Here is a 228,722-nt window from a genome sequence, read left to right as displayed (position 1 = left end):
CCGCCCGCTGCCTGCCCTGGGACGGGATCGACCTGATGGTCACCGAACTCGACGTCTCCGACGACCGGCTCGACCCTTACCGCGACCACGTCGAGCTGCTCTGATCCCGCCCCAGCACTGCTCGGGCACCCGCCCGCAGCCGGCTACTGCACCCCGCGTCCGGCGCCTTCCACCGCGTACGTGACGAGCGTGGTGAGCACGTCCCTGACCGACGCGCGGTCGCGCACGTCGCAGAGCACGATCGGGACGTGCTCGGTCAGCCCGAGCGCCCGCCGTACCTTGGCCGGGTCGTGGCGGCGGGCGCCGTCGAAGCAGTTCACGCCTACCACGAACGGGATTCCGCGCTGCTCGAAGTAGTCCACCGCGGGGAACGAGTCCTGCAGGCGGCGGGTGTCGGCGAGCACGACCGCGCCGAGCGCGCCGAGCGCGAGCTCGTCCCACATGAACCAGAACCGGTCCTGCCCGGGGGTGCCGAACAGGTACAACCAGAGCCCCTCGCGAATGGTGATGCGGCCGAAGTCCAGTGCCACGGTGGTGGTGCTCTTGGACTCCACGCCCGAGACGTCGTCCACCCCGACGCCGCGCTCGCTCAGCAGTTCCTCGGTGTGCAGCGGCCGGATCTCGCTGATCGTGCCCACCATGGTCGTCTTGCCGACACCGAACCCGCCCGCGATGAGGATCTTGATGGCCAGCGCCGAGGTGACCGCGGTCGCCCCCGGCTCATAGGCTGCGTAGTCCATCCAGCACTTCCCTGTAGATGTGTTCGTCGATCGTCTGCGCGACAGGGCGCGGGCGCTCAATGGTGACGAAACCCTCGCGCCGGAGGTCGCCCAGGATCACCCGGGTGACGTTGAGCGGCAGCCGGAGGTGCGCCGCGACGTCCGCCACCGGCGTCGGTCTGCGGCACACCGACAACACGGCGCGATACTCCGGGATCAGGTCCGCGAGGGTGTGCGGGCCGCCGACCGTCGTGACGATGGCCACCAGGTCGAACGTCTCGCCCTGCGGGCGCGCTCTTCCCCCGGTCAGGCCGTACAGCCGGATCAGCGGCCCGGGATCCTGGCCTGTCACGGCCGCGAGCCGTTCCAGGCGGGTGCCGGCGCCGCTCCTCTCGGCTGCGCGGAGAGGTGCTCGCCGACCCTCTTGACCATGAGCGCCATCTCGTACGTGACCATGCCCAGCTCGGCGTCACCCGCGGCGAGCACGGCCAGCCGCGCGCCCTGACCGGCGGCGGTGACGAACAGGAAACCACCCTCCATCTCGATGATGGTCTGCCGTACGCCGCCCAGGCCGAAGTGCCGTCCTGCGCCCATGGCGAGGCTGTGGCTGCCGGCGGAGATGGCGGACAGGTGCTCGGCGTCCTCCCGGGTCAGCTCCCGGGAACCTCCCATGGCCAGTCCGTCGGAGGACAGCACGATGGCGTGCCGGATACCGGGGACGCGCTGGGTGAGGTCGTCGAGGAGCCAGCTCAGTTCACTTCTGGGGTCGGGCATCGGGATGGTCGTCCTTTCGGTTCCACATGTCGGCTCCGTGCTCGACGTGGCGGCGCCCTTGCCGCCAGCCCTGCTGCATGGACGACATGAGTTGTGCGAGTTCCTCAGGCGAGCGCGCCGATACCGGTCGCCGCACAGGGCCTCCGGTGGAACGCAGCTGGGGAGCCATGCTTGCCTGCGGTATCCGCATCGGCAGCCCGTCGAGGTCTTCGTCCGCGTCCTGAGCCGGCACCGTGACGCTCCAGTCGAGGGGCGGTCCTGGCGGCTGGGTGGCGGAGGGGGGAGCCTGCCGTGGCACCGGTCCGGTGCCCGGCCCGGAGATCGGCCCGGAGATCGGCCCGGAGATCGGCCCGGAGATCGGCCCGGAGAGAGGGCCGGAGACGGGGCCGGTCAGCGGCTCGTCCGCCGGCCGGGCCGGGCCGCCGCGTCTCGGCGCGGGCACGGCCTCGAACCAGGTGGTCCGCGCGGGCTCGGGGGAGGGGTCGGCGGGCTCACCGGGGACGCCGGCGCCGTTCACCGCGTCCGGCCGCTCGGGGGCGGCGGACACGACGCCGGACAGGGTGCCGGAGGCCGCCGTGCCGAGCGCCCGCGCGGGCTTGCCCGCGCGGTCTCCCGCGGTGACGGAGGGGTTGCCGGCCTCGGCGAGCAGGACGGTGGGCAGCAGCACGATCGCGGTGGTCCCGTCGTACGGCGAGGGGCGCAGCGAGACCTTGATGCCGTGCCGGGCCGCGAGCCTGGCCACCACGAAGAGGCCGAGCCTGTCGCTGTCGGCCAGGTCGAACTCGGGCGGTTCGGCCAGCCGGGCGTTGTACTCCTGGATCACGGCCTCGGTCAGCCCCAGCCCTCGGTCCTCCACCTCCAGCGCGAAGCCGTTGGCCGCGGTCATGCTGCGGATCTGCACGGTCGTGTCGGGCGGGGAGAAGACGGTGGCGTTCTCGACCAGTTCGGCGACCAGGTGGATCACGTCGGTGACGGCCGCGCCGACCAGCAGCGGGGCGTCCGGCATGGGGGCGACGGAAACGCGGGTGTAGTCCTCGACCTCCAGCACCGCCGCGCGCACGACGTCGAACAGCGGCACCGGGTCGCGCCAGCGGCGGGCGGGGGCGGAGTCGGCCAGGATGATCAGGTTCTCGGCGTGCCGGCGCATGCGGGTGGTGAGGTGGTCGAGCTTGAACAGGTCCTCCAGGACCTCCGGCTCCTCGACGCGGCGCTCCATGGTGTCGAGCAGCGAGAGCTGGCGGTGCAGCAGCGCCTGGTTGCGCCAGGCCAGGTTGAGGAAGACCTGGCTGACGCCCTTGCGCAGGGTGGCCTGGCCCACCGCGGCCTCGACCGCGGTGCGGCGTACGGCGGAGAACGCGTTGACCACGCGGTCGACCTCGGCCGTGTCGGCGGGGGCGAGGCCGGGCGCCTCGGTGGCCGGGTCGACGTCCTCTCCGCGGCGCAGCCGCGTGACCAGCCGGGGCAGCCGCTGCTCGGCCAGCTCGACCGCCGAAGCCTGCAGCCGCCTGAGCTCGTCGATCAACGACTGGCCGAACCGGTACGACAGCGCGAGCGACGCGACCATGGCCGCCAGGCCCAGCAGCAGGACCAGCCCGATCCGCCAGTAGGCGCCGGTCTTCTGCCCTTCGGCCTCGGCGGCGGCGCGGGCCAGCTCCTCCTGCGTGTCGCGGTTGATCGTGTTGAACACGGCGTCCGCGTCGCTCTTCCACTGGGCCGGCTCGACCGGCGGCGCCCCGTTGGTGTCCCAGCCGAACAGCTCGTCCTCGACCTCGATCAGCCGCTTGTACGCGGCGCTCGCGACCAGCTTGTCGTAGTCGGCCCGCAGCTCGGGGCCGGCGTCGCGTTCGGCGTTGGCGAAGACGAGCCGGCGGCTGGTCATGGCGGCGACGAACGCGGCACGGTCGGTGGGGGTCATCTTGCGCTGCACGATCGTGCTGGTGAGCACGGCGTGCTCGCGGCCCAGGTATTCTGCGGTGGCGTTGTAGGCGGCCATGCCGCGCACCGCGCGGTAGGAGGAGACGCTGCTCAGCGCGTCGCGGTCGTTGAACTGCCCGTTGGCGACGCTGATCAGGTTGTCGTACGCCTGGATGATCGTCAGCGGCGGGGCGAGCACGCCGCCGTCGGCGGAGGCCCGCAGCGACTGGAGCCCGTCGAGCGCCTGCACGAGCGCCTGCACCTGGGCCGGGGTCTCGGCGCCCGTGGACTCGACGTCGACGGCGCCGATGACCTCGCGTAGGCGTTCGACCTTCTCGTCGGTGACGTGCCGCTGCTCGGCCAGGGGCGCGTACGTCGCCGTGCTCTTCGGCGCCTCAGCCGAGAGCTGGCGTTCCCGCTGCAGTTCGACGATCAGTTGTAACAAGGGCGAGCCGATGGCTTCCCAGCGGTCCTGCGTCTGGGAGACCTCGACGATCTCCTCCACGCTGGAGTAGGCGATGAACCCCCACAGGGCGACCATGGACACGAGCGGGAGCAGGAGGATCCTGAGCAGCTTGGTGCGGAGAGGTGGGGGCGAGCTCATGCATCTTGTCCAATTCCGCGCGTGATGATGCGCCGCTGGCAGTCGCAACCTGGTACCGGCCCCCGAGAATCCCGTCACGACTGGTACGCCTGTGGTCCGTCCACTATGCCGATGGGGCAGATGTACTTCAAGCAACAGATGTGAACATTCGTCCCGAATGGCGGTTTGACTCTTTGTCAGCACACGGGTCGTGAATGTAACCATGGGTAAGGGTCACGCACGGTGATGCCGGGCCCGCATGCCTTACCGGTAGGCCTCATCCGTAAGGCTTCACAGTCACCATGTTCGCCCCCTCCGCCACGGTTCGGCGAGCCGTGCCGGCGATGTCCGGGTGCTTGCTGCCTACGCGACGGCGGGGGTTTCGTTCTGCCCAAAATTAAGGGGCGATGCGGTAGAAACCGGATAAAACGGTCGGACAACGGTTTTGGCCTGCCTTGACGTCCAGATGGGGACGTTCCTAATGAACGCAAAAGACAGGTCCACGTAATGGAAGCGAGCCGGCCCAGCCCGGCTGAGCCGGTCATCGATCCGTGGACTGATGGCGAAGCGTCACACAGCGTCGCGGTGCACCGTATTACCGTCATCGGGTATGAGGCACATCACCGTCATGACATCGTTAGTCGCCGCCTTTCTGGTCGCCGGCTGCTCGATCACCACCCCCGAGCCCGACCAGAAGGGCATCGTCTACGACGCGGGAGTCTTCTCCGACACCACGTTCCAGAACTGCGTCGACCCGGGCATTCGCGACGTGTCCGGCCCGGGCGACCGGGGCTACGTCTATCCGGCCGGCCAGCGCACGTTCGAGTTCGCCGCCGACCCCAATGATCCGGAAGGGGAGAAGACGAAGCCGGGGGCCGAGTCCGGGCCGCTGACGATGTGGACCAAGGACCCGCTGGAGATGCGGGTGTCCGGCGTCGTCACGTTCTCGCTCACCAGCGACTGCAAGACGTTGCGGCAGTTCCACGAGCAGATCGGGCTGAAGTACGAGGCCGACACCGACGAGGGCTGGGACAAACTGCTCAGCGTCTACATCGGCCAGCCGCTCGACCGGGCCCTCGACGCGGCCAGCAAGGAGTTCGCCTGGCGCGAGCTGACCTACCGCGACCCGCAGGCCAAGCAGCAGTGGGAGGCGAAGGTCGCCGAGTACATGGCGCAGTTCCTGCGCGAGCAGGGCGGCACGGCGTTCTTCGAGAAGTTCTCGGTCACGCTGCAGCAGCCGCAGCCGCCGCTGAAGGTGCGCGAGGCGATGGCCGCCGTCCAGCAGGCTCAGGAGGAGAACACGGCGCAGAAGGCGAAGAACGAGAAGGCGCGCACCGAGCTGGAGGCCATCAAGGATCTCAAGGACGTGCTCGGCGCGCAGGGCGCGGTCATGTGGCAGGCCGTCAAGGACGGGCGCATCCAGATCATCGTCTCCGACAGCGGCCAGATCAACGTCACGCCGAACCAGGGCCGGAAGGTGAACTGAGCGGCCACCCCCGGTCCGCGCCGTCCGCCGGGTCGGGCGAGCCCGGGCTTCAGAGCTTGAAGAGCTTGGGGTACGGCGCGGCGATGCGGCGGGTCTGGGCGCCGAAGTCGACGAGGACGGCGACGCCTTCCTCGACACCGACGACCGAACCGAGGCCGTAGGTGTCATGGCTCACCATGTCCTGCAGGACGAAGCTCTCCAGCGGGGGTGGGGCGACGTCGGGGACGTTGAACGGGCTTCCGGGAAGGCGTCGCCGAGGTGCGGATCGGTTAGGCGTCATTAAGGTAGTATGCGCTGTTTTTGGGGGAAATATCTCGATCTTCGCGTTGAAAGCCGTGTTTGTGCAGGTCAGCGGGCTGCCGGCGAGCGGCGATCCGGATCATTAAGCGGCCGGTGCCGTCGTGCCGGGGCGTCAGCGCGGCCGGGACGATGCGGATCGCCCCGGTCGTCGCCACCTTCCAGTTCGACCGACCCTGCGGACAGCCTTCCGGTCAGGCCGGTTCCGGGCGCGTGGGGCACGAGTCGGTGGTCCGGCCGGTCTCGAAGTACGCGAGCACCTTCGTGACGCAGCCGGGCACCTTGATGGCCGAGCCGTGCACGTCGTCGTCCATGCGCACCAAGGTGCCGCCGATGGTCTTATGCGTGGCGACCACGCCCTCCCACGGCGACAGATTCTCGTACCGGTGGCCCGACAACATCAACGAGCCGCCGTGGCGCTTCAGCGGCGTCTTGTTGACCGGCAGCGGCCATCCCGCGCACGCCGGCGCGACGGGGGTGGTCCTGCCGGTCACCGGATAGCGCTTCAGGCGCTCCTGGTAGGCGTTCCAGGCCGACTCGAACGAGCGCGAGCCCAGATCCTCGTTGCAGTGGTAGGCGAGGTTCGCCGTCATGTCGGTGCCGGAGGGTGCGCCGGACGGCGGGCTGCCGAACACCTTCCTGACCGTCGGCGGGGCGCTCGGCCCTTCGGCATCCTGCAGTTCGCTCAGCACCTGGGCCATCTGGGGCCAGTTGAAGCTCGGGCTGCTCGCGGCCTGGGAGATCAGAGCACCGTCCACGGTGAGGTCGATGTCGGTGAAGGTCAGAGGCTCCTCGTCATACGACTTCCGCATCTTCTCCACCGCCGACACCACCTGCTGACGGGTCGTGCCGAGTCCGTGCTCGTCGTTCCGCTCGGCGATCCAGGCGGCCATGCGCTGGAAGTTGCGGTCGGTGGCCTTGGCCCGCAACTCCGTGGCGACGTCCGTCCTGGAGTAGGGCGGTGCCGGGCTGTCGAGCCACATCCGGTCGATCTTGCCGCCGTGGATGCTGCGCAGGACGGTGCCGAGCCATCCGCCCCAGGAGACGCCGTAGAAGCTGATCTTCTTCTCGCCCAGCGCGCTGCGGATCCTGTCGACGTCATGAGCCGTGTTCTCGGTGGTGAGCTGCCCGATGAGCTCGGGGTTCGACTCGGCGCACGCCTTGTTCCTCTTGACCGTCTGGTCGTAGGCCTTCCTGGCCTGCTCCTCCGTGACCGGGCCCGGCTGCGGCCGTCCGCCCTGGCCGCCGCCGGAGCAGTCGGCCTTGGTGCTCCGGCCCACACCCCGAGGGTCGAACCCGATCAGGTCGTAGCGGTCGTCCAGCTCGACGCCCGTGGCGACGAACTCGACGGGCATCAGATAGCCGCTGCCGCCCGGTCCTCCGGGGTTGAGCACCATGGTGCCGAGCCGGCGCTTCTGGTCGGTGGCCTTCAGCCTGGTCAGGGCAACGGTGATCTGCTCGCCGCGCGGGTCGTCGTAGTCACGGGGAACGCTGATGGTTCCGCACTCCATGCGGTCGAGCAACTGCCTGGCCTTGGCGAGCTGCTCCTCGGACAACTTTCTGCCCAGCTCGTCGTCCGAAATCTCAGGGCACGTCGCCCAATTGAAGGCGGTGGGCTTGGTCCAGGCGCTCGCCGCCGCGGTCGGCGAGGCGAGGGCGACGGAGCCCGTCAGCAGGGCTCCCAAGGTCATGCCGGCCATGCCGGTCGCTGTCGTACGAGTCACAACTCGAGGTCCTTCGGAAGGAACGCACCGCGGAGACGGCCCGCGGTGTGCCGGACTTTCCGGGCTCCTCCAGTTGTGCACCACCGGCCGTTTCCGCTGCGTTTCCGAGCGGCCCCCCACCCGGGCCGGGTGGAGGGCCAGGCGTCCCTAGAACCGCACCTTCCGCAGGTAGCGGTACCCGACCTCCGCCGTACGCCGGGGCGTCACGTCGGGGGTGTCGTTCTCGACGATGTACTCGATCACCCGGTGCTCGTCGAAGATCCGCCGGAAGTCGATCGTCCCCGTGCCGAGGTCGGCCATGTCGCCGTCGAGATGCCGGTCCTTGACGTGGAACTGCAGCACCCGCTGCGGCGCCCGGCGGATCACGTCGAGCGTGAAACGCACCGGATCGCGCACGCCGCGCCCGACGCCGCCGGTGACCGCCCAGTAGAGGTCGATCTCCAGGTGGACCAGGCGCGGATCGAGCTCGGAGGTGAGCACGTCCCAGGGCGTCCTGCCGCCCCCGAGGTCGATGGTGAACTCGTGGGCGTGGTTGTGGTAGCCGTAGCGCAGCCCGGCCTTGCGCGCGGCGGCCGCCTCCACGTTCATGCGCTCGGCCCAGGCCTTCCACTGGTCCTCGCTGTCGGAGTTCAGGTAGGGCACGACCATGAACGACTGGCCGAGGGTCAGCGCGTTCTCGATCTTGGTCTCCAGCCCCGCGTCGTCGGCGCTGATGTCGTCGTGGCTGGAGGTGGAGCGGATGCCGATCCCGTCGAGGAACTCACGCAGCTCCTTGGCCGTACGGCCGAAATAGCCGAGCGCCAGCTCGACCTTGGGATAGCCGATCTCGGCCAGGTAGGTGAGGGTGGCGTCGTAGTTCTGGGCGAGGTCGTCGCGCACCGTCCAGAGCTGCATGCTGATCTGGCCCGGCGGGATGCGGTGCCTGCGGTGGTGGGGCGGCGTGGCGGCGGCGGGCGAGGCGGCGCCGGCGATGGCCGCCGTCCCGAGCCCGAGTCCCGCCGCCAGCAACGATCGCCTGCTGGGGCCGTAGCCGTAACACATGGGGATCTCCTATCGCGTGGGCTGGAGCACGACCCTGTCAGTGCCGGTCAGCGGCGGCAGGTCGCCGCCGGGGTCGGTGTAGGTGGCGACGAAGACGCCCGTCAGCTCGTCGGTCTCCGGGTCGTGCCCGCTCGGCTCGGTGGTCTGGATGGAGCCGGTGCAGCCGCGGGCCGTCGTCTGCGGATGGCCGTGGTCGTCGTGGCCGAGGATGTAGTCCACGGTCACGTCGGCGCAGTCGACCTCCTGGTCGTCGGTGACCCGCACCTCGAACTCGACCACGTCGCCGAACGTGAACGGGTCACCGTCCACGGGCCTGACCAGCTCCACGACCGGCGTGGCGTTGCCGACCACGATCCGCACCGACGTCGCCGCCGACCTGCCGTGCCGGTCGGTGACCTGCAGCGTGGCCTGGTACAGGCCGTTCTCCTCGTACGTGAACGACCCCTCGGGGCCGCGGGAGTCGACCCGCCCGTCGGCGTCGAAGTCCCACGCGTAGCTGAGCCGGTCGCCGTCGGCGTCGGTGGTGCCGTCGGCCGTGAAGGCGACCGCGAGCGGCGCGTGGCCGGCCGTCACCGACGCCGTGGCCGCGGGGACGGGCGTGTGGTTGCCGGTGTTGCCGATGTAGTCGTAGCGCGCCAGCTGGGCGTCCTCGTTCTCCTGGAAGTAGCCGTCGCCGTACTCCAGCACGTAGAGGGCGCCGTCGGGGCCGAACTCCATGTCCATCGGGTTGTCGAAGACGAGCGAGGGCAGCACGTCCTCGATGCGCCCGTCACGGTGGAACGCCTTCACGTAGTCGCGGGTCCACTCGTAGAACAGGGGGACGCCGTCGTAGTACTTCGGCCAGCCCACCGCCGTGCGGCCGCGCGTGTCACGCGGGTCGTAGTCGTAGGCCGGGCCCGCCATCGGGCCGATGCCGCCGGTGCCCAGCTGCGGGAACTCCGCCGATGCCCCGTACGAGTACCACACCTGCGGCTGCACGACCGGCGGCAGCTCGCGCCTGCCGGTGTTGTGCGGCGACTCGTTGACAGGCGCGGCGCAGTCGAACGCCGCGCCGGACGCGCCGGTCGCGAAGTCGTAGTCGACGTACGGGAGCCGCGCCGTCGCGCAGTACGGCCAGCCGTAGTTGCCGGCCCTGCGGATCGTCGTCCACTTGCCGGTGCCCGCCGGGCCGCGCTGGGGGTTGGCCTCCTGCTCGTCGGGGGAGTAGTCGCCCACGTAGAGGTCCCCGGTGGAGCGGTCGAGCTCGATCCTGAAGGGGTTGCGCAGGCCCATCGCGTAGATCTCCGGCCGGGTGCGCGGCGTTCCCGGCTTGAAGAGGTTGCCGCGCGGGATCGTGTACGAGCCGTCCGGGCGGACCTTGACGCGCAGGATCTTGCCCCGCAGGTCGTTGGTGTTGCCGGAGCTGCGCTGGGCGTCGAAGGCGGGGTTGCGGTCGGGCCGCTCGTCGATCGGGGTGAAGCCGTCGGAGGAGAACGGGTTGGTGTCGTCGCCGGTCGACAGGTAGAGGTTGCCCTGGGCGTCGAAAACGATGTCGCCGCCGACGTGGCAGCAGATGCCGCGGTCCACCGGCACGTCGAGGACGCGCTGCTCGGTGCGCAGGTCGATCGTGTCGCCGGTGAGGCGGAAGCGGGACAGCCGGATCAGCCCCTTGAAGGGCGCGAAGTCGTCCGGCGTGCCGGTGAGCGGGGCGTCGCCCTCGTTGACGTCCGGGGTGGCCGGGTCGTCGACGGGGGTGTCGAGCGGCGGGGAGTAGTAGAGGTAGACCCAGTCGTCCTTCTTCGAGCCCTGGCCGAAGCCGGGGCTGAGGGCGATGCTCTGCAGCCCTTCCTCGTCGTGCTGGTAGACGTCCAGCCGCGCGGCCAGGGTGTTGAGGCCGGTCTCGGGGTCGTGCAGCCAGACCTCGCCCTTCCTGGTGGTGTGCAGCACCCGCGAGTCCGGTAACACCGCCAGGTCCATGGGCTCGCCCGGATGGTCGTTCAGCGTCACCTTCTGGAACTGGTCGTCGGGCGGCGGGGCCGCGCCGCCGGACGTCCCAGAGGCCGGCACGGTGACGGTCGCGGCGGCGTTCGTGGTGGCGGCCGGCAGGAGGATCGCCGCAGCGGCGATGGCCGCGATCACGGTTCTCGTTCCCATGCCTCTCCCTTCGGTCTGCTCAGGGGGTTAAGAGAGGGCAAAGCACCGTGAATGTAACCCGGCTTCCGCCGACCATGGAGGCCCTAATTTCGTTGTCTGGAGCACTTTCGTCTCCGATCGCACTAAGTGCTCCCGCAGCCTGCGGGCGCCTCCGAGCACGACGCGGGGCGATGAGGTCCGGCGTCTTAGAGCCGCCCGGAGGTCATCAGGTGGACGATGGCGCAGCCGCCGACCGCCACGATGAGGATGCGCAGCGTGGCCGGGCTGAAGCGGCGAAGCGCCCCGCCGCTCAGCCTCGCGCATCAACCTGGGCTCCCTCGTGCGGATGCTCGGACGCAGGAAGCTCACCGTGGCGGCGTGCGCGGTGTCGGCGCTCGCGCTGTCGGTGCTGACCGGGGCGGCCCTGGGGGTCGCGGCGTGGTCGGCCACGGCGGTCCCCGACGACTGAGATCGGGGAAGGCGATTCCATAACGTCCTCCCCGGCAAGGTTCTGCTGATCCTCTGCGTAGGGACACAATTACCGCATGCCATCCTTCATGCCGCTGGTCCCCGGCGACCCGGAGCGTCTGGGGGGTTTCGACCTTCTCGGCAGGCTGGGCGAGGGCGGACAAGGTGTCGTCTACCTGGCCAGGACGCCGATGGATGCGTACGTGGCCATCAAGTGGCTGCGCCCGGACCAGTCGGGCGAGGAGGAGAGCGTCGAACGCTTCCTGCGCGAGGCGCAGGTCGCCCAGCGGGTGGCGTCGTTCTGCACCGCCGACGTGCTCAGCACGGGCGTCGAGCACGGCCGGCCGTACATCGTCAGCGAATACGTCGAGGGGCTCTCGCTGGACCGGGTCGTGCGGGATGAGGGTCCCCGCACGGGCCCCGCGCTGGACCGGCTGGCCATCGGCACGGCCACGGCGCTGGCCGCCATCCACGAGGGCCAGGTCGTGCACCGCGACTTCAAGCCGGCCAACGTCATCATGGCCGGTGACGGGCCGCGCGTGATCGACTTCGGCATCGCGCGCACGCTGGATCCGGTGCAGATGACGAGCAGCACGCAGATCGGCACTCCGGCGTACATGAGCCCAGAGCAGATCCTGGGCCGGCCGGTGGGGCCGGCGACCGACATGTTCGCCTGGGCCGCCACGATGGTCTTCGCGTCCTGCGGGCGGGCGCCGTTCGGCGCCGAGGGCACGCACACGGTGATGCAGCGGGTGCTCCACGAGCAGCCCGACCTGGGCGCGCTCGACGGGCCGCTGCGCGAGGTGGCCGAGCAGTGCCTGGCCAAGGATCCGGCGCGGCGGCCGACGGCCAAGGACGTCATGATGCGGCTGCTGCGCAGGTCCGGGCCCGTCGACGAGGACGGAGGGCCGGCGCCCGCCACCCCGCCAACCCCGCTGGCGGCCGCCCCGCCGTCCGTCCCCCAGCGGCCCGCGCGGGCGCTGCGGCGCAGGACCGTCGTCGTCGGCGCGGCCGTGGCGACGGCCCTGCTCCTCACGGTGGCCGGGGTCGCGGCGACCGGGCTGATGACGCCGACCGGCAGCGCGGCCCAGCCCACCTCGCCCGCGCCGTCGAAGGCGACGACCCCGGCGCCGCGTGCCACGGCCACGCCCGTCGACATCGATCTGCCCGGCGGGGCCGAGCTCTTCGAGCGGCCCGCCGACCCGATCAGGCTGATGTCGTACAGCATCGAGAACGAGAAGACCGACGAGGACGTCTACTACGCCAGGAAGGCACGGCGGGGCACGTTCGAGAAGTACACCGGCATCCTCGACTCGCTGGTTTCCCCCGACGGCCGCTACCACGCGATCAGGCAGACCGACTACACCTCCGACGGCTACGACTCCGTGCTCGTCACCAACGGCGAGGCAGGGGTCAGCTTCCGGGTCAGAACCGTGCACGATCCGCTGGAGAGCACCATCACGGCCTGGTCGACGGACAGCTCGAAGATCCTGCTCAACGTGACCAAGCCGACCAAGGACGCGCAGGGCAAGGAGGGCCGGGCCACCACGGGCTTCGCCATCATCGACGTGGACCGGGCCGACCTGGCCCGGAGCAGGGCGACCGTGGTCGAGGTGCACGACGCCACGCTCGGCGACGACGAGTTCGGCTGGGACGCCCGGGGAGAGGGCGTGATCTACTTCCACGAGAAGATCAAGGGGCTGCGCTTCTACGACGCCTCCGGCCGTCCCACGCGCGACCTGCCCGGCGTGGGCGCGCTCGAGGCCGGCGCCGAGCTCCAGTTCTCGCCCTCGGGCAAGAGCTTCGTGACCGACTGCCGCGACGGAGAGGCCGACGGCGACCACTGCCTCTGGGACACCGCGACCGGCAGGCAGACCCGTACGTTCTCCTCCGACTGCGACAAGGTGCTCGGCTGGTTCGACGAGAACCATCTCTTCTGCTGGGAGCAGGACAACGGCGCCAACGACGAGATCCAGGTCGTGACCCTGGACGGCAAGCTGGTGCGGAGGTTGATGGACGTCCCCAAGGACGTTGATCTCTCCCCCAGATACGAGGTCAACCGCTCCGCATGACCAGCGTTACGGACGGCTAACTTAACCGCCGGTAAGGTTGCCGTGGATCCACGGCGTGAACACACAATTATCGTCATGCCATCCTTCACACCGCTCGTGTCCGACGATCCCCCAGAGCTCGGAGGCATGGAGCTCCTCGGCAGGCTGGGTGACGGCGGACAGGGCGTCGTCTACCTGGCCAGGACACCCATGGGCGCGCACGTGGCTATCAAATGGCTGCGCGGCGACCAGGCGGACAACGAGGAGAGCGTCCAGCGTTTCCTGCGCGAGGCGCAGGTCGCCCAGCAGGTGGCGCCCTTCTGCACCGCGGTCGTGCTCAGCACGGGAGTCCAGGATCGCCGGCCGTACATCGTCAGCCAGTACGTCGAAGGCCCCTCCCTGAAGCGGATCGTCCAGGACGAGGGCCCGCGCGCCGGCGCCGCGCTGGACCGGCTGGCCATCGGCACCGCCGCCGCGCTGGTCGCCATCCACGAGGGCCAGGTCGTGCACCGCGACTTCAATCCGAGCAACGTCATCATGGCCGGCGACGGGCCGCGCGTGATCGACTTCGGCATCGCGCGCACGCTGGACCCGGTGCAGATGACGAGCAGCACGCAGATCGGCACTCCCGCGTACATGAGCCCCGAGCAGATCCTGGGCCGGCCGGTGGGGCCGGCGACCGACATGTTCGCCTGGGGCGCCACGATGGTCTTCGCGTCCTGCGGGCGGGCGCCGTTCGGCCATGACGGGCCGCACGCGGTGGCGGAGCGGGTGCTCAAGGAACCGCCCGACCTCGGCGCGCTCGACGGGCCGCTGCGCGAGGTGGTCGAGCGCTGCCTGGCCAAGGACCCGGCGGAGCGGCCGACGGCCCAGCAGGTGATCATGCAGTTGCTGCGGAGATCGGCGGGCGGCGGCGACCCGCTCAGGGACGTGACCTGGGAACCGTCCGGGGAAGGCGGCCTGCCCGCGAGCCAGGAACGCACGCGCCGGCCCGTCGCCGGCGTGGCCGCCGCCGTCACCGCGCTCGTCCTGGTGTCGGGGGCGGCCGGGGTGGCCGTGGGCAAGGCCGTCTATGAGCCCGACCCGCTCACCACCCGGACCGCGGCCGTCACCTCGGCGACGCCACAGGCCACGAGCACGCCGGAACCCGTCGAGACCAAGCCGCCAGGCGGCCGGATCACCCTCTACGAGAGCCCGGCCGACCCGATCAGGCTGACGGCGTACGAGCTCAAGGACAAGAAGACCGACACCCACGTCGACTACGCCAGGGAGTCGCTGGAGGGCACGTTCGAGAAATATCCCACCAACGACAAGTCGCTGGTCTCCCCCAACGGCCGGTATCTCGCGGAGAGGCCCAAGCTCTACACCGACGACGACTACAGCTCGGTCCTCCTCACCAACAGGGATACGGGGTCCAGTTTCCGGGTCAAGACGGTGCGCAAGCCGATGAGCGGCTCCATCCAGGCCTGGTCGAAGGACAGCACGAAGATCCTGCTCAACGTCACCAGGAAGACCGGTGACGACTGGCTCACCGTCGGCTTCGCCATCCTCACGGTGGACCAGGCCGACCTCGCCAGGAGCGCGGTCAGCGTGATCGAGGTGGCGGACAAGGCGATCGAGGACCACGAGTTCGTCTGGGGACCCGGCGAGCGGAGCGTGGTCAGCGCCTACGGCGACGGCGACGGGTTACGCTTCTTCGACGCTTCCGGCAAGCTCACGCGCGACGTGCGGGACGTCGGTGAGCCGCCGTTCGACGACGCGCAGATCTTCTCCCCCTCGGGCGGGACGTTCGTGACCGACTGCCCGAGCGGCCACGACGGCGACCACTGCCTCTGGGAGTCCGCCACCGGCAAGCAGGTCCGCGCGTTCTCCTCCGACTGCGACACGGTGATCGGCTGGTACGACGAGACGCATCTCTACTGCTGGGAGCGGGACAACGCGAGCCTGATCCAGCTGAGGGTGGTGGACTTCGGCGGCAAGCTCGTGGACAAGCTCATGGAGGTGCCTGATGGAGCCGGCGTGATCGTGCACTACACGGTCAACCCGGCCACGACCCGGGGACCCCTCCCGGAGGGCGGAGGCTAGCGTGATCCGGTGTATGGAGAGATGATCGACGGCATGGCGTGGACAGTGCGCAAACCGCAGAGCAAGGTGGACATCCTGCCGAAGGACCTCGGAAACTTCGCCGAAGGGCTTCCCCCGGCCCAGCCGGGCACGCTTTTCGTCCGGGGCAGCAACGGAGGGATGCGCGTCGCGCCGGATGCCGCGTTCGACGTGCTGTTCGGGCGTTGCGAGCCGGACGTCCACGTCTGCGTCGGCCCGAACGATCCGCACGTCAGCCGGCGGCACGGATACATCACCCGCGAGGACTCCGCCTGGATGTTGTACAACCTCGGCAGGCTGCCCATCCGCCTGCCGGGGGCGCGGCTGCTGCTCACCGGCCACCGGGCGCGGTTGCCGATGGCGCACACGCCGCTGTTCATCGTCGCCCCCGACCAGGAACACCTGCTCGAGGTGCGGATCGTGATGGGCAGGGCCGGCGCCGGCCAGGACAACAGCCCTGACGACGACACCCAGGAGAAGCCCGGGTGGAAGCTGAGCACGGTCGAGCGCCTGGTGCTGGTCTGCCTCGCCCAGCGCTATCTGCGGGCTGAGCCCTGGCCGCAGCCGCTGACCTGGACGCAGGCCGCCCACGAGCTCAACCGCATCCTCCCCGGTCATGGCTGGACGGCCAAGCGCGCCGCCCACACCGTCACCCAGACGCGCAAGCGGCTCAGCACCAAGGTGCCGGGGCTCCTGGAGGAGGAGATCCCGCCGCCGCTGGGCAACGCGCTCAACCACAACCTGATCACGGAGCTGCTGGCCTCCTCCACGATCGGCCCGCCCGACCTCGTTCTGCTCGACGGGCCGGACACGACGGGAGCTCCGCCCGCGTAGCCAGTGCGGGCGCTCACCGCCGCGCCCGCCCGGCCATCCTGCCGCGCCCGCCTAGCCGGCGTAGCCGGTGATGATGCCCATGGTGAGGGCGGTGCGCTCCGGGATGTGCTCGACGATGGCGTGCTCGCCGCGGGAGTGGGAGCCCGCTCCCACGGGGCCGAGCCCGTCGAGCACGGGGCGGCCGAGCGCGGAGACGAAGTTGGCGTCGCTGGCGCCGCCGACCCCCGCCTCGCGCAGGTCGAGTCCCTGCTCGATGGCGGCTTTGCAGGCCCTGGCGAACAGGTCTTCCGAGGCCGGGTTGGGGGTCATCGGGGGCCGGTTCCAGCCGCCGGTCAGCGCGATGGACACGCGCGGGTCGGGCGAGCGCAGCGCGGCGAGCGCGGCGTCCACGCGGTCCATCTCGTCGGTACGGGAGACGCGTACGTCGATCCCGCACGTGGCGCGCCCCGCGGTGACGTTGGTGCCGGTGCCGCCGTTGACGACGCCGACGTTGACCGTGGTGCCGCGCTCGGGCGCGCCCAGTGCGGCGATGTCGAGGATCAGCGCGGCCAGCGCGTGCACGGCGCTGGCGCCGGCCGTGGGGTCGAGCCCGGCGTGCGCTTCGATGCCGGTGGCGGTCACCTGGAAGATGCCCACCCCCTTGCGGGAGGTCTTCACCGCCCCGTCGATCGCGCCCTCGAAGACCAGGGTGGCCAGCGCGCCCTCGCTGGCCACCTCGATCCGCTCGCGGGAGGCCGGGCTGCCGATCTCCTCATCGCCGTTGAACAGCAGCCGGACCGAGGGGTGCGGGAGGCCGAGCTCGCGCAGCCCTCGCACCGCCCACACCGCCTGGACCAGGCCGGTCTTCATGTCGAAGACGCCGGGCGCGCTGATGACGCCGTCGCTGACCCGCCAGGGCCAGCCGGCGAGGGTGCCGACCGGCCAGACGGTGTCGTAGTGGCCGACCAGCAGGACGAAGCCGGGGGCCGTGCCGTGGTAGGTCAGCTCCAGCACGTCACCGTGGCGCCCGCCGTTGTGACGCTGGAGCAGGTCCGGCTTCCCGATGCGGTCGGCGGCCCAGTCGCCGATCTCGTCGAGAGCCCGGTCGAGCAGTGCCTTGTCGTCGCTCGGGCTCTCCAGCTCGACGAGCCTGCGCAGGTCGCCGAGCATGGTGGGAAGGGCCTGGTGGGTCCACATGGGAGCCGGTGTCACTGATGGATCCTTAATCTAGAGGGAGTTACCGGACGGGAACGCCCGGTCCGAGGGGGATGCCGAGGGCCCACCACGCCAGGAACAGCAGCGTCCAGGTGACGAGCATGACCAGGCACAGGGGCAGCACGAGGGCCATCAGGGTGCCGATGCCGGCCGACTTGCGGTAGCGCTGGACGAATCCGAGCACCAGCACGAAGTAGGGGCTCATCGGCGACAGCGCGTTGGTGCAGGAGTCGGCGATGCGGTAGAGCGCCTGGGTGGTCTCCGCCGGGATGTCGAGCAGCATCAGCATCGGCACGAACACCGGGCCGACCAGCGCCCACTGGGCGGAGCCGCTGGTGATCAGCAGGTTGATGATCGTGACGATGAGCAGGATGCCGATGAACACCACGGGGCCGGTGATCCCGGCCGCCTTGAGCAGGTCGGCGCCCTTGATCGCGACGATCGTGCCGATGTTGGTCCACTTGAAGTAGGCCAGGAACTGCGAGATGGCGAAGAACAGCACGATGACCGGGGCCATCTCCCGCATGCCGTGCGCCATGAAGTCGGGCACGTCGCTGCTCTTCTTGATGGTGCCGACGATGCGCCCGTAGACGATGCCGACGACGCAGAAGGCGATGCCGATCACCAGGGCGATCGCACCCAGCAGCGGGCCGAAGTCGAGGTCGCCGTTCTCGTCGCGCAGCGGCGAGCCGGACGGGATGATGGCCAGCGCGACCAGCGCGATGATCACCAGCAGCGAGATGCCGGACCAGCGCAGGCCGCGCCGCTCCACGTCGGACAGCTGGAGGTCGCCCAGGTCGCCGACGTCGGCGTCGTCGTCGATCGGCATGCTCTTCGCCCGCTTGGTGAGCAGGGTCTCCGTCACCAGCGTGATGATGGCGGCGAGCACGAACGACGAGGCGAGCGAGAAGAAGTAGTTGGCGAGCGGCGTGACGGTGACGCTCTGGTCGATGGTGTGCGCGGCCTCGGTGGTGATGCCGCCCAGGATGACGTCGGTCGGGGTGACGACGGGGCTGGCGTCGAAGCCGGCCGCGACCGAGACGTATGCCACGATCACGCCGATGATCGGGTTGCGGCCCACCGCGTAGAAGGCCAGGCCGCCCAGCGGGATCAGCACGATGTACGCCGAGTCGGCGGCCGCGTGGGAGATCATGCCGGTGAAGGCGAGGGCGAAGGTCACCCAGCGCGCGGGCACGCGGGAGATGCCTCGCCGCAGCACCGCCGCCAGCAGCCCCGACTTGTCGGCCACGGCGACGCCGAGCATGACGGCGAGCACCGTGCCCAGCGCGGGGAAGGTGGCGAAGTTGTCGATGGCGTCGCCGAGCATCACCGCGACGCCCTCGGTCGACAGCAGGTTCTGGGCGACGACGGTCTTGTTGTCGGCGGGGTTGACCGCCGAGACGTTCAGGGTCGCCAGCAACCAGCTGAGCGCCATGAGGAAGGCACTCAGGAAGACGAAGAGCCAGAACGGATGGGGGAGCTTGTTTCCGGCGCGCTCAATTCCATTCAGAACGCGCAGGGTCGCGCTCATCATGCGCGACTCTTTTTCCACGGTCAGGGGGGTGGACATGAAGTCAGATATTAACCGCACACGTAACGGATACGCAAGCGGTAAGCGTCCGTACCGAAGCGTTTTCCTGACTCTATCAGAGACAATTGGTCGCAGCGAACGTCAACGGCATTGTGCCATGTCACAGGGCTTTGTAGCGTTCCAAAAAATGGAGTTGACGGTTATTCAGTAAATGCGGTTCATCTTCAACCGATCAGCCACCTACTCAAGTAGAAAGCGGCAATCCCGATCGACGTGGAGAGCAGGAATCTTTTCGAGACCATGCCCGCCACGAAAGTGACCGCGCCGCCGATCAGATAGGGATTGGCCAGTGTCAGCTCGATGCCCTTTCCCGACGGCGTCAGAACGGCCGGGAACACCAGCGCGGCCAGCACCGCCGGCGGCGTGTACTTCAGCAGGGTCTCCACCACCGCGGGCAGCTCCCGGCCGGCCAGGATCGCCAGCGGCAGATAGCGGGGCAGGAAGCTGCACAACCCCATGCCGATGATCAGCAGCAGCATGCTCATGCCACGTTCTCCTTCTGCTCGCTCGCCTTCGGCCGGCTCTTCCGCGTCGCCAGCTCGCACCCCGCGCCGACCCCGGCGCCGACGATCGCGGCCAGCACCACCCCGAGGTTGTACGGCAGGCCCTGCGCCAGCATCACCGTCACTCCGGCCGAGCCGATGGCCGCCGCGACCCGCCAGTTCGTCAGCCCGATCGCGAGCATGGCGATGAACATGGCGGTCACCGGGAAGTCGAGGCCGAGCTTCGCCACGTCGGGCACGGCCGACCCGAGCGACATGCCGATCACCGTGCACGTCATCCAGGTGACGTACAGCAGCGCCGACGCCCCGAGGAAGAACAGGTGCTTGTGGTGGGTGAGCCTCCCGTTGCGCAGGCGGTCGATCGCCACGAAGAACACCTCGTCGATCAGCCCGAAACCGAGCACGATCCGCCAGCGCTGCGGGACCTCCTTGACGTACGGGATGAGGATGGTGCTGTACAACAACATCCGCAGGCCCAGGATGAGCGTGGTCAGGATGATCGCCGGCCAGCTCGCGCCGTCGGCGATCAGGGCGAACCCGACGAACTGCGCGGTGCCGGAGTTCACCGCCATGGCCAGCCCCAGGGTGGCGAACTCCGACAGCCCGCTCGACAACCCCAGCACACCTCCCGCGATCCCCATCGGGATGGCGGAGGCGAGGAAGGGCATCGTGCTCCTGGCCCCGGCCAGGAACACCTGGCCCGGGGTGGGCGGCGCCTCGGGTGGGTCGGTGGCGGACATGCTCAGCGCTCTTCCTTCCATAGCGTGCGCACGAGGGCGGCCACGGCGTCGGGGGCGGTGCGGCAGAAGTAGTGGCCGGCCGGGCCGATCTCGGCCAGCCGGGTCGTGCTCGCGAAGCGCGACCACTCCGCGTGGCGCCGGGCGTACCCGGGGGTGAGCGGGTCGTCGGCGGCGTACACGGCGGTCAGGGGCACGCCGAGCGGGGGCGCGCCCTCCTGTTCGAGCAGGTACGTGTTGGCGGCGCTGGAGTCGTGCCGGAACACGCCCGCCACGAAGGCGGCCTGGCCGGGGTCGAGCACGTCGAGCCCGGTGAGCCCCGTGACGCCGGCCAGCCAGGCCACGACCTCGTCGTCGCCCATCGCCTCCGCCTGCCGGATGGACTCGCGGGTGGTGCCGGCGTCGTGCAGCAGCTTGCCGGCCACGACGACGTGCCGCGGCGGGACGCCGGCCGCCTCCATCAGGCGTGCCGTCTCGACCGCGATCGCCGAGCCGACGCAGTGGCCCCACAGCAGCACGGGAACCCCGACGGCGGCGCGGATCTCGTCCGCCACCAGCCGGGCCGCCTCCCGTACGGACACGAACGGCTCGCCGGGCCGTCCCGCGTCGTGGCCCGGCAGGTCGACTCCGTAGACGGCGATGCGGCCGTCCTTCTCCGCGAGCGCGGCGGCCAGCGGCTCGAAGTTGGCGGCGTCGCCACCGGCGTACGGGAAGCAGACCAGCGCGCACGCGGCCCGGCCCGGGTCGTCCGTCAGGGGCCTGAGCAGGCGCCGGGGGCGGGGCTCCGCGTCGGGTCCGGCCTCAGCGTCGAGGTTGGCCTCGGCCACCGCGCACAGCGGGCCGAGCGTGGAGTTGCGCATCAGGTCGGTGAGCGTCACCAGGCCGCCCATCTCCATGACCACCCGCATCGCCGACAGCGAGCCGCCGCCCAGCTCGAAGAAGTTGCTGTCGAGCGTGATGGACTCCGCCGGCACGTCGAGCACCGTGGCCCAGGCCTTCGCGATGCGCTGCTGCACGGCGCCTTCGGGACGGACGCCCCGGCGCGCGCCGCTCCGGCCGGCGGAACGGCGGAAGGCCCTGCGCTCCGGCTCGGGCATGAGCTCCACGCGGCCGTTCAGGCGGCGGCCGTACAGCCCGGTGTCCACCGTGACGCTCTCGTCGCCGGCCGCGACGAGCACGGCCCTGCCCGGGGTGGCGAACGGCACGCGCAGGCCGTGCGCGTCGGCGATCCGCAGGCGGGCCGGGCGGGGGAGGAGCCCCGCCACCTCGGGGGGCAGGTCCTCCGACTCCTCGGCCGCGGCCAGGGCCGCGCTCTCCTCGCCGGGCAGCAGGTCGGCGAGATGATGCGGGGCGTCGGGATCGGCCGTCATCGCCTCGAACGCCGCCCGGTAGTACGCGCCCATCCTGGCCACCTGCCACGGCTCGAAGAGGTGGGCGTGGTAGTGCAGGCTCAGGCGCACCTCGTCGGTGACGAAGTGCCGGGAGAACTCGGCCCGCAACACGAACTCGGTCTCCGAGTTGGCCCGCACGTCGAGCAACGCGAACCCGTCGCGCTCCGCCAGCTTCCTGAGCAGGTAGAAGTGGGTGAAGTTGAAGGCCGTCTCGAACAGCGGGTCCTGGGTCTCCAGGTCGTGCTTCATCTGCGCCATCGGATAGCGCCGGGCCGGCAGCAGCTCCACCTCCGACCGGTAGACCTGGCGGACCAGGTCGGCCCAGGAACCGGTCTCCATGCGGGCGCGGAACGGCACGGTGTTGAGGAACAACCCGATCGCCTCGGTGGCGCCCTCCGTCTCCGGGCGGCCGCTGTGCTCGTACCCCGTGATGACGTCGCGCTCGCCGCTGATCAGCGAGAGCACCTTCACGTGCGCGGCCAGCGCGACGTTCTTGACCGGCACCGACAGCTTCCCGGCCAGCGCCACGATCCGGTCCGACAACCCGGCCGGCAGTTCCACCTCGTGGAACACCACGGGGAAGACGTCGGGCGCGGCCGAGTCCCTGGTTCTCGGCAGTTCGGTGAAGGCGCCGCCGGCCAGCACCTCCGCCCAGTGCGCGCGGTGCTCCGGGTCCGCGAGCGAGCGCCGCTCCAGCGCCACGTAGTCGCGCACGTGGTTGCCGGCCGGGGCGTCAGGCAGGGGCCGGCCCTCCACCAGCCGGTGGTACACGTCGAACAGCGTGGTGTGCACCAGCGTGATGCTCCAGCCGTCGAGCGCCGAGTTGTGCTGGCTGAGCGTGTACCTGAACAGGTCGTCGGCCAGCACGTGCACGTGCAGCCGCACCAGGCCGGGCTCGGCCCACACGAAGCGGTGCGCCTTCTCCCGCTCCACCCAGTCCCGGTACCACGCGTCCTGCTCCCGCTCGGTCATGCCGCGCAGGTCGGCGATCGACAGCGGGCTCGGCGCGTCCTCGTGCACGAGCTGCAGGTACTCGGTGTAGCCGGTGAGCTGGTAGCTGGTACGGAAGATCGGATGGCGGGCGGCGAGAACCCGCACCGCCTGCTCGAACCGCTCGGCGTCGAACGTGCTCTGGATCGTGTAGCTGATGATGTCGTGATATTCGACGGTGCCGTGCGACAACTCGCTCTGGAAGACGAGCCCGGCCTGGAGCTGCGTCATCGGGTACGCGTCCACGACCCCGCCCGGGATCTTGGCCCGGTCCTCCGGCTTGAGCAGTTCGAACGGCCGCGGCGCCCCGCCGTCGTCGCCCGTGCCGCCCTCGCCGGCGACCTCGGCGAGGCGGGCCACCGTCGGGTTCTCGAAGAGCTGCCGGAACGTGAAGTCAAGGCCGAGGGCGCGGGCCCTGGCCAGCACGGTGACGAAGCGGATCGAGTCGCCGCCGAGAGCGAAGAAGTTGTCGTGCACGCCGACCCGCTCAACGCCCAGCACCTCCGCCCAGACGCGGGCCAGACCCGCCTCCCTCGGTGTGCGCGGCGCCTCGTACGCGGCGCTCTCGGCGGGCTCGGGCAGCGCGCGGCGGTCCAGCTTGCCGTTCGGCGTGAGCGGCCAGCACTCCAGCGTCACCAGCCGGGCGGGCACCATGTACGCGGGCAGCGCCCGCCGCAGGTGCTCCTTGAGCTCGTACTCCGGGATCGGCTCGGCCGACACCACGTAACCGCGCAGTCCGTCGGGCTCGCGGGCCACGACGACGGCGTCCCGCACCGACGGGTGCCGCCGCAGCCGCTCCTCGATCTCGCCCGGCTCGACGCGGTGCCCGCGCACCTTGAGCTGGTGGTCCATCCGGCCCAGGAACTCGATGGAGCCGTCGGACAGCCGCACCGCCCGGTCCCCCGTACGGTAGACGCGCTCCTCGCCCGCGTGCGGCGCGGCGGTGAACCGCTCGGCGGTCAGCTCGGGCCTGCCCAGATACCCCCGGGCCAGCTGCACCCCGGCGACGCACAGCTCGCCCGGCACGCCGACCGGCTGCGGGCGCAGCCCGGCGTCGAGCACGTGAACGCGGGTGTTGGCGACCGGCCAGCCGATCGGCACCCGGGTCTCGTCGCCCCGGCACGCGTAGTGGGTGACGTCCACGGTGGCCTCGGTGGGGCCGTACAGGTTCACCAGCCGGGCCGACGGGATGACCTGGTGGAAGCGCCGCACGTGGTGCGGCGCCAGCGCCTCGCCGCTGGCGAACACCTGGCGCAGCGGGTCGGGGCCCTCCTGCGCGCCGGACACGAAGTCGAGGAACGCGCCGAGCATCGGCGGCACGAAATGCATCGTGGTGACGCGGTGCCGCCGCACGGCCGCGACCAGCGCCTCGGGGTCGCGTTCCGCGCCGGGCGCCGGCAGGCACACGGCGGCGCCCGCGAGCACGCCCCAGAACAGCTCCCACACCGAGACGTCGAACGACGTGGGCGTCTTCTGCATGATCACGTCGGCGGCGTCGATCGGGTACGCCCGCTGCATCCAGGCGATCCGGTTGACGGCCGCGCGGTGCTCGATCTGCACGCCCTTCGGCTCGCCGGTCGACCCCGACGTGTAGATGACGTACGCCAGATCGCCGGAGTCCCCGAGAACGGGCGGCGGGCTCGTGTCCGGCGCGTACGCGGCCTCGTCCGTGATGTCCAGGGTCACCGCGCCCGCCACCGTCTCGGCGAGGTGGGGCTGGGTCAGCACCAGGCGCGCGCCGCTGTCCCGCAGCAGGTACGCGATGCGTTCCGGCGGGTTGCCCGGGTCGATCGGGAGGTAGGCGCCGCCCGCCCGCACCACGGCATGGATGGCCGTGAACATCTCCGGCGACCGGTCGGCCAGCACCGCCACCAGGTCGTCCCGGCCCACGCCGCGGGCGCGCAGCGTGTGCGCCAGGCGGTTGACCCGGGAGCCCAGCTCGGCGTAGGTGAGGCGGAAACCGTCGCCCACCAGGGCGACGGCGTCAGGGGTCGCCGCCACCCGCCGGTCGAACAACTCGTCCAGCCGGGCCGGGCCGTCGAAGGGCGTCTGCGTGGCGTTCGCCCCGGCGCTCAGCGCGCGGTCGGCGACGGAACGCAGGTCCAGGGCGCTCAGCTCGGCGTCCGGGTGGGCGCTGGCCTGGTCGAGCAGGAGCATGCAGTGGGTGAGCAGGCGCCGCGCGGTGCTGGCGGCGTGGGTGGCGGGCCGGTACCGCAACCGCAGCGTCAGACCGTCGTCCCGGCGGGCGAAGGAGAACACCACAGGAAATCCGGGCCTGTGGCCGTCCGCCGGGTCGTCCGCCGGGCTGTTCGCGGGGCCGTCCGCCGAGCCGTTGATGGGGGCGTTCGCGGGATCGCCTGTTCCGGTTGTCGTGTCGTTCGTCGAGTCGTGCACCGCGTCGACGAGCACCTCGGCGAAGGGGTCGTCGCCGTCGTGCGGCGCGGCGCCGGACGAATGGGCGAGCAGCTCGATCGGGTAGTCCTGGTGCTCGGCCGCCGCGCGCAACCGGCTCGCCACCTCGCCGAGCAGGCTGCGCAGCGTACGGTCGCGCCCGATCGGCAGGCGCAGCGGCAGCGTGGCGGCCAGCGGCGGAGGGCCGCCCGCGACCGGGAGCGCGGGCACGGACAGGACGACCTCGTCCTCACCCGTGTGGCGCTGGAGCAGCGCGCCGGCCGCGGCGACCAGCAGGGCGTGCAGGGCGGCGTCCCGGCCCCTGGCCAGCTTGAGCAGCCGGCCCGCCAGGGAGGGGTCGAGCTCGCGGGCGGCGACGGCGGCACCGGCCGAGCCCCGACCGCGGGCGGAGCCGGCGTCAGCTGGGCCGTGGTCGGCGGGGAAGCCGGCGCGTTCGGGCAGGGCCGCCAGCTCCGCACGCCAGAACGCGCCCTCGCGGGGACGTTGCGCGGCGGCGACCTTGAGCCTGCCCAGGCTCTCGATGGATTGCATGTGCTCCCTCACCCAGATCAGAAGTCGAAGTCGAACGCGAGCTCGGACAGGTCATGGGGGGTCACGGCGACGCGCCCGAGCTCGCCGAGCGGCGTGCCCGGGCCGGCGAGCGCGGCGTCGAGCAGCGCCAGCAGCTCGTCGCGGAACAGTTCCACGGTCGGTCGCAGGAACAGCGTGGTGGCGTACGCCCAGCGGGCGGCGTAGTCGTCGGGCTCGACCTCGATCTGCAGGTCGAGGTCGAAGATCGTGCGCCTGGTGACGTCGGGCCGCCAGCGCGGGCGGCCGCCCAGGAAGTCCACCCTCTGCAGCCCGGTGTCCTGCACCGCGAAGAACGTGTCGAAAAGGGGGTGCCGGCCGTGGCCGGACGGGCGCGCGTACCGGGCGGTGTCGAGGGTGTGGTCCTGGTGGTCGACGGCGGCCACGGCGTGCGCGGCCACGGTCCGCAGGTGCTGCAGGAACGGCAGCTCGGCCGAGGGGCGCGCCCGCAGGCAGAGCGTGTTGACGAACATGCCCTGCACCCGGTCCACGCCCGGCAGGTGCCGCCCCGACGCCGCCGTACCGACCGTCACGTCCGCGCCGCCGCTCACCCGCCCGAGGAAGGCCGTGTACGCGGCCAGCAGCACGTGGAAGGGCGTCACGGATTCGGCGCGGGCCAGCTCCCTGACCGCCAGGGCCCGCTGCGGGCCGAACCGGAACGCGAGATGGCCGCCCTCCGTCGTGCGCACCGAAGCCCCAGCCACGTCGGTGGGCAGGTCGAGCGGCGGGACCGGCCGGTCGAACGTCTTCTCCCAGAAGGGTCGCTGGCTCTCCGACAGCGCCCGCCGCTCGGGCCCGGCCGCCCACCGGGCGTAGTCCCGGTAGCGCAGCTCGGGCGCGGCCGGCCGCTCGCCCCTGACCAGCGCCGCCCATTCGCCCATGAGCAGGGTCAGGGCGTGGCCGTCGGTGAGCAGGTGGTGGACGTCGAGCACCAGCCGGGCGCCGTCGGCGTGCCGGACCAGCGCCGCCCGCCACAAAGGTGCCCTGGCCAGGTCGAACGGGCGGACCCAGCGCGCCGCCCACGCGTCGGGGTCCTCGCCCGGCGCCAGGTCCACCACGTCGATCGTGGCGTCCAGCGGTTCGCGGACCCGCTGGTACGGGTGGCCGTCGCCGTCCACGGCGAATTCGGTGCGCAGGATCTCGTGTCGCTCCACCAGCGTGGCGAGCGCGGCCGTCAGACGCTCGTGATCCACCGGGCCGGGCAGGTCCACGAAGATCGGCAGGTTGTACTGGGTGTCGGCGGGGTCCTTGACCTGTTCGACGTAGACGCCGTGCTGCTGGGGCGACAGCGGGGTCCGCTCGGTGGCCAGGCCGGGGCGCGGCCCGGTGACCCGCGTACGGTCCGCCGCCCGTACGGCCTCGGCCAGCTCGGCGACCGTGCGGGCGGACAACACGGCCGACACCGGGCAGGACACCCCGAAGCGGCGGCGTACGAGCGCGGACACGCGGGTAGCGGTCAGCGAGCTGCCGCCGAGCCGGTCGAGCGGGTCGTCGGCGCCGATCCCGCGCACGCCGAGCACGTTCTCCCAGAGCCCGGCCAGGATGCGCTCCACCTCGTCCCGGGCCGCCCTGCCGCCGCTCGCGACCTCGGGGGCGGGCAGCCCGGCCAGGTCGACCTTGCCGTTGGGGGTCAGCGGCAGCTCGGGAAGCACCACCAAGTGCGCGGGCACCATGGGGGTGGGCAGCCGCCGCTCGATCTCCGCGCGCACGTGCTCCGCCTCGACGCGGCCCTCGACGTACGCGCACAGGTGCGGCTCGGGCATGCGGCGCAGCACCACCACCGCGCCGCTCACCCCCGCCACGCCCAGCAGGGCCGTTTCGACCTCGCCCGGCTCGACCCGGAAGCCGCGCACCTTGACCTGGCGGTCCTCCCGGCCGAGGAAGTCGATCGAGCCGTCGGGCCGCCTGCGGGCCCGGTCGCCCGTCCGGTAGAGCAGCCGCCCTTCATGGCGGACGAAGACCCGCTCGGTGAGTTCGGGCCGCTCGTGGTAGCCGGTCGCCATGCCGTCGCCGCTCACGTACAGGTCTCCCGGCACCCCGACGGGCAGCGGGAGGCGGTCGTGGTTGAGCACGTACGCGGCGGTGTTGGGGACGGGACGGCCGATGGGCACCCGCGCGCCGAGCGGCCCGGCGACGGTGTGGACGGTGGAGATGACCGCGTTCTCCGTCGGCCCGTACGCGTTCACCAGCCGCAGGCCGGGGTTGGCGCGCAGCACGGCCCGCGCGTGCTCGGGGGAGAGCACGTCGCCTCCGACGAGCAGGTCCCGCAGCGGCCGGAACACTGCCGGATCCTCGCCGGCCAGCCTGGCGAACAGCGCGGACGTGAACAGCGCCGTGGTGACGCCGGCATCGGCCAGCGACCGCCGCAGCTCCTCGGCGTCGAGGAACGTCTCCCTGTCGAGGAGGTGCAGCGTGCCGCCGTTGAGCAGCGCACCCCAGATCTCCCAGACCGAGGCGTCGAACCCGGTCGCCCCCACCTGCGCCATCCTGGTGGTGGCGTCCAGGCGCACGTATCCGACGCCGCGTACCAGCCGCACGACGCCGCGGTGCGGAATCATGACGCCCTTGGGCCGTCCCGTGGTGCCCGAGGTGTACATCAGATACGCGGGCGCGCACGCATCGCCCGCCACCGGCCCGTACGGCTCCGGCTCGGCCGTCCAGTCGTGGTCATCGAGGTCGACGACCCGTGACCCGGCGGGCGTCGTCGACAGCCGTCCCGAGGTGATCAGCAGTGCCGCGCCGCTGTCCTCCAGCGTGAACGCGACGCGGTCCCGGACGGTCGTGGGGTCGATGGGCAGGTAGCAACCGTCCGCCTTCAGCACGGCCAGCGCCGAGACGACCAGGTCGGGGGTGCGCGGCAACAGCAGCGCGACCGGCTCGCCTGGACGCAGCCCCGCCCGGAGCAGCGCGCCCGCCAGCGACGAGCTGCGGCGGTGCAGCTCGGCATAGGTGAGGGTGGTGCTCCCGTGCACCACGGCCGGATGGGCGGGGGCCCGCTCGGCCTGCTCGGCGAACAACTGCTCGATCCGTGCTTCCCGCTGGTAGCCGGTGGCGGTGTCGTTCCAGCGCTCGAGGTTCGCGTGTTCGGCGGGGGACAGCGGGTCGAGGTCGCGGATCGTGCGGTCCGCCGGCATGGCCAGCACGGCGGCCAGGTGGGTCGCGTGGCGGGCGACCATGTCCGCGCTCCGGGCAGCGTCGTCGGCAGGGCCGTACCGCAGCCACGCCCCGTCACCGTCCAGCCCGAGCACCAGCGCGCCCGGCACCCGCCCGTCCCCCCGTACCAGCACGGGCAGCGGCCCGGTACCCGGCGTGTGCGGTTCTGCGGCGGGGATCGCGCGCGTCACCGACGCCGCCAGGCCGGCGAGCGTACCGGCGGGGTCGATCGTGAAACGGACCACGTCGTCCGCCCCGTCGCCGACGACACGGAAGGCCACGTCGCGCCGGCCCGTGTGGTGGTGGAGAAGCGCACCCCAGGCCGCCAGCACCTCCGGCACCCCGGCCCCGGGCGGGCACGCGACGGGGAACCCTGACGCGCCCCTGCCACCCACGCACTCCGCGCCGACCGGCTCCGCGCCTGCGACCTCCGTGTCCGTGAGCGCCGTGTCCGTGAGCGCCGTGTCCGCGAGTTCCGGGCTCGGGGGTTCGGCGTCGGCGGGTTGTGCGCCGGTGAGCCAGTCCAGCAGTCCTGCGTCCTCACTCATGGCCGAGCACCCGCGCGAGACCGCGTACCGTCGGATGGAGATACAGCTCGCGCAGCGGCAGCGCGGGCAGGCCCCGTTCCCGCATGGCCGCCCCCAGCCGGATCGCCAGGAGCGAGTTGCCGCCGAGCTCGAAGAAGTTGTCGTCGGGCCCCACCGGCGCGTCGAGCACCGACTCCCAGACCGCGGCGAGCGTCCGGGTGAAATCCTCCGCGGGGGCGGGCGGGGGAGGCGGGGTCGAGGCGGGTTCCGGCAGGGCGCGGACGTCCAGCTTGCCGTTCGGGGTGAGCGGGAGCGCGGGCAGCGCCGTGATAGTGGCGGGCATCATGTGCTCGGGCAGCACCTTGGCCGCCCGCCGCCGCACCGCTGCGGGATCGGCGTCCGCCGGCGTCACGTACGCGTCCAGCCGCGCCAGGGCGTGGTCGGCCACGTGCCCGGCCGTCCCCGCCCCGCGCGGATCGCCCGGCCGGACCGTTCGGGGCGGGTCGCTCGGGCGGCCGTCACGGAGGACCACGGCGGCCGAGGCCACTGTGGGGTCGTCGAGCAGGACGCTGCGGATCTCGTCCAGCTCGATGCGGAAGCCACGTACCTTGACCTGGGTGTCCAGCCGGCCCAGGTGCTCGAGCCGCCCGTCGGGGCGCAGGCGGCCGCGGTCGCCGCTGCGGTACATGCGGCCGCCGGCGAACGGGTCGGGGACGAAGCGCTCAGCGGTCAGCTCGGGGCGGCCCAGGTATTCGGTGGCGACTCCCGCCCCGCCGACGTGGATCTCGCCGGGCGCGCCGGTGGGGACGGGCCGGCCCCGCTCGTCCAGGACGTACACGTGCCAGCCGGGCAGCGGGTGTCCCACCGACCTGGACCCGGCGATGGCGTCGCCACGGGTCAGGGTCTGCGCGGTCACGTGGACCGTGGTCTCGGTGATGCCGTACATGTTGACCAGGCGGCAGTCCGGATACCGGTCGAACCAGCCCAGCAGCGGTCGCGCGTCGAGCGGTTCGCCGCCGAAGACCGTCAGCCGGACGGCGAGCCGCTCGTCCCGGAGCCGGTCGGCCTCCATGAGCTGGGCGAAGGCGGACGGGGTCTGGCTGAGTACGGTGACCCGCTCGCGCACCAGCAGCTCGTGGAACTCGTCAGGCGACCTGGAGACCCAGTACGGGACCAGGACCAGCCGGCCCCCGGTGAGCAGCGCGCCCCAGATCTCCCAGACGGAGAAGTCGAAGGCGCTGGAGTGGAAGTTCGACCAGGTGTCGCCGGGACCGAGCCCGAAGTCGTCCTCGGTGGCCGTCAGGAGGGCGACGACGTTCCTGTGCGGAACCACGACGCCCTTGGGGCGGCCGGTCGAACCGGAGGTGTAGATGACGTACGCGGCGTCGTCCGGGCCGCCCCGCTCCGGCGCGCCCCCGCCGTCAAGGGCGCTGTCGTCAAGGGCGCTGTCGTCGCCGGCCGCGAGCCGTTCGGGGGAGACGACGGTCAGGTGCCGGCCGGGCGGGAAGTCGCGATGGGTGACGATCACGCGCAGCGCGGCGTCGCCGGCCGTGTACGCCAGCCGGTCCGCCGGATAGGCGGGGTCCATCGGCACGTACACGGCTCCGGCCTTCAGCACGGCGAGCATGGTGATCACCAGGTCGGGGGTGCGCTCCAGGCAGAGGCCCACCCGGTCGCCCGGCCGTACGCCCATGCCGCGCAGGGAGGCGGCGCAGCGGCCGGCGCGCTCGTCCAGTTCGGCGTAGGTGAGCGTGCGGTCCTCGCCGGTGAGGGCGACGGCCTGCGGCCGTTCCGCGACCCGGGCGGCGAAGATCTCGTCGATCCGCTCCGGCCGCCGTTGCAGGGGTCCGGCCGGGCGGCCGAGGCGGATCGCGTGGCGGCGCTCGGACTCGTCCAGCGGGTCGACGTCGGCGGGGGTCAGGTCGTCGTCGCCGGCCAGCAGCTCGTGGACGCGGGCGACGTGGCGGGCGAACCGCCGCGCGGACTCCTCGTCCACGTCCTCCAGCCGGTGGTGTACGTCGAGCCGGGAGGAGTCGTCAGGGTCCCGGCCGGGTACGAGGGTGAGCGGGAAGGGAGCGGTCTGGCAGGGGACGACGTCCTCGTCGGGCGTCTGGCGGGGCGTGTCCTCGCCGGGGGGAGTGGCCAGGAGCCCGGCCAGGACCCGGCCGCCCGTCTCCGCGCACAGCCGCGCGTACCGGCGGGAGTCGCACCATCCGCCGTCGCCGTCGAGGATCCGGGCGCTCCCGGCCACCAGCTCGCCCGTCGTGGCGGCTCCGGACAGGTCCACCGCCAGCAGCGTCCCGGCGTCGTACGCCCCGAGCGCTCCCTCCGGCCGCGAGGGCAGCCCGGCCAGCGCGCCGATCACGGGGCAGCGCCGGCCCTCGTACCGTCCCAGGACCACCGCGGCCGCCACCGCGATCCGGGCGGCCAGGTGCGCCGACCCGCGGACCGGCACGCTCACCACCCCGGTACGGTCCCCCGCCGCGGCGTCCCCGGCCGCCCATTCGACGGTGGCACCCGAGTAGTCGGCCTCCTGCCACCGCTTGACCAGCTCGGCGTCGGGGGCGGGCACGCGCGTATGACCGGAGTGGAAGCGCTCGCAGGGAACCCGCCCGGTGAGCACCTCGGCCACCATCCGCAGCGACGTCGCGTCGAACCGCGCCCGGTGCGCGACGAGCACCAGGTCGGCGGGCCCGTCGGCGTACTCCAGCAGGACGGCCCGCAGCCCGGTTCCTTCCGCGTGCACCGGCCTGGACAGCTCGGCGTCGAGCCTCCTCCCGGCCTCCGGCGAGCCGCCGGCGGCGGGAACCCGTTCCGTCCACAGGCGGGCGGGCCCGCCCCACCAGAGGCGGGCGGCCTGGTCGAGGATCCGCGCCATCCGGGTGGCGTCGGCGCCTGCGGGCAGCCTGGTCCGCCGGACATGGCAGTGCCCGGACGGCGGGCCGGCCGCGGGGATCAGCGGCCAGGCGTCAACGGTGCGGTACACAGAGTGATCTCCAGTGGGTTCGAGAGGCCGGCACGGCCGGGTCGGCGGGGCTTCAGCGCGTGGTGAAGCCTCCGTCGACGGTGAGCACGCTGCCGGTGACCTGGCGGGACTCGTCGGAGGCCAGCCACACGGCGGCGGAGGCCACGGCGTCGGGCTCGATGAGCGCGTTGGTCGGCTGGGCCTGGAGGAACGTCTCCTCGTGCGTGCCGACGGGCACGTCGAGCGAGCGGGCGATCTCCGCCAGCATCCGGCCTTCGACCTGCGGGTCGTCCCTGACCGAGCCGGGGCACACCGCGTTGACCCTGACCTGGCGCGGGGCGTAGTCGAGCGCCGCCGCCTTGGTCAGGCCGATGAGACCGTGTTTGGCGGCGACGTAGCCGGCGAAATGCCGGTAGCCCACCAGCCCGGCGGTGGACGCGACGTTGACGATGCTGCCCGAGCCGCGCTCGGACATGAGCCTGCCGACCGCGCGGATGGCCCGCCAGGCGCCCGAGAGGTCGACGTCGAGCATCAGCTGCCACTCGTGCTCGTCGATCTCGTGCGTCACCTTGCCGGAAGGGGCGGCGATGCCCGCGTTGTTGACGAGCACGTCGACGCCTCCGAACCGGTCGACCGCCGTGCTCACCGCGTCCTCGACCTCGCTCATGTCGCGTACGTCGGCCTCCTTGACCAGCACGGCGACGCCGGTCTGGCGGCATAGCTCCCCGGTGTGCCGGAGCTGGCTGGAGGAGCCCAGCGGGTAGGGGACGCCGGGCAGGTCGCGCGCGATGTCGATCAGCACCAGGTCGGCTCCTTCGCGGGCGAACGCCTGGGCGGTGGCGCGTCCGAGACCGCGGGCCGCGCCGGTGATGACGGCCGTCTTCCCGGCCAGGCGCAGCGTCACGTCCTTTCCCTGGAGAGCTCGTCCGCGATCAGCCGGAGCAGGGGGGTGGGGTCGTCGGCCAGGTACATGTGGCCGCCGTCGAGCTCGGCGGTGCTGAACTCCGTGCTGGTGACCCGCTCCCACTGCGCGATCTGCGCCGTGTCGACCAGTTCGTCGTCGCGGCCCCGCAGCGCGGTGACCGGGATCGGCAGCGGCTTGTCATTGACGGGCTCGTACGTCTCGTGCATCTCGACATCGGCCCGGATCACGGGCAGCAGCAGCGAACGCATCTCCGGGTCTTCGAGCGCCGGGTGCGTGTAGCCGGAGAACTCCCTGACCCTGGCCAGGAACTCGTCGTCGCTGAGGCCGCTGGCCCTGGTCTCGCGCCCGTCGTACGGGCTGGGCGAACCGCTCACGAACAGCCGTTCCGGCCGCACGCCTCTGACGTTCGCGAGGTGGTTCGCCAGCTCGTACGCGAGCACGGCGCCGAGACTGTGGCCGAAGAGCGCCACGGGCGGGGTGGCGCCGTCGATCCTGGCCAGGACCTGGGTGCATGCCGCCTCGGCGGCGCGGGCGACGTCGGTGTAGGGGGCTTCGTTGAAGCGTTCTTCACGGCCGGGCAGCTGCACCGGCAGGATGTTCAGTTCGTCGGGGGCCTGCCGCTGCCATCCACGGAAGAACGACGCTCCAGCGCCGGCGAAGGGCAGGCAGACAAGGTACGTGGGTTCCATGAAGCGGACTTTCTCCGATCGGTCGTCCAGAGGCGGAATCCCGGCCTTCGGGGACGTCACCGTTCGGGCGAGCATCTCCTTAGCCGATTACGTAGTGGTCCAACCCGGTTACTTTGGGTGATGCTTCTGGTCGGACCGCTGGCCTCTATCGCCTCCCCCGTCCATTCGCGACCTCAAGCCGGGCCGGGCCCGGGGCGGGCGTCGCGCATCGCTCGTTGCGGCCCCAAGCATGCCGAACGACGGCCAAAACTACGGAGTTTCGGTCCTTTAGGTCAAGCCGAACATGAAGATCCTGTGACAGACGGTGGCGGTTCGGTGCCCTCCGGCGTCACACGTCGGACCCTCTCTCGGAGGGTCTGCTATTGGCGTCCTGGCCTGCGGTTATGTAGCCGGATCCAGGGTGGGGTCAGGCTGGCTTTGCATCGTTCCATCGAGCGCTCGGCCGAGTCTCTGGTTCTCTGTCGGAAACAGGCGTCCCAGAGCGTATGTCCTGAATCTAAAGTTTGGGGTAGCCGTATGTAAATCACCTGTGTCAGGATGTGAGACGGCGGGTTGATCGCAACTCTCACGCACGCGCGCGTGCGTGAGAGGTCGAGGCTGCGGATCGGGCGAGGCGGCCTGTGTGCCCGGCTTCGGCCTCCGCCGGGCACATGGGGGCGGCGAGCGCGTTCGCTAAGGAGGAAGCGTTGAATAGCGGGTTGACGGAGCTCATCGGCGCGATCTTCAACGCCGCCAGGACCGTGGGCAGCGACGAGGACGTACGTCAGCTGGGGAGAATGAAGTACGCCTCCACCCAACTCGCGAGCGACCTGAACACCGCGGGCGAGCGGCACATCGACCCTGCCCTGGCCAGAGGCAGGAAGGAATGGACGGGCACGGCGGCGGAGACCTACGACCGCCGCATCGCCCTCTATCTGCCGTCGGCGCAGCGCAACGAGCTCGTCAAGAATCTCGGCAGCGTGGGAGAAGGTCTCGGCATCGCGCAGGTCGCGAGCCGGCAGACCAAGATCGCGTTCGCGGAGCTGGTGAAGTCGCTCGCCCAGGGGGCGGCGCTCTGCGTGGGCCTGTCGTTGATAACCGGCGGGGCCGGCCGCCTCGCCGCGGCCACCCTGGAACGCAAGCTCGTCGCCCAGGGCGCCGCCAGGGCGACGCAGATTCTCAAACGGCTGGCCGGCGTGCTGCGGCTGAACGCCGGCCTCATGAAGAAGGGCGCCACCCTGCTGCAGGCGATGAAGAAGCTGCCCGCCAACCTCGTGCTGCAGGGCACGGAGGGCATGTCCTTCACGAAGACGTCCCTGGCGGCCATGCGCTCGTTCGGCAAGATGTTCGGCATCAACCTGGCCGGCAACCTAGCCTACGTGGGCGCCCCCCGGATTTTCCAAGGCCAGTCCTTCTTCGCGCCGTTCGGCCTGTCGTACGCGCAGATGGTCAACACCTCGGCGGTCTCCGCGAGCTTCCCCTACGGCCGCGTCGGCTGGGCGAAGCTGCGGGAGAGGTACGGCGCCAAGCCGTATCTCGTCTCGGGCGCCCTCACCGGCATGACGTCCACCATCATGAACGACCAGATGGAAGGCCAGTCGGCCGGCCGGACGGCCTGGGACGCCTTCAAGATGGGCCTGCTGAACGGCGGCTGGAACGCTTTGACGGGCTGGGGCCTCGGCAAGGTGAATCTCAGCACCGACGCCGCCCAGCAGGCGGCCAGCTCCTTCGGCGCGATCCTGCCCGGCACCGCAGTGCGCAACCTGCCGCAGCCCATCGGGGTGCCTTACCAGGCGCCGCCCGATCAGGCCAGCGTCAACCCGAATGCGACCTCCAGCTACACTCCCCCACGTCTCGACTCCCCGCTGGACTCCGGGTTGCGCAAGGACGAGAAGTAACGTCACCGACCGCCGCTGACAGGAGGATGACATGGGCAGAGCGCCCGACCCTGACGGATTCGGCTATCGCTCTGGCGAGCTGATGACCGGCGCGAACAGCATGGTCGACGCCTCGAGGGTGCTGGACGAGCCGGTCTCCGACTATACGCAGAACGCCCTGCCGACGAGCACCTGCTTCGGCCTGGTGCCCGAGGGCTCGGAGGAACTCGCCAGGAACTACGGGGAGTTCTACGGGGGCGCGGTCGACTGGCTCGGCCGCTACAAGGACAATCTGCACGGATCCGGGATCGGGATGGCGGAGACCGAGCGCAACTATGACGCCGCGGATCGGCCGTGCCGATGACGGGCGACGACCGGCAGCGCAACCCGTTCGACGATCTTCTCCGCCTCACGGAGGAGGCGGAGAAGGAGCAGCGCCTGCTCCGGAGCGCGCACGACGAGATCGCCGCCCTCAGGGGCGAGGGCGAGAGTGCGGGCGGAAAGATCCGCGCCCGCGCCGACGCCGAAGGACGGCTGATCGACGTGCGATTCGACCCCCGGGTGATGAAGTTGGGCAGTCAGGACCTGGCCGAGGAGGTCACGCTGGCGGTGCAGCGCGCGCAGGACGACGTGGCCGCGCAGCGCGATCGGGTGTTCCGTGAGACCGTCGGCACTGGCCCGCCCGACCCGGAGCAGGTGCTGGAGCAGTTCGAGGACACCATGCAGACGTTCAGCCGCGCCATGAACGGGCACGAAGCCCGCCTCGACGAGCTTCTCCGCGACATGGACAAGCGCTAGGACACACCCCGGCCCTGATCCAGTGGAGCGGAGGGTCAGTCGGTGCCGGACTCCATCGCGGCGTGATCGAGGAGTTCGTCCTCGGGGACCTCGCCACGGGAGGCGATCGCCTCGGCCCCGCCCTCCGGCATCGCGCCGATCAGCTCGGTCGAGGGCGCTGGCGCGGCGGCGATCAACGCCGAGTGGTCGGCGCCGACCATGCCGAGCCCGGCGTACTGCTCCAGCTTGGCGCGGGTGTCGGCGATGTCGAGGTTGCGCATGGTCAACTGGCCGATGCGGTCGACCGGCCCGAAGGCGGAGTCTTCCGTGCGCTCCATGGAGAGCTTGTCCGGGTGGTAGCTGAACGCCGGCCCCGACGTGTCGAGGATCGAATAGTCATCGCCGCGCCGCAGCCGCAGCGTCACCTCGCCGGTGATCGCCATGCCGACCCAGCGCTGCAGCGACTCGCGCAACATCAGCGCCTGGGGGTCGAGCCAGCGGCCTTCGTACAGCAGGCGGCCGAGCCGGCGCCCCTCGCTGTGGTAGACGGCGAGGGTGTCCTCGTTGTGGACCGCGTTGACCAGCCGTTCGTAGGCCGCGTGCAGCAGCGCCATGCCCGGCGCCTCGTAGATGCCCCGGCTCTTGGCCTCGATGACGCGGTTCTCGATCTGGTCGGACATGCCCAGGCCGTGCCGGCCACCGATGGCGTTGGCCTCCAGCACCAGGTCGACGGCGGAGGCGAACTCCTTGCCGTTGATCGTCACCGGGCGGCCACGCTCGAAGCCGATGGTGACGTCTTCAGGGGCGATCTCGACGTTCTGGTCCCAGAACCGCACGCCCATGATCGGCTCGACGGTCTCGATGCCCGCGTCGAGGTGCTCCAGCGCCTTGGCCTCGTGGGTCGCTCCCCAGATGTTGGCGTCGGTGGAGTAGGCCTTCTCCGTGCTGTCGCGGTAGGGCAGGCCGTGCTCCAGCAGCCACTCGGACATCTCGGTGCGGCCGCCGAGCTCGCTGACGAAACCGGCGTCGAGCCACGGCTTGTAGATGCGCAGCGACGGGTTGGCCAGCAGGCCGTAGCGGTAGAACCGCTCGATGTCGTTGCCCTTGAAGGTGGAGCCGTCGCCCCAGATCTGCACGCCGTCCTCGAGCATCGCGCGCACCAGCAGGGTGCCCGTGACCGCCCGCCCCAGCGGGGTCGTGTTGAAGTAGCCCCGGCCGCCGGAGCGGATGTGGAACGCCCCGCAGGCCAGAGCGGCGAGCCCCTCCTCCACGAGGGCGGCCCGGCAGTCGACCAGCCGGGCGACCTCAGCGCCGTAGGCCGTCGCGCGCCCGGGCACCGAGGCGATGTCGGGCTCGTCGTACTGGCCGATGTCTGCTGTGTACGCGCACGGCACCGCGCCCTTCTCGCGCATCCACGCGACCGCTACCGAGGTGTCGAGGCCGCCGGAGAAGGCGATGCCGACACGTTCGCCGACAGGCAGAGAAGTGAGAACCTTGGACACGCGTGAAGTATATACATAGTCATGCATGATCATGCAACATCATGATGCGACGGCCCTCCGCCGTGTCGCGATATCCCGCCCCGCGGCCTCGATGCGCGCCTTGGTCGCCCCCTCGGGCCGTACCCCTTATCGTCTGGTCGATGACCGGGGACAAGAGGTGGGCGTGAGATGACGTGGTGGTCGGCGGTCCGGTTCCTGCACGTGTTGTCGGCGGCACTGTGGGTCGGCGGGCAGCTCACCGTGTCGCTGGTGCTCCTGCCCGTCGTCCGCCGGTCGATGGACGCGCAGCGGCGGCGCGAGGTGCTGAACGCGATCGGCCGCCGGTTCGGCCTCCTCACCGCGGCGGCCCTCCTGCCCGTCCAGGTCGTCACCGGGGTGGCCATCGCCTGGCACAAGGGCGTCACCTGGGCCTCGCTCGCCGACCCCGGTTACGGCCGGATCCTGGCCGCCAAGTTGCTGCTGTTCTGCGCGGTGATGGCCGCCGCCGCGCTGCACGGCGTGGCCAGCGCGAAGGGCAGGCCGGGGCTGGCCAGGGCCATGGCGGTGGCCTCGCTGGCCGGGTCGGTCGGCGTCATCCTGCTGGCCACCGCCCTGCCGGTGACCTGAGCCCGTGACCTAGCGGGAGGGTTCCCAGCCGCGCCGGGTGGCCGGCCGCGCCTCGTCCCTGCTGCGGTAGACGATGTACGGGCGGGTGAGGTAGCCGACGGGAGCGGTCAGCATGTGCACCAGCCGGGTGAAGGGCCAGATGGCGAACAACACGAGCGCGCTGAGCGCGTGCAGCTGGAACAGCGGGGGAGCGCTCGCCATCAGCGCGGGTTCCGGACGGAAAGAGAAGATCGACCGGAACCAGGGTGAGACGGTGGTGCGGTAGTCGTAGCCGCCGCCGACGAGGTTGGCCACGACGGTGGCGGCCAGGCCGAGGGCGATGGTGAGAGCGAGGACGGCGTACATGAGCTTGTCGTTGCGGGTGGTGGCCATGAAGACCGGGCCGACGGTGCGGCGCCGGTAGATGAGGATGGCCATGCCGCCCACGGTGGCGATGCCCGCGATCGTGCCGAGGACGACGGCGAGCAGGTGGTAGAGCCCTTCGCTGACACCGGCGGCTTCGGTCCAGCTTTTGGGGATGACGAGCCCGCCGATGTGGCCGAGGGCGACGACGAGGATGCCGAAGTGGAACAGCGGGCTGCCGACGCGCAGCAGCCGTGACTCGTACATCTGGGAGGAGCGGGTGGTCCAGCCGAATTTGTCGTAGCGGTAGCGCCACACGTGACCGAGTACGAAGACGGTGAGTGCCACGTACGGCAGGACCACCCACAGCAGGGTGCTCATCGGCCGGCCTCCATGATGGCGTAGGGTTCGAGGCCGACGGCTTCGGCGGGTGGTCCTTGTTCTGCCAGCCGTAGCGCGGCTTCCCGTTCGCGGGCGCGGGCCGGCGGCAGGGTGGCCAGCACGGCGGCGACCACGTCGGCGTACGGCGAGCGCTCCTCCTCCAGCGCCGCGCGCAGCACCTCCATGCCGGCGCGGTGCTCGGTCATGAGCCGGCGGGCTTGGCGGACGGCGCCGCGTGCCGACAGTTCGCACACCACGGCCAGGTGGTCGGGTAGTTCGCCGTCGGTGAGTTCGTAGCCTGCGCTGTGCAGGGCGTGTTTGAAGCGCAGGAGTGCGGCGCCGCGTTTGCGGGTGTCGCCGTAGGCGTAGTAGGTGAGGTAGAGGCAGCAGCGCCGTTTCAGGTCGAAGGTCGCCACGTAGTGGGCGGCCAGCTCCGCCTGAGTGGTGCCGGCGGTGTGTCCGAGGAAGGCCGACAGGCGTTCTCGCGCCTCGCCGGCGGGCAGCGCGGCCACCGCCTCGACCAGCACCTGCCGGGAACCGTAGAGGCGTTCGTCGGGGTAGCCGAACAGCACGGAGCACACCATGTGGGCGTTGCGCAGGTCGCCGTCGTTCACTTCTTCCTCCTGGGGAACAGTCCGTCGGGCGTGCCCTTGCCGTCCCAGTTGAGCAGGTTGACCCGGCCGCGCAGCTCGTCGGCGTCGTCGAGTTGGTCGCCTGATTGCCGTTCGCGCAGGGCGTGGAAGCTTTCCACCGCGATCGGTGACGGCCGTCCCGACGCCTCGCCGAAGGGGCCGGCCATGCCGGGGCCGCCCTCGTAGTCGAGGCTGCAGCCGGTGGCGGTCTCCTCCAGTTGTCTGCCCTGTTCGGCGTGGGCTTTGGGGATGACGTACCGCTCGTCGTAGGGGGCGAGCGCGAGCAGCCGGTGCATGTCTTGTACCTGGTCGCCGTTCATGCCGACCGCGGTGGCGATCGACTCGTCGGGCTCCTGGCCGAGGTTGAGCCGGCGCATGTAGGAGCGCATCGCGGCCAGGCGGCGCAGCACGCCGCGTACGGGTTCCGGGTCGCCGGCGGTGAACAGTTCGGCCAGGTAGCCGACGGGGATGCGCAGCGCGTCGATGGCGCCGAACAGGTTGCCGGCGTCTTCTCCGTCGTGGCCGGTGTCGGCCAGGACGTCCACGACGGGTGACAGCGGCGGGATGTACCAGACCATCGGCATGGTGCGGTACTCGGGATGCAGGGGCAGCGCCACCTGGTAGTCGAAGATCAGCTTGTGGATCGGTGAGTTGCGGGCGGCCTCCAGCCAGTCCTCGGGGATGCCCGATCTGCGGGCCTCCTCGATCACCTGGGGGTCGTGGGGGTCGAGCAGGACACCCTTCTGGGCTTGGTACAGGTCCTTCTCGTCCGGGACGGAGGCCGCTTCGGCCACGCGGTCGACGTCGTACAGGATGAGCCCGATGTAGCGCAGCCGTCCGACGCAGGTTTCGGAGCAGACCGTGGGGATGCCGACCTCGACGCGGGGGAAGCAGAAGGTGCATTTCTCGGCTTTGCCGGTGCGGTGGTTGAAGTACACCTTCTTGTACGGGCAGCCCGTCACGCACATCCGCCAGCCCCGGCAGCGGTCCTGGTCGACCAGCACGATGCCGTCCTCGGAGCGCTTGTACAGCGCTCCCGACGGGCAGGACGCCACGCAGGAGGGGTTGAGGCAGTGCTCGCAGATGCGCGGCAGGTAGAACATGAACGCCTGCTCGAACTCCAGCTTCACCTGGTCCGACAGCTTGCGCAGCACGGGATCGGCGGGCGCCAGCTCGGGCCCGCCGGCCAGGTCGTCGTCCCAGTTCGCGCTCCAGCTGATCTTGGTGGGCTGCCCGGTGATGAGTGAGCGGGGCCGCGCCACCGGGGTGTCGGCCTGCATCGGCGCGGAGAACAGCTGGTCGTAGTCGTAGGTCCAGGGCTCGTAGTAGTCCTGGATCGACGGCATCAGCGGGTTGGCGAAGATGGACAGGAGTTTCTTGAGCCGGCCGCCCGCCTTGAGTTTCAGCCGGCCGCGCCGGTTGAGTTCCCAGCCGCCTTTCCACCGGTCCTGGTCCTGGTAGGTGCGGGGGTAGCCCTGGCCGGGGCGGGTCTCGACGTTGTTGAACCAGACGTACTCGGTGCCCGCGCGGTTGGTCCAGGCCTGCTTGCAGGTGACCGAGCAGGTGTGGCAGCCGATGCACTTGTCCAGGTTCATCACCATGGCCAGCTGCGCCATCACGCGCATGCTCATGGTTCACTCACCACTCCTCATTCGCTCCGCGGAGTCCCTCCTCCGTCGGGCCTCCACTCCACTCACTGCGTCGGGTTCGCTCACTAGTAATCGACCTCCTGGTTGCGGCGGCGGATCACGGTGACCTCGTCGCGCTGGTTGCCGGTCGGCCCCAGGTAGTTGAAGGCGAAGCTCAGCTGCGCGTAGCCGCCGATCAGGTGGGTGGGTTTGATGAGGAGCCGGGTCAGGGAGTTGTGGATGCCGCCGCGCCGGCCGGACGTCTCGGTTCTGGGCACGTCCACCACGCGTTCCTGGGCGTGGTACATGTACACCGTCCCTTCGGGCATCCGGTGCGAGACGACGGCGCGGGCCACGACGACACCGTTGCGGTTGACCGCCTCCACCCAGTCGTTGTCGGCGATCCCCGCCTTCGCCGCGTCAGCCGGGCTCATCCAGATGTTCGGCCCGCCCCGCGACAGCGTCAGCATGAGCAGGTTGTCCTGATACTCGGAATGGATCGACCACTTCGAATGCGGCGTCAGGTAACGCACGGTGATGCCGTTCTCGCCGCTCTGCCCCACACCGGGCTCGCCGAACATCGCGCTCATGTCGAGCGGTGGCCGGTAGATCGGCAGCGCTTCGCCGGCCTCGTGGATCCAGTCGTGGTCGAGGTAGAAGTGCTGGCGGCCGGTGAGCGTGTGCCAGGGTTTGCGGTGCTCGACGTTGGTGGTGAAGGCCGAGTAGCGGCGGCCGCCGGTCTCGCTGCCCGACCACTCCGGCGACGTGCCCACCGCCACCGGCCGGGCCTGCGTGTCGGCGAACGTGATCTGCTGGTGCTCGTCGGCCAGCCCTTCGAAAGATGTTCCGGTGCGGCGGGCCAGCGTGGCGAACCCCTGCGCGGCCAGGCGCCCGTTCGTGGTGCCCGACAACCCCAGGATCGCCTCGCACAGGTCCACGTCGCGGGCCAGCGACGGCCGCCCGGCCGCCACGCCGTCGCGTACGGTCCCGTTCCTGCGGCGCAACCGCTCGATCTCGCCGGAGACGTCGAACGTCAGCCCCTTGGTGGTGGCGCCGAGGGTGTCCAGCAGCGGGCCGAGCGCGGCCATCTTGTCGGCGACGGCCGCGTAGTCGCGCTCCACGATCGTGATCTTCGGGAAGTTCCTGCCCGGCTCAGGGGTGGTCCCGGTGCGCCGCCAGTCGTCCACGCGGCCGTGCGGGGTGGCGTACTCGTCGGGGGTGTCGTGCAGCAACGGCGCCGCCACCAGGTCACGACGCACCCCCAGATGAGTCTTCGCCAGGGTGCTGAACGCCTGGGCGATGGCGTGGAAGGCGGCGAAGTCGGTACGAGTCTGCCAGGGCGGATCGATGGCCGGGCTGAAGGCGTGCACGAACGGGTGCATGTCGGTCGAGGACAGATCATGCTTCTCGTACCAGGTGGCAGCCGGGAGCACGATGTCGGAGAACAACGTCGTGGACGTCATCCGGAAGTCCAGCGACAGCAGCAGGTCGAGCTTGCCGCGCGGCGCCTCCGGCCGCCAGGTCACCTCCTCGGGCCGCTGCTCCGGCGCGGCCTCGACGGCCCGCAGCGACGCGTCGGCGCCCAGCAGGTGCCGCAGGAAATACTCGTCGCCCTTGGCCGACGAGCCCAGCAGATTGGCCCGCCACACGGTCAGCACGCGCGGCCAGTTCGCCGGAGCGTCCGGATCCTCGCAGGCGAAGCCCAGCTCCCCGGAGGCGGCCCGGCCCGCGACGTACGCGCCCGGCTCCTGCCCCGACGCCGCCACCTCCTCGGCCAGATCCAGCGGGTTACGGTCGAACGTCGGATAGGACGGCATCCACCCCATGCGGGCCGAGGCCGACATCAGGTCGGCGGTCGACCTCCCGGCGAACGCGCCCACGCCCAGGGGCGAGGCGACGGTGTCGGCGCTGTAGGTGTCGTAGCGCCACTGGTCGGTGTGCAGATACCAGTACGCCGTACTGATCATGTGCCGGGGCGGGCGGGACCAGTCCAGCGCCGACGCCAGCTGCGCCCACCCGGTGATCGGCCGGCACTTCTCCTGCCCGACGTAGTGCGCCCAGCCACCGCCGTTGACGCCCTGGCAGCCGGTCAGCGTGGTCAGCGCCAGAAAGGAGCGATAGATGGTGTCGGAGTGGAACCAGTGGTTCGCCCCCGCCCCCATGATGATCATCGACCGGCCGCCGGACTCCTCCGCGTTGGCGGCGAACTCGCGAGCGATCCGCGCCGCCCTCGCCGCCGGCACACCGGTGATGCCCTCCTGCCAGGCCGGCGTGTACGGCTGCGCCGCGTCGTCGTAGCCTCGCGGCCACTCGCCCGGCAGGTCGCGCGGCACCCCGTACTGCGCCATGAGCAGGTCGAACACGGTCGTGACCAGGTGCCCGCCCACCTCCATGACCGGCACGCCCCGGTGCAGCACGCCGCCCGGCAGGTCGAAGCGGGGCAGGGCGACCTTCACCGCCTGCCCTCCGAGCAGCGTGAGCGCCGGGTCGACCGCGCCGAGGTCCAGGTTCCACCGGCCCTCGCCGTCCGGGCGGTAGCGGAAGCCGAGCGAGCCGTCGGGCACCACCGGCTCGCTCGTGCGCGCGTCGATGAGCACCGTCTTGAAGGCGTCGCCCTCGCCCTCGCGCAGGTCTGCGTCGGTGAGGAACTTGTCGGGCACGTACCCACCGCTGTCGTGCTCGCGCAGCCGCACCAGGAAGGGCAGGTCGGTGAAGCGCTTGGCGTAGCCGGTGAAGGCAGGGGTCTCGCGGTCGGCGAAGAACTCTTTGAGGATCACGTGGCCCATCGCCATGGCCAGCGCCCCGTCCGTGCCGGGATGGGGGGCCAGCCACTCGTCGCCGAACTTGGCGGCGTCGCTGTAGTCGGGGCTGACGATGACGACCTTCTGGCCCCGGTAACGTGCCTCGGTCATGTAGTGGGCGTCGGGGGTGCGGGTGACGGGCACGTTGGAGCCCCACACCAGCAGGTAGGAGGCGTCCCACCAGTCGGCCGACTCGGGCACGTCGGTCTGGTCGCCGAACACCTGGGGCGAGGCCACCGGCAGGTCGGCGTACCAGTCGTAGAACGACAACATCGCGCCGCCGATCAGCGAGACGAACCGGGCGCCGGCCGCGTGCGAGGCCATCGACATGGCGGGGATCGGCGAGAAGCCCGCCACGCGGTCGGGGCCGTACGCCTTGATCGTGTGCACGTGGGCCGCGGCGACGATCTCGACGGCCTCGTCCCAGCCGATCCTGACCAGCCCGCCCTTTCCCCGGGCCGACTGGTAGCGCTCCCGCCTGGCCGGATCCGTGGTGATCTCCGCCCACGCCTCGACCGGGTCGCCGAGCCTGGCCCTCGCCTCGCGGTACATCTCCACCAGGACGCCGCGCGCATACGGGTAGCGCACCCGGGTGGGCGAGTACGTGTACCAGGAGAAGGCCGCCCCCCGCGGGCAACCACGCGGCTCGTACTCGGGCCGGTCGCCGCCGACGCTCGGGTAGTCGGTCTCCTGCGCCTCCCAGGTGATGATCCCGTCCTTGACGTACACCTTCCACGAGCACGAGCCCGTGCAGTTCACGCCGTGGGTCGAGCGCACCACCTTGTCGTGGCTCCAGCGGTCGCGGTAGAACGCGTCAGCCTGGCGCCCGCCCACCTGGTGCAGGGTGCGCAGATCCGGCGAGACCGTCCCGGACCGGAGATGCCGCCCCATTTTTAGCAACGCGTCGCTGACAGGCCCGTCCATCGCCGTCATATCACTCGTCTTCCTGCCGTCACGAAGCCGACATGCCAGGCACTGCTGTCGTAGCCCAGGAAGGAGTAAGGAAAACGTGGAACGACCGACAAGGCGGCTTTCCCGATTAAAGCTTCGGTGAAGTGTGGATGTGAGAAGGCAGGTCAGGAGGGGAAACCCGGCACGGCCCGCAGGCTTCACCGGACGTGCGGATCGGCGGGAGGCGGAGTCCCGGAGCCTGGAGTGAGCAGACCCGTCTCGTACGCCAGGACGACGAGCTGGGAACGGTCACGGGCGCCCAGTTTGGTCAGCAGCCGGCCCACGTGGGTGCGGGCGGTCGCCGGGCTGATGAACAGCCGCTCGCCGATCTCGGCGTTGCTCCGGCCCGCGCCGACCTCCGCCAGCACCTCCCGCTCGCGTTCCGTCAGGCGGTCGAGCCGCTCCGGCGACGACGGGCGAGGACCCGCCGCGGCGGCCCGCATGACGCGCCGGGTGACCGCGGGCGACAGCAGCGCGTCGCCGCTCGCCACGATCCGCACCGCCTCCCGCATCCGCTCGGGGCTGGTGTCCTTGAGCAGGAAGCCGGCGGCCCCGGCCCGGATCGCCTCCTGGATGTTCTCGTCGGTGTCGAAAGTGGTGAGCACGATCACGTGGACGTCGCGGAGCGCCGGGTCGGCCATGATCCGCCGGGTGGCGTCCAGCCCGTCAGGGCCGGGCATGCGGATGTCCATGAGCACCACGTCAGGGCGGAGCCTGGCCACCAGCTCGACACCCGCGTCGGCGCCGCCCGCGTCACCGGCCACGACGATGTCGTCGGCGCGTTCGAGCAGCAGCCGCAGCCCCTCTCTGACGAGGTGCTGGTCATCGACGATCACGACCCGGATCATGTGTGGTCCTCCAGCGGGACACTCGCCTCCACCACGAATCCTCCCTCAGCGGGCGACGACGTCCGCAGGTCGCCGCCGAGCAGCGCCAGCCGCTCGCGCATCCCGGTCAGCCCCCACCCCGGCGGCCCCGCGGCGCCGCCGGCCCCGCGGCCGTCGTCGCTCACGCGCAGTTGCAGGGCGTCCGTGCCGTAGTCCAGGTCGATGCGGACCGTACGGGCTCCGGAGTGCCGCAGCACGTTGCTCAGCGACTCCTGCACCACCCGGTACGCCGTCGCGTCCGAGATCGCGGGCAGCCGCTCGGGCGGGCCAGAGGTCCGCACGCCGACGTCGAGCCCCGCCGCGGTGGCCGTCGCCACGAGCGAGTCCAGCGCGTCCAGCCCCGGTGCCGGGCCGTCGTCGGGATCGCCCGCGCGCAACGCTCCCAGGGTCAGCCGTAGCTCGCGGCCCACGTCGCTGCACGCCGACCGGGCCGCGGCCAGCGAACGCTCGGCCACGTCGGGGGCGTCGCGCAGCGACTCGCGCGCCACGTCCGTGTGCAGCGAGATCACCGACACCGTGTGCGCCATCAGATCGTGCAGATCCCTGGCGATGCGCAGGCGCTCCTGCTCCACCCGCCGTGCCGCCTCCCGCTCGCGTTCCAGGCGGGCGGCGTGCTCCTGCCGGGCCAGCTCCGCGCGCCAGGCGCGCCGGGCCCGCACACTGTCGCCCAGCGCGATCGCGGCGGCCATGAGGCCCGCGGAGGTGGTGGTCTCGAAGCCGAGGAGGTAGGCCAGGTCGTCGCCCTCCAGGATGCGCTGTGCGGTCGAGACGGCGAGCAGGGCGACGGCCGTGCCGATGGACCAGCGCGGCCTGCCCTGCTCGGCCGCCGAGTACAGCGCCGCGGCGAGCGGTGCGGCCAGCCCGATCGGCGGGTAGGACACCATGTAGTAGACGATCAGCGCTGCGGCCGTGAGCAGGAGCGTCGCCACCGGCCAGCGCCGGCGGGCGAACATCAGGACGGCGAACGACGCACCGAACGTGTACGCGGCCAGGCCAGGCCCGGCCGATGCGCTGCCGACGTCGGCCGTGATGGCGGTGCCGACCACGACGAGCACCAGCATGGCCAGGCCGAGATCGACCGCCGACTCGTGGCGGGCTGGTGATTCGACCCGCACGTTTCCTCCGTCATCGTCGTGGGCGGGGCCGGAAGCCCGGCACGATCCTGCTGATGAGCCAGGCCACCGCGCCGACGGCCGCGCCGACCGCGAGCCCGGTCACCAGGCTGCTGCCCAGCGAGAAGGCCCGGAGCACCAGCTCTTCCGCAGCGGGGGAGAGCGCGCCGGCGAGGTTGCCGCCCAGGTGGGGAGAGTCGCCGCCGAAGGCTCGTGCCCAAAATAGCTGGTGGGCCAGACCCAGCAGGACACCGTAGGCGGCCCCCACGGCGAGCAGCGTCATGAACGGGTTGGGCACCCGCTTCCAGAGCACCACCGCCGTCCAGACGGCGATCGGGACGAACACCAGCAGCGCATTGCCCACCGGGCCGACGAGCCTCAGGTCGTGGGCGACCACGCGCGGCACGCCGAGCAGCGCGAGCCCCCACACGGCCCGGACCGTGATGCCGAGCCGGGCCGTCACGACGCGCCTCCGGCGGGCGCGGCGGCGGCCAGGGCACGGGCGCGGTGCAGACGCCACAGGCCGGTGAAGGCCAGGGTGGCGGTCACCGCGCTCATCGCCAGCCGCCCCCAGTGGCCGGTCTCGAACTCCAGCGCCGTCTGCCGCAACACCTCCGCGGAATGGACCGCGGCGCCCTCCTCGAACATGATGTCGTTACGCGGCCAGAAGTAGAGCGCCGAGAACAGGAACTCGCCCAGCAGCAGCGACAGCAGGCTCCCGCCGGCCCACAGCCGGGTGTCGCGCATCGGCCAGGCCAGCACCAGGGCGGCCACCGAGGCGATCACGGTCACCGCGCCCATCGGCGGGAAGAAGTCCGCGGGGCCGGTCACCACGAAGAACTCCATCGACTCGGCCAGCGAGGCGGGCACGTCGTGGAAGACGTTCGGATAGATGACGACCGTCTCCACGGCGATGCCGCCGAACGCCACCATGGCGATCCAGACGTACACGGTGAGGACGGCGGGGGAAAGGCGTTGTCGCATCGGGCTCACTTCGGCGTTCGGAGGCTCGGACCTGGTCAGGTCCCGGACCCGGTCAGGTTACGAACCGGGCCTTCCGCCCGTCGTCCGCCTCCAAGCTCTCCCGGCGTACGCGTTTCGACGTATCAGCCCAGGTGGCGGAGTGCCGTCACCCGGGGGTGAGGCGCAGGACGGCGCGGTCGCCGGAGAGGTGGGTGAGGCCGAGCCGCATGTCGTTGATGCGGCCGGTCTCGCCGGGGGCGAGCACCAGTTCGCCCTCGTCGCGGCAGCGGCCGTTGACGCAGTTGCTGCTGATGCTGGCCTGCATGCCCTGGACGCTCAGCTTTCCGGTCGAGCCCATGAGCGTGATCCGCGCTCCGTCCGGCTCCAGTGCGCCGATGCGCAGCTGCCGCACCCCGAACCGCTCGTCGATGGTGAGCTCGTCGCCGGCCTGGATCTCGATCTCGCAGTCGGCGTCCTCGCACGACGACAGCTCGCGCCCGTCGGCGGCCCGGAGCCCGGCGGGCTTCTCTTCCGGGCTCGCGGCTGGCGCGCTGGGTGACGCGGGCAGGCGCGCCGCCGGCGTAGTGGGCGTGGCGGCGCAGCCGGTGAGCACGATCAGCAGGAAGGCGGTGGCGGCGGGCCGGGCGAGGATCGGCATGGCACTCCTGGTCGGGTTGGTGGGCTCATCGGGCAGGCGGTCTTTCCCCCATGAAGAAGATAACCCTCTGAGATGACTTGAATCCGGACAGCGACGGATCGGCGTGGCACTTCGGCGCGTACGACCATTCGGTCGGCGCCGGCCGCCCACGCGGCCAGGTATGCCGCTGCTGGCCGAAATTCCGGCGGATCTCCGGTCAATCGTTCGGCTTCCATGGCAATCACGTGTCAGAAGGCCGATTCTTGACCACGGCAACCAGCAATCCGGAAGGGGCAGCAGATGCCGGAATTCCAGCACGAGCACGTCGTGGTCCGCTCCGGCAGCCGGTCCGGCCTGCCGGTGATCATCGCGGTGCACTCGACGAAGCTCGGCCAGGCGGTCGGCGGATGCCGCGTTTGGCGCTACGCCGACTGGCGTGACGGGCTCGCCGACGCGCTGCGCCTGTCGGCCGCCATGACCGCCAAGTGCGCCGTGGCCGGGCTGGCGAACGGCGGCGGCAAGACGGTCGTCGCCCTGCCCGCGGACGCCGACCTGGACGCGGCCACGCGCCGCATGGTGTTGCACGATGTCGCGGACGCGATCACGTCCCTGTCCGGCACGTACGCGACCGGCCCCGACGTCGGGACGACCCCCGAGGACATGGCCGTCATCGGGGAACGGACCCCGTACGTGTTCTGCAAACCCGAACGATTCGGCGGCAGCGGCGGCTCCTCGGCGGCCACCGCGCTCGGCACGCTGGCGGCCCTGCGCGCCGTACGCCGGCGGCTGCACGGCACGGCGGCGTTCACCGGCGCGCGGCTGGCGGTCGTGGGCCTGGGCAGCGTCGGCATGCGGCTGGCCCGCCTGCTCGCCGCCGAGGGGGCCGAGCTCGTGGTCGCCGACATCGACCCGGCCAGGCGGCAGGAGAGCGACGCGCTCGGCGCCACCTGGGTCTCGCCCGAGGAGGCGCTCACCGCGGACGTCGACATCGTCGTCCCCGCGGCGCTCGGCGGCGTGCTCACCGCGGACGTCGTACCCGATCTGCGCTGCGCCGCCATCGCGGGACCGGCCAACAACCAGCTCGCCACGGAGGACGTGGCGGACCTGCTGCACCGGCGCGGCATCGCGTGGGTGCCCGACCACGTCGTCAGCGCGGGCGGCGTCATCAACACGCTCGCCGTGGAGCTGCACCACGAGAGCGCCGACGAGGCCCAGAAGCGGGTCGAGGCGATCGAGCACACCGTCGCCGACCTCCTGCACACGGCCGCACTCCAGCGGGTGACCCCCGCCCAGGCCGCGACGGAGCTGGCCCGCCTCCGCCTGGCCTCCGCCTGAGGCCCCGCGTCCGCCTGAGGTGGCACGAGTGACGGCGGCGCCACCCGCCTCCGGCCGATGGAGTTGATCAAGTCACGGCGGAGAACCAGGCGACTCGTTAGGCTGCGTGAGTCGCGCCGTCACCCACCGGATCACCGGCGGGGGCCCGGGGGCGGCGAGGGATCGAGGCGAGGTGACGGTTGGCTGGTGAGGCGGCGCGGCTGCTGGAGGGCTTCGGCCGCCGGTACGCGGCCGCGGTGCGCCTGGCCACGCTCGCGCCGATCGTCGCCATAGCCCTGTTCCGCACCCCGCCCGAGAACGCCGCGGGCACAGCGGTGGCGGCCGCCGCCGCGGCGGTGTGGACCTGCGGCTACGCCTGGTGGTTGCGCGCGGGCCGCGGGCACGCGGCGGTCGCCCTCGACGTGGTCGTCCTGCTGGGCCTGTACACGAGCATCTTCGTGACCGACGCCGTCGAGGACCGCAACACCGGGTGGCTGCGGCTGCTGCTCACGTTCGCCTGCGTGACGTGCCAGTGGCACACCCCGCCGCTCGTGGGAGGCCTCGCGGCGGTGGTGGCAGGGGGCGGGGCGGTGGGCTTCCTCACGGCGGCGGGGGCGGCGCAGGTGGACAACTCCCTGGTCACGGGGACGGTGTGGGCGTTACCGGCCGCCGGGCTGTCCAGAGCGGCCTGGGTGCTCGTCCACCGCGCCGCGGAACGCGCGGACCGGATGGCGGCCGAGGCCGAACGGGCACGCGCCGCATCGCAGGTGGCCGAGGCGGTCAGAGCCGAGGAACGCGAGCTCGGCAACTCGCTGCACGACACGGCGGCCACGACCCTGCTGATGGTCGGCATCGGGCAGGTGCGCTCGGACGCGGAGTGGCTGGCCCCGCAGGCGAGCCGCGACCTCGACAGGCTCCGCTCCGAGAGCGGGCGGGCGCCCCAGCACGCCGACCTCGTCGAGCTGTTACGCGCCGACCTCGACTCCGTGCAGCTGACCGTGGAGTTCGACGCCCCGGCGGAGCTGCGGCTGCCGTTCGAGGTGGCCAGGGCGCTCGCCGACGCGGCCAGGGAGTCCCTCACCAACGTACGCCGCCACGCGGGCACGAGCCGGGCGGCCGTCCGGCTGAGCGGGGACGCGCGGTCGCTGCGGCTCGACATCGCCGACCAGGGCAAGGGATTCTCGCCCCCGGACGTGTCCGCCACCCGGCGGGGCCTGCGCGAGTCCGTACGAGGCAGGATGAGCCGCATCGGCGGCACGGCCACGATCACCTCCGCCGAGGGCGAGGGCACCCTCGTCCGGCTTGAATGGCGTGCCGATGGGTGACGCCGCCGAGGAGGTGACACGCGCGCAGTTACGGCGCGGCCTGCGGGTCGCGACGCTGCTCGTCGTCCTGGTGACCGTGTGCGGGCAGGGGTTGTCCAACCTCCTGCGCCACCTGGACGACTACCCGTCGCCGCTCGCGCAGCTGGCCGCGTTCGCGGTGCTCGCCGCCGTGCTCGCCGGCGAGGCCGTCCTGCTCGTCCGGAGGCGACCGTGGGGACGGCTGCGCCGGGCCGCCATCGCCGCCGTGCTCGCCGCGTCCGTCCTGTCGTACGTGACCCTTCCGGAAGGGCGCACCTCCACCGGCACCGACTGGCTCTTCGGCGCCGCCGCCTGGGTGGGCCTCGTGGTGCTGCTCGACCGTCCGCTGCGGGTCGCCGTCGCGTTCCTGCTCGCCCACGACCTGACCGCCCTGGTGCACCTGCTCACGGTCGACCCCAACCGGGGAGACCTGGCCCGGTTCGCCACCGGCTCGGTGACCGTGGTCGGCCTCCCCCTGTGTGTGGCCGTGGTGGCGGCTGTCCTCAACTCGCTGAGCGCGGCCTCGGCGTCCTCCCAGCGGGAGATCGAGCGGGTACGCGTCGCCGAGGCGGTCGCGGCGGAATCCCACCGCCGCAGGCAGCAGCGGCTGGCCGAGTTGTCGGCGACCACGATCCCGCTGCTGGAAGGGCTCGCCGACGGCTCGCTCCGCCCCGACGACCCGGCGATCCAGCGGCGCTGCGCGATCGAGGCCGGCCGGATGCGCAGGCTGTTCGCCGAGACCGACACCGTGGACAACCCCCTGGTGCACGAGCTGCGGCACTGCGCCGACGTCGCGGACCGCAAGGGCGTCGTGGTGGAGCTGGACGCTCGGGGGCAGTGGCCGACGCCGCCCGTGGCCGTCCGGCGCGACCTCACCGAGCCGGTGCTGAGCGTGCTGGCCACCGCGTCCTCCCGTGCCAGGATCGCGGTCGTCGGCGGCGCGGACCTGGTGTCGGTGAGCGTCGTCGCGGACTGTGGTGAGGTGGATCTGCCGGATCCGGTGACGCCGGGAGTGCACGTCGAGACGTTGAACAACGACGACACGGTATGGATGGAGGTCCGATGGCAGCCGAGCCCGCAGCCGGCGAACTGATCACCGTGGTGATCGTCGACGATCACGCGGCCATCGCCGCAGGCGTGCGCTTCTGGTGTTCCCAGGCCGTGCCGCCGATCGAGCTCGTCGACGCCGGCGACCGGCTCGCCGACGTGTGGACCGGCCCCGGAGCCGACGCCGACGTCGTGATCTTCGATCTGGAGCTGGTGCCGCGCAGGCCGGACTTCGGCGAGCTGCGCCGGCTCGTCGACAACGGCCGCCGCGTGATCGTGTACTCCCAGCACGTCGACGACGCGACCGCGATCAAGTGCGTCGACCTCGGCGCGCTCGCCTACCTGACCAAACGCGAGGGCCCCGACCACCTGCTGCCCGCCATCCGGGCGGCCGCGAAGGGCGAGCCCTACACCGCGCCGTCGCTGTCCGGGGCGCTCATCGCCGACGACGCCCCCGGCCGGCCGCGCCTGTCCCAGCGCGAGACCGAGGTGCTGCGGGCGTGGTTCGTGGCCTCGTCCAAGGAACTCGTCGCCGCGAAGCTCAACATCACCGTCAAGACCGTCGACACCTACATCACACGCGTACGGGTGAAGTACGCCAACGTGGGGCGGGCCGCCCGCACCAAGAGCGAGCTCGTCGGCCGCGCCCTCGACGACGGGCTCATCACGCTCGCCGAGCTCAACGAGACGGCGACGTCGTTGTAGGGCGTTCGCCGGACACCGGTGCGGCCCGCCCCTTCCTAGACTTGCCGGCAGTAGCGGCCATGCCGCGCGGCACCTCCGCGATGGGGCGGCGGGTGTCCCGGTCGGCGCCGACGGCTCCGAGGGCCCGCGGCACCCGCCGGGCAGGACGGTCGCGGGAACGGCCCGGTTCCGCTCTCACCGGCGCATGTCTGCCTTCTCATCCGTGGTCACCTCGGAGCCTCGCGCCGGTCGTCCACTGTGACGGGGGGAGCTCAGATGGGACTGCAGATCAGGTTTCTCGGGCCATGGGAGGTCACGGCGAACGGCGAGCCGGTGAAGCTGGCCGGGCTGCGGCGGCTGGGGGTGCTGGCCCGGCTGGCGCTGAGCGCCGGCCGGACGGTCCCGGCCGAACGGATCCTCGCCGACGTGTGGGATCAGAGCACGGTGACGACGGCGGGCAAGCAGCTGCACATCGTGGTGTCCAAGCTGCGCGGCCTGCTCGCGCCGTACCAGGACGACGAGATCATCACGACCGTCCCCGGCGGCTACCGGCTCAACCTCTCCCGTGAGGGCATCGACGCCCACCTGTTCACGCTCATGGCCGGCCAGGCGCGGGCCGCGCGGGCCCGGGGCGAGATCGCGGCGGCGGACGAGCTGTTCCGGCGGGCTCTGGCGTTGTGGCGGGGCAACCCGCTGGAGGGCATGACCGGCGCGTGGGCGCGGGCCGCGTGCGCCCGGCTGGAGGAGGAGCGCCTGACCGCGCTCGAGGACCACATCGACCTGCGGCTGGAGTCGGGCGACCATCACGGGGTGGTGCCGGTGCTCACCGCTCATGCGGAGGCGTACCCGCTGCGCGAGCGGCCGCGCGCCCAGCTGATGCTGGCGATGTACCGGGCCTCCCGCCCGTGCGAAGCCCTCGAGGTGTACCAGGAGACGCGCCGCGTCATGGTCGGCGAGCTGGGCGTCGAACCGGGGGCGGCGCTGCGCCGGATGCAGCAGGCGGTGCTGAGGCGCGACCCCGCGCTCGACCTCGCCTGCCCGGCGCAGCGCGCCACGCTCAAGAGGGCCGGCCTCCCGAACGAGCTGCCCGCCGACACCCGGGCGTTCACCGCCCGCGCCACGGAGATCGCCTGGTTGCGCGGGACGCTCACCGGCGCCGTGCCGGGGCTGCCGTCCGTCGCGGCGATCCACGGCGCCGGCGGTGTCGGCAAGTCCGCGCTGGCCGTGCACGCCGCGCGCGGCGTCGCCGAGCGGTTCGCCGACGGCGTCCTCTACGTCGACCTGCGTGCCGCCACCGCCGGGCGCACGCCGCTGACGCCGTACGAGGCCCTGAGCCGGCTGCTGCGCTCCCTCGGGGTGGACGGCGCCGCCGTACCGTCCAGCCTGGACGAGGCCGCCGCCCGCTACCGCTCCCTGACCTCGACGCGCGAGCTGCTCGTCGTCCTCGACGACGCGCTCGACGCCGGCCAGGTCAGGCGGCTCATCCCCGCGGGACCCAGGTGCGCGGTCGTGATCACCAGCCGTCAGGTCATGGACTCGCTCGACGGCACGAGCCGGCTGGACCTGGGCGGGCTCGGCGACGCCGACGCCACCGCGCTGCTCGCCCGCATCGTGGACCCCGCGAGAGTCGCCGCCGAGCCGGAGGCGGCGCAGCGGATCGTCCGGCTCTGCGGCGGGCTGCCCCTCGCGCTCCGCATCTCGGCGGCGCGCCTGGCCGCCCGGCCCGACCGGCGGTTGTCCTCGCTGGCTGAGCAGCTCGCCGACGACACCCGCCGCCTCGACGTGCTCGAACACGCCGACCTGGCGATCCGCACCAGCATCGCGGCCGGCCTCCAGCACCTGCGGGGAGAGCCCGACGCCGGCCACGTCTTCCACCTGCTGGGGCTCATGGGCGCCGGCAGCCACACGGCGGCCGCCACGTCCGCTGTCATCGGCTGGCCCGAGCCGCGCGCCGAGGCCGCGCTCACCCGCCTGCTGGACGCCCGCCTGCTCGAACGTGCCGGGTTCCGCCGCTACCGGATGCCCGACCTGATCCGCCTCTACGCGCGCGAGCAGGCCGCACGGCACACGCCGGAGCCCGTACGCGCCACCGCCGCCCGCCAGGCGTTCCACCACCACCTGACCAGAACGCACGACCCGATCGTGCACCGCCGCGGCCCGGCCGAGCGGGCCACGGCCCGGCAGGCGGCCACCCTCCCGCGCCGGCTCGCCGCCCACTGATCCTCGCCGGAAGATCACCGGGCGCCCTGGCCCCGGCGTCCGTGCGCGCTCATGACTTACGTAGACATAATGAGTGAGATTCGTTTGTCAGCTATGTGGGGGACGGATCTCCCTGCACATGTGAGCGTGAGGAGCTTGGGGTGCAAGACCTTCTGTCCGCGATCTCGGACTTCGTCTGGGGGCCGTTCCTGCTGATCCCCCTGCTCCTGCTGACGGGCCTCTATCTCACGATCATGCTGCGCGGCCTGCAGTTCCACAAACTCTTCTACGCCCTGTGGCTCGCGCTCATCCGGCGCAAGGAAGCCGAGGGCGTGGGCGACATCTCCCACTACCAGGCCCTGTCGACGGCCCTGGCGGCCACCGTGGGCGTCGGCAACATCGCGGGCGTCGCCACGGCCATCAACCTCGGCGGCCCTGGCGCCCTGTTCTGGATCTGGGTGACCGGGCTGGTCGGCATGGCGACGAAATACTCCGAGGCGTTCCTCGGCGTGCGCTTCCGCCGTACCGACGCCAAGGGCGAGCAGAGCGGCGGCCCGATGTTCTACCTGACCTACGGGGTGGGCGGGAGGTTCGGCGCGACCCTGGGCGTGCTGTTCGCCGTCTTCGGCGCGCTCGCGGCGTTCGGCATCGGCAACATGGTGCAGTCCAACAGCGTGGCCGACGCGGTCAACTCGGAGTGGGGTGTTCCCATGTGGCTGACCGGCGCGATCATCACGGTGCTCGCCGCGGTCGTCATCCTGGGCGGCATCAAGAGCATCGGCGCGGTCACCAGCGCCTTCGTCCCCGTGATGATCGTCTTCTACATCATCGGCGCCCTGTGGATCATCATCGCCAACATCGGCAACCTGCCCGGGGCGCTGGCCCTCGTCCTCACTGACGCCTTCACCGGCACCGCCGCCACCGGCGGATTCGCCGGCGCGGGCATCCTGCTGGCCATCCGGTACGGCGTGGCCCGCGGCATCTTCTCCAACGAGTCGGGCCTCGGCACCGGTGGCATCGCCGCGGCGGCGGCCAAGACGAACGAGCCCGTGCGGCAGGCGCTCGTGTCGATGACCCAGACGTTCATCGACACGCTGGTCGTGGTCAGCATGACCGGCCTGGCCATCATCGTCACCGGCGTCTGGCGCAGCGGCGAGACCGGCGCGCCGCTCACCACCTCGGCCTTCAGCCACGGGCTGCCCGGCCAGTGGGGCGGCATCGTCGTGACGATCGGCCTGGTCTTCTTCGCGTTCTCCACGCTGCTCGGCTGGGCCTACTACGGCGAGCGCTGCATGGACCGGCTCTTCGGCAGGGCAGCGGTGGTGCCGTACCGGTTGCTGTTCATCGTGCTGATCTTCGTCGGCACGGTGCTGGAGCTGCAGACCGTGTGGACTTTGTCCGACATCATGAACGGTCTCATGGCGCTGCCCAACCTCATCGGCCTCCTCCTGCTCTCCGGGCTCGTCGTCCGGGAGACCCGCGCCTACTTCAACCGTCCCGACTGGGAGAAGATGTCCGCCGTCGAGCCGCGGTAAAAGGGTGTGCGCGCTGTCTGAGCCGGCTGCCAGGATGCACGCATGACTGATCTCGAACTGAAGTCGGATCTGCGCTTCTACCTGCAGCGTGCCCGCGAGGCCCTGCTGTGGAAGCTCGACGGCCTGTCCGACTACGACGTCCGCCGCCCGCTGACGCCCACAGGCACCAACCTGCTGGGGGTGGTCAAGCACGTCGCCGGCACGGAGGCGGGCTATCTCGGAGGCGTCTTCGCCCGGCCGTTCCCCGAGCCACTGCCGTGGATGGCGGAGGACGCCGAGCCCAACGCCGACATGTGGGCGAGCGCTGACGAGTCGCGCGAGGACATCGTGGGCCTCTATCACCGGGTGTGGGCCCACTCCGACGCGACGATCGACGCGCTGGCGCTCGACGCGGCCGGAGAGGTGCCGTGGTGGGCGGAGGGGCGTCGCAAGGTGACGCTGCACCGGATCATCACGCACATGATCGTCGAGACCAACCGGCACGCCGGCCACGCCGACATCGTCCGCGAGCTGATCGACGGGGCCGCCGGGATGCAGCGGGGGAACGACAACCTGCCGCAGGGCGACCAGGCGTGGTGGGAGGCTTACCGTGGCCGGCTGGAGCAGGTCGCGCGGGAGGCGGGCCGGCGGTCCGCCAGGTGAGGTGGGTCAGCGGTCCTGGGCGAGGTGATCGGCGAGCCCTATCGCCGGCAGGATCGCCTCGTCGACGATGTCGGCCAGGTCGGCGTCCGTGGGAGGCGCCCCGTCGATCAGCCGTTTGGTGACGAGCGCCTCGCCGATGTCGGCCACCACCGGGGTGATCCGCGCGGCGGGGAAGTGACCGCGCTCGGCGTAGTGGCGCAGCACCGTGCTGGTGAACGTGCCGCCTCGCGGGGCGAAGACCCTCTCGAACATGGCGTCGGAGATCTTCGCGGCGCCCTTGGGGTCGGTGAGGATCGCGGCGACCGCGCGGCCGGCCGGGCTCAGCGTCCACGTGACCATGAGCTGGAGCGACCGGATCAGGTCGCCGCGCAGGTCGTCGGCGGCGAGGGTCGGCTCCTCGACCGGATGTGAGTGATAGAGGGCGTCGAGGAGCACCTCGATCGGATCCGCCCAGCGACGATAGAGCGTGGTGCGGGCGGCCGCCGCGCGCCTGCCGATGCCCTCCATGGTCAGCCGTCCGACGCCGACCTCCAGGACCTCTTCCAGCACGGCGGCGTGGATGGCGTTGATCAGCTCCTGGCCGCGCCGCCGCGTCCGGCGGTTGCTCTCACCCATGCTGTTCCCTCATTTGGCTACAGGGCTGTATCTTACTCGCGTAGTTAAGCTACAGTCGTGTATCTAGAGTCTGGGGATCACTCATGTCCATCTCCGCTCCGGCCCTCGCCCAGGGCGCCGTCCCGCTCGCCCGGCGATCCCTCGCCCCCGACCTCGCGCGCGGGGTCATGCTGCTGCTCATCGCGGTGGCGCACGCGCACATGTACCTGTCCGGGCACGCCACGGGCTTCCGCGGCTACACCCTGGACGGAGGCGCCCTCGACCGGGTGGTGGCCGGGGTGCAGATCCTCCTGGTGGACGGCCGCGCGCTGCCCATGTTCGCCGCCCTGTTCGGCTACGGCCTGGTCCAGTTGGCGGATCGGCGGCTCAGCGCCGGGCAGAGCTGGCCGGAGGTGCGGCGGGTGCTGCGCCGCCGGAGCCTGTGGCTGCTGGCGTTCGGCTTCTGCCACGCGCTCCTGCTGTTCTTCGGCGACATCCTCGGCGCGTACGGGCTGGTCGGGCTGGTGCTCGTCGGCTTTCTACGGCGCAGCGACCGTGCCCTGTTCTGGGCCGCCGGCGTGGCGGCCGTCCTGCACGTCGTCGTGCTCGCCCTGTTCGGGCTGCTCACCGTGACCGCCGAGAAGGGCGACACGCCGGCCGCCATGGCCGACCCGCTCCAGGCGGCCCTGACGCGGATCATCGGCTGGACCGGGATGACCCCCACCTACTTCGCCGTGAGCGTCGTGCCCGCCTTCCTGCTCGGGATCTGGGCGGCCCGCCGCCGGCTGCTGGACGAGCCGGCGCTGCACCGAGCGCTGCTCTCGCGGGTCGCCGCCGTCGGCACGCTGATCGCGGTCGCAGGCGCCGTGCCGCTGACGCTGGTCGACACGCAACTCTGGAGCCCCACGGACGCGGTCGCCATCTCCGCGTACGCCCTGCACAGCGTGACCGGCATCGCCGGCGGGCTCGCGTACGCCGCGCTGGTCGGGCTCGTCGCAGCCCAGGGCAGGCGGCGCTCCACCGGAACCGTGACCAGGGCGCTGGCCGCCTGCGGCCAGTGGTCGCTCACCTGCTACCTGCTCCAGTCGGTGGTCTTCGTCGCCATCTTCACGCCGTACCTGGGCGGGCTCGCCACCCACGTTGGCGACGCCGCCGCGTCCGGCATCGCCGTGCTCACGTGGCTCGGGACCGTGGTCCTGGCCGCCGCGCTGTCGCGTACGGGGCGGCGCGGGCCGGCGGAGACGGCGCTGCGGCGGCTGACCTACCCCGGCGCCCGCTGAACCGGCGGCCGGTACGGCGGCGGCTCACATACCGCCGCGGTGGTCCTGGCCACCCACGACCGCAGGCTGCTGCGCGACACCGCCACCTGGCCGCGGCTGCGGATCTGCGAGCGCGCCGAGCGTTCAGAGCCACAACCACAGAGCGAGCGCGGCGGCGGCGACGAGCACGATCGAGGCGCCGGCGAGGGCCTTCCCGAGCGTGGAAGCCGGCGCCAGCCGGCCCAGGCCGGTGCGCCGGCGGGAGCGCGCCATCCGGCCGTCGCCGCCGCCGTCCCGCGAGAGCATCCGGTCGAGGCCGGCCCTGACGGCGTCGGCGACGGGGGTTCCGGTCAAGCTCAGCTCGCGCATCGTGCCGCCGGCCATGGTGTGGAGCAGGGCCGGGGCCGTCCCCGGCGCACCGAGGGTCATGATCGCGAGCAGGAACGTCCGGGGAGGGCTGTCCAGGTCCGCCAGGATCTCCTTGATGTCGGCCGACGTCAGATAGCGGCGGTGGCCTACCCAGAGCACGTCCTGGTAGCGGAGCACGCTCTCCTCGGCCGCGCAGATGGAGCTGATCGCCTCGATGAGGTAGCGGTGGCGCGCCAGCGCGTACCTGACGGCCTCCATGCCCCGCGGATCGGTGGGCAGCGCGCGGCGGTCCGCCTCGGTGATCACGATCTCCAGCACCTTGCGGTTGCGGGACCGGACGGCGACGTGGCACAGCTCGTCCTCCGACATGACGGCGAGCACCTTGTGCAGGTGCTCGGAGCCCTGGAGGCAGGCGATGAGCAACCTGCCCGAGGGAGCGCTCGCGGGCAGGAGCTTGCTCATCGCGGCGAGCAGCGCCGGGGAGAGCCCGTGCTCCAGGCGGCGCTGGCCGCCCAGATCGACCAGCATCTCCTCGACGTCGGCCGCGTGCATCGGCGCCGCGTACAGCAGCCGCAGCAGGATCTCGAAGAAGTCGCGCACGACGGCCGAACCGCTCAGCCTCTCCGGCGGGCGGATCGGGTTCGCCCTGATGAACACCCGGTACGTCTTGCGGTCCTGGTCGGTCACCCGGTCGCGGGCCCGCTCCGCCAACTGCACGTTGAGCGCGCCGAGCCGCTGCTCCTCGGCGTGCGCGATGCTCTCACGGCACTGGTGCAGCAACTGCTCCACCGAAGGCCTCGGCGGGCGTACGACGGGCTGCCCTCCGTACGCCGTGACCCCGTCGGAGGCATGGCCGCGGAGCAGCCTGGACGCCGCCGCGCGGTCGGACACGTCGTCGAAGTCGCGCGGCTCCACCAGGGTGCCGAGCCACCCCATCAGGGCGCGGAGGTCGTCACCCTGATAACGCTCGAGCTCCTTCTCGTAGAGCAGCGCCTGGGGCGGGAACGACGCCGGCCGGTCATCCGCCTCCCAGGGCAGCTCCCACGCGCCGTGGGTGGGCGGCACCTCGGCGAAGGAGAGCCGGATCCGGTGCCGGGAGGCGCTGTTGGTCCAGGTGGAGACCGCCAGCGTGTGGCGGAACCCGTACGGGAGGAGTGCGGCCACGGCGTCGAGGAAGTCCAGCCGCCCTTCCGGCGGGAGGTGGCCGGCCCGCACCACGCAGACGGGCCGCCCGGTGAGCAGGAGCGCCGCCGCCCGCCGCGCCGTGCCGTTCACCTGGGCGGCGAGGTGCCGCTCGTCGTAGGCGGCGAGGGAGAGCCGGAAGGGCGCGTCGCCGGAGAAGTCCTCCCCGGCCAGCGCTTCGTACAGGGCGCGGTACGACACCGCGCTCGGCCCCGCGATCACGTCGGCCCAGCGCACGCAGACGGAGTACGTCATCGCGTACGGGCGGTGGAAGCCGTCCTGGGAGTCGGGCTCCCTCTGCAGGGACAACCCCAGCCACGGCTCGCCGCCCGCGGCGAAGTAGCTGGTCGCCACGCGGGGCAGGGCCTTGGGCTCCATGGTGCCGGAGGTGAACGCCTTGAGCCACATGCCGAACTCCGCGTGGGAGATCGCCCCCGCGCTGCAGCGGATCACGCCGTAGTCGTCCAGGCTCTCCGGCGTCTTGCCGAGGATCGCCCAGTGCGCGGTCAGCCGTCCCATCGCCTGCTCCCGATCGCGCCGGGCCGGAGCATCCGGCCGAGCCAGAGCACGGGCTCCATGACGTTCATGGGGCGGATGGCGCCCCGGATCGTCAGCCCGCCGCCGGCGTTGTCGATGACGTTCAGGTAGTCGTCCGGGTCGAAGCGGCCGAGCTCCTCGTCGATGAACAGGCCGACCGACGACGTCACGAAGTATTTGATGCGGTCCTCGTGGAAGAACGCCTCGATCAGGTCGAGGATCATCTCCGTGTTGTGGTCGTGGGCCTCGTGGCACAGCAGCCGGAAGAAGTCGCGGACGCGTTCGGGGGGCACGTGGGGGATGCGCAGCTCGTCGGTGGGGTCCCGCTCCGTGAACCCTTCCTCCATCGCGATCCGCAACACCCGGGGGTCGTCGTACTTGGTGATGCATACCGCGATGTGGTGGGGCAGCTTGCCGTCCTCGTACTCGTCGCCGACGAGCATCCGGCCGGCGACCTCGTGCAGGGCGGCGTCCAGGTGCTTGAACGCGTCGCCCACCCGGGCCTCACGGTCGGGGTCGAACATGTAGATCAGCCCGCGGCTCTTGACGAGGCTGTCGACCAGGGCCTTCTTGTCGATGTTCGACTCCGACTCGGCGTACAGGTCGCCTCGGAGGTCGAGGAAGTCGAGCTTGATCTTCGGTGCCTTCGCCGCGCGCGCCGTCCACGGCCACCACCATCGCCGGCGTGTCTCCGCCGGGCCGATGATCATCCAGCTGTAGTGGGTGAGGGCCTCGGTGGGGGCGGGGAACGTACGCGCCTGCAGCAGCGTGTTGCGCAGTTTCGCCAGCTCTGTCCGCGACACCGCGTTCTCGCCGATGAGCCTCCAGCCGGCGTCACGGGACTTGTTCAGTGCGATGCTCAGCGCCGCCAGGAAGGCGGTCTTGCCGCTGCCCGAGGCTCCCCACATCGCGATGTCGGGCTCCCGGCCGCGCTCGGGATCGTCAGGGACGGAGTCAGTGTCGGCCACCGCTGTCCTCACTCTGGGAGACGAAGGGAAGGGAGAGCACCCTCGCCGGCTCGGTCACCAGGCCGAGCCGGACCGCGAGCTCTTCCGCGTTGACCGCGTCCACCTGGAACAACGCGGTCGAGCCGAGCCGGTGCCAGGGCGACGTGGAGGTGGCCGGCGGACTGTCGCAGATGACCGCGCTCCGGAGTCCGTGGTGCTGCTCCATGTCGCGCAGCAGCGCCAGCCAGTCGTGCCGCGCGGGACAGGCCGGCACCCGGTCGAGGCCGGACCGAGGAGGGTGCGGGGGCCGCGCCCCGATGGTGAGCAGCGCCGTGCGCGTGCTCCCCGGCTGCTGGATCAGCCGGGTGCGCACCTCCGCGAGCATGTCCTCGACCTGGGCGGCGTTCGGGTAGGTCGGCGCGGTGGGCCGCAGGGATTCGAGGGCGGCGCGGGCCTGCGCCGTGGACGCCGACCAGGCGGCGACGGCCGGCCGGCTGCGGTCCGCGCGCCTGGTGTCGTACACGTGGGTGCCGTATCCCATGACGGACACCTTGAGCTGCCGGAGGTCGGGGCAGCGTTCGGCGAGCAGGTCGATGACGTAGCCGGCCCAGTGGCAGCGGGCCTCGAACTCCTCCCTCGTGCCCGCCGTCTCGATGGCGCACACCAGGTGCGCGGGCCGGGGCGGGCGCTGGAGCCGATCCGGCAGGGTGGCCACGATCTCCTCCCACGTGCGCGTGTCCGGCCGGAGCCCGGGGACCTCGGGGAAGCGGACCAGGCCGGGGCGTTCCAGCACCGCCCGCAACGGGTGCCGCCCCGGCGGGAGCGGCGCGTGGTCGGCCGACACCAGCCCCGACGGCTGGAGCGGGCCCGACCAGGCGGAGACCGCGAGCACCATGCCGCCCGCGTCGGTGCACGTGACGGTCACGTGGGCCTCGTCGCCGGGCTGCGCGCCGGCGCCGAAGAGCCGCCGGCCCACGAGTTCGAGCCTGCCGTCCCCCGCGCGTTCCCTGGCCACGATCAGGTCGTACGTCTGGCGCAGGGGTGCCCCGGCGGTCAGCTCGCCGAGCAGCTCCCCGACCTTCACCCCCGGCGCCTCGACGAGCCGGGCCGACGGGCGCCACTGCAGCAGCGCGCGCACCGCCGCCTCCTGCTCGTACCCGCCGGCGGAGCGCGCGACCACCACGGGATCGGTCTCGTCGGCGGAGATGAGATCGCGGGCGACCCGGAGCACCGCGTCGAAGACCTCGTCGCCCGAGGCGGTCAGGGTGGACCACTTGGCGGAGGCTCTGCGCGTGTGGTGGGCCGTGCCGACCTCGTCGGCGCGGACCTCGAAGACACGTATGCCGGCAGCGTCGATCTCCACGACGGCCAGCCGTTCCCTGAATGAGACGATCAGATCGGCGAGCTCGCCACGCAACCCGCCCTCTGCGAAATGGTGCAAGAATCTCCCCGCCCGTTTCAAGACCCTGTTCGGCGACTAACCCTGTTCAGCACCAATGGTGAAATATGTAGTTGGTCATCTTTTGTCCGTTTTCTGATAGGTCGACCCGGGCTGGTGAATGAGACTTCAGCGAGTAGAATTCATTCTCTTGTTATAAGTTATCGGATGTGCTTGAGGAATCCTCCACCCTTGGGTGTGGAGGAATAAGGCTTGTGGACGGGCCACTATTTCGAACACATGCACGAGGGCTGGCGATAGAATGGGAGGCGTGGCGCAAATAGTGAAGCGGTCGTTCAAGTACCGCTTCTACCCGACCCCCGGCCAAGCCGACGAGCTTGCCCGGACGTTCGGCTGTGTCCGCCTCGTCTACAACAAAGCCCTGGAAGAACGCACCCGCGCCTACACGCTGCACGGTCGTCGCGTCTCCTACGTGGAGTCGTCGGCCAAGCTGACCGAGTGGAAACGCAGCGGCGATTACGACTTCCTGTTCAAGGTGGCGTCCGTGCCGTTGCAGCAGGCGCTGCGCCATCTTCAGGCGGCGTTCGCGAACTTCTTCGCCAAGCGCGCCCAATACCCCACCTTCAAGAGCAGGAAGAAGGCACGCGCGAGCGCGGAGTACACCCGCTCGGCGTTCCGCTGGCGCGACGGCACGCTTACGCTGGCCAAGATGGACACGCCGCTGGACATCCGCTGGTCGCGCCCGCTGCCGGAAGGAGCCGAGCCGTCCACGGTCACCGTGTCCAGGGACGCGGCCGGGCGCTGGTTCGTGTCCGTCCTCGTTGAGGAGAAGATCGAGCCACTTGCGCCGGTTGCCGCGGCTGTGGGTGTGGACGCTGGTATCACGGCGCTGGCGACGCTGTCCACCGGCGAGAAGATCGTCAACCCGCGTCACGAGCGTCGCGATCGGCGCAGGCTGGCCCAAGCGCAGCGGGCACTGGCCCGCAAGACCAAGGGCTCGAACAACCGGGCCAAGGCCCGGCTCAAGGTAGCGCGGGTCCATGCCCGCATCGCCGACCGCAGAAGGGATCACCTGCACAAGGTCACCACCCGGCTTGTTCGCGAGAACCAAGTGATCGCCGTGGAAGACCTGACCGTCCGCAACATGATCAAGAATCGCAGGCTTGCCCGCGCCATCTCTGATGCGTCGTGGCGGGAACTGCGCGGCATGCTGGAGTACAAGGCGGCCTGGTACGGGCGTAGGCTCGTGGCCGTGGACCGCTGGTTCCCCTCCAGCAAGCTGTGCTCGGCGTGCGGGGCCCTGCACGACCGGATGCCGCTGCACATCCGCGCATGGACCTGCGCTTGCGGTGCGGTCCATGACCGGGATGTCAACGCGGCCCAGAACGTGCTCGCCGCCGGGCTGGCGGAGAGCTGAAACGCCTGTGGAGCTGGTGTAAGACCTCAACGAGAGTCCTCTCGGGCGGGCAACCGGCGGTGAAGCAGGAACCCTCACGGGCAACCGTGAGAATCCCCCTCGTTCCGGGAGGGGGATGATGTCAAGGTAGTCAGTGGATTACTCACGGGATAGGTTGTGCGGCGTCCTGTCCCTTTCCCCCCGGGGTGGCGTGTGGTCGGTAGATGGTTGATCGTCTTGTCGGGTGCGCGTCCCGAAGTGCTGGACAGGTGCAGGGGAGAGCGCGCCAGATTCCACGGCATGGGTGGCGCCATCCTGACCACAGCCTGCGTCGCCGCCATCTCCATGACGTTCGCCCTCGCCTCGGCGCTCAAGGTGTTCGCGCCGCTCGCCGTCCTCATCGGCCTCGTCTGGGGCGTGGCGATCCTGAGCCTCGACCGGTGGCTCGTCACGTCCCTGCCGGCCCAGGGCGGACGGCGCTTCTGGCTCGCCCTGCCCCGCGTGCTCCTCGCGCTGCTGCTCGGCGCCGTCATCTCCACGCCGCTGGTCCTGCAGATCTTCAAGCCCGAGATCGACGCCGAGATCGTCGACATCCAGCAGGAACGGACCGACGCGTTCACCCGCGCGCAGCAGGCGGGCGAGACCGGCCGGCGCATCGCCGAGCTGGAGAAGTCGGCCACGGCACTGGAAGCCGTGATCGTCTCCCGCGGTGAGAGCCCGCTCGACCCCGCCGCCGACCCCCGCGTCCAGGAGCTGACCAAGTCGCGGGCCCAGGCCGTCAAGCAGCGCGACAAGGCCTACCAGGAATGGCAGTGCCAGCTGTACATCGGGCCGCCCAAGTGCGCGAAGAAGGGTCGAGGTCCGCTCGCGAAGGCGGCGGAGGAGGCGTACATCACGGCCCGCGACCGGGCGAAGGACCTCGACGGGCAGATCGAGCAGCGCAGGCAGCAGCTCAGCGACACCCAGAAGGCAGGAAAGGCGACCAGGCTGACCCAGGCGGAGCAGGACCTGCGCGCCGTGCAGGCCGAGCTGGACAAGCTGACCGAGCAGCAGGCCGGGCTCCGCAACGGCTTCGCCCAAAAGATCACGGGGTCCGACGGCCTGATGTTGCGGCTGGAGGCGCTCAGCAGGGTCTCGCGGGACAACGCCACCCTCAGCACGGCGAGGCTCCTGCTGTTCCTGTTCATCCTGCTCATCGAGTGCCTGCCGATCCTCGTCAAGCTCATGCAGCGGCCCGGCAGCTACGACACGATCGTGGCGGCGCTGGAGAAGCAGGAGGTCAACGACGCCATCGACCAGATCAACGAGGCCGACAGGCGGCTCGCGCGCGGCGCCAGGCGGGACGGCCCGACCCGGCCGTACACCGCGGAGGATCCGCGTACGGACACCTCCCACGACGCCTTCCGCGACACCTCCCGTGACACCTTCCGTGACGCCGGCACGCCGTACCCGCCGCCGCGGCAGGAGGACAACGTGACCAGGAGCTTCGAGGACGAGGCGCTGCGCGACCTCCGCGACGACCGCGCCGCACGGACGGCGACCGGCGGGCGGGCCGAGTACGCCGGGCTGAACGATGATTGGTAAGCGCGTCGCCGGCCGGTTCGTCATCGAGGCGCCCCTGGGCAGCGGCGGCATGGGATGGGTCTGGCGCGGCCGTGACGACAAGCTCGACCGGGTGGTGGCGCTCAAGCAGGTGCGTGCGGACGTCGGGCGCCTGCCGGAGCTGAAGGCGCGGGCCGAACGCGAGGCGCAGGCGCTGGCCAGGATCGACCACCCCGGCATCGTCCGCGTACACGACGTGCTCGACGCCCCCGACGGCCCGTGGATCGTGATGGACTACGTCCAGGGCACCGTGCTCGGCGCGCTCATCAAGAGGTCGCCGCTGGCCGAGCCCGCCGTGGCGCGCATCGGCGCCCAGGCGCTCGACGCGCTCGCCGCCGCGCACGCGGTGGGGGTGCTCCACCGCGACGTGAAGCCGGACAACATCCTGATCACCGCCTCCAGCGCGGTCGTCCTGGTCGACTTCGGGATCGCCACCATCGAGGGTCACGAGCGCATCACCATGCTCGGCCACGTGATCGGCACCCCCGACTTCATCGCCCCCGAGCGCATACGCGGCACGCCGGTGGGTCCGGCGGCCGACCTGTGGTCGCTCGGGGCCACCCTCTACACGGCCCTGGAAGGACGCCCGCCCTTCCACAGGCGCACCGAGGAGGCCACCAGGTTCGCGATCCTCACCTCGCCCCCGGACCCCATGACCAGGGCGGTCCGGCTCAAGCCGACCCTCGACCGGTTGCTCGCCAAGAGCCCGGCCAACCGGATGACCGCCGACGAGCTGGCGCGGCAGCTGGAAGGGGCCGCCAGGGGCGATCCCGGCACCGTACGGCGCCGGTCGTCGCGTGCCTCCACGACAACGCCACCCCGTCCTCTCCGGTCGTCCCGGCCGCCCGGGGAGGACGAGGCGCCACGGGCGAACGGCGGCGTTCCCGACGGCAGAGGCGTCTCCGAGGGCGGTGCAGGCGATGGCGGGGGAGCGGGTGCCGGTGTGGCGGCGCGACGAGTACGCCGGGCGCTGGCGGACGCCGGCGACGCGGAGCGGGGTTCGCTGATCCTCACCCTGCCTCCCGACGAGGCGGCGGTGCTGCTCGCCGAGCGGTGGAGGTTGTTCACGACCGCCGCGGTGGAGGAGATGTGCCGCCAGGCGGCGAAGAGCGCGACGATCCTCCAGATGCTGCTCCCGTCCCGCGCGGGCTGGCTGCTCACCCAGGTACGCGACCCGCGCCTGGTGGCCAGGGTGGTCCTCGCGATGAACGCCCACCACCGCGGGCTCGTGCTGGGCCAGATGCACGATCGGCATTCGGCGGCGGCCATCGAGGCGATGGCCGGCATCGACACCCGGCAGACCGGCCTTGCCGTCACCGCGATGCAGAAGGACCCGGCGGCTCAGGCGCTGAGCCGCCTTCCGCCTGCCACGATCGCCGGGTTGCTGGCGCAGACCCCGCCGTCCTGCCGCGCCGGCCTGGTGCCCCTGTTGCCGTCGGGGATCCGCGAGGACGTGGCACGCCGGCTCGCCGGCTGAGGCGACCGAGAAGCGGTCCGGCCGGGGTGTGACCGGAGGCCGAGGCCGTGCAGGCGGCGGCCTCCGGGTGGCGGGCTCAGCTGGGCAGGTGGTTCGGGGCGGCGGCGCTGTCAGGTGGGGCCAGGTGCTCCAGGAGCGCGTTGATGGGCGCGACGGCGACGTCCTCGCTGGGACGGGAGAGGAAGACGTTGACGTGGTACTCGCCGTCCGCTTCCTTGCCGGTGGGGTCGAGGCCCTGCTCGGCCAGCGACCGCAGGGCGAACTCCCGCTCCAGGTCGTCGGCGAACCGCCGCTGCGGGAAGGTGGTGTTGTCCAGCTGCTCCGTGATCAGCCCGTGGCGGGCGAGCGTGTCGGCCACGGGGGTGAAGTCGACCGTCCGCAGGCACAGAGCGGCGAACCAGGGACGGCGGTCGGGGGACGTGCAGTCGAGCAGCCGGTCGATCGACCGGTCGGTGATGTAGCCGATGCCGCCGGTGACCGTGATGAGGTCGGCCTCGCCGACGATCTGCGCCAGCTCGGGCGACGGGTCGTTCTGCTCCAGGTTGTCGGACGCTCCCGCGTCCAGCAGCCCCACGTGTACGGCGTAGTCGACGGCTGACGAGGCGGTGTCAAGCCCGATCACCCGGGGAGCCGCCTGCCGTCGATGGCTCCGGTAGAAGGTGCGGTCCTCGTCGGCGAGCTCTTCCGGGGCCAGATGGGCCACCTGGTCGTCGGTGTAGTGGTCGTAGAGGTGGTCGAGCGTGAGGTCGCATTTCATCAGCGCCGCGTTCACGCCGTACGAACAGCACAGGTCCACGACGGTCGGGGAGTCCACGTCGAGCGCGTCGAGCACCTTGAGGAAGACGCGTTGCCCGTGGTGGGGGACGGTGTAGTCCAAGCTGCCGAGGCGGTCGAAGTACGCCCGGGGGTCTGGACGATCGTAGATGTCGTTGAAGTCGGCCTTTTCCAGCTTCCGGTCAGTGATCTGATCGTCTGCTCGCACACTTTGCCTTTCTGGGTGACTGTGTCACTACAGGGACAAACGACCCATTTAACGTATCACGTGTAATAAATCATGATTTAGTGGGATTTCCACAGGGCGGAAGTCCGGCACCGCACACGCGAGCGTGACGTGCTCGTGAAGTCTTACGGGGTGGTGGAGCCGGGGCGGTCCAGGCCGGCGGCGAGTTCGGCGATGGCGGCGTCGCACTGCTGACCCAGCAGGGCCGTGGCGGACGCGTGGTCCAGGCCCGCGGCCTGGTCGAGCCACCGGTCCAGGACGACGTGGAGCGCCGCCAGCACGGCGGCCGCGCACACGGCCGGATAGTAGCCGTCGCGGCCCGGGGGGTCGACGCGTTCGGCGATCGCCTCGGCGAAGGTCTTCTCCTGGGCGGCGAGCACGGCCAGTTGCTGGGGCATCAGCGACGGCTCGCGCCGGATGAGCCGCAGCGCCTCGATGTGGTCGTGGCTGACGGCGTCGCCCTCGTTGAGGACGATGAGCACCGCCTCGCGGAACGCCCGCAACACCGACTCCGTGCGCGGCCGGGCCCTGAACTGGGTGACGAGTCGCTCCGCGGCGGCGGACACGGGCGCCACCATGGCCTCTTCTTTGCTGGAGAAGTAGTTGAAGAAGGTCCGCAGCGCGATGTCGGCCTCGTCGGCGATCTGCTCGACCGTGACGTTCTCGACGCCGTGGCGCAGGGCCAGGCGCAGGGCGGCGTCGCGGAGCGCGGCCCTGGTGGCCTGCTTCTTGCGTTCGCGGCGGCCGAGGGCCGGCGTCGCCGCGCCGGTCTGCGCGCTCACGTCATCACGGCGCGCTTGACGCTCTCGCGCAGCAGGGCGCGACGCTGCTCGTGCGCGCCGGGGGGTTCGTCGGCGGTCGCGGCGTAGACGTTGCTGACCGGCGACCAGGCCATGGACATGGCGATGACCAGGGCCATCACGTCGAACGGGTCGCCCGGTCGCACGGCCCCCGCGGCCTGGGCCTCGGCGATGGCGCGCAGCTTGCGCTCGTCGAGGCGGTCGGTGTCGTCGACGAGGTGGCCGGCGGGGCGCCGCTCCAGGCGCGCCCAGGTGGCCAGCCGGATGAGGTCGGGGCGGCGGAGATATTCGTCGTAGAGGCGCACGGCCCAGTCGGCGAGGTCGGTGGCGTCGATCGGGACGACGTTGGTGATCCGCTCGAGGGAACCGAAGAAGATGGCGTCGAACAACCCTTCCTTGCTGCCGAAATAGGCGTAGAGCTGCGCCTTGTTGGTGCGTGCGGCCGCGACGATCCGCTCGATGCGCGCCCCGGCGATGCCGTGCTCGGCGAACTCCCTGGTCGCCGCGTCGAGGATGCGGCCGCGGGTCGCGGCGCCGCGGGAGGTCAGGGGCGGGTCGGCCATGGCGCGAGCTTACCAAACAGAACAGTCGGTTTGCTATGCGGACATCCCCTGTGTCATCGTGAAATAGACCGAACAGTCTGTTTATAGGAGTCCCGGATGAGGACCACAGTGGGATGGCGCGCGGACGGCCCCGTGACGACGCTGCGGCGGGCGTCTCTGGAACGGCGCGACCTGCGTCCCGACGACATCGCGGTACGCGTGGACCACTGCGGCGTCTGCCACACCGACCTGCACGCCGTCCGCGCCCACCGCGAGGCCGGCGCGTCCGTCGTGCCCGGCCACGAGTTCACGGGCGTGGTGACCGAGACCGGTTCCGAGGTCACCCGGTTCGCGGCCGGCGACCCCGTCGCGGTCGGCAACATCGTCGACGCGTGCGGGGAGTGCGCCATGTGCCGCGCCGGCCAGGAGAACTTCTGCCACGCGTTCCCGACCCTGACCTACGGTGGCACCGACCGCCACGACGGATCGACCACCCTGGGGGCCTACTCCCGCGAGTACGTCGTCCGCGACCGCTTCGCCCACCGGCTCCCCGCCGGCCTCGACCCCGCGGCCGCGGCTCCGCTGCTCTGCGCCGGGGTCACCGTCTGGGAGCCGCTGAGCGCGCTCGGCGTGGGGCCGGGCACCCGCGTCGCCGTGGCAGGGTTGGGCGGCCTCGGCCACCTCGCGGTCAAGCTCGCCGTGGCGCTCGGCGCCGAGACCACGGTCGTCAGCCGGTCGGCGGGCAAGGCCGGCGACGCCCGCCGGCTCGGCGCCCACGACGTCGTCGTCTCCACGGATCCGGACCGGATGGCCGCGGCGCGCGACCGGTTCGACGTCGTCATCGACACCATCCCCGCCCCGCACGACCTCGGCCCCTACCTGCGGCTCGTGGCCATGGACGGGACCCTCAGCCTCGTCGGGCACCTCGGGCAGGTCACCCTGCAGGCCATGGACCTGCTCGTCGGGCGTAAGAAGCTCAGCTCCGCGGGCAGCGGCGGCCGGCCAGGAACCGCCGCCCTGCTGGACTTCTGCGCCGAGCACGGCGTCGCCGCCGACATCGAGCTGCTCCCCTCGGCACGCGTCAACGAAGCACTCGACCGCCTCGAACGCAACGACGTGCGCTACCGCTTCGTCCTCGACCTGTCCGACCTGCCCTGAACGCCGGGCGTCACACGGCGGCGACCTCAGCGTAGTGGCAGGCGGCCGGGTGGCCGTGGCCGCGCTCGACCAGCTCGGGCGCCTGCTCGACGCAGGCGCTCTGCTCGTCCGTCGTGAGCTGCGCGAACTTCGGGCAGCGCGTACGGAACCGGCACCCGCTCGGCGGGCTGACCGGGTTCGGCATGTCCCCTTCGAGGACGATCCGCTCGCGCGCCCTGATCCGTTCCCGCCGCGGGTCGGGCACCGGGATGGCCGAGATCAGCGCCTGGGTGTACGGGTGGGCGGGCCGGTCGAACAGCTCGTCCCTGTCGCCGATCTCGACGATGCGGCCCAGGTACATCACCGCGACCCGGTGCGCGATGTGCCGCACCACGGACAGGTCGTGGGCGACGAAGAGGAAGGCGAGGCCCAGCTGCCGCTGGAGGTCCTCCAGCAGGTTGACCACGCCCGCCTGGATCGACACGTCGAGCGCCGACACCGGTTCATCGAGGACGATCAGCTCGGGCCGCATCGCCAGCGCGCGGGCGATGCCGACGCGCTGCCGCTGGCCGCCGGAGAACTCGTGCGGGTAGCGGTTGCCGTGTTCGGGGTTGAGCCCGACGTTGCCGAGCAGCTCCCGCACCCGGTCCGGCCCGTCCTGACGGTAGGTGCCGTGGATGCGCAGCGGCTCCGCGATCGCGTCGTTGACCGTCATGCGGGGGTCGAGGGACGCGTACGGGTCCTGGAACACGATCTGCATGCGCTGCCGCAGGCGGCGCATGCCGGCGGCCGTGACGGCGCCGAGGTCCTGGCCGTCGAGCAGCACCTGCCCGGAGGTCGGCGGTTGCAGGTTGAGCACGGCCCGCCCGGTGGTGGACTTGCCGCAGCCCGACTCCCCGACCAGGCCGAGGGTTTCGCCGCGGTGCAGGTCGAACGACACCCCGCACACGGCGTGCACGTCCCCGGTCGTCCGCCGCAGGAGGCCCTTGCCACGCACCGGATAGTGTTTGACCAGGCCCCGCACGGACAACAGCGGCTGCCCGCTCATGGCGCACCTCCAGCGGCGTCGTCGGCTGACGTCACGGTGAAGACGTCCTCGGGCCGCCGCCCTTCCAGGTCGGCGGAGAAGTGACAGGCGGCCAGGTGGTCAGGGCCGGAGGAGGCGGCCAGCTCCGGTTCGGCCGTCTCGCACGGGTCCTGGCGCATCGGGCAGCGCGGCGCGAACGGGCATCCCGGCGGCAGGTCGAGCAGCGACGGAGGCGATCCCGCGATCGGCGTCAACCGCTCGCCCCTGCGGGCGCCGTCGAGCCGGGGAAGGCTGCCGATCAGACCGAGCGTGTACGGCATCCGCGGCGTGTAGTAGATGTCGTCGACGCCGCCCAGCTCCACCGGGCGGCCGGCGTACATGACGAGCACCCGGTCGGCGGCCCCGGCGACGACGCCGAGGTCGTGGGTGATCAGCACCATGGCGGCGTCGGTCGCGGCCCGCGCGGTCTCCAGCGCCCTGAGCACCTGGGCCTGCACGGTGACGTCGAGCGCGGTGGTCGGCTCGTCGGCGATGATGACGTCGGGGGAGTTGGCCATGGCGGTGGCGATGACGACGCGCTGGCGCATGCCGCCGGAGAACTGGTGCGGATAGTCGCGGGCGCGTTCGCGGGGCCGGGGGATCTGCATCATGGCGAGGAGTTCGACGGCGCGTTCGCGGGCCTGGGCGGTGGTGACGTCGTTGTGTGCCCTGACCGCCTCGGCGATCTGGTCGCCCACCGCGTAGACCGGGTTGAGCGAGGTCATCGGGTCCTGGAAGACCATCGCGATCCGGCCGCCGCGCAGGGCCCGCATCCGCTTGTCCGGCGCGCCGATCAGCTCCTGGCCGCGGAACCGGACCGAGCCGCCGATCCGCGCCGAGGCCGGCAGCAGGCCCATCACCGCCATCGAGGTGACCGACTTGCCCGAGCCGGACTCGCCGACGATGCCGAGCACCTCGCCGCGCCGCAGCTCGTAGCTGACCCCGCGGACGGCGCGGACCAGGCCGTCCTCGGTGGGGAACGACACGGTGAGGCCCTCGACCTCGAGCACCGCCTCACGTTCGCTCATGCGCGCACCTTCCGCTGGGTCGGGTCGAAGGCGTCGCGCAGCCCGTCGCCGATGAAGTTGATGGACAGGGCGATCACCACGATGAACGCGCCGGGGAAGTAGAACAGCCAGGGCCGGGTGCTGACCGCGGTGTCGGCCTCGCTGACGAGGAGGCCGAGGGAGGTGTCGGGAGGTTGCACGCCAAGGCCGAGGAACGACAGCGCCGTCTCCACGAGGATGGCGGCGGCCACGAGGATGGTGACGTTGACGATGATGGGTCCGAGCGCGTTGGGGATCAGGTGCCGGAAGATGATCCAGCGGTCGGTGGCGCCGAGCGCGCGGCTCGCCTCGACGTACTCCTTCTCCCGCAGCGACAGCACGACGCCGCGTACCACGCGGGAGACGTACGCCCACTGGAGGGCGGCGATGACGAGCGCGACGAACCACCAGGAGCCGGAGGTGGCGCGGGTCAGCACGGCGGCGACCGCCAGCAGCGGCAGCGTGAGGACGAGGTCGGCGATCCGCATCATCACGCTGTCGGTGATGCCGCGGTAGTAGCCGGAGAACGCCCCCCACAGGGTGCCCACCAGCCCGGCCAGGAACGCGATGAGCAGGGCGATCTCGATCGAGCGTTGCGTGCCGCGCAGCACCTGGGCGAACGTGTCGTGGCCGAGGTTGTCGGTGCCGAACGGGTGGTCGAGCGAGGGCGGTACGGACACGGCCGAGGTGATGTCGGCGTAGTCGTAGCGCCAGAGCGCGCCGCCGACGAAGGCCAGCAGGACGACGGCGGCGAACAGCGCCAGGCTGATCACGGCCGCCTTGTGCCGCAGGAAGCGGCGGAGCACCAGCTCGCCCTGGCTGCGCTGGCGCACCGCGCCGGCCGCCTGAGCGCTCGATGGGGGGCGGGGTGCCGCCTCGGTGTGGTCACTCATGGCGAATCCGGGGGTCGAGGAGGGCGTACAGCAGGTCGGCGATCAGGTTGAAGACGATGACCGCGACCGCGACCACCAGCAGCCAGGCGAGCACCGCGTAGGCGTCGCGCTGGTTGACGGAGGTGACGAGGAACTCGCCGAGTCCGCGCCACTGGAAGACCGTCTCGGTGATCACGGCGCCGGAGATCAGCGTCGCGAAGTCGAGCGCGGTGACGGTGGTCATGGGGATGAGGGCCGTGCGCAGGGCGTGGCGTACGACGACGCGCCGCCTGGACAGTCCCTTGGCGCGGGCGAACAGGACGTAGTCGCTGTTGAGCACGTCGAGCATGGACGCCCGCTGAAACCTGCTCCACGCGCCGAAGGAGAGCAGCGCCAGCGAGATCGTCGGCAGCACCATGTGGCCGGCGGCGTCGGCCAGCTGGGCCCAGGCGCCGCCCTCGACGATGACGGATTTCTCCCCGATCGTGTACACGACCTGGTCGCCGATGAGGTTGTTGAGGGAGATGCCGCCCTGCTTGAGCAGCACGGCGAACCAGAACGACGGCATCGACAGGAACAGGAACGCGGCGAACGTGAACCCGTAGTCGATGCCCGAATACTGCTTGACCGCGCTGATCACGCCCACCACGACGGCGAGCACGAGGGCGAGGAGCACCGCCACGGCTATCAGCCGCAGGGTGACCCCGAACCTGGCGGCGATCTCGTGGCCGATGTCCACGTTGGTCCGCACGGAGGGGCCGAAGTCGCCCTGCACGACGCCGGTGATCCAGGTCCAGTACCGCTGCAGCGGCGGCTCGTCCAGGTGCAGGCGCTGCTCCTCGACCGCGATCACCTGCGGCGACGGCGGCGGGTTGCGGCCCTTGAGGCCCGCGAGCGGGTCGCCCGCCATGGTCACGAGCAGGAAGACGGTGAAGGTCGACGCCACGATCACCGGGACGGCGACGAGGAGCCGGCGGAGTGTGTAAGTGACCACGAGACCAGTGCAGTCCACCGGCCGGGCAGGCTCTTCGTGGAGAGGGACGTAAAGTGGCCGCCGACTTCGTGCGATCGGATGAACTGCTGCGCGGTCCCGGCGTCGCAGGATGCTCGCATGTCGACGACCCTGGTGATTCGCGGTGGCACAGTCCATGACGGCAGCGGCGGGCCCGGCCGCGTGGCCGACGTCCTCGTCGAGGGTGACCGGATCCTCGCCGTGGGCCCGGGCGGGGGCGATCCCGGCGCGCCCGTGCTCGACGCCACCGGCCTGGTGGTCGCGCCCGGCTTCGTGAACGTGCTCAGCCACGCGTACTTCACGCTGGAACGGGACGGCCGCGGCCTGTCCGACCTCTACCAGGGCGTCACCACCCAGGTCTTCGGCGAAGGGATCTCGATCGGCCCGCTCACCGCCGAGATCAGGGCCGAGCTCGAACCCGGCATGGCGCCCGACGACCCGCCGCTGACCTGGGACCGCCTGTCGGAGTTCCTCTCCCACCTCGAGACCAAGGGGGTGGCGCAGAACGTCGCGAGCTTCGTCGGCGCGCACAACATGCGGATGATCGGCGCGGGTGCGGACGACCGGCCGATGACGGCGGTCGAGCTCGACCGCGTCCGCGGCATCCTCGACGAGGAGATGGCCGACGGCGCCCTGGGGCTGGGATCGGCGCTCATCTATCCGCCGGGGTGCTTCGCCCCGACCGACGAGCTGGTGGCGCTGTGCGAGGTCGTCGCGCGGCACGGCGGCATGTACATCTCGCACATGCGCAGCGAGGGCGACCACTTCCTCGACGCCGTCGACGAGCTGATCGAGATCGGCCGCCGGGCCGAGCTGCACGCGGAGATCTACCACCTCAAGACCGCGGGACGGCGGAACTGGCCGAAGATGGCGCGGGCCGTCGAGCGCATCGAGGCCGCCAGGGCCGCGGGCCGGCCGGTGACCGCCGACGTCTACCCCTACCTCGCCGGGCAGACCCAGCTCGCCGCCTCGATCCCGCCGGAGTTCCACGACGGCGGCCACGAGGCGCTCACGGCCAGGCTCGCCGACCCGGGCGAACGGGCCCGTATCCGTGCGGCCGTCGTCACCCCGTCGGAGCGCTGGGAGAACCTCTACCTCGCCGCGAGCGGCGCGAGCGGCGTCATGCTGCTCCCCGACCCGAACGGGCCGGTGGCGAAATACCGCGGCCTCAGCCTCGCGCAGGCGGCGGACGCGGACGGCACCGACCCCGTGGAGATGCTGCTCCAGCTGGTCGAGCAGGAGCCGGCGCTGCACGCCATGTACTTCATGATGGACGAGGAGGCGCTGCGCACCGCCCTGCGCAAGCCGTGGGTCTCGGTCTGCTCCGACGCCCCCACGTTCGCCGCCGAACCGCCCGACTCCGGCGTTCCCACCCATCCGCGCGCCTACGGCAGCTTCGCCCGGATCCTCGGCACGTACGTCCGCGAGCAGTCGCTGCTCACCCTCGGCGAGGCCGTGCGCCGGATGTCGAGCCTGCCCGCGGGCAACCTCGGCCTGCGCGACCGCGGCGTGCTCGCCCCGGGCAACTTCGCCGACATCGTCGTGTTCGACCCGGACACGGTCGGCGACCGCGCGACGTACGAGGACCCCCACCAGTACGCGACCGGTGTCCGGCACGTGGTGGTCAACGGGGAGACCGCGCTGGCCGACGGCGTTCCCACCGGGCGCCTGTCCGGCCGGGCCCTGCGCCGCCGGCGCTGAGACGACAGGAGAAACGCGTGAAAGAGCAGGTGGAGCAGGTCCTCGACGCGGTCGGCGCGCGGGCCTGGGCGCACGCCGTCGATCTCGACAGCGGCGAGGAGATCGGGTACGGCGAGGACGGGCTCGTGGTGCTCGCGAGCGTCTTCAAGATCCCGGTGCTGGTGGAGTTGTTCCGGCGGTTCGGCGACGGTCGGCTCGACCCCGCGGAACGGATCGACGTCCCCGTCGAGGGGCGCTCGGCGGGACCGACCGGGTTGTCCGTGATGGCCGACCCGATCGAGCTCTCGCTGCGCGACCTCGCGTACTGGATGATGAGCGTCAGCGACAACGCGGCCACGGACCTGCTCGTCGACCTGCTCGGCACCGAGGCGATCAACGCCACCCTGCGCGGGCTCGGCCTGACCGCGACCCGGGTCGACGGCACCTGCGACGACATCTACCAGAGCATCTACGAGGACGTGCCGGACGAGCAGGCCGGCCCCGAGGTGTGGCGCGCCGCCCGCGCGGTGGACCCGGAGCGGTCCCTGCAGGCAGGCACCCCCCGCGAGATCACCCGGCTGCTCGCCGCCATCTGGAACGACGAGGCGGCGCCTGCCGAGCAGTGCGCCGAGATGCGCCGCATCCTCAGCCTGCAGGCCTGGCCGCACCGCCTGCGCTCCGGGTTCACCGAGCCGGACGCGCGGGTGAGCGCCAAGACGGGCACCCTGCGCTTCTGGCGCAACGAGGCCGGTGTCGTCGAGACCGGCGGCCGCACGTACGCCGTCGCCGTCTTCGTACGGACCGACTCCTGCGAATACCGCATCCCCGTCGCGGACGCCTGCGTCGGCACGGTGGCCAGGATCGCCGTCGACCACGTGCGCGGCGCCGTGACCCGCCTCCGGCCGCGGAGCACCGCCAGGGTGGCGACCCCCGGCCAGATCCGCGACCACGCGCGCGAGCTCGGCGCCGACATCTGGCTGCACGCGCGCGACCTGGCGACCGGCAGGTCGGTGGGCGTCGGGGAGAGCACCCCTGTCGTCACCGCCTCGGTGCTCAAGGTGCCGGTCGCCCTCGAACTGGCCCGCCAGTCGGTGGCCGGCGAGATCGATCTCTGCGAGCGGATCACCGTGCCGCCGGGCGGGGTGCCGTCGCCGTACGGCCTGTCGGTGCAGCGCGACCACACCGTCATCTCGTACCGGGACCTCGCCCAGCTGATGATCGTGATCAGCGACAACGTCGCCACCGACCTCGTCATCGACCGGGTCGGCAAGGACCGCGTGGCGGCGCTGCTCGCCGAGCTCGGTCTCACCGCGACGGCCGTGCCGCAGAACTGCGCGGAGATCCTGGCCTCCCTGGAGGAGGACCTCGGGATCAGCTACCGCGACGACGAGCGGGAACTGGCCGAGGTGCCGCTGGAACGCCTCCAGGCGCTGCGGGCGCTGGTGCCCGAGGAGACCTGCCGGACGACGCCCGAGGAGATCACCCGGCTGCTGGCCGGGATCTGGCGCGACGAGGCGGCCGCGCCCGAGGCCTGCGCGCTGGTCCGCGGCTGGATGGGCGACCAGGTCTGGCCACACCGGCTGACCAGCGGGTTCCCCGGAGACGACATCGTGGTCAGCGGCAAGACGGGCACCCTCCCGCTGGTCCGCAACGAGGTCGGCGTGGTCGAGTTCGCCGACGGCGGCAGGTACGCCGTGGGCGTCTTCACCCGTGCCGACGACCCGTCACCCAACGCTCCCCACCTCGACGCGCTGATCGGCTGGGCGGCGGCCAACGCCGTCGCGCAGCTGCGCGGCGAGCGTCCCTGACCCTTCTCTGCATCTGGAGCAGACCATGGCTTACCGCGGGAAGCACTCCCTGGCCCTGACGACGAGCGCCGTGGCACTGCTGCTCGCTGCCTGCGCGGGCGGAGGCGGCACGACGGCCGGCGACGGTCGCGTCGCCGGCGACGTGAACACGGCCAACACCGCGAAGGTCGCCAAGGGCGGGACGGCGACCTACACCATCACCTATCCGATCTCGAACTGGAACGTGCTGAACTCCGCCGGCGCGACGTACTCGGTGCTCGACATCTCGAGCGTGCTGATGCCCGGCGCCTTCATGATCAAGCCGGACGGTACGCCGATCCGCAACGAGACCCTCGTGACGAGCGCGGAGAAGGTCGGCGACTCACCGCAGACGATCAAGTACACGATCGACCCCAAGGCGGTCTGGTCCGACGGCCGGCCGATCTCGGCGGACGACTTCATCTACACCTGGCGTGCCCTCGACCCGCGCGAGTGCCCCAAGTGCCAGGCGTCCAACACGGCCGGCTACGACCGGATCAAGTCGGTGAAGGGCTCGGACGGCGGGCGGACCGTCACCGTCGTGTTCGACAAGCCGTACGTCGACTGGCAGGCGCTGTTCTCGCCGTTCCTGCCGGCCCACGTCGCCGAGACGTACGGGCCGACCGACACCGCCGCGGGCCTGGCGAAGAGCTTCAACGAGGGCTTCGCCAAGTCCGTGCCGAAGTTCTCGGCGGGCCCGTTCCGGATCGAGGAGTACACCTCCGACGGTTCCGTGGTGATGGTCCGCAACGAGAAGTGGTTCGGCCCGCCGCCGAACCTGGACAAGCTGGTCTTCAGGCTCATCACGGACGTCGCGCAGCAGCCGACCTCGCTGGCGAACGGGGAGGTCGACGTCATCTACCCGAACCCGCAGGTCGACATCGTCCAGCAGGTCGAGGAGCTGCCCGGGGTCCGCTACCAGGTGACGCCGGGTGCGTCTGTCCACAAGCTGTGGCTGAACCTCAACGCCCGCGCCCTCCAGGACGTCGCCCTGCGCAAGTCGATCTTCCAGGCGATCCGCGTCCAGGACGTGATCGACAAGACGATCGGGCAGTTCGACGACACCGCGGAACCCCTGCTGAGCCACATGTTCATCGGCGGCGCGCCCGGCTACTCCGACGTGGTCAGCCAGCTCGAGTACGGCATCGGCGACGTCGAGAAGGCGAAGAAGACCCTGACCGACGCGGGGTACACCGGCGTCGGGTCGAAGCTCGCCGACCCGGACGGCAAGGCCGTGCCCCCGCTGCGCATCGTGGTCCAGGCGGGCGACCAGCTGCGCGCCAGCGAGGCCCAGCTGGTCAAGGCGGCTCTCGCGCCGCTGGGTCTGGACGTTCAGGTCGCCACCGTCGCCAACACGATCGAGGCCGTGCAGGAGGGGAACTGGGCGATGACGGTCGCCACCGTGTCGCAGTCGCCGTTCGCGGCGACCAGCAACATCCCCTACTACCTGAGCTGCCCCGAGGACCAGACGTTCTGCCGGTTCAACCTCAACAACTACGGCAACCCCAAGGTCGACCGGCTGCTGAACGAGGCTCTCTCGGCCGCCGACGCGCAGGCGGCGACGGTGAAGCTGCAGGAGGCCGACAAGATCGTCTCGTCGGACTATGCGATCCTGCCGCTCTACCAGAACAGGTCGTTCCTCGCCTACAGCGCGAAGCTCGGCAACGTCCGCGACAACAGCCTGGGGTTCCCCACCTACAACACCGAGCAGTGGGGCCTGCTGGGCGAGTCATGACGGGTCACCACCGGGACCGGGCGGATCCCGTCTCCTTGACCACGCCCCGGTCCCTGGCGACGCGGTAGAGCCGCAGTTGCAACGTCGCGGCGAGCCGCGCGTCGGCGTCGGCGAGGTCGAGGCCGGTGATCTCGCAGACGCGGCGCAGCCTGTACCGGAACGAGTTGGGGTGCAGGTGCATCGCGGCAGCCGCCTCCGCGACGTTGCCGAAGGCGTCGAGGTAGGCCGACAGGGTGTCGACGAAGCCGCTCTCGTGCTCGGCGTCGTAGTCCACCAGCGCTCCGAGCGAGCCGAGGTGGAGCTCGCCGTCCTCGGCGACGAGATCGGCCAGGCGCAGCAGCAGCGACTCCACCTGGACGTCGCTGTAGCGGGCGATCCGCCTGCCGCGGCGGTCGGTCTGCAACACCCGCAGCGCCCGGTCGGCCTCGCGGCGGGAGTGGGTCACCTCGGCGAGTGACATGGTGGCCCGCCCGACCCCGATGACGGCGTCCGTACGCGCCCCCACCCGGGCGAGGAAGTCCACCGCCAGCCGGACCACGGACGCCGTGCCGTCGCGGTCGCCGCTCGCGCCGACGGGCAGCACGACGTAGGTGGTCCCGCCGAGCAGCGCCGCGGCCGAACGCGGGTGCACCGCCGAGAAGTGCAGGGCGAGGGCGTCGCGCAGCCGTTGCATGGCCGCCTCGGTGTCCGCGGCGTCGCCCGTGACGACCTGCGCGGCCATCACGCAGAGCCGGCCGTCGGTGAGCCCGAGGCGGTTGGCCGCCTCGGGAGCTCCGGGCCCGCCCTCCAGCACCATGGCCACCAGGTCGGCGCTGAGCCGGCGCCCGACGTCGGCGCCCGCCCTGGCCCGCAACATGTGCAGCGCCACGATCTTGGCCGAGTCGGCGAAGGCCGCCGCACGCGCCTCGGACAGCGGCTCCCTGACCACGGCCCACATCGAGCCGAGCACCTCGTCCCCGGCCCTGACAACGATGGCGACCCGCGGCAGCATGTCCTCGGCGAGGGGCTCGACGTAGACCGGGGTGCCCTTGGAGAGCTCGCGGAACGCACCCCGCTGTTCGAGCAGTTGCGTGTAGCGGTCGGGGACCTGCCGGCCGAGGATGGTCTCGACCCGGCCCTGGTCGGCGCAGTGCTGGTGCCCGGAGAAGGCCAGCACGCGTGACGCGCGGTCCTCGATCGTCACCGGCGCGTCGAGCAGCGACCCCACCGCGTTCGCGAGGGCGAACAGGTCACCGGCCGGCGCTCCGGCGAGCAGGTCCGCCCCGCCGGTGAGGTCGGTCGTGGCCAGCGGCAGTGCCCTGAGCATGGCGGCCACGTGCGACCACGAGGCGGCGCGGTTGAGCCCGAACAGCGCCACGCCGCTGTCCCGCACCGCCGCGACGACGGAGGCGTCCGCGGTCACCGGGTGCTTGACGACGAGCCCCACCGCACGGCGCTCGCCGAGGCGGCGCAGGAGCCCGGCGATCGCGTCGTTGTCGTGCAGGCCCACGCCGAGCACCAGCTCGCCCGGTTCGACGGTCAGTTCGTCGCCCGGGCCGTGGATCGCCACACCCGTCAGTTCGCCGTCCAGATCCCCGGGAGACGCTATGAGGTCGAGCAACATGCGTCCGAGGTCGTCGAGCAACCGCGAGAGCCGCGCTCTTGGTGCAACCATCGGTGACCGATCCTAAGCCCCACATTGGACATAAGGCCAGCTCTCGGGCTTTTGTCCTCTGCGCGATGCCGGTCAGTCCCACCGGAAGAACGCGGCCGAGACGGCGCCGCCGACGAGGACCGTCACGGACAGGCTCATCAGATGGAGGGGCTCGATCGGGGTGCCCGCCCAGGCGTTCGACAGGACCTCGACGGTGGCGCCGAACGGCAGCCACTCGCCCACCATGGCCAGCGTCTCGGGAAGGGCCTCCCGGCTGCCGAACAGCCCGCCGAGGGCGCCGAGGGCGAAGAAGGCGACGAGCCCGATCGCCACGGCCGAGTTCGGCGTCGGGGCGACGGCGGCCACGATCATGCCGGCCGCGTACATCGCCGCGGTCGCGAGCAGCAGGAGGCCGATTGCCGTGACGGGACGCAGGGGGAGGTTGGCGTCGAAGACGAGCACGGCCACGGCGAGCGCCACCCCGATGCCGATGATCGTCTGCAGCGCGCTCACCGCCGCCTGGGCGATCAGCACCATGGCCGGCGAGGCCGGCGTGACCGACAGGCGGCGCAGGATCCCGGCACGCCGGTAGTACGCCAGGAAGCTGGGCATGTTGACGACGCCGATGGTGGCGATGACGATGGCCAGCACCAGGGGCAGCACGTACAGGTCCAGCACCGTGCGGCCGTTGACCACCACCTCGCCGCCGGCCGACGAGGCGTTCATCACGAGGATCAGCAGGGGCAGCCCGATGGGCACGACGAGCCCGGCCGTGTCGCGGACGACCATCTTGGCCTCGCACCGGATGAGCGTCAGCCACGACCCGAGGCCGGGACGGCGGGCGTCGGCGTTCATGAGGTTCCCTCCGGCCGTGATGCGAAATGGGAGACGAACGCGTCGCCGACGGTCATGAGATCTCCTCCGGCCGCGATCCGGAAAGGGCGACGAACGCGTCGTCGAGGTTCGCGGCTCCCGTCCTGGCGACCAGCCCGGCGGGCGTGTCGAGCGCCACGAGGCGGCCGGCGTCGAGGAGGGCCACCCGATCGCAGAGCCGCTCCACCTCCTCCATCGCGTGACTCACGAGCAGGACCGTGACCCGCTCGTCGCGCAGCCGCTCGACCGCGGCCCACATCCGCCGGCGCGTACGCGGGTCCAGCCCGGTCGTGAGCTCGTCGAGGATCACGACGCGGGGCCGCCCGACGAGGGCCACGGCGATGGAGAGCCGCTGCTGCTGGCCCCCGGAGAGCTTCTCAAAGCGGGTCGTACGCCGGTCGGTCAGCCCGACGAGCTCCAGGACCTCCTCGACGGGTCGCGGATGCGGGTAGAAACTGTGGAACAAGCCGATGAGCTCGGCGACCGTCAGCGCGTGGTGGAGCTGGGCCTCCTGGAGCTGGACCCCCAGCACCTGGCGGAGCCTCGCGCGGTCGCGCCCCGGATCGAGGCCGAGCACGCGGACACGCCCGCTGTCGGGCGTCCGCAGCCCGGCGATCATCTCCACCGTGGTGGTCTTGCCGGCCCCGTTGCCGCCGAGGATGCCGAGGATCTCGCCCGTCCCGACGCGCAGGCTCACATCGTCGACCGCCACCGTGTCGCCGTAGCGTTTGCGGAGGTTCGCGGCCTCCACCGTCGTGTCCGTCTCTTCCATGCGGCGACGTTAGGCGGGCCCGGCGGGCGCGCGCCTGTGCCGAAGGTCAGGGCGTGCGCGCATGACTTTCGGCACCCGAGGACGGCGCCGGGCCCGCGTTAGGGTGAGGCCATGCGTCGACTCGGGCCGGAGGAGTGGTCGGGCCTGGCGATGTTCGTCGTGTCGGTCGTGGCCGGCGGTCCGGTCCTGACCGGCGCGGCCGAGGCGGTCATTCCCCGGGCCCTGTGGATCACGTTGTTCGTGGTGTTCATCGCGGCCGTTCTCGTCGCCGGCGGCTCGGGCCGTCAGCGGTGGGTCCGCTACGCGGCGTTCGCGGCGGCGGTCGTGGCGGCGTGGGCCGTGGTGGTGTCCGCGGAGCAATGGAGCCTCCTGCCGATCCTGCTGGTGATCGTCGCCGCGATGAGCGTCCACGTCGTGCCCCCGTGGGCCGGCTTCGTCGTGGTGGGGCTCAACACCGTGGTGCTCGTCCTGTCCGCGGCCTGGCGCGGCATGGACGCCGCGGAGGTGGCCCTCGGCATCGGCTTCTACGTGCTCATCCAGGCGGCGACGCTGCTGAGCTCGCTGGTGACCATGCGGGAGCAGCACATGCGGCGCGAGCTGGCCGAGGCGCACGTCGGGCTCCAGGCGGCGAGCGTGTTGTTGTCGGAGTCGGCGCGCACCGCCGAGCGGCTCCGGATCTCCCGCGATCTGCACGACCTCATCGGCCACCAGCTCACCGTGCTCACCCTGGAGCTGGAGGCGGCGCGTCACCGCGACGGGGAGCGGGCCAGGGAGCACGTCGAGCGGGCCAACCGGGTGGCGCGCGACCTGCTGGGCGACGTACGCGCCACCGTCGGCCGGCTGCGCACCGAGTCGTCCGACCTCACGGAGGCCCTGCGGCAGGTCGTGCGCGACCTGCCCGGCCTCGAGGTGTCGATCGAGGTCGCGCCCGACGTGCGGGCAGGCGAGGAGCAGGTCGTGGCGCTCGTACGAGCCGTGCAGGAGATCGTCACCAACACGATCAGGCATGCCGGCGCCCGCGAACTGTGGATCGAGGTCGCGTCCGACGGCGACGCGGTGCGGCTGACCGCGGTGGACGACGGCCGTGGCGCGGCCGATCCGGTGCTCGGCAACGGGCTGCGCGGGCTGGCCGAGCGGTTCGAGGCGCTCGGCGGCGAGGTCAGCGTCGACGGCCGGAGCGGGTTCCGGGTCACGGCTCAGGTGCCGGCGTCGTGACCCGGGTCGTGGTGGTCGACGACCAGACGCTCGTCCGTCAGGGGATCCGCAGCCTGCTGGAGGTCGCCGACGTCGAGGTGGCCGGCGAGGCCGACGACGGGCGGGCGGCGATCGAGGTCATCGCGGCGACCAGGCCGGACGTGGTGCTGCTGGACCTGAGAATGCCGCGCTACGACGGGATCTGGGCGCTTGAACGCCTGCGTGAGCGCGGCATCGGGACGCCGGTCCTCGTGCTGACGACCTTCAACGACGACACGCTCGTGCTGCAGGCGCTCCGGGCGGGCGCGCGCGGCTACCTGCTCAAGGACGTGACCTTGGAGCAGCTGACCAGGGCGGTGCGCACCCTGGCCGACGGCGGCACGCTCGTCGCGCCGTCGATCACCGACCGGCTGCTGCGCGCGATCCGCTCCGGCCCCCCACCGGCCGGTGGCGACGCGGCACCGGTGCAGGAGCTCACCGAGCGCGAGCTCGAAGTGTTGCGGCTCGTGGCCGAGGGCTACGCCAACCGGGAGATCGCCAGGGCGTTGTTCCTGGCCGAGGGCACGGTGAAGAACTACGTGTCCACGATCCTGCTCAAGCTCGACGCCCGCGATCGCACCAACGCCGTGCTGCGCGCCCTGCACGAAGGCATCCTGCGCTGACGGTCCGTCGATGACCGATCACGGTAAATGAGCTCAGGGTCTTGACCTGGGCGTGCACCGTCTCGTACTTTCCTTGTACTTCAAATATATCGAGGGTATACGGATGACCTTGACCGGACGGACAAAGACTGAGCAGGCGTACCACGTTCTGCGAAGGGCGATCGTCACGGGCGACCTCGTCGAGGACCTGCCCCTGGACGACGCGATGCTCTCGACCCGCTACGGGTTCGGGCGCACCCCCATCAGGGAGGCGCTCAAAAAGCTGGCCGACGAGCAGTTCATCAACTACCCGCCGCACCGCACCCCTTATGTGCGCGGGATCCGGGTCAGGGATCTGTCCAGGCTGTACGAGTCGCGCCACCTCCTGGAGGAGCCGGTGGCGCGGCTGGCGGCCAGGCGCGCCACCCCAGCGCAACTCGACGAGCTGGAACGGATCTGCGATCGCATCGACGACGAGATCGCGGCCGGCCAGCCGTACGGGGCCATCGAGTACGACCACCAGTTCCACCTCGAGATCGCGAAGTCGACCGACAATCCGTTCCTGGCCGAAGCGGTGAACCGGCTCAACTGCGGATCTCTGCGGATCTGGTATCTGGCCCACAGCACGCTCGGCATGGAGAACACCAACGAGGACCACCGGGCGATCGCGGCCGCGCTCAAGGACAAGGATCCGGACAGGTCAGAGACGCTGGTGCGGCAGCACATCGACAAGTCGTACGCACGGCAGATGGCGCTGCAGCAGCTCGACCCCCTGATCCCCCCGCCGCCGGCCCGGTCGTCGCAAGGAGAACCACCATGAAGTTGAAGCCGTTGGCCTGCGGGCTGCTCACCATAGCTCTGGCCACGGTGGCGGGCTGTTCCGGTAGTTCCAGCACCCCCACCAACGACGCGCCCGACGCAGGAACCATCACCGTCAAGGGATATTCGGGAATCTTCGAGGACGTCTTCAAGAAGTCCGTCATCGAGCCGTTCCAGAAGAAATACCCGAAGATCAAGGTCAACTTCGTAGGCTCGGCCAACTCCGCCGAGAACCTGGCATCACTGCGCGCCGCGAGAAACAGTCCGGACACCGACATCTCCATCATGGACATCTCCACCGCCGGCACCGGCAACAAGTCCGAGGTGTTCCAGCCGCTCGACCCGGCCAAGGTGCCGAACATGAAGGACATCGACCCCAAGGGCAAGGTCGAGGGCAACTTCGGCCCGGCGCTGACGTTCGACAGCCTCGTCCTGCTCTACAACGACTCCGTCACCCCGGCCCCCACGTCGTGGAACGCCCTGTGGGACCCCAAGTACAAGGGCAAGGTCGTGGTGCCGGCCCAGCCCGACATCCAGGGCACCGGCCTCATGCTCATCGAGAACGCCAAGGCGGGCGGCGACTACACCAAGTCCGTCGACCAGGGCATCGCCCGGCTCAAGCAGCTGGCGCCGAACGTGCAGACCTGGGCGCCGCAGCCCGACTCGTACACGCTCGTGCAGTCGGGGACCGCGGCGCTGGCCGTCGGCTGGAACGCGCGCGGCCAGTACTACGCCGACGAGAGCAACGGCAAGCTGAAAGTCGCCATCGTGGACGAGCAGACCATCTTCCAGATCAACACCATCAACCTGGTGAAGGACTCGCCGTCCCCGGCCGCCGCGCAGACGTTCATCAACTACACGCTCAGCCCCGAGTCGCAGGAGGCCTTCACCGAGGCCATGTTCTACGCGCCCACCAACACCAAGGCCAAGCCGAGCGAGAAGGCGCTGGAGCGAACCTCGCTCGACCCGGCGAAGTCCGCCGAGATCCTGCAGGTCGACTGGACACAGGTGGCCGCCAACCGCGAGAAGTGGACGCAGTTGTGGCGCCGAGAGATCCTGGCGAGCTGAGGCGGCACGATGTCCTTCCTCCAGCTCGACGGGATCGTCAAGAAATATCCGGGGACGGAGCGCCCCAGCGTCGCGGACTTCACCCTCGGCATCGACCAGGGCGAGTTCGTCTCCCTGCTGGGCCCTTCCGGGTGCGGTAAGACGACGACCCTGCGCATGATCGCCGGTCTCGTCGAGGCGACCTCGGGCCGCATCCACCTGGACGGCAAGGAACTGACCAGGACCCCCGTCCACCAGCGCGGCATGGGCCTGGTCTTCCAGAACTACGCGCTCTTCCCCCACCTGAACGTCGCCCGCAACGTCGCCTTCGGCCTGGAGATGCGCCGCACCTCCAAGGTGGAGGCCAAACGGCGGGTCGAGGAGGCGCTCGACCTGGTCAGGCTGGGTCACCTGAGCGGCCGCCGCATCAAGCAGCTCTCCGGCGGCCAGCAGCAGCGGGTCGCGCTCGCCCGCGCCCTGGTCATCGAGCCGTCGGTGCTGCTGCTCGACGAGCCGCTGTCCAACCTGGACGCCAAACTGCGCGACACCATGCGCGAGGAGATCCGCTCGATCCAGCGCAAGCTGGGCATCACCACCGTCTTCGTCACCCACGACCAGGACGAGGCGCTGGCCGTGTCCGACCGCATCGTCGTCATGTCGGAGGGCGTCATCGAGCAGGTCGGCACGCCCGAGCAGATCTACGAGCACCCCGCCAACCGGTTCGTCGCCAACTTCATCGGCCGCGCCAACCTCTTCGAGGCCGAGATCACGCACACCGCGAACGGCGTCGCCGAGCTCGACGTGGCCGGGCTGGGGCGGCTGCGGGCCGTCGACGACCACGGCGCGAAGGGGCCCGCGACGGTGCTGGTCCGCCCGCACCGTCTGCAGCTGAGCAAGGCGGCCGCCGACGACGCCCACGGCACGGTCGAGACGGTCGTCTACGTGGGCGACTCCATCGAGTACGGCGTGCGGGTCGGGGACGACACCGTGTCCGTCCAGTCCGTGGCCGGCGCGGCGGAGCGCCTGGAGCGCGGCGCGACCGTCCGGCTGTCCTGGCAGGCCGAGGACGCCCTGGTACTGACATGAGTGCGAAGACCCGCTCCGCCCGGCTGACCGTGCTGGGCCTGACGGTGCCGGGGCTGATCGGCCTGGCCGTCTCCTTCGTCCTGCCGCTGGCCTGGCTCCTGCGGATGAGCTTCAACCGCGGGGACTCCACCGGGTTCATCGAGGAGACGTTCACCCTCGACTCGTACGCGCAGTTCGTCGGGGACTCCTACTACTGGGACATGGCGTGGGAGACCACGCTGCTGGGCCTCGGCGTCACGGCGCTGACGATCCTGGTGTCGTACCCGATCGCGTTGTTCCTGGTCAGGACCGAGTCGAAATTCAAGGGCATCCTGGTCGCGCTGGCCGTGGCGCCGCTGCTGACGAGCTCGGTCGTCCGTACGTACGGCTGGCTCGTGCTGCTCGGCAACCAGGGTGTGGTGAACCAGGCGCTCATGGGCGCGGGCCTGGTGGACCAGCCGCTCGCGCTGATCAACAACCGGCTCGGCGTCTACATCGCGCTCGTCGAGATCATGATGCCGTACATGATCCTCTGCCTGCTCGCGGGCTTCGGCCGGTTCAACCCGGAGCTGGAGCACGCGGCGCAGAGCCTCGGAGCCAACCGCTGGCGCACCTTCTGGCGGATCGTGTGGCCGCTCAGCATGCCGGGCGTGCTGACCGGGGCGCTGCTGGTGTTCGTGCTGACGATCAGCTCGTTCGTCACGCCGCGCCTGGTGGGCGGCGGGAAGGTCTTCTACCTGGCGACCGAGATCTACGACCAGGCGACGGCGACGCTCAACTGGCCGTTCGCCGCGGCGATCGCGTTCATCCTGCTCGCGCTCTTCGCCGTCGTCATCGTCATCTACCAGCGGGCGCTGCGGCGCATCGAGGCCCAGTAGGGGGGCGGCGTGACATCCAAGCTCAAGGGCTGGCCGACCAGGGCGGTCGTGACCCTGCTGTACCTGTTCCTCCTGGCGCCCATCCTCATGGTGGTGATCATCTCGTTCGACGCGCAGTCGACGATGTCGTTCCCGCCGCAGGGCTTCACCTTCCAGTGGTACGAGCGCCTGGCCCAGAACGCGGAGTTCATCCACGGGTTCCAGGTGAGCGCCGTGGTGGGTGTGGGAGTGGCGTTGCTGGCGCTGCTGATCGGGGTGCCCGTCGCGGTGGCGCTGACGAGGCACGAGTTCCGGTTCCGCGAGGCCATGTCCGGATTTTTCCTGTCACCGCTGATGGTGCCGGCGATCGTCCTCGGGCTCGCGCTCCTGCTGGTCCTCGCCCCCCTCAAGATCACCGGCACGTACGGCGGGCTCATCGTGGCCCACCTGGCCATCACGGTGCCCTACGTCGTCAGGACCACCTCCATGAGTCTGATGACCATGAACCGGTCCTGCGAGGAGGCCGCCCGCACTCTCGGAGCGTCCCCCTGGCGCACGTTCACCCGCGTGACCCTGCCGCTCATCGCCCCAGGGGTGCTGGCCGGCGGCGTGATCGCCTTCCTCATCTCCTTCGACGAGGCGGTGATCTCCCTCTTCGTCGTCGGCCCGCAGGCCACCACCCTGCCCGTCGAGATCTTCCACTACGTGGAGAGCAGGACAGATCCGCAGATCGCGGCGCTGTCGGTCGTGCTGATCGCCATCAGCGTGTTGTTCATGGTGATCATCGAACGGGCGGCCGGCCTGAAGAGGGTCCTCCGCTAGGACCTCAGCAGATATCAGTTATCGGGAGTTGTTTCATGTTCGTCCGTCATCCGTCCGCCCCCTCGATCGATCCCCGGATCGCCGAGGCCCTGAGCCAGGTCTGCACCTCGACCCTCGGCCACCTGCGTGATCATGGCTTTCCCCGGGGGCTGACGCCCAACGCGCGGCCGCTGAAGTTCGTCGGCACCGCCGTCACCGTGCGCCTGCCGCATCTCGACTCGACCGCCGTGCACGTCGCGGTCGACGACCTGCGGCCCGGTGACGTCCTCGTCGTCGAGCAGAGCGGCGACGAGCAGCGGTCGTGTTTCGGTGGGCTGGTGTCGTTCACGGCCAAGACCAGGGGAGCCGTGGGCGCCGTCATCGACGGGCGGATCAACGACATCGAGGAGATGGCCGGATACGGTTTCCCCGCGTACTCGCGGGGCATCGCCGCCCACACCACGCGGATCTCCGGCATCGAGGGGTCCATCAACGTGCCGGTGTCGATCGGCGGCGTCGTGGTCACGCCGGGTGACGTGGTGTTCGCCGACTCCGACGGGGTGGCGATCCTCGACCCGGCCGAGGCGCTGGAGATCGCGGCGGTGCTGAAGAAGAAGGAGGACGCCGAGATCCCCGCCCGGGAGGCGATCGCGGCGGGCGGCCGCATCTCCGACTACTCGGGCGCGGCCAAGTACTTCGCATGACCGCCGTTCTACAAGGAGTCCAGATGAGCATCAAGATCGCGGTGGCGCAGTTCGGCGCCACCACCGACAAGGAGTCGAACCTCGAGAAGGTGCGCGGGCTGATCGAGCGCGCCGCCGGCGACGGGGCCGACCTGGTCGTGCTTCCCGAGAACGCGATGTACTCCAATCCCGACGTCACCGCCGACATCAGCGGCGCCGTGGAGTCGCTGGACGGCACGTTCGTGGCGGCCGTCGGTGAGGCGGCCAAGCGCCACGGCATCGCGGTCGTCGCGGGCATGACGGAGAAACTGCCGGACAACCCCCGCTCCTCCAACACCGTGGTCGCCTTCGACGCCGACGGCGCCCGCATCGGCGTCTACCGCAAGGTGCACCTCTACGACGCCTTCGGCTACAAGGAGTCCGACCGCATCCAGCCCGCGGAGTTCACGCCGCTGACCTTCCGCATGGGCGGGCTCACGTTCGGGGTGATGACCTGCTACGACCTGCGCTTCCCCGAGATCGCCCGGCTGCTCGTGGACGCCGGCGCGAACGCGGTCATCGTGCCCGCCGCCTGGGTGGTCGGCCCCGCCAAGGAGGACCACTGGACCACGCTGGCCCGCGCCCGCGCGATCGAGAACACGTCCTACCTGGTCATGTCGGGTCAGTCCGGCCCCAACTGCACCGGGCAGAGCATGATCATCGACCCGATGGGCACGATCGTCGCGTCGGCCGGCGAGTCGGAGGGTCTCGCGTCGGGCACCCTGTCGGCCGAGCGGATCGACCAGGTGCGGGCCAAGAACCCCAGCCTGGCCAACCGCCGCTTCACGATCGCCGCCCTCGCGTCCTCGTGACGCGGGACGGGCGCTCACCCGCGGTGCGGCGGCCGCCCTCGCGTCCTCGTGACGCGGGGCGCTCCCGTTGGCCGGCACGCGCCCCCCGCTCGCCGGAGCGCCCGGTCACGCCGGGTCAGCGCAGCGGGTAGCCGTAGCGCAACATCCCCGGGGCGGTGAAGGCCGTGATCAGGCGGCGGCGGGCCGGGCGCATCGCCGACCTCCACTCCTCGTCCGCCTGGAGCGGCACCACGCCCGTACGGATGCGCATCGGGTTGCCCGCGACGCTGTGATCGGCGGGCAGGTCGATCGTGCCGTCACCGAGGAACGGCGTGCCGGCCGACGGCAGCCCGGCGAACTCCAGCACCCTGGACAGCTCACGGTGCGGCCGGGCCACGAAGTCCTCGTAGCGCAGGAGCGTCCACGGGGTGCTGGTCAGGCGGAACGACTCGATGGCGGCGTTGAAGGCCAGCCACTCGGCGGCGGTCTGCGCCGGTGAGTGGGTGGCCATCAGCCGCCCGTTCTTGTCGGCGCGCTGGACCTTGCGCGACCAGGAGTGGACGACGCCGTGCGGGCCTCGTACGAGCTGGACGATGCGCAGGTCGATGCCGGAGACCCGGCGCAGCAGCAGCGCCGAGGTGGGGAACTTGGAGGAGTCGACGATCACCGGGCTCCCGCTGACCTCGGCGATCCCCCGGTAGACGGCGGCCATGGTCTCGGCGTACCGGTGGACGCGCTGGGCGAAGGCGCCCGTGGCGCCGGGCAGGACATAGCGCGGCACGTGCCTGATGCGCATGACGGAGCGGTGCAGCCTGGCCATCTCGGCGGCGTCGACGTTCCGCCAGCCGCCGAAGGCGGCCTGGCCGACCTCCTGCCAGAACGTGCACCGGCGGAATTTCTTGCTGCATCCGCAGAGCTGGTTCTTGGTCACGCCCTGCGTCCAGAGGTAACGCAGTTCGCCGACGCAGGTCGCGCCCTCGGCCGCGCCCAGCGCGCGGGAGACCAGGGTGCTGCCCGACCTTCCGTGGCCTCCGACGAACAGGATGCGGATCGGCTGATGCGGGGGAGTCGGTGCCATGGTCATGCCTGAAAGCGTGGGGAGAGACGGGCTGCGAGGGGGGAAGCGGTTGTGCTCGGGGTCATCCACCCCAAGGTAGGGTCCAACGCCCTCCGGCCGAAACCGCTTCGGCGAACTGGGTCCCGTCACGGTCCCGTCACAAGGAGGTCGAGGCTCGGCGCCGCCGGCATCATGGGTCGGCGAGGAGCCCCGGCCCTCGCCCACGCGAAGAGCCGCCGGCACGGTCGAGATTAACCTTTATTCAAAGCGGCGCCAGTAACCGCTAGTTCCCTTTGTTCTGCACCGGCGGCCGCGGGCCGGTCTCCATGAACTCGGCTCCGGCCGCAATTCCCGCGACTTATGGAGATGTGCTCGCCCGCGCGGCTCGATCGTGCCGGCGGCCCCGTTTCCAATAGGGCGGAGCCGGGTCCGGGCGCGCCCGGTCAGTGGGCCGCTTCGTACTGCTGCACGATGGTGGCGGCGATGCGGCCGCGCTCGCTCACCGGGAGGCCCTGGGCCTTGGCCCACCGCCTGATCTCGGTGGACTTCTCACGGCTGATGGACCGGGACGCGCCGCCGGCTCCGCGCCGCCCGCGGGTCCGCTCGGCGCGGACCGCGCGCGCCTTGGTGATGAAGGGCGCGAGAGCCTTCTCCAACTTCTCCCTGTTGTCGCCGGACAGGTCGATCTCGTAGTTAGTGCCGTCGAGGGCGAACGCGGTGGTTCCCTCGGCTTCACTTCCGTCGATGTCGTCGATAAAAGATTCAACGATGCGCTTCGCCATGATGGTGCTCCAAGGACGCTATGGTTGCAGCGTACTGTAGCCGCCTTCAGCACCATATGCATCGTCCGGGGTCGTGTGAGCCGCGTTTCACATGACCTGTCGCAGGGGTGCCGAGATCGGCGAAGTTGAAAAAATATTCAAGACAGCCCTATTCGTGGGGGGAACCGGCTCCCCGGCGCCGCCGACGACCGGCCCCGTCAGGTCGCCTGGCCGACCGCCGCGCGCGCCGCCATCCGGCGTTCGAACCACAACGAGGTGAACGGCGGCACCGCGCACACCAGGCCCAGCACCACGGCGCCCCGGCTCCAGCCCGCCTCCCGGGCGGAAAGCACCACGCCGAGCGCGTACAACACGAACATCGCCCCGTGGATCGGCCCGAACACCTTCACACCGAGCTCGCCGGTGGCGGTCACGTGCTTGAAGAACATCCCGACCAGCAGGCCCGCCCACGAGCACGCCTCGGCCACCGCCACGACCCGGAACCAACGCAGCACGCTTCCACCTTTCGCACGAACGGAATTCGTACTCTACAGGCTGTAGAGCACGAAACCGTCACCTCAGGAGCGGCGGCAGCGCTAGCGGACCACCCTGTAGCGCAGGTGGGTGGCGTTCGGGCTGTCGATCACCGCGACGTGCTCAAGCTGGAACCGGCCGCCCAGATGCTCGAACAGCCGGGTGCCGCCGCCGAGCAGCACGGGGGCCAGATGGATCTGGATCTCGTCCATGAGGCCCGCGGCCAGGCACTGCTGGGCGACGCTCGCGCCGTGCACGGCGACCACCTTGTCCCCGGCCACCGCCTTCGCCCGCTCCACGGCGCTGTGGACACCGTCGGTGACGAAGGTGAAGACCGAAGGCGCCCGGACCGTCTCCGGGGCCGGCGGGTTGTGGGTGAGCACGAAACACGGCGCCGGGCCGGCCGGGCCGCCGTCCCCCCACCCTCCGTCGCCCTCGGCCAGGTCGTAGGAGAGCCGGCCCATCAGCAGCGCGCCGGCACCCTCGCGCATCCCGTCCAGCAGCTCGATGTCGCGCGGGTCCGGCTCGTGCAGCCACCTGTGCAGGACCTCGCCGCCGTCTCCCAGCTGCTGCTCGCGGGTGACGTTCGGCCCGGTGACGAACCCGTCCAACGACATCGAGATTCCCGAAACGACCTTGCTCATGACAGTTCCTTCCTTGGTGAAGCCCGGTCCTCGGTGCGGCACCTCGGACGAGACGCTCGCCAGCCTGTCGGAACGCGGTGGCAGTGTTGTGTCAGTCGGGTGAAACCCGCCGCCGCCAGGAAGGGAACGATCCGCGTGTTGACCGTCGAGCTGCTCGGGCAGCTGCGCGTCTCGGTGTCCGGACGGCCGGTCGAGCTGCCCGCCGGGCGGCTGCGGGCGCTGCTGGCCGTGCTGGCGCTGTCCGCGGGCCGGGTCGTCCCGGTGGACAGGCTGGCGAGCGCGGTGTGGGGCGCCGACCAGCGCGGCGACCCGCGGGCCAACGTCCGTACGAACGTCAAGCGGTTGCGCCGCGCCCTGGGCACCTCCGCGGGCCAGCTGATCGTGGCCAGGCCGGGCGGCTACCTGCTGTCCGCCGAGCCTGACCGCGTGGACGCGCTCCGCTTCGGCCGCCTGCTCGACGAGGCCGCGGCGGCGCGCGACCGGGTGGTCGAGCGGTCGCGGGTCGCCGCCGCGCTCGGCCTGTGGCGCGGCACCCCCTTCGACGGGATCCGCTCGGACTGGCTGGAGCAGTCCGTGGCGCCGGCGCTGCAGGAGCGGTACCTGACCGCGTGGGAGCGGCGGATCGACCTGGACCTCGCCGGCGGGTCGTGCCCCGACCTGACCGAGCCCGCCGACCTGGCTGAGCGGCACCCGCTGCGCGAATCCCTCTGGGTGCGGCTGCTCCGCGCTCTGGAGGCGGCCGGCCGCCCCGCGGAGGCGCTGGAGCGCTACGAGACGATCCGGCGCCGGCTCGCCGCGGAGCTCGGCGCCGATCCCAGCCCCGAACTGCGGCAGGTCCACGCCGACCTGCTCGCGGGCAGAGCCGCGCCCAGCGGACGCGTGGTGCCCAGGCAGCTGCCCGCCGTCCTCGACGGGTTCGCCGGGCGGGAGCCCGAGCTGGCGGCCCTCGACGCGCTGCTCGGCCCGCTGGACGAGCCGAGGTCCGGGTCGGCGCTGATCGCCGTGATCGCCGGCACGGCCGGCGTCGGGAAGACCACGCTCGCCGTGCACTGGGCGCACCGGGCCGCCGGCGCGTTCCCGGACGGCCAGCTCTACGCCGACCTGCGCGGCTACGACCCCTCATGCGAGGCCGTACGACCGGAGGCGGCCGTCCGCGAGTTCCTCGGCGCGCTGGAGGTGCCGCCGCACCGGATACCGGACGGACCGGCCGCGCAGGCCGGGCTCTACCGCAGCCTGCTGGCCGGGCGGCGCATGCTCGTGGTGCTGGACAACGCCCGCGACGCCGCACAGGTCGCTCCGCTGCTGCCCGGCGCACCGGGATGCCTGGTGCTGGTCACGAGCCGTGACCACCTCGCCGGGCTGGTCATGACGTACGGCGCCCATCCGCTCACCCTCGGCCTGCTGCCGCCGGACGAGGCCCGCCGGTTGCTGGCCCGCCGGCTCGGCCATGACCGGATCGCCGCCGATCCCGAGGCCGCCGGCACCATCGTCCGCCGCTGTGCCGGGCTGCCGCTGGCGCTGGCCATCGTCGCCGCCCGCGCCGCGATTCACCCCGCGCATCCGCTCGGCGAGCTGGCCGGCGAGCTCCGGGACGCCCTCGGTGCGCTCGACCGTGCCGCCGACGTACGAACGATCTTCTCGTGGTCGTACGAGACGCTCGGCGACGAGGCGGCGGCGCGGTTGTTCCGGCTGGTCGCCGGGCTGCATCCCGGTCCTGGCTGCACGATCGACGCCGCCGCCAGCCTGGCGGGCGTCCCGGTCTCGCGCGTACACGCGCCGCTGGCCGAGCTGACCCGCGCCAGCCTGCTCGCCGAGCACGCCCCCGGCCGCTACTCGTGCCACGACCTGCTGCGCGCCTACGCCTCCGAGCTCTGCCTCGCCCGCGACGACGACCGCGACGCCGCGCTGCGCCGCCTCACCGACCACTACGCGCACACCGCGTACGCCGCCGCGCTGCGCCTCCACGGGCCCGTCGAGATCGAGCCTCCCGCAGCGCCCCTGCCCGGTGTCTCCGTCACCGGCTTCGAAGGGTCTGACGAGGCGATGCACTGGCTCACGGCCGAGCGCCCCGCCCTGCTCGCCGTCCTGAAGCTCGCCGCCGGCCTGGGGCTCGACCGGCACGTCTGCGATCTGGCCCGGGCGTTGTTCGTCTACCTGCACCGGCGCGGGCGCTGGCACGACCGGGCCGAGACCCAGCGGGCCGCCGTGGCCGCCGCCCGGCGGCTGGGCGACCGGGCGGAGGAGATCCGCGCGCGCCGCAACCTGGCCGCCGCGCTGGCCGACCTGGGCCGCTTCGACGACGCCCACCGCAACCTCGACGCCGCACTGGAACGATCAGGTGACGACCCGGCCCACCAGGCGTGGACGCACCACTATCGCGGCCACGTCCATGCTCTCCAGGGCCGCGACGCCGACGCCCTCGATGCCGCCAGCCGCGCCCACGACCTCTTCGCCCGGCTGGGCGACCGCTCAGGCCAGGCCATCGCGCTCACCGACCTCGGCCTCCACCACGGCCGCCTGGGAGACCACGGGCAGGCGCGTGAGCTGTGCGAGCAGGCCCTGGCCCTGCACCAGGAGCTCGGCAACCGGCCCTACCAGGCCCACACGTGGTCGTGCCTCGCCGACGCCCACCTCCGGCTGGGCGACACCGCCGCCGCGATCGCCTGCCACCACCGCGCGCTCGCCCTGTTCCGGGCACTCGGCGACCCGTACGCCGAGGCCAGTACCCTCGCCCACCTCGGCGCCTGCCACCGTCTCGCGGGCGACCACGCGGCCGCCCGCGAGCACTGGCGTCACGCCCACCTTCTCCTCGGCGACCTCGACCCCTCGACCACCGACCAGGTCCGCGCCCAACTGGCCGCCCTTGACGAACGTGCCGCCGCCACCTTCTCCGCCACCCGCCCCGACGGCGCCCGCCCCGACGGCGCCCGCCCCGACGGCGCCCGCCCCGACGGGGCCCGCCCCGACGGCGTCCGTCCCGACGGGGCCTTTCCCGGGGTCGCCGGGTCGGCGTGACGGGGTGCGAGGGCCGGGGTCAGGGGCGGTCCGCCACGGCGGCGGCGAAACGCGAGGCGAGCGCCGCGACCGCGGCCCGGAGCTCCGGCCCGCCCTCGACCCGGAAGGCGAGCGGCACGCAGGCCAGCCACTCCTGCGCGTACATCGCCGGATTGCCGGTGCTCCCGGTGAGCACGCACCCGTCGCCCGACGGTTCGAGGCGTCCCATGGGCGGCCGGATCCAGGGCGCCACCTCGGCGGGCGGGGCGTCGAACACCACGCGGGTGGGGAACTTCCATCCCGTGCCCAGGTTCTCCTCCAGCGCCGCGACCGGGTCGAGGTCGCCGGGCGGTTCGAACGTGTACGCGGTCTGCCGGACGGCGTGGATGCGGTCGACCCGGTAGGTGCGGATCGCGTCCGCGCGGTGGGAGCGGCACAGGAGATACCAGCGCCCATGGCGGACGACGACCGCCCAGGGATCGACATCGGCCTCCCACTCGTTGCCGGACTCGCTCCGGTAGGTGATCACGAGGCGGCGCCGGCCCGCGGCGGCGGCGACGAGCGTGCCGGTGGTGGCCGGGTCAGGGCGGGCGGAGCGCGGGTCGGGCGCGGCCGACGCGTGCGCGCGCAGCGCCGCCGCCTGCCGGCCGACGCTCTCGGGCAGCGCACGGATGACCTTGCTCAGGGCGGCGCCGACGAGGTCGTCGACGTCGGTGGCGGCCGGTTGGCCGTCGAGCACCGCCATGACCAGGCCCAGGGCCTCGGGCTCGGTGAAGGCGACCGGAGGCAGCCGCGTCCCGCGCCCGAGCCGGTAGCCGCCGTAGGGGCCTCTGGCCGATTCGACGGGGATGCCCGCCTCCCTGAGGATCCCGACGTACCGGCGCGCGGCCCGCTCCGTCACTCCCAGGGTGGCGGCGAGCTCGCCGGCCGTCACGCCGGGCCGGGCCTGGAGGGTTTCGAGGGTGCGCAGGGCGCGCGCGGTTGGGCTGAGGTCGGCCGGCACACGAGCAGACTAGGTGGTCACGGTGGGAACCGGAAGTACATCGTCCGGAATCGGTCCTATCGTGAGGTCGCTGCAGCGAACGTCCGTACTGGAGAAAGAGGACTGACATGGACATCGTGCTCATCGGCGGCCTGTGGCTCGACGGATCCGCGTGGGACGAGGTCGTGCCCGAGCTCAGGGCGCTCGGTCACCGCCCCGTGCCGGTCGCACTCCCGGGCCAGGGCGACGGATCCGCCTCGGCCACGCTCGACGACCAGGTGGCGGCGGTGCTCGCGGCCGTCGACGCGGCGCAGGGAAGGCCGATGGTGGTGGGTCATTCCGCCGCCTGCACCCTGGCGTGGCTGGCCGTCGACGCTCGGCCGGAGCAGGTCGCCAAGGTCGTCCTCGTCGGCGGTTTCCCGGCCGCCGACGGCGACCGTTACGCCGACTTCTTCGAGGTCGAGGACGGCGTCATGCCCTTCCCCGGCTGGGGGCCGTTCGAGGGGCCGGACTCCGCCGACCTCGACGAGGAGGCGCGGCTGCGCTTCTCGGCCGCCGCGGTCCCCGTGCCCGAGGGAGTTTCCAGGGGGGTGGTTCGGCTGACGGACGAACGACGGTGGGACGTCCCGGTCGTCCTCGTGTGCCCTGAATACACCCCCGCCCAGGCTCGGGAGTGGCTCGACGCCGGCGACCTGCCCGAGCTCGCCAGGGCCAAGCACGTCGACCTCGTCGACCTCGACTCGGGCCACTGGCCCATGATGACGAGGCCGGCCGAGCTCGCCCGGCTCCTCGCCGAGGCGGCCGCCGCGACCGGGAGCTGATCGAGCGGCGCGAAGCGCGGGCAGGGCGTAGCCTCACGTCAGGCCTCCGGCGACCGGCCCGACGCGCCACATCTCGATGGGAGACACCGCATGACGTCCATTCCCCCGGTCACCCTGGACGACGTCCGCGACGCCGCGGCCAGGATCGAGGGCGTCGCGCACCGCACCCCGGTGCTGCGTTCGCGGACCCTGGATCGGCTGGTGGGCGCCGAGGTGTTCCTGAAGTGCGAGAACTTCCAGCGCGTGGGCGCGTTCAAGTTCCGCGGCGCCTACAACGCCGCCTCCCGCCTGCCGCGCGAGCAGCTGGTCAAGGGCGTCGCGGCCTACTCCTCGGGCAACCACGCCCAGGCCGTCGCCCTTGCCGCCAGGGAGCTCGGCACCACCGCGGTGGTGCTCATGCCCGAGGACGCCCCGCCGTCGAAGATGGAGGCGAGCGCCGGCTACGGCGCCGAGATCGTCACCTACGACCGCTACACCGGTGACCGCACCGCGCTCAGCGCGGAGCTCGCCGCCGAGCGGGGCCTGGCCCTGATCCCGCCCTACGACCACCCGCACGTGATCGCGGGGCAGGGCACGGCGGCCCTCGAACTGCTGGAGGACGCCGGGCGGCTCGACCTGCTCCTCGCCCCGGTGGGCGGCGGCGGGCTGATCGCCGGTTGCGCCACCGCCGCCAAGGGCCTGCACCCGGGCATCCGCGTGATCGGCGTCGAGCCGGAGGCCGGTGACGACACCAAACGTTCCCTGGAGGCGGGCCGGCGCGTCACCATCGACGTGCCGCGTACCATCGCCGACGGCCAGGCCGTGCCGACGCCGGGCGAGCTGACCTTCTCGATCAACCAGCGCCTGGTCGAGGCCGTCGCGCTGGTCACCGACGACGAGATCCGCCAGGCCATGCGCTTCGCCTTCGAACGCCTGAAGATAGTCGTCGAGCCGAGCGGCGCCGGCGGCCTGGCGGCCCTGCTCGCGGGGCGCGTGGAGCAGCCGCTCGGCCGGGTCGGCGTCGTCATTTCGGGCGGCAACGTCGACGCCCGGCGCTTCGCCGAGCTGTGCGGGCCCTGACCCGGCGGCGGCTCACAGCTGGTTGCTGATGGGCAGCGGCACGTCCGGCACGGGCTGCGCGAGGAGCTGGCGGACCTCCTCCGCCGCGAGGAGGTAGGCGTCCTCCAGAAGGCGCAACGACCGCTGCCAGGACTCCCGCGCGTCGTCGTGCCGGCCGAGGTCGTACAGCGTCTGGCCGAGCCACCAGCAGGACACCGCCTCCCCGAGCCACTGGCCGGTCTCGTGCTGGAGCCGGATGGCCTCCCGATAGTGGCCGACCGCCTCGGTGAGCCGGCCCGCCGCCCGGCAGGCGTCGGCGAAGGTGTCATGCCCTATCGCTTCCCCGGACGGGATCTTCAGATCGGCCCAGAGATCCAGGACCAGGCGAGCCTCCTCGATCGCTTCTTCGAACCTCAGCTGCCGGTAGAGGACGTGCACGCGGTTGTTGCGGACGGACGCCTCGTGGTCGCGCCGGCCGCTCTCCCGGGTCAGGGCGAGGCCGCTGTCCAAGGCGGCCAGCGCGTCGTCGAACCTCCGGAGCATGGTGTAGGTGATGCCGAGGTCGTTGTACGTCCCCGCCTTGTAGGAGGGCTGGTCCGTACGATCCCAGCAGGCGAGGGCTTCCTTCAGGTGATGGACCGAGGCCGCGAAGTGCCCTTGCTCCTGGAAGACCGAGCCGATGCTCGAGTGCCCCAGGGCCAGGCCCACCCAGTCGCCACGCCGCTCCGCGATGTCCAGCGACTTCCGCAACAGCCCGGGGAGTTCCGTGTGCCATCCCTTGCGCCAGAAGAGCCCGTGGACGGCCTGAGAGAGACCGATCGCGGTGCGGGGGGCGCCGGTGTCGGCGGCGGCCTGGTGGGCGACGGCGAGGAGGTTGTCCCGCTCTCTATCGACCCATGCGATCGCTGCTTCGACGGTGGAGAGGTCGGCGCCGCGCCCGTCGGCCGGGTACGCCTTGATGGACCCGTCCGAGACGGGATCGAGCAGCAGGCTGGCGGTCTGGGCGGTGGCCAGGTAGTGCTGGAGGCCGCGGCCGGCCGCGGTGGCGCGTTCGGGGGCGGGGATGTCGAGGACGGCCCGCTCGCGGGCGTAGAGACGGACCAGATCGTGCATCCGGCAGCCGCCGTGCCCCGCGGGCTCGAGGATGCGGGCGTCGAGGAGGCGGTCGAGCGCGGCTTCCGCCCTGCGCTCCGGCCACTCGACCAGGGCGGCGGTGGCGGCCGGGGTGAAGGTGGGGGTGTCGAGGAGGCCGAGGAACGTGAGCAGGTGGGCGGCGTCGTGGCCGGCGGGCTCTTCGCGGAGGTGGTGGTGGCTGACGGCGATGCAGGCGCGGACGGCCAGGTCGGCGTGTTCGAGGGCGTCCAGGCGGCGGGTGGCGTCGGTGAGGCGGTCCGCGAGGTAGGAGAGCGTCCAGTCGGGGCGCGCGGCCAGGCGTGCCGCCGCGATGCGGACGGCCAGGGGGAGGCCGCCGCACAGCCGTACGATCTGCTCGGCGGCGTGCGGCTCGGCCTGGACGCGGCCCGGGCCGGCGATGCGGGCGAGCAGGGCGGTGGCGTCGGCGTGGTCGAGCCCCGTCAGGTGGAGGTGGTTCGCGTTGTCGAGCGAGACCATGGCCTGCCGGCTGGTGATGATGACCGCGCAGGCGTCGCCGGCGGGGATGAGCGGCCGCACCTGCTGGGCGTTGCGGGCGTTGTCGAGGATGATGAGCAGGTTGCGGTTCGCCGTGAGGGAACGGTAGCGGGCCGCGGCCTCCTCCAGGTCGGCCGGCACGGCTGAGCCGTCCAGGCCCAGGGAGCGCAGTAACTGGCCGAGCGCTTCGATGGGCTGCACCGGCTGGAGCCCGGCGGTGGCGCCGTTCAGGTTGACGTACAGGACTCCGCCGGTGAAGCGGTGGGCGATGGCGTGGGCGGCGTGGACTGCCAGGGCCGATTTGCCGATGCCGCCGGCGCCGTCGATCGCGGCGATGGCCGGCGCGCCGGGGGCGGCGTCGGCGACCGCCTTGTCGAGCCAGGCGATCTCGGTGGCCCGGGCGGTGAAGACCCGCGTGTCGGCGGGCAGCTCGGCCGGGACGCCCGGCGCGCCGGGCTGCTGGGCGGCGAGGTCGAGCGCCGGGTCCCTGGCCAGCACCGCCTGCTGGAGCCGGCGCAGCGTGTCTCCCGGCTCGACGCCCAGCTCATCGACCGTGACGCGCCGGGCCTCCTGGTACGCCGCGAGCGCGTCGGACGGCCCGCAGGCCCGGTAGAGCGCCAGCATCAGCTGAGCGCGGAGGCGTTCCCGCAGGGGATGCGCCTTGACGTGGGCGGCGAGCTCGGCCGCCACGTCCTGGTGTTCGCCTGCGGCCAGGCGCAGGTCGACGTGGTCTTCCTGAGCCGTGAGGCGCTCCTCGTCCAGGCGGGCGGCCTCGATCTGCGTCCAGGGGGCCGACATGCCGGTCAGCGCGGCGCCCCGCCACAGGCCGAGGGCCTGCCGGAACAGACTGCCCGCCGTCGTGCCGTCACCCCGGTCCCGGGCTTCCCTGGCCTGGCGGACCAGGCGGGAGAACAGGTGGGCGTCGACGTTCTCCGGGGCGAGGTTCAGCCGGTAGCCGCCGGGGACGGTCGTGATGACGTCGTCGTCCAGTAGCTCGCGCAGCTTCGACACCACGATGTGCAGCTGTTTGCCGGCGGTGGACGCCGTGCTCTCGCCCCAGACGTCGGTGAGGAGCCGTTCGGTGGAGACCGGGTGCCCGGCGTTCATGGCCAGACGGGCCAGGAGCCCGATTCGGCGCTCCCCGGCCAGCTTCAGCGGCTCACCGTCGACTGTGACCTCGAACGGCCCAAGAACCTTGATGCCCAGCCCCATCGGAGTGCTCCCGTCCCTCGTTCGGTGTGGACATTATGGGAGCTCTCCACCCTGGATGAGGCTGGCTCGGGCCTTTCCGCCCGCGCGCGAGACGACGTTTCCGTGTCAAGCATGCCGCCTGATACGGATCTCTGATCATCCGCACCGGAGACACGGACGATCAGTAGGTTTGTCGTGTGGCTGATAACCGTGCATCGTTAGCGCTGTCCGATCGGTACGTGCTGCTGGATCGCCTCGGCAGCGGAGGCATGGGGACCGTGTGGCGCGCGACCGACCGGCTCCTGGACCGCACCGTCGCCGTCAAGGAGACGCATGTCCGGGCCACGGGCGTGAAGGGCGCCGAGCATGCGGCCCGGGCGCGCAGGGAGGCGCACGCCATCGCCCGCATCTCCCACCCCAACGTCGTCAACATCCACGACCTGGTGGACCACGATCAGCGGTTGTGGCTGGTGATGGAGTACGTGGACGGGCCCTCCCTGAAGGAGCATGTCGCTTCCAACGGCCCGATGGATCCCGCCGCCGTCGCCGGGATCGGCCTGCAACTCCTGTCGGCTCTCGATGCCGTGCACGCGGCCGGCGCGCTGCACAGGGACGTCAAGCCGGGCAACATCCTGCTGCGCCGCGACGGCAGGGTGGTCCTCTGCGACTTCGGCATCGCGGCGCTGGCCGGAAGCGAGTCGCTCACCGCGAGCGGCGCGGTGGTGGGGTCGTTCGAGTACATCGCCCCTGAACGGGTGAGCGGCCTGCCGGTGGGGCCGCCCAGCGATCTGTTCTCGCTGGGCGCCACCCTGTGCGTGCTGCTGTCCGGCCGTTCCCCGTTCGCCCGCCCGGAGCCCGTCGGCGTGCTGAACGCCGTCATCAGGGACGAACCGGATATCCCGGCAAGCGCGGGACCGCTGCGTCCCGCGCTCGAAGCACTGCTGCGGAAGAACCCGGCCGATCGTCCCTCCGTCGAGCAGGCGAGCGAGATGCTGCGGCCCCTTGCCGCGACGGCGCCGGGCACGCAGCACTTTGCGATGGGCGGCGCCGTTCCGCGCCGGCGGGTGCTCGGCGTGGCGGCGGTTTCGGCGGTCGTCCTGGTCGCTGCGGCCGTCGGAGCGGGTGTGCTGATGAGCCGCTCGGAAGCCGGCGCCGGCGCGGAGGGGACCGCCACGAACTCGCCGGCCACCACGTACGCCTCCCCCACCGACGCGGCGGGGACGGCGAACGCCACCCACCCGACCCGCACCGACGCGGTGCTGCCGATGCCTGACGATCCCAGCCTCAAGGCCCCCGGCTACTACTGGATGTTCTCCGGTGACCGCTACATCAGGGCCCGCATGTCGGCCTCGGGCTACCCGGTGCGCGAGCGCCTGTCCGAGCCCTCGTCACTCGACGCGTGGAAAGACACGTTCCGGAGCCTGCCGGGCTTCCGGGACCGGATCGACGCGACGCTGCGCGTCCCCGGCTCCCGCGACGAGTACTGGGTCTTCTCCGGCAGCCAGTATCTCCGCATGCGGATCGCCGGCGCCGAGGACGGGTACGCCGACACGCTGGTGGCGGGTCCGAGGCCGCTGCGCGACTGGGAGAGCGCCTTCGGCGGCCTTCCTGACGGCGGCATCGACGCGGTGGTGCGCACGCCGGACGACCCGAAGCAGTACTGGGTGTTCGCGGGCGACCAGTACGTCAGGACCAGGCTGGACGGCGAAGGACCCGGCGGCGAGGTCACCAACGGGCCGTCGGGCCTCGACGGGTGGGCCGGCACGTTCTTCAAGCACGCCGCGTTCAGGCACGGGATCGACGCGGCGATGCCCGTGCCGGGAAAGAGGAACGACTACTGGGTGTTCTCCGGCACCCAGTACATGAAGATCCGCGTCGCCGACGGAACCTACGCCGACACGGTGGTCGACGGTCCCGGGACCCTGCGCGACTGGAGCACCCTGGGGTGACCGTCAGCCGTGACGTGCCGGAAGCCGCGGACGGGTGGTGAGAGCCCCGTGGCCGGTACGGCTGTCGTACCGGCCACGGGGATGGTTGTTACGGCGTCACCTGCCTGCCGCCGAAGGTCACGACGAGGCGGCCGTCCGAGGCGAACGACCAGCTCAGCGAGCCGCTGTAGGACGAGCAGCGCGACCCGTTCGAGCCGGACCAGAACTGGTTCGAGCCGTCGGCGTCACCGATGATCCGGTCGTTCGATCCGCTGTCGCACGAGGTGTTGCTCCGGAACACCGACGAGCCGCCGTCGAAGTTGAAGTTGCGTTCCTCGTTGCCGATGCTGACGTTGCCCGACACCGTCATCGTGCCGAGGTTGCGGTTGTAGGTGAACCCGTGCTTGCCGTTCTGGTAGGCGATGTTGCGCCGGATGACGTGGTCGACCCCGATGTCCTCGCCGCCGAGCTTGTAGCCGTTGCGGTCACCGTTGCCGGCCTGGCTGCCGTCGCTCAGGGTGCCGTTGTCGTAGGCGAGGGAGTCCTCGATGGTCACCGCGCCGATGGGTCCGGTGTCGTCCTTGGTGAACAGGTCGTAGCCGTCGTCGATGTTGTTGTGGGACACCGTGTAGCGGAAGACGTTGCCGGGGCCGACGGTGAGCTTCGGGGCGAAGCCGTCGGCGTCCTCGCCGTCGGAGTCGGCGTTGTCGTGCGACACCGAGCTCACGACGAGGTTGCCCGAGGGCCACTGGTCCGCGGGCGCCCCGGCGACCAGCCGCGAGAGTTGCAGGCCCGAGTCGCGGTTGAAGCGCGTCACCGTGCGCTCGATGATGTTGTTGTTGCCCGCGAGCAGGATGCCGTTGTCGCCGGCGCGCTCGACGACGATGCCGCGGATGTGCCAGAACGACCCGCCCACGGCCAGCCCGCGGTTGGCCGAGTCCTCGCTCTGGGCCGAGAAGTTCAGCACCGGCGTCTCGCCTGGATGGGCGAACAGTTCGGTGCGGTCGCCGGAGGTGCCGTCGTTGCCCGGCGGGATGGTGACCGTCTGCGAGAAGCGGTAGGTGCCGCCGCGCATGTAGATCGTCCCGCCGGGGGCGACGCGGGAGATCGCGGAGGTGAGGGTCGTCGGGTCCGACTCCGTCCCGTCCGCGCTGTCGCTGCCGCCCGGCGCCACGTACAACGTGTCGGCGGGCGGCTCGGTCGTGCCGCCCGCTTCAACGTCGATGTAGTCGATGTTGGGCAGGCCGTTCGAGGTGGTGGGGTTGAGCCGGATGGTGTTGCTTCCGGCGTTCAGCGGCACGGTCAGTGTCGTGGTGGTCCAGGCGGTCCAGGCGCCGGTGGCCGCGAACGGGACGGTCTGGGTGGTGGCGCCGTTGACGATCAGGTCGGCGGGGCGGCCGCTGGTGGTGCCGTTGGCGTGGCGGATGGCGAGGGTGGTGGTGCCTGCCGTGGCGGCGTTGACGGTGAACTGGGCGTAGCCGCCGGTGTTGTTGTCGCCGTTGCAGAACCCGCTGCCCGAATATCCGGAGTGGTCGCTGTCGATGCTGCCGTTGCAGACGGCGGGCGAGGTCTCGGCCTCGTAGCGGGTGGGTGCGGCGTGTGCCGGTTGCGCGAAGGCGAGCGTGCCGGCTAACAGGCCGGCGCAGGCGATGGCGGAGGTGAGGCGCATCATGCTGCTCCAATGGGTTGGGTACGGTGTCCCTTGCCCGGGCAAAGCAGAAACGGATGCCACAGTAGGAAAGCGCTTTCCCCTCGTCAACCGCCGCTGAAACTTTCATCCGGCCGCCAGTACGGCGATGATCCCTCCCTAGCGCCACGTGGGGCGGCCCAGCGCCGCGCAGCGGGCGCGAACCGCCTCCGCCTGGGCGTCCCCGAGAGCGTCGTAGCACTCCACGGCCCGCTTCCAGGCGTCCAGCGCGGCCGCCGTGTCGCCCGCCGCCATGTGCGTCTCCCCGAGCCGGACCAGCGTCTGCGCGGCGGGGTGGAGGTCGTCGCACTCCTGGAACAGTTCGGCCGCCCGCTCGTAGCCGGCCACCGCCCGCGCGTGGTCACCCATGGCGTCCAGCACGTAGGCGATGCTGTCCCAGGCGTGCCCCTCGCCCTGGGCGTAGCCGAGGTCCGCCAGGATGCGCTGCGCATGGCTGCAGTCGGTGAGCGCCTGGTCGTACTCACCGAGCTGGGCGCGCCACCAACCGGCGTTGTTCAGCGCCCGGGCCTTGCCGATGGTGTCTCCGCCCGCTTCGAAGAGCTCCAGGGCCCGCAGCGCGTGGCGGAGTTCCTCGCCGGGCCGTACCCGGCTGACCGGGACCGTCAGGCCCAGGTGCAGGTGCGCCTCCAGGACGGGCTCACCGAGGTCGCGGTGGAGCTCGATGGCCTGGTCGAAGTGCGTGACCGCCTCCTGGTCGCGGCCGAGCTTGGCGTGGGCGCGGGCCAGGCGGCTGTGGCTGCCGGCCTGCGCCAGGCGGTCGCCGAGCCGCGCCGCGGCGCTCAGCGCCACCGCCTCGACGTGCAGGATCTCCTCCCAGGGGCCGCGGCGCTGCATGAACTCGCCGAACCCCCACGCCAGCTGCCAGGCGTGCCGGTCCAGCCCGGCCTCGGCCGCCTCCGACACCACCGCGGGCAGCGCCACCGACTCGGCGGCGTACCAGCGCAGAGCCTCCGCCCGCCCGGCGAAGTGCTCCACGGCGACGCCAGGGGCGGGCGGGTCCGGCCTGACGCGTTCGCGGTGCGGATAGCAGGCGGCGCTGGCCGCGCACGCCGAGTGCACGTAGTGGTCCAGCAGGCGGCGGGTGGCCGACCGGCGCACGGTGCGGCTGTCGGTGGCGCGGGCCTGCTCGGCGGCGTACGCACGCAGCAGGTCGTGCAGGCGTACGCGGCCGCGGGCGGAGAGGTCGACGAGGTTGGCGCGGTCGAGGTGGTCGACCAGCTTCCGCGTACGCTCCACGGGCAGGGCGGCCAGGCTCGCCACCGCGGACAGCGGAAAGTCCGGGCCGGCCTGCCTGCCGAGATGGCGGAAGAGGCCGGCCGCCTCCTCGGTGAGCTCGCGGTAGGACCGGGAGAACACGACGCGCAGGTCGATCGCAGGGTCGGTGTCGGCGAACGGCTCCAGGTCCGTTTCCGCCCGTTCGAGGTCGGCGGCGATCTCGGCCAGGGGCAGGTCGCTGCGCCGTACCATCCGTGCCGCCACGATGGCCAGGGCCAGCGGCAGGCGGCCGCACCTGTCGATGATCAGCTCCGCGGCCTCGGGCTCGGCCGCCAGGCGGGCCTCGCCGACCCGGGCGGCCAGCAGGTGGCGGGCCTCCTCACGGGAAAGGACGCTCAGGTGGAGCAGCGACGCTCCGACGGTGACCGACAGCGAGGGCAGCTCGGACCGGCTGGTGATCAGCGTCAGCGAGCCGGGCGCGGTGGCCAGCAGGGGAGCGACCTGGTCGGCGCCGCGGGCGTCGTCGAGCATGACGAGCACCCGGCGGTCGGACACCAGGCTGCGGTAGAGCCCGATCTGGGCCTCGACGCCGGAGGGCACCTGGCTCTCCACGACGCCCAGCGCGCCGAGGAAGCGGGGCAGGACCGCGCGGGCGCCGGCGGGGTCGAGGGCGCCGAGGTCGGCGTAGAGCTGGCCGCCGGGGAAACGGTCGCGGTGCAGGTGCGCCCAGCGCAGCGCCAGCGACGACTTGCCCACGCCCGGCGGTCCCGAGATCACGCATACGGCGCCGGCGGCGGCCAGCCCTTCCAGCTCGGCCTTGCGGCCGACGAAGCACCCGAGGTGGACGGGCAACTGCGCGGGAACCGGACGTTCGGCCTCGGCCACCTCGTCGTGCCGTAGCAACAGGCGATGGACCCGGCGCAGCGCCGTCCCGGGTTCGACGCCCAGTTCCTCGGCGAGCGTTTGGCGCACGCTGGCGAAGCAGGTCAGCGCCTCGGCCGTACGCCCCGACGCGTGCAGCGCCTCGATCAGCGCGACGGCGACCAGCTCGTCCAGCGGGTACTCCTCCGCCAGCGGCGACAGCGCCGCCACCGCGGCTCCCGGGTCGGCGTCGGTCACCGAACGCGCCCACCTCAGCACGATCTCCTTGCGCTCGTCCCGCAGCCGCCGGCGGGCCCGCTCGGCCCACTCGCCCGGCAGCCCCGTCAGCGGGTCACCGTGCCACAGCGCCAGCGCCTCGCTCAGCAGCGGCCGAGGATCCGGTACGGCTGCCGCCCGCTCGGTGAGGCGGCGGAACCGCGACAGGTCCACGGCGGATTCGTCCACGTCGAGCAGGTAGCCGCCGAGCTTGCGCGGCACGTCGCCGTCGTCGCCGAGCACCTCGTGGCGGAGGTGGGTGATGATCGTGTAGAGGGTGTTCCGCGCGCCGGACGGGATCCGTTCGCCCCAGATCCGGGTCAGCAGCGTCTCGACGGGAACGACCCTGCCGACCTCCCAGGCGAGCGCGGCGAGCGCGAGGGCGGCCTGCGGGGGGCGCACCGCACTGGTCTGATCCGCGCGCTCCAGCTCCACCGGTCCGAGCAACCGAATCAACATGGCCTTCCAGCGTAGTCAAGGGAGATCGGCTCCTCCCAGGTTGTCATGCCTTCGGAACAGCATTGAGAAGTCATTGAGAAATCACTGAGGTGCCCGGGTGAGGCTGCCAGGAGAAGGCTCCTCTTCGGGAAGCGAGGGCTCATGCACGCCTTACACGGACTCTGCGACCGCCTGGTCGCACGGCTCGTCCCCCAGGTCAAGGCCTCAGCCATGGGGTGCTACTGGCAGTGGGACGACAAGCCGCAGCAGTGCTACAAGCGCTGGTGCTGTGTGTACCAAAGCGGGACCAGATGCAACGGCTGGGTCCGCTGCTGACGGACAACGGGAGGCAGGACGTCATGCGGGTTCTCACCAGACTCACCGATCGGCTCGTCGAACGGCTCGTCCCCCAGGTCACGGCCGCCGCCAGCAGCTGCTGGGAGGAATATCGCACCGTGATGGGTGGCCGGTGCCAGTACCGCAGGTGCTGCACCTACAACACGGGGACCAGGTGCAACGGCTGGTCCTACTGCTAGACGCCGGTCCGGTGTCGTGATCCACGGGCCGGGCCCTCTGATCAGGCCCGGCCCTCCGTACCGCGATGAGGAGATCGTGATGGTTTACGCCCTGTGGGCGGCCGTGGTGGTGCTGGCCGTGTTGTGCGCCCTCAACCTGGTGCTGGGCTTGGGCATCATCCGCAGGCTGCGCGAACACACCGAACGCCTCAACGGCCTGTACGAGCAGGCCGGCGGCGCCCCGCCACCCTCGCTCCAGCCCGGTGAGACGGTGGCGGAGTTCGAGGCGGGGCACGCGCTGCGCGGGCGTACGCTGGTCGGCTTCTTCTCCCCGTCGTGCTCGCCCTGCACGGAGCTGGCCCCCAAGTTCGCCGAGCTGGCCTCGACGATGCCGCGTGAACAGGTCATCGCCGTGATCGCCGGCCTTCGCGACGAGACCGGGCCGATGCGCGAGCTGCTCGAACCTGTCGCCATGGTCGACACGGCCGGCCCGGACGGCGGGTCGATGGCCAAGGCGTTCAAGGTGGCGGCCTTCCCCCGGGTCTTCCTCGTCGACGACAGCCGCACCGTGCTCGCGACAGGACATGACCTGGCCGACGTGCTGGCCCTGACCGCCGCGCGTGGCTGAGTGGTCCTGGCCGCGCGCGCTGGCCGCCGTCACGGGGCTGGCCTGGCGCAGCGCGCCCGCGACGGTGCTCTTCTACGTCGGCGCCACCCTGGCCCAGGCCGCGGTCCCCATCTCCACGACCTGGTTCACCAAGGCGCTGCTCGACGCGCTGACCGCCGGCAGCGGCTCCGTGCTCGGCGCGGCGCTCGGGCTGGCCGCCAGCGGCCTGGCCGCCGGCGTGCTGCCGAGCCTGTCCACCTACGCCAACGGCGCCCTGGGCAGGGCGGTCGGGCTGCGCGCCACCGACCGGCTGTTCGCCGCCACCGGGAAGTTCGCCGGGCTGCGCTACTTCGAAGACCCCGCCTTCCTGGACCGGCTGCGCCTGGCCCAGCAGTCCACCACCGACTGCCACGGGCTGCTCGGATCCGCTTTCGACGTCGGCAGGGCCGCGCTCACGGTCGCCGGGTTCCTCGGGGCGCTGGCGCTGATCAACCCGTGGATGGCCCTGATCGTGCTGGCCTCGCTCGCGCCGGCGCTCGCCGCCCAGCTACGCCTGGCCAGGCAGTACACGACGATGATGTGGCAGACCAGCCCCGCCCAGCGCAGGGAGTTCTTCTACGGCCAGCTGCTGACCGGCGTCCAGGCCGCCAAGGAGGTCCGGCTGTTCGGGATCGGCGGCTTCCTGCGCGGGCGGATGCTGGCCGAGCGCAGGGGCGTCAACCGCGCCCAGCGCCGCCTGGACCTGCGCCGGCTGGCCACGAACGGCGCGCTCGAACTGCTGGCCGCGCTGGTGGCCGGCGGCGGGCTGGTGTGGGCGGGCATGGTGGCGCGCGAAGGCAGGATCAGCGCGGGGGACGTGGTGATGTTCATCGGCGCGGTGGCGGGCACCCAGCTGGGGCTCAACACGATGGTGCACATGATCGCGCAGATGGCCCAGAGCCTGCGCATGTTCGGCCACTACCTCGACGTCACCCACACCCCGCCCGACCTGCCCGTGGCGGCCACCACCCCGCTGCCTGCGCTGCGGCGCGGCATCGAACTGCGCGACGTGTGGTTCCGGTACGGCGACGACCACCCCTGGATCCTGCGCGGCGTCGACCTGTTCATCCCGTACGGCGGCACCGTCGCCCTGGTCGGGCTGAACGGAGCGGGCAAGAGCACCCTGGTCAAGCTGCTGTGCCGGTTCTACGACCCCACCAGGGGCACGATCCTGTGGGACGGGGTGGACCTGCGCCAGAGCGACCCCGCCGACCTGCGCGCCCGGATCAGCGCCGTCTTCCAGGACCACATGGCCTACGACCTGTCCGCCGCCGAGAACATCGGCCTCGGGAATCTCCCCCTGATCGACTCCGAACCCGACATCCAGGCCGCCGCCCGGCGGGCCGGCATCCACGACACGCTCGCCGAACTGCCGCGCGGCTACGAGACCCTGCTGACCCGGCTCTTCTTCAGCGACGGCGACGAGGACTCCGCGTCCACCGGGGTCGAGTTGTCGGGCGGGCAGTGGCAGCGGATGGCCATCGCCCGCGCGTTGTTGCGCGACCGGCCCGACCTGATGATCCTCGACGAGCCCAGCTCGGGGCTGGACCCCGAAGCCGAACACGACATCCACGTCCGGATGCGCGCCGGCCGGTCAGGGCGTACCAGCCTGCTCATCTCGCACCGGCTCAACACCGTGCGCGACGCCGACCTCATCGTCGTGCTGGAGGAGGGGCAGGTGGCCGAGCAGGGGCGGCACGAGGAACTGATGGACCGGCAGGGTCCCTACGCCAGGCTGTTCACCCTGCAGTCCGCGGGCTACGTCTCGGAGCACATCGGATGAGATACGTGGTGGGAATCGTGCTGGGCGCGGTCGCCGTCCTGGTGTGGTTGCGCGGGCGGTTCGTCACGGTCACGGTCGAGGGCGCCAGCATGGAACCCACCCTGCGCCCGGGCCAGCGGCTGCTGGCCCGGCGTACCAGGGGCGTGACGGGCGATGTCGTGATCGTGCGCAACCCGCACCCCGTACCGCCGCTGCTGGTCAAGCGGCTGGCCGCCTGCGAAGGCGAACCGCTGCCCGCCGTGCTGGGCGGCGGTCCGGTGCCCGCCGGTCGCGTCGCGGTCCTCGGTGACAACCCGCACCGCAGCGTGGACTCCCGGCACTTCGGCCTGCTGCCCGCCTCTCATGTGGTGGCGGTCATCAGGTCCCTGCCGCCACGAGGGGAACAGTAGCGATCATGCAGTATGTCGAGGTGGCGAGCAGGCTGCTGCTGGTCACGGTGTTCGCGTTCGCCCTGGCGGGCAAGGTCCGCGGCCGTGCGGCGTGGGCGGGGTTCGTCGAGTCGATCAGCGAGATGGCGGTGATCGGCAAGGCGGTCGTCCCGATGGCCGCCGTGGCCGTCACCGCGGCGGAGGCCGCGGTGATCGTGCTGGTCCTGGTTCCCCCGCGCTGGGCCGCGACGGCGGGATTCGTGCTGGCGGCCGTGCTGCTCAGCTGCTTCACGCTGGCCGTGGGCGCGGTCGCCCGCAGGCCCGCCCCGGTGCCGTGCCGGTGCTTCGGCCCCTCCGAGACACCGCTCGGCGTGCCGCACGTGGTGCGCAACCTGATCCTCGTCACGGCGTCCCTGCTCGGGCTGGTGGGATCTCTGGCGAACGGCTCCGCCGACCTGGTGCTCGGCTCGGCCGCCGGGGTTCTGGGAGCCGTACTGGGGCTGCTGATGGCGCGATGGGACGACCTCGCGGCGCTGCTGGGACCGTCCGCCTGGTCGTCCCGGCGACTCACGCCTGCGGGCGGTCGACGGCGCAGGCGTCTCGGTTGAGGGAGAACCTGCTCGGCAGGGACGTGTCGCCCGTGTGGCTGACGAGATAGCCCAGCGTGACGCTGCCGCCAGGGGCGATGGAGCCGTTGTGGGCGGCGTTGACCGCGGTGACGATGTCGCCGCTCTGGGTGAGGTCGGTGTTCCAGTCGGAGATGACGGTCTGCCCGCGCGAGAGGGGGAATCTCAGCGTCCACCCGTCGATCGGGGTGGTGCCGGTGTTGGTGATGGTGAGGTCGACGGTCATGCCGCCACCCCAGGTCCGCGTGGTGTGCCCGATCAGGCAGGCCGGCTTCGCGCGTTCGAACGAGACGCGGTGCAGGCCCCCGGGAAGGTCGTTGACGACGTACAGCTCGCCCTCCGGCGTGGCGCCGAACGCGGTGACCTGCGTCGGCGTCTGGCCGAGCTCGGCCTGGAGATAGCCGCCCGCGCCGTCCTCGCGCAGCGCCCACACGGTGGAGGAGCAGTAGTCGGTGGCGATGTAGGTGCCGCCGGCCAGGTCGGCGAACTCCTCGCCGTGGTAGACCTGCCCGCCGATGACGGCGCAGCCGCCGGTGTGCGGGGAGTAGGTGAAAACCGGCTCGGTGTAGTCGGCGTCGGAGTCGCACTGGGTCTCGTCGAACACCTCCAGCCCCTCGTAGCAGGACCAGCCGAGGTTCGCGCCGGCCTGCCGTCCGGGCTTGACGTGGTTGATCTCCTCCCACCTGCCCTGGCCGACGTCGGCGATCCACATCGAGCCGTCCGCCGGGTCGACGGAGAAGCGCCAGGGGTTGCGCCCGCCGTACATCCAGATCTCCTCGCGCGCGCCCGCGACGCCGGCGAACGGGTTGTCCTCGGGTACGCAGTAGGACAGGTCGCCGCAGCTCCGGCTGACGTCGATGCGCAGGATCTTGCCCAGCAGGGTGTCCACGCGCTGCCCGGAGTCGAAGGGGTCACCTGAGCCGCCGCCGTCGCCGATGCTCATGTACAGGTTGCCGTCGGCGCCGAAGGTGATCTGGCCGCCGTTGTGGTTGCTGTTCTCGGCGTGCTCCTGGGAGAGCAGGGGTTCGAGGCTCGCGTCGTCCAGCCCGTACCGTGCCAGGGTCACCGCGCCGTCCGGCAGCGCCGTGTAGGCGAGGTACAGGTCATGGCTCTCGGCGAAGTCGGGCGAGAGGGCGATGCCGAGCAGCCCGCGCTCGTTGCCGGACTCGTCCACCGACGCCGTGATGTCGATGATCGGGGTCTGGTCGAGACCGGTGTCCGGGTGGTAGACCCGCACGGTCCCGCGCTTCTCGGTGATGAACAGCCTGTCCGTCCCGTCATCGGGTGCGGCGATGGCGGTGGGGCGGCGTAAACCGAAGGCGACCTGGGTGGTGACCGCGTTGATCTCCTCCAGCGGCACCTCGGAGACGGACGTCGCCGCGGCGACCGGTGGGGTGAGCACGCCCGCGGGGGCGAGCAGCGGCAGGGTCAGGGCGAGCAGTACGGGGGCGGCCCAGCGTTTACCTGGCATGGGGGACTCCAGAGGCGAGGCGTCGTCGGATCGGACGGTATAGGCTCGCCCGCCGTCCCAACCAGGGCGGCGATCACGATGTACGCACGGAGCTGACGCGCCAGGCCGTTGACCCCATCTCACCTGCGGTGATGCGGCATCCTCCGGCAGGGCCCGCCACCGGCCGCATGAAACGTACATCGCCCAGCGCGCGTGGCCGCGAGTTCGAGGCGCTGGGACCGCCGGTGACCGGACTAAGGTGCGAGGCGGCCCAGCACCGGGTAGTCCTCGGTCTCCGTACGGACGAAGCCGACGACGAGCGTCCTGCCAGGGGCGGCCGCGATGGCTTGGGACTGCATGCCCTTCGGCCAGGTGACGCGGGTCCGCGGTTCCCAGGTGCGCCCGTCCTGTGACCTTACGAGCATCATCTCACCCGCCTGCACCCGCAGGCCGATCCATACGTTCCCGTCCCGGCCGAGCTGGGACAGCGCCGGGCGGCCGAGCTCGGCGACCAGGGGTTTCTCCCACTGGCCTGACGAGGAGAGCAGGGCGGAGAACGTCTTGGTGAGGGAGCCGCCCTGGCGTGCCAGCCCCGTGACGATCACCGTGTCCCGCCCGACGACGGCCTCGGTGACCCACGCGCCCTGCCCGTCCGGCAGGCCGATCGCCGGCATGGGCTGCCACGAGAGGCCGTCGGCCGAATACGTCAGGCAGTTCGCCGTGGTGCTGCCGCCCGGGCACGTGCCCGGGGCGACGTAGCCGTACTCTCCGCCCGCCAGGTCGCTGGGGAACTCGAAGGGGGAGGGGACCTGCTGCCAGGTGACCAGGTCGGTGGAGCGCCAGGATGTTTGCTTCGCGTCCTTCGAGGACGTCACCAGATAGCTGTCCCTGGCCGCCGCGGCGTCCCTGACCGTGCCGAAGTCGTGCCCGGAACGCTGCCAGGTGCGGCCGTCGCGCGAGGTGTAGACCCCGGGGCCGATCGCGAGCCAGCCGCTCGGGCCGTGCACCACGGCGGTGAACGCGCCTGGCGTCTCCAGGCCCGCACGTTGCCAGGTCGCGCCGCTGTCGGTGCTCCACCAGGCGCTGGCCATGCCCTGGGACTGGCCGACGGCCACGGTGACGTCTCCCGCGTGGCGCAGGTCGTTGACCCGGGTGACGGGGTAGCGCAGCCCCGCGACGCCGCTGAAGTCGATGGGGGCGACGTCGCTGTCCGGGCCCGCGGAGAACAACCGCAGGTCGAGACGCTCCGGCCGGTTGGTGGAGAAGACACCCAAGGTGTCGCCGCTGAGGAGAGCACCGGTCCTGGTCGTCGCCATCACCGGCTGGTAGGCGTTCAGCTCGCGGGAGGTCCCCAGGGAGTCCCAGCCGGAGCCGTCCTCGCTGTGGAGGAGCCTGGCCTCTTCGCCATATCCGGGCTCCCCGATCGGTACGGCGTCCATGAGCAGGTAGAACCCGGTCGCGCCCGCGGCGAACCCCTTCGGCGATGAACCCTCGCTGGAGCCCAGCTCCTTCCACGACGCGCCGTCGGCCGAACCGGCGATGGTGGTGGTCTTGAACTCCTTGCTGAAGGCGGCGTAGAAGGACTTGCCGTCCGTGGCGAGGACGGGCGTGCTCGTGCCGGTGTCGAGCGTGGCGGTCTGCCAGGTGCGGCCGCCGTCCGCCGACCTCGCGGTCAGGCGGCCACTCGTCCCATCGGCGGAGTCGCCGTCGATGAGCACGTTGTCGCCGTGGGCGACCATGCTCGTACGGCCTGACGGCAGTGCGGTCGTGGTCGTCGTCCGCTGCCACTGCCGGCCGTCCGCCGAGGTCCAGACCGCGGTCGGGCTCGCCTTCCGTGCCGACGCGTCCCGCGCGCCCTTGATCACGAATCCGCTGTTGGTTGCCACGAGGCCGGACAGGTTGTAGCCGGCCATGTCACCGAGGGCGTCGCCGCTGACGGGCTGCCAGGCGTGACCGTCGGCGCTGGTCCACGCCACAAGGGAGTGCTCGGACAGCCTGCTGGGGAAGGCCACCCAGCCCTTGTCCCCGCCCGCCACGAGGCCCGCGGCCATCGACTCGGTCCCGGGCGGCGGCACCGACTTCCAGGTCGCGCCGCTGTCGTCGGAGACCAGGAAGATCGGGCGAGTCGTCGAATATGTGCCCACGGTCTCACCGCCCACCACGACCACGGTGTCGTCGCGGACGGCCGCGGCGTTGACGTACTGGTCGAGCCCGCCGTCGGGTGCCGGCTCTGACGGAGGCGGGAAGAGCCGGTCGGCCCTGATCACCTGGCCGGTCTGCGGTGCCGTCGCCTCCTTCTGGGCGACCTGGCCGTCCGGCCGGAACACCACGAAGGCGGCCGCCGCGCCGAGCACGAGCACGACACCGGCCGCCACGGCTCCCCACACCCAGGAGCGCCGCCGCGCCGACGCCATGTGCGCGGGTGTCCCGTGCGCAGACGAGGGCACTCCGTACGCGGACGGGGGCGTTCCGTGCGAAGGCAGGGGTGCCATGTGCGGGGGGGTCCCGTGCGAAGGCGGGGGTGCCATGGGCGGGGGCGCCGTGGGGGCGCCGCGCAGGGCGGTGACGACCTCGTCGAGGCCGGGGCGGGCCGCCGGGTTGGGGTTCACGGCGGCGGACACGAGCTCGCGCAGCGGTCCGTCCAGCACGTCGAGGTCCTCGGCGGTCGGCGATGGGTTGCCGCTCGCGGCGCACACCACGATCTGGCCCCACGTGAAGACCTCGGCGGCCTGGGAGGGCTCCTGCTCGGGCGCGATGTACGCGGGTCGCGGGGTGGCGAGGGGAGCGGTGGCCGCGGGGCCGAAGTCGGTGATCCGCAACCCTTCGGGCCCGAGGGTCACTCCGTCGGGGGTGAGGCCGCTCCGGCGTACGCCCGCCTGGTAGATCGCGTGCAGCCCGGCCGCGATCTCGCCCGCCATGCGCCACAGCCCCGGCCCGGAGAAGGGGCCGCGCGCCAGCGCCTGGCCCAGCGTCTCGCCCTCGACGTGCGCGCGCACCACGTACGGCCGCGCCGCGCGGACGTCGCCGCCCAGGACGCCGGCGACGAACGGCGAGCCGACCCTGCGGGACGCGGCGAGGTCGCGCTCCAGCTCGGGCAGCGCCTCGGCGTCGAAGGCCGCCTCGGCGGATGCGTCCGCGGCGAAGGTCCTGACGACGACCTGCCGCCCGGACGGGGTGCGCGCCAGACAGGTGACCGCGTCGCCGTCCCGCCCGACCTGGGCGATGAGCGTGTTGCCGCCGATCTGCTCCTCAGATGGCGCGCCCACGATCCCTCCCCACTCGATGTGCCGACATGGGGTGATGATCCCGGTTACCGGTTGCGAACGGCTTAACGGATGATCGCGCCAGAAAGAGGACCCTCCGCGTCAGGGCGAGGGACGGTCGTGGAGCAGGGCGGCCAGTTCCACCCGCGAGGTCACGCCCAGCTTGGGGAAGGCCTTGTAGAGGTGGTAGGCGACCGTGCGAGGGCTGAGGAACAGGTGTGCGGCGATCTCCCGGTTGCTGGCGCCGGTGGTCGCCATCCGCACCACCTGGAGCTCCTGGGGCGTGAGCGCGGCCAGTCCGGTGGCCGTGGCCGTGGCGGCGGGCTTGGAGCCGTGGCCGGTGGCGCGGAGTTCGGTGCTCGCCCGCTCTGCCCAGGCCGTGGCGCCGAGCCGGTCGAAGGCGTCGAACGCGGCCTGCAGGGGTTCGCGGGCGTCGGCGCGGCGGCGTGCGCGGCGTAGCCACTCACCGTAGGCCAGACGCGTGCGCGCGTGGTCGAAGGCCCGTGGCCGGCCGGAGAGCCCGGCGCGGTCATGGAGTTCGAGGGCCCGTGCGAAGTGGCCTTCCGCGTCGTCGTGGTCGGCGAGCAGCGCGGAGCAGCGGTGCAGCGTGGCCAGCGCCCAGTCGCGGCGCACCCTGGCCGACCATTCGGCGTAGCGCGCCAGGTGCGGTCTGGCCAGGTCGGCCCTGCCCGCTCTGGCCGCGGCCTCGACCAGGTCGGGGGTCTGCATGATGGCGATCAGCGGATGGCCGCCGCTCACCGCGGCATGGGGCAGGAGGTGGGCCAGCGCCTCGTCGGCGTGGCCGAGCGAGAGGTCGAGCAGCCCCAGTGCCCATGAGGCGATGGCGGCGCTCGGCGGGATACGCTGCGCCTCGGCGTGGCGCAGGCAGAGCATGGCCCGTTCACGGCATGACTCCTCCTCGCCCGCCACCGCGTCCAGCCAGGCGAGCACCCCTCTGAAGTGGCAGGCGCGGTTGTCCTGGCCCAGCTCCACGGCCAGGTCGAGCCCTTCGGCGGCGGTGGCCGCGGCGAAGTGGTGGCGGCCGGACAGCAGTTCGGCCGAGGCGAGCAACTGCAGCGCGAGGGGCAGCCAGCCGACGCGGCCCGCGGCCCGGCAGGCCCGCACCGCCTCGCCCGCCACGTCGGTCAGCCCCACGTCATCGCCCACCATGGCGGCGGCCGCGGTCATGATCGCGCCGAGGGGTGTCTCGGGGGTGACCGCGCCGAGCGGCGGCCTGGCGTTCTCCATGTCGTCCACCGGGTGGCCCGCGCCGTCGACGACCTGGCCGAGGGCGAGCACCGTGCCGACCAGAGGCGTGAGCGGGCTGCCGTGCGGGAGAGGGACGGCGGCCAGCGCCTCGGAGGCCGAGCGCGTACGTGCCGGGTCGTTGAGGAACCAGCCGTTCTTCACGGCGTCGAGCAGCATGGTGGCGGCGAGCTCCGGATGGGTCCTCGCGATGGGCGCGGAGCGGTCGAGCAGCAGGCGGTGGACGTCGGCGGGGGAGCCACGGTCGAAGGCGGCGCTCGCGCGGAGCAGGCCGATCCTGGCCTGGCCCGCGAGGTCGGCGCCGGCGCGCTCCGCCTGGCCGGCGAGCGCCTCGGCGAGCGCGGGGTCGCCTGACGTGCCGGCGGCCTCCGCCGCGGAGACGAGCAGGGCGGCCCGGTCAGGAGCCGAGGCGGTCAGCCACGCCGCTCGCTCCAGCGCGACGGCCGCGGTGCCCGGAGCTCCGCGGCGCAGCGCGCGCCGGGCACCGCGTTCGAGGTCGCGGGCCACCTCGGCGTCGGGGCCCGTCGCCGCGGCGGCGCGGTGCCAGGCTCCGCGTTCGGGATCGAGCGCTCTGGCCAGCGCCTGGTGCACGGCGAGCCGCCGGCTGAAGGGCGCGTCGTGGTAGACGGCGGTTCTCACGAGGGGGTGGCGGAACACCACGCGGCGGCCGTCGGCGGTGTCCTCGATCGTGACGATGCCCGCCCTTTCCGCGGCGTCCAGCGCCTGCGGGCGTACGCCCAGTTCGTCGGCCGCGCGGAGGACGGCGGCGAGCTCGCCGCCGTCCTCGGCCGCGGCCGCGAGCAGCAGCGTGGCCGTGTCGGCGGGGAGGCCGCGAACGCGTTCGGCGTACAGGCGGCGCAGGTGGTCGGGGAGCGGCAATGGGCCGACCAGCGGGGTGTGGGCGGTGCGCTGGTCCGCGGTGAGAGCCGCGGGCAGGTCGTGCAGGGCCAGGGGGTTGCCGCCGGTCGCGGCGGCGATCCGTTCGCGTACGTGCGCTGCCAGCTCCGGGTGCCGCTCGGAGAGGAAGGCGGAGGCGGAGGCGTGGTCGAGCCCTCGTACGGGCAGCTCGGGCAGCCCGGGGAAACGTGCGGAGTGGCCGTCGCGGACCGCGAGCAGCAGCCCGATCGACTCGCCGGTCAGCCGCCTGGCCACGAACCCCAGCGCGTCGGCGGACGGCACGTCGAGCCAGTGCGCGTCGTCCACCACGCAGAGCACGGGGGTTTCCTCGGCCGCATCGCCCAGCAACGTGAGCATGCCCAGCGAGACCAGCAACCGCCCGCCCGCGTCTTCCGCCGCCGGGCCGCCGTCGCCGGGCCCGGCCAGGCCGAAGGCGCGGGACAGCGCGGCGGCCTGCGGGCCCGGGAGCGCGGAGACGCCTGGGAGCAGGGGGCGCAGGAGCTGGTGCAGAGCGGCGAAGGGCAGGTCGGCCTCGCTCTCGACGCCGTGGACGCGCAGCACGCGGACGCCCTCCGCCCGGCCCGCGGAGTGGTCGAGGAGGGCGGTCTTGCCCGTGCCGGGCTCGCCGGTCAGCAGGAGCGCTCCGCTGCCGCCCGCCCGGACCGCCTCGATGAGGTGCTGGATCCGGCGGAGCTCCGCGTCACGCCCGTACAGCATGTCTCGGAACCCTAGCCCACGGTCCGCGACCTCCCGTATCCCCACTGTTCGGTTGACGGATTCGGGACCCGGCCGGCGCCTCCTACCGTCGTGGTCCGTAGTCACGAGACGTCAGGAGGTGGCCGGAATGAAAGATCGCGGTGCCGTGGTCGTCACGGGCGCTTCGTCGGGCATCGGCAGGGCGACCACGCTGGCGCTGGCCAGGGTGGGGTTCACCGTGTTCGCCGGGGTCAGGAGCGACGCCGCGGCCCAGGAGGTGGCGGCGCTGGCGCCGGGCAGGACGTTGCCGCTGCGGATCGACGTCACCGACGGTCATCTGATCGCGGAGGCGGTCGCGACGGTGTCCGGCCATGTGGGCTCCGGCGGGCTGTCCGGCGTGGTGAACAACGCGGGCACCGGCTCGCCGTACCCGCTGGAGCTGATCCCGCTGGACGACCTGCGGCGTGAGCTGGAGGTCAACCTCGTCGGGCAGCTCGCGGTGGCCCAGGCTTTTCTGCCGTTGTTGCGCAGGGGAGCCGGACGGCTGGTGAACGTGGGTTCGGAGGGCGGGCGGATCACGCTGCCGTACATCGCCCCGGTCACCATGTCGAAGCACGCGCTGGTGTCGCTCACCGACGCGCTGCGCATGGAGCTGCGCCCGTGGGGGATCCACGTGGTGCTGGTCGAGCCCGGCGCGACCGCCAGCGCGGCGCCGGGCAAGATGGTCGCCGCCGCCCGGCGGCTCATCGACGGCCTGGCCGAGCCGGGCAGGCAGCTGTACGGCGAGTCGTTCGGCGCGGTCGTCGACCGGATCGCCGAGCGCAGCGACCGCGGCAGCCCGCCCGAGGTGATCGCCCGCGCGATCCTGCGCGCGCTGACCGCGCCCCGCCCGGCGACCCGATATCCCGCGGGCGGGCACGCCAAGCTGCTCACCAAGCTGCCCCGGCTGCTGCCCGACCGCCTGCTCGATCGGCTCTTCCTGCGGATGCTCGGCATGGACCCGGCCTTCGGCGGCCGGCGGTACGAAGCCCATCCCCGGCCCACGACCCGCAAGTGAGATGGACGTTGACCACTTTGCCCAGACCACGGCGAACATGACCTCGCTCGGGACGCGGCGGCTCGAAGGGCGGTGCGACCTGTTGATCCTCGGCCTTCTCGATTGCAAATTAATCGATCGCTTGCTTAATATCGAAAGGTACGCCGCCGGCACGCGGTGGCCACGAGGACAGGAGTCCCGTTCATGTCCGAGCTCTCCCACCACCTGCTCGACCGCGAGACCAAGGAACGCCCGCCGGACTACTACGGCCCCAACCTCAGCCCGGTCGGCCTGGAATTCCGGGCGCGGGAACTGGGCACGGGCGTGCACGCGCTCATGGCCACCGTCCCGCCCAAGGACAACAACGGCGTCGTCGCCGGCACGAAGGCGTCGCTGATCATCGACTCCGGCGTGACCCCGGCGGTCGGCGCGCAGGTCCAGCGCGCGGCGAAGGAGGTGACCGGCCGGCCGCTGCGCTACCTGGCCAACACCACCTACCACGGCGACCACACGTTCGGGAACATCGCCTTCCCCGACGACGTGACCGTGATCACCTCGCGGGAGAACCGCGACAACATGCACGACCTGGCCTACGAGAAGGAGATGCGCTCCAAGAACATGTACGGCGCCGAGGCCGAGTTCGACGCCTTCACCACCTGGCGGCTGCCGGACGTCGTCTTCGACACCCACGCCGAGATCGACCTGGGCGGCACCACCGTCGAGCTGCACCGCTTCGGCCCCGGCAACGGCCCCGGCGACACGATCGTCTACGTCCCCTCGGCGCGTACCGCCTGGACCGGCAACTACCTGTGCGCGGCCGGATCGGCGCACATGATGTTGCAGGGCGGACCCGTGCCCTACATCCAGGGGCTGCGCGCGTTGAAGGCGGGCCTGCCCGAGCTGGAGACCATCGTCCCCGGCCACGGCCCGATCGGCGACGGGCCGCAGGCGATCGACGCGCTGCTCGCCTACCTCGAACGCCTCCAGGACGAGGTGAGCACCGCCCACCAGGCGGGCGTCCCGATCGACGAGGTCTACGCCCGCTGCACCGACCCGTGGGCCGGCGGGCTGGACCCGGAGTTCGCGGCCAGGCTCGACGCCTACCCCAGCCCTCCGGCGCCCGCGCACGAGGACTTCCTCGGCCTGTGCCGCCAACTCCACCGCATCTGCGTGATGATGACCTACCGCATCTGCGAGAAGGTCTCCTGACGATGGTCAGGCGAGGTCGGCGAGGTCTTCCTCGGTGAGGGTGATGGCTCGGGCGGCGAGGTTGGCTTCCAGGTGGGCCACCGAGCCGGTGCCGGGGATGGCCAGAATCGCGGGGGACCTGGCCAGGAGCCAGGCGAGGGCGATCTGGTGGACGGTGGCGTTGTGGCGTACGGCGACCTTGGCCACGGCGGGGTGGTCGATCTCGGTCCGCCCGCCCCCGAGGGGGAAGAAGGGGACGAAGGCGATGCCGGCCCGGGCGCAGGTGTCCAGGAGGGCCGCGTCGTCGCGGCCGGCGATGTTGAAGTGGTTCTGGACGGCTGCGACGGGAGCGATCGTACGGGCCTCGGCGAGGTGGTGGGCGTCGACGTTGCTGACGCCCAGGTGGCGGATCAGGCCTTCTTTGCGCAGGGCGGCGAGCGTCTCGAAGCGTTCGGCGAGTGATTCGCCGTGGGGCGTCGCCGTGGTGCCGATGCGGAGGTAGACCAGGTCGAGGCGGTCGAGGCCGAGGCTCCGCAGGTCGGCCTCCACCTGAGGTCGCAGATCGGCGGAGGTACCCTGGCCGAGACCGCCGGGACCGGGGACGGGGCCGACTTTGGTGGCGATGACGAGGTCGTCCGGGTAGGGGGCGAGGGCTTCGCGGATCAGCGTGTTGGCGTGTACGGAGCCGTCCTGGCTGCGGTAGAAGCCGGCGGTGTCGATGTGGTCGACGCCGAGCTCGACGGCGCGGCGCAGGACGGCGCGGGCGGTCCCGGGATCGCGGGCCGGCTCGCCAGGACGGGATTGGGGCAGGCGCATGGCGCCGAAGCCGAGCCGCCCGACCGTCAGGTCGCCGCCGAGCGGGAAGTGGCCGGTCATGTCTCTCCAAGTGGTGTGACGGGGTTCGTCCGGGCAGGCCGGGCCGGCCTCGGCGCGGTTGGCTGGAGCGGATGTGCGCTGCCCTGAGCTGCTCGTACGCGTGGATCGGCCGCGGCGGCGCGCTGGAGCGGCGTCCGGGCCCGGCGGGCCGGCCCGTGACCACCGCTCCACGGGATCCTTGGGGGCGTGCCACACACGATCGCGGGGCTGGAACCCCCGACGAACGTGACCGTCTCCTCGAGCGGCGCGCGGCCCGTACGGACATGGTCGACCGTGACGTCCTCGAAGCCGATGGAGACGCCGCAGAAGAGGATGAGCCCGTCCGGAGGGTGCACAACCTCCGCGACGGTCTCGCGATAGACCGACCAGGCCATCTGCGGGCAACTGTGCAGCCCTTCGGCCCGGAGCAGCAACATGACGGTCTGCAGGTACATGCCGACGTCGGCCCATTGCGGCCGGCCCATGTCGCGGTCGACGTAGCAGAACAGGGCGGCGGGCGCGCCGAAGCAGTCCCAGTTTCCGGCCGCGGCCCGCTGGCGCGCCTCCCAGTCGTCGCGTTCGATCCCGAGCGCGCCGTAGCGTTCGCGGCCGAAGGCGGATCGGCGCTCGCGGTAGGGGGACTTCAGCGCGGGAGGGTACATCTCGTATTCCCGCTCGTCCCAGGGGTCGCCGGCGGCCAGGCGCTCGCCGGCGCGCCTCTTGATCTCGGCCAGTGGCTCGCCGGTCACGACGTAGACGTGCCAGGGCTGGAGGTTCGACCCGGACGGCGCCCAGGCGGCGGCTGACAACACGCGCTTGAGCGCCTCCATCGGGACGGGCTGGTCGGTGAAGCCGCGCACCGCCCGCCGGCTCGTGACCGTTTCGTAGACGTCCATGATCGCCGCTCCTTCGGCTCTCTTGGTTACATCTACGATAGTATCAAACGATATAGTCTCATTCAATACGATCTGGCGGGCGAGCGGGTCTGCTCACGCGCCTCCGGGATAGGCGATCCGGGTCAGCAACTCCTTCAACTGCTCGGCCTCGCCGGGCTCCAGGCCGGCGACCAGCCGCTCGGCCTGGGGCTCCGCCGCCACATGGGCGGCGTCGAACAGCTCGACGCCCTGCGGGGTGATCCCCACCGCCCGCACCCGCCGGTCGCCGGGAACCGCCTTGCGTACGGCCAGCCCCTTGCGCTCCAGGTCGTCCACGACCCGCATGATCCCGGCCTTGTCCGACCCTGTCGCCGCCGCCAGGTCGCGCTGAACCGTGGGCCCCCGGTTCATCAGCACGATCAGCACGGCGAAGTGCCGCAACTCGATGCCGAGCGGCCGGAGCGCCTCCGCCATCACCGTGCCGGCCCGCCAGTGCGCCTGGCGCAGGAGCAGGCCGAGGGCGAAGGGTGAGGTGTCGCCCGGGCGGTCGGTCGCGCGCGGGGTGGAGGCCCTGTCGGGAACGTCGGCGGTCATGGCGACAGGCTACCGAATATCGTTGCGTCTGAAACTTTCTCGGATGAACACGAATCCGGTGAACGCTCAGCCGCCGATGCCTTCCGCGTGCCCGAGCGGGCACGCCGCCGTCACCAGGCTACGGGGCCGAGACGATCGACGAAGATCCCCGTCGGCCCGTCGGGCCCGACGGTCGCGAGCCTGACGATCGAGTCGGTGCCCTCGGTGACGGTCAGCTCGCCGGTGTGACGGTTCATGTCGGTGGCGGCGAACTTGCGGTTGGCGACCTCGCCGGGCGTGGCGACGTTGAACTTGATCTCCGGGAGCGCCTGGGCGTACCGGACGGTGATCATGTTCAGTGCCGCCTTCGACGAGCTGTAGGCGAGCTCGTGCATCTTCGACACGGGCTGCTCCGGGTCGGTCACGACCGCGAAGGAACCGCCGCCGCTGGACACCATCACCACCCGCGGATGCTCCGCCGCCCTCAGCAGGGGGAGGAACGCGTGCGTGACCCTGACCGGCCCGTACACGTTGGTGTCGTAGACGGAATGGATCTCCTCGGCGGTCGCGTCCGCCGGCGCGACGAAACTTCCCGGCGCGCCGGCGTTGTTGATCAGCACGTCCAGCCGGTCGGTGTGCTCGCGGACGAGCCCTACGGCGTCGGCCACCGACGTGTCCGAGGTCACGTCCAGCGGGACCATGACCACGTTCGCGCCACCGGCGGTGAGCTTGCCGGCGGCCTCCCGCCCTCGCCCTTCGTCGCGCGAGCCGAGAAAGACCGTCCAGCCCAGCTCCCCCAGCCGCCGGGCCGCTTCGAAACCGAGTCCCTTGTTGCCTCCGGTGATCAACACCGAGGTCTGTTCCGTATTCGTCATGCCCTCTGAGACGATGTGGCCAGCGCGGCTGTGACACGGGTGAGCGGCCTCATGCTGCGATGTCACAGCTCGGCCGGCCCCCTCGTCTCATGTACGAGGCCCGACGCCGAAGCCGAACACGAAGTGGACTGTGATGACGCAAGAGCAGGAATTCGAGGAGCTGCGACCGCTGCTGTTCTCGATCTCTTACCGGATCCTGGGCAGCGTGACCGAGGCCGAGGACGCCGTCCAGGAGGCCTGGCTGCGCTACGCGACCACCTCGTCGCAGCCGCGATCCACCAAGGCGTTCCTGTCGGCGACGGTCACCAGGATCTCGATCGACGTGCTGCGTTCCGCCCGGGTCCGCCGGGAGGAGTACGTCGGGCCGTGGGTGCCCGAACCGCTGCTCGCCGACCCCTACGACGACCCGGAACGCTCCGCGGAGCTGGCCGACTCGGTGTCGATGGCGGCGCTGCTCCTGCTGGAGCGGCTCAGCCCGCTCGAACGCGCCGTCTTCGTGCTCAGGGACGTGTTCAGGTTCGAGTTCGCGGAGGTGGCCTCGGCGGTGGGCCGTTCCGAGGCGGCCTGCCGGCAGCTCGTGTCGCGGGCACGCCGTCACATGCAGGAGGGGCAGCCCCGGTTCGAGACCGACCGGAGGAAGCGCGAGGAGCTCGCCGGGCGCTTCTTCGACGCGCTCAAGGAAGGGGACATCGACCGGCTGCGCGAGCTGCTGGCCGCCGACGTTCAGCTGGTCAACGACGGCGGCGGCAAGGTCGGTGGCCCGCGCCTCGTCGCCGGCATGGACAAGGTCATCAGGGTGCTGGCCGCCGCCGTGCCGTCGTTCATCACCAAGATCGGCGCCGTGGTGGAGCCGCGCGAGGTCAACGGCCAGCCGGGCGCGATCGTCCGCGACCGCGACGGCAGGATCATCACCGCCTGGGCCCTCGACATCCTCGACGAACGCATCCAGACCATCCGCTCGCTGGTCAACCCGGACAAGCTCGGGCACCTGGGCCCCGTCGCGGACACCGGCGCGATCGTCCGCGAACAGAAGCAGGCCCGCTGGCGACCCACCTGACCTCACGCGTCCGGCGATCCTCAACGTGCTGCCGCCGCGTAGATGAGCCGGCCGTTCCGGTGGAAGGGCACCGGCGTGCCGTTGAGCACGACCTCGGCGGCGTCGGGCGCGGCGATCGCGACGGCCTCTGCCGGATCGACGCTCGCCGTCAATCCGCTGCCGTCGATGCGTACGGTGCCGTCCGCGCCGATCTGCACGGCCAGGTCCTTCACCGGCTCCGGCGACGTGACCAGGATCGCGCCGTCACGTTCGATCGACGTGCCGTCGACCATCACGATCGACTGGCCCGCGGCGCCGGTCTGGGCGTAGAGCAGCTTCCCGTCGAAGGTGTACGACCCGAACGAGCGCGATGCCGGCGTCGTCCATGACTTGTAGTAGATCGCGTCGCCCCGCTCACCGAGCCCCAGGCCGAGCGCCGTCGCCTGGTGCGTCGGGATGGAGCCGACCGGGATGCGCTCCACCGCCACGGAAGGGTCTGCCGCTCCCCGGGACGGCAGCAGGAGGGTGTCGAAGGTCGTCCTGCCCGCGGCCGTCTTGACATAGGACGCGTATTCGGCGTCCTCCACCCGGTACATGGCCGGGGCGTAGGAGCCGTCCCTCAACGAGGCGGAGAGCTTGCCCGGGTCGGCGGGCACGACGCTGATGTTCGCGCCTTCGCCGAAGGCCGTGGTCGCCGCCTTCTGCCCGGACCTGAGTGAGGGGTTCGCCTCCGAAGCGAAGTGCCAGTTCTGCTCGTAGCGGTGCGCCGCGCCGTCCGAGGGCTTCAACCGGTCGGAGACCACCCACAGGCCCGACGGCAGCGACAGGACCGACCGTTCGTGCAGCGCCCCCTTGGAGGCTTCGGTGTGCGCGCCGATCAGGTCGAAGGCAGGGTTGGAGATCCAGTGGGTGATCGACCCGGCGGCCATCGAGTTCTGCGCCTGGTTGTCGATCTCGACGGTGTTGTGCGCCTCCGTGCTCTTCCGCAGCCACTGCGCGCGCGGGTCGGAGCTGTAGTTGAACGTCCCCATGTCGGGCAGCAGCGGCCTGCCGTACGCGTAGGCGGTGACCGCCAGCTCGTCCGCATGGCTGTGGTTGCCCCGATCGGCATTGAGCCGCAGGTAGGAATCCTCGGGGGCCCAGCCGGACCTGGACACCGCCACGCGGGTGTCGGGATACAGCGACGAGGTGTGCCCGGGCTCCCGCCCCGAGGCGCCGGAAGTGCCGACATGGATCAGTTCCTCGTCGCCGAGCAGCTCTCCAAGCCTTCTGAGGGTCGAGCGCAGGTCCTTGGGCTCGCTGTCGCCGTACGCAGGACCGTGGCCGTTCGGCAAGGCCTGGTCCATGAGGAACCGGGCCAGCTTGCGGAGCTTGGCCTTGGTCGCGGTGCTGAACTCCATCCCGTGCTCCCGCATGAACAGGGCGATGTCCACGTACTGGGAGGCGTAGGCGCGGGCATAGCCGTCCGTCGCCTCCCAGTAGCCCCCGTCGGGGTAGGTGGAATCGTCGAGCTGCCCCTCAAGGAAGGCCACCGCGTTGGCGCGCCACTTCGGCGCCCTGAAGAACTCCGGGAAGTACACGGCGGTGTGCAGCAGTGCGACCTTCTGGGTCTGCTTCCAGTTGGGGGCGCCCTGCACGCTCTCCTCGAGGTGCACACCGGATCTGTTCAGTGCCTTGAGGATCTCGGTGTTGGCCTCGGGCGTCAGCGACGGGCTCGTGCGCAGGATCTCGTACGCCGCGATCCAGTTCTGCACGCGGCGCGCCACGGACAGACTGTTCGGGTACGATCCCGCCCCCTCGTCGGAATCGTAGGCGTCGGCGTCCTTGACGAAGTCGGTCATCAGGTCGATGAGCGCCTTCGCGTGCTTCTCGTCACCGGTCTGCTGGTAGGCCACCGCCAGCGGCCCGGCGAAGAAGAAGCGGGGCAGTTGCACCAGATATTCCTTGTCGGCCCCCGCCGGCTGCTTCCAGTCGAAACCTCCCGGGTCGCCCTGCCAGGAGTAGGTGTACTGCACGGTGTTGGACCAGGTGCGGGAGGCCTCGGTGAAGGTGTCGCCGTTGCCGTACAGCATGACGTCCTTCTTCGCGTCGGCCGAGCCGGTCAGCGACAGCTCGGCCTTCGTCACCTTGGGCAGGCCGGCGAGGTCGAACTGCAGGTACGCCTTCCGCGTCGCCGCGCTGAACGGGCCCTTGCCCTGGTCGCTGACCTGCATCAGGTACTTGTCGCCGTACGCGGTGCCGGGGTTGCCCGCCCAGATGTAGGTGTCGTGCGACGGGTGGAGGGTCTTCACCGAGCCGTCGGCCAGCGTCAGGCGCAGCGTGGGCTTGCCCGACCCCTTCGACTTGCTGTTGAAACGCGCGACGACCGCGTCCTTGTACCGGCTCATCAGAAAGAATCCGGTCCTCCCGCCGGTGACGCTGCCCGTCACGTCGGCCGTGACCGTCGTCTCCTCAGGGCCGACCGTCAGCGTCGTGATGTAGGTTTCGCCGGTGTCCAGCGTCCAGATGTGGTCGGGTGTCAGCTCCAGGGCGCCCGGCCAGGCGGTGTGGGAGAAGCGGCCCGCCGACGCGGCCGGACGCGCGCGGTAGTAGTCGAGCAACCTCCGCTTGGCCAGGGCGTAGTCGCCGGCCTTGACAGCGCTCTGCACGCTCTCGAGGCCCGCATGGGCGTAGGAGAACCGCGGCCCCACTTCCCAGGCGCCGTTGCTCCACCTGCCGAAGAACTCCACATCCGAAAGGGAGTCCGCGGTGGCCTGCGGACCCAGCACGAGCAGCGGAGCGGCCAGAGCCAACGCGGCGAAAGTCCTGGTCCGGGATCTGTTGAGAGACACGCCCGCAAGAGTAGGAGCGCCCGGTATAGCGCGAGTATGCCGGTGACCTGCGCCGGGCCCCTTGGTGGTGTCTACGCCTTGCGGACGACCCCGCACCACTGGTCGACCTCGACCGGCAGGCTGCCGTCCCACTCCGGCTCGGGACGCCACCGCGAGCAGGAGACCCAGCCCGGCTCCACCACCTCGTAGCCCTCGAAGAACTCGGCGATCCGCTCGGGGGTGCGCAGCTTCAGCTTCGGCTGGGCGTCGATGTTCCACACGCGCACCGCCTCGGCCGTGGTCTCGCCGTTGACCGCTGTGGTGGTGTTGGCCACCGCCACGTAGCTCCCGGACGGCACCGCGGCCATCAGCTCGTCGATGATCCGCTGCAGCTCGTCGTCGTCGCTGATGAAGTGCATGATGCCCAGCAGCATGATCGCCACCGGCTGGGAAAAGTCCAGCGTCTTGGCCGCTTCGCGCAGGATGTAGGACGGGTCATGCGCGTCGGCGTCGATGTAGGAGGTGGCGCCCTCCTCCGAACTGGTCAACAGGGCTCGCGCGTGGACCAGCACCAGCGGATCGTTGTCGACGTACACGACCCGCGTCTCGGGAGCGATCTGCTGCGCGACCTCGTGCGTGTTGTCCTGGGTGGGCAGCCCGGTGCCGATGTCGAGGAACTGCCGGATGCCCGCCTCGGCGGTCAGGTAGCGTACGGCCCGCCCCAGGAACAGCCGGTCGGCCTGGGCGAGCTCGACCACCACCGGGAAGATCTTCTTGACCCGGTCACCGACCTCCCGGTCGACGGGAAAATGATCTTTGCCGCCCAACCAGTAGTTCCAGATCCGTGCCGTGTGGGGCACGTGCGGCTGGAGTTTGTGTTCACTCAGGCTCTCGTCAGCCATGATCAATCCTTCTACGGGGCAGAAAATGCCAGGCGTCCAGTCTAGGCGGACTTATCGATCTCCATCCCGTATGTGAGCCCCGGAACCGATGTCAGGGCCGCACCGCGCAGGCGGGCGCGCCCGGGCCGCGCACCTATCCTTTGGATCGCTGTGACAAACCGTCATCGAGGCGAGGGTCGTACGATGCCGGGCGCGACTGGTCCAACAAGACCGTGCCGCGCCAGCAGGCCAGGGCTTACTACTGTAAGACGGAGCGTCTTACAGTAGGTGCATGGCTGACACCATCACCATCCGCAGCGACTCGGAGACCGAGCACGCGCTGGATGTCCTCACCCGTGACGGCAGCTCACGCTCGGCGGCCATCCGCAAAGCCGTGCTGGAAGCCGCCCTCCGTAAGGAGCGTGCTGCCGCTATGCGTCGCGCTGTCCTGCGTATGCCGCTCGGCGAGCCGGACGGCATCGACATCGCCGCGGAGATCGCCCGCAGCCGTGAGGACGACCGCTGATGATCTATCTCGACTCGGCCGCCGTCGTGAAACTGGTCCACGCCGAGGCCGAGTCGCAGGCATTGCGCGACTGGCTCGACGAACGGGCGGAGGCCGGATGGACGAGTTCGGTTCTGCTGGAGATCGAGTCATCGCGGGCCCTGGCACGCTACGCCCCTGAAGCCGTCACCCGGCTTCACCTGGTCCTCGACCTGATCGAGTTGGTGGAACTGGACGCCGGCATTCGCATCCTGGCCCAAACGGTGAGACCGGTGACCGTACGGAGCCTCGACGCTGTCCACCTGGCGACTGCTCTCCGCATCCGCTCCCAGCTCACTTCATTCGTGACGTACGACAAACGACTGGCCGATGCTGCCCAGACAGCCGGACTGGCCATCGACATGCCTGCCTGAGGCATCTCTTTGCCGCCGGGATCTCCTGGCAGGGCTGCTGGCCGCCGATGCACCTCGCGCGAGCACGCAACCTGGGTCTTGCCGGTGGGCCGCCGTCACAGGACTTCCGTGCGATCGGGTGAAACCTTCTTGGGAACCCTCCCGGGCTGGGCGCCGCACTGCGTGCCTCCGGCCCGCTGGACCCGCCGCAGACCGCCTCCGCCCGCGTGCTCGCGGTGAACAGTGCTCGCCGGCCGCCTGGCCTGGTGACCGCCCAACCGCCGTCGGGGCGTTGGACGACGCCGCTGGCGCCGTACACGTTCCCAATTGCGGAGCGAAACGCTCCGGGATAGTGTGGCGCTCTATCGGAGCGATTCGCTCCGATAGACGCGAGTCAGGACCGAAGGGAATGGCGACTCATGATCGATGTTGCGATCATCATTGGCAGCACACGTCCGGGGCGTAATGGGGAGGCGGTGGCCCGCTGGATCCACGATCTCGCCGCAGAACGCGACGACGCCCGGTTCGAACTCGTGGACCTCAAGGACTTCGGCCTGCCGCACCTGGATGAGGCGATGCCGCCCGCGATGGGCCGCCGCGACCTTCCCCACACCAGGAAGTGGGCCGACAAAGTCGCTTCCTTCGATGCGTACGTGTTCGTCACGCCCGAGTACAACCACTCGATCTCCGGCGCGTTGAAGGACGCCATCGACTTCCTCTACGGCGAGTGGCACAACAAGGCGGCCGGATTCGTCGGTTACGGGAGCGTGGGCGGCACGCGGGCGGTGGAGCACCTGCGCCTGATCATGGGCGAGCTGAAGGTGGCGGGCGTGGGTTCTCAGGTCGCGCTGTTCCTGGGCAGCGACTTCGAGAACTTCAGCACGTTCAAGCCGGCGGCTCACCGGGTGCACGCCGCCACCGCCATGCTCGATGAGGTCGTCGCCTGGGGCGGCGCGCTGAAGGCGCTGCGCGACGGCACGACGCCGGCACGGACCTGACGGGCGGCGCCACCGCGGACGGTCATCTCGTCCGGTCGAGCGGCTGATCGATCTCGTCGCGCGGGAGGCGGGCGAGCGTGACGACCAGTACGGCGACCACCATGGGGACGATGCCCGCCACCAGGAAGATCCACTGGTTTCCCCAGGCGGCCGCCGCCGGCCCGGCCAGGGCCATCGACAGGGGAGCCGTGCTGAGGGAGACGAAGAAGTCGAGGCTGGAGACCCGGCCGAGCATGGCGGGCGGCACCCGGCGTTGCAGGAGCGTCCCCCAGACGACCATTGCGGCGGAGGTCAGGGCGCCGTGGACGAAAAGCGCGGCCATCATGACCCACAGCCGGTCGGTCGACCCGAGAGCGAGGAGCGGAAGGCAGCCCGCGGCCCAGGCCAGCAGCATGACCGACAGATAGCGGCGGGGGAGGGGCAGCGCGGACATCGCGAGCGAGCCGGCCACCCCGCCGATGCCTCGGCAGGCGAGGGCGAGAGCGAACTCCTGCGGCCCGCCCATTCCCTGGTCGCGGACGACGAACGGCAGCAGGACCTGGACAGGCCCGTTGGTGACCAGGACGAACGTGACGGCGAACGCGAGCGTCGCGATCAGCCACGGAGTCGAGAGAAGGTAGGCGAACCCGGCGCCGAGGTCGCCCACCGCCGACCGGACGTGACCACCTGCGCGCGCCAGGCGGGAGCGCGTCCCCGGCCCGGGTTCGGTGGCCGGGTGTGTCTCGGGTTCGGTGGTCGTGCGCGTCTCCGGTCCGCGTACGGTCGTCGTGCGCGGCTCGAAACGGCGTATGCCGATCGCGCACGCCGCGGCGAGGAGATGCGCGCCGGCGATTCCCGCCAGGGCCATGCTCGGCGCGAAGAGGCTGATCAGCGCGCTGGCGGCGGCGGGCCCGACGGCGTGCATCAGCGTCGGTCTCAACATGCTCTCGATCCCGTTGGCCGCGAGCAGGTCGTCCTCGGCGACCGCGACGGGGACGAGCGCCGAGTAGGCGGGATAGAAGAATCCGTCCGCGATCCCGAGGACCGCGGCGACCGCGACGAGCTGTGCCGGGGTGAGCAGGCCCATGGAGCCGGTGACCGCGGCCGAGCCGATGGCCACCGCCTTGGCGATCTGGGCGATCAGGATGATGCGCCGCCGGGACGCCCGGTCGGCGACGACGCCTCCCAGCAGGGCCGTACCGACCAGTCCGATGCCGCTCGCGGCGGCGATCAGGGAGAGCTCGGACGGGCCCGCCCCTATCGCGATCACCTGCCACGCCACCGTGACCGCCCACATGCCGCTGCCGGCCAGGCTCAGGGCGAGCGATGTCGAGAGGAGCCGGTAGTGACCCGTGCGGAACGGCCGGAGGGGCCGGGGCAGCCGGCCGCGCCGGGGCGCCGGCTCGTTGTCCTCGATGTCGGATGTGCTCGTGGTCATGGCGCCTCCTCAGTTGCGGAGTGATTCGCTCCGCAACGAACCATAAACGCGGAGCGGAGCACTCCGCAAATGGGTAGACTGCCGCCATGACACGTTCGCGTTCATGGCGCAGCGAGGAGGTCGCCAGAAACGACCGGGCGTTGCTGAGGGCGGCCCGCGAGGTGCTGGCGGCGGACGGCGCCCACGCGTCGGTGGCGGCGATCGCGGCCCGGGCGGGCGTCGGAGTGGGCTCGCTCTACCGGCGCTACCGAACGAAACAGGAGCTGTTCCAGCGGTTGTGCCTGATCGCCCTCCGGGAATACCTCGACGCGGCGAACGAGGGCCTGGCCATGGACGATCCGTGGGAGGGCCTGATCCACTACGCGATGGCGTCCATCCGGTCGGGCCCGGGTTCGCTGGCGCCGGTGGCCGGCACCTTCGACGTCACCGATGAGATGACCGAGCTGGCGGAGCGGGGCGATCACGCGGTGGCCGAGCTCGTCGCACGCGCCCACAGGGCAGGGGTGCTCCGCGCCGGGGTGACCGCGGTCGACCTCGAACTGCTCATCGAACAACTCTCGAAGTCCCCCCTGCAGGAGCAACTGCAGCGCCAGGGCCGGACCGAGCTGTACGACGCCGCGCTGAACGCGCGAGAGCGCATCATCACCATCGCGCTCGACGGCCTGCGGGCCGCGCCAGCGGGGGTGTTGCCGGGCCAGGCCCCTGGTTACGAGCTGTTCACCATGAGGTGGGCGCCGCAGGAGGGCGGGGCTGCTGAGTGAGGGCGCGGAGCGGGCGTACCGCCCTGCTCCTCGATGCTCTCCAGCACGTGGTCGTCGGTCTCCGGCACCTTGGCGCGGGCCGCGGGCGGCCGGGATGGCGCAGCAGGCAGGTGTTGGGCCACAACCACCAGACCGCGTGCTCGGTGACCGTCGTGCCGAGGCGATTACTAGGGTGGGTGGGCATGAAGCTGACTGAGCGTTTCGACTGGCAGGGACGGCAGATCGCCTGGGGGCGGGCGGGATCCGGCCCCGCCGTGGTGTTCTGCCATGGCACACCGTTCTCATCGCTTGTGTGGCGGCCCTTCGCCGAGGCGCTGAGCCGCGACTTCACCGTTCACCTGTGGGACATGCCGGGCTACGGCCAGTCGTCGAAACATGCCGGGCATCCGGTCGACTTCGGCGTGCAGGCCGAGGCCTTCGCGGCCCTGCTCGGGCACTGGGGCCTCGACCGGCCACACGTGATCGCCCACGATTTCGGCGGCGCCGTCTCGCTGCGCGCCCACCTGAACGGGGGCGCTCGTTACGCCTCGCTCATGCTCGTCGACGTCGTCGCCATCCCGCCCGCCGGTTCGCCGTTCTTCACGTACGTCGGAGAGCACCCCGACCTGCTCGGCCGGCTGCCGGCCTACATCCACGACGCCGTCGTGCGCGCCTACATCCAGGGCGCCAGCCACCGCGGCCTGCGCGAGGCCGATCTCGACCAGCTCGTCGAACCCTGGACCGGGCAGGACGGCCAGCCGGCCTTCTACCGGCAGATCGCCGGCTACGACGAACGTTTCCTCGAAGAGAACGAGCGTGAGCTGGGCCGCATCGACATCCCCGTACGCATCCTGTGGGGCGCCCAGGACACCTGGCTCTCCAGCGACATCGGCCACCGGCTGCGGGCCCTGATCCCCGGCGCCGACCTGACGTTGATCGACGGCGCCGGCCACCTGATGCAGTACGACGCGCCCATCCCGCTGATGGACCAGATCCGCACCTGGCTGCCCCCGGGCGCCTGACCGGGCCACGCCAAGTCAGGCCGGAGCACGCACGCCCGTCAGTTCACCAGGCCCCTGCGGTAGGCGTACACCACCGCCTGCACGCGGTCGCGCAGGTCGAGCTTGGTGAGGATGCGCGACACGTACGTCTTGACGGTCTCCTGGCTGATCACCAATGACGCGGCGATCTCGCTGTTGGACAGGCCGTCGGCGATGAGGCGCAGGACTTCCAGCTCGCGTGGGGTCAGCGCGGGTTCGTCCGGTGAGCTCTCGGCGGGGCGGATCCGCGCCGCGTACCTGCCGACGAGTTGCCGGGTGACCTCGGGGGCCAGCAGCGCGGCTCCCGAGGCGACGGTGCGGATGCCGTGCAGCAGCTGCTGGGGTGGGGCGTCCTTGAGCAGGAACCCGCTGGCCCCGGCGCGCAGGGCCTCGTACACGTACTCGTCCAGGTTGAACGTCGTCACCACGAGCACCTTGACGGGCTGCGTCACCCCGGCGCCGGCCAGCCGGCGGGTCGCCTCGATGCCGTCGAGCACCGGCATCCGCACGTCCATCACGACGATGTCGGGGTTCACCTGGCGGGTGAGCTCGATCGCGGCGCGGCCGTCCCCGCATTCGCCCACCACCTCGAGGTCGGGCTGCGCATCGATGATCGTCGAGAACCCGGTGCGGATCAGCGCCTGGTCGTCGCAGACCAGGACCCTGACCGGCGCGGTCACGACGGGCTCCCCGCGGGGACGCGGGCCCGTACGAGGAAGCCGCCGTCCGGCCGCGGGCCCGCGCTGAACTCGCCGCCCAGGGCGTCGACGCGGTCGCGGAGCCCGGCCAGGCCGCGCCCGCTCCCGCCGGGGGAGCGGGTGGCCGTCCCGGAACCGTCGGTGCTGATTTCCACGCTGATCTCCTTCTCGGCATGGCGCACGCGGACTTCGGTGCGGCTGCCGTGGGCGTACTTGAGTGCGTTGGTCAGAGCTTCCTGCACGACCCGGTAGGCCACGAACTCGGCGCTGCCCGCCGACTCCGGCGGCGTGCCCTCCTCGTCGAAGTCGACCGGCTGCCCGGCCTGCCTGGTCTGCTCGATGAGGCCGTGGAGGTCGCCCGCGGACGGTGTCCTGCCGTCGGTGTCGTGGTCGGGGTTGAGCAGGTCGAGCAGGTGCCGCAGGTCGGCGATGGCCCGGCGGCCGGTGTCGGTGACGGCGCTCAGGGTCGCGTCGAGGCGTTCGGGTGCGGCGGTCAGGTAGCGTGCGGCCTCGGCCTGCACGACCATCGCCGTCACGTGGTGGGTCACGACGTCGTGGAGCTCGCGGGCGATGCGGGTGCGTTCGGCGGCGCGGGTGGCCGCGGCGACGTGGCGGCGCCGTTCGGCCTCGGCGGCGCGGGCGGAACGCAGCCAGGACCCGATGCCCCAGGCGAGGACCAGCACCACGTAGAGCAGCACGATGTCCGCCAGCGGCTCGCCCGAGCCGAGCTGGTCGAGCGCGACGATGAGCGGCACGAACGCGACGGACAGGAGGACCGCGGTGGCGCGGCGGTGGCGCTCAAGATGGGCGCCCACGCTGACGAGCGCGATCGGCAGGGCGGTGCCCGCCATCGCGTGGACGCCGAGGAGCTGGTCGAGGGAGAAGCCGAGCGACACCAGGACGATGCAGACGCCCGGCCACCGGCGGCGCACGGTGAGCGGGAGGCACTCCAGCGCGACCACCAGGACGGCCGGCGCGTCGTAGTCGCGGGTCGGCAGGACCCCGATCTGGGTTCCGTGGCCCTGGAACTCCGGCAGGAGCGAGCCGACGAACAGCAGCAGCGCCAACGGAAAATCCCGGAGCGTGACGTCGCACCGCCGCCACAGGTCCGCGATCCGCCGGAGATGGATCATCGGGGAAGCCTAGCGCTCGTCTCGGCCCTGGTGCTGTGCCGGATCGGGATGGGGCGGCGGTCGCAGGCGGCCACGGGCTGCTTCAACGGTCGCATGGCGACTCCTTCACGAGCTTGCGCGACCGGAGCGCCGCGGCTGTGCGCAGAACGTTAGAGATCCGGCGGCCTGGAGTCGTCCCCGCCCGGTGGACACTCCCGGGTAGCTCGCACGGGGGACAGGTGTCGCCGCTGCGGGCTTGTCCCCCGCGCGAGCTACCGGCGAATGTCCACCGGGCGGGGACGCTTCGGGACCCGCCCGATCCGTAGCGTTACCGACGTAGCCGCGGCGCTCCAAGCCGCTCCCCCTACTCGCTTCCCCGGAGGACGTCATGTTCGGTATCAAGGCATCCGTTGTCGCCGCCCTGTGCACCACCGTGATCGGCGCGGGAGTCGTCACCTGCGGAGGCGCGATGGCGCAGGACTGGGACCCCTTCGCCGCCGTGGAGCGGCAGATCAAGGCCGACCTGATTTCCGGGACCAGGAAGATCAAGGTCGCCGGCAAGAGGGTGAACGTGTCCTGCTCGGGTGAGGCGGCCGACGGCAAGCCGGTCATCGTGCTGATGCACGGCGGCGGCGACGACCTGACCAAGATGGCCGCCCTGCAGAAGACACTCAGCGCGAAGAACCGGGTCTGCTCCTACGACCGGCTCGGCGCGGGCGCCAGCGACAAGCCGCAGGGCCGGCAGGACTTCGCGAGCACCGGCAGGATCCTCACCGGCGTGCTCGACCAGATCGCGGGCGAGCGCCCGGTCGTGCTGGCCGGCCACTCGCTCGGCGGGCTCATCGCCGCCCGCTACGCCCCCGGCCACCGGGACCGCGTCAAGGGCCTGGTGCTCCTGGACGCCACCCCCTCCACCATGGGCGCCGACATCGCCCGGGTGATCCCCAAGTCGGCCAAGGGCCCGGCGGCCCAGGTGCGCGCCCAGCAACTCGCCATCTTCGCCGGCCAGAACCCCGAGAAGCTCGTCGTCGCCGACGGCGAGGTCCGTTCCGCCGGCAAGATCCCGGTCGAGGTGATCAGGCACGGCCGGCCGTACCTGGCGGCCATCCCCACCTACGGCAAGCGCCTGGAGAAGGCGTGGAGCGCCGGCCAGCGCAGGTGGCTCGCCATCTCCAGCAAGAGCAGGCTGAGCACGGCCGCCAAGAGCGGCCACTACATCTACACCGACCAGCCCGGCGTCGCCGTCAAGGCCATCGAGCGCGTCGCCAAGCGGGCCGCATGAGCCTCCTGGGCGACCGCCCGCAGGCCGGCCGTCACCAGTACGCCTCCCGCGGCTGGCTGCGGTCCTCGGTCGCGACCAGGACGTCGAGCAGGAGCTCCTGCAACCCGGCCCGGGTCACCGCGTGGGCCGGGCCGTCCCACAGGTTGTCCAGCTCCGCCGGGTCGGCCTCCAGGTCGTACAGCTCGCCGGAGCGGGCCCGGGTCGTGGACGGCGCGCCATGGTAGACGACGAGCTTCCAGCGGTCGTGCCTGAGCATCGTGGTGTGCACGGGCTCGTCGTACGGGTGGCCGCTGTTGCGGTATTCGCACAGCGCCCAGTCCCTGACCGGCGCGTCCCGCTCGCCGCGGGCCAGCGGCAGGAGGTCGAGTCCCTGCCCGCGGGGGAGCGGCGGTGCGCCCGCGGCGGCGAGGAACGTCGGCGCCAGGTCGATCCACTGGACCAGCTCGGCCCGGCGCGCACCGGCGGGCAACCCGGCCGGCCAGCGCATGACGAGCGGGACCCGGACGGCGCACTCGTACATCATCGGGCCCTTCAACATGAGCCGGTGGTCGCCGAGCATCTCGCCGTGGTCGCTGGTGAAGACGACCAGGGTGTCCTCGGCCAGGCCCTCCTCGTCGAGGGCGGCGAGGATCCTGCCGACCTCGTCGTCGACGAGGCTCACCATCGCGTAGTAGTTGACCCTGACGTCGTGCAGCTCGGACTCGGTGTATTCGGTGTAGCCGCGGGCGTGGCCGGCGTAGGAGCGGTGCGAGGCCTCGGTCAGCACGGGCGGCTTGCCGGCCAGCTCGTCGTCACGGGTGACCGGGCCGCGCAGGGCCTTGCCGCGGTAACGGTCGACGTACTCCTGCGGAGCGCCGAACGCGTGGTGCGGGTCGAAGAAGTTGGCCACGAAGAAGAACGGCTTGTCCGCGTCGCGCGAGCGCCGCAGGTAGTCGATGGTCTCGTCGCCGATCCACCGGCTGTAGTGGAACTCCGTCGGGAGCGTGTCGAAGCCGGTCCCTGATCCGGCCCGGGCGGCGGCCTCGTACAGGTCCGGCCGCACGGCCCGCAGCCACCGGTGGTAGGCGTTCTCCGACGATCCGGGGTAGGGGTCGTGCGCCCACCGGAACACGCGGAAACCGTCGTCCAGCCGCGGTTCGAGACGGCCGCCGAAGCACGCGCCGCCGATGTGGAACTTCCCGGCCAGGCCGCAGTCGTAGCCGTGGTCGGCCAGGGCGCGCGAGAACAGGCGCTCGTGCGCGGGCAGCCCGACGCCGTTCGCCCAGGCGCCGTGCGCGTGGACGTAGCGGCCCGACATCAGGCTGGCGCGGGACGGGCCACAGACCGGCGACTGCACGTAGCAGTTGTCGAACAGCACACCCTGCTCCGCCAGCCGGTCGAGGTTGGGCGTGTCGATCTCGTCGTTGCCGTAGGCGCCCATCGCGTCGAAGCGCTGCTGGTCGGTGCAGATGAGCAGGATGTTCGGTCGGTTCATGGCTCTCATTCGGGGGTGGGCGCGTCAGGACTTCACGGCCCCGGCGATGCCTTCGACGAAGTAACGCTGGAGCGCGAGGAAGACGAGGAGCAGCGGGACCAGCGAGATGGTGCCCGCGGCGGCCAGGCCGGACCAGTCGGTGGAGTTGGTGCCGCGGAAGGCGAGCATGCCCACCGAGAGCGTACGAAGGTCCGGGCGGCTGAAGGTGAACACCAGCGGCAGGAAGAAGTTGTTCCATGCCGCCAGGAACGTCATGACGCCCACCGTCGCGGTGACCGGCCCGGCGAGCGGCAGCATGACCCGGAAGAACGTGCGCAGGAACCCGGCGCCGTCCATGATCGCCGCCTCTTCGAGCTCGCGCGGGACGCGGCTGAAATAGCCGGCGTACAGCAGGACGGCGGCGACGTGGCCGGTGCCCGCGAGGGCGAGGACGATGCCGGTGCGGGAGTTCAGCAGCCCCATGAGGTCGCTGAGCTCGACCACCGGGATGATGGTCAGCCCGTGCGGCGCGAACAGCGTCGCGACCAGCACGGCGACGACCGCGCGCTTGCCGATGAACGACCTGCGGGCGATGACGTAGCCGGCCAGGGCGCAGCGCAGCACGACCAGCGCGACCGTCCCCAGGGTGATGACCACGCTGTTCACGGTGTAGAGCCCGAAGTCGGCGTCCCGCCAGGCACGTACGTAGTTCTCGAAGTGGAACGTGTCGGGGATCAGGCCGAGCCCTCCGGAGAAGACGCCCAGCGAGTCCTTCAGTGAGGCGGAGACGATCCAGAGCAGCGGATAGATCCACACTGCGCAGATGACGGCGAGCAGGATCGCCTGTGCCCAGATCCCGAGACGGCGGCGGGTGGCCCGGCGGCCACGGGGGGCGCTCACTGGCTGCTCCTCACGCGGTTGGCGTAGCGGATGCCGGCGGCCTGGAGCGCGGCGAAGGCGAGCGTGACGAGCCCGAACAGCACGCCGAGCGCCGCCCCGTAGCCGAGCCGGGGCGTGGAGGTGGCGAAGGCCTGCTGGTAGATGTAGACCTCCGTGGCGAGGGTGGAGAAGAACGGCCCGCCGTTGGTCATGGTCAGCACCAGGTCGAAGATCTGCATGGTCTCGATGGCCGTGAGGAGAAGGATGATGATGAGGAAGGGCCTGAGCAGCGGAAGCGTCACGTGGCGCAGCGCCGCCCAGCTCCCTGCGCCGTCCGTCCTGGCGGCCTCATAGACCGTGGTGGGGATCGTCTGGAGCGCGGCGAGCCAGTAGACGAGCGTGATGCCGAACCACTTCCACATGTGGACGCCCATCACCGTCCACAGGGAGGACGCGGGGTCGCCGAGGAAGTCGACCGGCTGGTCGACGATCCCGAGGTCGAGCAGCAGCTGGTTCACCGGGCCGCCGGCGGGGTCGAAGACGAACCCCATCACCACCCCGATGATCGCCGTCGTCGTCACAGCGGGCACGAACAGGGCCGTCCTGAACAGTTTGGCGAGCGGCAGCCTCGGGTTGTTGAGGACGAGCGCGATCAGCAGGCTCAGCCCGACCCGCAGCGGCACGGTCACCGCGATGATCGTCAGCGTGATGCCGAGCGACTTCCAGAACAGCGGGTCGCCGAACGCCTCACGGTAGTTGTCCAGGCCGACGAACGGCCGCTCGGCGCCCAGCCCGTTCCAGTCGAGCATCGAGTAGTACAGGCTGGAGATGATCGGCCAGACCGTGTACGCGCCGAACAACAGCAGGGTGGGCAGCAGGAAGGCGTAGGCCCACCGCTCCGACCAGATCCTGGCGGCGAGCCCCCGGCGGCGGGCCGGGGCCTGTCGTGTCACGCTGCTCATGACGTCCGGTACATCTCCGCCGTGTAGTCCTCGCCCGGCCGCCAGTTCGGGAACTTCCAGTCGTCCACGCTCACCTTCACGCCCTTCTTGGAGACGACCTGCGTGGCGCGCTCCCGCTCGGCGGCGAGCTTGCCGGTGTGCTCGCGCAGGGTCTTGCGAATGTCGGTGAGCTCGCCGCTGAGGATGCCCTGGGTGATCTCGCCGAGCGTGGGCCGCGGCTCCTTCATCTCGGTCAGCACCTGCGCGACGGCGGGGTTGCGGACGATGGGGCTGGGCGCGAGCCGTACGGCCTGGCCGAACAGCTCGACCGCCCGCTTGTACGTGGGGTGCACGTCCGCCGCCGCCACGGCCTCCAGGTCGAGAGGCACCTGGTCCATGTACGTGGCGAGCGCCTTGTGGAACTCGGGGCCGGTGAAGCGGGCGAGCAGCTCGGAGGCCGCCTCCACGTGCTCGGACTGGCTGGACACGAACAGCTGGCCAGGGGCGGGAGCGCCGTAGAGGACCGGCCTGCCGCCCGGCGACGGGACGGGGCCGACCCCGACCTTGCCGAGGAACTGCTGGAACTGCCCGTTGACGACGCCGATGTTCCATGACCCGTCGAAGAACATGCCCGCCACCCCGGTCGCCCACCTCGCCCGGGCGGTTCTGGCGTCCAGCGAGGTCGACGCGGGGAACACGACCTTGTCGCGGACCAGGGACAGCAGAAATTCCAGTGTCTCGACGAACGGGTCGCCCGCGTAGGCGTAGTCGCCGGTGCGCGGGTCCACCAGGCCCTTCTCATCCGCCCCAGGGGTCATGGCGAGCGGGGCGCCGGCGGACATCGCCAGCTCGATCACGTGGGTCTGCAGCCGTTCGTGGAACTGCAGGCCCTGGATCCAGCCGTAGGCCTGCCCGCCGCCGTCCTTGGTGATCCGCGCGGCGAGGGAGCGGAACTCGTCCCAGGTCGCCGGGCCGTTGTCGGGGTCGCCGCCGGCCTTCTCGACCAGCTCGCGGTTGAACCAGTTGAGCGTGGCGTACTGCCGGGCGGTGAAGAAGGGGAAGGTGTAGAGCTTGCCGTCGAAGACGTGCAGCCCTTCGAGCAGGGTGTCGGCGGGGAACTTGGCGCGGATCGTGTCCTGTCCCGCCAGCGGCGCGAACCAGCCGCTCGCGACGAGGGACGCCTCGGACGATCCGAGGCCGGCGATCGTGTGCACGTCGGCGATCTGGTCGCTCTTGAACGCCAGTTGCAGCGCCTGGCCCATCTCGTTCGGGTTGTACACCTCGTGCTCCACCCGGACGCCCGGGTTGGCCTTGCCGTACTCGGCGAAGATGCGCTCGTTCAGCGGTTTCAGCGGCTGGAAGTGATCCCACCAGCGCAGTACGCCGCCTCCGGCCGCCGTGGCGGCCTCCTGCTCCGAGCTGCGGGTGCACCCGGCGACGCCGAAGGCGCCTGCGAGAGCGGCACCGGACAGCCCGAGGAATCGCCGACGGCCGAACGTCGTCATGGAGGTCCTCTCCTTCCCGCCGGGACCGATGCGGGAGCGATGAACAAACGGGGCAAGCGCGTCCACACCGTTAGGCGAACGTTCGCCTATGCTGTGTCACCCCGCCTGCCTCCGTCAACCCCCCAACACCAGCCGTCCAGATCTGGCGATGTGGCAGAATTGCGCTGTCCGGCAGTGGTGCCTCACCGCCACATGCGAACGTTCGCCTTCCGGAGGTGACCCCTCGTGGCCTCGCTCAGGGACGTCGCCGCGCGTGCCAACGTGAGCTTCCAGACGGTGAGCAAGGTGCTCAACGGCAAGGGCGCCGTCGCCCCCGCCACCCGGCAACGCATCATCGAGGCCGCCGAGGAGATCGGCTACGTCCCCAACGCGCTGGCCCGCAGCCTGCAGTCACGCAGCTCCCTGACCCTTGGCGTGATCACCGTCGACTTCAGCAACGCGACCCCGGCGCTGTCCCTCGTCGGCGTCGAGCGCGAAGCGCGCAAGCACGGCCTCAGCGTGATCCTCAGCAGTCTCGAGCCGGACGGCTCCGACTGCGTGCGTTACCTGCGCGTGCTGATGGAGCGCCGGGTCGACGGCATCATCATGAACGCGCCGGCCACCGAGGAGGACGAGGAGGTCGGGCGGCTGCTGCGCGCCGGGCCTCCCGCCGTCAGCCTGCACGACATCGCCGGCGGCGGCGTCCCGACCGTCACCCCCGAGCCCGCGGGCACCGCGGCGCTCCCGATCCGCCACCTGCTCTCGCTCGGCCACCGCCGGATCGCCATGGTGACCGGCCTCCAGCAGCGGCACAGCGCGCGGCAGCGCACCGCCGTCTACCGCGAGGTGCTGGCCGAGCACGGCCTGCCCTACGACCCCCTCCTCGTCGAGGACGGCGCATGGGAGGTCGAGGGCGGCTACGCCGCCACCCACCGGCTGCTCGACCGGGCCCGCGGCATCACCGCGATCTACGTCCAGAACGACCTCATGGCGGTCGGCGTGCTCAACGCGCTGCACGAGCGCGGGCTCTCCGTCCCCGGCGACTGCTCGGTCGTCGGCTGTGACGACCATCCGGTAGCCGCCAGGACCATCCCGCCGCTGACGACCGTCCACATGCCGTTCTCCGACGCGGGGGCGGCCGCCGTCCGGCTGCTCCTCGAACGCATCGCGTCCACGTCGCCGCAGGACGTCGTCCTGCCCGTGTCCATGGTCTACCGCGCGTCCACCGCCACCGCACCCGCCGGAGCATGAAGCACCGGTTCCAGCGGAAACCGCCCGTTCCGGCCGGTGCCGGGGCAGAATCTGATCATGTCTCTTATGCTCGGTGCCACCGCGGTCCTGGCCCTGCACTGGCAGGTCAACGTGATCAAACCCGAAGGTTTCTTCGGCGGGATGCTCGCCGAGCCCGTCGAGCGCAGCGGCGTCGTCGGCCGGGCCGCGGCGTTCCACGACGCGGCCATGGCGCGCGCCGTTCCGCTCGTCTTCACCCGCTTCACGGTGCCCGAGGACGAAGGCGCCCTCGTCCGCAACACCCCGTTCATGCGGTCGGTCGGCGACGCGCAGACCGCGTTCCGGCCCGACGCCACCGGGACGCGGATCATCCAGGAAATGACCGCGCAGGCCGGTCAGGGCACCGTCGTGGACAACCAGCGGCTCTCCGGGCTGGCGGGCAACGGCCTGCCCGAGAGGCTGACCGCACGCGGCATCACCACGCTCCTGATCACCGGGGTGGCCACCAACCTCACCGTCGAGCAGACCGCCCGGCACGGCACCGACCTCGGCTTCACCGTGCACGTGATCACCGACTGCGTCGCCGCGGCCGACGACGACGCCCACCGTGCCTCCCTGGCCAACCTGGCCCTGGCCACCGCGGGCGGCCTGGCCGCCGAAGAGGCCCTCGCCCGGCTCACCTGACGCTCGACGCCGGCCCGGGTCACTCGGCTTCGATGCTCCGCTGTGGCCGCGGGGTCAGCAGCTCGCCGAACCCCATGCGGTGCACGAAACCCTCGCGCGTGCCGCGGGCGACCTCGTTGACCGCGTCCACGCCGGACTCGGTGTAGTCGACGACGCTGCGGAACGGCTTGGCGCCGTGCGGCAGGGCCAGGATCCGGGTGATCTCCTCGGCGACCCCGACCGGGCTCGGGTCGACTCCGGGGACGAACAACGCGGAGGTCACCTCCTCGTTGCGCGCCACCATCGGGTCGAGCTCGGCGTAGGCGGCCGCGACCGTCGCGTCGCCGGCTCGGGTGGCGTTGGGGAAGTGCTGGGTGCCCTTGGTGATCGCGCCGGGCATGACGATGCAGGTCTCGATGCCGAACGGGTTCGCCTCGTACGACGTGGCCACCGCCAGGGTGTCGAACGCCGCCTTGGACGCCGCGTACGGGCCGAGGAAGGGCGGCGTGGTGACGATGATGGTGCTGCCGACGTACAGCAGGGTGCCGCCGCCGCGGCCGCGCAGATGCGGCAAGGCCGCCCGGTTCACCCGGTGGGCGCCGATGACGTTGATGTCGAACAGCCGGGTGACGTCCTCGGCGGTGAACGCCTCGGTGTAGCCGACGTACAGGTGGCCCGCGTTCTGGATCACGACGTCGAAGTCGCCGCCGCCGCGCAGCACGGTGGCCACCGCCGCGTCGGCCGACTCCTGCGAGGTGACGTCGAGCTCGATGACGCGCAGGGCGCCGTCGTACTCGGCGGTGACGTCGAGCAGTTCACGGCGGTGGACGTCGTTCCGCCCGTACGGATCGAGCATGCTGGCCCACACGGTGTGCCCGGCCCGGGTGAGCGCCTGGGCGGTGAGGTTGCCGATGCCGGTGGCGGCCCCGGTGATGAGGACGGTGGACATGGTGGGTCTCCGTTCTTGGGATGGGTGGACCGGTTCGGCTCTCCGGGGTGGAGGGCCTGGAGTCGGGTGGACCGGTTCGGCTCTAGTTGAAGGGGTGCGCCGGTTCGGCTCTTGGGTGAAGGGTCAGGATCCGGGGCGGACCAGTTCGACGCGCAGGATGCGGTCGTCGCCCGGCCGGGGGTCGGTGCCGCCCCACGTCGCCTCGTCGGTGTTGGAGGTCGTGATCCACAAGGCGCCGTCGGGCGCCGGTTCGACCGTGCGGATCCGTCCGTGGCTCTGGACGAAGTAGGCGACGGGATCGCCGTCCGCTCGGGGCCCGTCCACGGGCAGGCGCCAGAGCCGCTGCCCGCCGAGCGCGCCCATCCACACGGCTCCGCCCGCGACGGCGATGCCGGACGGCGAGGCGTCGTCGGGGTGAAGGGTGAAGATCGGGCGTTCGCCGTGGGAGCCGTCCCGGCCTTCCGACTCGGGCCAGCCGTAGTCGCGTCCGGGGCGCAGCACGTTCAGCTCGTCCCAGGTGCGGTGGCCGAGTTCGGAGGCGTACGCGGTGCCGTCGGGGCCGAACGCGATGCCCTGCACGTTGCGGTGGCCGCTGGAGTAGATGACGGTGCCCGAGGGGTTGTCCGGCGGTACGGACCCGTCGGGCCGCACGCGCAGGATCTTGCCGTTCAGCGAGTCGTCGTCGGCCGCGTTCTCGGGGGTGAAGGCGTCGCCGGTGCCGATCCACAGGTTGCCGTCGGGGCCGAAGCGCAGCCGCCCGCCGTGGTGGCGGTCGGCGGTCTCGATGCCTTCGAGGATCACCCGGTCCTGGCGCAGGGAGCGCAGGTCGGGGGCGAGGCGCAGCGTGACGACGCGGTTGGTGGGCGAGGCGGAGACGTAGGCGTACACGGTGCGGTCCTCGTCGAAGGACGGCGAGAGCGCCAGCCCGAGGAGGCCGCCCTCGGAGCTGACCTCGACGCCGGGGACCGTACCGATCGGCACGGGGTCCTGGCCCTGCCGGACGTGCAGGATCCGGCCCGAGGCCCGTTCGGACACCAGGGCGGAGCCGTCCGGGAGGAACGCCAGCCCCCACGGCATGGCCAGGCCACGGGCGATCTCGGTGACCTCTCCGGGGACCAGCCCGCGCGTGACCGAAGCCGTGGTGCTCTGTGCTGCGCCGGACTCCGGAGCGGTGCTCGCCTGCGGGGCGCCGGACTCCGGTGCGGCGCAGCCGGGCAGTACGGCCAGGGCGCAGAGCAGGGCGGTGACGGTGGCACCGGTACGTGGGATGCGGAGCATGACTGATATGTCCTTCATGTCGGTCAGGCGCACCGGACCGGGGACGGCGCTCCGCCCCCGGCCCGGGCGGCTACGTGGCGAACCGGTGCTGCAACTGCTGGCAGGTGAAGCCCGCGACGGCCCCCAGAGCGGTGCCGGCGATCAGCGTGAGCAGCCCCGGGAGCGTGTGCTCGGGCTCCGCGGCGAAGAAGGTGACCAGCCCCACGAACCAGGCGAGCATGTTGTTGACGACGGGCGTCGTACGCAGGCCGACGGCCACGGAGGCCAGCACGAGCACTCCGAGCGGCAGCGCCGCCGCGCCGAGGAAGGGTGCGGTCAGCCCGACGATCGTGTGACCCACGACGGCGAGCGCCATGCCGAGCCACAGGCAGATGACGGCGTGGATGCCGAGGCGGACCGAGGTCGGCCGGGTGAACCACGCCACCCAGCCCGCGAACATGACCCAGGCCTCCAGGCCCAGGGCCGTGCTGGTGTAGGCGGCCGTCGCCGCCACCACGGCCGCGATGGCGGTGTAGGCGACGAAACGGCCGGTCTGGGGCCGGTCCACGGCGTGCATGGCGGTGGTGGTGTGCGTCTCCATGATCGTCCCTTTCTGGTGTGGCTGGGTGGGGAAGGGTCAGGCCGCGCCGCCGTTGGCGAACACGACCTGGCCGTTGATCCAGCGGCCGGGCCCGGCGAGGAAGGCGACGACCTCCGCGATGTCCTCCGGAGTGCCGAGCCTGTTCAGCGGGCTCAGGCCGGCGATCCGGTCGATGACCTGCTGTGACTTGCCCTCGAAGAACAGCTCCGTGGCCGTGGGGCCGGGCGCGACCGCGTTGACCGTGACGTCGCGGTCGCCCATTTCCTTGGCGAGGATCGGGATGAGGGCCTCCACCGCGCCCTTGGTCGCGGCGTACGCGCCGTAGGCCGGCAGGTGCAGGCGGGTGACGCTGGTGGAGAAGGCGACGAAGGCGCCGCCGGGACGGATCCGGCGGGCGGCCTCCTTGGCCGTGACGAACGTGCCCCGCACGTTGATGCGCAACTGCCGGTCCAGCTGGGCCAGGTCCAGCTCCCGGATCGGCTGCAGCGCCATGATCCCCGCTGCGTTGACGACGACGTCGACGGGGCCGAGGCGCTGCTCGACGGTGTCGAAGGCGCCGGCGATCGCGTCCTCGTCGGCCACGTCGGCCTGGAGCGCGATCCCGCGGGCGCCGGCCGCCTCGATCTCGCCGACGGCGGCGTCCGCCTCTTTGGCGTTGGAGGCGTAGAGGACGGCGACGTCCTGGCCCGCCGCGGCGAGCCTGGCGGCGACGGCGCGGCCGATCCCCCGCGAGCCTCCGGTGACGATGGCGGTACGTGATGCGGTGTCCATGAACATTCCCCTTGCTCAACTGCTAACAGCATCAAGTTAGCACTGTGTCGAAGTCGATAACAAGATGCTGTTATCAGTTGATTTATCAGTAAGGGTGAATGCCTGTTAGCATCGCTACATGGCTAGCTCGAGCAAGCGGGACACCATCCTCGACGCCGCAGCGGACCTGCTGGCGCGTGAAGGCAGGGACGCCGTCTCGACCAGGGCCGTCTGCAAGGCCGCCGGCGTGCAGGCGCCCATCCTCTACCGGCTGTTCGGCGACAAGCAGGGCCTGCTGGACGCCGTGGCCAGCCGGGGGCTCACGTCGTACATCGCGGAGAAGCGCCGCATCACGCCCAGCGGAGATCCCGTGGACGACCTGCGGCGCGGTTGGGACGCGCACATCGGATTCGGTCTCGCCGAGCCCGCCCTCTACTCCCTGATCTACGGCAGCCCGCGACCGGGCGCCGAACCCGAAGGGGCCAAGCAGGCCGCGGAGATCCTCGCCGGGCTGGTGCACCGCGTCGCCCTGGCCGGCCGGCTCCGCGTCCCGGAGGAGCGGGCGGCGCGCGTGATCCACGCGGCCGGCCGTGGCACCACGCTGGCCCTGATCGCCACGCCGGAAGCCGACCGCGACATGGAGGCCGCCCGCATCGTCCGCGAAGCCGTCATCCACGCGATCACCGAACCCGCCCCGGCCCCCGATTCCGCGCAAGCCGGCTCAGCGCGGACCGGCGGCGATGTCGTGGCCGGAGCCATCACCCTGAAGGCCGCCCTCGGAGACCTCAAGGTCCTCAGCCCTTCCGAGAGCCAGCTGCTGGGCGACTGGCTCGACCGGATCATCGAGGGCTAATCGCCGACGACTCCGGCGCATGGCGGGCGCGGCCGGAAGCCGGCGGCGCATCACCAGGCCATCGCACCGTGACGGTCGCGGAAGGCCCCGGTCGGCTGCGCCGCGAGGAACTGGCCGAGCTCGCGGGGCTGTCGGTCGACTATGTCGTACGGCTGGAGCAAGGGCGCGCCACCAGCCCTTCCGCACAAGTAGTCGCCGGCCTGGCCAGGGCACTGCAACTGGATCCCGCGGAGCGCGATCACGCGTACCGGCTGGCCGGGCTGCTCCCGCCACGCGAGGGGACGATCTCCACGCACGTCCCGGCAGGCGCGCAACGGATGCTGGCCCGCATCGAGGAGTTCCCCGTGGCGGTGTGCAGTGCCGACTGGACCCTGCTGTCCTGGACCCCCGTGTGGGCGGCGCTGCTCGGCGACCCCAGCGCGCGGACACGGGCCGAGCGGAACCTGGTGCGGGCGGTCTTCACCACCGGCCCCAGCGGGCTCGCCGCCTGGCCCGTGCTCCACGACGGCGACACCCTCAACCGCGCCCTCGTCGCGGACCTGCGCTCCACCAGCGCGGAGTTCGCCCGGCTGTGGGACGAGGGAGCGGTCGGCCGGCACGTCTCGGCCCGCAAGACCATCGTCCACCCGCAGGTCGGGGAGGTGGCAAGGTCGAGGGCTCGCCGAGCACGAGCCGTCAGCAGGCGCTCCAAGGGTTGCCGCAGGGCTGTCTTCTTCCGCTTCCTCAGCATGACGCCTCCGTCCGGGCGGGCACTGGGGCAGTATGGCGGTGCTGATCCGCCCGGCGAGCATCATCCCGTGCGGGGGCGCCAGCCGGCCCATGGGCCTATGCGGGAAGCCGCCAACCAGGCCCGCCAGGTGCCCCCAGCCACACGCGCTGGCTGTCCGTACTGACCGTGAGACCGAAGCCGGACTGGTGCGGGCTGCCCGCGCCCTGCCACGTCAGAATCGCCTCCTCGACCGCGTCCCAGAGCCGGAGCGGGCCGTGTTGGTAGACCGTCCAGCCGCCTGCGGGAGTCGGCTTTGTGTCAGCCCGTGATCCTGTGCTCACATCGATCAGGATGGTGGTGTCCTCACCCCAGGAACACTGCGCCTGGGGCGCGGCGAGTTGGGCCACCCACAGGGCCGTGTCGTTTCGGAGGATCGCAGGATCGATCCTTGACGGGCGGGCCTGGCCGATGCCAGTGATGATCGGCGGGCGCGGCGGTGCCAGATGGGTGCGGGCGGCCATGAAGCACAGATCGTCCTTCAGAAACCGGCCACTGGCCGTACCGTCGTCCGCCACGGTGAGATGCGCGAAGGCGACCCCGCCCATCCAGCCCCACATCGGGGTGGTAATGGTCCCACCGCTCCGGACCTGCCACAGCCACGGCAGCGGGATGACCCTTACCGAACATGTAGAAATCACTTTGTCGTATGCGGCGTTCGCGGCGTAGCCGTTCAGACCGTCCCCCACCACGCACGTGGGGGCGTATCCGACAGCAGAGATCGCCTTCTCGGCCCTGGCCGCCACCAAGGGATCGTATTCGACCGTGGTCACTGCCTTCTCGCCGAGCCGCGCGCACATCAAAGACGTTGAGTAGCCGGTACCGGTGCCGATCTCCAGGACCTTGTCACCCTCACTGATGCGAGCCGTCTCCAGCATCAGCACGACCAGGCTCGGAAGCGTGGAGGAAGAACCAGGCTGCCCGACCACGACGTCAGGGGCGTCCTCCGCGAGAATCCCGCCGACCTGGGTGACCCACGTCTGGTCGGCGTAGGCCAGGCTCAGCCAGTCGTCCTGACTCATCTCCGCCCGCCGGACGGGGACCCACCGATCGGCACGATTCCCATCAGCGCGATACACGACCTCACCGAGGAACGGTTCGCGGGGCACCCTCCGCAGTGCCTCACGCCAACCTGCCGACCCTAGGCGGGCGGCCAGGGTGAGCCGTAGTTCCGTGGCCGTGTCACTCATCGCCACCATCCTTCCGTGAGCACGTCGGCGAAGGCGCGCGCTATCGCATCGGAGTCAGGCAACCATCCCCACTGCCCGTTCGGGTTGCACTCGATGAACGTCCACCCCTCCGACGCGGGATCATGCGTGTCAACAGGCTCCAGAGCGAAATCGAAACATCCGAATGCCAGCCCGAAGCCGTCGAGATAGGCGTGCAGCGCCCTCGTGACCGTTTGGGGAACGGCGATGGGTTCGTGAATCAGCTCATCCCAATTGCCGCGCCGCCAGTCGAGAGCTCCGTCAGGCGTGGTGATCCGGCTCGCGAATACTGATCGCCCGACCACGGTCACCCTGGCATCCGCTGTCTTGTTCACCTCCCGCTGGAACATGTGGGCGGTCAGAGAAACCGAATCGTCAAGGTCCTCTACTCCGATGCGCTGCGTCCAAATAGCAGCCGTATTGCCGTCTGCTGGACTCGGCGCTCCCCGGAACGATTTATAAACGACGGGACTGCATTCGGTGGCGAACTTACGAGCCTGCGCAAGATCATTGGTGATCAGAGTGACCGGAATGGATAGGCCTTTTTGAGCGGCCATGTGCAGCTGAGCAGGTTTGTAGTCCGCGCGGGTGACGGAGGCAGGGCGATTGACATATGTAGCGTTGTGAAGACTGTTCAGAATCCCGCCGAGCCCGTGTCGAGCCTCGGTGGCGGCGAAGTCCCGAGCGTGCCGGGGCAGGTGGGAGAAGCGGGCGGCGTATGGGGTGGGGCGGCGGTAGTACACCGCCCCGATCTCGTCCAAGGCGATGTCTCGGCTCGGTGTCCGGAGACGTCCTTCCCACTGCTTCCGGCCATCTCCCATGCATGCACCGAACATGAGGCCGGAACCGATGTCGGCCGGGTCTACACGCGCGACGCGTGCCTGCCGCTCATTCAATGCTTCGATGACCCGGTTCGCGGTGACGTCTTCCGGCGATGTGATCACCAGGATCACGTTGGACGAGATCGCCATCTGCCCGCCCGATCAGTTGTCGTTCTGGCTGTCGTCGGCGACCTCGGCAGCACCACCAGAGCCGTCCCCGCCTCCTCCCTTGGATTTCGTGACGGTCGCGCCCATCTGAAGCGGGAGGACTTCCCCGCTCGCGTTGTAGAAGCGACTGATCTGGGTCGCGGGGTCGAGGATTGCTCTTTCGTACCAAGGACCTTCTTCGGGACCGTTCACCGTCATCCGCCCCAACCCCCAAGGTGTACGAAGATCCGCGCTTGTGCTCATGCAGCCACCTCCGTGAGACGCATTTGACCAAACTTTAGCGCTCCGCTGCCGACGCCGTCAGGCGTTCATCTCGTTCAAGCGGTTGCACACCTTAGAACGAAATAAATACCGAAGAGCATGCCTTTGACCCACGCGAGGTGCGGCCGTCCTTCTTGGGATGCATTCCGAGTCGCATGGTCATGCGAATGCAGGTCTTTTCGCCGGCGCCTTTGTCAGGTCAGGCGGGCCCTGGCGGCACGCCGTAGCACCAGACTGGTCAGGATCGCCAACGCCATCGCAGCCGTCCCCGCCCGGGCGGCGGTGGTGTAGCCGGTATCGGCGGAAAGGTGGCGCCGGCGCCGGTGTGGGCGGCGAGCACCAGCCCGGTGGCCGCGCTGCCGATCGAGAGCCGCCGAGGCGCTGCTGAAGCTGGTCGACAGCGCGGACCCGCCGCTGCGGCTGCTGCTCGGCAGCATGGTCTACGACCTGGCCTTCGACATCTTCTGGCGGCGGGTGGAGACCTGGGCCGCCTGGGAGCAGGTCAGCCGCGCCGCCGAAGACGCCGTACCCGCCCCGGGAACCGCCGGCTGACCACCGGTCCGGCCGTTCCCGCGCCGACCCCGCCTCGCAGGCACCGCCGGCCACCCGCCACGCCCGGGTGGACCCTCCCACAGGGGGAGACGCCATGCTGGGGGCATGGACGAGGAACTGCTGCCGATCGGGCAGTTCGCCAGGCTCAGCCGGCTGAGCGTCAAGCAGTTGCGGCACTACGCCCAGCTCGGCCTGCTGGTGCCCGCGTACGTCGACGAGCACACCGGCTATCGCTACTTCCGGCACGAGCAGGCGCGGGACGCGCTGTCGATCGGGCTGCTGCGCTCGCTCGACGTCCCGCTCGCCGTCATCGCGCAGGTGCTGTCCGGCACGTCCGGCGTCCTGGAGGAGGTGCACGAGCGGCTGGAAGCCGAGCTGGCCAGGCGCCGGTCGACGCTGGCCGCCCTGGAGCGCGTCATGGCGGAGGGCCTGCCGTCCACCCCCGTCACGGTGGTCACGGAACCGGCGCGGCGCGTGGCGGTGGTCACGACGGCGGCGGCGGATCCGTCACAGATCGGCGCGGCCACCTCGGCCGCCATCGCCGGACTGCTGCGGGCCGGGCCGTCGGACGCCGCTCCCGAGCTCATCGGCCTGTTCCCGCTCGACTTCGGCGAACCCGTCACCATCACCGTCGCCCTGGTCAGCGAGGAGCGGGTGGCGGGGGCCGAGCTCGACGTGCTGCCAGGCGGCCGGTTCGCCCGCGCCACGCACGTCGGCCCCTACGGCCAGATCGGGCTGACCGCGTACGCGCTGCTGTCCTGGTGCGCGGAGCGGCTCTGCCCCGTCCGGGGCCCGATCCGCGAGGTGTACGTGTCCGACCCGGCGACCACCCCGCCCGATCGGCTGATCACCCACCTGATGATCCCTCTGGAGGAGCCGTGACACCGGAAGTGGTCCACCACGGACCCGTCACCTGCCTGAACGTCACCGGGATGGGAGAGCCCGGCGGCGCCGAGCACGTCTCCGCCATCGGCGCCCTGTACGCCGTGGCCTCCGCCATGGGCGGCCCCGCCGGGCCACTGGAGGGACGCTGGTGGGTGGAGGACACCTCCCGGCCGCCACTGGGGGTGCCGCGCGACCAGTGGCGGTGGCATCTGACGCTGCCGCCGCCCGGCGTACCCGAGCCGGGGGCGGCCGAGGCGGCGCGCGAGCTGCTCAGGCAACCGGTGGCACCCGCTGCCGGGTGAGCCCGGGGCCGCCCCGCGCCGATGACGGCTCCCATCGCGATCGCGGGCCTTCCCGGCGATCACAAGGAGGGCGTCGCGGCCAACCTCTGCCAGGTGCTCGACCGCCTGCCCACGGGCGGCTGACCCAGCCTTACCGCCGGCTTGCCGAGCGCCGTGCCGGTGGGCCGCCGTCACAGGCCTTCCGTGCGCTCGGGGGAAAACCTTCTTGGGAACCCCCTCGGGCCGGGCGCCGCACTGCGTGCCTCCGGCCCGCTGGACCCGCCGCAGACCGGGGTCCGGGGCTCGCCGCCGCCAGACCGCCGGGCTGTTCGGGTCGCGCCAAGGCCTCGTGCAGCCGGGGGAGCGTAAGCCGGGTCAGACCTTGCGCCAGCCCGGCACCCAGGCTCCGTCCTCCACCACGTAGTCGCCGAAGAGGGCGGGCGCCTCCTCGCGCATGAGCTCACCGATGCGCTGGAACAGCAGGCGGATCTCCTCCTCCGCGCCGACGGCGGTGCGGGCCTCGATCGTGTGCCGCAGCGTGCGCACGTTGGCGGTCCACACCAGCCCGGTCGCCAGACCCTCGGGTGCGAACCTGCGCATGAACGACGTGCGGTGCTTCTTCTCCGAGAACGGCACGCCTTCCTCGTCGAGCCCGAAATGGCCGGCCATCCACCGCTGGAACTGCTCCAGCTGCTCCAGGACGGCTGTGGCCCGCTTCATCAGCTCGTCGTCCTCCTGCGCCCATTCAGGGAACCAGAACGGCAACTCGTCGAGCCGCACGAACCGCAGCGACTCCTGGGAGATCGCCACGCCGGGACGGTGCCTGACCAGCTCATGGGTGAGGACGCGGCTCACGTTGTGCAGCACGAAGCTGAAGCTGACGTGCTCGAGGACCGAGCCGTGCGCGCTGGCCAGGATGTTACGCAGGTATTCGTCCTGGTCTTTCCTGATCCGGACCACGTTGGGATTGAGCCCCGGCTCGAAGGAGCGGTAGCAGAGCCGGCCGGCGAACTCGGCGAGGTTCTGTGCGTCGAGGTCGCCGCGGTCGAGCCGCTCCAGCCAGCTCTCCCCGCCGACCTCCGCGAGATAGCGGGCCAGTTCGTCGTAGTCGAGCGACGGACGGGCGACGACGAAGACCTGGGGTTCGACAGTGCGCATGGAAATCCCCCGTTTGGAGCGACCGCGTGGTGACGGCCCCAGTCAACCAGCTCCCGGCTCGGCTTCCCATGCTGACCCCGGCAACACGGTGTCCCGGTGCCCAGCGGCCGCCACTAGTCTTGCCGGGTGTTCGCGAACGTCCCGAGCGCCGTCCGCTCCTGGCCGGGCTCCTGGCGTGCTCGCTCCACGTTCGCCAAGGACGGCACGCTGGCGGTGCTGCTCACGCTGCTGGCGTTCGTGCCGACGCTGTCCGCCATCTCGGCGCAGCTCGGCGACCTGCCAGGACGCCCGGCGGACGCGCCGGCCGTGGTGCTGGTCCTGGCACAGTCCGCGCCGCTGGCCGTGCGCCGCCGCCGGCCCGCGGCCTGCCTGGCGGTCATCGGCGCCGCCTTCGCCGCGCACCAGGCGCTGTCCTACCCGCCGACGTTCGCCAGCATCGGCCTCTATCTGGCGGTGTACGCGGCCGGAGCCCACCAGGCGCGGTTCCGTCTCGGCCTCGCCGCGGCGGCGAGCGCCGGCTATGCCGCGCTGGCGGTCGTCCTGAGCAGCCTCGGGTCGCCCACCCGTGTGCAGGACTTCCTCGCGTTCTACCTGACGCTGGTGGTGATCTGGATGGCCGGCGTGGGGATGCGCCGACGGCAGGCGGAGGAGGCCGAACGCCGGCGGCTCGCCGCGGAGGTGGCCAAGGCCGCCGAGCGGGCACGCATCGCCCGCGAGCTGCACGACGTGGTCACGCATCACGTGACCGCCATGGTGGTCCAGGCCGACGCGGCACAGTTCGTGGTCGGCGCGGCGCCCGACCGGGCCGAGGCCGGGCTCGCCTCCATCGGCGACACCGGGCGGCGGGCCCTCACGGAGCTGCGGCACCTGCTCGGCGTGCTGGAGGCGACCGGCGAGTCGGGCGCCGCGGATGACCGCACGCCGGCGCCGGGCAGGATCGGCGACCTCGTCGAGCAGGCCCGCGCGTCCGGCCAGCCCGTCGAGCTGGCCGAGTACGGCGAGCCGCGGCCCCAGGCCGTGGACGTGGAGCTGGCCGCCTACCGGGTGGTGCAGGAGGCGCTCACCAACGCGATGAAACACGCGACAGGACGGCCCACCCGGGTCACGGTGCACCACGACCCCGATCGCATCGCCATCGAGGTGACCAGCGACGGGCCCGCCGGCGCGGCCCCCGCGCCGCCCTCGGGCGGGCGCGGTCTCGACGGGCTGCGCCAGAGGTTGCGCATGCTCGACGGTGACCTGGTCGCCGTGGGCGGGCCCGACGGCGCGTTCACTGTCCGCGCCTCCATCCCCACCAGGAGTTAGGCATGACCGACACCCCGATCAAGGTGCTCATCTGCGAGGACCAGGAGCTCGTGCGGGCCGGATACGTCACCGTCTTCTCCGCCCAGCCCGACATGGAGGTGGTCGGTGAGGCCGCCGACGGCCGCGCGGCGGTGGAGGCGGCGCGGCGGCTGCGCCCGGACATCGTCGTGATGGACATCCGGATGCCCGTCCTCGACGGCATCGAGGCCACCAGGCAGCTGGCCGGCCCTGGCATCGCCGCTCCGGTGAAGGTGCTGGTCGTCACCACCTTCAACGTCGACGAGTACGTCTACGAAGCGCTCAGGGCCGGGGCCGCCGGCTTCCTGCTCAAGGACGCCAGACCGGCGGAGCTGGTCAACGGCGTGCGTACGATCGTCCGCGGCGAGTCCCTGCTGGCCCCCGCCGTCACCCGCACCCTCATCGGCCACTACGCCGACCGCCTGCGCCCCGCCGACACCGCCAACCCGGCCAGGCAGGAGGTCGTACGCGCGCTGACCCCCCGTGAGCTCGAAGTGCTCGTACAGATCGCCGCCGGCCTGTCGAACGCGGAGATCGCCGCGGAGCTGTCCATCACTGTCGAGACCGTGAAGACCTACGTGTCACGGATCCTGACGAAACTCGACCTGCGCGACCGCGTGCAGGCGGTCGTCCTCGCCTACCGGGTCGGGCTCGTCTCCGCCGGCTGAGCCGCGACCCGGTTCGCGCGGCGCCGCCAGCGGCACGACCGCCGGCTGGCGGGCTCATGGGCGACGTCCACGGACCACGTGTGCCAAGATCCTTCCGGGCCGCCCGCCTCGCCGAGGTCGTCGATTCGGGAGGCGGGCGCTCGCCGGAACGGTAGACGACCGACGGACAAGGAGTCTCGCTCGACTCAGGTGCCGGGGCGTAGCTCGGCCAGTTCGGCTTCGGTGAAGCCGGCCAGGATGCGATCTTCGACGTTGAGCGGCATCGGGCTGACGGTGGGCCAGTTCGCGGCGGCCAGGAGCCGGCGGGTCTCCGCGTCGAGGGCGGCGACGGCTTCGTCGCTGCCGAGCAGCTCGCGGAGCCAGCGGTTGCCGTTGCCGACATGGGTGACCTCGTCCGCGTTGATGTAGTCGAAGAGCAGGGCGGTGCGTTCGTCGCCCATCTTCTTGAGGGCGCGGTAGATCACCATGCCGCCGTCCAGGCCGATGCCCTCGCCCATGCGCTGTTCGATGTTGATGCGTTCGGGCAGCGTGCGGCCGAGGGTGAACTTGTCCCACACGTCGAATTTGATGGGATGGTCGCCGATCCGGCCGCCGAGCTCGGAGATGCGGTTGGCTATCAACTCGAAGTGACGCCCTTCGTCGCGAACCTGTTTGGCCAGGTCGTACCGCAGGCCCCATGGGGCCTCGGGATGATGGGCGATGAGGGCCGCGCAGATCTCGGCAGCGCAGATCTCGATGCCGAAGATCATGTCGTGCAGGTGCCGGACGAGTCCGGAAGCCGAGGAAGCGCCTTCGGTGAGTCCGGCCTCCCGGCCGGGCCGGCGGGGAATCGACTCCAACGCGGACAGCGTCGGAGGGACCTGCTCGTTCCGGTCCAGGCCCTCGATGCCGCGCGCGAGTTCACCCCTCCCACCGGATGTGGCGCCGCCGGTCGGCGGGGTGAGCTTGTCCAACTGCTCCGCCACGCTCTTCAGACACGACACCGAAGCCTCGTCCGCCAACTGGTCATGCCGGGCCTGGCAGAGACAGACGACGTCGCGCAGCTCGGGAAACGCCTGCGACACCAGGAGGTCGTACTGCTCCGCCGGGTCGCTGATCCGGATCAAGCCGTTGGTGAACTCGGCGTATCCGGCGACAGGCGTCATCGCCTCGGCGGAGGAACGGAGGCCGGGCAACCGCCGGCCGATGTGGTCGGCCGCCTGCGCGAGGCTCCATACGTCGCGGGAGAGGGCCACCTTGGTCTGAGAGTCGGCGATCCTTACCAGCACGCCGGCCGAGATCTCCAGCAGGCGGACGCACGCGTACCGGAGAATCTGCAGTGACCGGCGGCTCTCCGCCACATCAGGGGGAGCTTTCTCCGTCATTCAGAACCCCCATTCCTGGCGGTCACCATACGAGCCACATCATTCGTGCTGACCACATTGACCGGTCGTTCCGGCCGAACCCGCGTGAGGATCCTTGTTTCGTGCGTTTCCTGGCTCATTCCTCGAGTATCACCAGAGCTCGCCCTCGAATCAGCGTGCTGTGACCGGCAGGTTTCTGCCTGGCAGCAACCGTCCATTTCTCATCAGGCTGGTCGGTCATGGACAGGAGCCGCCTGTGGCAGGAAATGACCACTGCCGAAGGCGGTGGTGGAAATGTTCTCTTTGAGGGCGTGACGCGGTTGCCCACCGGTTCCGGGAGCCTGACCATGTACCGCGTTCTCATCGTGGTGGACACGCCCGGCCGGCGCGCATCGGAAGCCGGCTTGCGTGCTGTCTTCACCGATTCAGCCGCCGGTAACGACTGCACGGAGCACATCTTCATGGACGCGCGGGACGGCCTGCTCGTCCTGGTCGTGTATCTCCGCGCCGCGGACTCCGACGCGGCCCGCCGCACGTCCGAGCACCTGTGCCGTCGTGCGATGGCCGTCGCCATGCCGCCGGACGCCCTCTGGATGATCCGGTCGGCGATCGTCCTCTGACAGGTGACCTACTCGAGGTCGTCCTGGTCGATCCAGCCCAGGGCGACGGCTCGCGCGCCGACCTGGAATCTGCTCTTCGCGTCGAGCCTTTCCTGGAGCGCGGACACGGTGCGCCTGACCGTGCGGACCGACACGCCGAGCCGCCTGGAGACCATCTCGTCCGTATGGCCCAGGCCGAGGAGTCTCAGGACCTGCTTCTCCTGTGCGGTCCGCCCGTCGTCGTGCCGCCGCCGCCGTGCGCCGAACGGCGCCGCGTTCTTCCACGCGAAGTTGAACAACGCGACCAGTCCCGTGAGCAGGCCGGGGCTGGCGACCTCCACGGCGGCGGCGCAGGGCCTGTCCATGTCGACGGGCACCACCGCGATCCGCCGGTCCACGATGAGCATGCGCATGGGGAGCACGGGGGTCGTGCGGACCTCGCCTCCCATGTCGCAGAGCCACTGGGCGTAGGCGCAGGTCGCCGGGTCGTTACGGACGCTGTCCAGGTAGATGGTGCGCAGCCGGACCCCGCGGTCGATCGCGTCCCTGTCCAGCGGCCTGGTGGCGGCCAGGCTCGCTTCCGGCTGGGCGCCGCCGTACATGAAGGAAGCGGCCTCCCATGTGCAGGTCTCGGCCAGCTCGCGGAGCCTTGCTCTGACGGTGTCGACGCCCTCGATCCGGTCGACCCCGGTTGCGGACGTGTGCACGCGGCTCTCCGCGTACATGTCCAGCAGCGCCGTAAGCGAGGCCCTGCTCTCCTCGAGCTCCTGCTGCCGCTTGGCGATCTCAGCCTGCTGCCGGGCGAGCAGGGCGGCGAGCCCGGTCTTGGGGTCGACAGGCACGAGAACCTCGGGAGCGGATCCGGAGATACGCAGTAAGGACATGCGTGCCAGGTCGTCCAGGGCCTGACGGACCTGGCCTTCCTCCATGTCGAGGTTCCGCATCAGGTCTTCGACCCCGGCCTGGGGATGTTCGAGCATCGCGAGGTACACCGATTCGGCGACATCGTTGATGCCCAACGCCTCGAACATGAGCCCTCCCAGTGCGTTTCCCATGTCTGGACTGCTCCGTTCCGCCCTGTTTAGCGGGAGGCGATATGAGGCCGGTATGAAATCGGCACAACGTCGGTATACGTCCGGCAGCGGTGGGGGTGGCCGTTTCATGCCATAGGCAGCATTTGACCACTTACGCGGGCGAACTCGAGCGTCCAACGATGGAGGCCGCCGGCAACACCGCTGATGTTTGCCACGGGAGGGTTTCCGTGCCTTCTTCTGCACCATTCGACAACATGTTCGCCGAGCCTGTAGTAAGGCCTCTGGAACTCGGCGACCTCTTGAGAGAGCATCGGGAGCAACGTGGACTGAGCCAGCAGCATCTGGCGGATCTGTCCACAGTAAGCGTTCGCACCGTTCGCAATATCGAATCCGGGTGCATCAGAAAGCCGCGGCGGCAGACCCTCGACCTGCTCGCCGACACGCTCAAGCTGGACAGAATCTCGTGCGCCCTGCTGAACGACGTCGCCGCGCGAGCCGAGCCCGCCGACGGCGGCCTTGATCCCCGCCCGCCGCACCCCTTCAGTTCGTTCATCGGCCGCCTCGGTGACCGAGACACCGTCAGCCGTACGCTGACCGCCGGAGACAGCCGGCTCGCGGTGATCAGCGGCCTCGGCGGCGTGGGGAAGAGCCGGCTGGCCATGGAAGTGGCGCTGCGTCTGCGTGAACAGCACGGCTGGCCCGTCCTCTGGGTCCCCTTGGGGGAGGGTGCGGACGGCGGGCTGCCCCAGGCGCCCGCCGTGGTCGTCGCCCTGGACGCGATCCGCGGTGATGCCGGATCGAGCGCCAGGCTGGCCCGGCTGATCGGCGGCAACGACGCGTTGATCGTTCTGGACGGGCTGTCCGGAGGCTCCTCCGTCGAGGGCTTCGCCTTCGCCCTCCTCCGCGCCTGTCCGCGGCTGCGGGTGCTGGCCACGACGGCCGCCCCGTGGCGTGCCAGGGGAGCGCTGTCGCTCCGGCTGGCACCGCTCGCCGTCCCGCCGAGAGACATCGGGAATGCTCCTGCCCGGCTTGCGGAGACGGATTCCGTCCGGCTGTTCTTCGACCGCATGCACCAGGGGCGAACCGGTTCGGGCCGACCCGATGCGGACCCGGCGGCCGTGGCCGAGGTGTGCCGGCGCCTGGACGGCATCCCGCTCGCCCTGGAGATCGCGGCCGCCCGCAGCGCGGAGCTCAGCGTGGAAGTGCTGCTCCACGACCTGGTCACGGCCGCGGACAGTACGTCGGACCAGGCGTTGCCCGGCGAGTTCGGTCCCGTCTGGGAAGCGATCGCGAACAGCTGCGATGTCCTGACGGGCCCCCAGCGCGAACACGCACGCCGGCTGGCCCGGAGCGCCGTGCGGTGGTCCATCGAGAACGTCGCGGCCGAGCTGGGGCTTTCCGTCTCCGCCGCCATCGACCTGGCCGACGCGATGGCCGCGGCCGGCCTCGTACGCGTGGAGAACCGCGGTACGTCACCGGAGATCGTCCTGCTGAACCTGGTGCGTCGCGTCCTGCTGGCCTCCATACCGTGATCGGAGATGGCGAGAGCCTCATGGAACCATCCCTGGCCGCCGCCGGCGCCGTGGTCCTCGACGATGTCATCGAAGCGGCTGAACGGCTGGAACCACACCTTCCCCGTACCCCGTTGCGCCGGCTGCGGACGGCCGGGAACCGGCCGGTCTGGCTCAAGACGGAACACGGGCAGCCCACGGGCTCCTTCAAGATCCGCGGAGCGCTCTTCGCGATGTTGAAGCTCCACGACGCGAGGGCGCTGCCAGGCGCGGTCGCGACGTCCTCGGGCAATCACGGACGTGCGGTCGCCCATGCCGCCGCGCTCCTGAAGGTCGCGGCGACCGTCGTGGTCCCGCACAGCGCACCGCAGGTGAAGATCGACGCGCTCAGAGCGCTCGGCGCCGACGTCGTCGTCACCGACCCCGACTCCCTGGACGCCGTCGCCGTGGACATCCGCGATCGGCGCGGTCTCGCGCTGATCGGCTGCGACCTGCCCGAGGTCATCGCCGGGCAGGGCACCGTGGGCCTGGAACTGGCGGCGCAGTGCCGGGAACTGAGCACGGTCTACCTGCCCACGGGCACGGGAAGCCTGCTGGCGGGTACGGCGGTCGCCCTCAAAGGGCTGGGGACGACCAGGGTTATCGGGGTCGAGCCGGAACTGGCGGCGGACGCCTGCGAGAGTTTCCGGCGGGGGGAGTTGACCGCCTGGCCTGTCGCCGACACCTACAGAACCGTCGCGGACGGGTTGCGGGTGCCCAGCCTGGGGCACTACGCGTGGCCGCTGGTGCGCAGGCTCGCCGATGCCATGGAGACCGTCTCGGAGACGGAGATCACCCGGGCGGCGCGTCTGCTCGCCGAGTCCGAGGGCATCGTCGCGGAGCCCAGCGGGGCCGTCGCCTGCGCGGCGATGCTGCGGGGGCGTAGCAGGGACCGCGGACCGGTGGCGGCCGTGATGTCGGGCGGCAACGCCGGCCCCGCCTGGCATCGCTCCCTGCTCGATCCGCGGTAGTGCCGGAAATGCCGCATCTTGCCGAAGTAGTTGCCGGTTGTCAGATGCGGCGAATTCTATGCTCGAAACAGCAGGGATAAACGAAGGAGGTGTCAAAATGTTGAAGTCAAAGGTCATTGAGATGACCGCCCCCGAGGGCAACCCGTGCTCCCGGTCCGGGCACATGGTCGAATCCGACTTCGCGGATTTCGGAGATTTCGAGCAGGAGCTGATCAGCGCCATCGCTGACGGCCGGCAGGACAACGACTAGTCGCATAGTCGTCGATGCAGCAAGGGGCGGCGCTCCCCGGCCCGACAGATCGGTGGGCGCCGCCTGACCCGCGTGTGACGATTCTCAAGGATCTGCGCCCATGGCCGACGACCTCAGCACCAGCAGGGGATCGAGTAAAACTTCCCTGCCCTTTCCTGTCAGATTCCAGCCGAAAATGCCGAGCACTGAACAGCAGGTCGACCAGGTGCGCAAGGTCCGCCTCGGATCCGACCCGCTGGCACTGTACGTCCACGTGCCGTTCTGCGTGACGCGATGCTATTTCTGCGATTTCGTTACCGTCGTCGGGAAGAGCGTGACTCCCGAATTGATCGACCGGTACGCCGGAGCGCTGAACACGGAGCTGGATTTCTACGCCGAGGACGGCACCTTCGGCGCCGCCTCGTTCGAGACCGCCCAACTCGGTGGCGGAACACCCACCATGTTGAGCCCCCGCCAGCTGGACGACCTGCTGGCTCGGATGCGGCACTACCTCAGGGGCAACCCGGATGCGGAAATACTGGTCGAGGGATTCCCCACGTCCGTGACCCCGGACAAGCTGGAGGTCCTCAAAACCGCCGGCAACATCAAGTTCAACATGGGCGTGCAGACCTTCAACGACGAGGTGCTGGAGGCCGTCGGACGCCGGCACGAGCGTGACGACGCGATGCGCGCCATCACCCAGTCGAAACAGGCCGGTCTGCCCTCCGTCGGCATCGACCTGATCTACGGCCTGCCCGGCGGCGGAACCGAGGTGATCGCGGCGGACGTACGGACGGCCCTCGACTTCGAGGTTGACCACATCGCGCTGTACCCGTTGTGGGTCTATCCGCAGACGCGCCTCAACTCGCTCATCGCGACCGGCAGGCGGTCCGGCACGGAGTTCTTGGAGCGGCAGGAGCAACTGCTGGTCGCGGACTCGATGTTGCGGGCCGCCGGGTACGAGAGATACACGAGCTTCCATTACAGCCGCGGCCCCGAGCACCACCACCAGTACGGGCTGTGGCAGATGAGGGGACGGGACTGGCTGGGAGTGGGGCAGGCGGCCGCGAGCCAGCTGAACGACGTGGTCTACGAGAACGATCGCAACATCAACAGGTACGTGGCACTGGCCGGCACCCGCGCCGAGACCGCCGTGACGGCCGATCACCTGGACCATCGGGCGCGGATGGTCCGGCACCTCTCCTACGGCATTCGCGAACGGCGGTATCCACTCCACGCGTTCGAGGCCCGGTTCGGCGCATCGCCGCACGACGTCTTCGGACCCGAGATCGAGTGGATGGTCGCCGAGGAGCTGGTCGACGCGACTCCCGACCATCTGGAGCTCACCTTGCAGGGAGTTCTACGGCTGGGCGACATCGAAGAGGTGCTGGCGCCCGCCGATCCCTCTGTGGCGGAAGCGGGGGCGTGTTGTGGCTGACGACACAGGAAACTGGTACGGGGACGAACTGGCCGCCCTCTACGATCACTCCCCGCTGCTGGCCGACGGGGAGGGCAACCCGGCGATCGACCACCTCCGTTCGCTCGCGGCCAAGTACGGCGGCCCGGTGCTCCAGATCGGGGTGGCGACCGGCCGGTTCGCCCTCCCGCTCGCCAGGGACGGTCACGAGGTCGTCGGGATCGACGTCTCAGAAAGCATGCTCGGCGCCGTACGCCGCCGGATGGCGGCAGAGCCCGCCGACGTGCGACGGCGGCTGTCGTTGACCACGGGCGACATGCGCGACCTCGACCTCGGCCGGCGCTTCCCGCTCATCACGATGCCGGGGAACGTTTTCCTCTACAACCTGACGCAGCGCGACCAGCTGGCGACGCTGGCGGCCATGCGCCGCCACCTCACCGATGACGGGGCCGTGGTCATCGACGTCTTCACGCCGGATCTCCGCCTCCTGGCCGACGGGTCGGCCGCCGTGCAGTCCCACCGGTTCCAGACCCCCGACGGCGCGGAATACCTGGCGGAGCAGACCGTGCTGGTGGAGCCGCTCAGCCAGCGGGAGAAACTCCGCATGACGCACCGGCGGATCGGGCCCGACGGGGTGCTCGGCCCCGCGCTGTTCACGGAACTGACCATGCGTTACGTGTATCCGGCGGAGATGTTGCTGCTGCTCAAGGCCGCCAGGTTGCGCCTGTGCGAACTGGTGGGCGACTACGCCACCGGACAACGGAAGTCAGCGTATGACGGCCCGCAAGTCGTCGTGGCAAGGCGAGGTGAGTGACTTGACCATCTACAAGCAGTCGAAATACGGGCACGTGCTGCGCCAGGAGGCGGGTGTCACGTTCTTCAACAGCCTGACGCTCGAGGTGCTCGAGGGCGATCAGGACGACGCGGAAGTGTGGCGTTCGTTCGAGCGGCCGCGCCCGATCGAAGCCGCGTCAGCGGCGACGGAGCAGGTGCTCGTGGACTCCGGCCTGCTGGTTCCCGTGGACCGTGTCGAAGAGCGCCGCCTGCTCGACAAGCTCACCGACATTCGCCTGACGCAGCGGAAGACCCGCGACGGCAAGTTCAGTTTCCTCCGCATGTCCCTGACGGAGCGGTGCAACCTGAAATGTGACTACTGCTTCGTCGAAGAGGTCATCTACAAGGACCTGCCCAAACAGCCGGCCCCGGCCGAGCGTTTTCTCGAGCATGTCGAATGGCTGATCCAGCAGAACCCCGGCGGGTGGCCGACCGTGCAGTATTTCGGCGGGGAGCCGATGCTGAGGTGGGATCTGATCCAGGACACCACCCGCGTGCTCGAAGAGGCCGTCGCGGCCGGGCGCATCGCGGGATTCACCCACGAGATGACCACGAACGGCACGTTGATGACCGCCGAACGCGCCCGGTGGCTGGCCGAACACGACATCAGCCTCACCATCAGCCTGGACGGCTGGAAGGAGATCAACGACCGCCATCGCGTGTTCCACAACGGCCGCGGCAGCTACGACCTGGTGATCAAGGCGGTGAAGGAGATACGGGCCGCCGGCGGTGAGCCACGCTTCCTCATCACCCTGTTGCCCGAGACCGTGGAGATCCTGCCGAAAATCGTCCGTTTCGTGGTCGAGGAGCTCGGCGCGAGGAGCGTGGCGGTGAACGCCCCACAGCCGACGGCGGACGGCTGGGAGGTGGACGGACTGTTGCTCTCCCGCTCCGTACAGGAGTCATGGCTGTTCTGCAACAGCCGCGGGGTGGAGTTCCACTCGCTGGGCGCCTTCCTGGTGGAGCTCATCAACAAGCGCAGGCCGCAGCCCGACCGCTGTTTCGACGGCAACCCGACGGGCACGGAAGCGCACTGGGGCGGATACGTCGCAGCGGACGGGTCGCTGTCGTTCTGCATCGTGTGGCACCAGGACGAACGGGTCACCACCCCGAGCGTGCACCAGATCTCCAAGAAGCGCGTGGCCGACTGGCACTACGACGCCACGACCGTGGACGACTGCGACGGCTGCATCGCCGGCATGGTGTGCGGCGGACCCTGCACACTTGAGCGCCTCTTCAACGGCGGCGGTCTCAACCCCGACCGCTGCAAGTTCTTCAAGACCATGGTGCCCTTCGTGCTCACCCGGCCTTCGATCGGCACGCAACCATGACCCCCCGGACCATGGCCGCCGACGCGGCGGCTGCGCCGCCGGGCAGCAAGATCCGCGTGTGCGGCTGGGTGACCGGCCGGACCGCGGACACCGTACAGGTGGCCGACTCGACCGGGTCGGTGGCCGTCGTGCCGTGCGCCGAACTCGCCGGAGTCCGGACCGGCGACGCCGTCGAGGTGCGGGCGACCAGGTCGGCCACGGGGTTCGTCGGAGCGTCGGCACGTGTGTGGCCCGCGACGGCCGCCCTGCCGGAGGACGTGAACGGGAGCGATTCGCCGTACTCCTATCTCAGGTTCCGGAGCGGCGAGGCGGTCGACCTGCTCAGAGCCGCCGATCGGGCGGTCACGGTCGCCAGGAGCCATCTGGCGGAGCACTACTTCGTCGAGGCCAACACGCCGCAACTCTGGCGGGCCACCAGGGAGTACGGCGAGTCGGAACTGCGGGTGACCGACCCCGCCGACCCGGAATCGGGGAGCTGGCTGCTGCAGTCGCCCACCGTGCCGGCGATGTTGTGCGCGATCGGCGGCATAGACCGCGCCTTCCAGTTCAGCCGGTGCTTCCGCACGGAACCGAGCGCGTCACCGCTCAAGGCGTACGAGTTCACCCAGCTCAACCTCGCGGTCACGTTCACCTCGGTGGAGGAGCAGTTCCGCCTCCTGGAGGGCCTGTTCGAGAGGGTGAGCAGCGCCCTGGGCCTCCCCTCGTGGGGAAGGGCGCCGTTTCCCGTCATCGACTACGACGCCTGCATGCGCAGGTTCGGCTCGGACACCCCCGACTACCGCTACGCCGCCTTCCCCACGCCCGTGCTGGACGGGGATGCCTTCGGCCGCCCCGGCCAGCGGATTCGGGCGCTCGTCGTCCCCGAGTGCGGCGCGGACGTCGCGAATGCGCTGCGGAGCATGGCCGAACGGCACCTGGGCGCGGAAGCGGTCTTCCAGCACGGCGCCGACGGGGCGGGCACGCTCGGCACCCTGATCCCCGACGTCCCGTCCGGGCCGGTGGCGCTGGTGGGGTGCGCGGACGGAGCGCGAGCCGAATCCTTCGTCCGCATCCTCGCGCAGACCCTCTACCCGCTCGTCACGAACGAGCAGCCGCCCGCGTTCGGCCCGGTGTGGATCCGGCGCCAGCCGTTCCTGTCCGACGAGAAGCGGGAGGAGCACTCGCACCACAGCAGGTGCCTCTTCGGCCGGCGAGTGGGCCCCGAGGGAGAACTCTCCGACTCGTACGACCTGGTCGTCAACGGTGTCGAGTTGCTGAGCGGCAGCCAGAACGAAGTGGATCACGGGCAGGCGCTGAAGAACTTCTCCGACGCGGGAGTGGCGGACCCGGAGGAGACGTACGGGTACTACCTCGATGCTCTCCGGTTCGGCGCGCCGCCGCTGCACAACACCTCGATCGGGTGGGAACGGCTCATGGCCCTGCTGCTCGGCGTCCCCATGCGAGATGTCATGATCATGCCGAAGACGGGATCGGGGCAGTGCCCGGTCACCGGGCTGCCGGTCAAGGGCTGAACATGACATGGGTCGACCTCGTGCAGCGGTACTTCACGGTCGCGGTCACGCACCATCCGGGATACGCGCTCGCGTGGGACGAGTTCGCCATCGCGCCCACGCCCGTCTCCCCCGCCACGCTGAGCGAGGCGTACCGATCGATCAGCGACCAGGTGGATCAGGCCTCCGGCCCGGCGGACGATCACCAGGCGCGCCTCCTGCGCTGGTGCCTGGACGGCCGCCGCTTCGAGCTGGACACCGCGCTGAGCTGGCGGCGCGATCCGCAGTTCTGGGTCGATCGCCAGTGCCACGGGGTCCTTGCCCAGATGGCCGCGGGCAACCTCCGCGATCGGCCGCTGCCGCCGGCGTGGGTCCGTGCCTTCCTGGCGAACCTGCCCGGCCTCTTCGGCTCGGCGACGCGGAACCTCGACCGCGAGGAGTGCGGCCAGGTCGACCTCCGGCGCGCCGTACGCCATCTGGCCGCCGGCCGCCGCCTGGTGCGGCAGGTGGGCGACGCCGCCGGCGGGGGATACGCGGACGAGACGGCCCGTGCGGATGCGGCCATCGACGGGTTCTCGGCATGGTTGTCCCAGGCCATCGGGCAAGGCCGTGCACTGCGCCCCATGGGAGCGCAGGTCTGGGAGACGGGCCTGCGGGCTTGTACCGGCATCGCCTGCGGTCCGGACGAACTCGAACATGCCCTGCGGCGCCGGCTCGACCGGTCGAGGCGGGAGATCGCTCGCACACGCGCACCGGTCTCCGGCTTGGTCCCGGGGTGCGCGGACGAGATCGGCAAGCTGATCGCACGGCTCCCGGACATCTTCGCACCGAGGTTCGGCGGCGGCGAATGCCTCGACACGTTGCGCCTGGACGTGTCCGATGACGCGGTGCCCGGCGTCTCCTCGGCGAGCTACCAGAACGCCGGATCACGTGGCGGCGGATCGGCCGTCGTCTTCGTCCGGCCGGCCGCTTACGCGTATCGGGCCGACCTCGAACTGGATCTGGCCCACGAGTGTTTCCCCGGCCATCACTGGCAGCACACCGCGCAGGCACGTGGACACCACGGCCACCCGCTCTGCCTCCGGCACGGCAACCGGGCGTTCGTCGAGGGATGGGGACGCTGGTGCGAGGAGCTGTACGCGGCTGCCGCCCATGACCCCTCGGTGACCGCCCGGTTCCACGCGAGGATGGCGAAGTACTGCGGCCAGGCACTCGCCGCCCTGCTCGTCCACGCACGCGGCAGGCCGTTCGGAGAAGTGGCGGAGCACCTGACCGCGATGGACGTGTGCGGCTCGGCCGACGCTCCCTCCCTCGTGCTGAGCTCCTACTTCGATCCCTGGCGGGCGACGGCGCCGATCGTCGGATATCTGGCGCTGCGCAAGGTCGCCGCCGAGCGCGGTGAAGGAGAGATGGAGGCCATGGTGGCCCAGCACGGCGCCGTCGACCTGGTCGGAAAGGGACTCAGTGAGGAATGACCCATCGGTGCGCCGGCTGGCTCTGTCATTCGGCCTTTTCAGCGTACTGATCAGCGTCGTGGACAAGCTGTTCGGGACGGGCTACATCCTGCGCATGAACGAGCAGGGGCTCGGGCCGGCGGAGATAGCCTTCGTCCTGACCCTCGGGTCCGTGGTGCTCGCCGTGGTGGACTTCCCGGCCGGCAACCTCGCCGACCAGTGGGGTCGCAAGCGCACCGCCGCGGCCGGAGCGGTCCTCGTGGGCAGCGGCCTGCTGGTGTACGGCATCGCCACCGGCGCGCCCGGCTTCGTCGTGGCCATGACGTTGTGGGCCGCGGGCATGGCACTCATCACCGGAGCGCCCACCGCCTGGCTCGTCGACCGGTTGGAGAGCGCCGGCGCGGGGGCGCGGCGCACGTCGGTCCTGTCGAGGGCCGCCACGATCTCCATGATCGCCGGCGCGCTGGCGGCGCTTCTCGTGGGAGCTCCGCTGCTCGGCCACGGCGCGCACCTGGTGCTCTTCACCGCCGCCGCGCTGGCGTTCGTCACGGCGGCGGTGTTGCTGGTGGGCGAGGACAACCGTGATCCGCAGGGCAGGCTCGCGAACCTCCCCGCCACGGTGTGGACCAACGCCCGGCTGGTCGTCCGCGATCCCACGATGAGGCTCGTCCTGTACAAGAGTGCTCTCGTCCATATCGGCTTCACCAGTTTCCTGCTCAGCTACCAGCTGTTCGCCACCCAGGAACTCGGACTGCCGGAGAGCGGCATCGGCGTGGTGCTGGCCGGTTCGATCGCGGCGATGGCGGTGGGGACCTGGCTCGCCGGACTGCTCAACCGCCGGTGGGGCCTGGCGGCGCTGTCCGCCACGGGCGTGCTGGCGTGCGTCGCCGGATACCTGACGATGAGCCTCGCTCCCCACTGGTCGTTGTGGGCGGCCGGCCTGGTCTGCTACGAGATCGGGCTGGGACTTGACCTGATGGCCTTCGGCAGCTGGCTGCACGACCTGGTCCCCGCGGAGAAGCGGACGAGCTGGACGTCCGCGAGGTCGAGCATCCAGACCCTGGTCGGCGTCGTCGGCACGCTCGGCGCCGGCGGGCTGATCTCGGTGTTCGGTTTCCGCGAGGTCTGGCTCGCGGCGACGGCCATCACGGCGCTCGCCCTGCTGCCGCTCCTCGCCCTTCGCCGGCGCGTCGCCGTGCCCGCCCAGTTTGAGGAGAGCCTGTCGTGAGGACCGGGAACCGCGCGTTCGTGTCGGCGAGCCTGCGTGCCGGCCGCGATGTCCTCCACGTCGAGACGCGGATCGAGCGCGACCCCGGCGACGTGCTCGTGGTGTCGCTGAGCCCCGGCTGCCAGGTGCTGGAGTGCCGCGGCGGGGACGGGTCGCCGATGTCCTGGCGGCACGAGGAGGACCGGCTGACGCTGGCCGGCTCGCACGGCGCGAGCAGCGTACGCATCGCCTACGCCATCCCCCTCGGCGCACGAGTCGGCCTGGTGCCGGAGCAGCCGTGGCTTGCCCGCCCGGCCGGGCGTGACTACCACGTCGCCGGCGCCACGACCCGGGTGATCGGCGAGGGCGGACTCATCTGCGGCACGGATCCGCACCACGGAGCCCCGTTCGTCGTGGCCTGGCCACCAGGCGACGGACCCCGCCTCCGTGTCGAGGTGCGGCATGGAGAGGTCGTCGCGACCGACCGCCGGGCGGGCAGCGAGGTCACGCGTATTCTTCGGACGCTCACCGGCTGGCTGGGGCCGATCGACGACGTGAGCGTCGTCGACGTGGCGGTGCCCGGCGCCTACGCCTACAGCTACCCGGGCGTCATCGCCGTCCACCCCGGCCTGCTCGACTTCCCCGCCACGCTGTTCGGCCAGTACCTGCCGCACGAGCTGTCCCATCAATGGTTCGGCAACCGGGTCCGTTTCACCGGTCCGGGGTTCCTCTGGCCGCAGGAGTGCCTGCCGGAGGCGCTGCAGGCGTTGTACGTCAGGGAGCGCTGGGGAAGCGCGGCCTACGACGTGATCACGCGGTCCTACCTCCGGCAGCACGATGAACGCCTGCTCCAGCAGCTGTTCAGCGTCGGGCCCGCCGAACGCGCGCACCTGTCCCTGGACCGCTATCACGACCTGCTCGCAGTCGGCACCCGGCGGTGGTTGTCCGCCTTCCAGGCCGGCTCCCGCGCTCTGCACGACGTCGTCCGTGCCCTCGCCGCCGAGCCGGCCGAGTTCACGGGGGCGCAGGTGGCCGCGCTGGTCGGGGAGGCGGTGGTGCTGCCATGAACGCGGGAACGGCACGTACCCATGCCGGTTGGCTCGTCAGGGACAAGGGCTCGTTCTATCTCGCGATGGCCACCGGCTGGCTGCGCCTGCTCGGAGTCGACTCCGGCCTGCTGCGCGACCTCGGGCTCCGGCCGGAGTCACCCGTTCTGGTCCAGGGCTGTGCGGGCCCACGGAACACCCTGCGGGTGACCAGGATCGAAGGGCGCGGCGTGCGCCGGCTCGGTCGCCCGGTGCGTCCCCGCTTCATCGCCGACCCCGTCCCGCATCTCGAGCCGGCCAGCGACCTGAGGATGGCCTGCCACGTCGAGCTCAGAAGGCGGGAGTTCCCCGAGGTGAGCCTGCCCGTCGCGGTGGGTGACGCGGCCGTCAGGGAGGCCATCGATGGCGGTCTGGAGCGTTTCTTCGCCTTCGTCCCGCCCTTCCCTGACGGCTCCGCCGGCGACGGAGCAGAGCAGGAGGAACGGCTCGTGGTGGCGGATGCGACCGCCGTGCAGGACCAGCTGGCCGGCCTCGGCACCGGGCTGATCTGCCGGCTGGCGGAGACAGCGGGTGACGGTGTGCCGGTTGCGGCGTTCGGCCGCCTCACCACGCCGGAACGGTCGCCGGCGTTCTTCGATCCCCCTCCGGCCTGGCCCGCCCGGGCCCATGCCGTGCTGACCGGACGGCTGCACGCCGTAGGGGCCCGGCCGGTCGAGATCCCGCTGCGGGACGGCCGGACCCGGCTGGCGGTGTGCGGCGGTGACCCCGTGGCGGTGGCCAGACTCCTCGACCTCGCCGACAGCACCGCGCTGCGGGAGGAGCACGGCCTGTCCCGCCAGTGGTGCCCGACCTGGGTGTCTCCCGGGGACGGCACGAGCCGCGACTGGCTGCATCTCGGCGGATACCGGGTGGCCGAGTGCGACGGGGGCGTCCTCCACGTGTTCTGGGAACGGCTGATCACCGTCCTGTGCCGCCTGCGCAGCCCGGCCGACGCCCGGCTCCTCCCGGCGCGGCAGGGCTGAGATGTCCGTGCCGCCACCGGAGAGGCAGGCGATCGCCGCGATCGCGGACGCGGTCACGCGACTGGACCGGCGCACGGCGACGGTCATGCTCGTGCGGCGCGGCGACGATCCTCTCTGGACCGGCCTGCCGCCGGCGCTACGGGAGCTGGGCATGGAGGTCGGCGATGTCCGGCTGCCCCCGCAGGACCGCTGCTGGGCGCCCCCCGCTCCGGACGGTCGCGGACGCCTGGTCGCCGGCGGCCGCGCCTACGCCGCGGACGTGCTCATCTATCACGACCCCTTCGGCCCTGGGGGTGCCGGCGCTGACCTCCAGGCCCTCTACCGCCTGCTGGATTGCGGGATCAAAGTGGTCTTCGTCGACTTCCCGCACGGAATGACCTCTGCCGCGGCCGCCGAGCCGCTGCGGAACGCCTACCTGAGCGCGCTGTCGGCCGACGTGGAGACCGTGGTCGCGGCCGGCGCGGAGTCGCGTGCCGTACTCCAGGACAGCGCACGGCTCAGGGTGCGATCGGGGAACGGGGAGGTTCTGGAGGTCAGCCGGCCGTTCGAGGTGAGGGACGACTTCACCTCCGCGCTCCTCGACGTTCCCGTGCTGCAACTGCCGTACGGAGAGGTGTGGGTCGTGGCTCCGCCGGAGTCGTTCGACGGAGCCGTCGAACTGTCCGCGGGCCGCGGCAGGCACGTACGCGCCCGGGTTCGTCGCGGACGGCTTTCCCACGAGGAGGGCGCCGGGGCGTTGCCCGCGTTCGACGCTCCGATGGTGGAGCTCGGCATAGGCATCAACAAGGCAGCCCTCTGGCTCCCGCCCGCCACGTTGTTCGAGAAGAGCCATGGGCGGTTGCACGTGGGTTTCGGCGACAGCGGGCTGATCGGCGGCCGCCGCCGCGAACGGCTCCACTTCGACCTGCCGCTCTCCCGTGACTCCTCCCTCGACAAGGAGTGGTGATGCTCACCCATCAGATGTGGATGGTGGCCGACCAGTGCAACCTGACCTGCACCTACTGCTATTTCGAGACAGGGGAGTACACCTACACGCCCAGCCGGCTCACGGCTTCCGACTACGACGGCTGGCTGCGGCGGTGCACGACTCACCTGCCCGTCAGGAGCGTCGCGCTCACCGGTGGCGAACCCCTGCTCCGCCCCGACCTCGTGGAGCTGGCGGCAGTGGCGCGCCGGCACGTGGACACGGTCCGCGTCTTCACCAACGCCGTACGCGTGACCGATGAGATCGCCGAGGCGCTGTCGCGGCTGGGATGCGGCGCCGACGTGAGCATCGACCATGTGAGTCCTGACGCGGCCGACCAGGTTCGCGGTGGCACGAAAGCGACCCTGGCGGGCATCGAACGTCTCGACGCGGCGGGCGTGCCGCTGCAGATCGTCATGGTGGTGACCAGTATCAACTGGAGGGAGGTCGAGGAGCTCGTACGCCGGGCGCGGGAGCGGAAATGGCAGGTCGAGCTGCTCGCGGTGTCGGTGCCGTCCCGCCATCCGCTCAGCATGAGCACCTTGACCCCTGCCGAACGCACCGAGCTGCTGCGCGTCATCGACGCGTCGGCGGACGCCTTCAGGAGCCGGGTCTATTTCGAGAGACTGCGACATTTCCTGATTTCCGGCCGGATCCCCATGATCCGGTCGTGCGTGACGGGCCAGGAAGGCGTGTTCGTGAATTCCGACGGCGAGATCTGGGTCTGCGCCCATCGCGGTGACACGTCGCTGGGGAACGTCAGGGACGTGTCACCGCGGGAACTCCTGGCCGGCAAGGGCGCAGTGCTCGCGCGCCGCCCGGCCGGACCGTGCGCGAGCACGGGATGCCTTTCGCTCACCTGATCGCGGGCTCGTCGACCCCGATGGGGCCGGCGGGCCGCTCAGGCAGACGGCTGGGCGCATGGCCGCTCGTAGAATGCTCGTGGCGGGGCAGGGCCGGCCTGTCAGGCGGGCGGCATCGAAACCATGCACTCGAAGGGGCGAGGGTCGCGGATGGCCAGACGGCAGGCGCGATTCACCGCGCAGGACTTGGCGGACGACCCCCGGCTGCGCGACCGTTCCCCCGAGCTGTGGAGGCAGGACCTGGGGGAGGTGCAGCGCCGCCTGTTGTCGTCGGCGGTGCGCTGCTTCGCCATGAACGGCTTCCACGCCACGACCACGCGCGACATCGCCGGGGGCGTCGGGCTCAGCCCGGCCGCCCTCTACGTGCACTTCCCCTCGAAGGAACTGGTCCTGTTCGAGATCATCCGGGTCGGCCACGAGCGGGTCCTGGAGCGCGTACGCGACCCGTCCATCCTGGCGTTGGAGAGCTCGGCGGACCGGCTGCGCGCCATCGTCTCTGCGTACACCGTGTGGCATGCCCGCCACCACGTGACCGCGCGGGTCTGCCAGATGGAGCTGAACTCCCTCACGGCCGAGCACTACGGCGAGATCGTGGAGCTGCGCCACCAGACCAACGGATACTTCCGGGAGGCGGTCGCGCGCGGCGTCGCCGACGGGACGTTCGCGCAGGTCGACGTCAAGCGGGTCACGCGTGCGATGTTGTCGCTCAGCATCGACCTGGTCCGCTGGTACCGCCTCGACGGCCCCGACTCGCCGGAGCAGCTCGGAGAGTTCTACGCGGGCCTCGCGCTGCGACTGGTCACCCCCGCGGGCAGGTAGGCCCGCGCGCCCCGCGGAGGCGTCACCGGTTGACAAGTGACCCGCCGCACCTGACTATGCGCTTAGTAACCTCCGTGATCAGACAGAAGGCCTCCACAGCGCCTTGAACCACCCCGGTCAGCGCATCCGACCGGACCCCAGGGAGTCGCACATGCCCCTTCTCCTTCGCAGATCTGCTGTCTTCTCGGTCCTGCTGGCCTCGCTCGTGGCGGTCCCTCTGGTGCCGGTGGCGTCGCCCGCGCGGGCGGACACCCGCTGCTCCCACATGGGCAAGGTCCACGTACCGGGCGCGCAACACCAGGTCGCCGCCTGCCTGGACGACCTCACCACCGCCGGTACGGTCGCGTCGGGCCACACCGATGCCGCCGACTGGCAGGGGCTGCACTCCGCGGCCACCCGCAACCCCAGCGGGGTGCCGGGCATCCAGATCGACGGCTATTTCCGTGACGACTCCACGAGCAACCCCACCCACGGCTGGAACCACGACTCCCAGTTCGTGATCCGCCTCCCGCAGCGCTGGAACGGCGGCCTGGTCGTCGCGGGGGCGCCGGGCAACCGCCGCCAGTACGCCAACGACTTCACGATCGCCGACTTCGTGCTGGCCAAGGGCTACGCCTACGCCTCGACCGACAAGGGCAACGGCGGCACGGAGTTCTACAAGGACGGCAGGCGGCCAGGCGACGCCTACGTCGAGTGGTACCACCGGATGACCCAGATCACCGTCGCCGCCAAGGCGACCGTCGCCCGCCACTACGGCAGATCGATCCGCAGGACGTACGCGGCGGGCATCTCCAACGGCGGCCAGCTGGTGCGCTGGGCGCTGGAGAACCACCCCGAGCTGTACGACGGCGGCGTCGACGCGGAAGGCACGTACTGGCCGCCGGACAATGGCCCGAACGCGCTGGTCTACCTGCCGGTGGCGCTGCGCAACTACCCGAAGTACGCCGAGAACGGCGACCCCGAGGCGCACGCCGCGATGCTGCGGGCCGGCTTCGCCCCCGGCTCGGAGTTCCTGTGGGAGTTCAACTACCGCAACATCTGGGACGGCACGCAGCGCCGCGCCCGCGAGGAGATCGACCCGGAGTACGACGGCGACCTGGAGGCGGGCATCCCGTTCTGCGAGAGCGGCACGCCCAACTGCGACGCCGACTACGACTACTACGCGCGCCCGAAGAGCGTGCACAAGGCGGTGCGGCGGGCGTCGATGAGCGGCCGCATCGGCAAGCCGCTGATCACCGTGCACGGGACGCTGGACACCCTGCTGCCGATCGCGGTCCACGGCGACCCGTACGCCGAGCTGGTGCGCGAGCGGGGCAGGGCCGCCCTGCACCGCTACTACAGGATGGAAGGCGCCTCCCACCTCGACATCGAGTACGACATGTTCCCCGACCGGATGCGGCCGCTGCTTCCCTGCATGCGGACGGCGTTCGAGGCCCTCGAACGCTGGACGGCCCCCGGCGGCCACCAGCCCCCGCCCAGTGCCACCATTCCCCGCCAGACCTCCGGGGACGTGGTCAACACCTGCTCCATCAGCTGACCGGACCGCCGGCCAGCTCGTCGGCCCTCGCGCGGATGAGCCGCTGGACGATGAGGGCCGACGGCGAGGGCCGGCTGTCCTGGCGCTGGGTCAGGCACAGGTGGACGGGCTGCGCGTCGGCGAGGGAAAGCCAGACCAGGTCGGTGATGTCGGCCGAGGTGTCGAAAGCGGCGAGGACGCCGAGCCCGACGCCCTGGCCGACCATCACCTTGACGGTCCGCGCCGACATGGCCTGCACGACGACGTCCGGGGCCGCCACGTGCCGGTGCAGCGTCTCCCACATCACGGTGCCCGCCCGCATGGTGACGATGGGCCACGTCTCCAGATCACGCCAGTGGATCTGCTCGCGCCCGGCCAGCGGATGGTCGGTGCGCGCGTAGGCCCCGAGAGGGGCGGAGATGAGCGGGATCCGGCGCAGCCCCGGCGCCGCCGGGGTCAGCGGCGTGGTGATCACCCCGAAGTCCAGCGCGCCGTCCAGCACGGCGGTCTCGACGGCGGACGACGCCCCCTCGCGGACGGCGAAGCGCAGCCCGGGATGGTGCCGGCGCAACCGGCCCACGACCGGCGCGATGATGGTCTCGACCGTCACCGTGACGCCGCCGATCTGCACCCGGCCGCGGTAGGCGCCGCTCGACCGCATCGCCGACTCGCGCACCGCCTCCTCGGCCTCCACCAGCCGGCGCAGCGCCTCGATCAGGGCCTGACCGGCCGGAGTCGGGCGCACGCCGTGCCGGCTGCGGGTGAGCAGGACGACGTCGAGATCCTCCTCCAGCAGCGCGATCTGCTGCCCGACGGTGGGCTGGCTGACGCCGCACCGGGCGGCCGCCGCGCGCAGCGATCCCGTCTCGACGGCGGCCAGGAAGTAACGTGCCCGTTCCACCCGCACCGCGCCACCATAAAGGCAAAACCTTCCACCTGTGAACTCCATCCATGTCTTCCCCGCACGCCGATGGCACGGCATGGTGACGACAGTCACACCGGTCCCGCTATCGATGCTCCCAAGGTGAAAGGAATATCCAGTGGCCAACGGTCCGCTCAGCGGAGTGCGCGTCCTGGACGTGTCGACGATCCTGGCCGGCCCTCTGGCGTCCTCGCTGCTCGGCGAGTTCGGCGCCGAGGTGATCAAGGTCGAGCACCCCGCCACCGGCGACCCGGCACGCCACTACCCGCCACTGGAGGACGGCGAGTCGGCCGCCTGGGCGATGCTCGGCCGCGGCAAGCGCAGCGTCACGATCGACCTGCACCACGCCGAGGCGTCCGGTCTGGTCGGGCGGCTGGCCGCGGCCGTGGATATCGTGGTGACCAACTTCCGCCCGGCGACGCTGCGCCGGTTCGGCATCGACTTCGACGACCTCAGGGCGTACCGGCCGGATCTGGTGATGGTCCAGGTGAGCGCGTTCGGCCGCACCGGCCCGTACGCCGACCGGCCCGGCTTCGCCCGCGTCGCGGAGGCGTTCGCAGGTCTGACCTACCGCACGGGCGCCCCGGAACGGCCGCCGCTCTTCGCCGGCTATCCCGTGGCCGACGGCGTCACCGGCATCTACGCCGCGTTCGCCGCCATGCTCGCGCTGCGCCAGCGCGACCTCACCGGGCAGGCCCAGCTCGCCGACATCCCCCTCTACGAGCCGCTGCTGCGGATGATGGAGGACTTCATCGTCGAGTACGGCGCGACCGGCGAGACCCGAGAGCGCCAGGGCAACCAGAACCCGCACATCAGCCCCAACGACCTCTACCGCACCCGTGACGGCCGCTGGCTGGCCCTGCCCGCCTCGACCGAGCAGATGTGGCGCCGGCTGGTCAAGGTCATGGACGCCCCGGACCTCGCCGTACACGACTCCATGACCGCCCGGCTGGAGCACCGCGAGCAGATCGAGGCGCGGGTCGCCGCCTTCGTCGCGGCGCACGACCTCGAGCCGCTGATGGCGCTGCTCGTCGACGCCGGCGTGGCCGCCGGGCCGGTGAACTCGGCGGCCGACATCTGCGCCGACCCGCACATCCGCGCCCGCGGCTCGGTGGTGGAGGTGCCGGACGACAGGACGGGCCGCCCGCGACTCATGCAGGCCCCCGCCGGGCGCTTCTCCGGCTTCGACGCCACGATCGGCCACACCGCGCCGGCCCTCGGCGAGCACACCGCCGAAGTCCTGCGCGACCTCGCCGGGATCGGAGAGCAAGAGATCCATGACCTGCGCCACCGAGGAGTGGTCTGACCGAGAAAGAGCGTGCTCATGACCCTCGCGACTCTGTCCATCATCGTGCTGGCCGCCCTGCTCGCGGCGACCCTGATACCCGGCTTCGACCTCGGGCTGGGCGCCCTGGCGGCGGCGTTCCTCCTCGGGCTCGCCGCCGGCGTCCCGGCGAACGACGTGACGGGGTTCTTCCCGGCCGACTTCTTCGTGCTCATCGTCGGGGTGACGGCCCTGTTCGCCGTCGCCCAGCGCAACGGGACCCTCGACTGGTTACTGGACCTGCTGCTCCGGCTGGCGGGCGGCCGGCTGGTGCTGATCTCCCTGGTTCCCTTCGCCATCGGCGCCGTGCTCACCGCCGCCGGCACCCTGCCCGCGGCCGCGACCGCCATCGTCTCGCCGATCGCCCTCGGGTTCGCCGCGCGCTACCGGACCTCGCCGCTGATCGCCGCCGTCCTGGGCGTCACCGGGATCATCAGCGGGCTGCTCTCGCCGCTCGCCGTCTACGGCGTCACCGCACGCGAGCTGAGCACCAAGCTCGGCATCGGCCTGCCCGGCTCGGGCCCGGTGGCCTTTCTGTCCGGCGGGCTGCTCGCCGGCCTGGTGGTGTGCGCGGGCCTGCTGGTCGTCGGCCTGTGGAGCGGCGGCATCCCGCGCGGCCGGGCCGCGGTCTCCGCCACGACCCGCCCCGCCGGGCCGGGCGCCGCCGTCCAGGACCCGGGACCGGGCACCGCCGCGCCGGAGCCGGAGCCCGCGTCCGGCGGTGGTGGCACCAGGACGGCGACGGTCGCCGCGCCCGCGCCCGCCACACCGCAGACGCGACCCGGAGCCCGCGCCTTCACCCTGCTGTGCATGCTCGCCGTCGTCGCCCTGTCCGTCGGCTTCGACATGAACGTGGGCTATCTCGGCCTGACCGCCGCGCTGGTCCTGCAGCTGGTGTTCCGGCTGCCGGTCGACGCGATCGTGTCCAGGATCCCGTGGAACGTGGTCCTGCTGATCGGCGGCCTGCTGACCTACGTGGGCCTGATGCAGCACCTGGGCGCGTTCAAGCAGATCAGCGACCTGCTCACGATCGAAGGGTCGCCGCTGCTCAGCCTGCTGGTGCTCTGCTACATCGCCGGCCTCACGTCCTTCGCCGCCAGCTCCATCGCGGTGTTCGCGACCGTCATGCCGCTGCTGCCCCCGCTGGTGGCCGCCGGCGTCTCCCCGGTCGGCGGCGTGCTCGCCCTCGCCCTGGCGTCGGTGCTGGTCGACATCAACCCGCTCGGCATCACCGGCGGCCTCATCCTCGGAGCCGCCGAGCCCTCGGTCCGGCCCCGCCTGTTCCGCCAGCTGCTCACCTACGGCCTCATCTCGATCGTGGTCGCACCTGTCCTCGCCTGGCTCGCCTTCGCCTGGTGGTGAAGGCGGCCCATGGCCTTGGGCAGGAGCGTGCAAACGTCGATGGGAGCGGGGAGCCGTGGCTCCTCTGGAGGAGACGACGCCGTCGTGAACGTCCCGGCGAGCATGATCACCGAGAGTCTTCCCCCTGGTGTCGAAAGGTCACGACACCTTGGGACGATGCACCCTGCGTCTGGTCTACGCGGGGGCCGCGTGCGGAGCGGCTCAGGTTCCGGGACGTTCACATGGACCAGCAGGCGGAAGCTCCGCTACCGGATCGTCGGTAGTGCTCCGGCCTTCAGTTCACGCCGGGGAGCGCGTCAACCGGCGTAGGTCTCGAACTCGGCGACCCTCGGCGTGCCGCTCGCGCCGGTGATCCTGAAGGTGATCTTTCTCAGTGAGGTCGGGGTGAAGGTGATGGTGCCCGCCCCGCTGCCGGACTTCAGGACGGCCCCGGTGTCGTGGTTGACCAGCTGCCAGGATCCGATGGCGCCCGCGGAGCCCGACGCCTCACGGATGACGACCCTGGAGATCGTCGTGGCGGAGCCCCACTTGACCGAGATGTCGCCGGTCGAGCCGGAAGGCGACCAGTAGGTGCTCATGTCGCCGTCCCGCACGTTGCCGTAGCTCGTCCCGTCGGCCTTGCTGGAGCCGTCGGAGCCGGCCCCGATGCTGAGATTGGTCCCGCTGGGCGGCGGCGTGGTCGGCGGGTCGGTGGGATCGGTCGGAGGCGTCGTGGGCTCCTGCGGGTCGGAGCAGTTGCCGGGCGACACCAGCAGGCCCTTGTTGGCGCCGGCCGTCTGCCGGACGACGTCCGGCACGCAACCGGCCTGGTCGAGGCTGTAGGAGTAGGGGATGCTGACCGAGGTGTTGGACTGCGGGTCGGGGCCGGCGGGGTTGTTCTCGTCACCGCGGCTCGACCAGGTCACGTTGTCGAAGATGTTGCCGCTGACCTGCCAGTAGCCGGCCTCGTCGGTGTAGAAGGTGCCGAGAACGTCCTTGGAGTCCTCGAAGTAGTTGTTGTCCACCCTGGCGCGGCCCCCGGCCCGGGAGTTGATGCCCGACTCGTGCAGGTCCACGTAGTGGTTGTTGTAGATGTGGGCGATGCCGCCACGCAGCAGGGGTGTGCGGGAGTCGATGTTCTCGTACCGGTTGTGGTGGAAGGTGACGAAGCCGTTCGAGCGGTCGCTCTCGCTGGACCCGATGAGCCCGCCGCGGCCGGAGTTGCGCAGGATGCTGTAGGACAGGGTCACGTACTGGGTGTCGTTCTTCATGTCGAAGAGGCCGTCGAAGCCCTCCGACTCCCCGCCTGAGGCCTCCAGGGTGACGTGGTCGACCCAGACGTTGCGGACGTTGCTCTCCATGCCGATGGCGTCGCCACCGTTGGACGTGGGCGAGCCCGACTTCTTGACGTTCCGGACGGTCACGTTCTGGATGATGATGTTGCGGGCCTCGCGGATGTGGATGCCCAGCTGGTCGAAGACGGCCCCGTTGCCGACGCCGATGATCGTGACGTTGCTGATCTGTTTGAGCTCGATCACGCCGGCGGCGGTGTTGCAGCTGTCGCCCGACACCTTGGTGGTGTTGCCGTGGTTGATGGTGCCCTCCACCTCGATGGTGATCGGGGTGCTGCTGCTGGCCCGGCTGCACAGGGCCGCGTGGATCGCGGTGCCGGTGGTGGCTCTCACCGTCCGCCCGCCCGCACCGCCGGTGGTCCCGCCGTTGCCGGTCGCGTAGCCGGTGGCGCTGCCGGCCGCTGCCGAGGCCTGGGTCACCGGTAAGGTCACACCGACCGCGGCCGCGGTGGCCAGCGCGGCCAGCGCCGCATGGAGTCGCAGCGCGACTGCTCGTCTCATTGTCGTACCACCTTCGTCGTCGTGGACGCCCACACCGTAGGAAAGCGCTTTCCACCTGTCAATCAACGGTGAAACTTTCACGCCGTACCGGCTGGGACGCCCGGTCGTGACCGGGGCGGCCGGCGATGCCCGTGGTAGCGAAGACCGGCGCATAGACGCCGACGCCATCGCCCCCGGCATCGGACATGGCGTTGTGCAGAAAGGTGTAGAAACGTTCGTCGAAATGCGCGGGAACCCCGCGCCGGGATCTCGTCGCCCGCCGCGAAATCGCGGATGCGCCGTCGTCATCCGTCGTGGCACGCTGTGCCGCATGGCAGACCCGCCACTGGCCGGCCCCACCGACGTCCGGTTCACCACGCGCCTGCGGCTTGAACCGGCCGGCCCCGCCCACGCTCCTGACCTCTGGCGTGTGCACGGCGACGAGGAGGTGTGGCCGTGGTACGGCGCCGGCAAGCCGAGCTTCGAGCAGGCGGAGGAACGGGCGAAGTTCATGGGCGACTCGTGGCTCCTCCACGGCGTGCACAAATGGGTCGCCTACGACCGCATGAGCGGCCAGGTCGTCGGTCGCGGCGGACTGTCACGCACGCCGGTCGACGACGACTGGGGTCAGATCTACGCATTCCTTCCGCCGGAGCCGTGGGTGCGCGTCGCGCATGAGGCGCGCCGCCCGTTCGTGGCGCACGCGAACTGGCTCGAGATCGGATGGGCGCTACGGCGGAAGTTCTGGGGGCGCGGGTACGCCTCCGAGATCGGCCGCGCCGGGCTGGCGTTCGCCTTCGACGTCCTCGGTGCGCGAGCCGTGGTGTCGTGCACGGCCCGTCACAATGTGCGCTCACGTGCGGTGATGGAACGCATCGGCATGCGGTACGCGGGCGAGATCCGGACCCGCGGCACGGTCGAAGGCATGGAAGGAGAGCGCGACGACGCGCCGTACGCGGTGTGCGTGCGGTTACGAGAGGATCGGCCCTCTGCGGCTCGAAGCGGGCGAGGCCGCTGAGGCCGGCCGGCGCGACATGCGCGTGGGCCGGTGTCAGCCGGCCGGCGGCTGGTGCGTGCGCTGATAGTGCCGCCGGGCCTTCATCCTGTTGCCGCACACGGCCATCGAGCACCAGCGAGCCCTGTTGGTCTTGCTGCGATCGACGCGCCGCCCGCCGAAGGCTTCGACTACACCTTCGACGCGCTCACCGGGCTGACGGTGGGCCTGCTGGACCAGCTCGGCGTCTCCCGCTACGCCATCTACGTGCAGGACTACGGCGCCCCGATCGGCTGGCGGCTCGTCCTGAACAACCCGGACGCGATCACGGCGATCATCACCCAGAACGGCAACGCCTACGAAGCCGGCTTCGTCCCCGGCTTCTGGACCACCGTCCGGGACTACCACCGCGAGCAGACACCCGAGACCGAAAAGGCCGTCCGACAGGCGCTCACCCTCGACGCGATCCGCTGGCAGTACCTCACCGGTGTGCCCGACGAGACCCTCGTCAGCCCTGACACCTGGCACCACGACGTCGCCCTGGTCTCCCGCCCCGGCAACGACCGCGTCCAGCTGGCCCTGTTCCTTGACTACGCCACCAACCCGCCGCTCTATCCCCGCCTGCACGAAATCCTCCGCGAACGCCGGCCACCGCTGCTGGCCGTCTGGGGCAAGGGCGATGAGATCTTCGGCCCCGATGGCGCCCGCGCCTTCGCAGCCGACGTGCCCGAGGCCGAGATCCACCTCCTCGATGGCGGCCACTTCCTCCTGGAGAGCGCACTCGACGAAGTGGCCCGGCTGATCAGGGATTTCCTCGGCCGGAGACTTCACGCCTGAGACCCGCCGGCACGGTCAGGGCTGGAGATCGGCCGTGCCCTCGTGGTGGGTGACGCGTTCGTCCCACCGCGTCAGAACGCGACGGGCTGTTGCTTCGACGACGGCTTGCTCGGGGTCCTGGCACCGTTCGCCAAGGGCATCGGCGCCGTGCTGGTCGGCTACACCTTCGGGCCGATCGTGTGGCCGCCGCTCTTCACGGCCGGCCTGGGCTGGCTCACCCGCATCGCCCTCGATCGCACGCTCGGGCACGGGCTCGCACCCTCGTGATGTGAGGGGGGCCGCTGAGCCGCGGCGGCGGGACCCCGCCGCCGGATCCCCGTACGGCGATCGGCCGGTAACGCCCGCCGGCCATGAAGCCGGGCCTGCCCGCACCTGTAGGCCGTCGGTTCCGTCCCCGGTGGCGTCGGCGCGGCACGGACCGCCGCTCTCCCCGTGCACTCCAGGCTGGACAACCGTCGTGCTGGACTGTATATCTAGATGTCGTCTCTAGTAATCAACTCTAGCAATGGAGGACAGTGATGGATCTGGAACGCGCGGCGTGGCTGCACTTCAGCCAGGGAAGGGACGACGACGATGGCAGGGAGCTCGCCGTCAAGGAGATGTTGCAGGCCTACTACATGTCGGGCAGGCCGCCGTGGGACAACGGCGTTCCGGCTCCCGAGCTGGTCGACACGGTGGAAGGGCCGGATGCGCTGCCGCCCGGGCGGGCGCTCGACCTGGGCTGCGGCACCGGCACGAACACCGTCTACCTCGCCCGCCACGGCTGGGACGTGGTGGGCGTGGACCTGATCGACCGCGCCATCGAGCAGGCCAGGACCAAGGCCGACGCCGCCGGCCGGCAGGCGAAGCTGCTCTGCGGCGACGTGACCCGGCTGGACGAACTCGCCGTCGGTGACGGGTTCAGCCTGTTCTTCGACCTGAGTTGCTACTGCGGCATTCCCCGCCACCGCCGGGATGCCTACGCCGCCGGGATCACCCGTCGTGCCGTGCCAGGAGCGCGGCTGCTGATGTTCGGGTACGGCCCGGAGGGCTTCGACGACGGCTGGAGCGGTGTCACCGCCGATGAGCTGCGTACCCGTTTCACCGGCTGGGACCTGACCGACGTCACGCCCGGCACGAACGCCGTGCCGACGTACTGGTTCACCCTGCACCGCCGGTGATCGACCTCGCGGCACCCGGCCTTCCAGCCTGAGAAGCCGCGGGCCTGGGGGGACGTCACCCAAGGCCGGCGGTTACGGGACCCGCGCTCCCGCGCAGGCCGCTGCTGACCGCCCTGTTCACCAGCGCAGGCGACAACCCCGAACAATGCCGTAGGTCAGTCGGACGCGGCTGGCTCGCCCCTGACTCCGATCGCCGCTTCGAGACCTCCGGCACGGCGTCGACGGACGTCTCGCCTCAATGACAAGAAGGGGGAATCGATCGGGCCAGCAGCGATGCACCGCACCTCTTGCCCGCCATCGATCCAGACGGGGACGCCCTCGGCGGCGGAGCCGTTGTGGACGGCGAGCACTTCGTCGGCGGTCACGTGTGCAGCGTAACGCGCGCAGCGCCGAGGTCATCGGGGCCCATCGGGGCGAGGCCGAGGCCGGCGAGCGCGGCGGCGCCGCGGGCGGCATGGTCGCCTCCGGCGAGCGCCAGGGTCCGCGCCGACTGATAGCGGCAGCCGGCGGCGTCGAGCGCGTCCGCCGTGGCGAGCAGCCGCTCCTGGTCGTTGTCGAGCAGCGCTTGGGCCCGCTCCACCAGGGCAGTGGCGACCGGGTTGCCGGCCACGACGGTCCGGGCCTCGGCCACGGTGGCGCCGGCATCGGAGCTCCTGGCGAGCACGGCGGCTTCGGCGCGCAGGGCGACGTACCAGTGGTGCCAGATCCAGGTGACCCACTTCCACACCTGACTGGGCTCGGGGGCCATCCGCTCCAGAGCCTGCGGCGCCTGCCCGCGGTGCAGCAGAAGGATCGCGTCGAAGACCGCCCCGTAGCCGTAGGTACGCTCCGGTGGGGTGCCGAGCTGATGCAGGATCTCCTGCCATTCGCGCTGGGCGTCATGGTCGTCGCGGAGGCCGTGGATCATCGCCACACCGGCCGCCGCCGGGCAGAGGAGCGACAGGGCGGGGCTGCCTGCCCGCCGCCACGCCTCGAGAAACCGGACGCTGCCGGTGAGCACCTCGTCGACGTGGCCCGCCAGCGCGTCCACCATCAGCAGCCGGCACGTGGCGCGGTGGCCGGCCTCCGCCAGCGATGGATGGTCGGCCAGCTGGCGTGCCCATCGGCGGGCGCCCGGCACATCCCCCGCACCGAGGCCCGCCTCGGTGGCTATGCCGAGCGCGTCGATCAGCTCGTGTGTTACCGCCGGCGAGATCGGCGGGGACGACAGGAGCGTGATCCGGCGCCGGGCCGTGGTCGCGGTGGCGAACGTGTCGCCGGCCCAGCTCTGAGCGCCGGTGAGGGCGTCGAGTGCGGCCGACTCGGCGAGCGGGTCGCCGGTCCGGCGGGCGAGCTCGACCGCCCGCTCGGCGCGCGCGATCGTCTCCGGTACGGCGTTGCCGGGCGGGCCCTGGGCGGCGCCGAACGCGTCGGTGAGCACCGCTGCCTCGGCCAGCGCCACCGCTGCCTGCGCGGCCGGATCGTCGCCGGCCGGCTCCCGCGCCTCTGTGATCAGCGCGAGCGCCTCCTCCTGGGGCGGGAGCCGTACGAACGTGGTCGAGAACCGGAACGCGATGGTGGCGGCGCTCGCCAGGTCGGCGGCGGCGCCGGCGGTGTCGCCTGCGCTGCGGGCGGCATCCGCGGCCTCCCGGCGGAGGCGGTACATGTCATCACCTGCCGTCCGGCAGCCGGCCACGGCCGCGGCCTGCCGGAGCATCGACGCGCCGGCGGCGGGGTCGGACGCGAGCGCGGCCGCCTGCTCGTAGCGCCGCTGGGACTCGCCGGTGAGGTTACGGGTGAAGGTCAGCTCCGCCAGGCGCCGGGCGAGATCGTACGCGTCCGTGCGCAGCTCCGGCCGGTCGGCCGCCCATGCCAGGGCCGCGCGGAGGTCGTCGGCCACCAGGTCGAACCGGGCCCGCCAGTCCGCTCGCGCCTCCGCCAGGCCGGCGGCCTTGGCCAGGCACCAGCGCAGGTGCCGGGACCGGATGCCGACCAGCTCGCCGGCCTCGGCGAGCCGTTCCGTGCCGTACTGGCGGATGGTCTCCAACGCGCGGTACTCGGTCCCGCCCGGCGACGCCGTCACCACCAGCAGGCTCTGCTCGGCGAGCCGGGCCAGCCCGTCGGCGACGATGCCTTCCCACTCCCCGGCAACCTCCGCGCCCGCCCCGGTCACCTGCGCGGCCGCGGCCGCGGTGAACGGCGCCACGAACACCGACACCCGGCGCAGCAGCGCCCGATCGTCCGGCTCCAGCAGGGCATGGCTCCAGTCCAGGGCCGCCCGCACCGAACGGTGCCGTTCGTCGGCTCGCGAGCCGCCGGTGAGCATACGGAGCGGGTGGGACAAGGCGGCGGTGATGCCGTCCAGCCCAAGGGCGGGATACCGGGCCGCGGCCAGTTCGATCGCCAGCGCCATGCCATCCAGCCGCTCGCAGATCGAGGCGATCGTCTCACGCGGCAGCGGATCCGGCGGCCGGCCGACCGCGGCAGCCCGCTCCATGAACAGCGTGACCGCATCCGACTCGTCATCGGCGGCCAGCGACAGCGGCGGGACCGGATACACCCGTTCGAACGGCACCATCAGCCGTGCCCGGCTGGTCGCCAGCACCGTCACTCCGGGGCACGCCCCCAGCAGCCGCTCGAGAAACAGCGCCACCCCGTCCACGACGTGCTCGCAGTTGTCCACAACCAGCAGCGCGTGACGGTCGGCGAGCGCGGTCAGCACGGATTCGGTGATGTCGCGGCCCGGCTGCTCACCGAGGCCGAGAGCCCCGGCGACCGCGGTGGCGATCATGCCCGGATCGGTGACCGGCACCAGGTCGACGAACCACACGCCGTCGCCGTACTCGCCTGCCGTTTCCGAGGCCACCGCCAGCGCCAGACGGGTCTTGCCCACTCCGCCCGGCCCGGTAGCGGTCACCTGACGGTGGGCATCGAGCATCCTGGCCAGCTCGGTCCGCTCGCGCGCCCGACCGACGAAGGACGTCAGCGGGTCCGGCAACACTGGTGGGGGGTGCGACGGACCGGAGCCGGTCACCTCTGGCGCCCGTCGGGCGAGCTCCCGCCGATCCGTCACCTGCAGCTTGCGCAGCAGCGAGGAGACATGAGTCTCCACGGTACGTACCCCGATGAACAGCCGTGCCCCGATCTCGGCGTTGCTCAGATGCTCGCCAACCAGCGCCAGCACCTCGGCCTCTCGAGGAGAGATATCCGCTATTGCTACCACTGTCCCATTCTGTCGTAAATCTTCTCCACGTCCGGCCCGGCTCCCGGCTCCGTGCGCGGGGTCGGTGACGGGGCCCGTGGTCGGTTCCGTGGTCGGTCCGTGGTCGCTACGGATCCGTGCTGGTCGTGCCGGAGGTCATGCTGTGGCACAGACCGGGTCATGAAGGACCCGCGACCACAGGAGTGACCATGACCGGTTCTTCCCCCCAGGCGATCAGGACCGTGCTGCACCCGGTGTCCGACCTGGGCAAGGCCACGGCGGTGTACGCGGCCCTGCTCGGGGTGCCTCCGCAGAACGACTCGCCCTATTACGTCGGCTTCGAAGCGGGGGGCCAGCACATCGGGCTGGTGCCGGGCGGTGGGCCGCAGGGCATGACCTCGCCGGTGGCCTACTGGCACGTGGCGGACATCGAGGCGAAGCTGGCCGAGGTGATCGCCGCGGGAGCCACCGTGAAGGAGGCCGCGCACGAGGTCGGCGGCGGCCGCCTGGTGGCCACCGTCATCGATCCCGATGGCAACGTCCTCGGGCTGATCCAGGACGGTGAGTAGCGCGAACGCCCCTGCCATGTCCGCGGCATAGCAGCCGCCGGCAAGACGACCACACCACCTCGCTCAAAGGATCTGCCATGACCTCCTTCGAATCCGTCACCCTCGAAGTGCCCGACCCCTCGGCCGCGGACGCCTTCTACCAAGCCTTCGGCCTGAGCTCTTACGTGAACGTACGGGCCACGGACGCGCCGACGACCGGTTTCCGCGGGTTCGCGCTGTCCCTCGTGGTGTCCCAGCCGGGCAACGTCGACGCGTTCATCGACGCCGCCCTCGACGCCGGCGCCGCGCTGCTGAAGCCGGCGACGAAGAGCTTCTGGGGCTACGGCGGCGTCGTACGCGCCCCTGACGGGACGATCTGCAAGATCGCGACGTCGAAGAAGAAGGACACCGGCCCTGCCGCCCGGCACGTCGACCAGATCGCGCTCCTCCTGGGAGTGGCGGACGTCAAGGCGAGCAAGCGCTTCTACGCCGACCGTGGCCTGGCCGTGGCCAAGAGCTTCGGCGGTAAGTACGTCGAGTTCGACACCCCGTCGGCGCCCGTGACGCTGGCGCTCTATCCGCGCCGTGCCCTCGCCAAGGACACCGGCCTCTCCCAGGAGGGCGCAGGATCGCACCGGATCGTGATCGGCAGCGATGCCGGCCCCTTCACCGACCCCGACGGCTTCGTCTGGGAGGCCCCGTCCGCCTGAAACAGGCGACGGCCCCGCCTGGTCGTCCGACGCCTGCGGACGAGTATGCCGCCCGCCCCGGCGGGCGGCACAGGACCAGCGGGACGTGCTCGCGAGGATCGCCGAGATGCCGGAATCGGATCGGATCGTGGCCGACCTTCGTGAAGACCCGCATCTGCCAGTTACTGGCCCGCCGCGCAGGCGAGGTCCTGCGACGGCAGCCGCCCGGTGGCCAGGAACGCCGTCACCGTGTCGTTCGCGCACGTGTTGCGGCCGAACGGATAGACACCGTGCCCGCCCTGGTCGGCTGTCACCATCGTGGCTCGCTTCCCGAACGCCCGCCGCAGCTTCTTGGCGCCGGCCAGCGGCGTCCCAGGGTCGCGCTCGTTCTGCACCATGAGCACGTTCGACGGGCCCCGGTCATGGATGCGCACCGGCGGCTCGACCCGCTTGCCCGGCCAGAACGCGCACGGTCCGATGCTTGCCGTGGACCCGCCCATCATCGGATATTTCACCCGGTCGACCGCGACATTCCGCTGGTACTCCCGAATCGTCCCCGGCCAGCGCGTATCACCGCATATCACCGAAAGACGGGCGGACATGGCGTTCTCCAGGTTCGCCACCGGCGGTCTGGGCGGTAGCGGCCGGTCGGTGTCGAGTGCCTGCCAGGTCTTGGCCAGCAGGGGCATGAGGGCATCGCTGTAGAGGAGGTCGAACGTGATCCCGCGGAACAACGTCCCGTCGATGCCCTGCGCCGGTTTCGCCTCCAACCGCCTCGCGAGCTCGAAGAACGTCGCGGTCACCTGTGCCGATGTGGTGCCCAGACCGTACTCGGGGTGCGCCGCCGCGAACCGCGCGAAGTCCGGGAACCGCTCCTCCATTCCACGAGCGAACAGCCGCATGGCCGTGACGTCGTAACCGCCGGGGCCCAGGCTGCTGTCGAGCACGATCCGGTCGCCGCGCTTCGGGAACATCGTCGTGTACACCGCACCGAGGTAGGTGCCGTAGGAGTGACCGAGATACGAGAGTTTCGGCTCGCCCAGCGCCGCCCGGATCCGGTCCATGTCGCGCGCGATGTTCGCGGTGGTGATGTGCGGCGACAACCACGATGTCGGCGAGGTGGCGCACTTGCCGGCTATGGTCCGCGCGTTCCGCGCCTCCCGCGCGACCTCGCCGGCGGTGTGCGCGTACGGGGGGAAGAGGCCGCGTGCCTGCTGCTCCGGCGTCAGATCGCAGGTCACCGGCGTACTGTGGCCGACACCACGCAGGTCGAAGCCGATCACGTCGTAGGAGTCCAGCACGTCACGCGGCAGCCCTGAGACGGCGAGAGCGGCCGGGTGGTCGAGCCCTGAGACGCCGGGGCCGCCTGGATTGGTCAGCAGCACGCCACGGCGCCGCGCGGGTTTCTCGCTCGCCAGCCGGGAGATCGCGATCTCGATCTTCCGGCCGCCGGGGTCCCGGTAGTCCAGCGGGACCTTGAGCGTCGAGCACTCGAGGCGGGATGAGATGACCTCCCGCGGGCACGGACCCCACCGTAGGGTGTCCGGCGTCGCCCCCGGCGACGCTCCCGGAACCGCGGCCACCGCGGCGAGGGCGAGGGACAAGGTTCTGTGCATCTGATGTCCTCCTGAAGGTCGGCGCGAACGAGTCTGTCCATTCGGCGTCCCGGGCACATCGGCCCGGCGGCTCGCCTCGCCTCCGACCGAAGTCGAGGCGGCGATTCGACCCTGGTCGAGGGCGCGGCAACCCTCGGCCTGATGTACCGGCCGCACGGCCTCGCGATAATGACCAGGTGAATGCAGACGTCGCGCCGCGCCTCGGGGGGTGGCAGCAGGCATGGCGGCTGGTGGCGGCGGCGGTACTCGGCATACCGGTCTGGCTCTATACCGGTGTGCTGCTGCCGCGGGGGCAGGCCACCGAAACGGGCTCCTGGTTCGTCACCGGCGATCCGCTGGTGGCTTTCGGCTGCCTGACGGTGCTGCTGCTGCGGCGGCGGTTCCCGCTCGCCGTCTCCATGACGGTCGCGATCGCCTCGACCGTGTCGACACTCGCCACCGGCGCCGCGCTGCTGGCGCTGGGCTCGATCTCCACTCGCCGCCGTCCGGTGGAGATCGGGGCCGTCGTGCTGGCGTACGTGACCGCGTCCCAGTTCACCGTCGGGCTCTACTCGATCCAGAGCCCGCCCGGCCCGATGTGGACCGAACTCGCGTTTCCTGCGCTGACCGCGGGCATCGCGGTGGCCATGGGCATGGCCGTCGGCGCGCGGCGCGCCGAAGTGCGGTCCTTGCGAGACCGGGCGGAGAGCGCGGAACGGGAGCAGGCCGCACGAGCGGCGCAGGCACGGGCCCTGGAACGGAACCGGATCGCCCGCGAGATGCACGACGTGCTCGCACACCGCATCTCCCTGGTCGCCATGCAAGCCGGAGTGCTGGACCACCGCAGCGACCTCACGGCCAAGGAGAACCGCGTGCTGGTCCGCGGCATCGCCGACAGCTCCCACCAGGCACTGGAAGAACTACGGGGCGTCCTCGGTGTGCTTCGAGCCGATCCTGGCCGCCCGGAGCCACCACAACCCTCCCTCGACCGCATCCCCGACCTGGTGGCCGACGCCCGCGCATCCGGACTGGACGTCACGCTCACCACCACCGTGACGGGAACACCCTCCGACGTCGTGGGACGAACCTGCTACCGGATCGTCCAGGAAGGGTTGACCAACGCCGCCAAGCACGCCCCAGGCGCCCACGTACACATCACCCTCACAGGAACAGCCGGCGACGAACTGCACGTCAGCGTCCGCAACTCGCCGGCCACCACGACCATCGCACGACCACCGACGTCAGGATTCGGCCTGCTGGGTCTCTCCGAACGGATCGCCCTCGCCGGCGGAAAACTCCACCACCGCCCGACAGCCGACAACGGATACCTCCTCACGGCACAACTACCCTGGCCAAGGGACGACCACGAAAAGGGAACGTGAGTGGACAGCGAGCGGGAGCCGGTGCGTGTCGTCGTCGTCGACGACGACCAGTTGGTACGGATGGCGCTGCGACTCGTCATCGACGGCGAGCCGGACCTGACCGTCGTCGCGGAGGCGGCCGACGGGGACGCCGCGATCACTGTGGTGGACGAGCAGCGGCCGGACGTCGTGCTGATGGACGTGCGCATGCCCGGCCGTGACGGTCTCAGCGCGACCCGGGAAATCCTCACCCGACCGGCGCCGCCGCGGGTCCTCATGCTGACCACGTTCGACTCCGACGATCTGGTGCTCGGCGCGCTGCGCGCCGGAGCACTCGGGTTCGTCCTCAAGGACACCCCGCCGCCGAAGATCGCCGACGCGGTGCGGACGGTCGCGGACGGGAACCCCGCGCTGTCTCCGGCGGCCACGGTACGGGTGATCGCCGCAGCCACCGGACCACAGTCCTCTGCCGCTCGCGACTCCTCCCGCGAAGCCGCTCGGAAACGATTGTCAACACTGACCGAGCGAGAACTCGATACGGCTCGGGCCATCGCCGACGGGCTGGGCAACCCGGAGATCGCCGAGCGGCTGCACATCAGCGTCGCGACCGTCAAGGCGCACACAGGCAACCTGTTCGCCAAGCTGGCGGTCGAGAACCGGGTGCAGATCGCACTCCTGGTCCGCGACGCGGAGGAATGACCGGCCTGGCGCAGAGGGGGACGCCTTGTCCGGGATCACACGGCTTCTTCTTCCAGCACCGCGGTGGGCATGGAGATCCGCCAGGTGACGAAGCCGGCTGCGGCGAGCCCGGCGATGGCCAGGGAGCTACTGGCGAGGAACGGGTCAATGCCGTCCAGGGCGGGAGCGAACCCGATGCCGACGTAGATCGTGATCCCGGTGGAACCGCCCAGTTGGTCGGCCGCTCGCTGGACACCAGAGGCGATGCCGGCGTCGTCTTCGGTCACGCCGGTCACCGCGACGTACTGCAGCCCGACGATCCCGAACCCGATCCCGGCGGCGATGAGCATCATCGCCGGAACCATCGCCAAGGCGCCGGCCTGGAGGGAGGAGACCAGGGCGATGGTCGCCATCGCCAGCACGGTGCAGCCGATCCCGGCCAGAACGCAGGCCCGGGCGCCCCACCGGCCGAGCAGCCGAGAAAGCAGCACCGAGGCCGCGATCAGGAACACCGCCAGAGGCAGCATCATCAGGCCGGCCTGGAACGGACCGGCGCCCAACCGGTCCTGCAGGTAGAAGGTGAACAGCAGGAACGAGGTGGACAGTGCCGCGCTCAGCAGAGCGGTGGCAAGGTTGGCCAGGACTCGAGGCCGGCTGCGGAAGAACCGCAGCGGCACGAGCGGGTTCCGCGAACGGCGCTCGACCCTGACGAACAGGACCCCGGCCGCCACCGCACCGGCCAGCGCCACCGCCGGCAGCCATGGCAGCGTGCCGTCCGTCTTTCCCCCCTCGACGACCCCGAACGTGAACAGCAGCGGAGCGGCGACCAGCAAAAGCGAACCGAGAAGGTCCACAGGTGAGGGCTCGGCCGGCCGTTCACCCGGCACGAGGAAGACCACTGCGGCGAGCACGACCGCGACGAAGGGCACGGACACCAGGAAGATCCACCGCCAGTCCAGCAGCTCGACGATGATTCCGGAGAGTACGAACCCGAGAACGAGGCCACCGCTCGCGACGGCCGCCCAGACGCTGAGCGCCCGCGACCTGCGCGGTCCCTCAGGGAACATGAGCACGATCACTGCCATCGCCGCCGGAAGCGCGATCGCCTCTCCGGCTCCCTGCAGCAGCCGGGCCGTCACCAGGAGAGCGAAGGAGGGCGCGAGCCCGGCCAGCAGGGACGCGGCGCCGAAAAGGGCCGTGCCGAGCAGGAGGACCCGTCGCCTGCCGAGCACGTCGCCCAGCCGCCCCCCGAACATCAGCAGCCCGCCACCGGTGATCGTGTAGCCGACGACCACCCAGGTCAGCGCGTGACCGTCGACGTGGAAGGCGGCGCCGATCGAGGGCAGGGCGACGTTGACGACGGTCACGTCAACCGCGATGAAGAACTGCAGCATGGCCATGCCGCACAGCACCAGCCACGCGCGCACCGGGGACGAGCCGTCCCGGCGCGAGAAGAGAATGCCTGAAAGCATCGAGTGCTCCGTTGCTCAGAAGAAGGTCCGAGCAGCACGAACGTGCCGCTCCCGTACGACCAGGGAGCGACGGACCGTTCAACAGAAGTGAGACGAACGCCCCGCCGCTAGCGGAGCGTCCTCGTCACCGCGGCACAGGCGGCCGCGCACGAAGCTGCAGACATGCCGCCGATACTACCGAAGCCGACAATGAACCCTGTCCCGCTGGAGATACGCGACCGTCGCCTGACCCCCGGTGGCCGGGCCGATGCGGACCGTCGGCCCGGCCTTTCGGTGCCCAGCGGCTTCGACGACGCGACGTGCTGCGCCGGTCCTGCACAGCCGGGAGACTGACCGTTCTATCTGGTACGCTCGCCGGGATGGTGGACAACACTCGCGTTCAGGTCTCCGAAGCGCGATCAAGGCTGCTCGCGACGGCCACTCGGATCTTCTACGCGGAAGGCCTGCACTCCGTCGGGATCGACCGGATCGTCGCGGAGGCCAAGGTCACCCGTGCCACGCTCTACCGGCACTTCCCCAGCAAGGACGCGCTCGTCGTCGCGTATCTGCAGGGAATCGACCAGGCCGTTCGCGACCAGGTCGGCGAAGCCCTGGTCGGCGGCCTGCCGGCGGTCGACGTCCTGCGGGCCATCGCCAGGTCGATCGCCGAGGGCATCGGGTCGGCCGATTTCCGCGGATGCGCCTTCCTCAACGCGGTCGCGGAATATCCCGACCCCGAGCATCCCGTGCACCAAGCCGTTCTCGCCCACCGCGAGTGGTTCCTGCGCACCGTCACGGACCTGCTCGCACAAGTCGGGCAGACGCCGCCGGAGCTCGCGGGCCGGCATTTCGTGATGCTCCGCGACGGTGCGATGGCATCGGGTTGCCTGACCGATCCGGCGGGGATCTGCGACACGTTCCTGCAGGGGGTCGAGGGGATCCTGCAGTTCCGCATCACTTCCGCGTCGGACTAGGGACAACGTCTCGGGCCAGGATGGCGCCGCGGGCCAAAGCGCCGCTGACCCCCCTGCGAGACCGGTCGTGCCGGGGCTGTGGCGGCGGTCCCGTCAGTCGCCTGCGGCCGGTGCAACTCGAGCGTGCAGGAGTGCGTCGACTCCGCGTAGAAGGGTGTCGCCGACCAGCGCCGGGTCGGACAGGCAGCCGGCGGTCATGGCGCCGTCGCGCAGCATCACGAAGTGCCGGGCGGCCGGCTCGGCGGGCGTCTCCCGGATGCGGGCCAGCAGTTCCGTGACGGTGTCCAGAAACCACTGCCGGTGCGCGATCACGGCCTGGTGCACCGGGTGGTCGGCGTCGGGGTATTCGGCGACGGCGTTGAGGAAGGCGCATCCGCGGAAGCCGGGGGACTGGATGCTCTGGGCGATGGATCTGCCGATGGCCCGAACGGTGTCGGCGGCGGAAAGCCCGCCGGCGATGGCGGCGTCGGTCACCCCTCGCACGGCTTGGTCGGTCTCGTTGAGGTAGGCGAGGATGAGGTCTTCTTTGCCGGGAAAGTGCCGGTAGAGAGTGGCTCGCGTGACCTGCGCTTCGGCGACGATGCGGTCGATGCCGACAGCGTGAATCCCCTCCGTGTAGAAGAGCCTGGTCGCCGTGTCGAGCAGGCGGGCCCGCGCTTCGGACGGTCGCCCTCCGGATTCGCTGCGCTCCATGGTGCCCAAGCTATCAGATAGAACGTTCTGTCTTGACAGTTCGGCGTCTCGTTGCCATTCTGAGTCGCGATAGAACGTTCGGTCTCATTGTTGGCGGGGCGCTGCCCGATCGAGGAAACGATCGCGGCGCCCGCCGTACACCATCGAAAGGATCACCGTGACCACCGTTGACACAGTCTCCACCAGCGGGATCGCTCTGGCGCTGCGCCGGCTCTACTTCGTGCGGTTCGCGTTCGCCATCGTCTGGGCGGCCTTGCTGTTCGCCACCATGGCGCAGCTCGGGCCGCTCAGTATCGCCCTGATCGTCCTTTACCCCCTGTTCGACGTCGCCGCGGCGATCGTGGACGCCCGCTCCTCCCGTGTCGCCGGACCGCCTCACGGGCTCTACGTGAACATCGCGATCAGCCTTCTCGCCGCCGTCGGCCTGGCGGTCGCCGGCGCCTCCGGCGCCCCGGCGATCCTGCGCGTGTGGGGTGTCTGGGCGGTCGTCTCCGGGCTCGTCCAGCTGATCGTGGGTGTCGGCCGTCGCAAGATGGGCGGCCAGTGGGCGATGATCCTCAGCGGGGGCATCTCCGTGCTGGCCGGGACGTCGTTCTTCCTGGGGGCCTCCGCGCCGAACCCCATGCTGACCAACGTGGCCGGCTACGCCGTCCTCGGCGGTGTGTTCTTCCTCGTCTCGGCACTGCGCCTCGGCCGCGCCGACAAGGGGAACTGATATGGACGCCACCACGTACGACGTCATCGTCGTCGGCGCGGGCCCGGTCGGGGAGAACGTCGCCGACCGGGTGGTGCAGGGCGGCTTGAGCGCCGCCATCGTCGAGCGGGAGCTGGTCGGAGGCGAGTGCTCCTACTGGGCCTGCATGCCGACGAAGGCACTACTGCGGAGCGCGGCGGCGCTTCGGGCGGCCCGCCAGGTGCCCGGCGCACGTGAGGCCGTGACGGGCGACCTGGACGTGGCCGCCGTCCTCAGCCGTCGCGACGCCTTCGCCTCGCACTGGAAGGACGACGGGCAGGCCGCCTGGCTCGAGCAGGCGGGGGTTCAGCTGTACCGGGGACAGGGGCGGATCACGTCCACCCGGACCGTCGAGGTGACCGGAGGCGACGCCGTCAGGACCTCGCTGACCGCGCGGCACGCCGTCGTCATCGCGACAGGAAGCGGCGCGCTGGTCCCGGACATCGCCGGCCTGCGCGAGGCGGCGCCGTGGACGAGCCGGGAAGCGGTCGCCGCGAACGAGGTCCCCCGCCGCCTCGCCATCATCGGCGGTGGCGTGGTGGCCTCGGAGATGGCCACCGCGTTCGCCGGCCTCGGCGCGTCGGTGACGATGCTGGCCCGCGACGGCGTGCTGCCGCACGCGGAGCCGTTCGCCGGCGAGCGGGTCATCGAGTCGCTGCGGGACGCCGGTGCGTCGGTGCACCTCGGTGCGGAGGCCGGAGCCGTGCAGCGCGCCGGCGACGGGACCGTGCACATCACCCTCACCGACGGCGGGCGGATCGAGGCCGACGAACTCCTCGTCGCGATCGGCCGGACACCGAACACCCAGGACCTCGGGCTGGACACCGTCGGCCTGACCCCGGGTTCCTGGCTCGCGGTCGACGACACCTTGCGGGTCCTCGGGGACGGCGGGGCGCCGATCGGTGACGGGTGGCTGTACGCCGCCGGCGACGTCAACCGGCGCGTGCTGCTGACCCACCAGGGCAAGTACCAGGCCCGCGCCGTGGGGGACGTCATCGTGGCCCGCGCGAAGGGGGAAACCGTCGAGGACGGCCGGTGGGGGCGGCACGCGGCGACGGCCGACGAGCGTGCGGTGCCCCAGGTGGTGTTCACCGAACCGGAGATCGCCTCGGTGGGGCTGACCGCGGCCGCTGCCGAGGCCGCCGGGCTGCGGATCAGGGTCGTCGACCACGACCTGGGCGCCGTCGCCGGGGCCGCTCTGCAGGCCGAGGGATACCGCGGCCACGCCCGCATGGTCGTCGACGAGGACCGGAAGGTCGTCGTCGGCTTCACCCTCGCCGGCCCGGACGTCGCGGAGCTGCTGCACGCGGCGACGATCGCGGTCGTCGGCGAGATTCCGCTGGACCGGCTGTGGCACGCGGTCCCGGCTTATCCCACCGTCAGCGAGGTCTGGCTGCGGCTGCTGGAAGCCTACGGCCGCTGACGCCTATCGCGCTCACCCCTGTGCCTGGCCGGAGCCATCCGGTACGAGTGGTAGGAGGATTTCGTAGAGGTCGCGAAGTTGGTCGGCTTCGACGGGGGGAAAGACGACGGTTGCTCCAACCGCCAGCAGGTAGGGCAACAGAGCCGCCGTCCGGGCCTCCTCGTCGCTGTCGACGGCTGATCTCCACACCCGCTGGAGTGCGGACACTCTGGCCTCGTCCAGGCGAGCCTGCACGGCACGCACATCCGCATCCCAAGTCGCCCAGGCCCGCAGTGCGGTGTCGATTTCTGGGCGATAGAGCCCAGTGCCGCCAGGGCGGACGAGTTCCGTCAGCCGTGCGAGGACCACCCGGGCACCGGCCGATTCCCCTATTTCGGCAATGGCATTCTCGAGCGCTTCGACCGACAGGTGCTCGAAATAGGCGAGAAGCGCTTTCTTATATCCTTCGGCACCATCGAAGTGATGATGGAACGATCCTTTCGACAGGTTGAGCCGTGCGGCGATCCGGTCGATTCGAATCCCTGCCGCACCCTCTTCCGCAAGGACCTTCAAACCTTCGTTCAGCCACCGGTCTCGTGCCGTGCTCATCCGACGAACGTACCATCGGGTATGGAGCGGCCGGCACGCGCCGAGGCGCAGGCGAGCCTCATGTCACGAAGCTGTAGACGCCGACCGCGAAGCAGATCAGCAGCATGGCGGTGGCGTTGAGGAAGAGGTTGCGGCCGAAGTCCCGGGCCGCGATGTGCATCGCGATGGCGACCATGAAGTAGAGGACGAGCGCGACGCAGGTCGCGGCGCCGAGATACGGCAGCCAGATGCCCAGGATCAGACCGGCCGCGGCGGCGAACTTCACCGGTGGCATGATCCACCAGTAACGTCGCGGCCAGTTCACGTCTTCGAAGCACTGGGCGATGAACGGAACTGGCTTGATGCACATGACGGCGTCGCCGGCCTGAATGATCGCCAGGACGACAACCGGCCAGACCGGATCGGGTAATGCTGACATGTTTTCCCTTGGTCGATCAATGGTGCACGATGTCGGAGTAACCGTACTATACCGTATGGTATGGAGGCTGGTGCTGCGCCATGGCAGCCTGACGAAGTGACCCACACGTGTCTCGCGGGTCAGCGGGAAATCATGGTTCCAGGCAGCTCAAGAACTGCAACCCTGGCTATCCGAAGGTCAGTCCTCAAGGTCCGTGTACATGTACCACGGGCCTTCCACGTGCTCAATGTCGCGCGGTTGTACGCGAGGGCTCCAGACATAGCCGTAGGCGCGGTCTCCCAACCATCCTCGGCCCCGCTGGAAATAGACCTGGCCGTTCTCCCGGAAGACCTTCTCGAACGCGAGATTTCCGATGGTCTGTTCCCTGAGCTCGTCGCCCTCCTCCAGCGAGCGGGCGACCGCTCCCATGCGCCCGGCCGAGCTGGTGAAGCGCTCATTCTCGGTAGGGGCCATGGCGACGGCTACGGCCAGCACGAGAATGGCTGCCACCAGCGCCGCTCCCATGTAGGCGACTCGCCGTAACGCAGACCCCTCAACCACGATCGTTCCGCCCATGTGGCCATCTTCACACCCGCAGCCGTCCGGCGCGCCGGCTGGCCGTGGCAGGTCGTGATTTCGCATCGTGTCTTCGGGCACGGCTTCAGGACGCCGTCGAAAGCCGGCCCGCGCCACAGGTTGAGCGCCCGGGTCGGCTCTGGTGACCGTCCCAGGACCTCCGCAGGACGGCAACCGGACATCCCAGCGAGCTCTCTGACCTCACGGCCGACGACGGACGGCCCTGGCGACAAGGGTTCGCGTTATGTGCGCGGCCCCAGGAACAGGCCGCCGCTGGCGTCGATGACCTGACCGGTGATCCAGCGGGCGGCGTCGGAGGCGAGGAACGCGACCACGTCGGCGACGTCGTCGGCGCCGCCGAGACGGTCGAGCGCCGTCGATCCGGCGATGAATTCGGCCAGGCCCGGCGCTTCGAAGAAGGAGGCGTTGGCGGGAGTCCGGGTGGCGCCGGGGGCGACCGCGTTCACGGTGATCCCCCGGACTCCGAGTTCGTTGGCCAAGGTCAGGCTCATCGTCTCGATCGCGCCTTTGGTCATGGCGAAGGACGTCTGGGCGGGGTTGGCCATGCGGGTCGCGACGGACGAGATCGTGATGATGCGGCCGCCGTCGCGCAGCAGAGGCAGCGCTCGCTGGATGATGAAGTACGGTGCCCGCACGTTCACCGCGAAGAGGTGGTCGAACCCGGCCCGGGTCGTGGCTCCGAGCGGGCCGGCGGGCTGAGCCGCCGCGTTGTTGACGACGATGTCGAGCGGCCGTCCGGCCAGGCCCGCCTCGATCCCCGCGAAGAGCTTCTCGACATCGCCGTCCACGCCCAGCTGCGCCTGGACGGTGAAGGCGGTCCCGCCGCCGCGCTCGATCTCGCCGACCGTCGCCGTCGCGCCGTCCTCGTCCACGCCGAAGTGCACGATCACCATCGCTCCCCTGGCCGCCAGCCGGGTCGCGATCGCCCGCCCGATGCCGCGGGACGCTCCGGTCACCAGGGCCGCCCTGCCGGTCAGATCGCTCATGTTCGCCACTCCCAACTGGTAGACACTACCGATCTGGTAGTCACTATCAAGGTGATAGTGTCTATCACATGCCCGACCAGCACTCAACCCTGCGAGCGCGACGACGAGCACAGACGCAGCGCACGATCCAGGCGCACGCGATACGGCTGTTCAGCGAGCGCGGATACGACGCCACGACCATGAACGACGTCGCCGAGGCCGCCGGCGTGTCGCCCATGACCGTCTACCGGCACTTCCCCACCAAGGAAGACCTCGTGCTGGTCGACCAGTACGGTGAGCTCATCGCCGAGCGGATCGTCGCCTCGTCCACCGGGCAGCCTCTGGTCCGCCGCATCGGCGGCGCGCTCATCGACGCGGCAGCGGTGCTGAGCGGCGACGACGTGACGGCGGACCGGGAGTTCGTGCTCGTCCGCCTCCAGCTCATGATCTCGACGCCCGCGCTGCGGGCCAGACACCTGGACAACCAGTACGCCCTCCAGCAGGCCATCATCGGCGCCCTGGGGGACGACGCCACCGATCCCGACGCGGCGTTCCAGGCTCAGGCGGCGGCCAGTGCCTGTCTGGCCGCCCTGCACACGGCGCTGGTGCGCTGGGCCGCGGACGACGGGCGGACCGACCTGCCCCGCCTGATCGGCAAGGCGCTCGCCGCCGTCTTCGGCGACGACATCGTCGGGCCCGCACCAACGCCCGGCTCGCCCGGGGACTGATCACCCTCAACCGGCAGATCAGATACCTCGACCAGTTCGTCGAGGAGTGGGTGGCCGCATCGCCTCTCGCCCTGCCCCGATCCGGACTCGCTGCTACGCCCTCGGCGACGCGAGCACGCGCCAGAGACCCAGTACGGCCAGCAGGGACGCCGCGCCCGCCGCGCCGACGACCCCGCGCCGCGTCCAGCAGATCCTGGCCGCCCCGGACGTGCTCACCCGGCTTTCTGACGCGATCGAGGCGACCTGGCACGCGCTGGTCGAGCCCGACTGGCCGCGGTTGCGTACGGTGCTGCTGATGCCGACCGTCTTCGGCACCCTCATCAGCTACGTCGAGCCGCCCTGGCCGTACGCCCTGGTGTATCCGGCGCGTGGCGTCGCGAACCTGCTCGGGCCGCCGCCCCCGCAGGGCGGTGCGGCGGCTCTGGCGCGGCTGGTCGGCCCGCACCGCGCGCAGGTGCTGCGGGCGCTCGCGGTGCCGGCGACGACCACGCAGCTGGTCCGCCAGCTGGGTCTCAGCCTGGGCGCGGTCGGCGGCCACCTGGCCGTGCTGCGCGAATCCGGCCTGGTCACGCGGGCGCGGACCGGCCGATCCGTGCACTACGAGCGCACCCCTCTGGGCGAGAGCCTGGCCGGCGACTGAGCGCGGCACCGGCCACCCCGGAACCCTGGCCGCCCGCAACACCCTCTCGTCCACGCCTGAGCCTGGATCCGCCCGCCCGGCAGTGGTGACCGCGGCCGCCGGGCGGGGCGGCCGCGGCCACGTCGGTCAGCGGAGGTCGAACGCGCGCAGGGTGGTCTGCTTGACGCGGTTGCCCGCCGCGTCCCACGCCTCCGCCTTCAGGCTCACCGCGCCCTTGGTGGCGTGGTAGGCCGGGTACTTCGCCCGGGCGGTGTAGACGCCGTCCCGGCCCCGCTTGAGGTCGGCGGGCTGCCAGGTGGCTCCGTCGTCGGTGCTGGTCCACAGCCGCACGCCCGCGATCGCCGGCATCTTCGCCGCCGACGGCCCGTGGTAGGCCTCCAGCTCGAACGTGTGCCCGCGCCCGGCCGCGACCGTGTTCGCGGAGGACAGGCTGTCACCGAGGTCGTAGCTGACGTAGACCGCCGGGGTGGTGCGGCACTGCTCGACCGGTCCGTCGATGAACCAGGCGTAGCAGTTGACGCCCGGCCTCACCTGCTCCCTGGCCGGCGGAGCGGTGAACGTCCACTCGATGTCATGCAGCGCGTTCTTGGCCGTCAGCCGGTAGACGCCCTGCTCCTCGGGCAGCGGGTAACGCGGCAGCTTGTCGAACCACTCCACGGGGGCGTTCGGGATCTCCTTGCCGTCGCGGTAGAGGTGCAGGTCGTACTGGGGCGCGAGGTCGCCGAACGCGGTGCCGTCGTCGCGCCGCTCCCCGACCCCGTTGACCATGGACGGAGTCACCCACAGGTTGCCGTCGTGCACGCAGATCGCGCACGGCACCCCGATCACGAGCTGCTGGAGCGGGGTCGCGTCCGGGTCGCCGCCGAGCGCGTACAGCTTGCCGGAGGCCGTCGAGGCGCCCGGCGTGCTCGGGGTGGCGAACCACTTCTGCCGGGTGCGTCCCGGCCGGTCGAACACGTCATGGCGGTAGCGGGTCTCCTGGACCTCGGCGCCGGGCTCGGACGAGACGAGCGCGGACATGCCCGCGACGCTCACGATCTCGGGATCGAGCGGCCAGACCCACTGCGACCTGCGTTCCGGCATCGGGGACGACCAGTGCAGCATGTTGGTGCCGGTGCCCGTGTAGGTGATGTCGTCGGTCTTCCAGGTGCTGCGCCAGTTCGCGTACTTCGTGTACGGGCCGGCGTGCACGTCGAAGTCGACCCGGTGGAGCTGGCGCTCGGTCACCTTGTAGCGCATCGACGCCGGGATGCGCCCGTCGGCGTACGGCTTGAACACGTAGGAGTACGGCGTGTTCGGCGTGCCCTCGGCCCGTACGGTCACCTCGCCCCGGCCGGCGGCCTCACGGATCTTCGTGCCCTCGGCGTTGGAGACGTAGGCGACGGGGATGTTGACCGGCAGGTACGGGCCGCTGAACGGCTTCTGCGTGATGGGCAGCGGGATCGGGCAGACGGAAGCCTTCTCGTTGAAGGCCAGGATGCCGGCGGCGCCCGCGTCCCTGATGGGGCCCACGCGCTCGATCTGCAGGCCGCACGCCGTTCCGAAGAGCCCTTCCGCGGGCTCGGCGTCGATCAGGACGAGCGCGCCGCGCAGGTCCTTGCCCGCGAGGTCCTCGGGGCGGCCCTTGCCGGCGTCGACCACCCGCAGGTCCTTGACGCCGTCGAACGGGACGTACCCTGGATGCAGCTCGCCCGAGTCGATCATGTGGACCCGGGAGACCGGGTGCAGGGTCGTGCGCTTGGACGCGCGGCCGGATGCGCGCATGGTCATGGTGACCTCGGGGACGCCCAGCTCCCACTGGCCGGTGAAGCGGAAGGCGCCCTTGGTGACCTTCTCGGTGGGCAGCGCCCACACCTTCTCCCACCCGCCGAGCGGGCGGTTCGACAGCAGCGTGCCGCCGAAGACCTTGCCGTTGGCCAGCGTGCGCTGGAAGAAGAGCTCGTAGGTGTTGTTCAGCGGCTGCGCGGTCTTCGGGGCGCTGAAGCTGATCTCGGTGGCCTTGCGGGCGTCGATGGTGACCTCGGTGTCGCCGGTGACGGTCAGTTCGGGCTCGAACAGCCAGGCCCGGTTGGCGCGGTCGTCGCCGTCCACCCAGTCGAGCACCTGCAGCAGGCTGACGGTGCCCGCCGGGACCCGGGTGACGATCACGCCGACGTCGTCGACACGGTGAGGGCCGAGCTCACCCTTGCCGCCCTCGACGTCCAGGACGCTCATGGCCGTGGGGGTGCGCGGCTTGCCGTCCCGGTCGAGGGTGCGGACGGTCAGGTCGTACTTGGGGACGTCCCGGACCGCGCCGAGCGGCGTGGTGAGCCGTACGCCGTCGGCCTCGGCCGTCACGGCGCCGCTGTAGGTGCCGATGGGGAGCTCGGCCGGGTCGAGGGTGACGGTGGTCCCGGCGGTGCCGCCGGCGGGGACGGCCAGCGTCGCGTCGGCGAGCACCGGCTTCGCGCCGCCGCTCATCGCCGCCTCCAGCGTGAGCGTGACGGGCTGGTCGCCCAGGTTGCGGTAGGAGATCTGGCCGGTCTTGGGCGCGCTGCCGCCCTCCAGCAGGCCGAAGTCCACGCCGCCGCTGTCGGCGAACACCTGCTGCAGGGTCGCGCGATCCAGGTCGACCCGGCCGGCGCCTTGCTCGTAGACGGTGAAGCCGTCGTCCTTGGCGGTGGACATCAGGGCGGCCTTGAGCTGCTGCGCCGTCCAGTCCGGGTGCCGCTGCGCCATGATCGCGACGGCGCCGGCGACGTGCGGCGTGGCCATGGAGGTGCCGGAGGAGCCGGTGTAGTGCTCGTCCACCGGGGTGCCCATGGTGGTGCCGGCGGCCCGCGCGGCCACGATGTCCACGCCGGGCGCGGCGATGTCGGGCTTGAGGCCGCCGCCGGGGCGCGGTCCGCGGCTGGAGAATCCGGCGAGCTGGTCCTGCTTGTCCACCGCGCCCACGGTCAGCGCGGCGTCGGCCGCGCCTGGCGTGCTGATCGTCTCGGCCTCGTACAGGTTGCCCGCGGCGATCACGAACAGCGTGCCGGTCTCTGCGGTCAGGTCGTTCACAGCCTGGCTGAGCGGGTCGGTGCCGTCGCTGGGCGAGCCGCCGAGGCTCATGCTGACGGCCTTGGCGCCGCTGCGCGCGGCCCACTCCATGCCCTCGATGATCCACGACTCCTGGCCGGAACCGGTGTCGTCGAGCACCTTGCCGACGACGAGCTGCGCGCCGGGGGCGACGCCCTTGCGCTTGCCGCCCGAGGCCGCGCCGGTGCCGGCGATGGTCGAGGCTACGTGCGTGCCGTGCCCGTGCCCGTCCTGGACGGCCTGGTCGGGGACGAACGACCTGCTGTCGGCGATCTTCCCGGCCAGGTCGGGATGGCCGGCGTCCGCGCCGGTGTCCAGGACGGCGATCTTCACGCCGGTCCCGTCCTGGCCGCGCTCCCACGCCTGGGGGGCGCCGATCATCGGGACGCTTACGTCCAGGTCCGCCTTGACCTTGGCGTCCAGCCAGAGTTTGGCGATGCCGCCGCGCAGCGTGCCGGGCGCCTTCGCCAGGCCCTGTCCGGCGCTCTGCCCGCCGCGTACGGCCTCCCAGAACGCGCCCGCCTCGGCCTTGGTGACGTCGAGGGCGGAGGCGTGGATGCTCTCCAGCGTCCGGGTGGGCTCGCTGGCGGGGACGGCGGCGGCCGAGCGCTTGACGGCGGCCTCGGCCTGGTCGCCCGGGTACTGCACGATCACCGGCAGCCGCTTGGCCACGTCGTCGGAGTAGCCGTTCTCGGCCAGGTACTTGACGTCGAACAGCCGCCTGTCCACGAGTCCGGCCTGGACGGCGGCGATCGCGTCGTCCGGCAGCACGAAGACGCCGTCCGGGGTGAACTGGGTGAACAGGTTGACGCGGCGGCCGTCCTGGCGGGTGCCGGGGGCGGTCTCGACGCGGTACTGGCCGGCGGGGGACCGGGTGAGCTGGACCTTGTCGCCGGTGATCAGCGTGACGGCGACCTTCTGGGCGCGTAACCCGGAGAGGGTGACGTCCTTGGCGGCCTGCGAGGGGGAGGCGGCTGGGGTGTCCGGCGTCGTGGCGGTCGCCGGCCCGGCGGTCAGCACGCCGGCGAGCGTGGTGAGCGCGGTCAGCAGGACTGCTGTCCGGCGCGCCAGCGGGGGGCGGGGCAGTGCCATGGTGGCCTTTCTGGCGGGGGAAGGGAAGGGGAGGGGGTCAGACGGGCTGGAAGCCGTCCGGCGGGCGAGGAGGCTCCGGGAGCTCCTCGGGCTCGGGAGGAAGGGAGGGGTCGTCCGGGTCTGGCTGCCCGGGTTCGTCGGTGGTTTCGGACATGCCGAAAGTGTCGTGCAGTCGTATGGGGTGGGGTATGGGGTGCCCCATGGGGAGAAATCCCCAATCTGGGGATTTAGTCGCTGGGGAGGAGGTGGCGGGCCAGCTCCGTCCGCGACCGCGCCCCGACCTTCCGCATGGCCGCGCTCACGTGCTTGTCCACCGTCTTCGGCGACAGGAACAGCTCCCTGGCGATCTGCTGGTTCGTCAGCCCCTCGGCCGCCAGCCGGGCCACCTGCTCCTGCCGGGCCGACAGCGCGTGGTCGTTGCCGGCCGGCGCGGGCGCGCTCTGCGCCGCCGGGCGGATGCCCCACCTGCGGCCCAGCCCGGTAGCGCGGTCCAGGTCCCAGCGCGCCCCGAGGTCCGCGTACGTCGCGACGGCCCGGCCGAGCCGGACGGCGGCCTCCGGGTCGTCGAGGGCGAACAGGCAGGCGGCCGCCCGCTCGGCGGACTGCGCGGCCTCGTACCGTGCCGGGATCAGCGCGAAGGCGTCGGCGGCGGCGGCGAACTCCGCGGCCGCCCGCCCCGACTGCTCGTCAGCCGCGGCCAGCAGCCCGCGGGCGTGCGCGAGCGCGGGCGCGGCCAGCGGCGCGTCCAGCCCCGCCAGCCGGGCGGCGTGCCGGGCCACGACGTCGGCGGCCTCGCCGGGACGGCCCGCCGCCAGCAGCGCCTCGGTCAGCGCGGGCAGCGCCCGGACCGCCACCGGCCACAGCTCGCTCGCCTCCCAGTGGCGGCCCGCCTCGACGGCCGCCTCGATCGCCGGCTCCGGCTCGCCCCGCGCGGCGGCCAGCCTGAGCAGCATCGTCAGCGGCAGCACGAGATCGTCGAACTGCCCGCGGGCCCGGGCCTCGGCGGCGGCGTCGAGCAGCGGCGGCAGCGCGGCCTCCTGGCGTCCCTGCACCGCGGCCAGGCAGGCGGTCACGATGTCGACGAGGATGCGCTCGTGCGGCTCGTCGCCGAACTGGTCGCGCAGCTCCTGCATCCTGGCCGGCAGCCCGCGCCAGGAGCCCTCGAAGTAGTCGGCCGCGGCCAGGTTGACCAGGCAGCGCAGTTCGAGCCGCTCGCGCAGGTCGGGCTCGGCGCCCTCCTCGACGGCCGCGGTCAGCAGGCGGCGGCCCTCGCGGTGGTGCCCGCTGAACAGGGCCGCGCCCCCGATCGAGCGGTAGGCGTTGACCTCGCGGCGCAGCAGCCGCCGCCCGCCGGTCTCCCGCAGCAGGTCGCCGGCCAGGGCGGCCCAGCGCGGGTCGCCCATCACCACGAAGATCATCGCGATCTTGCCCAGCACCAGCATGCGCATGGCCGGATCGGCCACGGCGGGCAGGGTCGCGAGCGCCCGCTCCAGCCACGACCTGCTCTCCTCGGGCGGCAGGCCGCTCGGCGGGCGGCCCACCCCGGCCATGGCCCACGCGGCCAGCCCCGGCTCGCCGGCCAGGTCCTCGGCCGCCCGGGCGAAGGCCTCGCCGATGCGGGCGCTGTCGGTGCGGGTGCGCTCCAGGTGCAGTGCGAGCAGCATGCGCAGGTGACCCCGGAGCGACGGCGGCACGTCCTGCTCCAGCGCGCCGGTGACCAGGTCGGCGACCGGCGGCGGGCGCAGCAGCTCCAGGGCGGCCCAGCCGAGCTTCACCGTCAGCTCCGCCCGCCGCGCCGCCGGCAGGTCGGCGTCGCGCAGCACCTCCTCCAGCAGGCGCGCGGCCTCGGCGTCGTCGCCCAGCCGCGACGCCTGCTCGGCCGCCTCGATGGCGGCCTCGACCCACTGCCCGGCCCGGCCCGCCTGGCGCAGGTGGTGAGCCAGGCGGCCCAGCGGCACCGGGCGCAGGCCGCGTACGGTGTCGGCGGCGGCGGCGTGCAGCACCTGCCGGCGACCGAGCGGGATCGCCTCGTAGACCGCCTGCGCCGCCAGCACGTGACGGAACCCGACCAGCCCGCCCGTGTCGGCGAACAGCCCCGAGCCGAGCACCTCGTCGATCGCCCCGACATCCGGCCCCGACAGCAGGGAGACCGGCACCGGGAGCTGCAGCACGGCGGCGCGCTCTGCCACCTCCTTGGCGCCGGGGGACAGCCGGGCCACGCGTTCACGCACCGAGGCGCGCACGCCGCTCGGCACGTCCAGCTCCTCAAGCGCCCGCCGCGCCCAGCCGCCCTCCCACCGGATGAGCGTGCCGCGGTCGCGCAGCAGCGCCAGCAACTCCTGCACGGCCAGCGGCAGGCCGGACGCCCGCAGGCACAGGTGCTCGGCGAACTCGGCCGTCACCTCCTCCGCCTCGAGGATCGCCGAGGCCATCACCCGCGTCAGGGCGGCGTCGAGCGGCGGCAGCACCAGATGCTCGGCCTTGATCGTGTCGGGGGCGCGCGCCGTGATCGCCCGCACCGCCTCCGACGCCTCCTCGCCCCGGTACGTCAGCACCACCCGCAACGTGTCCGGCAGCACGGACATCAGGTACGTCAGGAACTCCACCGTCTGGCCGTCGGCCCAGTGGAGGTCCTCCACCACCAGGACAGCGGGACCGAGCGCGGTCAGCACCTCGGCGAGACCCCGGAACACCCGGTGCCGCTCGGCCGCCCGGTCGTCGAGCGGCGGCGGCGTCTCCGGCAGCTCCCCGGCCAATTCCGGCAGCAGCTCGCGCAGCGCCCCCGCGACCGGCGACAGCGCCGCCCCGGCCAGCTCGGCCGCGCGACCGCGCAGCGCCTCGACGACGGGGCCCAGCGGGAACGGCTCCCTGATCTGCACGCAGGCCCCGGCCAGCACCCGCAGGCCCGCCACCGCGGGACCGCCGAGCAGCTCGGCGGTCAGCCGCGACTTCCCGATGCCGGCCTCGCCCTCGACGACGGCGACGGCGGGAGCCTCCTCGACCAGCGCGACGAGCCGGGCGAGCTCCTTCTCCCGCCCCACCAGAACCGGGGAGACCACCCGCCCAGCATGCACCCGCTCATTCAACTGCACACGAAGTCACAGATCAACGCCACCCCCCCGGCCGCGGCGGGAGACGGCCGGCCCCGGCGCGCCTGGCGGGTGGGCACGGTGAGAGCATCCCGTACGCCAGGGTGCGTCGCCTTCCCGCGCTTCTCAATGCCTGGCCACCCGCTCCTGGTGCCGGTCGACGTGGCGAGTCGGATCCCGTCTCAGCAGCGGTCCGACCACCATGGGCTGCGCGAGGGCGAGCAGCACGCACGTGGCGGACAGCCCACCCCACAACCCTGCCGGTCCCGCGCGTTCGAGGAGTTGTGTGCTGCACAGGGGCGCGAGGACGGTGGCGACGCCCCACGAGGTGCCGAAGACCGACAGATAGCGGGCCCGGGCGTGTTCGGGTGCGATGCTTGAGACCATCGCGTAGCTGCGTCCGAACATCAGCGCGTCACCGGCGCTCCACACCACGACGGCGGCCAGATGGCCCGGCAGCCCGCCCGCTACGGCGAGGCCGGCCAGGCCTGCGGCGAGCAGCAGGTAGCCCGCGCACATCGACGCGTGGTGGGACAGCGCCGCCGTCCATCTGAGCAACGGCTGGCAGAGCACCATGACGACGGCCGAGGCGGTGGACAGCAGCCCGGCATCGGCGGGTGGGAGACCGCGCCGCTCCAGCGCGAGTGGCAGGGCCATCACCACCTGCATGTACATGAGCGCGAAGAGGGTGCCGAACACCAGGAGCACGAGAAGCGAACGGTCGCGCCAGGGCGACCCGCCGGTCCGGGAGACAGGGAGGTCGCCTGACGGTGCCGGCGCGCGGCGGTCGACGGGAAGGACGAAGTGAATGACGACCGCGCAGGCCACGCAGGTGGCGGCGTCCACGACGAACAACCAGCGCAGGTCCCACCGCCCCAGCCCTGCCGCGATCAGGCCGGCGCCCATGCCTCCCACCGCCATGGCCGCGTTGAGCAGGCTGAACGCCTGCGCCTGCTGAGCGGGCCGGACGGCGTCCGCGATCATGGCTTGGGACGGCGGCTCGTAGATCTCGAAGACCAGCCCCAGCAGGACGGCGAAGACGGCGATCATCGCCACGGACCCGGAGACCGCGATGCCCGCCTGCGCCAGCGCGCACCCCGCCAGCCCGGTCACGATGGTCCGGCGGCGCCCGAACCGGTCGGCCAGCACGCCGCCCAGCAGGCGGGACGGGATGGTGGCCACGCCGAAGGCGGCGACGATCAGCCCGGCCGTGACGGTGTCCGCGCCGAACTCGGTGGTGATGAGGACGGTGAGGAACCCGAGGGAGAAGGCCCCCAGCCGGTTGATCGTCCGCGCGATGACGAGCCACCACACGGCACGCGGCAGACGCCCCGCACGACCTTTCACCGGCATGCCAACCCCTCGCGTGACCAACGAACCTGATAACGTTGGTCACGAACCTAGGCCGTTGGAGGTGACCAGTCAAGTGATGTTCGATAGTCACGTGGCGATCCTGCTCGACACCGCGGTATCGCTCGTGAACGCCCTGACCGACGGCGACGACGGCGGTAGGCCGTACGTGGCCCCGAAGGGCGAGGAACTGCCGTCCGCGATCGACGCGGTCCTGCCCGGAGACGTGCAGGTCACGCCAGAGGAGGCCCTGTACCTGGCTGAGACGGCGCTGAAGGTCCGGCGGGTCTTCGAAGCCATGCACACTCACCAGGACGACGAGGCGGCCACGATCGTCAACGCGCTCGTCATCAGCACGGGTGCGCGCCCGCAACTGGACCGGGCGCCCGGCGAGCCCTGGCAGGTCCACTTCCATGGCGCCGAGGACACCCTCGCAGTGGGGTGGAGCGCGGGCATCGCGTCCGCCCTGACCCTGGCCATCGGCAGCGACCTCGGCGGCCGCCTCGGCATCTGCCGGGCGGTGCGGTGCGACCGAGTGTACGTGGACACCTCACGCAACGCGGTCCGCCAGTTCTGCTCCCGCTCATGCCAGAGCCGTACGAAGGCGGCGGCCTACCGCGCCCGCTCGGCCGCCCGCTGACCGGGATGCCCCATTGGCTGGTGTCCGGGTAAGGATCCCTGCGCTCCCGTGACCTCGCCGTGGCCGTAATGGCCCTGCGTGGCGGTCAGGACTCGGTGTCGACCTGCTGGCTCTGCGTTCCGGTGGCGCCGCGGCGCCAGTGCGGCGGTTCGCTCTGTCGCGGGCCCAGCTCCACCGCGACCGCGGTGGTGTAGCGTCCAGGCGGCACCTCGTGCGAGAACGGTCCGCACGTACGCGCCTGACCTGCTGCCAAGACACCGAGTTCGCACGTACGGAGGGTTTTCGCCAGCGGTGCGCGGGATTTGACGTTGTGCAACCAGACGTAGGCGACCGCGCCGTCGACCGCGCGGACCGTGCGCAGGTCGAGGGAGGTGACCACGGCGCCGTCGGTCACCGCGACACACGGTTGCATCGATATCGGCGGGCGCGCCGTCACGAGAGGCGTGCGGCACCGCGTGGGTATGTCCGGTACGGCATCGCCCGAGGCCCAGATGAACGCCGCGTTGGCCGTGACGAGTGCCAGCGCCGTACCGACGACCGCCACGACCTTCCAGAGAGCGCGTGGCCTCGGCTCCTGGCCATGGGCTTCGTCCGCCGTGGCCGACTCGCCGGGCCCGGGTTCGCCGGCGGTCTGGGCATGCTGCTGGATCTGGCCGTTGACTTCGTGCCAGCGCTGCTCCCACTCGGCCGTGTCCGTCACGCCGCAGGCACGTACGTAATCGAGGGTCGCCGCCAGGCTGGGCAGCCGGAGCCCCTTCGCGGCTTCTGAGAGCTTGCTCGGCGAGCAACCGACCCGTGAGCCCATGATCCGGTAGGTCGGCTGCCCTGCCGCGACGCGCAGCTGGCGTAAGTCATGTGCGAAGCGTTCGATCAACCCGCTGTCAGGATCGAGTTTCCGTTCTGGCCTGCCCATTTGCCCTGCCTCGTTGATCAAACAGCTGATCGGTGGTGATCAATCAAAGCGTGACAAGGATGAGCCGTACTGGGCAAGTCGGCCGTCTGAGGAGGCACGAGTGAAGAGGATGTTCGCGGCGGTGGTTGCGGTCGCCATGGGGAGTTGCGGTGTCGCGGCGCCGGCACACGCCGCCACGGGGGTGGCCTTCCGCGCATATTCCGGCGCGAGCCAGAGCGCGCACCAGGCCCATTTCGAGAGCCTGCGCAGCCGGGGTTACCGGCCGATCACGGTGAGCGTCTCGGAAGGGCCGAGGTATGCGGCTGTCTGGGTCAAGGGCGGAGGTGGAGCCTGGGTCTCGCGGAGCGGGATGTCCGAAGCGGGCTTCAAGGCGCGGTTCGACGACTACCTCGCGCAGGGGTACCAGCCGATATCGGTGTCCGCGACGGGTCCGGCCGGCCGTGCGACGTTCGCCGCACTGTGGGAGAAGCGCACTGAACGGTTCTTCTCCCGCATGGGGCTCACCGGGGCAGAGTTCGCCGCCCACAACCGGAAGGCCCACGCGGATGGGTACGTACCGGTCTCGATTGATGTGTACGGTACGCCGTCGGATCCCCGGTACGTCGCGGTCTGGCGGCAGAGCCAGGGAGGCGGATGGTACTACTCGTACGGAAAGTCGTCCGCCGGGCACAAGAAGTTCTTCGACGAGCGCACCGCCGAGGGGTTTCGCCCGACGGCGGTGGCGGTGGGCCCGGGAGGGGCGCGGTTCGCCGCGATCTACCGCAAGGACGGTGTCCGGCCCTGGTACCACTACATCGACACCTCCGGCTCCGCCTACCAGCGCAGGTTCGACAGCCTGGTGGCGCGCGGCCTGCGCCCGGTGCAGGTGAACGTCGAGGACGGCGTGTACGCCTCGGTCTGGATCGGCTGACCATCGGGGACAAGAACCCGGCTGGTACCGGGACGGGAGAGGAAACCGCTATCACTGGGACGGCACCAAGCGGGACCGGAAGGACGGCGGTGCCGGTCGCTACGGCCTGAACCCGGGCGACCGGCCGGCCGGCCGCCCAACCGGCGGCCGGATCAGCCGGACCCGCGACCACCTTCCGGAGACGCGGGTTGTGCGGGCGTGATCGGCCTGGTGGCCGTCGTCATCCTGATCGTCTGCCGCCGCTCGGGGCGTGGTGGTGGTCAGCCCCTGCCTGATAGGGCCACGTGGGCGACGGCCTGGCGTTCGGCCTCCAGGCGTTCCGCGGTCTCCCGTTCGGCCACCACTTTCCTGTCGTAGGCGGCGCGAGCGGCCGCGATGGCGTTCTGGTGCTCCTCGGTCCAGATGACGAGGGCGCTGATGGTGCTGTGCAGGGTCGCGCCCATCGGGGTCAGCTCGTAGTCCACACGTGGCGGGACGGTGGGATGCACGGTCCGGCTCACCAGCCCGTCGCGTTCCAGATGCCGCAGCGTACGGGTCAGCATGCGCTGACTGACCCCATCGATCGCGCGGCTCAGCTCGCTGAAGCGCAGGCTCTGCTTGTCGAGCAGCGCGATGATCAGAAGCGACCACTTGTCGGCGATGCGGTCGAGAATATGCCGCACCTCACACTCCGCGCGCTGGTCCCACTGGAGAACGTCCTCGTCGATGCCGGTATCACCGCAGTAACCGAGGGACTTGAAAGTGCCGTCTTCCATGCTCATCGATAGTGCCTGACGATGCTGTCACTTACAAGAAGGAACCAAGAGGCCATTGGGGAACCGTCTGCGGATCGGTTTTCCGATGCAGAGAGGTTGGACTCCGATGTCGGATTCCGTCAGCGGGCCCGCACGCATGACAGCGCGTGCGTGGGGCGTGTTGCTGGTGTTGTGCGCCGCGATCTTCCTGGAGGGGATCGACGTGGCGATGCTGAACGTGGCGCTGCCGTCGATCCGCGCCGACCTGGGGTTGTCCACCGGGATGCTCAGCGGCGTGGTCAGCGCCTACGTGCTCGGCTACGGCGGGTTCATGTTGCTGGGCGGCCGCGCCGCCGACCTGCTGGGACACCGGCGGATGTTCGTGGTGTGGCTGAGTGTCTTCCTGCTCTTCTCCGGGCTCGGCGGGTTCGCCACCGAAGGCTGGATGTTGCTGGCCGCGCGGTTCGTCACGGGGGTGGCAGCCGCGTTCATGGCGCCGGCCGGGCTGGCGCTGATCACCTCCAACTTTCCCGAGGGCCGCCTACGCACCAAGGCGCTGGGCGTGTACGCGGGGACGGCGGCGGGCGGGTTCTCGCTCGGGCTGGTCGCCGGCGGCGTGCTCACCTCGTTCGGCTGGCGGTGGGTGTTCTTCGCGCCGGTCATCCTGTCCGCGCTGATCCTGGTGGCGGCGCTGGCCCTGCTGCGCGACACCGGCGGCAAGCGGGCTCGGGGCAGCTTCGACCTGGCGGGGTCGCTGTCCATCACCGGTGCCATGTTGCTCCTGGTGTACGGCGTGGTCCGGCTGGAGCACCCCAGTGACGGGCCTCTCCTGACTGTTGCGACGTTCGTCGCAGGGCTGGCGCTGCTCGGGCTGTTCGTCGCGATCGAACGGCGATCGTCGTCACCGCTGGTGCGGCTGGGTATCCTGCGCAAGGCGTCGCTCGTGCGCGTCAACGTGGCGGCGCTGCTGTTCCTGGTGGCGTTCGCCGGCTTCCAGTTCCTGGCCACCCTGTACTTCCAGGAGGTGCGCGGCTGGAGCACGATGCAGACCGGCCTGGCCATGCTGGTGATCGGGATCGACACGGTGCTCGCGCCCACGCTGACGCCACGCCTGGTCAACCGCTTCGGAAACGCGCGAGTCCTGTTCGGCGGCATCGTGCTCGCGGCGGTCGCGTACGCGCTGTTTCTGCCCGTCGGCATGGACTGGGCCTACACCGCCATGCTCCCGGCGTTGCTCCTGCTCGGTCTGGCTTTCGCGCTGGCGTACGGCCCGCTGACCATGGCCGCGACCGAGGGCGTCGAGGAGGAGGAGCACGGTCTGGCGGGCGGTCTGCTCTACACGGCCATGCAGTTCGGCATGGCGCTCGGGCTGTCGGCCGTCACCGCGGTCAGCGTCTCCGCCGGAACCGGTCTGGACGCGCTGCGGACCGCACTGGTGGTCCCGCTGGTGGCGGCGCTGCTCGGCGCGGCAGTCATGGCCTTCGGCCTGCGGACCCCCGTTGCCTCCCCCGAACCGGCCCAAGAGTCCGCCCCCGCCACCGTTTAGCAGCAGGGAGACGATATTGACCAAACACGTGACGTCGTTCGCCGACATTAAGGATCAGTTCGACGCCTACATCGGCGACATCGTGTACGCGACCATGACCACGGTCGACCAGAAGGGACGACCCCGCGCGCGAGTACTGATCCCCGTCTGGGAGAACGTCGACGGCCGGCCGCTAGGCTGGCTCGCCACCTACAGGACACCGGTCAAGGCCGCCCACCTGGCGGGCAACCCGCACAGCACGTTCTCCTACTGGACGCCCCGGCAGAACGCGGTGAGCGTCGACACCGTCGCCACCTGGGCCGACGACCTGGAGACCAAGTACCACGTGTGGGGCCTCTATCTGCGTACGAGCCCCCAGGGGGCCGGCTACAACCTGGGCAACTTCTGGACCGACCCGCGCGACCCCAAGCTGCACGTGCTGCGGCTGGAGCCGTGGCGCGTACAAGTGATCAGGGGCAGCGACCTGCACAGCAGAATCTGGTACGCGCCGGGGAAACGCTGAACGACCTGGGGACATCGCCGAGCCGTCCTGTTCCGGAATCCGGGACAGGGCAGCTGGTCTGCAGCTGTGGTCGGTACAGCGGCTAATTGCGGAGGTGTGGCCGGTTGGACTTCGTGTGCCATCCAGCCGGAGGGTCCTCACCGACCAGCCCGTCCACGGCCTCGCGGAGCAGGTCGGCATGCCCGGTGTGCCGCCCGTACTCCTCGATCAGGTCGCAGAGCAGCCGGCGCAGGCTCACATGGCGCCCGTCGGCGTTGGAGAGGTGGACGAGCTGGTCGAGTCCGCCGGTGGTCAGGGCCGCGTCGAGCCTCGCCCGGGACCGTTCGACGGTGGCGTCCCAGAGCGCGTATAGGTCCTCGGGAGCGTCGTCGGCGGCCGAGTTGAAGTCCCAGCCGGGGTCGGCGTTCCAGTCTGCGGTGTCCCACGGCGCGCCGAGCGGCGCGCCGCTGAGTACGGTGCTGAACATCTGCTCCTCGGCGCGTGCGAGGTGCTTGAGCAGGCCGCCCAGCGTGAGCGAGGAGGCGCCGATGCGGGTCCGCAGCCCGGCCGCGTCGAGGTTGTCGGTCTTCCAGCGAAAGGTTGTGCGCAGGCGGTCGAGCGCACCGAGGAGGTGCTCGGCCTCGGTGCCGGCGAGGGGCGGTTCCCACCAGTAATCGCTGTTGGTCATGTCGCGACGGTAGACCCCGTTCCGGACGTTCCGCGTCCGGAAGGCGTCGCAGCTTGTGCGGCGTAGATGGCTTCGATCAGCACTACCGGGACCCTGCCTGCCACCATGCGATGTGCCGCTTGAGCCTTCTCCGATGGCGACCAGATCAGGAGACGACTTTCAGGACAGGACGCCGTTCGCCGGTTCAGGAGACCTTGCCGACCAGAGCGAGGGCCTTGGTCATGGCCGGATCGCGGCCGGCCGACAGGTCTTCGGCGGTCCGCGGGACGATGTGGTCGGGTGGCACGCCGATGCCATTGACGATCTCGCGGTTGGGGCCGAGGCCGTAGTGCGTGGGCAGGCGTAGCGTGCTGCCGTCGTCGAGGACGTACGGGTACGCGACCCCCGACACCATCCCCGACGTACGCGTGCCGATCACCGGCCCGAGCTTGTGATGCTTGACCGCGCCGGTGAAGTGGTCGCAGGCGGAGGCACAGAGGCCGTCGGTGAGGACGGCCAGGGGCAGCTTGAGGAGGGGCACGGTGTCGTCGGTGCGATGCGGGGTGCAGGTGCCGCCGGGGTCGCAGTTGTAGCCGGTGATCTTGCCGTGGGCGAATGCGCCGAGCAGGCGCGCGACCTCCGCCGGCGAGCCACCGGTGTTGCCCCGCAGGTCCAGGACGACCCCGCGCAGGTCGGCGCGTTCGCCCAGGTCGGCCACGGCCGCCAGCACCTCGTCGGCGACGCCGGGGCTGAAGGCGCCCATGCGGATGGCGGCGATGTCGCCGCCGAGCAGCGTGGGCGTCACGTTGCGAGCCGTCGGGGTGAACCACTCGGGCTTCAGGGCGGCGGTCCAGGTACGGCCGGTGGAGGGGCGGCGCAGGGACAGGCGTACGGGGTCGTCGGCGGCCGAGTTCGGGTGGAGCAGGCCGAGCGCGCCCGTGGACAGGATCCCTCCGGCGAACAGAGGTGCGCCGTTGACCGACTGGATGACGTCGCCGGGCCGCAGACGCAACTCGGCGGCCGGCCCGCCGGTGACGGCGGTGATGTGCAGCGGTGCCTGGGCTCGTTGTGGTGCGTGGGCGGCGTGGTAGGGGGTGTAGGAGGTGGCGATGCCGAGCCCGTACATCTCGCGTGGCTCCCCTGGCGGGGGCGCGATGCGGGACCAGCGCACGTGGTTGTCGTGCAGGTTGCCCACCATCGCGTTGATCGTCGCCGCGGCCACCGCCTGTCGTCGCGTCGCGTCGGCGGGCAGGGCGGCGGTGATGCGCTCGTAGACGGCGGCGAAGGTCGCCCAGTCGGCGGCCCGGTCGCCCCTCAGCGGCGGCATCATGGCGTCGGACCGGTCGAGGCCCTGCCGGTCGAGTTCGACGGTCAGCCCGCTGAAGGCGGCGGCGAGAAGGTCACGGTGGTTCAGCCGGTCGCGGGCGAAGTAGTGATCGAGGATGCAGGTGTATGCCTGCCCGATGGTGCTGACCTGGGTGGCCGCCGGGGTCGGTGCCGGTGTCCGGCCGGACGGGGACTGGCTGGAGGCTTCGGCGCAGGGTGGCGGGGCCTGGCCGGCGCTCGTGGCTTCAGCCGCGCCGGCCGGGTCCGCGTTGCCGACCGCAGGAGCACCGGCCAGCAGCAGCGTGCACACCACCGCGGCCCGGGACCAGAACGTGCTCCTGCTCAAACGTGTACGCATGGGTTACTCCCTGCTTTTCTCACTTGCCAGGACAGAGCACTGCTTCGGCGGCCTTCTGCAAAGCCGGACGCACCTGGCCCTGGCCCGCGATGCTGGTCGTCGCCGACACCGCGAACTGCAGGCGGCCGTCGGCGGAGGTGAAGGTCATGGCCAGCCCGCCGGGCCCGGAACCCCGGTACAGGCCGATCGAGCCGCCGCACACGGGTTGCTCCTCCACCGGGTACCTCATCACCTCCCGGAGCGCGGCAGGCAGCAGCCGCCCCTCGGCGAGCGCACGGTAGAACGTGGTCAGGTCGCGCGAGGTCGAGATCAGGCCGCTGGCCGCCCACAGGCTGGTGGTGTTCATCCGGTCCACGTCGCGCGGCGTGCCGTCCGGCCCGGGGTAGTAGCCGTGCCCGTGGGGCCCCTTGATGCCCTGCCCTGGCCCGACGGGCAGGTAGGAGCGGTTCATCCCGAGCGGCTTGAGCAGCCGCCGCTGGAACTCCACGGCCAGCTTATGGCCGGTCAGCCTCTCGATGATCGCCCCGAGCAGGATGTAGTTGGTGTTGGAGTAGCTGAACCGCTCACCCGGCTCCTGCTGCCTGGGCTGTCCGCGAGACATCTTCACCAGGTCGAGCGGGGAGTGCCGGGTGGTGAGGTCGTCGAAGGGCCTCAGGTCCGGGTGCCCGGTGTAGTCGGGGATGCCGGAGGTGTGCTGGAGGAGGTGCCGTACGGTGATCTCGCCGGCCCGCTCGACCAGGTCCTGTTCGGCCGTCACCGGCAGGACCGCGCTCAGCTTGTCGTCCACGCCGAGCTCGCCCTCCTTGACGAGTTGCAGCAGCACGGTGGCGGTGAACTGTTTGGTCAGCGACCAGGCGCGGTAGCGGGCGCCGGTGGGGATCCTGCCGCCCTTGCCGTCGATCAGGCGCGAGCCGGCCGTGCCGCCGTCGATGCGCCTGCCGTCGTAGTACGCCTCCCCGATGGCTCCCACCACTCCCGGCGTCTTCGCCAAGGCGTCCACCGCCTGCTGCACGTCGCCGGTCCGCGGCCGGGCGGCGGCGGTCGCCGGAGCGGCCAGGCCCAGGGCCAGGATCGAGCACGCCAGCCCGATCGCCGTTCTTCGGTTCACTGCACAGGCCCTTCCTCTGGTGCGGACGTTCGCCGCCCTGTGTAGCCGTTCCGCTGTTTCCTCCTCGTTTCCGCCTCCGGCGCCGGCACGAAACGGCCGGGAAACAAGCCGCCACGGTTCAATGCGTCGGCGAAGTGCGCCTCGCCGAAGAGCCCGAGCGGGTCCTTCGGATCGGGGTTCCCAACGAACAAGGAGAAACCGGTGGCCACGAACCCGACACAGCTGGACACCTGGCAACCGTCGCGGCGGTCCGTCCTCGGCTTACTGGGCACCGTTCCGCTGGCCGGCACCCTCACCGCCGCCCCGCGGCCCGTCCAGGCCGCTCCCGATACCGACCTGGCGCGCAGGATCGAGGAGATCATGGCGCGGCCCGCTCTCGGCGGCGCCCGTTGGGGGGCGCAGTTCCACGCGCCGGACACCGGAGAGTCGATCTACGCGCTCAACACCGGCGAGCCGTTCGTCGCCGGGTCCTCATCGAAAGTCTTCGTCGGCGGCACGGCGTTCCTGACGCTGGGGCACGACCGGCGCCTGCCCACCCGCGTCTACCGGACCGGACCCGTGCGCGGCGGTGTGCTGCACGGCGACCTCGTGCTGGTGGCGGGGGGCGACCTGCTGCTGGCGGGACGGCTGCGCCCCGACGGGAGCCTGGCCCTGCCCGACCCGGACCACACCTACCACACCACTCCTGGGGCGGGACCTGTCAGCGGTGACCCGGTGCGGGAGCTCCGCCGGCTCGCGGCCAAGGTGGCGACACGGATCAAGCGGGTCGAGGGGCGGGTGCTGGTGGACGGCACCCTCTACCGCGAAGGCACCGAGAACCTGGCCAACGGCGTGACGGCCACCATTTCCCCGGTCATGCTCAACGACAATCTCGTGGACGTCTCCGTCGGACCCGGCAGCCGCCCGGGAATGCCCGCCGTCCTGGACATCTCCCCGCGCTCCTCCTACGTCCGCATAGTGAACGAGGTACGCACGATCGCCGCCGCCGAGGCGGCCTCCGCGCGCCCGCTCGCCTTCGCCGACGACGTACGACACCCCGACGGCACCCGTACGGTGAGCCTGACCGGCGACATCCCCGACGACAGCCCCGGCCTGTTCCGCGCGTACTTCGTCCCGGAACCGGCGGCCTTCGCCCAGACGATCTTCGCACGGTTGTTGCGGGACAAGGGCGTGCACGTCGGCGCGCGGCGAGGAGCCACGACCGGGTCCGGTGCCCGGCGCCTGGTCGCCGAGCATCTCTCTCCGGCCCTGTCCGACCAGCTCAAGCCCATGCTCAAGGTCAGCAGCAACCTGCATACGGAGGTGTTCCCGTACCTGATCGGGGCCATCGCCGGGCGGGACCCGGACGATCCGAAGGCGGCGGGGCAGCGGGTACGGCGTGAGCTGTTCGAAAAGGCAGGGTTCGACCCGGCACCCCCGGGGTCGGCGCAGAACCGCTACACGCCGCAGTACTTCGTGGAATTCCTGGCCTACATGGCGCGGCAACCGCACTTCCATCTCTACCGCGACGCGCTCCCGATCCTCGGCCGGGACGGAACCCTCAAGAACATCCAGCCCGACTCGCCGGCGGCGGGCCACGTCTACGCCAAGACCGGCACGAGCCTGGGAAACGAGGACGGCACGTGGATGAACCGCCAGGCCCTGGCCGGGTACGTGGAGCTCCCCGGTGGCCGGCGGCTGACCTTCGCGGCCTTCGTGGGCATCCAGACCGCGTCGGCCGATGCGGCCAGGGAGATGTCCAAGGTGACCGGGCAGGCGTTGGGGGAGATCGCCGCGGCGGCGTACATCACCCAGAGCGGCTAGTGTCCCGGGCGTGCAACCGCGGCCAGTGCAAGGGCCGTGCCGTTCGACGGGCTGGTGGAAGGGTCACCGCGGCACCAGCCCGTCCGCCTACCGGCAGGTCGCCTCGCCGGTCACTCGGCTGTGAGGCCCGCGTCGTCAAGTCGCTTGATGAGGCTGGGCTTGCCCTGGTGTCGTTGCCGGAGGTGGGTGAGGCGCTGGGTGAAGGCGCCGGCGTGATCGTCGCGGATGGCCAGGGCGTGCAGGTCTCGCAGGAGTTCGACGGCTTGGTCGTATTCGCGGGGCTTCTTGGTGCCGATGGAGGTCTCCACCCGGTCCCACGCTGCTTCGAGGTCCTGGGCGAGCCGGTTCAGGTGGAGTTCCCGGGCCTGCCGTCGCTGCTCTTCCCGGCGGGCCTGCTCTTCGGCGCGCCGGGCCGACTCCTGCCGCTCACGGTCGTGGCGGCGGGCCGCGGCGGCGTCGAGCAACTCGGCGACCGTCCGCCCCGTCTCCACCTCTCGATCGGTGGTTTCTCCACCGAACTCCCCCAGCAGCTCCCAGCGAACGTTCGCGGCGTCCTCCTCGGCTACCCGCAGCAGCAGCGCGTCCTTGCGCTTGGCGGGCAGAGCGCCGATCCAGGCGGCCAGGGCCTGCCGATCATGCTGTACGGGTCGCGCCGGCTGGCTGGCTTCGGCGGCGGCCTCGAGGAGGTCGTCGTCCAGGCGCAGGAAGTCGGCCAGGGCCCGTTGCGGTGCGCTGAGCGAACCCAGCCCGGGTGGGACGGGCGGCTCCAGTTCGTCCTCTTCCTCGTAGTCGAAGGCGTCCTCGTCGCGCTCCCACGCCCCGTACGCCGACAGCCAGGCCAGATAGAGCGGCCGCAGGTCACCGGCGGCCAGCTCGGCGCGGATGCCGACGATCGCCGACAGCGAGCGTTCGACGTCGTCTTCCCAGGACTCCTCCTCCGCCTCGCTGGTGAAGTCGAGGACGAGGTGTGCGCCGCTGGTCCAGGCGCTGACCTGCTCACCCACGCAGTAACGTTCGGCCTGCCTGAGGTCGAGCACGGCCTTGGGCAGGCGCAGCATGATCCGGTGGGTGCCCCAGTTGGCCAGGTACAGGTGGGCGTCGTAGTAACGCTCCATCATGCGGGACGGGTCGCCGTGGAAGTCGCCCCAGTGGTATTCGTTGGTGAAGCTGGTGGCGGTGATGTGGGCCCGGGTGGACAGGGCGCGGACCTCGGCCTGCTGCTGGCCGGTGAGCGGCCGGTCGATGGCCAGGAACTCGTAGTACTGGTATTCGCTCATGCTCTCACCAGGCCCAGCCTCGGAACGCGTGGATCCATTCGGCACCGGCCGGCGGCGGGTCGGGCAGCGGCAGGCCGAGGATGCCGGCCCGCCACGAAGTCGATCGCGGTGACGGTGACCCGAAGTCCGAGCACAGCCGTGTCGAACGGCACCGCCACGTTGTCGTCGATCATCACCTGGAAGCCGGAGAACTGCTCATCATCGGTGCAGGCGTCCACGATCGCCAGCTCGATCAGCTCATCCAGGTGATCGTCAGGGGGGCGAGTCACAGAAGCACAATACTCCCACGAGGAACCCTGGTGATCACGCTTGGGCAGAGGGAATGCTGGACCGTCAGGGCTGTGCCGGGGTGATGTCGGTGTGGGGGAAGTCCTCGCCTTGAAGAGCAGGGGTTGGTCGAGGGCGTAGGCGAGGCAGTCACCCATGTTCCGGCAGCAAGCTCAGGACGCGTTCGGGCTTTGTCGGCGGCTGATGTGCGGCGTTCCATCGCATCGAGAGTTCGAGAGGGCGGCTGCTACGTCTGTAGCGGGGGGTGCTACAAACGTAGTCATGACGGAGGAGATCATCCGGCCCGGTCGGTGCACCCTGTGCGAGGCGATGTGCGCTCTGCGCGTCACCACGTCTGGCGACAGGGTCCTTGACATCCGCGGTGACGAGGACGATCCGCTGTCGGCCGGGCACATCTGCCCCAAGGCGCTCGCCCTGGCCGATCTCCAGGAGGACCCCGACCGGCTGCGCTCGCCCGTCCGGCGTACCGCGGACGGCTGGCGGAACATCTCCTGGGAGGAGGCGTTCGACCTGGTCGCGGGGGAGCTCGCACGGATCCGGCGACGGCACGGCGCGGACGCTGTCGCGGTCTATCTCGGCAACCCGGTCACCCACAGCCTGGGGGCCATGACCCACGCCCCGGCGTTCGCGAGCCTGCTCGGGACGCGTAACCGGTTCTCCGCGAGCTCGGTCGACCAGTTGCCTCACCAGGTGGTGGCCCGGCTGCTGTACGGCAACCAGTGGCTGCTCCCGGTCCCCGACCTGGATCGCACCGCGTACTTCCTGGTCTTCGGCGCGAATCCGGCCGTCTCCAACGGCAGCCTGATGACGGCGCCGGGCATGGGACGTAGGATCCGGGCGCTGCAGGCACGGGGCGGCAAGGTGGTTCTGTTCGACCCGCGCAGGACCGAGACGGCCAGGCTCGGCGGTGAGCACCATTTCGTCCGGCCGGGCACCGATGCCGCGCTGATCCTGGGCATGGTACGGGTCATCCTGGAGGAAGGGCTGGCCAGGCCCGCCGCGTACGTGGACGGGCTCGACGAGGTCCGCGACGTCCTCGAGCCGTTCACGCCTGGACGGGTCGAGGACGTCGCCGGGGTGGAGCCGGGCACGGTGAGGCGGGTGGCCAGGGAGTTCGCCGCCGCGCCGGCCGCCGCCTGCTACGGCAGGATGGGCGTGTCCACGCAGCGGTTCGGCACGTTGTGCCAGTGGGGCATCCAGTTGCTCAACATCGTCACCGGCAATCTCGACCGCCCCGGCGGGACGATGTTCACCCGGCCCGCCGTCGACCCGATCAGGACCAGGCAGATCGACCCCGGGCACCAGGGCAGGTGGCGCAGCCGGGTACGTGGCCTGCCCGAGTTCGGCGGCGAGTTGCCCGTCGCGGTGCTCGCGGAGGAGATCCGCACGCCCGGCGCCGGGCAGGTGCGCGGCCTGGTAACGGTGGCGGGCAATCCGGTGCTGTCCACACCTGCCGGGCCCGCCTTGGACGAGGCGCTGGCCGGGCTGGACTTCATGGTGTCCGTCGACTTCTACGTCAACGAGACGACGCGGCACGCCGACGTGATCCTCCCGCCGTCGGCGCCGCTCGAGCGCGACCACTACGACCTGGTCTTCCACCTGCTCGCCGTCCGCAACACCGCCCGCTACCTGCCTGCCGTCCTCCCGAAGCCGCCCGGCGCCCGCCATGACTGGGAGATCCTCCGCGAGCTGGGGCGCAGGTACGGCCGGCTGGTGCGGTCAGGCGCGTGGCGTTCGGCTCTCATGTTGAGGATGCGCCCGGAGCGCATCGTGGACCTGGGTCTCCGCACCGGCCCGTACCGTCTGTCGCTGGCCCGGCTGCGGCGCCTGCCCCAGGGAGCGGACCTCGGCGAGCTACGGCCCAGCTTGCCCCGGCGGTTGCAGACCCCGCGCCGGCGGGTACGCGCCGCCCCCTCGGTCCTGCTGACGGCGGCCGAGGACGCGGTCACGGAGCTGCTGCGGCCGGTCCAGCCGGGCACCTTGCTCCTGATCGGGCGCAGGCACCTGCGCAGCAACAACTCGTGGATGCACAACTCCAGCCGGCTGGTGAAGGGAAAACCACGCCACCACCTGCTGATGAATCCCGATGACCTGGCGGCGCGCGGGCTGGCCGAAGGCGACCTCGTGAGCGTGCGCTCAGACGCGGGCGAGCTGACGGTGGAGGCGAGCGCCGACTCCGACATCATGCCGGGTACGGTGAGCCTGCCGCACGGATATGGCCATGATCTCCCCGGCGTCCGGCTGTCGGTCGCCCGCCAGGTGCGTGGCTCCAGCGTCAACTCCCTCACCGACCCCCGCCTCCTCGATCAGGTCAGCGGCACGGCCGTGCTCAACGGGGTACCGGTCACCGTGGAGCGATGCGGGTGAGGACGCGCAGGCAACGAGCGGCGGACGCCGCCATCGAGGTGATCGCCGGGCAAGGCATGCGAGGTCTGACCCACCGCGCCGTCGACACGCGGGCCGGACTGCCGCCCGGGAGCACGAGCAGCTGCTTCCGCACCAGGCGCGCGCTGCTCGAAGGGGTTCTGAAGCGCATGCTGGAGCTGGAGGAGACCTCGCTCGGACAGCTCCCGCCCGACGCGTGGAGCAGTAGAGAACAGGCCACCGCCACGCTGGTCAGCCTGCTGGAGCACTGGCTGGGTGCGGCCAGGACGAGGACCCGCGCGAGGATGCAGCTGTACCTCGACGCCGGGGACGGCGCCCTGCTGCGACAGGAACTCGACGCCGCCGGCGAGCGGTTCGTCCGATTGGCCGCGGGCGGCATGCGGGCGGCAGGGGTGCCGGACGCGGGGCACGCGGCACGAATGCTGGTGGCGCAGCTCGACGGTGTGCTCTTCGACGCCCTGGCCCGCCCTCGCCCCGAAAAGGACGGCGGCGCGTGGCTGAGGCACGCCGCCGAGACCATCATGCGCGGCGTCCCGCCCACCGGCCACGAGAGGGAGCACGCCCGGGGCTGATCGAACAAGTAAGGCGCGAGAGCCTCGCTCGTCTGCTGCAACTGGCTCACCTGGACTGCGGATCCGGCGAGCTTGACCCTTACTCGGCGCGGTTCCGGGAACTGGCGCCGACCCACACATTGTGGCTGGCCGGAGCCGGCGTCGACACCTCCACGATGATCTCGGTAGACGGCGACTACACGCATGCCGCCCCTGATCGTTCTGCTGGTTTGCGGCCTGGTATACGTGGGTGCGCCCCTGAAGGCGCGCTTCGCCCTGTCCCGAGCTGCCCTCGACGGCCGCTCCCAAGCCTTCTCACACGGCGCGCCGCTGCCCGCGGACGACGAATGGATAGGGCTGTTCCCGGTCGAACGGGCCGAGAGGGTCCGTGGCGGAGTACGTTTCGCCATCGACGGCGCCGGGTTTTTCGGTACTGCCGGATTCGCCTGAAGCCCCTGAGGGCCACAACCC

The 228,722-nt window shown here is 71.2% G+C and carries 193 protein-coding genes and 1 pseudogene (1 of these 194 cut by a window edge); 99 read left to right on the top strand and 95 right to left on the bottom strand.

Features of this window, described 5'->3' with window-relative positions; translation table 11 throughout:
* Positions 1-104, top strand: the final stretch of a protein-coding gene (locus tag ABGA98_RS19760; RefSeq protein ID WP_347619799.1) for a DeoR/GlpR family DNA-binding transcription regulator. Its footprint begins 655 nt before the window's first position; the window shows 104 of its 759 coding nt (coding positions 656-759); its start codon lies off the left edge, out of view; it ends in the stop codon at positions 102-104.
* A gap of 39 nt (positions 105-143) precedes the next feature.
* Here ABGA98_RS19760 and ABGA98_RS19755 read toward each other — a convergent pair whose 3' ends face one another.
* The 4 genes from ABGA98_RS19755 to ABGA98_RS19740 are packed head-to-tail and all read right to left on the bottom strand — an operon-like array spanning position 144 to position 4,011.
* The gene (locus ABGA98_RS19755) at positions 144-740 is read right to left on the bottom strand and encodes an ATP/GTP-binding protein (protein ID WP_347619798.1); all 597 of its coding nucleotides are present in this window, start codon (positions 738-740) and stop codon (positions 144-146) included.
* Positions 721-1,071 carry a DUF742 domain-containing protein gene (locus ABGA98_RS19750; protein WP_201760457.1) on the bottom strand — a complete coding sequence of 117 codons (351 nt, stop codon included), beginning with the start codon at positions 1,069-1,071 and terminating at the stop codon, positions 721-723. The genes ABGA98_RS19755 and ABGA98_RS19750 overlap by 20 nt, the downstream gene beginning before the upstream one ends.
* Positions 1,068-1,493: a roadblock/LC7 domain-containing protein gene (locus ABGA98_RS19745; protein WP_132633267.1), complete on the bottom strand. Its 426-nt coding sequence runs from the start codon at positions 1,491-1,493 to the stop codon at positions 1,068-1,070. The genes ABGA98_RS19750 and ABGA98_RS19745 overlap by 4 nt, the downstream gene beginning before the upstream one ends.
* A complete protein-coding gene (locus ABGA98_RS19740; RefSeq protein ID WP_347619797.1) occupies positions 1,474-4,011 on the bottom strand; it encodes a nitrate- and nitrite sensing domain-containing protein in 2,538 nt (845 codons plus the stop codon). Before ABGA98_RS19740 ends, ABGA98_RS19745 begins: the two co-directional genes overlap by 20 nt.
* A gap of 607 nt (positions 4,012-4,618) precedes the next feature.
* Between ABGA98_RS19740 and ABGA98_RS19735 the strand changes: the two genes are divergently transcribed.
* Positions 4,619-5,476, top strand: a complete 858-nt coding sequence (locus tag ABGA98_RS19735) for an SPFH domain-containing protein (protein WP_347619796.1) — start codon at positions 4,619-4,621, stop codon at positions 5,474-5,476.
* Positions 5,477-5,525: 49 nt separating this feature from the next.
* Here ABGA98_RS19735 and ABGA98_RS19730 read toward each other — a convergent pair whose 3' ends face one another.
* The 4 genes from ABGA98_RS19730 to ABGA98_RS19715 form a co-directional block, all read right to left on the bottom strand.
* Positions 5,526-5,756, bottom strand: a complete 231-nt coding sequence (locus tag ABGA98_RS19730; RefSeq protein ID WP_347619795.1) for a hypothetical protein — start codon at positions 5,754-5,756, stop codon at positions 5,526-5,528.
* Between the two features lie 211 nt (positions 5,757-5,967).
* Entirely contained in the window at positions 5,968-7,497 is a 1,530-nt protein-coding gene (locus ABGA98_RS19725) for an alpha/beta fold hydrolase (RefSeq protein ID WP_347619794.1), read from the bottom strand.
* 147 nt (positions 7,498-7,644) lie between these two features.
* Positions 7,645-8,538 carry a sugar phosphate isomerase/epimerase gene (locus ABGA98_RS19720; protein WP_347619793.1) on the bottom strand — a complete coding sequence of 298 codons (894 nt, stop codon included), beginning with the start codon at positions 8,536-8,538 and terminating at the stop codon, positions 7,645-7,647.
* Between the two features lie 9 nt (positions 8,539-8,547).
* A complete protein-coding gene (locus tag ABGA98_RS19715) occupies positions 8,548-10,671 on the bottom strand; it encodes a PQQ-dependent sugar dehydrogenase (RefSeq protein ID WP_347619792.1) in 2,124 nt (707 codons plus the stop codon).
* A 325-nt stretch (positions 10,672-10,996) separates the two neighbouring features.
* Between ABGA98_RS19715 and ABGA98_RS19710 the strand changes: the two genes are divergently transcribed.
* From ABGA98_RS19710 to ABGA98_RS19695, 4 genes are all read left to right on the top strand, one after another.
* Entirely contained in the window at positions 10,997-11,119 is a 123-nt protein-coding gene (locus tag ABGA98_RS19710) for a hypothetical protein (RefSeq protein ID WP_347619791.1), read from the top strand.
* Positions 11,120-11,195: 76 nt separating this feature from the next.
* Entirely contained in the window at positions 11,196-13,190 is a 1,995-nt protein-coding gene (locus ABGA98_RS19705; RefSeq protein WP_347619790.1) for a serine/threonine-protein kinase, read from the top strand.
* Positions 13,191-13,265: 75 nt separating this feature from the next.
* Complete coding sequence (locus ABGA98_RS19700; protein ID WP_347619789.1) at positions 13,266-15,254, top strand: protein kinase; 1,989 nt, start codon at positions 13,266-13,268, stop codon at positions 15,252-15,254.
* 33 nt (positions 15,255-15,287) lie between these two features.
* Positions 15,288-16,106 carry a hypothetical protein gene (locus ABGA98_RS19695; RefSeq protein WP_347619788.1) on the top strand — a complete coding sequence of 273 codons (819 nt, stop codon included), beginning with the start codon at positions 15,288-15,290 and terminating at the stop codon, positions 16,104-16,106.
* Between the two features lie 51 nt (positions 16,107-16,157).
* Here the strand turns inward: ABGA98_RS19695 and ABGA98_RS19690 are convergent, their stop codons facing one another.
* From ABGA98_RS19690 to ABGA98_RS19650, 9 genes are all read right to left on the bottom strand, one after another.
* On the bottom strand, positions 16,158-17,297 hold the full coding sequence (locus ABGA98_RS19690) for a M20 family metallopeptidase (protein ID WP_347619787.1): 1,140 nt from the start codon (positions 17,295-17,297) through the stop codon (positions 16,158-16,160).
* Between the two features lie 25 nt (positions 17,298-17,322).
* On the bottom strand, positions 17,323-18,870 hold the full coding sequence (locus ABGA98_RS19685) for an AbgT family transporter (RefSeq protein ID WP_347619786.1): 1,548 nt from the start codon (positions 18,868-18,870) through the stop codon (positions 17,323-17,325).
* A 185-nt stretch (positions 18,871-19,055) separates the two neighbouring features.
* Positions 19,056-19,376, bottom strand: a complete 321-nt coding sequence (locus tag ABGA98_RS19680) for an AzlD domain-containing protein (protein WP_347619785.1) — start codon at positions 19,374-19,376, stop codon at positions 19,056-19,058.
* Complete coding sequence (locus ABGA98_RS19675) at positions 19,373-20,134, bottom strand: AzlC family ABC transporter permease (protein ID WP_347619784.1); 762 nt, start codon at positions 20,132-20,134, stop codon at positions 19,373-19,375. Before ABGA98_RS19675 ends, ABGA98_RS19680 begins: the two co-directional genes overlap by 4 nt.
* 2 nt (positions 20,135-20,136) lie before the next feature.
* Positions 20,137-25,455 (bottom strand): amino acid adenylation domain-containing protein, encoded by a 5,319-nt coding sequence (locus ABGA98_RS19670; RefSeq protein ID WP_347619783.1) that lies wholly within the window; start codon positions 25,453-25,455, stop codon positions 20,137-20,139.
* A gap of 17 nt (positions 25,456-25,472) precedes the next feature.
* Complete coding sequence (locus ABGA98_RS19665) at positions 25,473-29,192, bottom strand: amino acid adenylation domain-containing protein (RefSeq protein WP_347619782.1); 3,720 nt, start codon at positions 29,190-29,192, stop codon at positions 25,473-25,475.
* A complete protein-coding gene (locus ABGA98_RS19660; RefSeq protein ID WP_347619781.1) occupies positions 29,185-32,157 on the bottom strand; it encodes an amino acid adenylation domain-containing protein in 2,973 nt (990 codons plus the stop codon). Before ABGA98_RS19660 ends, ABGA98_RS19665 begins: the two co-directional genes overlap by 8 nt.
* A 52-nt stretch (positions 32,158-32,209) precedes the next feature.
* Positions 32,210-33,040, bottom strand: coding sequence for an SDR family oxidoreductase (locus tag ABGA98_RS19655; protein ID WP_347619780.1), 831 nt, complete (start codon positions 33,038-33,040; stop codon positions 32,210-32,212).
* Positions 33,037-33,750, bottom strand: coding sequence for an alpha/beta fold hydrolase (locus tag ABGA98_RS19650; protein WP_347619779.1), 714 nt, complete (start codon positions 33,748-33,750; stop codon positions 33,037-33,039). The genes ABGA98_RS19655 and ABGA98_RS19650 overlap by 4 nt, the downstream gene beginning before the upstream one ends.
* A 686-nt stretch (positions 33,751-34,436) precedes the next feature.
* Between ABGA98_RS19650 and ABGA98_RS19645 the strand changes: the two genes are divergently transcribed.
* Genes ABGA98_RS19645 through ABGA98_RS19635 form a run of 3 tightly spaced genes read left to right on the top strand, consistent with a single transcriptional unit; the run spans position 34,437 to position 36,404 of the window.
* On the top strand, positions 34,437-35,627 hold the full coding sequence (locus ABGA98_RS19645; RefSeq protein ID WP_347619778.1) for a hypothetical protein: 1,191 nt from the start codon (positions 34,437-34,439) through the stop codon (positions 35,625-35,627).
* 31 nt (positions 35,628-35,658) lie between these two features.
* On the top strand, positions 35,659-35,970 hold the full coding sequence (locus ABGA98_RS19640) for a hypothetical protein (RefSeq protein ID WP_347619777.1): 312 nt from the start codon (positions 35,659-35,661) through the stop codon (positions 35,968-35,970).
* Entirely contained in the window at positions 35,967-36,404 is a 438-nt protein-coding gene (locus tag ABGA98_RS19635) for a YbaB/EbfC family nucleoid-associated protein (protein WP_347619985.1), read from the top strand. Before ABGA98_RS19640 ends, ABGA98_RS19635 begins: the two co-directional genes overlap by 4 nt.
* A gap of 35 nt (positions 36,405-36,439) precedes the next feature.
* On the opposite strand, the gene argG is transcribed toward ABGA98_RS19635, so the two are convergent.
* The gene (argG, locus tag ABGA98_RS19630; protein ID WP_347619776.1) at positions 36,440-37,885 is read right to left on the bottom strand and encodes an argininosuccinate synthase; all 1,446 of its coding nucleotides are present in this window, start codon (positions 37,883-37,885) and stop codon (positions 36,440-36,442) included.
* Between the two features lie 168 nt (positions 37,886-38,053).
* Between argG and ABGA98_RS19625 the strand changes: the two genes are divergently transcribed.
* Positions 38,054-38,491, top strand: a complete 438-nt coding sequence (locus tag ABGA98_RS19625) for a hypothetical protein (RefSeq protein ID WP_347619775.1) — start codon at positions 38,054-38,056, stop codon at positions 38,489-38,491.
* 9 nt (positions 38,492-38,500) lie between these two features.
* Here the strand turns inward: ABGA98_RS19625 and narI are convergent, their stop codons facing one another.
* From narI to ABGA98_RS19580, 9 genes are all read right to left on the bottom strand, one after another.
* Positions 38,501-39,214 carry a respiratory nitrate reductase subunit gamma gene (gene narI, locus ABGA98_RS19620; RefSeq protein WP_347619774.1) on the bottom strand — a complete coding sequence of 238 codons (714 nt, stop codon included), beginning with the start codon at positions 39,212-39,214 and terminating at the stop codon, positions 38,501-38,503.
* The gene (gene narJ / locus ABGA98_RS19615; RefSeq protein WP_347619773.1) at positions 39,211-39,828 is read right to left on the bottom strand and encodes a nitrate reductase molybdenum cofactor assembly chaperone; all 618 of its coding nucleotides are present in this window, start codon (positions 39,826-39,828) and stop codon (positions 39,211-39,213) included. Before narJ ends, narI begins: the two co-directional genes overlap by 4 nt.
* Entirely contained in the window at positions 39,825-41,471 is a 1,647-nt protein-coding gene (narH, locus tag ABGA98_RS19610) for a nitrate reductase subunit beta (protein ID WP_347619984.1), read from the bottom strand. The genes narJ and narH overlap by 4 nt, the downstream gene beginning before the upstream one ends.
* 89 nt (positions 41,472-41,560) lie before the next feature.
* Complete coding sequence (locus ABGA98_RS19605; RefSeq protein ID WP_347619772.1) at positions 41,561-45,208, bottom strand: nitrate reductase subunit alpha; 3,648 nt, start codon at positions 45,206-45,208, stop codon at positions 41,561-41,563.
* 176 nt (positions 45,209-45,384) lie between these two features.
* A complete protein-coding gene (locus ABGA98_RS19600) occupies positions 45,385-46,074 on the bottom strand; it encodes a response regulator transcription factor (protein WP_347619771.1) in 690 nt (229 codons plus the stop codon).
* Positions 46,071-47,228, bottom strand: coding sequence for a sensor histidine kinase (locus ABGA98_RS19595; RefSeq protein ID WP_347619770.1), 1,158 nt, complete (start codon positions 47,226-47,228; stop codon positions 46,071-46,073). Before ABGA98_RS19595 ends, ABGA98_RS19600 begins: the two co-directional genes overlap by 4 nt.
* A 10-nt stretch (positions 47,229-47,238) precedes the next feature.
* Positions 47,239-47,688 carry a hypothetical protein gene (locus tag ABGA98_RS19590; RefSeq protein WP_347619769.1) on the bottom strand — a complete coding sequence of 150 codons (450 nt, stop codon included), beginning with the start codon at positions 47,686-47,688 and terminating at the stop codon, positions 47,239-47,241.
* On the bottom strand, positions 47,685-48,209 hold the full coding sequence (locus ABGA98_RS19585) for a hypothetical protein (protein ID WP_347619768.1): 525 nt from the start codon (positions 48,207-48,209) through the stop codon (positions 47,685-47,687). Before ABGA98_RS19585 ends, ABGA98_RS19590 begins: the two co-directional genes overlap by 4 nt.
* A 145-nt stretch (positions 48,210-48,354) precedes the next feature.
* Positions 48,355-48,846 carry a hypothetical protein gene (locus tag ABGA98_RS19580; RefSeq protein ID WP_347619767.1) on the bottom strand — a complete coding sequence of 164 codons (492 nt, stop codon included), beginning with the start codon at positions 48,844-48,846 and terminating at the stop codon, positions 48,355-48,357.
* Positions 48,847-49,125: 279 nt separating this feature from the next.
* Here ABGA98_RS19580 and ABGA98_RS19575 point away from each other — a divergent pair, with 279 nt between their 5' ends.
* The 7 genes from ABGA98_RS19575 to ABGA98_RS19545 all read left to right on the top strand — a co-directional run bounded on the left by ABGA98_RS19575 (position 49,126) and on the right by ABGA98_RS19545 (position 57,589).
* Positions 49,126-50,160, top strand: coding sequence for a Glu/Leu/Phe/Val dehydrogenase dimerization domain-containing protein (locus tag ABGA98_RS19575; RefSeq protein ID WP_347619766.1), 1,035 nt, complete (start codon positions 49,126-49,128; stop codon positions 50,158-50,160).
* 179 nt (positions 50,161-50,339) lie between these two features.
* Positions 50,340-51,464 carry an ATP-binding protein gene (locus ABGA98_RS19570; RefSeq protein ID WP_347619765.1) on the top strand — a complete coding sequence of 375 codons (1,125 nt, stop codon included), beginning with the start codon at positions 50,340-50,342 and terminating at the stop codon, positions 51,462-51,464.
* Entirely contained in the window at positions 51,457-52,575 is a 1,119-nt protein-coding gene (locus ABGA98_RS19565; protein WP_347619764.1) for a hypothetical protein, read from the top strand. Before ABGA98_RS19570 ends, ABGA98_RS19565 begins: the two co-directional genes overlap by 8 nt.
* A complete protein-coding gene (locus tag ABGA98_RS19560) occupies positions 52,545-53,234 on the top strand; it encodes a response regulator transcription factor (RefSeq protein WP_347619763.1) in 690 nt (229 codons plus the stop codon). The genes ABGA98_RS19565 and ABGA98_RS19560 overlap by 31 nt, the downstream gene beginning before the upstream one ends.
* Before the next feature lie 255 nt (positions 53,235-53,489).
* Positions 53,490-55,433: a BTAD domain-containing putative transcriptional regulator gene (locus ABGA98_RS19555; protein WP_347619762.1), complete on the top strand. Its 1,944-nt coding sequence runs from the start codon at positions 53,490-53,492 to the stop codon at positions 55,431-55,433.
* A 140-nt stretch (positions 55,434-55,573) separates the two neighbouring features.
* Positions 55,574-56,947, top strand: coding sequence for a sodium:alanine symporter family protein (locus tag ABGA98_RS19550; RefSeq protein ID WP_347619761.1), 1,374 nt, complete (start codon positions 55,574-55,576; stop codon positions 56,945-56,947).
* A gap of 42 nt (positions 56,948-56,989) precedes the next feature.
* Positions 56,990-57,589, top strand: a complete 600-nt coding sequence (locus ABGA98_RS19545) for a DinB family protein (RefSeq protein WP_347619760.1) — start codon at positions 56,990-56,992, stop codon at positions 57,587-57,589.
* Positions 57,590-57,595: 6 nt separating this feature from the next.
* Here the strand turns inward: ABGA98_RS19545 and ABGA98_RS19540 are convergent, their stop codons facing one another.
* Positions 57,596-58,204: a TetR-like C-terminal domain-containing protein gene (locus ABGA98_RS19540; RefSeq protein ID WP_347619759.1), complete on the bottom strand. Its 609-nt coding sequence runs from the start codon at positions 58,202-58,204 to the stop codon at positions 57,596-57,598.
* Between the two features lie 83 nt (positions 58,205-58,287).
* Between ABGA98_RS19540 and ABGA98_RS19535 the strand changes: the two genes are divergently transcribed.
* A complete protein-coding gene (locus tag ABGA98_RS19535; protein ID WP_347619758.1) occupies positions 58,288-59,463 on the top strand; it encodes a DUF418 domain-containing protein in 1,176 nt (391 codons plus the stop codon).
* 123 nt (positions 59,464-59,586) lie between these two features.
* Here the strand turns inward: ABGA98_RS19535 and ABGA98_RS19530 are convergent, their stop codons facing one another.
* From ABGA98_RS19530 to ABGA98_RS19520, 3 genes are read right to left on the bottom strand one after another with little or no spacing between them, the layout of a single operon-like run.
* Positions 59,587-61,512 carry a hypothetical protein gene (locus ABGA98_RS19530; protein ID WP_347619757.1) on the bottom strand — a complete coding sequence of 642 codons (1,926 nt, stop codon included), beginning with the start codon at positions 61,510-61,512 and terminating at the stop codon, positions 59,587-59,589.
* On the bottom strand, positions 61,500-62,498 hold the full coding sequence (locus ABGA98_RS19525; RefSeq protein WP_347619756.1) for a hypothetical protein: 999 nt from the start codon (positions 62,496-62,498) through the stop codon (positions 61,500-61,502). Before ABGA98_RS19525 ends, ABGA98_RS19530 begins: the two co-directional genes overlap by 13 nt.
* Complete coding sequence (locus ABGA98_RS19520) at positions 62,485-63,918, bottom strand: hypothetical protein (protein ID WP_347619755.1); 1,434 nt, start codon at positions 63,916-63,918, stop codon at positions 62,485-62,487. The genes ABGA98_RS19525 and ABGA98_RS19520 overlap by 14 nt, the downstream gene beginning before the upstream one ends.
* 259 nt (positions 63,919-64,177) lie before the next feature.
* On the opposite strand from ABGA98_RS19520, the gene ABGA98_RS19515 reads away from it, so the two are divergent.
* The 3 genes from ABGA98_RS19515 (at position 64,178) to ABGA98_RS19505 (ending at position 68,351) form a co-directional block, all read left to right on the top strand.
* Positions 64,178-65,293, top strand: coding sequence for an RNA-guided endonuclease TnpB family protein (locus tag ABGA98_RS19515; RefSeq protein ID WP_347619754.1), 1,116 nt, complete (start codon positions 64,178-64,180; stop codon positions 65,291-65,293).
* Positions 65,294-65,449: 156 nt separating this feature from the next.
* Entirely contained in the window at positions 65,450-66,856 is a 1,407-nt protein-coding gene (locus tag ABGA98_RS19510; RefSeq protein WP_347619753.1) for a DUF4407 domain-containing protein, read from the top strand.
* Positions 66,846-68,351, top strand: a complete 1,506-nt coding sequence (locus ABGA98_RS19505; RefSeq protein WP_347619752.1) for a serine/threonine-protein kinase — start codon at positions 66,846-66,848, stop codon at positions 68,349-68,351. Before ABGA98_RS19510 ends, ABGA98_RS19505 begins: the two co-directional genes overlap by 11 nt.
* A gap of 76 nt (positions 68,352-68,427) precedes the next feature.
* Here ABGA98_RS19505 and ABGA98_RS19500 read toward each other — a convergent pair whose 3' ends face one another.
* From ABGA98_RS19500 to ABGA98_RS19490, 3 genes are all read right to left on the bottom strand, one after another.
* Entirely contained in the window at positions 68,428-69,333 is a 906-nt protein-coding gene (locus tag ABGA98_RS19500; protein ID WP_347619751.1) for a class I SAM-dependent methyltransferase, read from the bottom strand.
* Positions 69,334-69,476: 143 nt separating this feature from the next.
* Positions 69,477-70,133, bottom strand: coding sequence for a TetR/AcrR family transcriptional regulator (locus ABGA98_RS19495; RefSeq protein WP_347619750.1), 657 nt, complete (start codon positions 70,131-70,133; stop codon positions 69,477-69,479).
* Positions 70,130-70,714, bottom strand: a complete 585-nt coding sequence (locus ABGA98_RS19490) for a TetR family transcriptional regulator (protein WP_347619749.1) — start codon at positions 70,712-70,714, stop codon at positions 70,130-70,132. The genes ABGA98_RS19495 and ABGA98_RS19490 overlap by 4 nt, the downstream gene beginning before the upstream one ends.
* A 96-nt stretch (positions 70,715-70,810) precedes the next feature.
* Between ABGA98_RS19490 and ABGA98_RS19485 the strand changes: the two genes are divergently transcribed.
* Positions 70,811-71,851 (top strand): NAD(P)-dependent alcohol dehydrogenase, encoded by a 1,041-nt coding sequence (locus ABGA98_RS19485; protein WP_347619748.1) that lies wholly within the window; start codon positions 70,811-70,813, stop codon positions 71,849-71,851.
* Positions 71,852-71,861: 10 nt separating this feature from the next.
* Here the strand turns inward: ABGA98_RS19485 and ABGA98_RS19480 are convergent.
* The 3 genes and pseudogenes from ABGA98_RS19480 to ABGA98_RS19470 all read right to left on the bottom strand — a co-directional run bounded on the left by ABGA98_RS19480 (position 71,862) and on the right by ABGA98_RS19470 (position 75,808).
* Positions 71,862-73,924, bottom strand: a pseudogene (locus ABGA98_RS19480) (ABC transporter ATP-binding protein).
* Positions 73,921-74,835, bottom strand: a complete 915-nt coding sequence (locus ABGA98_RS19475) for an ABC transporter permease (RefSeq protein WP_347619747.1) — start codon at positions 74,833-74,835, stop codon at positions 73,921-73,923. The pseudogene ABGA98_RS19480 and the gene ABGA98_RS19475 overlap by 4 nt, the downstream one beginning before the upstream one ends.
* Positions 74,828-75,808 carry an ABC transporter permease gene (locus ABGA98_RS19470; protein ID WP_347619746.1) on the bottom strand — a complete coding sequence of 327 codons (981 nt, stop codon included), beginning with the start codon at positions 75,806-75,808 and terminating at the stop codon, positions 74,828-74,830. The genes ABGA98_RS19475 and ABGA98_RS19470 overlap by 8 nt, the downstream gene beginning before the upstream one ends.
* Positions 75,809-75,925: 117 nt before the next feature.
* Between ABGA98_RS19470 and ABGA98_RS19465 the strand changes: the two genes are divergently transcribed.
* Genes ABGA98_RS19465 through ABGA98_RS19455 form a run of 3 tightly spaced genes read left to right on the top strand, consistent with a single transcriptional unit; the run spans position 75,926 to position 81,067 of the window.
* On the top strand, positions 75,926-77,527 hold the full coding sequence (locus tag ABGA98_RS19465; RefSeq protein ID WP_347619745.1) for a D-aminoacylase: 1,602 nt from the start codon (positions 75,926-75,928) through the stop codon (positions 77,525-77,527).
* Between the two features lie 17 nt (positions 77,528-77,544).
* On the top strand, positions 77,545-79,314 hold the full coding sequence (locus ABGA98_RS19460; protein WP_347619744.1) for a serine hydrolase: 1,770 nt from the start codon (positions 77,545-77,547) through the stop codon (positions 79,312-79,314).
* 25 nt (positions 79,315-79,339) lie between these two features.
* A complete protein-coding gene (locus tag ABGA98_RS19455; RefSeq protein WP_347619743.1) occupies positions 79,340-81,067 on the top strand; it encodes an ABC transporter family substrate-binding protein in 1,728 nt (575 codons plus the stop codon).
* Between the two features lie 4 nt (positions 81,068-81,071).
* Here ABGA98_RS19455 and ABGA98_RS19450 read toward each other — a convergent pair whose 3' ends face one another.
* From ABGA98_RS19450 to ABGA98_RS19440, 3 genes are all read right to left on the bottom strand, one after another.
* The gene (locus ABGA98_RS19450) at positions 81,072-82,721 is read right to left on the bottom strand and encodes a helix-turn-helix domain-containing protein (protein ID WP_347619742.1); all 1,650 of its coding nucleotides are present in this window, start codon (positions 82,719-82,721) and stop codon (positions 81,072-81,074) included.
* A gap of 72 nt (positions 82,722-82,793) precedes the next feature.
* On the bottom strand, positions 82,794-83,555 hold the full coding sequence (locus ABGA98_RS19445) for an ABC transporter permease (RefSeq protein WP_347619741.1): 762 nt from the start codon (positions 83,553-83,555) through the stop codon (positions 82,794-82,796).
* Between the two features lie 52 nt (positions 83,556-83,607).
* Complete coding sequence (locus ABGA98_RS19440) at positions 83,608-84,345, bottom strand: ABC transporter ATP-binding protein (RefSeq protein WP_347619740.1); 738 nt, start codon at positions 84,343-84,345, stop codon at positions 83,608-83,610.
* A 111-nt stretch (positions 84,346-84,456) separates the two neighbouring features.
* On the opposite strand from ABGA98_RS19440, the gene ABGA98_RS19435 reads away from it, so the two are divergent.
* The 9 genes from ABGA98_RS19435 (at position 84,457) to ABGA98_RS19395 (ending at position 92,303) form a co-directional block, all read left to right on the top strand.
* Entirely contained in the window at positions 84,457-85,560 is a 1,104-nt protein-coding gene (locus ABGA98_RS19435; protein ID WP_347619739.1) for a histidine kinase, read from the top strand.
* Complete coding sequence (locus tag ABGA98_RS19430; RefSeq protein ID WP_347619738.1) at positions 85,557-86,201, top strand: response regulator transcription factor; 645 nt, start codon at positions 85,557-85,559, stop codon at positions 86,199-86,201. The genes ABGA98_RS19435 and ABGA98_RS19430 overlap by 4 nt, the downstream gene beginning before the upstream one ends.
* 109 nt (positions 86,202-86,310) lie before the next feature.
* The gene (locus ABGA98_RS19425) at positions 86,311-87,000 is read left to right on the top strand and encodes a GntR family transcriptional regulator (RefSeq protein WP_347619737.1); all 690 of its coding nucleotides are present in this window, start codon (positions 86,311-86,313) and stop codon (positions 86,998-87,000) included.
* On the top strand, positions 86,997-88,067 hold the full coding sequence (locus ABGA98_RS19420) for an ABC transporter substrate-binding protein (RefSeq protein ID WP_347619736.1): 1,071 nt from the start codon (positions 86,997-86,999) through the stop codon (positions 88,065-88,067). Before ABGA98_RS19425 ends, ABGA98_RS19420 begins: the two co-directional genes overlap by 4 nt.
* 9 nt (positions 88,068-88,076) lie before the next feature.
* Positions 88,077-89,132, top strand: a complete 1,056-nt coding sequence (locus ABGA98_RS19415; RefSeq protein ID WP_347619735.1) for an ABC transporter ATP-binding protein — start codon at positions 88,077-88,079, stop codon at positions 89,130-89,132.
* On the top strand, positions 89,129-89,989 hold the full coding sequence (locus ABGA98_RS19410; RefSeq protein WP_347619734.1) for an ABC transporter permease: 861 nt from the start codon (positions 89,129-89,131) through the stop codon (positions 89,987-89,989). The genes ABGA98_RS19415 and ABGA98_RS19410 overlap by 4 nt, the downstream gene beginning before the upstream one ends.
* Positions 89,990-89,998: 9 nt before the next feature.
* Positions 89,999-90,790 carry an ABC transporter permease gene (locus ABGA98_RS19405; RefSeq protein ID WP_347619733.1) on the top strand — a complete coding sequence of 264 codons (792 nt, stop codon included), beginning with the start codon at positions 89,999-90,001 and terminating at the stop codon, positions 90,788-90,790.
* Positions 90,791-90,825: 35 nt separating this feature from the next.
* Positions 90,826-91,473: an RraA family protein gene (locus ABGA98_RS19400; protein ID WP_347619732.1), complete on the top strand. Its 648-nt coding sequence runs from the start codon at positions 90,826-90,828 to the stop codon at positions 91,471-91,473.
* A 23-nt stretch (positions 91,474-91,496) separates the two neighbouring features.
* Complete coding sequence (locus tag ABGA98_RS19395; protein ID WP_347619731.1) at positions 91,497-92,303, top strand: carbon-nitrogen hydrolase family protein; 807 nt, start codon at positions 91,497-91,499, stop codon at positions 92,301-92,303.
* Positions 92,304-92,418: 115 nt separating this feature from the next.
* Here ABGA98_RS19395 and ABGA98_RS19390 read toward each other — a convergent pair whose 3' ends face one another.
* The 4 genes from ABGA98_RS19390 to ABGA98_RS19375 form a co-directional block, all read right to left on the bottom strand.
* Positions 92,419-93,366, bottom strand: a complete 948-nt coding sequence (locus tag ABGA98_RS19390; protein ID WP_347619730.1) for a sulfotransferase — start codon at positions 93,364-93,366, stop codon at positions 92,419-92,421.
* Between the two features lie 416 nt (positions 93,367-93,782).
* A complete protein-coding gene (locus ABGA98_RS19385; protein WP_347619729.1) occupies positions 93,783-94,121 on the bottom strand; it encodes an Lsr2 family protein in 339 nt (112 codons plus the stop codon).
* A 197-nt stretch (positions 94,122-94,318) separates the two neighbouring features.
* The gene (locus ABGA98_RS19380; RefSeq protein ID WP_347619728.1) at positions 94,319-94,615 is read right to left on the bottom strand and encodes a DUF3817 domain-containing protein; all 297 of its coding nucleotides are present in this window, start codon (positions 94,613-94,615) and stop codon (positions 94,319-94,321) included.
* A gap of 81 nt (positions 94,616-94,696) precedes the next feature.
* Positions 94,697-95,278 (bottom strand): dihydrofolate reductase family protein, encoded by a 582-nt coding sequence (locus ABGA98_RS19375; RefSeq protein WP_347619727.1) that lies wholly within the window; start codon positions 95,276-95,278, stop codon positions 94,697-94,699.
* Positions 95,279-95,377: 99 nt separating this feature from the next.
* On the opposite strand from ABGA98_RS19375, the gene ABGA98_RS19370 reads away from it, so the two are divergent.
* Entirely contained in the window at positions 95,378-98,293 is a 2,916-nt protein-coding gene (locus ABGA98_RS19370) for a BTAD domain-containing putative transcriptional regulator (protein ID WP_347619726.1), read from the top strand.
* A 19-nt stretch (positions 98,294-98,312) separates the two neighbouring features.
* On the opposite strand, the gene ABGA98_RS19365 is transcribed toward ABGA98_RS19370, so the two are convergent.
* Positions 98,313-99,275, bottom strand: coding sequence for a WYL domain-containing protein (locus ABGA98_RS19365; RefSeq protein WP_347619725.1), 963 nt, complete (start codon positions 99,273-99,275; stop codon positions 98,313-98,315).
* Between the two features lie 107 nt (positions 99,276-99,382).
* Here ABGA98_RS19365 and ABGA98_RS19360 point away from each other — a divergent pair, with 107 nt between their 5' ends.
* Together ABGA98_RS19360 and ABGA98_RS19355 are read left to right on the top strand one after the other, a co-directional pair.
* On the top strand, positions 99,383-100,075 hold the full coding sequence (locus tag ABGA98_RS19360; RefSeq protein ID WP_347619724.1) for an alpha/beta hydrolase: 693 nt from the start codon (positions 99,383-99,385) through the stop codon (positions 100,073-100,075).
* 90 nt (positions 100,076-100,165) lie between these two features.
* Positions 100,166-101,134, top strand: coding sequence for a threo-3-hydroxy-L-aspartate ammonia-lyase (locus ABGA98_RS19355; protein WP_347619723.1), 969 nt, complete (start codon positions 100,166-100,168; stop codon positions 101,132-101,134).
* A 12-nt stretch (positions 101,135-101,146) separates the two neighbouring features.
* On the opposite strand, the gene ABGA98_RS19350 is transcribed toward ABGA98_RS19355, so the two are convergent.
* Positions 101,147-103,954, bottom strand: coding sequence for a BTAD domain-containing putative transcriptional regulator (locus ABGA98_RS19350; protein WP_347619722.1), 2,808 nt, complete (start codon positions 103,952-103,954; stop codon positions 101,147-101,149).
* A 218-nt stretch (positions 103,955-104,172) separates the two neighbouring features.
* On the opposite strand from ABGA98_RS19350, the gene ABGA98_RS19345 reads away from it, so the two are divergent.
* Positions 104,173-105,882 carry a protein kinase gene (locus ABGA98_RS19345; protein WP_347619721.1) on the top strand — a complete coding sequence of 570 codons (1,710 nt, stop codon included), beginning with the start codon at positions 104,173-104,175 and terminating at the stop codon, positions 105,880-105,882.
* A gap of 88 nt (positions 105,883-105,970) precedes the next feature.
* Here the strand turns inward: ABGA98_RS19345 and ABGA98_RS19340 are convergent, their stop codons facing one another.
* Entirely contained in the window at positions 105,971-107,530 is a 1,560-nt protein-coding gene (locus ABGA98_RS19340; protein WP_347619983.1) for a CBM35 domain-containing protein, read from the bottom strand.
* A 138-nt stretch (positions 107,531-107,668) separates the two neighbouring features.
* Positions 107,669-110,380 carry a BTAD domain-containing putative transcriptional regulator gene (locus ABGA98_RS19335; protein WP_347619720.1) on the bottom strand — a complete coding sequence of 904 codons (2,712 nt, stop codon included), beginning with the start codon at positions 110,378-110,380 and terminating at the stop codon, positions 107,669-107,671.
* Between the two features lie 290 nt (positions 110,381-110,670).
* Here ABGA98_RS19335 and ABGA98_RS19330 point away from each other — a divergent pair, with 290 nt between their 5' ends.
* The 5 genes from ABGA98_RS19330 (at position 110,671) to ABGA98_RS19310 (ending at position 114,279) form a co-directional block, all read left to right on the top strand.
* Positions 110,671-110,895, top strand: coding sequence for a hypothetical protein (locus ABGA98_RS19330; RefSeq protein ID WP_347619719.1), 225 nt, complete (start codon positions 110,671-110,673; stop codon positions 110,893-110,895).
* A gap of 79 nt (positions 110,896-110,974) precedes the next feature.
* The gene (locus ABGA98_RS19325; protein ID WP_347619718.1) at positions 110,975-111,502 is read left to right on the top strand and encodes a thioredoxin domain-containing protein; all 528 of its coding nucleotides are present in this window, start codon (positions 110,975-110,977) and stop codon (positions 111,500-111,502) included.
* On the top strand, positions 111,495-113,303 hold the full coding sequence (locus ABGA98_RS19320; protein ID WP_347619717.1) for an ABC transporter ATP-binding protein: 1,809 nt from the start codon (positions 111,495-111,497) through the stop codon (positions 113,301-113,303). Before ABGA98_RS19325 ends, ABGA98_RS19320 begins: the two co-directional genes overlap by 8 nt.
* Positions 113,300-113,692: a S26 family signal peptidase gene (locus ABGA98_RS19315; RefSeq protein WP_347619716.1), complete on the top strand. Its 393-nt coding sequence runs from the start codon at positions 113,300-113,302 to the stop codon at positions 113,690-113,692. The genes ABGA98_RS19320 and ABGA98_RS19315 overlap by 4 nt, the downstream gene beginning before the upstream one ends.
* A 5-nt stretch (positions 113,693-113,697) precedes the next feature.
* Positions 113,698-114,279: a MauE/DoxX family redox-associated membrane protein gene (locus ABGA98_RS19310; protein WP_347619715.1), complete on the top strand. Its 582-nt coding sequence runs from the start codon at positions 113,698-113,700 to the stop codon at positions 114,277-114,279.
* Here ABGA98_RS19310 and ABGA98_RS19305 read toward each other — a convergent pair.
* From ABGA98_RS19305 to ABGA98_RS19295, 3 genes are all read right to left on the bottom strand, one after another.
* Positions 114,239-115,768, bottom strand: coding sequence for a PQQ-dependent sugar dehydrogenase (locus ABGA98_RS19305; protein ID WP_347619714.1), 1,530 nt, complete (start codon positions 115,766-115,768; stop codon positions 114,239-114,241). The two genes, ABGA98_RS19310 and ABGA98_RS19305, sit on opposite strands and share 41 nt — an antisense overlap.
* Positions 115,769-116,001: 233 nt before the next feature.
* On the bottom strand, positions 116,002-119,013 hold the full coding sequence (locus ABGA98_RS19300) for a hypothetical protein (RefSeq protein WP_347619713.1): 3,012 nt from the start codon (positions 119,011-119,013) through the stop codon (positions 116,002-116,004).
* Between the two features lie 99 nt (positions 119,014-119,112).
* A complete protein-coding gene (locus ABGA98_RS19295) occupies positions 119,113-121,890 on the bottom strand; it encodes an AAA family ATPase (RefSeq protein WP_347619712.1) in 2,778 nt (925 codons plus the stop codon).
* A gap of 127 nt (positions 121,891-122,017) precedes the next feature.
* Between ABGA98_RS19295 and ABGA98_RS19290 the strand changes: the two genes are divergently transcribed.
* Both ABGA98_RS19290 and ABGA98_RS19285 read left to right on the top strand, forming a co-directional pair.
* The gene (locus tag ABGA98_RS19290) at positions 122,018-122,926 is read left to right on the top strand and encodes an SDR family NAD(P)-dependent oxidoreductase (RefSeq protein WP_347619711.1); all 909 of its coding nucleotides are present in this window, start codon (positions 122,018-122,020) and stop codon (positions 122,924-122,926) included.
* A 183-nt stretch (positions 122,927-123,109) separates the two neighbouring features.
* Positions 123,110-124,114 carry an MBL fold metallo-hydrolase gene (locus tag ABGA98_RS19285; protein WP_347619710.1) on the top strand — a complete coding sequence of 335 codons (1,005 nt, stop codon included), beginning with the start codon at positions 123,110-123,112 and terminating at the stop codon, positions 124,112-124,114.
* Between the two features lie 6 nt (positions 124,115-124,120).
* Here ABGA98_RS19285 and ABGA98_RS19280 read toward each other — a convergent pair whose 3' ends face one another.
* The 4 genes from ABGA98_RS19280 to ABGA98_RS19265 all read right to left on the bottom strand — a co-directional run bounded on the left by ABGA98_RS19280 (position 124,121) and on the right by ABGA98_RS19265 (position 127,271).
* A complete protein-coding gene (locus tag ABGA98_RS19280) occupies positions 124,121-124,969 on the bottom strand; it encodes an oxidoreductase (RefSeq protein WP_347619709.1) in 849 nt (282 codons plus the stop codon).
* A complete protein-coding gene (locus ABGA98_RS19275; RefSeq protein WP_347619708.1) occupies positions 124,966-125,844 on the bottom strand; it encodes a nitroreductase in 879 nt (292 codons plus the stop codon). The genes ABGA98_RS19280 and ABGA98_RS19275 overlap by 4 nt, the downstream gene beginning before the upstream one ends.
* A gap of 93 nt (positions 125,845-125,937) precedes the next feature.
* Positions 125,938-126,417, bottom strand: a complete 480-nt coding sequence (locus ABGA98_RS19270) for a MarR family winged helix-turn-helix transcriptional regulator (protein WP_347619707.1) — start codon at positions 126,415-126,417, stop codon at positions 125,938-125,940.
* Between the two features lie 110 nt (positions 126,418-126,527).
* On the bottom strand, positions 126,528-127,271 hold the full coding sequence (locus tag ABGA98_RS19265; protein ID WP_347619706.1) for an SDR family oxidoreductase: 744 nt from the start codon (positions 127,269-127,271) through the stop codon (positions 126,528-126,530).
* Between the two features lie 133 nt (positions 127,272-127,404).
* Here ABGA98_RS19265 and ABGA98_RS19260 point away from each other — a divergent pair, with 133 nt between their 5' ends.
* On the top strand, positions 127,405-128,328 hold the full coding sequence (locus ABGA98_RS19260; RefSeq protein WP_347619705.1) for an RNA polymerase sigma-70 factor: 924 nt from the start codon (positions 127,405-127,407) through the stop codon (positions 128,326-128,328).
* Positions 128,329-128,348: 20 nt separating this feature from the next.
* On the opposite strand, the gene ABGA98_RS19255 is transcribed toward ABGA98_RS19260, so the two are convergent.
* Positions 128,349-131,138, bottom strand: a complete 2,790-nt coding sequence (locus tag ABGA98_RS19255; protein WP_347619704.1) for a heparinase II/III family protein — start codon at positions 131,136-131,138, stop codon at positions 128,349-128,351.
* A 71-nt stretch (positions 131,139-131,209) separates the two neighbouring features.
* On the bottom strand, positions 131,210-132,019 hold the full coding sequence (locus ABGA98_RS19250; RefSeq protein ID WP_347619703.1) for an SAM-dependent methyltransferase: 810 nt from the start codon (positions 132,017-132,019) through the stop codon (positions 131,210-131,212).
* A gap of 271 nt (positions 132,020-132,290) precedes the next feature.
* On the opposite strand from ABGA98_RS19250, the gene ABGA98_RS19245 reads away from it, so the two are divergent.
* The 3 genes from ABGA98_RS19245 to ABGA98_RS19235 all read left to right on the top strand — a co-directional run bounded on the left by ABGA98_RS19245 (position 132,291) and on the right by ABGA98_RS19235 (position 133,893).
* Positions 132,291-132,524 carry a hypothetical protein gene (locus tag ABGA98_RS19245; protein ID WP_347619702.1) on the top strand — a complete coding sequence of 78 codons (234 nt, stop codon included), beginning with the start codon at positions 132,291-132,293 and terminating at the stop codon, positions 132,522-132,524.
* The gene (locus tag ABGA98_RS19240; RefSeq protein WP_347619701.1) at positions 132,524-132,916 is read left to right on the top strand and encodes a type II toxin-antitoxin system VapC family toxin; all 393 of its coding nucleotides are present in this window, start codon (positions 132,524-132,526) and stop codon (positions 132,914-132,916) included. The genes ABGA98_RS19245 and ABGA98_RS19240 overlap by 1 nt, the downstream gene beginning before the upstream one ends.
* A 398-nt stretch (positions 132,917-133,314) precedes the next feature.
* Positions 133,315-133,893, top strand: coding sequence for an NAD(P)H-dependent oxidoreductase (locus ABGA98_RS19235; RefSeq protein WP_347619700.1), 579 nt, complete (start codon positions 133,315-133,317; stop codon positions 133,891-133,893).
* 22 nt (positions 133,894-133,915) lie between these two features.
* Here ABGA98_RS19235 and ABGA98_RS19230 read toward each other — a convergent pair whose 3' ends face one another.
* The gene (locus ABGA98_RS19230; RefSeq protein ID WP_347619699.1) at positions 133,916-135,310 is read right to left on the bottom strand and encodes an MFS transporter; all 1,395 of its coding nucleotides are present in this window, start codon (positions 135,308-135,310) and stop codon (positions 133,916-133,918) included.
* 86 nt (positions 135,311-135,396) lie between these two features.
* On the opposite strand from ABGA98_RS19230, the gene ABGA98_RS19225 reads away from it, so the two are divergent.
* Together ABGA98_RS19225 and ABGA98_RS19220 are read left to right on the top strand one after the other, a co-directional pair.
* The gene (locus tag ABGA98_RS19225; RefSeq protein ID WP_347619698.1) at positions 135,397-136,071 is read left to right on the top strand and encodes a TetR family transcriptional regulator; all 675 of its coding nucleotides are present in this window, start codon (positions 135,397-135,399) and stop codon (positions 136,069-136,071) included.
* Positions 136,072-136,253: 182 nt separating this feature from the next.
* Positions 136,254-137,072 carry an alpha/beta hydrolase gene (locus tag ABGA98_RS19220; protein WP_347619697.1) on the top strand — a complete coding sequence of 273 codons (819 nt, stop codon included), beginning with the start codon at positions 136,254-136,256 and terminating at the stop codon, positions 137,070-137,072.
* 38 nt (positions 137,073-137,110) lie between these two features.
* Here the strand turns inward: ABGA98_RS19220 and ABGA98_RS19215 are convergent, their stop codons facing one another.
* Positions 137,111-137,770 carry a response regulator transcription factor gene (locus ABGA98_RS19215; protein ID WP_347619696.1) on the bottom strand — a complete coding sequence of 220 codons (660 nt, stop codon included), beginning with the start codon at positions 137,768-137,770 and terminating at the stop codon, positions 137,111-137,113.
* On the bottom strand, positions 137,767-138,921 hold the full coding sequence (locus ABGA98_RS19210) for a histidine kinase (RefSeq protein ID WP_347619695.1): 1,155 nt from the start codon (positions 138,919-138,921) through the stop codon (positions 137,767-137,769). Before ABGA98_RS19210 ends, ABGA98_RS19215 begins: the two co-directional genes overlap by 4 nt.
* A gap of 367 nt (positions 138,922-139,288) precedes the next feature.
* Here ABGA98_RS19210 and ABGA98_RS19205 point away from each other — a divergent pair, with 367 nt between their 5' ends.
* A complete protein-coding gene (locus ABGA98_RS19205; protein ID WP_347619694.1) occupies positions 139,289-140,182 on the top strand; it encodes an alpha/beta hydrolase in 894 nt (297 codons plus the stop codon).
* A gap of 31 nt (positions 140,183-140,213) precedes the next feature.
* Here the strand turns inward: ABGA98_RS19205 and ABGA98_RS19200 are convergent, their stop codons facing one another.
* The 4 genes from ABGA98_RS19200 to ABGA98_RS19185 are packed head-to-tail and all read right to left on the bottom strand — an operon-like array spanning position 140,214 to position 144,960.
* Complete coding sequence (locus tag ABGA98_RS19200) at positions 140,214-141,656, bottom strand: sulfatase-like hydrolase/transferase (RefSeq protein ID WP_347619693.1); 1,443 nt, start codon at positions 141,654-141,656, stop codon at positions 140,214-140,216.
* Between the two features lie 24 nt (positions 141,657-141,680).
* Complete coding sequence (locus tag ABGA98_RS19195; protein ID WP_347619692.1) at positions 141,681-142,535, bottom strand: carbohydrate ABC transporter permease; 855 nt, start codon at positions 142,533-142,535, stop codon at positions 141,681-141,683.
* Positions 142,532-143,467 (bottom strand): sugar ABC transporter permease, encoded by a 936-nt coding sequence (locus ABGA98_RS19190; RefSeq protein WP_347619691.1) that lies wholly within the window; start codon positions 143,465-143,467, stop codon positions 142,532-142,534. The genes ABGA98_RS19195 and ABGA98_RS19190 overlap by 4 nt, the downstream gene beginning before the upstream one ends.
* 5 nt (positions 143,468-143,472) lie before the next feature.
* Positions 143,473-144,960: an extracellular solute-binding protein gene (locus tag ABGA98_RS19185; protein WP_347619690.1), complete on the bottom strand. Its 1,488-nt coding sequence runs from the start codon at positions 144,958-144,960 to the stop codon at positions 143,473-143,475.
* A 225-nt stretch (positions 144,961-145,185) separates the two neighbouring features.
* Here ABGA98_RS19185 and ABGA98_RS19180 point away from each other — a divergent pair, with 225 nt between their 5' ends.
* The gene (locus ABGA98_RS19180; RefSeq protein WP_347619689.1) at positions 145,186-146,190 is read left to right on the top strand and encodes a LacI family DNA-binding transcriptional regulator; all 1,005 of its coding nucleotides are present in this window, start codon (positions 145,186-145,188) and stop codon (positions 146,188-146,190) included.
* A gap of 57 nt (positions 146,191-146,247) precedes the next feature.
* A complete protein-coding gene (locus tag ABGA98_RS19175) occupies positions 146,248-146,853 on the top strand; it encodes a cysteine hydrolase (protein WP_347619688.1) in 606 nt (201 codons plus the stop codon).
* 19 nt (positions 146,854-146,872) lie between these two features.
* Here ABGA98_RS19175 and ABGA98_RS19170 read toward each other — a convergent pair whose 3' ends face one another.
* The 4 genes from ABGA98_RS19170 to ABGA98_RS19155 all read right to left on the bottom strand — a co-directional run bounded on the left by ABGA98_RS19170 (position 146,873) and on the right by ABGA98_RS19155 (position 150,410).
* Positions 146,873-147,781, bottom strand: a complete 909-nt coding sequence (locus tag ABGA98_RS19170; protein ID WP_347619687.1) for an SDR family NAD(P)-dependent oxidoreductase — start codon at positions 147,779-147,781, stop codon at positions 146,873-146,875.
* A gap of 123 nt (positions 147,782-147,904) precedes the next feature.
* Entirely contained in the window at positions 147,905-149,059 is a 1,155-nt protein-coding gene (locus ABGA98_RS19165) for a PQQ-dependent sugar dehydrogenase (RefSeq protein ID WP_347619686.1), read from the bottom strand.
* A 70-nt stretch (positions 149,060-149,129) separates the two neighbouring features.
* A complete protein-coding gene (locus tag ABGA98_RS19160) occupies positions 149,130-149,639 on the bottom strand; it encodes a DUF1097 domain-containing protein (RefSeq protein ID WP_347619685.1) in 510 nt (169 codons plus the stop codon).
* Between the two features lie 36 nt (positions 149,640-149,675).
* Positions 149,676-150,410 (bottom strand): SDR family oxidoreductase, encoded by a 735-nt coding sequence (locus ABGA98_RS19155; protein ID WP_347619684.1) that lies wholly within the window; start codon positions 150,408-150,410, stop codon positions 149,676-149,678.
* 118 nt (positions 150,411-150,528) lie between these two features.
* Here ABGA98_RS19155 and ABGA98_RS19150 point away from each other — a divergent pair, with 118 nt between their 5' ends.
* Positions 150,529-151,242 (top strand): TetR/AcrR family transcriptional regulator, encoded by a 714-nt coding sequence (locus tag ABGA98_RS19150; protein ID WP_347619683.1) that lies wholly within the window; start codon positions 150,529-150,531, stop codon positions 151,240-151,242.
* A 68-nt stretch (positions 151,243-151,310) separates the two neighbouring features.
* Positions 151,311-152,135: a helix-turn-helix transcriptional regulator gene (locus ABGA98_RS19145; protein ID WP_347619682.1), complete on the top strand. Its 825-nt coding sequence runs from the start codon at positions 151,311-151,313 to the stop codon at positions 152,133-152,135.
* On the opposite strand, the gene tgmC is transcribed toward ABGA98_RS19145, so the two are convergent.
* From tgmC to tgmA, 3 genes are read right to left on the bottom strand one after another with little or no spacing between them, the layout of a single operon-like run.
* On the bottom strand, positions 152,068-153,198 hold the full coding sequence (tgmC, locus tag ABGA98_RS19140) for an ATP-grasp peptide maturase system methyltransferase (protein WP_347619681.1): 1,131 nt from the start codon (positions 153,196-153,198) through the stop codon (positions 152,068-152,070). The genes ABGA98_RS19145 and tgmC overlap by 68 nt on opposite strands.
* On the bottom strand, positions 153,195-154,187 hold the full coding sequence (tgmB, locus tag ABGA98_RS19135; RefSeq protein WP_347619680.1) for an ATP-grasp ribosomal peptide maturase: 993 nt from the start codon (positions 154,185-154,187) through the stop codon (positions 153,195-153,197). The genes tgmC and tgmB overlap by 4 nt, the downstream gene beginning before the upstream one ends.
* A gap of 12 nt (positions 154,188-154,199) precedes the next feature.
* On the bottom strand, positions 154,200-154,448 hold the full coding sequence (gene tgmA / locus ABGA98_RS19130) for a putative ATP-grasp-modified RiPP (protein WP_347619679.1): 249 nt from the start codon (positions 154,446-154,448) through the stop codon (positions 154,200-154,202).
* 675 nt (positions 154,449-155,123) lie between these two features.
* On the opposite strand from tgmA, the gene ABGA98_RS19125 reads away from it, so the two are divergent.
* Both ABGA98_RS19125 and ABGA98_RS19120 read left to right on the top strand, forming a co-directional pair.
* A complete protein-coding gene (locus ABGA98_RS19125; protein ID WP_347619678.1) occupies positions 155,124-155,900 on the top strand; it encodes a MerR family transcriptional regulator in 777 nt (258 codons plus the stop codon).
* Positions 155,897-156,205: a hypothetical protein gene (locus ABGA98_RS19120; protein ID WP_347619677.1), complete on the top strand. Its 309-nt coding sequence runs from the start codon at positions 155,897-155,899 to the stop codon at positions 156,203-156,205. The genes ABGA98_RS19125 and ABGA98_RS19120 overlap by 4 nt, the downstream gene beginning before the upstream one ends.
* Before the next feature lie 354 nt (positions 156,206-156,559).
* Here ABGA98_RS19120 and thyX read toward each other — a convergent pair whose 3' ends face one another.
* Positions 156,560-157,342, bottom strand: a complete 783-nt coding sequence (gene thyX / locus ABGA98_RS19115) for an FAD-dependent thymidylate synthase (protein ID WP_347619676.1) — start codon at positions 157,340-157,342, stop codon at positions 156,560-156,562.
* Positions 157,343-157,468: 126 nt separating this feature from the next.
* On the opposite strand from thyX, the gene ABGA98_RS19110 reads away from it, so the two are divergent.
* Entirely contained in the window at positions 157,469-158,647 is a 1,179-nt protein-coding gene (locus ABGA98_RS19110; RefSeq protein WP_347619675.1) for a histidine kinase, read from the top strand.
* Positions 158,648-158,649: 2 nt separating this feature from the next.
* A complete protein-coding gene (locus ABGA98_RS19105) occupies positions 158,650-159,333 on the top strand; it encodes a response regulator transcription factor (protein WP_347619674.1) in 684 nt (227 codons plus the stop codon).
* A 185-nt stretch (positions 159,334-159,518) separates the two neighbouring features.
* Here the strand turns inward: ABGA98_RS19105 and ABGA98_RS19100 are convergent, their stop codons facing one another.
* A complete protein-coding gene (locus ABGA98_RS19100) occupies positions 159,519-160,697 on the bottom strand; it encodes a DUF455 family protein (protein ID WP_347619673.1) in 1,179 nt (392 codons plus the stop codon).
* Between the two features lie 218 nt (positions 160,698-160,915).
* Between ABGA98_RS19100 and ABGA98_RS19095 the strand changes: the two genes are divergently transcribed.
* Complete coding sequence (locus tag ABGA98_RS19095) at positions 160,916-161,296, top strand: hypothetical protein (RefSeq protein ID WP_347619672.1); 381 nt, start codon at positions 160,916-160,918, stop codon at positions 161,294-161,296.
* Between the two features lie 8 nt (positions 161,297-161,304).
* Here the strand turns inward: ABGA98_RS19095 and ABGA98_RS19090 are convergent, their stop codons facing one another.
* Positions 161,305-162,330, bottom strand: a complete 1,026-nt coding sequence (locus ABGA98_RS19090; protein WP_347619671.1) for a LuxR C-terminal-related transcriptional regulator — start codon at positions 162,328-162,330, stop codon at positions 161,305-161,307.
* A gap of 158 nt (positions 162,331-162,488) precedes the next feature.
* Between ABGA98_RS19090 and ABGA98_RS19085 the strand changes: the two genes are divergently transcribed.
* The 15 genes from ABGA98_RS19085 to ABGA98_RS19015 all read left to right on the top strand — a co-directional run bounded on the left by ABGA98_RS19085 (position 162,489) and on the right by ABGA98_RS19015 (position 179,043).
* Complete coding sequence (locus ABGA98_RS19085; RefSeq protein WP_347619670.1) at positions 162,489-163,841, top strand: helix-turn-helix domain-containing protein; 1,353 nt, start codon at positions 162,489-162,491, stop codon at positions 163,839-163,841.
* A gap of 20 nt (positions 163,842-163,861) precedes the next feature.
* Positions 163,862-164,830, top strand: a complete 969-nt coding sequence (locus ABGA98_RS19080; protein ID WP_347619669.1) for a threonine/serine dehydratase — start codon at positions 163,862-163,864, stop codon at positions 164,828-164,830.
* A 97-nt stretch (positions 164,831-164,927) separates the two neighbouring features.
* Positions 164,928-165,080, top strand: a complete 153-nt coding sequence (locus tag ABGA98_RS19075) for a hypothetical protein (protein WP_347619668.1) — start codon at positions 164,928-164,930, stop codon at positions 165,078-165,080.
* 175 nt (positions 165,081-165,255) lie between these two features.
* Positions 165,256-166,497, top strand: a complete 1,242-nt coding sequence (locus ABGA98_RS19070; RefSeq protein ID WP_347619667.1) for a coproporphyrinogen-III oxidase family protein — start codon at positions 165,256-165,258, stop codon at positions 166,495-166,497.
* On the top strand, positions 166,490-167,290 hold the full coding sequence (locus ABGA98_RS19065) for a class I SAM-dependent methyltransferase (RefSeq protein ID WP_347619666.1): 801 nt from the start codon (positions 166,490-166,492) through the stop codon (positions 167,288-167,290). Before ABGA98_RS19070 ends, ABGA98_RS19065 begins: the two co-directional genes overlap by 8 nt.
* A gap of 1 nt (position 167,291) precedes the next feature.
* Positions 167,292-168,641, top strand: coding sequence for a radical SAM protein (locus ABGA98_RS19060; protein ID WP_347619665.1), 1,350 nt, complete (start codon positions 167,292-167,294; stop codon positions 168,639-168,641).
* Entirely contained in the window at positions 168,638-170,152 is a 1,515-nt protein-coding gene (locus ABGA98_RS19055; RefSeq protein WP_347619664.1) for an amino acid--tRNA ligase-related protein, read from the top strand. The genes ABGA98_RS19060 and ABGA98_RS19055 overlap by 4 nt, the downstream gene beginning before the upstream one ends.
* Before the next feature lie 2 nt (positions 170,153-170,154).
* Positions 170,155-171,606 (top strand): DUF885 family protein, encoded by a 1,452-nt coding sequence (locus tag ABGA98_RS19050; RefSeq protein WP_347619663.1) that lies wholly within the window; start codon positions 170,155-170,157, stop codon positions 171,604-171,606.
* Positions 171,530-172,813 carry an MFS transporter gene (locus ABGA98_RS19045; protein WP_347619662.1) on the top strand — a complete coding sequence of 428 codons (1,284 nt, stop codon included), beginning with the start codon at positions 171,530-171,532 and terminating at the stop codon, positions 172,811-172,813. Before ABGA98_RS19050 ends, ABGA98_RS19045 begins: the two co-directional genes overlap by 77 nt.
* The gene (locus ABGA98_RS19040) at positions 172,810-173,859 is read left to right on the top strand and encodes a hypothetical protein (protein WP_347619661.1); all 1,050 of its coding nucleotides are present in this window, start codon (positions 172,810-172,812) and stop codon (positions 173,857-173,859) included. Before ABGA98_RS19045 ends, ABGA98_RS19040 begins: the two co-directional genes overlap by 4 nt.
* Positions 173,856-174,860, top strand: a complete 1,005-nt coding sequence (locus ABGA98_RS19035) for a hypothetical protein (RefSeq protein WP_347619660.1) — start codon at positions 173,856-173,858, stop codon at positions 174,858-174,860. Before ABGA98_RS19040 ends, ABGA98_RS19035 begins: the two co-directional genes overlap by 4 nt.
* Positions 174,861-174,867: 7 nt before the next feature.
* A complete protein-coding gene (locus tag ABGA98_RS19030) occupies positions 174,868-175,806 on the top strand; it encodes a hypothetical protein (protein WP_347619659.1) in 939 nt (312 codons plus the stop codon).
* Positions 175,806-176,687, top strand: a complete 882-nt coding sequence (locus ABGA98_RS19025; protein ID WP_347619658.1) for a radical SAM protein — start codon at positions 175,806-175,808, stop codon at positions 176,685-176,687. The genes ABGA98_RS19030 and ABGA98_RS19025 overlap by 1 nt, the downstream gene beginning before the upstream one ends.
* Positions 176,688-176,837: 150 nt before the next feature.
* Positions 176,838-177,506 (top strand): TetR/AcrR family transcriptional regulator, encoded by a 669-nt coding sequence (locus ABGA98_RS19020; RefSeq protein ID WP_347619657.1) that lies wholly within the window; start codon positions 176,838-176,840, stop codon positions 177,504-177,506.
* Positions 177,507-177,657: 151 nt separating this feature from the next.
* Complete coding sequence (locus tag ABGA98_RS19015; RefSeq protein ID WP_347619656.1) at positions 177,658-179,043, top strand: tannase/feruloyl esterase family alpha/beta hydrolase; 1,386 nt, start codon at positions 177,658-177,660, stop codon at positions 179,041-179,043.
* Here the strand turns inward: ABGA98_RS19015 and ABGA98_RS19010 are convergent.
* Entirely contained in the window at positions 179,036-179,929 is an 894-nt protein-coding gene (locus tag ABGA98_RS19010; RefSeq protein WP_347619655.1) for a LysR family transcriptional regulator, read from the bottom strand. The genes ABGA98_RS19015 and ABGA98_RS19010 overlap by 8 nt on opposite strands.
* 133 nt (positions 179,930-180,062) lie before the next feature.
* On the opposite strand from ABGA98_RS19010, the gene ABGA98_RS19005 reads away from it, so the two are divergent.
* Positions 180,063-181,250, top strand: a complete 1,188-nt coding sequence (locus tag ABGA98_RS19005) for a CoA transferase (protein ID WP_347619654.1) — start codon at positions 180,063-180,065, stop codon at positions 181,248-181,250.
* 18 nt (positions 181,251-181,268) lie between these two features.
* Positions 181,269-182,630 (top strand): SLC13 family permease, encoded by a 1,362-nt coding sequence (locus tag ABGA98_RS19000; protein WP_347619653.1) that lies wholly within the window; start codon positions 181,269-181,271, stop codon positions 182,628-182,630.
* A gap of 296 nt (positions 182,631-182,926) precedes the next feature.
* Here the strand turns inward: ABGA98_RS19000 and ABGA98_RS18995 are convergent, their stop codons facing one another.
* On the bottom strand, positions 182,927-184,462 hold the full coding sequence (locus ABGA98_RS18995) for a polysaccharide lyase family 1 protein (RefSeq protein WP_347619652.1): 1,536 nt from the start codon (positions 184,460-184,462) through the stop codon (positions 182,927-182,929).
* Positions 184,463-184,772: 310 nt separating this feature from the next.
* Here ABGA98_RS18995 and ABGA98_RS18990 point away from each other — a divergent pair, with 310 nt between their 5' ends.
* Positions 184,773-185,459, top strand: a complete 687-nt coding sequence (locus ABGA98_RS18990; protein ID WP_347619651.1) for a GNAT family N-acetyltransferase — start codon at positions 184,773-184,775, stop codon at positions 185,457-185,459.
* 33 nt (positions 185,460-185,492) lie between these two features.
* Here ABGA98_RS18990 and ABGA98_RS18985 read toward each other — a convergent pair whose 3' ends face one another.
* Positions 185,493-185,564 (bottom strand): hypothetical protein, encoded by a 72-nt coding sequence (locus ABGA98_RS18985; protein ID WP_347619982.1) that lies wholly within the window; start codon positions 185,562-185,564, stop codon positions 185,493-185,495.
* Between the two features lie 33 nt (positions 185,565-185,597).
* Here ABGA98_RS18985 and ABGA98_RS18980 point away from each other — a divergent pair, with 33 nt between their 5' ends.
* The 3 genes from ABGA98_RS18980 to ABGA98_RS18970 all read left to right on the top strand — a co-directional run bounded on the left by ABGA98_RS18980 (position 185,598) and on the right by ABGA98_RS18970 (position 187,432).
* Positions 185,598-186,272, top strand: a complete 675-nt coding sequence (locus ABGA98_RS18980) for an alpha/beta hydrolase (protein ID WP_347619981.1) — start codon at positions 185,598-185,600, stop codon at positions 186,270-186,272.
* Between the two features lie 105 nt (positions 186,273-186,377).
* A complete protein-coding gene (locus tag ABGA98_RS18975) occupies positions 186,378-186,539 on the top strand; it encodes a hypothetical protein (protein WP_347619650.1) in 162 nt (53 codons plus the stop codon).
* A gap of 251 nt (positions 186,540-186,790) precedes the next feature.
* On the top strand, positions 186,791-187,432 hold the full coding sequence (locus ABGA98_RS18970) for a class I SAM-dependent methyltransferase (protein WP_347619649.1): 642 nt from the start codon (positions 186,791-186,793) through the stop codon (positions 187,430-187,432).
* 361 nt (positions 187,433-187,793) lie between these two features.
* Here ABGA98_RS18970 and ABGA98_RS18965 read toward each other — a convergent pair whose 3' ends face one another.
* Entirely contained in the window at positions 187,794-190,634 is a 2,841-nt protein-coding gene (locus tag ABGA98_RS18965; RefSeq protein ID WP_347619648.1) for a LuxR C-terminal-related transcriptional regulator, read from the bottom strand.
* A gap of 188 nt (positions 190,635-190,822) precedes the next feature.
* Between ABGA98_RS18965 and ABGA98_RS18960 the strand changes: the two genes are divergently transcribed.
* Together ABGA98_RS18960 and ABGA98_RS18955 are read left to right on the top strand one after the other, a co-directional pair.
* Positions 190,823-191,182 carry a VOC family protein gene (locus ABGA98_RS18960; protein WP_347619647.1) on the top strand — a complete coding sequence of 120 codons (360 nt, stop codon included), beginning with the start codon at positions 190,823-190,825 and terminating at the stop codon, positions 191,180-191,182.
* A 77-nt stretch (positions 191,183-191,259) separates the two neighbouring features.
* Positions 191,260-191,871, top strand: a complete 612-nt coding sequence (locus tag ABGA98_RS18955) for a glyoxalase (protein ID WP_347619646.1) — start codon at positions 191,260-191,262, stop codon at positions 191,869-191,871.
* Positions 191,872-192,032: 161 nt separating this feature from the next.
* On the opposite strand, the gene ABGA98_RS18950 is transcribed toward ABGA98_RS18955, so the two are convergent.
* Positions 192,033-193,466 (bottom strand): alpha/beta hydrolase, encoded by a 1,434-nt coding sequence (locus tag ABGA98_RS18950; protein WP_347619645.1) that lies wholly within the window; start codon positions 193,464-193,466, stop codon positions 192,033-192,035.
* A 176-nt stretch (positions 193,467-193,642) separates the two neighbouring features.
* Here ABGA98_RS18950 and ABGA98_RS18945 point away from each other — a divergent pair, with 176 nt between their 5' ends.
* Both ABGA98_RS18945 and ABGA98_RS18940 read left to right on the top strand, forming a co-directional pair.
* The gene (locus tag ABGA98_RS18945) at positions 193,643-194,827 is read left to right on the top strand and encodes a histidine kinase (protein ID WP_347619644.1); all 1,185 of its coding nucleotides are present in this window, start codon (positions 193,643-193,645) and stop codon (positions 194,825-194,827) included.
* Positions 194,828-195,505, top strand: coding sequence for a response regulator transcription factor (locus ABGA98_RS18940; protein WP_347619643.1), 678 nt, complete (start codon positions 194,828-194,830; stop codon positions 195,503-195,505).
* Between the two features lie 35 nt (positions 195,506-195,540).
* Here ABGA98_RS18940 and ABGA98_RS18935 read toward each other — a convergent pair whose 3' ends face one another.
* Positions 195,541-196,956 (bottom strand): MFS transporter, encoded by a 1,416-nt coding sequence (locus tag ABGA98_RS18935; protein WP_347619642.1) that lies wholly within the window; start codon positions 196,954-196,956, stop codon positions 195,541-195,543.
* A 359-nt stretch (positions 196,957-197,315) separates the two neighbouring features.
* On the opposite strand from ABGA98_RS18935, the gene ABGA98_RS18930 reads away from it, so the two are divergent.
* Positions 197,316-197,909: a TetR/AcrR family transcriptional regulator gene (locus tag ABGA98_RS18930; protein ID WP_347619641.1), complete on the top strand. Its 594-nt coding sequence runs from the start codon at positions 197,316-197,318 to the stop codon at positions 197,907-197,909.
* 93 nt (positions 197,910-198,002) lie between these two features.
* Here ABGA98_RS18930 and ABGA98_RS18925 read toward each other — a convergent pair whose 3' ends face one another.
* On the bottom strand, positions 198,003-198,602 hold the full coding sequence (locus tag ABGA98_RS18925; protein WP_347619640.1) for a helix-turn-helix domain-containing protein: 600 nt from the start codon (positions 198,600-198,602) through the stop codon (positions 198,003-198,005).
* Positions 198,603-198,759: 157 nt separating this feature from the next.
* Here ABGA98_RS18925 and ABGA98_RS18920 point away from each other — a divergent pair, with 157 nt between their 5' ends.
* A complete protein-coding gene (locus tag ABGA98_RS18920; RefSeq protein WP_347619639.1) occupies positions 198,760-199,317 on the top strand; it encodes a hypothetical protein in 558 nt (185 codons plus the stop codon).
* Position 199,318: 1 nt separating this feature from the next.
* Positions 199,319-200,758: an NAD(P)/FAD-dependent oxidoreductase gene (locus ABGA98_RS18915; RefSeq protein ID WP_347619638.1), complete on the top strand. Its 1,440-nt coding sequence runs from the start codon at positions 199,319-199,321 to the stop codon at positions 200,756-200,758.
* A 12-nt stretch (positions 200,759-200,770) separates the two neighbouring features.
* Here ABGA98_RS18915 and ABGA98_RS18910 read toward each other — a convergent pair whose 3' ends face one another.
* The 4 genes from ABGA98_RS18910 to ABGA98_RS18895 all read right to left on the bottom strand — a co-directional run bounded on the left by ABGA98_RS18910 (position 200,771) and on the right by ABGA98_RS18895 (position 203,326).
* A complete protein-coding gene (locus ABGA98_RS18910; protein ID WP_347619637.1) occupies positions 200,771-201,346 on the bottom strand; it encodes a TetR/AcrR family transcriptional regulator in 576 nt (191 codons plus the stop codon).
* Positions 201,347-201,404: 58 nt separating this feature from the next.
* Positions 201,405-201,764, bottom strand: coding sequence for a DoxX family protein (locus ABGA98_RS18905; RefSeq protein WP_347619636.1), 360 nt, complete (start codon positions 201,762-201,764; stop codon positions 201,405-201,407).
* Positions 201,765-201,941: 177 nt separating this feature from the next.
* Entirely contained in the window at positions 201,942-202,253 is a 312-nt protein-coding gene (locus ABGA98_RS18900) for a hypothetical protein (protein ID WP_347619635.1), read from the bottom strand.
* A 308-nt stretch (positions 202,254-202,561) separates the two neighbouring features.
* On the bottom strand, positions 202,562-203,326 hold the full coding sequence (locus ABGA98_RS18895; protein WP_347619634.1) for an SDR family oxidoreductase: 765 nt from the start codon (positions 203,324-203,326) through the stop codon (positions 202,562-202,564).
* A gap of 68 nt (positions 203,327-203,394) precedes the next feature.
* On the opposite strand from ABGA98_RS18895, the gene ABGA98_RS18890 reads away from it, so the two are divergent.
* Entirely contained in the window at positions 203,395-204,033 is a 639-nt protein-coding gene (locus tag ABGA98_RS18890; protein WP_347619633.1) for a helix-turn-helix domain-containing protein, read from the top strand.
* Between the two features lie 46 nt (positions 204,034-204,079).
* Complete coding sequence (locus ABGA98_RS18885; protein WP_347619632.1) at positions 204,080-204,673, top strand: winged helix-turn-helix domain-containing protein; 594 nt, start codon at positions 204,080-204,082, stop codon at positions 204,671-204,673.
* A gap of 126 nt (positions 204,674-204,799) precedes the next feature.
* Here the strand turns inward: ABGA98_RS18885 and ABGA98_RS18880 are convergent, their stop codons facing one another.
* The 3 genes from ABGA98_RS18880 to ABGA98_RS18870 all read right to left on the bottom strand — a co-directional run bounded on the left by ABGA98_RS18880 (position 204,800) and on the right by ABGA98_RS18870 (position 213,267).
* A complete protein-coding gene (locus ABGA98_RS18880; RefSeq protein ID WP_347619631.1) occupies positions 204,800-208,825 on the bottom strand; it encodes a S8 family serine peptidase in 4,026 nt (1,341 codons plus the stop codon).
* Between the two features lie 227 nt (positions 208,826-209,052).
* The gene (locus ABGA98_RS18875) at positions 209,053-211,884 is read right to left on the bottom strand and encodes an AAA family ATPase (protein ID WP_347619630.1); all 2,832 of its coding nucleotides are present in this window, start codon (positions 211,882-211,884) and stop codon (positions 209,053-209,055) included.
* Positions 211,885-212,040: 156 nt separating this feature from the next.
* Positions 212,041-213,267 (bottom strand): MFS transporter, encoded by a 1,227-nt coding sequence (locus ABGA98_RS18870; protein ID WP_347619629.1) that lies wholly within the window; start codon positions 213,265-213,267, stop codon positions 212,041-212,043.
* A 76-nt stretch (positions 213,268-213,343) separates the two neighbouring features.
* On the opposite strand from ABGA98_RS18870, the gene ABGA98_RS18865 reads away from it, so the two are divergent.
* Entirely contained in the window at positions 213,344-213,904 is a 561-nt protein-coding gene (locus tag ABGA98_RS18865) for a CGNR zinc finger domain-containing protein (protein ID WP_347619628.1), read from the top strand.
* A gap of 85 nt (positions 213,905-213,989) precedes the next feature.
* Here ABGA98_RS18865 and ABGA98_RS18860 read toward each other — a convergent pair whose 3' ends face one another.
* Positions 213,990-214,817 (bottom strand): helix-turn-helix transcriptional regulator, encoded by an 828-nt coding sequence (locus ABGA98_RS18860; RefSeq protein ID WP_347619627.1) that lies wholly within the window; start codon positions 214,815-214,817, stop codon positions 213,990-213,992.
* 109 nt (positions 214,818-214,926) lie between these two features.
* Here ABGA98_RS18860 and ABGA98_RS18855 point away from each other — a divergent pair, with 109 nt between their 5' ends.
* Positions 214,927-215,727 carry a hypothetical protein gene (locus tag ABGA98_RS18855; RefSeq protein ID WP_347619980.1) on the top strand — a complete coding sequence of 267 codons (801 nt, stop codon included), beginning with the start codon at positions 214,927-214,929 and terminating at the stop codon, positions 215,725-215,727.
* A gap of 260 nt (positions 215,728-215,987) precedes the next feature.
* On the opposite strand, the gene ABGA98_RS18850 is transcribed toward ABGA98_RS18855, so the two are convergent.
* Positions 215,988-216,482 carry a helix-turn-helix domain-containing protein gene (locus ABGA98_RS18850; protein WP_347619626.1) on the bottom strand — a complete coding sequence of 165 codons (495 nt, stop codon included), beginning with the start codon at positions 216,480-216,482 and terminating at the stop codon, positions 215,988-215,990.
* A gap of 106 nt (positions 216,483-216,588) precedes the next feature.
* Between ABGA98_RS18850 and ABGA98_RS18845 the strand changes: the two genes are divergently transcribed.
* Positions 216,589-218,007 carry an MFS transporter gene (locus ABGA98_RS18845; protein ID WP_347619625.1) on the top strand — a complete coding sequence of 473 codons (1,419 nt, stop codon included), beginning with the start codon at positions 216,589-216,591 and terminating at the stop codon, positions 218,005-218,007.
* Between the two features lie 16 nt (positions 218,008-218,023).
* A complete protein-coding gene (locus ABGA98_RS18840; RefSeq protein ID WP_347619624.1) occupies positions 218,024-218,509 on the top strand; it encodes a pyridoxamine 5'-phosphate oxidase family protein in 486 nt (161 codons plus the stop codon).
* 82 nt (positions 218,510-218,591) lie between these two features.
* Here ABGA98_RS18840 and ABGA98_RS18835 read toward each other — a convergent pair whose 3' ends face one another.
* The 3 genes from ABGA98_RS18835 to ABGA98_RS18825 all read right to left on the bottom strand — a co-directional run bounded on the left by ABGA98_RS18835 (position 218,592) and on the right by ABGA98_RS18825 (position 221,947).
* A complete protein-coding gene (locus tag ABGA98_RS18835; RefSeq protein ID WP_347619623.1) occupies positions 218,592-219,176 on the bottom strand; it encodes a DinB family protein in 585 nt (194 codons plus the stop codon).
* A 184-nt stretch (positions 219,177-219,360) separates the two neighbouring features.
* A complete protein-coding gene (locus ABGA98_RS18830; protein ID WP_347619622.1) occupies positions 219,361-220,839 on the bottom strand; it encodes a S41 family peptidase in 1,479 nt (492 codons plus the stop codon).
* 19 nt (positions 220,840-220,858) lie between these two features.
* Entirely contained in the window at positions 220,859-221,947 is a 1,089-nt protein-coding gene (locus ABGA98_RS18825) for a serine hydrolase domain-containing protein (protein ID WP_347619621.1), read from the bottom strand.
* Between the two features lie 201 nt (positions 221,948-222,148).
* Here ABGA98_RS18825 and dacB point away from each other — a divergent pair, with 201 nt between their 5' ends.
* Positions 222,149-223,750 carry a D-alanyl-D-alanine carboxypeptidase/D-alanyl-D-alanine-endopeptidase gene (dacB, locus tag ABGA98_RS18820; protein ID WP_347619620.1) on the top strand — a complete coding sequence of 534 codons (1,602 nt, stop codon included), beginning with the start codon at positions 222,149-222,151 and terminating at the stop codon, positions 223,748-223,750.
* A gap of 110 nt (positions 223,751-223,860) precedes the next feature.
* Here the strand turns inward: dacB and ABGA98_RS18815 are convergent, their stop codons facing one another.
* Together ABGA98_RS18815 and ABGA98_RS18810 are read right to left on the bottom strand one after the other, a co-directional pair.
* Positions 223,861-225,027: a hypothetical protein gene (locus ABGA98_RS18815; protein WP_347619619.1), complete on the bottom strand. Its 1,167-nt coding sequence runs from the start codon at positions 225,025-225,027 to the stop codon at positions 223,861-223,863.
* A complete protein-coding gene (locus ABGA98_RS18810; RefSeq protein WP_347619618.1) occupies positions 225,024-225,296 on the bottom strand; it encodes a hypothetical protein in 273 nt (90 codons plus the stop codon). Before ABGA98_RS18810 ends, ABGA98_RS18815 begins: the two co-directional genes overlap by 4 nt.
* Positions 225,297-225,576: 280 nt before the next feature.
* Between ABGA98_RS18810 and ABGA98_RS18805 the strand changes: the two genes are divergently transcribed.
* From ABGA98_RS18805 to ABGA98_RS18795, 3 genes are all read left to right on the top strand, one after another.
* Entirely contained in the window at positions 225,577-227,682 is a 2,106-nt protein-coding gene (locus tag ABGA98_RS18805; RefSeq protein WP_347619617.1) for a molybdopterin-dependent oxidoreductase, read from the top strand.
* Positions 227,673-228,272, top strand: coding sequence for a hypothetical protein (locus tag ABGA98_RS18800; RefSeq protein ID WP_347619616.1), 600 nt, complete (start codon positions 227,673-227,675; stop codon positions 228,270-228,272). Before ABGA98_RS18805 ends, ABGA98_RS18800 begins: the two co-directional genes overlap by 10 nt.
* A gap of 183 nt (positions 228,273-228,455) precedes the next feature.
* A complete protein-coding gene (locus tag ABGA98_RS18795) occupies positions 228,456-228,701 on the top strand; it encodes a hypothetical protein (protein WP_347619615.1) in 246 nt (81 codons plus the stop codon).
* The last annotated feature ends 21 nt before the right edge of the window (positions 228,702-228,722 follow it).

It is taken from the genome of Nonomuraea sp. B1E8, from assembly GCF_039871515.1.
In the GTDB taxonomy this organism is placed as follows: domain Bacteria; phylum Actinomycetota; class Actinomycetes; order Streptosporangiales; family Streptosporangiaceae; genus Nonomuraea.
This window is presented reverse-complemented; position numbering and strand designations above follow the sequence as displayed.

Coding starts and splice junctions, on each gene's coding strand:
- ABGA98_RS19755 (WP_347619798.1), bottom strand. CDS start 740: ATGGACTACGCAGCCTATGAGCCGGGGGCGACCGCGGTCACCTCGGCG.
- ABGA98_RS19745 (WP_132633267.1), bottom strand. CDS start 1,493: ATGCCCGACCCCAGAAGTGAACTGAGCTGGCTCCTCGACGACCTCACC.
- ABGA98_RS19740 (WP_347619797.1), bottom strand. CDS start 4,011: ATGAGCTCGCCCCCACCTCTCCGCACCAAGCTGCTCAGGATCCTCCTG.
- ABGA98_RS19735 (WP_347619796.1), top strand. CDS start 4,619: ATGACATCGTTAGTCGCCGCCTTTCTGGTCGCCGGCTGCTCGATCACC.
- ABGA98_RS19730 (WP_347619795.1), bottom strand. CDS start 5,756: ATGACGCCTAACCGATCCGCACCTCGGCGACGCCTTCCCGGAAGCCCG.
- ABGA98_RS19720 (WP_347619793.1), bottom strand. CDS start 8,538: ATGTGTTACGGCTACGGCCCCAGCAGGCGATCGTTGCTGGCGGCGGGA.
- ABGA98_RS19715 (WP_347619792.1), bottom strand. CDS start 10,671: ATGGGAACGAGAACCGTGATCGCGGCCATCGCCGCTGCGGCGATCCTC.
- ABGA98_RS19710 (WP_347619791.1), top strand. CDS start 10,997: ATGCTCGGACGCAGGAAGCTCACCGTGGCGGCGTGCGCGGTGTCGGCG.
- ABGA98_RS19705 (WP_347619790.1), top strand. CDS start 11,196: ATGCCATCCTTCATGCCGCTGGTCCCCGGCGACCCGGAGCGTCTGGGG.
- ABGA98_RS19700 (WP_347619789.1), top strand. CDS start 13,266: ATGCCATCCTTCACACCGCTCGTGTCCGACGATCCCCCAGAGCTCGGA.
- ABGA98_RS19695 (WP_347619788.1), top strand. CDS start 15,288: ATGGCGTGGACAGTGCGCAAACCGCAGAGCAAGGTGGACATCCTGCCG.
- ABGA98_RS19685 (WP_347619786.1), bottom strand. CDS start 18,870: ATGTCCACCCCCCTGACCGTGGAAAAAGAGTCGCGCATGATGAGCGCG.
- ABGA98_RS19680 (WP_347619785.1), bottom strand. CDS start 19,376: ATGAGCATGCTGCTGCTGATCATCGGCATGGGGTTGTGCAGCTTCCTG.
- ABGA98_RS19675 (WP_347619784.1), bottom strand. CDS start 20,134: ATGTCCGCCACCGACCCACCCGAGGCGCCGCCCACCCCGGGCCAGGTG.
- ABGA98_RS19670 (WP_347619783.1), bottom strand. CDS start 25,455: ATGCAATCCATCGAGAGCCTGGGCAGGCTCAAGGTCGCCGCCGCGCAA.
- ABGA98_RS19665 (WP_347619782.1), bottom strand. CDS start 29,192: ATGAGTGAGGACGCAGGACTGCTGGACTGGCTCACCGGCGCACAACCC.
- ABGA98_RS19650 (WP_347619779.1), bottom strand. CDS start 33,750: ATGGAACCCACGTACCTTGTCTGCCTGCCCTTCGCCGGCGCTGGAGCG.
- ABGA98_RS19640 (WP_347619777.1), top strand. CDS start 35,659: ATGGGCAGAGCGCCCGACCCTGACGGATTCGGCTATCGCTCTGGCGAG.
- ABGA98_RS19635 (WP_347619985.1), top strand. CDS start 35,967: ATGACGGGCGACGACCGGCAGCGCAACCCGTTCGACGATCTTCTCCGC.
- ABGA98_RS19625 (WP_347619775.1), top strand. CDS start 38,054: ATGACGTGGTGGTCGGCGGTCCGGTTCCTGCACGTGTTGTCGGCGGCA.
- narI (WP_347619774.1), bottom strand. CDS start 39,214: ATGAGCACCCTGCTGTGGGTGGTCCTGCCGTACGTGGCACTCACCGTC.
- narH (WP_347619984.1), bottom strand. CDS start 41,471: ATGCGCGTGATGGCGCAGCTGGCCATGGTGATGAACCTGGACAAGTGC.
- ABGA98_RS19605 (WP_347619772.1), bottom strand. CDS start 45,208: ATGACGGCGATGGACGGGCCTGTCAGCGACGCGTTGCTAAAAATGGGG.
- ABGA98_RS19600 (WP_347619771.1), bottom strand. CDS start 46,074: ATGATCCGGGTCGTGATCGTCGATGACCAGCACCTCGTCAGAGAGGGG.
- ABGA98_RS19585 (WP_347619768.1), bottom strand. CDS start 48,209: ATGCGACAACGCCTTTCCCCCGCCGTCCTCACCGTGTACGTCTGGATC.
- ABGA98_RS19580 (WP_347619767.1), bottom strand. CDS start 48,846: ATGCCGATCCTCGCCCGGCCCGCCGCCACCGCCTTCCTGCTGATCGTG.
- ABGA98_RS19575 (WP_347619766.1), top strand. CDS start 49,126: ATGCCGGAATTCCAGCACGAGCACGTCGTGGTCCGCTCCGGCAGCCGG.
- ABGA98_RS19565 (WP_347619764.1), top strand. CDS start 51,457: ATGGGTGACGCCGCCGAGGAGGTGACACGCGCGCAGTTACGGCGCGGC.
- ABGA98_RS19560 (WP_347619763.1), top strand. CDS start 52,545: ATGGCAGCCGAGCCCGCAGCCGGCGAACTGATCACCGTGGTGATCGTC.
- ABGA98_RS19555 (WP_347619762.1), top strand. CDS start 53,490: ATGGGACTGCAGATCAGGTTTCTCGGGCCATGGGAGGTCACGGCGAAC.
- ABGA98_RS19545 (WP_347619760.1), top strand. CDS start 56,990: ATGACTGATCTCGAACTGAAGTCGGATCTGCGCTTCTACCTGCAGCGT.
- ABGA98_RS19540 (WP_347619759.1), bottom strand. CDS start 58,204: ATGGGTGAGAGCAACCGCCGGACGCGGCGGCGCGGCCAGGAGCTGATC.
- ABGA98_RS19535 (WP_347619758.1), top strand. CDS start 58,288: ATGTCCATCTCCGCTCCGGCCCTCGCCCAGGGCGCCGTCCCGCTCGCC.
- ABGA98_RS19530 (WP_347619757.1), bottom strand. CDS start 61,512: ATGGGACGGCTGACCGCGCACTGGGCGATCCTCGGCAAGACGCCGGAG.
- ABGA98_RS19515 (WP_347619754.1), top strand. CDS start 64,178: ATGGGAGGCGTGGCGCAAATAGTGAAGCGGTCGTTCAAGTACCGCTTC.
- ABGA98_RS19505 (WP_347619752.1), top strand. CDS start 66,846: ATGATTGGTAAGCGCGTCGCCGGCCGGTTCGTCATCGAGGCGCCCCTG.
- ABGA98_RS19490 (WP_347619749.1), bottom strand. CDS start 70,714: ATGGCCGACCCGCCCCTGACCTCCCGCGGCGCCGCGACCCGCGGCCGC.
- ABGA98_RS19485 (WP_347619748.1), top strand. CDS start 70,811: ATGAGGACCACAGTGGGATGGCGCGCGGACGGCCCCGTGACGACGCTG.
- ABGA98_RS19475 (WP_347619747.1), bottom strand. CDS start 74,835: ATGAGTGACCACACCGAGGCGGCACCCCGCCCCCCATCGAGCGCTCAG.
- ABGA98_RS19465 (WP_347619745.1), top strand. CDS start 75,926: ATGTCGACGACCCTGGTGATTCGCGGTGGCACAGTCCATGACGGCAGC.
- ABGA98_RS19455 (WP_347619743.1), top strand. CDS start 79,340: ATGGCTTACCGCGGGAAGCACTCCCTGGCCCTGACGACGAGCGCCGTG.
- ABGA98_RS19450 (WP_347619742.1), bottom strand. CDS start 82,721: ATGGTTGCACCAAGAGCGCGGCTCTCGCGGTTGCTCGACGACCTCGGA.
- ABGA98_RS19445 (WP_347619741.1), bottom strand. CDS start 83,555: ATGAACGCCGACGCCCGCCGTCCCGGCCTCGGGTCGTGGCTGACGCTC.
- ABGA98_RS19440 (WP_347619740.1), bottom strand. CDS start 84,345: ATGGAAGAGACGGACACGACGGTGGAGGCCGCGAACCTCCGCAAACGC.
- ABGA98_RS19435 (WP_347619739.1), top strand. CDS start 84,457: ATGCGTCGACTCGGGCCGGAGGAGTGGTCGGGCCTGGCGATGTTCGTC.
- ABGA98_RS19420 (WP_347619736.1), top strand. CDS start 86,997: ATGAAGTTGAAGCCGTTGGCCTGCGGGCTGCTCACCATAGCTCTGGCC.
- ABGA98_RS19415 (WP_347619735.1), top strand. CDS start 88,077: ATGTCCTTCCTCCAGCTCGACGGGATCGTCAAGAAATATCCGGGGACG.
- ABGA98_RS19410 (WP_347619734.1), top strand. CDS start 89,129: ATGAGTGCGAAGACCCGCTCCGCCCGGCTGACCGTGCTGGGCCTGACG.
- ABGA98_RS19400 (WP_347619732.1), top strand. CDS start 90,826: ATGTTCGTCCGTCATCCGTCCGCCCCCTCGATCGATCCCCGGATCGCC.
- ABGA98_RS19395 (WP_347619731.1), top strand. CDS start 91,497: ATGAGCATCAAGATCGCGGTGGCGCAGTTCGGCGCCACCACCGACAAG.
- ABGA98_RS19390 (WP_347619730.1), bottom strand. CDS start 93,366: ATGACCATGGCACCGACTCCCCCGCATCAGCCGATCCGCATCCTGTTC.
- ABGA98_RS19385 (WP_347619729.1), bottom strand. CDS start 94,121: ATGGCGAAGCGCATCGTTGAATCTTTTATCGACGACATCGACGGAAGT.
- ABGA98_RS19375 (WP_347619727.1), bottom strand. CDS start 95,278: ATGAGCAAGGTCGTTTCGGGAATCTCGATGTCGTTGGACGGGTTCGTC.
- ABGA98_RS19360 (WP_347619724.1), top strand. CDS start 99,383: ATGGACATCGTGCTCATCGGCGGCCTGTGGCTCGACGGATCCGCGTGG.
- ABGA98_RS19355 (WP_347619723.1), top strand. CDS start 100,166: ATGACGTCCATTCCCCCGGTCACCCTGGACGACGTCCGCGACGCCGCG.
- ABGA98_RS19350 (WP_347619722.1), bottom strand. CDS start 103,954: ATGGGGCTGGGCATCAAGGTTCTTGGGCCGTTCGAGGTCACAGTCGAC.
- ABGA98_RS19340 (WP_347619983.1), bottom strand. CDS start 107,530: ATGCGCCTCACCTCCGCCATCGCCTGCGCCGGCCTGTTAGCCGGCACG.
- ABGA98_RS19335 (WP_347619720.1), bottom strand. CDS start 110,380: ATGTTGATTCGGTTGCTCGGACCGGTGGAGCTGGAGCGCGCGGATCAG.
- ABGA98_RS19330 (WP_347619719.1), top strand. CDS start 110,671: ATGCAACGGCTGGGTCCGCTGCTGACGGACAACGGGAGGCAGGACGTC.
- ABGA98_RS19325 (WP_347619718.1), top strand. CDS start 110,975: ATGGTTTACGCCCTGTGGGCGGCCGTGGTGGTGCTGGCCGTGTTGTGC.
- ABGA98_RS19315 (WP_347619716.1), top strand. CDS start 113,300: ATGAGATACGTGGTGGGAATCGTGCTGGGCGCGGTCGCCGTCCTGGTG.
- ABGA98_RS19310 (WP_347619715.1), top strand. CDS start 113,698: ATGCAGTATGTCGAGGTGGCGAGCAGGCTGCTGCTGGTCACGGTGTTC.
- ABGA98_RS19305 (WP_347619714.1), bottom strand. CDS start 115,768: ATGCCAGGTAAACGCTGGGCCGCCCCCGTACTGCTCGCCCTGACCCTG.
- ABGA98_RS19295 (WP_347619712.1), bottom strand. CDS start 121,890: ATGCTGTACGGGCGTGACGCGGAGCTCCGCCGGATCCAGCACCTCATC.
- ABGA98_RS19290 (WP_347619711.1), top strand. CDS start 122,018: ATGAAAGATCGCGGTGCCGTGGTCGTCACGGGCGCTTCGTCGGGCATC.
- ABGA98_RS19285 (WP_347619710.1), top strand. CDS start 123,110: ATGTCCGAGCTCTCCCACCACCTGCTCGACCGCGAGACCAAGGAACGC.
- ABGA98_RS19280 (WP_347619709.1), bottom strand. CDS start 124,969: ATGACCGGCCACTTCCCGCTCGGCGGCGACCTGACGGTCGGGCGGCTC.
- ABGA98_RS19275 (WP_347619708.1), bottom strand. CDS start 125,844: ATGGACGTCTACGAAACGGTCACGAGCCGGCGGGCGGTGCGCGGCTTC.
- ABGA98_RS19270 (WP_347619707.1), bottom strand. CDS start 126,417: ATGACCGCCGACGTTCCCGACAGGGCCTCCACCCCGCGCGCGACCGAC.
- ABGA98_RS19265 (WP_347619706.1), bottom strand. CDS start 127,271: ATGACGAATACGGAACAGACCTCGGTGTTGATCACCGGAGGCAACAAG.
- ABGA98_RS19260 (WP_347619705.1), top strand. CDS start 127,405: ATGACGCAAGAGCAGGAATTCGAGGAGCTGCGACCGCTGCTGTTCTCG.
- ABGA98_RS19250 (WP_347619703.1), bottom strand. CDS start 132,019: ATGGCTGACGAGAGCCTGAGTGAACACAAACTCCAGCCGCACGTGCCC.
- ABGA98_RS19245 (WP_347619702.1), top strand. CDS start 132,291: ATGGCTGACACCATCACCATCCGCAGCGACTCGGAGACCGAGCACGCG.
- ABGA98_RS19240 (WP_347619701.1), top strand. CDS start 132,524: ATGATCTATCTCGACTCGGCCGCCGTCGTGAAACTGGTCCACGCCGAG.
- ABGA98_RS19235 (WP_347619700.1), top strand. CDS start 133,315: ATGATCGATGTTGCGATCATCATTGGCAGCACACGTCCGGGGCGTAAT.
- ABGA98_RS19230 (WP_347619699.1), bottom strand. CDS start 135,310: ATGACCACGAGCACATCCGACATCGAGGACAACGAGCCGGCGCCCCGG.
- ABGA98_RS19225 (WP_347619698.1), top strand. CDS start 135,397: ATGACACGTTCGCGTTCATGGCGCAGCGAGGAGGTCGCCAGAAACGAC.
- ABGA98_RS19220 (WP_347619697.1), top strand. CDS start 136,254: ATGAAGCTGACTGAGCGTTTCGACTGGCAGGGACGGCAGATCGCCTGG.
- ABGA98_RS19210 (WP_347619695.1), bottom strand. CDS start 138,921: ATGATCCATCTCCGGCGGATCGCGGACCTGTGGCGGCGGTGCGACGTC.
- ABGA98_RS19205 (WP_347619694.1), top strand. CDS start 139,289: ATGTTCGGTATCAAGGCATCCGTTGTCGCCGCCCTGTGCACCACCGTG.
- ABGA98_RS19200 (WP_347619693.1), bottom strand. CDS start 141,656: ATGAACCGACCGAACATCCTGCTCATCTGCACCGACCAGCAGCGCTTC.
- ABGA98_RS19185 (WP_347619690.1), bottom strand. CDS start 144,960: ATGACGACGTTCGGCCGTCGGCGATTCCTCGGGCTGTCCGGTGCCGCT.
- ABGA98_RS19175 (WP_347619688.1), top strand. CDS start 146,248: ATGTCTCTTATGCTCGGTGCCACCGCGGTCCTGGCCCTGCACTGGCAG.
- ABGA98_RS19170 (WP_347619687.1), bottom strand. CDS start 147,781: ATGTCCACCGTCCTCATCACCGGGGCCGCCACCGGCATCGGCAACCTC.
- ABGA98_RS19165 (WP_347619686.1), bottom strand. CDS start 149,059: ATGCTCCGCATCCCACGTACCGGTGCCACCGTCACCGCCCTGCTCTGC.
- ABGA98_RS19160 (WP_347619685.1), bottom strand. CDS start 149,639: ATGGAGACGCACACCACCACCGCCATGCACGCCGTGGACCGGCCCCAG.
- ABGA98_RS19155 (WP_347619684.1), bottom strand. CDS start 150,410: ATGGACACCGCATCACGTACCGCCATCGTCACCGGAGGCTCGCGGGGG.
- ABGA98_RS19150 (WP_347619683.1), top strand. CDS start 150,529: ATGGCTAGCTCGAGCAAGCGGGACACCATCCTCGACGCCGCAGCGGAC.
- tgmC (WP_347619681.1), bottom strand. CDS start 153,198: ATGAGTGACACGGCCACGGAACTACGGCTCACCCTGGCCGCCCGCCTA.
- tgmB (WP_347619680.1), bottom strand. CDS start 154,187: ATGGCGATCTCGTCCAACGTGATCCTGGTGATCACATCGCCGGAAGAC.
- tgmA (WP_347619679.1), bottom strand. CDS start 154,448: ATGAGCACAAGCGCGGATCTTCGTACACCTTGGGGGTTGGGGCGGATG.
- ABGA98_RS19125 (WP_347619678.1), top strand. CDS start 155,124: ATGGACGAGGAACTGCTGCCGATCGGGCAGTTCGCCAGGCTCAGCCGG.
- thyX (WP_347619676.1), bottom strand. CDS start 157,342: ATGCGCACTGTCGAACCCCAGGTCTTCGTCGTCGCCCGTCCGTCGCTC.
- ABGA98_RS19105 (WP_347619674.1), top strand. CDS start 158,650: ATGACCGACACCCCGATCAAGGTGCTCATCTGCGAGGACCAGGAGCTC.
- ABGA98_RS19100 (WP_347619673.1), bottom strand. CDS start 160,697: ATGACGGAGAAAGCTCCCCCTGATGTGGCGGAGAGCCGCCGGTCACTG.
- ABGA98_RS19095 (WP_347619672.1), top strand. CDS start 160,916: ATGGACAGGAGCCGCCTGTGGCAGGAAATGACCACTGCCGAAGGCGGT.
- ABGA98_RS19090 (WP_347619671.1), bottom strand. CDS start 162,330: ATGGGAAACGCACTGGGAGGGCTCATGTTCGAGGCGTTGGGCATCAAC.
- ABGA98_RS19085 (WP_347619670.1), top strand. CDS start 162,489: ATGGAGGCCGCCGGCAACACCGCTGATGTTTGCCACGGGAGGGTTTCC.
- ABGA98_RS19080 (WP_347619669.1), top strand. CDS start 163,862: ATGGAACCATCCCTGGCCGCCGCCGGCGCCGTGGTCCTCGACGATGTC.
- ABGA98_RS19075 (WP_347619668.1), top strand. CDS start 164,928: ATGTTGAAGTCAAAGGTCATTGAGATGACCGCCCCCGAGGGCAACCCG.
- ABGA98_RS19070 (WP_347619667.1), top strand. CDS start 165,256: ATGCCGAGCACTGAACAGCAGGTCGACCAGGTGCGCAAGGTCCGCCTC.
- ABGA98_RS19055 (WP_347619664.1), top strand. CDS start 168,638: ATGACCCCCCGGACCATGGCCGCCGACGCGGCGGCTGCGCCGCCGGGC.
- ABGA98_RS19050 (WP_347619663.1), top strand. CDS start 170,155: ATGACATGGGTCGACCTCGTGCAGCGGTACTTCACGGTCGCGGTCACG.
- ABGA98_RS19035 (WP_347619660.1), top strand. CDS start 173,856: ATGAACGCGGGAACGGCACGTACCCATGCCGGTTGGCTCGTCAGGGAC.
- ABGA98_RS19025 (WP_347619658.1), top strand. CDS start 175,806: ATGCTCACCCATCAGATGTGGATGGTGGCCGACCAGTGCAACCTGACC.
- ABGA98_RS19020 (WP_347619657.1), top strand. CDS start 176,838: ATGGCCAGACGGCAGGCGCGATTCACCGCGCAGGACTTGGCGGACGAC.
- ABGA98_RS19015 (WP_347619656.1), top strand. CDS start 177,658: ATGCCCCTTCTCCTTCGCAGATCTGCTGTCTTCTCGGTCCTGCTGGCC.
- ABGA98_RS19000 (WP_347619653.1), top strand. CDS start 181,269: ATGACCCTCGCGACTCTGTCCATCATCGTGCTGGCCGCCCTGCTCGCG.
- ABGA98_RS18995 (WP_347619652.1), bottom strand. CDS start 184,462: ATGAGACGAGCAGTCGCGCTGCGACTCCATGCGGCGCTGGCCGCGCTG.
- ABGA98_RS18990 (WP_347619651.1), top strand. CDS start 184,773: ATGGCAGACCCGCCACTGGCCGGCCCCACCGACGTCCGGTTCACCACG.
- ABGA98_RS18970 (WP_347619649.1), top strand. CDS start 186,791: ATGGATCTGGAACGCGCGGCGTGGCTGCACTTCAGCCAGGGAAGGGAC.
- ABGA98_RS18960 (WP_347619647.1), top strand. CDS start 190,823: ATGACCGGTTCTTCCCCCCAGGCGATCAGGACCGTGCTGCACCCGGTG.
- ABGA98_RS18955 (WP_347619646.1), top strand. CDS start 191,260: ATGACCTCCTTCGAATCCGTCACCCTCGAAGTGCCCGACCCCTCGGCC.
- ABGA98_RS18950 (WP_347619645.1), bottom strand. CDS start 193,466: ATGCACAGAACCTTGTCCCTCGCCCTCGCCGCGGTGGCCGCGGTTCCG.
- ABGA98_RS18935 (WP_347619642.1), bottom strand. CDS start 196,956: ATGCTTTCAGGCATTCTCTTCTCGCGCCGGGACGGCTCGTCCCCGGTG.
- ABGA98_RS18930 (WP_347619641.1), top strand. CDS start 197,316: ATGGTGGACAACACTCGCGTTCAGGTCTCCGAAGCGCGATCAAGGCTG.
- ABGA98_RS18925 (WP_347619640.1), bottom strand. CDS start 198,602: ATGGAGCGCAGCGAATCCGGAGGGCGACCGTCCGAAGCGCGGGCCCGC.
- ABGA98_RS18915 (WP_347619638.1), top strand. CDS start 199,319: ATGGACGCCACCACGTACGACGTCATCGTCGTCGGCGCGGGCCCGGTC.
- ABGA98_RS18910 (WP_347619637.1), bottom strand. CDS start 201,346: ATGAGCACGGCACGAGACCGGTGGCTGAACGAAGGTTTGAAGGTCCTT.
- ABGA98_RS18905 (WP_347619636.1), bottom strand. CDS start 201,764: ATGTCAGCATTACCCGATCCGGTCTGGCCGGTTGTCGTCCTGGCGATC.
- ABGA98_RS18895 (WP_347619634.1), bottom strand. CDS start 203,326: ATGAGCGATCTGACCGGCAGGGCGGCCCTGGTGACCGGAGCGTCCCGC.
- ABGA98_RS18890 (WP_347619633.1), top strand. CDS start 203,395: ATGCCCGACCAGCACTCAACCCTGCGAGCGCGACGACGAGCACAGACG.
- ABGA98_RS18880 (WP_347619631.1), bottom strand. CDS start 208,825: ATGGCACTGCCCCGCCCCCCGCTGGCGCGCCGGACAGCAGTCCTGCTG.
- ABGA98_RS18870 (WP_347619629.1), bottom strand. CDS start 213,267: ATGCCGGTGAAAGGTCGTGCGGGGCGTCTGCCGCGTGCCGTGTGGTGG.
- ABGA98_RS18865 (WP_347619628.1), top strand. CDS start 213,344: ATGTTCGATAGTCACGTGGCGATCCTGCTCGACACCGCGGTATCGCTC.
- ABGA98_RS18860 (WP_347619627.1), bottom strand. CDS start 214,817: ATGGGCAGGCCAGAACGGAAACTCGATCCTGACAGCGGGTTGATCGAA.
- ABGA98_RS18855 (WP_347619980.1), top strand. CDS start 214,927: ATGTTCGCGGCGGTGGTTGCGGTCGCCATGGGGAGTTGCGGTGTCGCG.
- ABGA98_RS18850 (WP_347619626.1), bottom strand. CDS start 216,482: ATGGAAGACGGCACTTTCAAGTCCCTCGGTTACTGCGGTGATACCGGC.
- ABGA98_RS18845 (WP_347619625.1), top strand. CDS start 216,589: ATGTCGGATTCCGTCAGCGGGCCCGCACGCATGACAGCGCGTGCGTGG.
- ABGA98_RS18835 (WP_347619623.1), bottom strand. CDS start 219,176: ATGACCAACAGCGATTACTGGTGGGAACCGCCCCTCGCCGGCACCGAG.
- ABGA98_RS18830 (WP_347619622.1), bottom strand. CDS start 220,839: ATGCGTACACGTTTGAGCAGGAGCACGTTCTGGTCCCGGGCCGCGGTG.
- ABGA98_RS18815 (WP_347619619.1), bottom strand. CDS start 225,027: ATGAGCGAATACCAGTACTACGAGTTCCTGGCCATCGACCGGCCGCTC.
- ABGA98_RS18805 (WP_347619617.1), top strand. CDS start 225,577: ATGACGGAGGAGATCATCCGGCCCGGTCGGTGCACCCTGTGCGAGGCG.
- ABGA98_RS18800 (WP_347619616.1), top strand. CDS start 227,673: ATGCGGGTGAGGACGCGCAGGCAACGAGCGGCGGACGCCGCCATCGAG.
- ABGA98_RS18795 (WP_347619615.1), top strand. CDS start 228,456: ATGCCGCCCCTGATCGTTCTGCTGGTTTGCGGCCTGGTATACGTGGGT.